This is a genomic window from Microbulbifer sp. MCCC 1A16149, assembly GCF_050368945.1.
Classification (GTDB): Bacteria; Pseudomonadota; Gammaproteobacteria; order Pseudomonadales; family Cellvibrionaceae; genus Microbulbifer.
The window spans coordinates 3,777,843-4,008,528 of the sequence record NZ_CP185959.1; the positions used below are offsets into that span (position 1 = coordinate 3,777,843).

The following is a 230,686-nucleotide window of genomic DNA, read 5'->3' on the forward strand; positions in this document are numbered from 1 at the left end:
TGCTCGCATTTGGCGTTTACCACAAACGGTTCCAGGGTGGATTCGAAACCGCGCAGGTTACCGAAACTTTCGAGGTTGATGGCCAGACCATCCCGGCGCAGTTCAATATCACGCGTACCGATGAAGACACCAGTGCGCTGACCGGTTTCGAAATGACTGCAACCCATCGCTTCTCTTATCTGCCGGGCTACCTGAGCGGACTGGGCGCGAAGGCCAGCTACAACTATGCCGACTCTGACTTTGAATTTGAGGACAGCCTGTACGGCGACTCGGTTGTATTGAATGAAGCCGGTGAAGTAGTTTCTGAGAACATCGGCATCATCGCTCCCGGTAATATTCCCGGCTTCTCCGAGAATGTTTTCTCCGGCCAGCTGTACTATCAGATCGGTGATCTCGATACTAGCCTGATCTACAAGTATCGCAGCGAGTACTTCCAGCCCTACACCAGCAATGGCACCCGTCTGCGTTATGTCGGTGATGTCGGCGTGTGGGAAATGAAAGCTTCTTACCGTGTCAGCGATAATGTGAGAGTCAGCCTTGAAGCCATCAACCTGTTTGATGAGCCGAAAAAGCAGTACTTCTACACCCGCGACAACCTGGGTGAGTTGAATAGCTACGGACCGCGAGTATTCCTTGGTTTGAAAGCCAAGTTCTAAGCGCTATCCAAGGCATATAGGAGCTTGCAATCCATCCTTCGAAATAGGGTTGCAGGCTCTTCAGTTTGTTTGATTGGTTGTCTCTTCTCCATCTGACAGGGTGCCGCCTGTCGGAATTTATTTGCCCGCCCAGTGCGGGCTTTTTTATGTCCGAGTATTACCAGGCTCTTTCATACAAAAAAAGGCCATACCGTCGTATCGGTATGGCCTTTTTACAGAATCGATTTTTTGGACGCGATTAGAACCCGGTGGTTTCACCCAGGCGGTCAATGGAAAAGCGTTTGCGCCGCTCTGACACTTCCCGACGCACCACCTCCACGGCTTTTGCTTCTGAGGCATCGTGCAGCGCATTCAGGGAACGGCTGAAGTGCATCCGCATCGCCTTGCGCGCGGCACAGGCATCGCCACTTTCCAGTGCCTGAAGAATGGCCTTGTGCTCCGCAAGTCGCTTTTGGCCGTCTTTCTTACACACGGACTTGTGAACCGATTGGATATCAGGTGACTGCCCCTGGATATCCCACAACTTGTTGATGGTACTGACCAGTACGCGATTCTGGGTCGCGCGGGAGATCACCTCATGGAATTTACGGTCCGCGCGCTCGGAGGTCAGATTGCCTTCTTCATTCTCACGTACCATATCTCTGTAGGCACTGCGCAAGTCTTCCAGTTGCTCTTCAGTAATCATGGTTGCCGCCAGGGCGGCCGCCTCGCCTTCTACCAGAACCCGAGCCTCAGTCAGCTCAAACGGACTGAACTCCTTGCTGTCGGCAAATACACTGACAGGCTCAATGACGTAAACACCAGAACCGGTGCGCACAGCAACGCGCCCCATGACCTCAAGTGCAATAATAGCTTCCCGGATACTTGGACGACTTACGTCGAACATTTCGGACAGCTCACGCTCAGATGGCAAGCGCACTCCAGGTGGGTACTCGCCGCTATCGAGAAGCTTGAGCATCTTCTCTACCACTTGCTGGTATATACGACGGCCGCTGGTCACAAATTCAGTTTTCATCTAACGCAACCCGATCTCAAACTCGAAAAACTTGGCCGGTTCAGACGATGACTAAATGGGCCAAGTACTGGTGTTTAGATGTTACCATGACTGGTCTTACAGGCAAGAATAATTGGTATGATGGCTAGGCATGACAGGTTGACTTGGCAGCCCCTCTCACAATGACGCAGCGGTCACCCCCATCCAATTCACTCGCTCACTCGTCACTGCTCGACCGCTTCCGCATTCACAGGCTTTTCCCGGAACTGCAGAACAACCAGCGCTAACACCGTTATTGCAAGGGGCGGGAAAGATACCCACAGCACGGTATTCCAGCCGTAGACACCCAGGATTCCGCCGGAAGCAAAAGAGCCCAGGGCCATCAGGCCAAATACGATGAAGTCGTTGAGGGACTGCACACGCGTTTTTTCGGCGTCGGTGTGACACTCGAGCACCAGCGCGGAAGCGCCGAGGAAACCAAAGTTCCAGCCCAGGCCGAGAAGAATCAGCGTCCACCAGAAGTGCACCACCTCGGCTCCCCTGAGACCGACTGCAGCGGATATTCCGATCAATACCAGTCCTGTAATCATCACCCGCTCTGCGCCAAAGCGCGCGATGATTCTTCCGGTGAAGAAGCTCGGCGCGAACATGGCGATCACATGCCACTGCAGACCGAGGTTGGACGATGCGGTGGAGTGACCGTGCATGTGCATGGCCAGAGGGGCGGCGGTCATCAGAAAGTTCATCAGGGTGTAAGAGATCGCCCCGCAGGTGGCGGCGGCAATAAAGCGCGGCTGCAGGGCGATGGCCGCGAGCGGGCGTCCGCCGCGCTTTTGCGCCGCACTGGGTATAGGCAGGCGCACGCCAAACAGGATGAACGCGGATAGTGCAGCGACGATGGCCTGAGCAAGGAAGGTGACGGCGAACAACTGCTGCGGCCACAGGTCCATGGTCCAGGTCACCAGTTGCGGGCCGACAACGCCGGCGGCAACCCCGCCGGCCATAACCATGGACAGTGCCCGCGCCTTGCGCGCGGGGGCGACGCCATCAGCGGCGGCGAAGCGAAACGACAGCACCACCGCAGCGTAAGCCCCGCCGAAAAACGTCGACAGGCAAAACAGCCAGAAATCACTGGTAAACGAGGCGTACATGGCCAGCAGGCCGGCGAGTACGCCACAGCCCGCACCGGCCAGAAACGCGGTGCGTCTGCCGTAGCGCCCGGCAATGGCGCCTACAGGTAACGTGCACAGGGCCATGCCCACCACGAATATCGACAGCGGCAGTGTCGCCAGTATCGGAGTCGGCGCCAGTGTACTGCCGACAATTGCGCCGGTGGCGTACACCACCACGGAATTGGCTCCGGCCAGTGCCTGGGCGACGGCAAGCCGCCAGATATTACCGCGCTGCTCACGCTCGCTGAGTTCCAGGGGGATGTCGCTGGGTTGGATACTGCTATCAGTCACGGGGGTTTCCCGCTTGCGACAGATATTTGTCGCGTATAACGCCCTTCAGTTTTTCGTTTGGCACGCTTAATTTCACCTCGCCCATGGAATAGGGGCCGAGGATATAAACGCCATACAACAACACCAGACCATCGTGGTCCAGCTTGAAGTCATCGCTGTGCGCAAATGGCCAGTTCTGGCGAAAATCCTTGTCGGTGTTCTGGGTATCGAGCCACTGCTGGTGCGATTCTTCCGCCAGTTTCCAGAATGCCTTTTCCTGCCCCGGTTTGATCACATCCGCGAGCGAAAGCTGCCTGTCCTGTGTGAGATCCCAGTTCAGCCAGCGCGCCACGGGCATGCCGTGCGCGCCACCGGTATACAGGTATGTATTGACGGTGATGGTCAGCAGGTCGCCATAGCGGGCGAGCTTTTTCGCATCCCCATCCAGCCGCCACTGGGCGGCAGAGATATCCGAAACGCTGGCGGCCTCCTGGATAAATTTCTGCGCAACCTTTTCCAGGGAGTCCTGCGGTTCAGCGGCGGTCTCACCATTCCCCTGTAGCTGCTGCAGCATTTGTTCATAGATGGCGTCATTCAACGCCGGGCGGTCGGCAAAGACTTCCCGCCGGATATTCACCAGCGTGCACTCATCCGCAGACAGGCAATCCGGTGCACGCATTTCCAGGGTTTCTATTTTCGATTCGAGTTCGGCCGGAGCTCTCGCGGCCTCTTTTTCGCAGCCCGCCAGGCCAAGTGCCAGCGACAGGCTGATTAGCACTGCCGTGCTGAACGGTATCTTTGATTGTATTGGGCCAAGAATTGTCGAAATGGACATCACCGATGAACTCCCTCCATACCGGTTCGCTATCCCTGCTGTCTCCGCCAGGTGGCGCTGTATGAACAGGGTAAATAATACGCGCGTTACGTGGCGCTCATGCTACTCCAAGTCGTGACGCTCCGTCTGTACCAGCTTGGCGGCCTGCCCTCTGCCGAGCGCGCAATCTCGTGCTAAAGTGCAAGGTTTGCACCCCAGACGCATCCGTAAAAACTGCCCGGGAGCCGTATTTGATCACCTTCACCCTCAACAGCATCCACCGCATGGTCGACGAGACCACCTTCGCCGGTGGCGAGGAATACTTCGCCCGCGGGCGGGTGGTGGAGGCATTTTACGATGAGGAATCAGGCACCTATCACGGGCGGGTAAAAGGGTCGGCGCGCTACATCTACCGGGTAGAGCTGGATGTGGATCGCGGCCGTCTGGTAGGACTCTGCTCCTGTCCCGTTGGGCTCAACTGTAAACACGCGGTTGCCACCGCACTGGCATTGCTACAAGAGACTCAACAGGAAACCGAATCTCCGGCGCCCTCTCCCACCCCCAGTAAAAAAACAGCGCAGCCTGCCGAGGCTGCCTGGCACCAGTGGCTATCGCGATTGCCCACGGCGCCCGCTACGGAGCCGGCGCCACTGGAGCACGGCAGACACTATCTGCTGTATTTTCTGGAAGAGGATGAGCAGGGGGGCCTTCGTCTCGCCACCAAAAAAGCCTACCTGAAAAAAGATGACAGCTGGAGCCAGCTGCGACACTTCGCTCCGGACACCGTCAATCTGGGCTGGAACCGTCCCAGCCACCTGCTGGACGAAGATGTCACCATTCTGCAGTTGCTGCCGCGTATCAACGCCGCCGGCCGCCTGGGATTGCTTGGAGAACAGGGACATCGGGCATTGATGCTGCTGCTCGATAGCGGGCGCTTTTATCTGGACGACTGCGCCCTGCAGCGGGCCGCGGGCAAGCGGCTCAGCTGGCAATGGCAGCCTCGGGACAACAATGCGCAACAACTGGTCGCCAACCTGGAGGGTATGAAGTCCGCTGAACAGTGGCAGCTGATCCCGGTAACCCCTCCCTGCTACCTGGAGATGGAAAGCGCTGCGATTGGAGACATCATCACACCACTACCCAGCGCGCAGTTACAGCACCTGCTGAACATGCCCGCGGTGCCCGCAAATGAACTGGGCATCATGTCGGTGCAGCTGCGTCAGCGTATTCCCGCCACCCGCTTGCCGTTGCCGGTAGAACCGAAGCTCTACAACATCGACACATGTACCCCCCATATCACTCTGGTGGGCTGCAAGCTCGAGCAGCACAAACTGCCCGCGCTGAAGCTGCATTTCGACTACGCGGGGTTTGCCCTGGCACCACCCTACAGCCGACATTTCGAAGGAGCGGAAGTCACGCGGGAGCGCGACGGCGCCTACTACCATATCCGCCGCAATGTCGATGCAGAGCATCGCTACTGCGATGAGATTCACGCCCAGGACCTGTACCTGATTCGCGACGCACTGGGCGGACAGGAGGAAGTGTGGCTACCCGACCCGAGCGCGCCCGATGACATCCCCCAGCGCTGGCACACCCTGCTGCAGGAAACACTACCCGAGCTGGAAAAGCAGGGGTGGGTCATCAACAAAGATCCCAGCTACCAGTTTGCAGTGGATCACGCGGATATTGCCGTGCAGCTGGCGGATAGCGATGATCACTGGTTTGAATTCGACCTGCAGCTGACCCTGGACGACGGCTGCCAGGTTCCCATCATCGACGTGGTGGAGCACTGGCTGGAGCACGATGCGCCGGACCAGCTCACCATCAATGTGGGCGGAGACTGGGTGAGTGTAAATACCAAACCGCTGCAAGGTATCCACGGCCTGCTGCTGGACCTGTTGAAAGAGAAAAAGCTCAGCAACTCCGTGCGGTTACCCGGGTACCAGGCCGCACAGTTTGCAGAGATAGCCGAGCTCGACCAGCGCAAGGCCCCCGACACCCGCAAGATGATTGAACAGCTGGGGGACTATTCCGGACTGGAGGACATCCCACTGCCGAAAGGGCTCAATGCCACCCTTCGCCCTTACCAGCAGGAGGGGTTCAACTGGTTGGTGTTCCTGCAGCGCTACGGCTTTGGCGGTATTCTTGCGGACGATATGGGACTCGGCAAAACACTGCAGACCCTCGCACTGATTCAGCATATGAAGGAAACCGGCCAGCTGGAGAAACCCGCCCTGGTTGTCGCGCCCACCAGCCTGACCGGGAACTGGCTGCATGAAGCCGCGCAATTCACTCCCCACTTAAACGTCACCCTGATTCACGGACCGCATCGCGCCGCAGCCTTCGATGAAATCAAAAGCAGCGACCTGGTGATCACCACCTACCCCCTGCTGGTGCGTGACTGGGAACACTATAAAGAATCCAGCTTCAGCCTCGCGGTGCTTGATGAAGCACAGGCGATCAAAAACCCCACCACAAAAATTGCCGAATATGTGCGCCGTATACCCTGCGATACCCGCCTGTGCCTGTCTGGTACACCGCTGGAGAATCACATCGGCGAACTCTGGTCGCTGATGGATTTTGCCCTGCCGGGGCTGCTGGGCGGCCGCAAGACATTCAACCAGGCCTACCGCACCCCGATTGAAAATCATGGGGATGTGGAACGCCAGCAGGAACTCGCGCGCAAGGTGCGGCCATTCATGTTGCGTCGCACCAAGACGGAAGTAGTTGCCGAACTGCCGCCCAAAACGGAAACCATCCAGTATGTGGAGCTGGGCAGCAAACAGCGGGCGCTATATGAAAGTGTGCGCATCAGCATGGAGAAACGCATTCGAGAACTGGTGGCACGCCAGGGCATGGGCAAAAGCCATATCGAATTCCTCGATGCGCTGCTGAAGCTGCGCCAGACCTGTATCGACCCGCGCCTGGTAAAGCTGGACAAGGCCGCGGGCGTGCAAGAGAGTGCCAAACTCAATTGGCTGGCAGAATCCCTGCCACAGCTGCTCGAAGAAGGGCGCAACCTGCTGATCTTCTCCCAGTTCACAGAAGTCCTGCGGCTAGTGGAACAGCTACTCCAGGAACGGGGAATCGATTACGCCAAACTCACCGGCCAGACCCGCAAACGCCAGCAGGCGATCGACACTTTTCAGAGCGGCGATGCCCGCGTGTTTCTGATCAGCCTCAAAGCCGGCGGCGCCGGGCTCAACCTCACCGCCGCCGACGTGGTTATTCACATGGACCCCTGGTGGAATCCCGCGGTAGAAAACCAAGCCACCGACCGCGCCTACCGCATCGGTCAGGACAAGCCGGTATTCGTGTACAAGCTGGTAGCGGAAAACACGGTGGAGGAGCGGATTCACCAGATGCAGCAACAGAAGCAGGCACTGGCGGACGCCCTGTTCGATGCAACCAGGTCCAGCACACTGCCCGAGAACAGCGGTGACCTGCTGGCGCTGCTGTCGTAAGACCCGACAATCTCAACGGCAGTAACGCCCATCCCGCGCTAGGCTTATGAGCACGCGCGCCCCAATTCCGGTGCAGTGTTCTACCGCAGTAAACAGGTTCACCATGGGCACTCGCTTCTGTATTTTTTTCTGTCTGTTGCTGGCGCCATGTGCGAACGCTCTGGCAGAAGAGGAAATGTCTGCCAATGAGATTTCGCGCAAACTGTCCAACCCCAACACTTCCCTGGCGCGCCTGACCTTCAAGAATCAGTTTCGCTGGTTTGAGGGCAGCCTGCCGGATGCGGATGGCCAACGGGGATATGAACTGTTGTTTCAGCCATCCTTCCCGATCAAGCTCGGCGGCGGGAACACTTTTTTCATGCGCCCGGCTTTCCCGCTCTATTTCTCCCAGCCGGAGTACGACGCGAACAAGGGAAAATTCACCCAGGAACTGGGGCTTGGGGATATCGGTTTCGACGTGGCCTACGGCCACTCTTCGGAATCCGGCCTGATCCTGTCCGCCGGCGTAGCTGGCACCCTCCCCACCGCCACGTCCAGCGAGCTGGGCAGCGGGAAACTGCTGCTCGGTCCGGAATTCCTGATCGCCAAGATGGCGAAAAAATATATCGTCGGCTTCTTCCCCAATCATCAGTGGGATGTGGCGGGCTGGGGGGATGACGATATCAGCGTAACCACGCTGCAATGGTTCGCCGCCTACCTGCCGGGCAATGCGTGGAGCTTCAGCAGTTCGCCCATCTCGACGTACAACTGGGAAAGCGAAGAGTGGACGGTACCATTAAATTTTTCGGTGGGTAAAACGGTCATTCTCGGCGACACGCCGTGGAAGTTCAGCGCTGAAATTAACTATTACGTGGAACGCCCTGACGCCTTCGGCCCGCAGTGGATGGTGGGGATCAATATCGTGCCGGTGGTAGAAAATGTATTCGCACGCTGGTTCCAAAAAAACGGTCAGGATGAGTAATCGAACCGAGATTGGCGCCGCCAAATGGATTCACCTGAAGTTATCCACAGAAGCAGCGCCAGCAGAGCGCCAAATATCGATCCCAGCAGGTGGCTGGAAATCGCTACCTCCGCCTCGATCAATGCACCCGTTGCCGCGCTCGGCCCGACGATCCACTCCCAGGCAACCTTGCCAGCACATCCCGCCAACAGGAGCGCGCCTGACCAGCGCCGCTGGGAAAGTTCACTGATGGCGCTGAAACAGAAAAGTCCGTGCAGCACCCCGGAGATACCGTAGTATTTATCGACGCCGGGGAACCAGAGCCAGAGTCCGCCGCTAATCAGCAGCGCCAGCAGCGCAACCAGTGCGAGATACCTCGCGACCGAATGGCGGTTACCAAGCAGTGCGCTACGGCCGAATACCAGCCAGAGCGCTATAACCCCGGCGCCGTTCAATAGCAGATGCGCGGTATTGGTATGCACCAGATGTCCGCTCAACAGGCGCCACCATTGGCCACTTGCGATGGCGGCGCGTTCATATAAAAACGCATCGGGGAACAGGCTTTGCGAAAACTGCAGCAAAACGCAGAGCAGCAACAGTGCCAGCGGGCCAATTGAGTCCGCAGGAAAACGCAGTCTTTCGAGATAATCAGCCATCAAGAAGGGACTTTACCCGGCTCGCAAAGGGTTCTGCAGCGCTGCGGAGTGAAACCGCTTGTCATCATCCTCCGCCGGCGGCTCCTGCTCTTCTTCCAGTGCGCGCTGCAGCGACTTATCCATTTCCTCCAGCGCCTTGCGCAGCTCTTCGGAAAAATTTTCCACAGCTTCCGTTGCCTGCTCGCTCATCTGCCCCTGGGCCCTTTCCATTTCCTGGCCCAGTTGCTCGAGCATCAGGTCCATCTGATCACCGGCCTGCTCTGCCGACTGGTCAAACTGTTCCGACAGGCTTTTGCCCAGCTGGTCGAACTGGCGCAACAGGTCGCCGAAAGCATCGCCGCGGGCGCTGCTGACTGTGCGCTCGTAATCCACCAGCCACTCGCCGTCCCGCTGGACCAGATAGGTGGTAAAGGAGCGCCCGGTGTATTGCGGGTTCTCCTTGCTGGAGAAACGGGAAACCACAGTCGCCTCATCGCTATCGATGATGACCCGTCCCCAAGAGGGCTGGTACTCGGCCCAGCGCGCAAAATCGGCATCGAAACGCTCGGGGGCCTTGAGGGTGGAATATTCGGCGACGTCCGCGGCATCCCCGTGGACGGCGGCCTGCCAGAATGCCTTGGTTACATCCTGCGGTGACTCGGGAGCGGAACACGCGGTCACTACCGCGCTCAGCACAAGGAAAGCGACTGTGCGGAGATTGTAGAACTTCATAGTTGGACACCTGCTCAAACCGGCTGCATGGGCAACCTTCACGGCATGGGAAGCTAACGCTCCCGGTGTCGGATGGCAATAAGAAAAGTGGACCGGTACGACGCAGGGATTAGCGCACATCTACCCAGCGCTACTGGTGACCACTCCTCGCACTGCTTTCATTACACATGTCACCGTAATTCCGCTCACCGTAGCGCGACTGCAATGCGCTCAGAAGTACTCTCGTCACCAGTTCAGTCACGACTTTTTCAGCACACATACCTGATCACCGTAGTAGTTGTCGGCGTAGTTACATTCGAGGCCCCCTTGGGTTCCGTTATCGCTACTAGGATTCTGCATAGTGTTTCTCCCTGACTTTGAATGAGTCTGCTGTTTGGTACGGGAGTAACCATAAGCCTCGGGCCGCGTCTGGTGAAATCAAATAAACCTCTCGCTGAAATAACTAAAAACTATCAAATAATCTCCACCAATAGATGTAAACGTCACTCATATTGATAGATTCCGGGAACTTCCTAAAAACTGGAGCCCGCGCCTCTGGTATTTGTGCTTCTGCTGAGGCAGACTAACCACAAAATGAAAACGTTTACATTTGTCGTGCGCACAGCGGCCGCGACAACGCGATCGATGGGATAGCAATAACAACCATGAACAAGCTCAGTCAGCTCCGTGAAATGACCGCGGTAGTGGCGGACACCGGTGATATCAATGCCATTCGCCAGTTCACCCCGCTGGATGCCACCACCAACCCTTCGCTGTTGCTGAAAGCCGCGCAACAGGCGGAATACCAGCCACTGATCGATGACGCCATTGCCTGGGCTGCAACCCAGGCGGGCAGCAGCAGTGAACAGACCGGGCTGTGTGTCGACCGCCTTGCCGCCAAGATCGGCAATGAAATCCTGCAGATCGTTCCCGGCCGTATCTCCACCGAAGTGGATGCCCGTCTGTCTTTCGATACCAAGGCCACGCTGGAGCGCGCCCGCCGTCTGATGGACCTGTACGCACAGATGGACGTGGCTCCGGAGCGGGTACTGATCAAAGTTGCCTCCACCTGGGAGGGCATCAAGGCGGCAGAGATCCTCGAACGCGAGGGTATCCACTGCAACCTGACCCTGCTATTCAGCTTCGCCCAGGCCCGCGCCTGCGCCGATGCCGGCGTCACCCTGATCTCACCCTTTGTGGGCCGGATTCTCGACTGGCACCTGCAAAACACCGATGCCACCGGCTTCACCAAGGAAGAAGACCCCGGAGTGCAGTCGGTACGGCGCATCCACCAGTTCTACAAGCAACACGGTTACCAGACCACGGTGATGGGCGCGAGCTTCCGCAACACCGGGCAGATCGAGGCGCTGGCCGGTTGCGACAGCCTCACTATCAGCCCCAACCTGCTGGCGGAACTCGCCGCGGACGAAGGCGAGCTGCCCCGCGTCCTGAGCGCGGACTCCGCCTCCGGCAAGACGGCGGCGGCAATCAGCGAAGGTGAGTTCCGTTTCCAGCACAACGACGATGCCATGGCCCACGAAAAACTGGGCGAAGGAATCCGCAAGTTTGTGGTGGACCAGGTCGCCCTGGAAGACCAGCTCAAAGCCCGCGCTGCGCAGAGCGCAACCGCCGCGGAGATTGCGCAATGAGCGGCGAAAAAAATGTATTCCTGGGGATCGACGCCGGTACCCAGAGCCTGAAACTGCTGGCCTATGACGCCGCGCAGAAAGAAATCGTTTATGTCACTGCCGCACCACTGGAGCTGATCAGCCGCGACGACGGCACTCGCGAACAGATCGCGGAATGGTGGTTGGATGCGCTGCGTCACTGCTTGGAGGAGCTGCCCGCAGAAATCAAGGCGCGGGTGCGCGGTATCGGCGTTTCCGGCCAGCAACATGGCTTTGTACCGCTGAATAAAGCGGGCGAGGTGATCGCACCGGTAAAGCTCTGGTGCGATACCAGCACCATCGCTGAGTGCGAGGAAATTACCGCGCGTTTTGGTGGTGTTGATCGCTGTATCGACGCCGTCGGCAATCCGATCATGCCCGGCTACACCGCCCCCAAGATTCTGTGGCTGAAGAAAAACAAGCCGGAAGCCTACGCGGAACTTGCGCATATCCTGCTGCCGCACGACTTCCTGAACTTCACCCTCACCGGCAAGATCTTCACCGAGTACGGCGATGCCTCCGGCACTGGCTACCTGAATATCCTGCGCCGGGAATACGACCGCGACATGCTCGCGGCCATCGACCCCGAGCGCGACCTCCTGCCATTGTTACCGCCACTGCTGGAAGCACACGCTACCGTGCCCCTGGGCGAAGCAGCAAGACAGGCATTCGGCCTGCCCGCGGGCGTAAGGGTATCCACCGGAGGCGGCGATAACATGATGGCCGCGTTCGGCACCGGCTCTATTAAGCCGGGCGTGCTGACCCTCAGTCTTGGCACCTCGGGCACGGTGTTTGCCCACAGTGACAAACCGGCAATCGACCCCGAGGGCGACCTGGCTGCGTTCTGCTCCTCATCCGGCGGCTGGCTGCCGCTGCTGTGCACCATGAACTGCACCGTGGCCACGGAGATCACACGTAAGTCACTGGGCAAGTCCCTTGCCGAGTGCGAACAGCTGCTGGAAGCATCCACAGCCGGCGCCGGCGGTCTCACAAACCTGCCGTTCTACAACGGCGAACGCATTCCCAACCTGCCCCACGCCCGCGCCAGCCTGCACGGTATGACCGATGGCAATACCACGCCGGCGAACTTGTATCGTGCGGCCATGGAAGGCGCCACCTACACACTGCGCCGCGGGCTGGATGCCTTCAATCGCGCCGGGCAGCAGTTCAGCGCCATCCGTCTCACCGGGGGCGGCGCCAAAAGTCCGCACTGGCGGCAGATGGTGGCAGATATTTTCAACCTGCCGGTAGAAATCCCCGCGCAACAGGAAGGCGCAGCCTTCGGCGCAGCAATGCAGGCCCTGTGGGCCTGTGGCGACAAGGAGCAGGACCTGCCGGCCCTGATTGATGAACACCTGGCACTGGACAAGTCCCTCGGGTGCGCACCACACCCCGAAACCGTAACCACTTACCAAACCCACTATCGCAATTTCCTGGATCTGCTCAGCCAGCAGTACCCGGATATTCAATAAGTTGTGAGCAACACAGAATCCCTCTGGAGAGAAACATGAGCAGAAACCTATTTGTCGGCGACAAAGAATTCTTCCCCGAGATCGGCCAGATCAAATTTGAAGGTCGCGAATCCGATAACCCGCTGGCGTTCAAATACTATGATGCCAACAAGGTCATCGGCAGCAAGACCATGGAAGAGCACCTGCGCTTTGCGGTGTGTTACTGGCACACCTTCTGCAGCAAGGGCGCCGATCCGTTTGGCCGCGATACTCAGGTATTTGCCTGGGACGACGCCCCCAATGCGATGGCCGCCGCACAGCAGCGCATGGATGCAGTCTTCGAATTCGCTACAAAATTGGGCGTGCCCTACTACTGCTTCCACGATGTGGATATGTCTCCGGAAGGCAGCACCGTGGCGGAAACCGAAAGTAACCTGGCGAAGATGGTAGAGCTGGCCGCCGAGCGCCAGAAAGCATCCGGTATGAAGCTGCTGTGGGGCACCGCCAACATGTTCTCCCACCCGCGCTACATGAACGGCGCCGCCACCAACCCGGATTTCAACGTGGTCGCGCGCGCAGCCAGCCAGGTGAAAGCCGCACTGGACGCGACCGTCGCACTCGGTGGTGAAAACTACGTATTCTGGGGCGGCCGCGAAGGCTATATCTGCCTGCAGAACGCCAACACCAAACTCGAGCAGGAAAATCTCGCGCGCTTCCTGACCATGGCGCGGGACTACGGCCGCTCCATCGGCTTCAAGGGCGACTTCCTGATCGAACCCAAGCCCATGGAACCCACCAAGCACCAGTACGACTTCGACGCCCAGACCGTGATCGGCTTCCTGCGTCACTACGGTCTGGATAAGGATTTCAAACTCAATATCGAAGCCAACCACGCCACCCTGGCCGGCCACACCTTTGCCCACGAGCTGCAAATGTGCGCCGACGCCGGTCTTCTGGGTTCCGTGGATGCCAACCGCGGCGACTACCAGAACGGCTGGGATACCGACCAGTTCCCTACCGACATCTACGACGCCGTGCACGGCATGATGGTGATTCTGGAAAACGGCGGTTTCAAAAATGGTGGCCTCAACTTCGACGCCAAGGTGCGCCGCGAGTCCATCGATATGGAAGACATCTTCCTCGGCCATATCGGCGGCATGGACACCTTCGCCCGCGGCCTGGAAGTGGCCCACAAAATTCTCACCGAGTCCCCGTACCGGAGCTGGAAAGAACAGCGTTACGCCAGCTTCAGCGAGGGCAACGGCAAGGCGTTTACCGAAGGTAAACTGAACCTGGCAGACCTGCGCAACCTGGCCGCGGAAGGCGGCGAACCGCGGATGACCAGCGGCAAGCAGGAGCTGTATGAGAACCTGATCAATCAGTACATCTAAATATCAGCATAAAACTACTGCGCGGGCGCCTGGCGGCGTCCGGCAGTGCTCGGGCTGCTCATGTACAAACGTACACTCCGCACCCTGCGCGCTGGCGGCCACCACCAACCACCCGCTCGCTACGTTCTCTGCCAATATTTAGGAATGATTGATGTCACCTCAACGTCAGATGACTCTCACTTCAGGCCCGCATTTGCGGGCCTTTTTTGCATCTGTCCCTCAAGAGGCCACTCGCGCAGACTGGATACCAATCTGTTGGCGTAACCGCTAACATCTACCGCTTCACATAACCCGTGCACACTACGGACTCACCACAGAACAAGGGGCACGCCCGGTGTCGATCAAGACAGTCGCCAAACTCGCCGGTGTATCCACCGCCACAGTCTCCCGCTACCTCAACAGCCCGGAGCAGGTAAAAGAGAAGACCCGCAACAAGGTGCAGTCGGCGATCGAAGAGACGGGCTACGCCCCCAATGCGTTGGCGCGCAACTTCCGCCGTGGCAAGACCAGCCTGATCGTTGTGGTACTGCCGGCCATCGGCGATCCCTTCCTGGATAAGGTGATGCGCGGCATCTGGCGGGTGGCAGACGAACAGGGCTACAGCATCCTGATCCGCGATACCCAGTCCAACTCCCACGAGTTTGATGAGTACACCGACCTGGTATTCTCCAAGCAGGCGGATGGCATCCTGCTGCTGGCCAGCATCTCCCCATTCAAGGAGGCGGCAGCCATCCGCGATGCCGAGCGAGCGCACCCGCCGCTGGTGCTGGGCCTGGAGAGCATCAACGCTGATCTCAGCCACTTCCCCAGCGTGCGGGTAGACAATATCGCCGCTGCCGAGGACGGCACCGACTACCTTATCCAATTGGGCCATCAGCACATTGGCTTTATCACCGGCAAGCGGGACTCGCTGCTGACCAAAGACCGCGAGAAGGGTTTCCGCAAGGCGATGCGGCGCGCCAAGTTACCAGTAAATGCGAAGTGGATTGTGGAGGGAGAACAGACTATCGAAGGTGCCCGCCGCGCCGCACGCCGTTTACTCGATCTGGAACCGCGCCCCACCGCCGTCTTCTGTGGTAACGACGAAATGGCGCTGGGCGCCATGCATGAAATCAAGAGCATGGGGCTGAAAATTCCGCAGGACATTTCCGTGATTGGCTTCGATGACATTCGGTACGCGGAAATTGCCGATCCCCCGCTGACCACCATTGCCCAGCCAGCGGAGGAAATTGGTGAGCGAAGCATGCGCCGGCTTTGCCAGGCCATTGACGGAAGCGAAACAAACAGCACGCCGGAAATGGTTCCACACCGCCTCATCGTGCGCAAATCCACAGGCAAAGCCCCTGACTGATATTCTCGCGACCTCAATTTGCGCTGCGTCGCACAGCGAAAAAAATATCTACGCACGGCTGTTACATGGCCGCTGAATCCGTAATTTTTACACTACAGTTAATGCAGTAGCTCCGCCGGCTCAGGCGTGTATCGGGCACTAAGCCTGTACCTAAACAGCTACTTTGCAATCCTAGTGTGCAGCAATGGCACAAGCAGCGTATACAGTAGTCGAGGTCGCAAGAATGAATACGCAATTACCGGCGAAGACCCAGAGCTCAGCCAAGTCCGATCTTTTCGCCACACCGCAGAAGGCTCCGCCGTCCGCCAAAAACCTGCAGTCTAAAAGCCTCAAGAAAAGCACCAACCTGAGCCTTCGATACCCCAAAGAACTAGAACATTGTTTTGTACTTGGCAACAATTAAGCGACAACCCGGACATTCACCCCATTGCCAGGCTATGAACACCCAAAAACTCACCGCTACCCGGTGAGTTTTTCCTTGCTCGACCGTCTTAACCCCAAAAGGCCGAGAAAACCCAAGCTGGGTAGCTGGTCCCAATTTTTACCCGCCGGGAATAACGGCCCTAACTAAAACTCGAATAAATACAAACTACCGCACCCTATGCCTAACGACGCCTCTTCAAAAACGCGCCGCTTCCGCAGCGCCCGCTGGTTCGACGACAAGGCCCATGCGGATCACACCGCCCTGTACCTGGAGCGCTACTTCAACTTCGGTCTCACCCGTGAGGAGTTGCAGTCCGGCAAGCCGATCATCGGCATCGCCCAGACCGGCAGCGACCTCACACCCTGTAATCGCCATCACAAGGATCTGGCACAGCGGGTCAAAGACGGTATCCGCGACGCCGGCGGTATCCCCATGGAATTTCCGGTACACCCGATTTTCGAGCAGGGCCGCCGTCCTACCGCCGCACTGGACCGCAATCTCGCGACCCTGGGCCTGATCGAGATCCTGCACGGCTACCCGGTGGATGCGGTGGTACTGACCACCGGCTGCGACAAGACCACACCCGCGACCCTGATGGCCGCACTGCAACTGGATATCCCCGCCATCGTCTATTCCGGCGGCCCCATGCTAAACGGCTGGCGGCCGGTCAGTTGTGAGGGCGATGCCGACAAAAACGAGCGCGAGGAGCGCGTAGGCTCGGGTACCGCCATCTGGCAGAACCGGGAACGCATGGCCAGGGGCGAACTGGATTACGCCGGCTTTATGGATGCGTCGGCGGAATCTGTGCCCAGCGTCGGCCACTGCAACACCATGGGAACCGCGCTGTCGATGAACGCACTGGCAGAGGTGCTCGGTATGTCGCTACCAGGTTGCGCCGCAATTCCCGCCCCCTACAAGGAACGGGCGCAGATGGGGTACCACACCGGGCGGCGCATTGTGAAAATGGCGTTCGAGAATCTGAAACCATCGGACATCCTTACCCGTCAGTCTTTCCTTAATGCGGTGATCGCCTGCAGCGCCCTCGGCGGTTCGACCAATGCGGTGGTGCACCTGCTGGCACTGGCCCGGGGCCTGAAAGGCGTGGAGCTGACCATGGACGACTGGCAGCACTACGGCGAAGACATTCCCCTACTGGTGAACTGCATGCCGGCAGGCAAGTATCTGGGGGAAGAGTTCTACCGCGCTGGCGGAGTGCCCGCCCTTATCAAGCAGCTCATCGAAGACGACCTGATAGACGGCAGCCAGATGACAGTCACCGGGCACAGCCTGGAGCACAACTGCGCGCATTTTTCGGTAGGTAATCGCGATGTGATTTTCCCCACGGAAACCCCGCTGATGGAAAAGGCCGGTTTCGCGATCATGCGCAGCAATTTTTTCGACTCGGCGCTGATGAAAAAATCCGTCATCAACGACGACTTCCGCAACAAGTACCTGAAGGATCCACAGCGCCCAAACTGCTTCACTGCCCGCGCCATCGTGTTCGAGGGGCCGGAAGACTACCGCGCGCGTATCGATGATCCCGCACTGGATATCGACGAACACTGCATTCTGGTGGTGCGCAATGTGGGCCCGGTGGGTTACCCGGGTTCAGCGGAAGTAGTGAACATGCTGCCGCCCAAGCGACTGGTCAAGGCTGGTATCAGCTGCCTGCCCACCCTGGGCGACGGTCGCCAAAGCGGCACTTCCGGCAGTCCCTCCATTCTGCATATCTCCCCGGAGGCTGCCGCCGGCGGCGGTATCGCCCTGCTCGCCACCGGTGACATGATCGAGGTAGACCTGGACGGACACCGGGTAGATGTGAAGCTAAGTGCCGAAGAACTCGCTGCTCGACGCGCACAATTGCAACAACCCGTGTTGCGCAACCAGACGCCGTGGCAGGAGATCTATCGCACCACGGTCAGCCAGCTAGAAACCGGTGCGGTCCTGGAAACGGAAGAGGAATACGTGCGGATCCTGGACACGCATCCCGTGGGCCGACATTCTCACTGATGCGCACGGATTCGCACTATTTGGACGAACCGGAAACCACACTCGGCAAACGGCTGCTATCTTTTGGGCTCATCTAGTTAACGCCCGGGGAAAGCAGCCATGGCATCCAGCCCGTTAAAGATTCTCGCCATATCCGGCAGTCTGCGTAACAGCTCGTTCAACAGTGCCGCGCTGGAAACCGCGGCAGAGATTGCCGGCGACAGCGCTGAATTCACTTTCGCAGACCTGTCCGCGATCCCGCTTTACGACCAGGACCTGCGTGACAAGGGCGTACCCGAAGCGGTGGAAACCCTGCAGCAGCAGGTGTTGGACGCCGATGCCATTCTGTTCTCTACCCCGGAGTACAACTACTCGGTTTCCGGAGTGCTGAAAAATGCCATCGACTGGCTATCGCGTGTAGACCCGCAACCTTTTGCGGACAAGCCCGTTGCGGTGATGAGTGCGAGTATGAGTGCATTCGGCGGTGCGCGGGCGCAGTATGACCTGCGCCGGATCCTGATTTACCTGGATGCCCACTTTGTGAATAAGCCGGAAGTGATGATCAGCTTTGCGCACAAGAAGTTTGATGACAAAGGCAAGCTCACCGATGAGGACACCAGAAAATTTGTCGGGGATCTGGTGACAGCTCTGGATAAGTGGGCGAAGCGGTTGGCATGAGCGACAGTTTTACGCGGTCACCGCCGTGCGATCAATAGTATCGCTGGTGCGCGCCCGGCGGTTCCACCACCGCTCGTGAAAATAGAAAGCCACCGTATTGCAGGCCGGCTCCACCAGTGCCAGAGCGCTACCGACCCAGAAGTCACCAGTCATCACAAACCCAACGGTGAAAGCGACGGCCATGTGCACAAATGCGAAGCTACAGGTCTTTTTCATGGTGCTAACATCCTCTCAGTGTGGCGGTCATTGCGCTGGCAACTTCCCGCGCAGCCGTATTCAATACACGCATTATTGAGAATAATTCTTATCTATAAAACACCATTGATTCTCTCGCCCTGATAGATGCGACTAATGGGTCAAAAAAGGAGAGCGTCAATCACCCGAGCAACAACTTCCCCTCAATGGGAATAAACTGATCGGCAGCATCCATCAGCGATTTCGCGGTGAGGGCCTCGACCCCGTAGACCTCAACCCGCTTTCCTTTGGCGGTACGCAGCTTGTCCACCAGAATCGAGAAGTCTCCATCCCCCGAAACCAGAATCACGACATCAGCGTCCGCAGACTCTTCCAGCGCATCGATGGTGATGCCCACATCCCAATCGCCCTTGGCTGATCCATCCGCGCGCTGGATAAACGGCTTCAGTTTCACCTCGAAGCCGATTGCACGCAGTATCTTCTGGAAGGCCTGCTGTTTCTGGTCCCCGCGATCCACGGCATAGGCGATCGCTTTAACCACATCCCTACCAGCTGTAGCCTGGGCCCAGAATACGTTGTAATCAAAGTTCCGGCTGAACGCCTGCCTGGTGGTGTAGTAGACATTCTGGACGTCAGCCAATATGAGGATTTTTTTAATGGCACACCATCCAAGTTTGAGTTAATCATTTCCCGGCCAGTACGACCGACTTATTCAGTATTGTTCGCTATCGAATATACCTCGCGCTTTATCGTTCGGCCAAACGTAAAACGCCAGGCATTGCCCGGCGTTTTCATCTTACGTTTCTAAACAATCTCGCGCACGGGACCGGATTATCCCTACCCTTTAAGCACGAAAATAACTTCTCGATTTTTAATAGTAGCCAACACTGTCAGCGTAGCTAATCAGTTTGCTGCCGTAGTTGCCGCCCCACTCATAGCCATAGCGGCGCTCCGCATCAATCGCCATGATGTCGTATTGCTTGATACCGGAACGATCGGCGAAGAAGCCGGTGTCATCGCCCAGGTTGTAGAAGCGGTACCACATGGTACTTCCCGCTTTGCTCTGGATCGGGTTGTAGGTGTCGTCGTCACTGCTGCTTGCGCGCTTTACATAAGCGGTATCGGCAACCTGTACCGCGGGGCTGCGGTACCAGGCCAGTGCGGCGCGCACTGACGCTTCCACTTCCTCTGTCTGCGGCTGCGACATCAGGAAGGCAGTTACCAGCATAGACTCCTTGCCGCTTTTGGATTCCAGCTCGTAGCTGCGCGCACCGCGGGGCTCATAGGTGACCGGGTCATGCTGGGCGCACCATACGGTTTTTGCATCCGCCTGCACAATCTGCGCCTTCAGAATAAATTCCACGCCTTTACCGATGGCAGCCTGCATGCGGGTGCGCTGTTCATCGGTAAACAGGTCACCATCCAGCGGTGCTTCCAGACGCGTGGCGTGATCCAGCAGGATCAGGACACGCGCCATAGCGCCGTCATTGAAGGTGACATGATTGGAGTAAGTAGTACCGGTACGCTTGGGGTAGACCTGCGGCCAGCCACCACTTTCGTATTGCATGGTGAGCAGAAACTCGAGCGCATCACGGGCAGCGTCGCGGTACTTGGAATCTCCACTGCGCTGATATACGTCAGCCAGGAACATCAATTCGGTCACGGTGGCATCGTTGTCGATGGTGCCGAGTTCCACACCACCTTCCCCGGTCCAACCGGAACGGTCGCTGCTGCCATTCCACGGCGCGTCGTAGGTGGATTCATCATTTTTGTAGAACCCGCCGTGTTCCATCTGCCAGGTGATCATATTGTCCGCGCGGGTCTGGTCTGCAGCCAGGCTGCTACCCAGCCAGGACTTGTAGTTATCCAGCTCACCGTAAATCGGGTTGCCCGTTTGCGGCAGGATGACCGCGTCCGAGCCGCCGGAAGAGGACGAAGAGCTGGAACCACCGGAGGAAGAGGAACTGCTCGATGAGCTGGAGCTACCGCCGGAAGAACTGGACGAGCTGCTCGAAGAACTGGAACTCGAGGAGCTGGAAGAACTGGAACTCGAGGAGCTGGAAGAACTGGAGGAGCTGCCACCGTCTCCACCGCCGCCCCCACATGCGGTGAGCAGAACAGAAAGTGTGACTGCGGCAAACGGCATCCATTTCATATTAAACATAACTATACCTGTAAGGCTGAAGGAACTGCGCCGCCCGGCAGTAAGCTCGGGCACCTGCTTTATCGAGCGCACCGTCAACCGCCTTGTGCGCTGTTACTTTTCTTTCTCCAGAGCCAAAAAAGCCCCGCAAGCGGGGCAAAAAATGGCAAAGGGTACAAGAGGGAATTAGAAATCCACGGTCAGGCCAAGCTGGTAAGCCGGGCCGTAGGCTTCCACGTTGTACAGGATGCGACCGCCGGAATCGGCATTGCCCGAGAAGTACTGCTGGTCAACATTATCGGACAGGTTCACCGCATCGAAGTAGGCGCGCACGCCGTCAGCTACACGGTAGGTTGCCTTGATATCGAAGGTCAGGGACTCGTCCTGGTACATGTCCGCCCACACGCGACAGTTCGCTGCGTAACCCAGCTCGGCATCCGCAGAGATATCAGCTGCGGTACAGCCACCGATGCGTTTCAGGATTTCGCTGGTGTAGTTGGCGATAAAGCGCACGGAGAAGTCATCGTTCTCCCAGCCCAGTGTCAGGTTAGCGGCGGTGTCTGCGGTTTCCGGCAACTGAATGGAACCAGCGCGCACGGAGTCACCCACGTTACCGTCACTGCTCTGCAGGGTCAGGTTGGACTGAACGAAAATGTTGTCCAGGTAGCGACCGATATTGTGATCGTCCCACTGACCGTCAAAGTAGTGGCTGGCGCTCAGCTCCATACCGTAAACCTTTGCGGATTCACCGTTCAGGTAGGTATTGACGTTGGTCAGCTGGAGGTCCGCCGGGATCTGGAACAGGTCTATCTGATCGATCGGCAGCGCAAACGGGGTGTCCGCGATATTCATACGAATACCGTTGGCATCAACGATGAAGTCCTTGATGTCTTTGTAGAACAGCGCACCTTCGAGGAAAGTGCTCTCGCCGTAGTAACTCAGGGACAGGTCGAGGTTGGTCGCGCGCATCGGGTCCAGCGACGGGTTACCGATACGTACGGTGTTGTCACCGGACATGGCGAAGTTATCGCGCTGGTAATCGAGATCACCGCGGGCGGAACCGATATCGTTCGGGTCTTCGTTACACTGGCCGACAAACTCGGAGTCGGGATCGGTGTTACAGAAAACTACGCGATCGGTGACTTCGAAGAAGGCACGGCTTTTACCAAAGTCCGGACGGGAAAAGCTGGTCCAGATGGATGCACGGCCCAGCAGGTTATCGCTCAGTTCGTGGCGGTAATGCAGTGCCGGCAGGAAGATGCCGTAATCGTTACCGGTCTGCTCCAGCGGCAGGGCGATATCCAGCGAGGTCAGGCCCTGGCTGTCTTCGTTGCGGTCGTTGCGCAGCGCCATATAACCGGTAGAGGTGAAATCGGTATAGGCGTAACGCGCACCGGCGATCAGCGTCGCTTCCGGCAGCACCTGCATTTCAGCCATCAGGTAGGCCGCAGCAGTATCTTCGGTCAGCTCGTAGTCGAGTCTGGTGGAATCCAGCTCTTTCTGTTCCGGGTCGTAGTTGTCACCAATAGCGCGGGTGCCGTTGATCAGGCGCTCGGCATCCTCACGGGTAATTACCGCGTGGTCAAAGTTGTCGTTGACCGGAACATAAGTGGTGAAGTCTCCCAGGCGGGCACCCGCCAGGGTGATACAGTCCAGGTCCCCGGCACAACCGGCTACCGCACGGTCAAACGGCACGATGCTCGCGCGGTTTTTGTCGTTGCTGCGGGTGCGCTGATTGACCTTCACACCAGTTTTCACGTAGTTCACCAGGCCCGCATCCCAGTCGTGACGCAGGTTGAAGGAGAACTGGTCGACGGCGTCTTTACGCAGGGAATCTTCCAGGAACAGGTTGTCGTAGTTCAGGTTGGGCTGTTTTACCTTGCCGTACTGGTAACCGTTCGGGCCGGATACGGCGCCGGAGGCGATGGTGCCGTTCTCAACCAGCTCGTCGAGCTGCGGGCCGGAAATCAGCTGGCCATTCAGGAATTCATCACCGTAGCTGCCCAGAGCGTTCAGTTCACGCAGGCGGAACTGCACACGGCGGCCGTCCGGCTTGGCGTTTTCACTGCGCGAGGAAACTACTTCGTAGTCCATTTCCCAGCCGTCGCCAAAGCGGTTCTCACCGCCCAGTGCCACGGTGTCGGTGGTGACTTCAGATTCCTGGATAAAGAATTGCTGCTGCAGGTCGACACTGCTGCCGCCAAATACCTGGTTGTCTTTATCGATAAAGGCCAGGTCTTCGTCACCGTTATCCCAGTTAAAGCGATAGTACTCGCGCATGGCGATATCGTTGTCCGAGTAACTGGTGTGGTTCAACTTCAGGTGGTAGCGGCTGTCGTCGTTGGGTTGATACTCAACGTTCAGCAGGCCGGCCATACGCTCACGCTCGGCGTTTTCCTCGTAGGTAGTGAATTCCCACGGGATGATCATCTGCTCACCACCCAACTCCACATACTGGGGCAGTGTGCTGCTGTGGTGCTTGGTCTGGAAGCCGCGGGTTTTACGCTTTTCCCAGGAACCGGTGTAGGCCACGCCGATGGTATCGTTCAGGAACAGGTTGGTGCCCTGGAGAGTGACCTTGGGAGAATCTGCTTCGACCTGGTCCTGATAGTAATTCTGCGCGCGGAACTTCAGGCTGGTTTTGCCCCGGTCCAGCGCGGACAGGGTTTTCACGTTGATGGAACCGCCGATCGCGTCCAGTTCCATATCCGGCGTGAGGGATTTGTTCACCTCGATGGACTGCAGTACGTCGGACGGCAGGCTGTCGAGGGAGAAGGCGCGGTCCTCCAGCGCTTCGTCGGTACCGCCACCGGCGTTCGCCATGGCACCGCCGTCCATACGCACGCTTACCATGCCCGCGCCAAGGCCGCGCAGGTTGACGAATTTACCTTCACCTTCGCTCTTCTGCAGGGTGATACCCGGCATACGCTGCAGCAATTCGGCCACGTTCTGGTCAGAGAAGTTACCGGCATCGTCCTGGGTCACAATGGAGCTGAAGTTGTCCTTGCCGCGCTCGGCTGCACGTGCGTTCAGGTCAGCATTGCGCACGCCTTCTACATAAACTTCTTCCACAGCAGCACTGGAAGACTCTTCCTGCTGCTCCTGCTCCGCTTCCTGGGCTACCAGAGAGGCGGAAGTAGCCATGGCGATGGCCATGGCGAGAATCTGTTTCTTATAAGTCATTTTGACTCTCCCATCGGTTTTAATAGGCCCCTTGTCCGCTGGGGCCACTTCGATGTTTTTTGAAGGCCGCCGGCCTGGCACTTAGACCGGCGGCTCACCTTTAGCTGGGCGATTCACGCAGCTTACTGGTAGCTCACCTTGAAGTTGTCGATCACGACCGGCATGCCTTCGGTACCGCTGTCGCAGCGAACCTGTAGGAAGGAGTTGGCGGTACCGATATGGTCTTCCGGATCACTTTCGATGGTGACGGTGCCCAGCGGCTGATCGCCGTCAGCCAGTTGGGAAGCGTACTTCTCTACCAGCTTGGAGCTGCCACCGTGCAGGGACTTGCTGGAGCTGGAGGTATTGTTGTCCACATATACCTGACACTTGCCGCTTTCCACCGAGGTGTTGGGGTTCTCTGTCACCTCGAATGTGATCACGTAGGGCTTGCTCAGATCCAGATCGCCGCGGCCGGTAGTATCGGTGTCCGCAGTGTCCACATCCGGGGTGGCATCACCGATGGAGAAGCGGGCGTTGTGCAGGGCCAGGGTGCCACCGGCAACGGTGATACGAGAGCTGCCACTGGTGACGTTGAACATTGGCTTGCTCGCGTCGCCAGACTGACCGCGGTACTCGGCGGTGAAGAAGTTGGTGCTTTCGGTTTCCGAGTCTTCCACCAGGCCAACGCCGTTGAAGTTCTCGTCAAATACCGCGGATGCATCGGCTCCGGCGTAAACGTCCAGCTCACCGATACCTGCAGGCAGTTCACCAACCAGCTCTTCAGCGGTCAGGCCCGCGGCAGTGGCGTTGTCGGTCCACACCAGCCAGTCGACATTTGCGTAGAACTCACTGCTGGAACCTTCACCGATGCGCATGCGGCTGCTGGAAGAACCACCGTCGCGACCGTTACCGGTAAAGCTGCCAACTTCCACACCGTCGCGGTAGATGGTCGCGGTGATGTAGTCGGTGGTAGTGGCCGGATCAACCACGGTAAAGGCCACCTGATAGGTGTGGTAGCCATCGCTCATGTCCATATCCACTTCCGCGGTAGAGTCATCAGACAGGAACTTATCCAGCTGAATCTTGCTGCCGTCCGGACGCAGGATGGTTTTGATACGCGCGGGACCGCGATCGACAATACCGCCGTCACCGAGGTGAGTTTCGATTTCGAAACCACGCGCACCCTGAGATGCCGCAAAGGAGGTATCGATACGGGTTACGAAGGTGAAGTGCTTGGGATACGTGGTGGCATCACCAACGATGACGTCGTTCAGGTCACCAACCGGCTTGGCATCCGCACCAATGGTGTCCAGGGTCATGATGCCCAGATCGTCGCTGGTGAAGAACGGCAGTTCGTCTTCGCCAAATTCGAAGCTGGTCGCTTCACTACCGTTGATTACCACCGCGCCCAGCTCGCCCGGGTGCATACAACCATCGTAAACATTCCACAGGATGCTGTTGGTCGCAGACGGATCGACAGAGGTGGTCGGAGAGCAGTTATCGCCAACGGGTGCTTCCGGAGTTGCCATGGCGGCCTCACTCCATTCGCCCGCACCGACATTGTTCACCGCGCGTACCCATACGTTGTAGGTGCTGCCATTTTCCAGCTCGGTCAGGGTGGTGCTGGTCTCGGTCAGGCCTTCAACGGTGTCCGCGACGGTCACATCGTCGCCAGTGCTGTAAGCCACGTCGTAGCTGATCGCACCAATGGCGGAAGCCCAGCTGACCGCGATCTGCGCGTCGGTAGCAAACAGGCTCGGCGCTTCCAGCGCATCCGGCGCGGTGGCCGGCTGGAATACGGTACAAGCGGGCAGGTCGCCCTGGGTGTCGTCTTCCTGGCGTTCAACCAGCAGGTCATCGAAGATTACCGAGCTGCCACCTTCCACACGGAACTGCAGGAAAGAAGTCGCGGTACCCACCTGAGATGGGCGCACGTCTTTCACTTCACCGCCCTGCTCAAAAGTAATGTCACCCGGCACATTGATTTGTACGCGCTTGCCCGGGATCAGGTCGGCGGCCGGTACGTTGAAAATTCGCGAACCGGAACCACCGCCACCCCATACGGAGTTGGCTTCACCGGAGGTGTTGTTATCCACATACACCTGCATGTTGCGGCTGCCGGAAGCATCTTTCACACAGAACGAAATCCGGTATGGCTGGCTCAGGTCCAGTTCACCCCAGGTGGTTACGTCGTCGGAGGTAGTGGTGTCTTTTTTCGGATCCGCGTCGTCGATATCCGGGCGGGTCTGGCCGGCAGCAAAACGACCGGTATCCAGCAGCATGGCCGGGTTGCCGTTGTCGCTGACGATCCCCATCTGGTTCAGGGAAACTTCAACGCCGTCTGCAGGGTTGTCATTCAGGAAGAAACAGCAGGTGGGATAGTAGAAAGACGGCCACGCGTCTTCCGCATTATTGGCGTCGAGCGCCTTGTATTCCTGGCTGAAGAAGAATTGCGTATCCGCTTCGTCAAAGTTGACGAAAAGGTCGTCACCGAAGTTTTCGGAAAGGATCGGGCCTTCGGCGCCACCGCCGGATGAGCCGCCACTTGAAGAGCTGCCACCGGAAGAACTGCTGGAAACCGGCGGTGGAGTGGTAACCACGTCCCCCTGGTTATTCTCATCAGCACCACCGCCGCCACACGCGGTCAGTGTCCCCATAATGCACAGTGCGAGTGCGGACTTTGCCCAAGGTAAAGGTTTCATGCTCACCCCTTCTCTCTCTTTGTCAGTCGTTATTTTTATGAGCCTGGTTACATCCCCCGGATGCCGCACTTATTTGGTGCGGTAACCACCCAGGCCCAGTTCTAATACTTATTGGTTTGGCAATCTAACCAGATTGGTTTGGCATATACAACCGTTAGTACCAATTGGTAATGAAGATATTTGTGACTTGGGTCAGACAGGCGGAATTTCGCTCTTTTCCGCACAATTAGTGGGCAAAAACGCCGTTTTTTGTAGTTTAACTACATTGGTAGTGAGCTGTAGCGGGGTGTCGGAAGCAAAAAAGCACCACACAAAGCGGTGCTTTTCTGAGCAAATGCGGTCAGGCCACAATTTGGTGCGCCTGACCAAAATTAGTGATTCAGGGAGCAGCCTCAATCAACAGATCATCCACTACGACTGTGGCACCGCTTTCAGTTCGCAGTGTGATAAATGAGTTGGCACTGGCGGTCAGGCCAGGCACGGTGTAGGTCTGGCCGGGCACCAGGTCGCTGATCAGCACCTGATGGAACTTCGAGCTGCTGCCCCAGATCGAGTTGCCACTGGACGGAGTGTTGTTGTCCACGTAGATCTGGAAGTTACGGCTGGTATCGTCACCGATGCTGACCACGGTAAACGAGATCTGCCAGGGCACGCTCAGGTCGAACACACCGGTATTGCTGTCGCCACTGGTGGTGCTTACTTCCGGCGTGGTATTGCCGATAGAAACCCGGCTGCCAGTGAGGCTGAGCGCGCCGCTCTGGATTTCTGCAGTGCCGGTGACGCGGTAATACATGGGCGTACCTTCTCCCGGGGCACCGGTAAGATCGCGATAGCTGTTGCTAAAAAAGCCCGCGGTATCGGTGGCGAAGTTCTCCGCGTAGGGCAGCGCCACGTCTTCGGCAATCGGCTCTTCCTCTACCGGCACTTTATCTACCGGGGTAACCGGGTCGGGAATTTCCAAATCCGATTGGTCCAGCTTGCCCCTGCCGGCGTTGGCAATAACGTAGTCTTTCAGTCCATCTGTAGCGTCGAGGGTGTAGGGGTAAGGTACGGTATAGGAGGATGTGGATTCCCCATCTTCGGCGGTGATATCGGTTCCGCCTCCGCTGGTCCAGGTCACGCCGCTACCGAAAACATTGCCGCTGAGATTCCAGTAACCAATCACGTCGGAATAAAACGACACAATCGGGTTCTGGGTATTTTCGAAAATATTGTTTTCGATCAGCATCTCGGCACCGGCGCGGGAGTTGATCGCGGTGGAGCGGATGTTGTTGTAGTAGTTGTTGTACACATGCCCTTTACCGTGGCGGTACAGCGGCACACGGGATTCCAGGTTTTCGAACCGGTTGTGGTGGAAAGTGATCAGTCGATCCGTATCCGGATTGGTGTCGTTCTCCGTGTGACCGTGCAGGGAGGTTTTCCACGAGTCGTGCAGATAGTTATACGACAGGGTGATGTAGCGGGCACCGCTTTTCGAATCGATCAGGCCGTCGTAGTAGTTCTTGTCTACATTCAGCGAGCTGTACAGTTCACAGTGATCAATCCAGATATGGCTGGTAGTGGAGCCATCGTCGTCCCCTTCGATACTGATCGCATCCTTTTCCTCGCCGGGCCAGGCTTCGTGGAACAGCAGGTTCTGCACGATGATATTATTGGCACGGCGAATTGAGAGACCGATACCGTCAAACTCCCCGTTTTCCCCCACCCCGATCAACGACACGTTATCCATATCCTTGATCTGGATACTGGCGCCGGTACCTGTATTGAAGTCGGTGATGGTGCCGTCGATATAGATGGTCACCGGCTGGCTCGCGCTCCTGGCTTCGTCCAGCTTGTCCTGCAGGTCGGCACCGTTGTTGACCGTATAAACCAGGCCACCGGCGCCGCCGGTCAGGTTGTACTCGTAGCCGGCGAAACCACCGTCGATACTTTCGCTACCTGCACCGGAGGAGGAGCCGGAACTGCTGGAGGAACCGGAAGAGCTCGACGAGCTGCTGGATGAACTGCCGCCCGATGAGGAACTGGAAGAACTGCTCGACGAGCTACTTGAAGACGAGCTCGAAGATGAACTGGAAGAGCTACTGGACGAACTGCTGCCGCTGTCACCACTGCCACCACCACCGCCACAGGCGGTGAGACCGGCGGCAAGCACCAGGGCCAGCAAAGCGTGTAGTGAACTTTGCATATCAATTATTCCTGATTAAAAGATCTGAAGCGCCCCGCGATTTTTCGCGGGGCTTTTTGGGTTACGGATTTGTTTACTGGGTGAGCTGGATATCTTCAAAAGTGAAGGACTGATCGTCGTTATACGGCGCGGCGAACAGGCCCACTTTCACCGAAGCGGGCAGGCCCGTGAAGGTATTCGCTCCCAGCTGGGAATAGCTGACACCACCATCGGTAGAAACGTAGGCGTAATACGCCTGCCCTACGCGCTCGAGTTTGAAATACAGGTTGTCTCCAGCAGTAACAGCGCTGCCGCTGTCTTTGCCCCAACCACCACCAGCTGCGAGAATGTGGCCATACTGGGTGACCCATTCCGTACCGGACATATGCATGCCCACATGTACCAGCGGTGAGGTAGTGCCTGCAGTAGCGTCGCACTCACACATCATCAAACCCACCGGGAACTGGTTGGCCGCGTAGTTGGCACCCGCACTTTTCAATTTTGCGGTCAGCACAAAATCCCCTTCCACCTGCTGGGATACCAGGTAGAAAGATTGCGCCATGGTTTCAAACTTGCCGTCGCTGGCCACAAATGTGACGCTGCTGTCCGTCTGCTCGGTGATACTGCCGGACGCGACGGTAGCAGAGGACTGACTGCTGTCACCCACCAGCAGACCGTTGCCGCTCCAGGTTTCATCACTGCCGCTCGCGATCACGCAGTGGTCGTCACTGGTGTCTTCCGGATACGGATCCCAACCCTCACCGCTGTTCCAGCTGGCAAAGATCTGCGCGCGGGAGCAGAAGCGGCTGGCCACTTCTTCTTCACTCAACACATAACAACTGCCGTTGCTGTCACAGCGCTGGGAAAGGTCCAGCGGGCTGCCGGCCAGATCGGTGCTACCGTATTCACGCCAACCGGCATCCGCGGTCGCGGTTTTCGGATTCGGTGCCGGCTGGCTGTTGATGCCTTCGTACGCCCAGCCAATAGAAGCCACGTGGGAATCCATCGCCGTATTGATGAAGGTGACGTTGTCGTAGTAGCTGTTGCTACCGCCGCTGCGCGCCAGATGGGTTGTGCCCTGCTCGATGGTGACACCGGTTGGGCCTGCGCCCTGGGTCAGCTTCGAATTCAGGAATACAAAGCCAGGCGCGGTCTCGACCGGGGTGCGCGCCTGCAGGACATAACCGCCACTGCTGGTGGCTTCACTGCTCTTGGAATCCCCCAGGGAGCGGATCTCGGTGTCCTCAAATACCGTGGCCGTACTGTAGCCCCAGATAAAGTCCACGTTGCCCGCTACCAGCGAGTTGTAGAACCAGTTGTAACCCTTCAGCAGCAGGGTGTCCTGCTCGGAAATAAACGCGGCATTGCGCGCGATCAGGCGACCTTCACTGTTGAAGTAAATGGTTTCCGCCTGGTCACCCGCACCGGTGCGACGGTGGGTATTCTCCAGCGTGAGGTCTTCCAGGATGAGCATGTCACCGCCCTTAACCAGGAACAGACCGCGACCTTCGCTGCCGCCATTCAGGCCCTCGTAATTCTCGTAGTGAATACGGGTCTGATCGGCACCGGCGCCTTTTATGGTGAGGTTGTTTTTACCGGACAGGAACAGCATCTCGCGGTAGTCGCCAGCGGCGATGGTAATGGTCGCGGCATCATCCGCCCCCACATTTTCCATCATATGGTTGAGTGCGCCCTGTACCGTGCGGAAGTCCGCCGCGCCGTCGTCATCCACGGTGACATCGGCACCAGAAGGCAATGCGGCACGGGTGGTGAAATTCCAGCCCGCGTCTTTGCCGATACCGACAAAGTCACTGCCATTCAATTTCACTCCCTCGATCAGGTCAGAGCTAATGGCGACAAAGTATTCCACACCGGGCTCCAGCACATCGGTGTGCGGGGAAACGGTGAGGGTATTGCCATCGATATGGAACGGATTGGCATTCAGCACACGTGTGCTCGCCTGCCCGCTGTAGCCGAGGGTATCGGTCTCACCGCCTGCGCGGATCGCATCGACCTCGGTATTGTCATCGGCGCGGAAAATCCGTACGGAGCCCACACTCGGATTCAGGCTCGGCGCATTGTCGAAGGTGATGCTCAGACGGGTGTCTTCATACTCACCGGTAGCACCGGGCAATGGCGTAACCAGCGCGCTGATATCACCGTAGGTGGCGCTGGGCATGGCAAACGCCTTGGCCACATCGACGCTAATGGTGCGTTGCAGGCTGTTGTCGGAACCACTGATAAAAGTAATTTCCGCGCTGCCCTCGGCATTGGGAATGACTTTTACCAGGTTATCCACGACCTCCACGGACGCCACGTTGCTATCGCTGGAAACCACATCGAAGGTATCCGCGGTAACACCATCGCTCTGCACAGCTGTCACGTTGATTTCCAGTGCGGGGTCACCGGCAGTCGCGGCCCAGGAAGGCTCGACGTAATCGATGGTCAGCTGCACCGGTTTTACCGAGGGATCACCAACCTTTACGTAATCCACCTCAAAGGAACGGTTATAGGTGAAGAAACCGATACGGCCTGCGGTGGAATATTTGCTGTCTGCATCGGTGTAAGTACCGAGCTCTTCACCATCCAGGTAAACGGTGACATTGTTACCAACCATATCGTAGCGCACGGTATACCAGCTACCATCGGTCGCATCCTGCTCACCCAGCAAGATCGGCTTTTTCGCCTGCACTTCACGGATGACGGAATCGCCATCGGCAAAGCCCGCTTCAACCTGAGTGGAGTCGCTGCTGTTCTGCATATTCAGGCCGCCAAAATACCACTGCAGCGGACCCTGGTAACGGCCGATACCATAAAGGTATTTATTGCCTGTATTGCCGTTGGCGCGGGGACGGATGCGGTACTCAACAAAATAATCCGCAGGCACGCTGCCAAAGGCACCTTCCTTAACCAGGATCAATTCGCCCTCACTCAGGTTTTCGCCGCGGGTTCCAGCGGTAAAGCGCAAAGACTTGCTGTCGCCCTCATCGAGGATATCGAACACACCGGGATCCGCGAGGCCATAGCCATCGATCAGCGCGTCCCAGGTGCTGGCGAATTCGCCGTCCTCAAAGTCGTCGCAGAAATAGAGTCCGGTTTCCGGACAGGTGAAGGTGACGGGCTCCGGTTCCGGCTCGGGTTCTGGCTCCGGCTCGGGTTCCGGTTCCGGTTCTGGCTCGGGTTCAGGCTCTGGGGTCACAATGGGATTGAGACTTTCCAGTTCCTTCTTTTCACCGTCATCGCTACAGCCAGCCAACAGGCTGCCGAGCAATGCCGCCATCGATATCCTTAAGGACATCTTTACGAATGCGCTGTGTACTCTCATCGAATACTCCTGAGTTATGGTTTTATTGTTGTTACCCGACGCAGTGGACACGCCGGTACTTCTTCACTGCCTCGCCGCGCACCAATGTGGGGCTACAGTAAGACAAATGAATCTCGCGCAAAATAATCCGGGCCCGCGGGCCCGGATTCGGTCTACTTAGAAAAAGCCCATCCGTCTTGCAACGGATGGGTTAGGTCTTTGGTTACCGCTATTCCTTTACCTCACTCTACTGACAGCTGACGCTACCCAGACCAATCACATAGCTCTGGTCAAAGCCGAGTGGGGACGTAAACGGAATCTCGCCGTCTTTACCCGCAGTTGCGATGATGTAATCCGCCATCGCCTGGCTCGCTGGTAGATTCTCGGCGGCCATCATGTCGCGCGAGTACTGCGTGTAGTTTGTGGACAAATCGCCCACACTGCCGGAGGCGTTGGTGATCTCGTACTCGATGGACGGATCCAGGTTACATGCCGCATCGGAGTACCACAGCAGTGAACCGTCGGTGCGGAAGTTGCCATCGGTTACATCCCGTGCCAACTGGTCACCGCGTTCATACAGGGATGCCACAGCGTCATCTTTTTCCTGGTGAATCCAGTTGATCAGGAACATGTTGTCTTCCCAAAGCACACTCGCGCCGACACGCACACTCAGGATGTCCTTGCGATAGTTCATAAAGAAGTTGTTGAACATGTGTGAGGTACCGCGACGGATCAACGGCACGCGACGCAGGGTATTACCCAGGTCACTGTAGTGATCATCGGTGGTGATAAACGCGTTGTGGTGCATGGTGGTTGTGATCTGCGCGTTGATTTCGCGGCTGTCACTGGAGCCGTGCAGTGCGGCACGCTTCACGTTGATCAGCTTGTTGAAGGAAATAGTGATGTCGTAAGCCCCCACCTTCACATCAAACGCCGCGTCACCGGTGGTGTCGAAGGTGTTCTTGTGAATCCAGATATCGTGGGACGCACCGGTGTTACGGATCATATCCGGGTCGAGACCATGGTCTTCGGTATGGCCCGCGCCGCGGAAGTCCAGGTGGGTCAGGATCACACTCTCAGCGGTCTGGGTCGGCTGACCGCTGCTGTCGGCACCAATGGCAAAACCATTGAAGCGGAAGTAGCCGTTGCTCAGTCGACCGTCGAGGGTTTTGTGCGAGCCAATTTTGGTGTTGCGAATCGGCAGGCTGCTGTTATTCAAGCGGTTATTGAAAAACTCCACCTGACAGGCATCACCGGAATAGCCGTTATCGGCACACCACTGACGGTAGTCGATACACTGGGCTTCGGTACCGCCAATGGCCGCCTGCACGGAACTGTCTGCACAGTGGTTGCGGTGCATGGAGATCTCGGTCTCCTGGGCGAAGTCGAACTTGTCGAACACAATCCAGTTGTGGCTATCCCCAGTTACCGCATCCAGCAGCTGCTGCTCGACACTGCGCCCCTGAGGATCATTTTTGCTGATCACCGTCAGCTGGCTATTGCCATTAGGATCGTATCCACCCATGGCATTTTCACCGTAGCCCACAGCGCGGCCGAGGGTTTTGGAAAGACACTCGACAATTTCCTGATCCGTAGTCAGCTCGGCAGAGTCGCGCCAGTTGACGTTCGGATCGGTAGCCAGGATGTAGCAGGCGTTACTCACTTCCGGGGACGGGAAGGCGCCACCAGAGGAGGAAGTACCACCGCTGGAAGACGAGCTCGAGCTGGTGGTACCGCCAGAAGAGGAGGAACTGCTGGTACCGCCAGAGGAAGAGCTGCTGCTGGAACTGGTGGTGCCGCCAGAAGAACTGGAACTGCTTGATGAGCTGCCGCCGGAAGATGAACCGCTACCACCGGCACAATCTCCTGCAACTGGTGCCACACCGGTGACAGAAACACTGTCGATATTGGCGAGGCCGCTACCACCGGTAGCCTGCAGGCGAATTTCGTTATAGCCAGCGTTCAGCCATACGGTGACAGAACCACTGTCCGCGTAGTTACCCCAGGCACCGGTGCCACTCATACCGAGGCTGGCCTGGCTGCCCTGATTGACAAGTACTTCCGCAGGGCGATCGCTGCCGCCATTGGCGTAGCGCCAGCTCAGGGTGTAGTTACCCGCTTGTGGAACCACCACGGACCAGTCCACTCCCATACCGCTTTCATTGTCGGTATTCGCATATCCGGAACCGGTGTAACCGCTATGCTCGGACTCGAGTGCTCCGTCAACGGAACAGAAACCCGCTTCGTTTTCCTGCAACACCAGCGTGGTCGGTGCAGTTGCAATGACAGCATCATCTCCGTTGGAGTTGTACACCACCAGATTCTGGTCGGTGACTTTTATCCAGTAGTAGTAAGTGCCATCCGCGAGATCGATATCCGTGTAGCTGTTGCCAACAACGCTGGAAGCGATGCGTAGGCGTCCAGCGGGATCCGGGTCGGTATCCCGGTAAATCTCCTGGTTGCGCACATCAATGTTGCTGATATTCCAGTTCAGGTTTGCGTCGGAACCACTGACCGCAACATTCAGCGTTACGCTTCCGCCACTGGAAGAACTGCCACCGGAAGACGATGAGGAGGAGGAGGAAGAAGAACTGCTGCCACCGGAAGAGGAACCACTGCCAGTGGCATTGTAGACTTCAAACTCGGCAATCTGCGGCGCACTGGATGCGGAGTCGATCATCAGGTTGATCTTGTCCATGCTGACGTCGCCGAGATAAACCTGCAGCGCAGAACCGATACCATTACCAGAGGCGAGCTCCGCACCGGTATCGTTATTCACCAGGCGCCAGGCCTGCACATTGTTGCCGATTTCGCGAATGATCACGGTGTTGAACGCACTACCGAAATTTTTCGCGGAAATGCGCTCATCGCTGGAAGAGGATGGCTGCCAGTAGCTGCTCAGGTCACCATCGACGGCGTTGCCATAGCTCGAACCACCACCTTTACTGGAACCATCAGCATCGCCACTCAGCGCCAGGTTGGGGCCGAGTTCTCCGCCGCCTGAACCGCCGCTGCCGCCAGAAGAACTGGAGCTTGAGCTGGAACTACTGGACGAACTGGAGGTGCCGCCGGAAGAACTGCTGGAAGAGCTCGAGCTGCTCGACGAACTGGAGCTGCCGGAAGAGCTACCGCCGCCGGTCACTTCACAGTTACCATCGTCAACCAGCATCCCTTTGTTGGCACCCGCAGTGGCCGCCACGATCTGCGGGACACAACCCGCGTCGCTCAGGGAATAGTTGTAGGGAATACTGATCGAGGTAGTGGATACCGGATTGGGGCCGGCTGGATGGTTGTCAGTATCATCCGCGGTCCAGGTAATGTTGGACCAGATATTACCGCTGACTTCCCAGTAACCCATATCATCGGTATAGAAAGTGCCGAGTGGATCCTTCGAGTTTTCGAAGTAGTTGCTTTCCGCTTTCATTTCACCGCCGATACGCGGGTTCATGCCGGACTTGTTGATACCAACGTAATGATTGTTGAACGCGTGCGCTGTCGCACCGCGCAGCAATGGCGTGCGTGAATCGATGTTCTCGTAAAGGTTATGGTGGAAGGTGACGGGTCCATTATTGAGATCGCTATCGCTTGAACCTACAAGGCCACCGCGGCCGGAGTTGCGCAAGATGCTGTAGGAAAGCGTGACGTATTGGGTCTCCGCCTTCATATCAAACAACGCGTCGTAGCCCTCACTCTCACCGCCGGACGCCTCCAGGGTCAGGTGGTCCGCCCACACGTTGTAAACATTGCTTTCCATACCGATTGCATCACCGCCATTGGACGTCGGCGAACCGGACTTTTTGACATTCCGCACGTGCAGGTTCTGCAGAATGATGTTGGAAGCGCTGCGCAGGTGGATACCCAGCTCATCAAACAGCGCGCCGTTGCCGACACCGATGATGGATACGTTGCTGACTTCCTTGATTTCAATTTTGTCTTCGGCGGTATTACAGCTGTCACCAGACACTTTGCTGGTGTTGCCGTGATTGATGGTGCCTTCGACATGAATAATGATGGGGGTATCGCTGGATGCGCGATTACACAGGGCGGCGTGGATTTCGGTACCGGTAGTGGCGTACACCACATTACCACCGGCACCACCGGTGGTACCGCCATTTTGCGTGGCAAACCCCGTGGCCTGCGCGGAAACATCCGCAGCCGCGAAGCTGCCCAGCAATGCACTGAGCATTGCGGCTCTCTTCATCTTGACTTGCATGTGACCTTCCATATTTATGTTTATTTAGAAGTAGTCAGACGACCAGTCACAGGCACAACACCCGGAAATAAAGCCCTACTGCTCACCCTGGCACAGGGCTGACGGGAACAACTTAGGGACTAATCATCATCGCTCTGGACCGCGCAAGGCGCCGCGGCCCGCAATATTGGTTTGCCATTATTGTATTTTTCGGCCTTCTGCTGAGACCATAATTGGCAATACCAAAAGCACGGAAGAGGTTAGTCAGAATAGACTCGCGTGTAAAGCCTGTTGCACCCCATCGCGGGGCGTTCGGCGTAAATATCGACAAAACGCGCACATTTATGTCGCGAGTCTTCAGTACAGTCATATTTATGGCTCACCCCCAGTTCTTTCAGAGATAAAAAAAGGCCCGTACATCTTTCAATGCACGGGCCTTATGACAGTTAAGTCAGGTCTATCAGGAAACTACTGACAGGCCACTTCACCCAGACCAATCACATAGCTCTGACTGTAACCCAGCGGCGAGTTGAACGGGATTTCCCCATCTTTACCCGCAGTCGCAGTTACATAGTCCGCGAGCTCCTGACCTGCCGGGCGACGCTCGGCGGCGATCAGATCGCGGGAGTACTGGGAGTAGTTCTGCTTCAGGTCGGCCACGGATCCGGAGGCATCTGCAATTTCGTATTCCAGGGTGGGATCAAGATTGCAGGCCGCATCGGAGAACCAGACCTTGGTACCTTCGCTGCGGAAATTACCATCGGCCACATCGCGCGCAAGCTCTTCACCGCGCTCGGTCAACGCCTGCACCACATCGTCTTTTTCCTGATGAATGCGATTCATCAGTACCATGTTGTCTTCCCACAGAACCGTCGCACCGACACGTACACTCAGGATGTCTTTGCGGTAGTTCATAAAGAAGTTGTCGAACATGTGCGTGGTACCACGACGAATCAACGGTACGCGACGCAGGGTATTACCCAGGTAGCTGTAGTTGTCATCGGTGGTAACAAACGCGTTGTGGTGCATGGTGGTAGTAATCTGCGCGTTGATTTCGCGGCTATCACTGGATCCGTGCAGCGCCGCACGCTTCACATTAATCAGCTTGTTAAAGGAAATTGTGATGTCGTAGGCACCCACCTTCACATCAAACGCCGCGTCACCGGTGGTGTCGAAGGTGTTCTTGTGAATCCAGATATCGTGGGATGCACCGGTGTTACGGATCATATCCGGATCCAGGCCGTGGTCTTCGGTGTGGCCCGCGCCGCGGAAGTCCAGATGGGTCAGGATCACACTCTCGGAGGTCATGGTGGGCGCGCCACTGCTGTCCGCACCGATGGCAAAACCATTAAAGCGGAAGTAGCCGTTGCTCAGTCGACCGTCGAGGGTTTTGTTGGAACCGATCTTGGTATTGCGAATTGGCAGGCTCTTGTCGTTCAGTCGATTATTAAAGAACTCAACTGCACAATTCTCACTGGAAACGCCGTTGTCGGCACACCACTGACGGTAGTCGATACACTGAGCTTCGGTACCGCCGATTGCGGTCTGTACGGAGCTGTCAGCACAGTGGTTACGGTGCATGGAAATTTCCGTTTCCTGGGCGAAATCGAACTTGTCGAAAACGATCCAGTTGTGATCGTCACCGGTTACTGCGTCCAGAAGCTGCTGCTCAACGCTACGACCCTGGGGATCGTTTTTGGTGATCACTGTCAGCTGGCTGGTGCCGTTCGGATCGTAACCGCCGAGGGCGTTTTCACCATAGCCAACCGCACGGCCCAGGGTTGCAGACAGGCACTCCACGATTTCCTGATCGGTATTCAGCTCCGCAGAATCGCGCCAGTTTACATTCGGGTCGGTAGCCAGGATGTAACAGGCGTTACTCACTTCCGGGGACGGGAAAGCACCGCCGGAGGAAGAGCTACCGCCACTGGAAGAACTGGACGAGCTGCTGGTTCCACCGGATGAAGAGGAGCTGCTGCTGGAGCTGCTACCACCGGAGGAGGAGCTGGAGCTACTGGAAGAACTGCTGGAAGAAGAGCTGCCGCCAGAGGAAGAACCACCGTCGCTACCACCTGCGCAGTCGCCAGCCACCGGCTCGACACCGGTCACAGAGAGGCTGTCGATATTTGCCAAACCACTGCTGCCGGTCGCTTGCAGACGGATGTCGTTGTAGCCCGCGGCCAGAGTCACGGTCACACTCTCGCTGGTGTAGGCATTCCAGGCACCGGTGTCATTGAGAGCAACGGTAGCCTGACCGACACCATTGACCAGAACGGTGCCCGGGCGATCGCCACCGCCGTTGGCAAAGCGCACATCCAGGGTATAGGTGCCCGCAGTCGGAACGACCACAGACCACTCCACACCAGTACCGCTTGCATTTTCGGTGTTGGCGTAGCCGAAGCCAGTGAAGCCTGCGTGCTCGGTTTCCAGGGCGCCATCAACGGCGCAGAAGCCAGCTTCAGTTTCCTGAAGTACCAGTGTGGAAACAACACCACCACCACCAGAGCTGGAAGAAGAGCTGCTGCCGGAGCCGGAGGAGGAGCTACTGGAAGAAGACCCACCGGACGAGGAAGAGCTTACATCGCCGGTCGCGTTGTACACCTCAAACTCGGCGATGTACGGCGCACTGCTGGCGCTGTCGATTTCCAGGTTGATCTTGGACATGGATACATCGCCCAGATACACCTGCATCTCGCTGCCGATGCCGTTGCCAGAAGCCAGCTCCGCACCAGTGTCGTTGTTCACCAGACGCCAACCCTGCACCGCGTCGCCGCTCTCGCGGATGATCACGGTGTTGAAGCTGGTATCGCTGCTCCACTTGATGGAGACACGCTCGCCGCTACTGGACGAAGGCTGCCAGGCGGAACTCAGGTCGCCGTCGCGCACATCGCCGTAGCTGCCGCTGCCTTTGCTGGAACCGTCGGAGCCCGCACCGATGGACAGGTTCGGGCCCAGTTCTGCGGGCAGGCTGCCACCGGAACTGCCGGTGCCGCCGGAGCTGCTCGAAGAGGAAGAGCTGGAACTGCTGGAGGATGTACCGCCAGAACTAGAAGAGCTTGAGGAACTGGAGCTGCCGCCGGAAGAGCTCGAGGAACTGGAAGAGCTACTGCCGCCACCGGTCACTTCACAGTTGCCGTCGTCTACCAAGAGGCCATTGTTGGCACCCGCGGTCGCCGCCACAATCTGTGGAACGCAGCCCGCGTCACTAATCGCATAGCTGTAGGGAACATTCAGGCTGGTGGTGGAAACCGGGTTGGGGCCCGCAGGATGATAATCGGTAGCTTCCGGGCTCCAGGTAACATTCGACCAGATATTTCCGCTAACTTCCCAGTAACCCATATCGTCGGTGTAGAAAGTACCGAGGGGGTCTTTGGAATTCTCGAAGTAGTTGTTTTCCGCCTTCATCACACCGCCGATGCGCGGGTTCATACCGGACTTGTTCAAACCTACATAGTGGTTGTTGAACGCGTGCGCGGTGGCATGACGCAGCAAGGGCGTGCGGGAATCAATATTCTCATACAGGTTGTGGTGGAAGGTGACCGGACCGTTATTGTCGTCACTGTCACTGGAGCCAACCAGGCCACCGCGGCCCGAGTTGCGCAGAATGCTGTAGGAAAGGGTCACATACTTTGTGGTCGCCTTCATATCAAACAGCGCATCGTAACCGTCGCTCTCGCCACCGGACGCTTCCAGGGTGAGGTGATCCGCCCACACGTTGTATACGTTGGTCTCCATACCGATGGCATCGCCACCGTTTGAGGTGGGAGTACCGGATTTTTTCACATTCCGTACGTGCAGATTTTGCAGAATGACGTTGGAGGCATTGCGCAGGTGGATACCCAATTCATCGAACAGTGCGCCGTTGCCCACACCAATCAACGAGATGTTGCTGACGTCTTTGATTTCAATCTTGTCTTCCGCGGTATTACAGCTGTCACCGGACACCTTGCTGGTATTGCCGTGATTGATGGTGCCTTCGACGTGAATGATGATCGGGGTATCGCTGGATGGGCGATTACACAGCGCGGCGTGGATTTCGGTACCGGTGGTGGCATACACCACTTCACCGCCCGCACCGCCGGTAGTGCCGCCGTTCAGGGTCGCGTAGCCCACTGGCTGCGCGGTTGCCCCGGCGGCCATAAAGCTACCCAGCAACGCACTAAGCGCCGCTGTTTTCTTCAGCTCAAATTGCATGTGACCTTCCGTTATATTTTTATTGAGAAGATTTTTTCGGACGATCGGCCACAGCATCGCTCCCCCGGAAGGGCGCAACTGAGAACTACTGTCTGAGATACCACGTCAGGAAAGCAGGACTTGAGAAAAGCAGGACCAATCATCATCGCAGTTGGGCGGTAGATACTGCGTAACCGTCCAGGTTATATGGATCGCCATTTTTGTTATACCGCTTAAAAAATTGGCAATACCAAAGAACGATTAGAGGTTAGGCAAATTCTCGAACCATGTAAACGGAACTCTTAACAACAATCCCTGTTTTGTGAAGTTTTTCGGAAAAAATTCATGACTTACCGTGTATTTGGCGCCAAATACATTAAATTGACGTCAAACTCCAGGTTTTCTGGACTAATGACCAAAAACTGGAATAGCCAATCTTGCTTGACCAGTCACCGAAAGCACCCGGGCGTATCGGAGAGTCATCCATACCCCACCATATCCCTCGCCCTTGCATTTCCCGCAGGCAAAAAAAAGCCGGGCTTAAAGCCCGGCAATGCCATCCTGATAATGCGAGGAAATCAATGAAAAACTATTTGCCCCAAGGGCTTACTCGATCAGACCCAGTGCACGCGGCAGGAACTCGCTGATTGCAGGCACCAGGGTCACCAGTGCCAGTACCGCAAACATCATCAGGTACATGGGCATCAGCGGCCGTATCAAAGCGGTAATCGACGTTTTGGAAATACTCGCCCCGACGAACAGCACACTGCCCACTGGCGGCGTACACAGGCCAATACACAGGTTCAAGATCATCACGATACCGAACTGCAGCGGCGACATTCCCAGCTCGGTCACTACCGGCAGGAAGATGGGGGTAAAGATCAGCACCGCCGGGGTCATATCCATAAAGGCACCGACCGCGAGCAGAATCAGGTTGATGGTGAGCAGGATCAGCAGCGGGTTGTCGCTCAGGGTGATCAGCGCCTGGCTGATGGTCTGCGGAATATTCTGGTAAGACATGATCCAGGACATGGCCGAAGACGCTGCGATCAGGAACATCACGATGGCCGTGGTCTCCACCGACTTGGTCAACAGCGCCGGCAGCTGGCTGAACTTCACTTCCTTGTACACCACACAGGAAAGCAGCAGCGAATAGAGCACCGCAATCGCACTGGCTTCAGTAGCAGTAAAGAAGCCGCTGATGATGCCGCCGATCACGATAAAGATCAGGAACAGGCTCGGCACAGCGTCGACAGTCTTTTGGAAGGCTTCCTTGAGCGTGGGCTTTTCGCCTACCGGGTAGCCTTTGGCTTTCGCCCAGATGCCGCAAACCATCATCAGCCCCAGGGCCAGCAGCAGGCCCGGCAGGTAACCGGCGATAAACAGCGCGGCGATGGAAACACCACCGGAGGCGAGGGAGAACACGATCAGGATATTGCTCGGCGGAATCAACAGGCCGGTGGTGGAGGAAGCCACGGTTACCGCAGTGTTGAAGTTCTTGTCGTATCCCTCTTTGGTCATGGACGGAATCATGAAACCGCCAATGGCCGAAGTGGCAGCAACCGCAGATCCGGAAATGGAACCGAACAGGGTGCAGCTGATGATGTTCACGAACGCCAGGCCGCCGGGCAACATGCCCACCAACACCCGGGCGAAGTCGATTATGCGCCGGGCAATACCGCCGCTGCCCATCAGCATGCCGGAGAAAATAAAGAACGGAATGGCGAGCAGGGCGAAACTGTCGATACCGCTGGCCATACGCTGGGCCATGGTGATCATCGCCGGGTCAAAATCGATGGTACACAGCATGGTGAGCACGGTAGCCGCACCAATACTGATGGAAATGGGAACATTCAGGGCGAGAAGGATCAGAAAACTGACCAGCAATACCAGAACTGCAACTTCCACGATGTTTCTCCTCGCTTAGGCTTCGACGGCAGCTTCGGGCTGCTTTTGTTTTTCTTTAAGGGCCTGCGCATCGGCAGGTTGCGCGTCGTCGGTGTAGGGATGCACTTCGGAATCGAAGTCCGCGGGCAGCTCCTCTTTCGCGTTCACCAGCTCGATCAGGTGATCGATGGAGAAGATGCAGATCAGCACCCCGGAAAGCGGCAAGACGCTGTACACATACCCCATCGGCACGTTCAGCGCCGCGGAATACTGCTCCAGCTCAAAGGTCAGTAACATCAGCTTGGTACCGCCGTAGACCATGGCGGATGCGGCAAAAGCGAAACACACCAGCACCACAAAGATCTGCAGCGCGCGGCGCTTGGCTCCGTGCAGTGCGTTGGTCAACAGGTCGATACCCAGGTGGGAGCGCTTGCGATAGGCGTAGGCACCGCCCAGCAGGCCAATCCACACCAGCAGGTAGCGGGCCAGCTCTTCGGTATAGGAGCTGGGCTGCATGGGCAGGAAGCGGGTGAGGATCTGCCAGGTCACATCCAGCACCATCAGTGCCAGCAGCGAACCCAGCACCACCGCCAGTGCTTTTTCAATTTTTTGCATCATCTTCGCCTTCCACTGTTATTTTTTTAGTGGCTGTCGTTCTGTTTGCAGGAGCCTGCTGGCTCCTGCATAAAAAGGTAAGTTCAGTTAGTTAACGGCCTTGATCTGGTCCAGCAGGTCACCCACTTCGGTGCCCTTGTAGCTGTCGTGCAGCGGCTTGACCGCATCGATAAACGGCTGCTTGTCGGGGTAGATCACTTCCACACCGGCTGCCTTCACTGCTGCCAGAGATTCCTCGGTGGACTCCTGCCAAAGCTTGCGCTGATAAGTCACCGCTTCATCCACCGCCTGACTCAGCCACGCCTGCTGCTGCGGTTCCAGCTTGTTCCAGACCTCGGTGCTGATCAGCAGCAGGTCAGGCACATAGGTGTGCTCATCCAGGGTGTAATACTTGGAAACTTCGTAGTGCTTGGAGAGGTAGAAACTCGGCGGGTTGTTTTCCGCACCGTTGACCACGCCCTGCTGCAGAGCAGTGTACAGCTCACCCCAGCTCACCGGGGTTGCGGCGCCGCCCAGGGTGTTAACCATTTTGATGGCGGTCTGGCTGTTCTGAACGCGAATCTTCTGGCCATTCAGATCTTTCGGGGTCTGTACCGCAATATCGTTCATGTAGAAACTGCGGCTGCCGGCATCCAGGTAGCCCAGGCCGCGCAGGCGCGCGCGCTCACAGGCCAGCAGCAGGTCCTTGCCGATTGGGCTCTGCAGGACATTCCAGAAGTGTTCGGAATCGCGGAATACGTAGGGAAGGTTGAAGACCTTCATCTCCGGCACAAAGCCCTCCATGGGGCTGGCGGAAACCTTGGTCATGGCCAGGCTGCCGATCTGCAGCAGCTCGATCAATTCGCGCTCGCTGCCCAGCTGGCCGCCAGAATAGATATCGATACGCATGGTATCGCCGGATAGCTCGCGCAGGCGCTCATCCATAAATACCATGGCGCGGTGCACCGAGTGCTGCTGGTCCAGGGTGTGCGCCAGCTTGAGCGCGACCTGGTCGTCCTGAAATCCACAGCTTGCCAGCACCACGGTAGTGCCCGCCAGGACCGCAGCGCGCAGCTGCCGCCAGAGTTTTCTCGTTATCATCATTGTGACCTGCGATTTATTTCTTATCGGGTACAGGTTTATTGGTGTTACCTGGACGCTTTCTTTATTTGCCTCTCGACCTATTTACCTTCGGAAGCAAGCATGAGCGCACATGGCAGACCAAACTGGTCATACCATGCTACCAACAACTGGTCAGAGGGCGCAATCCGACTACACAGATTTATCCACACCCCGGTGGATTCTCGCGCGACGCCACCCGCCAAGCACGCCCTCAAGTCCCAACCTGCGGGCGCCAAAAGCGGTGAATTTTACGCCATAACGGATACTTTTTGGCCCCTCTTTTACCGCTAGGCGTGACCGCAGCGCCCCCTCTGGTGACCGCCGCTCAGCAGGCCACCTCGGCAACCGCATCCGCGGCGACCGCAGAGAGGTATTCGTCGCGAGGAATAATCGCGCCGCGATGGCCAATCACCCGCGCGGCACAGCGGTTGCCCGCGGCAACGGACTGCTCCGGTGTCGCTCCCTGCAAGCGCGCAGCCAGGTAGCCGGCATTGAACGAGTCCCCGGCACCGGTGGTATCCACCACGCTGCTCACGGCGGGAACATCAATAGCCGTCAGCTCTCCCTCGCGCTGTAACAGGACGGGCTCGGCACCGCGCTTGATCACCAGCTCCGCCACTCCGAAGCCCGCATTGCGCTTGGCGCAGCTGCCCGGGCGCTTGTCGCCCCACAGGGCCTGCTCATCTTCAAAGGTCAGCAGCGCCATATCCGCCTGCTGCAGGAACTGCGCGACCGCTTCCCGCGCGGCATCTGCAGACGCCCACAGGCGCGGGCGATAATTGCTGTCGAAGGCGACGCGACCGCCCTGGGCGCGATACTCCGCCAGGAATGCGAGCAGCTCGGCGCGCGCTTCATCACTCATGATGGCGAGGGTAATACCGGAGAGATACAGGCAGTCCATCTGCAGCAGGTGGGTCTTGAGCGCTTCGCGCCGGGCGGGATCGGCAAACAGCTCCCGCGCCGGGGCCTCACCGCGCCAGTAGGTAAAGTAGCGCTCGCCGTCCGGGGTGTTCTGGATCATATACAGACCGGGACAACGCCCCGGCAGGCGCGCAATGGCCGAGGTATCGATATTCTCGGCAACAAGGCGAGTAAGCACTTCCTCACTGTACGGGTCATCGCCAAGCAGCGTTACGTAGCTCACACTGACACCACCGCGGGCGATATACACCGCGGTGTTGTAGGTATCCCCGGCGTAGGACTGTGCCAACAGGGGCTTGTTTTGACTCTCGGCCTGCCCCTCCGCCTGAACTGACGCTTGCGGCGCCAGCTCCACCATGACCTCTCCCAGTGCTGCCAGTTTCACTCGACTCTCCCAATAGGTATGCAGAATATGTTATCTAATAGTCATTATTACTATTTTATTCCGGCGGCACGCTTACCGCGCCACCGGCGTGGTGCCGGTCTCGCCCCCGTGAAATGACAGGTACACACTACCCGTTCAAACCACCTGCCGCGGGTGCCTACAGTAGCAATTTTCAAAATGCCTTACCAGAATGGTTGACTGGTATAACCAATTTTTGGCACCATGACAACAATCGTTGCTGATACCGCGTTTAACTCAGCATCGAGGTTTTCTCCATCGTCTGGCGCAGCAGGCACAGGGGGCTGGTTTGGACCCCTTGGCCTTTTATTTTGCGCATGCCGCCCGCTCCCTCGCACTGCCTGTTGCGCGGCGAGCCGGGCTTTTTCTCGTTCCGGGCGAGTCCGACCTGCACGGTCGTGGCGATGGTGAATTCACACAAGAATAAGGTGGGCCGAGACCCGATCCCGGCCCCGAATGGCAAACCCGAAATCTGGAAGCATCCAACATGACACGCCCTCTGATCCTGCATCCCGACCGTCTGTTTCCGGCCGACAAAGTGAGCCGGGACATTGCCCGCAAACTTTACGAGAGCGTAAAGGATCTGCCGATCATCAGCCCGCACGGCCACACCGATCCGTCGTGGTTTGCGGAAAACCAGCCGTTCGGCAACCCGGCCAATCTGTTGATCCGTCCGGACCACTACGTATTCCGCATGCTGTACTCCCAGGGCATTCCCCTAGAGAGCCTGGGCATCCGCACCCAGGACGGCACCGAGGTTGAGCAGGACCCGCGCAAGATCTGGCAGATTTTTGCCGAAAACTACTACCTGTTCCGCGGCACCCCGTCGCGCACCTGGCTGGACACCGTGTTCCACGATGTTTTCGAGCTGGATGTGCAGCTGAACGGTGACACCGCGCAGCAGTATTACGAGCGCATCGACAGCTACCTGCGCCAGCCGGAGTTCCTGCCGCGCGCGCTGTTCGAGCGTTTCAACATCGAGGTGATTGCCACCACCGAATCCCCGCTGGACGATCTGCGTCATCACCAGAAGATCCTGGACAGTGGCTGGAAGGGTCGCGTGATCACTGCGTTCCGTCCGGACCCGGTACTGGATCCCGATTTTGAAGGCTTTGTGGATAACCTGGCGCAGCTGGCGGAAATCACCGGTGAGGATACTTCCTCCTGGTCCGGTTACCTGGCGGCACTGCGCAACCGTCGCGAGTTCTTCAAGCAGATGGGCGCGACCTCTACCGACCACGGCCACCCGACTGCGACCACCGCGAATCTGTCGGCGTCCGAGGCCGAAGCACTGTTCCTGAAGGTGCGCGATGGCAAGTGCAGCGCTGAAGACGCGGAGCTGTTCCGCGGTCAGATGCTGACCGAGATGGCGCGTATGAGTATCGAGGACGGCCTGGTGATGCAGATTCACCCGGGCTCTTTCCGCAACCACAACAAGGTGGTGTTCGATCGCTTCGGCCGCGATAAGGGTTGCGATATTCCTTCGCAGACCGATTACGTACACGCGCTGCAGCCGCTGCTGGAAGCGGTGGGCAATGAGCCGAACCTGTCGATCATTCTGTTTACTCTGGATGAGACCAGCTACAGCCGCGAGCTGGCGCCGCTGGCCGGTCATTACCCGGCACTGAAACTGGGCCCGTCCTGGTGGTTCCACGATAGCCCGGAAGGTATGCGTCGTTTCCGCGAGCAGGTCACAGAAACTGCCGGTTTCTACAATACCGTCGGCTTCAATGACGATACCCGCGCGTTCCTTTCCATCCCCGCCCGTCACGATGTGGCGCGCCGCATGGACTGCGTATGGCTGTCGCAGCTGGTCTCCGACCACCGCCTGCAAGAAGACGAAGCCTTCGAACTGGCCGCAGACCTCGCCTACAACCTGGCGAAGAAGGCATACAAGCTATGACCCAACAAAGACTCAACAACAGTATTCTCGAAAACCTTCCCGGGTCGGTGATCAAGCCCGCCTATGACCGCAGCGAAGTCACTACCGGCATCGTGCACCTGGGTATCGGCGCTTTCCATCGCGCGCACCAGGCGTGGTACACGGAAAACCGTATTACTGCCGGTGAAAAGGACTGGGGTATCGTCGGTGCAAGCCTGCGCTCCGCCGGTGTCCGCGATCAACTGGTACCACAGAACGGTCTCTATTCCGTGGTGGAGAAATCCAATGCGGGCACCAAGGTGCAGATCATCGGCGCGGTGAGCGATGTGTATGTGGGCCCGGAAAGCCCACAGCAATTGCTGGAGCTGCTGGCCCAGGAAAGTGTACGTATTGTTTCCCTGACCATTACCGAAAAAGGTTACTGCCACGATCCGGCCAGCGGCAATCTGAACCCGCAACACCCGGACGTGGTACACGATCTGCAAAACCCGCAGGCTCCGAAGTCCGCCCTGGGTTACATCGTGGGCGCGCTGGCGCTGCGCAAGGAGCGCGGTCTGCCGGGCTTTACCGTACTGTCCTGCGATAACCTGCCGTCCAACGGCAAGCTGCTGGGCAAGGTGCTGAGCCAGTACGCCGAGAAAGTGAATGCGGAACTGGCAGAGTGGATTGCCGAGAACACCACAACTCCGGCCACCATGGTGGACCGTATTGTGCCGGCTACTACCGATGCAGACCGCGAAGAGCTGGAAGGTATTCTGGGCTGTCGCGATGAGGCGGCGGTGATGGCGGAGCCTTTCTCCCAGTGGGTGGTGGAAGACAATTTCCTGCGCGGTCGTCCCGAGTGGGACAAGGCCGGTGCGACATTTGTAGACGATGTGGAAGTCTACGAGCTGATCAAGTTGCGCCTGTTGAACGGCAGCCACTCGATGCTGGCTTACAGCGGTTATCTCGCGGGCTGTGAGACGGTGGCGGATGTGATGGCGGTGCCGGCGTTCAACAAGCTTGCGCTGCACTTCATGCAGTCCGAAGCGACCACTTCCATCGATGTACCAGCGGACTTCGATATTGCCGCATACCAGGCGGAATTGATCGAGCGTTTCGAGAACCGCGCGCTGCGCCACCGCACCTGGCAGATTGCCATGGACGGTTCGCAGAAGATCCCGCAGCGCTGGCTGGGCACCCTGCGCCATCAGCTGGAAAACGATGGCCCCATCGAGGTGCTGAGCTTTGCCCTGGCGAACTGGATTCGCTATGTATCGGCAGTGGACGAAAAGGGAAATGCCATCGAGGTTTCCGATCCGCTGGCAGCGGAGCTGAAGGCGCTGTGCGATCAGTACAAGCCTGAAGGCAGTGCGGCACTGGCTGCTGCGTTCCTCGCTTATACCCCGGTTTTCGGCGACGACGTGCGTAACAGCGAGCGTCTGCAAAGCGCATTGACCGACTGGCTGGACAAGCTGGATGCGGAAGGTACGCTGGCCTGCGCACAGAAATATTTTTCTGTGTGATGCCAATTTAAAGATTATGTTATCAGCCTGATTCAGGCACTGTTTGTCACAGTTTTAGTTTGTTTTATTTGTTTTTTTAATGTTGTTTTTTAGTTTTTCTCGCTAAGTTTCCATGCCTGTTTAAGGATCTCCCTTGGAAACGTTTTCTGATCCCGCGGCCAACACCGCGGGATTTTTTTTGTCTGGCATTTTTATCTGAGATCTGGACTTACGATTTTCCAGCCCGTTTTCTCAAGCTCTTTCCTAAGGCGTATCTTCCTCCGGTTTCTCATTTTCTGCCTCTTTGCCATCCTTCAACTTCAGCGGATTGTCGTCACCAAAGCGACTGGCATCGTGCGCGGGATCATCCGGTCCCCAGGCATCTTCGTTCTGCATATTCGGCAGGTGGTGTGCAATACCCCGGTGGCAATCGATACACGTGGCATTGCCAGTAGCCAGCTGGGTGGAGTGCAACTTGCGCGCGCGCGGGCTCTGCACACTGAAATCCATATACTCGAAATCGTGACAGTTACGGCACTCCAGGGAGTCGTTGGCCTTGAGTCGCGCCCACTCGTGACGGGCCAGCTCCAGACGCTTGTCGAGGAATTTTTCGCGGGTACTGATCGTCCCGAAAATCTTGCCCCAGACTTCTTTTGAGGCCTGCATTTTGCGCGCAATCTTGTGGGTCCACTCGTGCGGCACATGACAATCGGGACAGGTGGCTCGCACCCCGGAGCGGTTGGTCCAGTGAATGGTGCCTTTCAACTCCTGATAGACATTGTCCTGCATCTCATGGCAACTGATACAGAATTTCTCGGTGTTGGTGGCCTCCAGGGCGGTGTTGAAGCCACCCCAGAATATAATCCCGGCGATAAAACCACTCAGCAACAGGAAGCCAAGGCTGAATGCCGTGGCGGGGCGGCTCAGCGTACGCCAGTAGCCTTTTATCCAGTCAATCATCACTCAGTTCCCGGATCGATTGTTGTTGGATGTATTACTGCTCACCCTGCGACTGCTTCTCTTTGCGCAGCAGGATATCCACATCCTCAAAGGTGTTGCCGACGGACGATTTCGCCTTGGTCTGTGGAACGTGGCACTGCAGGCAGAAATATCTGCGCGGCGCCACATCCGCGAGCACCTGGAAATCGCGATCCATAAAGTGGGTGATACTGATCATGGGCGCACCACTGACACCGGTCTGGATACGGTTGTGACACTCCAGGCAACGGTTGCTGTTCTTGTCGATCTGGTAGTCGCGAATCGTATGCGGAATGGTTGGCGGCTGCTCCGGATAGGCGCGCACCCGCTTGCCATCGGCGTTTACCGGATCTGCAAGTTGCGGGGCATCCTCCGTTTCAAACAAGGTGCCGCCTTTGCGAATGCCATCCGGTCCCGGCGTATCGGGAAACTGCTCCGCCACCGTTGCCAGACCGCATACAAATACGATGAGGGCAACGACGATGGTGAATACCTGTTTTGTGTTCATGATCGCTAATCAGCCTTGTTTTACGCTACCGGGTTTGCGCCCTGTCAGGCCAGTGAAACCAGTTCCAGCTTCACCGCGCACTTCTTGAAGTCGGTCTGCTTGGAAATGGGATCGGTGGCATCGAGTGTGACCTTGTTGATCAGCCGCTGGGCGTCGAAGAAGGGCACATACACCAGCCCTTTGGGGGTCTTCGCGCGTCCGCGTGTCTCAACCCGCGCAATCATCTCGCCGCGGCGGCTGATGACCTTTACCTCGCTACCACGACGGAAGCCCTGCGCCTGTGCATCATCCGGATGCATGTACACCAACGCATAGGGCACTGCACTGAACAACTCGGGAACACGCTGGGTCATGGATCCCGTATGCCAGTGTTCCAGCACGCGACCGGTACACAGCCAGAAGGGGTATTCTTTATCCGGCGACTCCGCCGGCGGCTCGTAAGGCAGCGCGAAAATACGTGCACGGCCGTCGTCGTTGCCATAGAACTGCACCCCGGCGCCCTTCTTGACGTAGGGATCGTAGCCTTCGCGGAAACGCCAGCGGGTCTCCTTGCCGTTTACCACTGGCCAGCGCAGGCCGCGCACCTTGTGATACACATCAAAGGGAGCCAGATCATGGCCGTGACCGCGGCCGAACTCTGCGTACTCTTCAAACAATCCCTTCTGGATATAGAAACCAAACGCATCGGATTCATCGTTGGCATATTCTTTATCCCGATCGGAATTCGGGAAGCGATTGGCGTGCCCGTTGGCAAACAGGACTTCGTACAGGGTCTTGCCCTTGTAGCCGCGGATTTTGCTCAGCTCCTCCGGCCATACCTCGTCGGTTTTAAAACGCTTGGAGAATTCCACCAGCTGCCACAGGTCGGACTTGCTTTCTCCAGGCGCTTTCACCTGCTGGTGCCAGAACTGGGTGCGGCGCTCGGCATTGCCGTACGCCCCTTCTTTTTCCACCCACATGGCCGTGGGCAGAATCAGGTCCGCGGCCTGGGCAGAAGTGGTTGGGTATACATCGGAAACAACCACAAACGTATCCGGGTTGCGCCATCCCGGCAGTAATTCCTGCATCAGGTTAGGCCCGGCCTGGGCGTTGTTCGAAGCCTGGGTCCAGTAGACCCTGAGCTTGCCGTCTTTCAGCGCGCGACTCTGGGCAACGGCGTGGAAGCCAGGCTTCGGCGGTATGGTGCCCTCCGGTAGCCGCCAGATCTTTTCTGCCGTGGCGCGATGTTTCGGGTTAGCCACCAGCAGGTCTGCGGGCAGACGGTGGGAAAAGGTTCCTACTTCACGCGCGGTACCACAGGCTGAAGGCTGTCCGGTCAGCGAGAAGGGACTGTTACCGGGGCTGGAAATTTTTCCGGTCAGCAGGTGAATGTTGTAAGCCATATTGTTCGCCCACACCCCGCGGGTGTGCTGGTTGAACCCCATGGTCCACAGGGACATCACCCTGATTTTCGGGTCGGCGTACAGTTCCGCAAGCGCGGTCAGCCGCTCTTTGGGCACGCCACTTTCTTTGGCTGCGCGATCGAGGGTGTACGGCTTGAGAAATTCTGCAAACTCCTTGAAGCTCATATCTTCCCAGGTATTCGCCTTGTCGCGACCAGCGGCCTTCTGCTCGCGCGGGTCTTCATCCCTAAGGCCGTAACCGATATTGGTTTGCCCACGCACAAAGCGGGTGTGCTTTTTGACAAAGTCTTTATTTACCTTGTTGTTCTGAATAATGTAATTGGCAATAAAATTCAGAATCAGCAAATCGCTGTGCGGTGTCATCACCATCGGAATATCCGCCAGCTCGAAGCTGCGGTGTTCGTAGGTGGATAGCACTGCAACTTTGCAGCCGGGGTGGGAAAGGCGGCGGTCGGTGACCCGCGACCACAGGATCGGGTGCATCTCCGCCATGTTAGAGCCCCAGAGCACGAATGCATCAGCGGCTTCAAAATCATCGTAGCAACCCATGGGCTCATCGATGCCGAAGGTGCGCATAAAGCCCATTACTGCAGATGCCATACAGTGGCGCGCGTTCGGATCGATATTGTTGGAGCGGAACCCCGCTTTCATCAACTTGCTGGCCGCGTAACCTTCCCACACGGTCCACTGCCCGGAGCCGAACATGCCCACGGATTCAGGACCGTGATTCTTGATCGCCTCCTTGTATTTCCGGGCCATGATGTCGAACGCCTGATCCCAGGACACCTCGGCAAAATCTCCGCTCTTGTCGTACTTGCCATTTTTCATGCGCAACAAGGGCTTTTTCAGCCGATCGCTGCCATACATGATTTTCGACAGGAAGTAGCCTTTAACGCAGTTTAGACCGCGGTTCACCTCGGCCTTGATATCGCCGTGGGTGGCCACCACACGGTTGTCCTTGGTGCCCACCATGACACTGCAGCCGGTGCCGCAGAAACGGCAGGCGGCCTTGTTCCACTTAAGCTCGTTGGCGTCGCCCTTGCTTACCAGATTCTGGGTTTTGGCGGGTACCGCCAGTCCGGCAGCCGCTGCCGCGGCAACCACCGCACTCGCCTTGGTAAAGTCACGTCGGGTGATCGCCATGTCACAGTTCTCCCTCAATTTTTACCGGCTGCGCGTCCGCGTCAGCTGCCTGCTCTTCCAACACGTGGTCCACTTCGGACAGCTTCAGCTCCTCGTGGTAGACCATGGCAACGTTAAGCACACCCTGCTGGTCCTTGATGGTCTCGATCATCGTGTTGATAAAGTGGTGATCGGAAGTCTCCAGTACCATCACCAGCTTGCCTTCCTCACTGCCGAGATGAATTTCCAGTTCGGGACAGGAATCTACCCAGGCCGAAACCATGGGAATACGCTCCGGGCGCACATGCACCAGCAGACTGGCAATGTGCAGGGTGCCGCCGTCCCCGGCTGCCGGGTCGTTGTAGTCGCGGTCTCGGTAGTGATGCTCTCTCATATTCGGTTCGCTCTCATTGGAGCCTGCTCGGCTTGGCTTGATCTACACAGCGCAAATTTTTCGTCGGGTCCATTTATCTTGTGAACCAGATAGAGGGCCTGACACGAAGACTCCCGCCACAGGCGGGCACAAACGGACTCATCAGGTAGGTGGTCCAGGCGGACCAAAGATCATTTGCAGTATCCACACGAAAAACCCGTAACCACCGACAATTGCCACCGCCAGGATCGGGAACAGAAATACGAGGATAAAAAGCACCAGGCGACCTTCCCTGCGGCGCTGCTCGCGGGTCGACGGTAGTTGTTCTTCAGTCAACGGATTCACCCCTCGTGAATGTCGGAGTTTATTACCGGAAGAAATTAGGCCAGGACGCCTTATGCCGAATATCCCGCTCCGGGATGATCGGGACGATAAATTGCGACAGGTATAGTGCGACGCCAATTCAGACCACATGTCTTCAGTCTAGAAAGGTGTGTAGATCCAGCAAGAAAATTTGGGGCCGGCAGACCTTCTCACGTCAGTAATTCACGGGTAGGAGAGGAGCTGTTGGCAAAACACGCCAATAAAAAAGCCGGGCATATGCCCGGCCAATAAAGGAAATGAGAATTACCACTGATTACAGCAAAACATCGCCCCCGGAACTTTCGGTCGGGGGACTACTCGATGTTGATTCAGGCGGCCGCGGGTTGTGACAGTTCCCGAGACCGCCAGGCCGGTTCAGTACGGGCTCAGAAATTCACCCGCAGACCCAGCAATACTTCACGACCGGTACTGTTGTATTCACGCACCAGATCCAGGTTACCCAGGGGCCCGGTGGTATACAGGCGCTCGGTTTCGTTTGTGAGGTTGATCGCCTCCAGCGTAATCGTCGCGTAGTCCGTTACGTTGTAGAACGCGGACATATCCACACGGGTCGGGCCGGTTGTGCCGTGAGAAGCATTACCGTTAGAGCCGGTCTGATCGGTAACGTAATCGTCGCGACCGTTGACCATCACACGACCGCCAAACATATCGGTCTCGTAGTAAAGCCCGGCGTTGTAGCTGTTCTCGGAAAGTCCTTCCAGAGAGCCGCGAATACCGTTGCCGAAGTCAGCACGGGACTGCACGTGTGTGAAGTTGGCCAGCACACCGAAGTTGCTTGCCCAGCCCGGCAGGAAGCGCAATGGCTGCTGATAGGAAACCTCGTAACCGTTCAGGTCTGCACCCTCTCCGTTAACGGAAGTCGAGATATTCCAGCCGTTGTCATCCGGCTGCAGGGCATTGGGCTCGTACAGCGGGCTATTGGGATCATACTCCGGGCGAGCGGCGACGACCGCGCGAATATCCGCAGGCAGGTACTGGTTTTCCAGAGTTTCGCCGGTAGTGAAGCCGTCGATCTGCTTGTGGAAAACAGTCAGTGCCAGCACCGCTTCTTCCGCGAAGTACCATTCCAGCCCCAGGTCTGCTGAGTTCGCGCGAACAGGTTCCAGACCGGGGTTGCCAATACTGACGTTACCGTTAATCGGGGTTACGTTAACGGTACCGGCGAGGCTGCCGAGCCCTGGACGGGACATATTGCGTGCAACGCCGAGACGCAGCAGCAGGTCTTCCTGAAGCTCCCACACAAAGTTGGCGGAGGGCAGAATCTCGGTGTAGCTGCCTTCGCGTTCGGTAGCCGCAAAGCCGCCCTCGCCATCACTGGAAACGCCGCGCGAGGTCACTGTGGTATCTACTATGCGGACGCCGGTGTTGACGGTAAACGGCAGACCCAGCAGCTGGGTGTACACGTTGGCTTCAGCATAACCACCGAAAGATTCCTCTTCGATGTCGTAGGTGCTGGAATCATCCTGATCCAGCTCCCACTGACCGGCACCCCAGGCAGCTGCAGCCGAATCGTAGTCGGCAACCAGCCAGTTTCTCGGAAAGCCGGCCGGTGCATCGATACCATCGCCAAAGCCGTCCACCACGCTGCCGAGGGTAGTGGACAGATCTGCGGACACAACCTGCCCATTCAGGTCATTAACACCCACAGGATTCCAGCGCTGTGATTGCACCTCGCGACTGTTCCAGATCAGACCAGTCTTAACGTTCGAGCTCTCACCCTCAATGGTGAAATCCGCACGGAAAGTGTCGTTGTTGCGCTCAACAATATCGCGGCGCAGGGTCGGCCCGCTCCACACGTAGTTGGACGGATCGAGCACATCGAAGCCGTAACTCATCTCGGCGATTTCACTATCATTTAGGAATGAATAGGAAAAGCTGTGCCCCTCACTGGCGGTCTGGTTGAAACGCAGCTGATCTTCAGTGTGTTCAGATACGGCGTTGCCGTACATCACATCGAGCACCATGTTGTCGGCGAGATCGAACTTACCGGACAGCACGACCTGACGGAAATCGGTTTCGCTGAACTGACCACGGCTCTCGGAGCGCGGGGTAACGTTGTCAAATTCGCCCGCAACGATATAACGACCGGACGGATCCAGAGTAACGTTAGTCGGCACAATCTGATCGTAGGTGTTGCGGAATTGCGCAAAATAGTTGTATGACGTTACGTCCGCCTGCAGGTTGGAGGTCAGTACATCCAGCGAGAACTCCATATCATCGGTTGGGCGGAACTGCACGGAGCTGGTCAGACCCAGGCGCTCCTGCTCGCGGTTAAAGGAATCCATACGCGGCAGGCGCGGCGTCCACATATAATCGAGAGCGCTGTCCGCAGGAACCGCTTCGCCCGGATTATTGGCGCCGGGATTCGGTGTGCCGTTGATGACCACGTCAGAGTCACCATTGGCCCAGCTGCGGCCATTGGCCACGGGGCTGGTCCAGCGTACGGTACCGAAACCTTCCTGACGCACGGTGCGTTCGGAATAGGCGGCGCTGACCAGCACACCCAGCTTGTCGTCCATAAAGGTATTGCTGTACAGACCGGTCATACGGGGGTTGTTTTCCCCGGCAAAGCTGTCTGCCATCAGTTGACCGCTGAACGCCACCTGCTGCCCGGGATTGTCGAACGGGCGCGCTGTAGACAGTTCTACGGTCGATGCAAGACCGCCTTCTTCTACAGACGCGATCGGTGTCTTGTGAATGGTGATCTGGTTGAACAGTTCGGAAGCAAAGACGTTGAAGTCAAAATCACGGCCGCGGTTGACGCCACCGGAAGAATCGAGACCACCGGTACTGGAAGGCACTTCCATACCGTTCAGTGTGGTCCGTGAAAAGCCCGGGCCAAGACCGCGCACGGTAATGTTGCGACCTTCACCGCCTTCGCGGGAAATCGCTACACCGGGAACCCGCTGCAGGGATTCCGCCAGGTTCAGGTCGGGCATCTTGCCCATATCTTCCGCGATAATGCTGTCGGTATTGTTCGCACTATCGCGCTTGGTATCCAGCGCGCGCTCCAGGGACTGGCGGAAACCGGTAACCGAGATCTCCTCCAGCGCTTCACCCTGTGGCCCTTGCTGCTCCTGCGACTCGGCCTCTTCCTGCGCAAACGCAGGGGAGGCAATCGCCATTGCCAGTACAAGCGGTTTTATTGTGTAGTTGCTCATTACTAACGCTCCTTACTCTCTCTTCGTTTATTTTCTCCAGCTCAAGACGCCGTCTATTCGCTGATCTCCTAGTTTTACCTCATCAAATTCAAGATTGACCGCGTTCTCGATCACCAACGGGGTTTTCACCTGCTCGACATTGATCCCCCTGAATACGACATCTTTCAGCGGAGCGGCGTCAGGTGCGTGTACTTCCAGGAAAGTCCCTACTTCCTTGACCTGAATATTTTCAAATACGATCTCCCGGTAAATGGATGGAAAAAAGCCACCCAGTTCTCCCGGATAATTCAGTTGAAACCAGAACAGGTTCTCGAAAGATTCCACCTGCAGATTGCGCAGGTGGATATTTTCAACCAGGCCACCCCGGTCAAGATTCGCCTTGAAGCGGAATGCGGATACGCCCTTGCGCAACACGTTATCGGTAAAGAACACATCGCTAATACCACCGGACATCTCACTTCCAAGAGCAATGCCGTCTTCGCCACCCATATCATTGTGACGGACAACAATCCGGCGGCTAGGGATCCCGATTGTCCGGCCATCCAGGTCCCGCCCGGACTTCACAACCACGGAATCATCTCCGGTACGAAACCAGCTCTTTTCCACCAGTACATTGCTGCTCGATTCAATATCGATACCGTCGTTATTGAAAAAATGGCTCTCTACACGAATGCCGCGCACTGTTGCGTGGTCGGTGTAGACAAGGTGATTCACCCAGAATGGGGAATTGAGTGCGGTGAAATCCTCGAGCAAAACACGTTTGGCACCGAAAAACTGAACCAGCGGGGGACGGAGGAAGGTACCTTCTCCGAAGATTCGCTCCTCAACAGGAACTCCGCCAGCCCCCATCTTGCGCAGGCGCTGCATATCGACATTCTGTTTTGGGTGCCACTGTTTGAAAGTACTTCCGGCATTACCATCAATGGTACCGGTGCCGGTAATCGCCACATCTTCGACGCCGGCTGCGTATATCAGGGGAGAATAGGTATAAAGCTCGGTACCTTCCCAGCGGCTTTTGACTACGGGCAGGTAGTCGTCCGGGTCCGGAGAAAACTTCAGCACCGCGCCTTTGGCCAGATGCAACTCGATTTTACTGCGCAAGATCACTGGCCCGTGGCTCACCCACTCACCGCGTGGAATCACAATACGGCCACCACCAAGCTGCGCCGCAGCGGCAATCGCCTTGGCAATTGCAGGCCGTACATCGGTGTCAGGTGTTGCGCCAAATTCAAGAATTGACAGTTCCCGATCGGGAATAGAGGGAAGCTGGATACCCGCTACAATTTCTTCCGCGAGGCTCCAGTCAGAATCAGATTTTGCATAGGTTGACGGCGCTCCGAAGAAAATCAGCGCACACACAAGCAGGCCCCGCACAGGGCGGAGACGAGACATCATCGCGGTCATTGTTGCTCCCGGAGGAAATCTTATAAATTTATTAATCCGGGAGGCGTTGACCTCCCGGCCCTCTCACTCAACATCCTGAGAGGGAAGCAACTACAGTGTTAGCAATCCGCCAGAACCTCAGCGGATATAAAGAACTATTTACTCGTTCGAAGGCTTACCGATCGTAGCGAGAATACCGCCATCCACGTAAACAACCTGACCATTGACGAAATTACTCGCATCACTGGACAGGAATACCGCTGCACCTTGCAGGTCTTCCGGGTTACCCCAGCGACCAGCCGGGGTGCGGCCGATAATGAAATCGTTAAACGGGTGACCGTCCACACGGATCGGCGCAGTCTGGCTGGTGGCGAAGTAGCCCGGGCCAATCCCGTTGACCTGGATATTGTGACGCGCCCATTCGGTCGCCATATTCTGGGTCAGCATCTTCAGGCCGCCCTTGGATGCTGCGTAGGCAGACACACTGTCGCGACCCAGCTCACTCATCATGGAGCAGATGTTGATGATCTTGCCGGCACCGCGCTCGATCATGCGCCGGACCACCGGGCGGCTCATCACCATTACCCCGGTGAGGTTGGTTTCCAGCACCTTGTTCCACTCGGACAGTTCCATTTCCAGCAGCGGCACACGGCGGATGATACCGGCGTTATTGACCAGTACATCGATAGGTCCCTGCTCCTGTTCGATCACCGGCACCATTTCGTTCACTTCGTCTTCGTTGGTGACATTGAACAGATAGCCGTGGGCGTCGTAGCCTTTTTCACGCAGTTCGGAAACGGCGTTATCCAGCTTTTCCTGAGAGGAGTGACCGGTGATAACCAGTTTTGCACCCGCGTCGCCGAGACCCTGCGCCATGGCCATACCCAGGCCGTGGGTGGCGCCGGTTACCAGGGCGAGCTTTCCAGTTAAGTCAAACAGTGATTTGGACATATTCGTTCTCCGAATTCTGTAGGAGCTTGCCCTGCAAGCGAACCTGGCTTGCTGCGAGCTTCATATGTTCGCCTGCGAGGCAGGCTCCTACATGGAAATTTTTAGCAACTAGGATCAGCGCAACTCGTTGGGCTGCACAAAATCCATATCGTCGTAATCCAGGTTTTCTCCCGCCATTCCCCAGATAAAGGTGTAATTGGCGGTACCCACACCGGAGTGCAGAGACCAGGTGGGCGAGATCACCGCCTGCTCGTTGTGCATCCACAGTGTCCGGGTATGCTGTGGCGGGCCCATGAAATGACACACCGCTTGCCCCTCCGGCACATTGAAATACATGTAGGCTTCCATGCGGCGGCTGTGGGTATGTGCCGGCATGGTATTCCAAACGCTGCCTGGCGCCAGCTCGGTCATGCCCATCTGCAATTGGCAGGTCTGGATGACGCCGTTCACCAAAAGCTGGTTGATCACTCGCTGGTTGCAGGTTTCACTGGCGCCACGCTCCATTACATTGGCATCGGCCTTGCTTACTTTTACCGTTGGATAGGCACAGTGCGCCGGCGCGGAGTTTAAGTAGAACTTGGCGGGGTTGGATTTGTCCGCACTAGTCAGTTTCACCACCACGGAACCGCGTCCCACATAGAGGGCTTCCTTGTGGCCGATTTCGTGCACCTTGCCATCCACCTCCACGGTTCCGGAACCACCGATATTGATGAGTCCCAACTCGCGGCGCTCAAGAAAATACTCGGAGCGCAGGGCCTCCACGGTTTCCAACTGCACGGTTTCTTCCACCGGCATGATGCCACCCACGATCATGCGATCTACATGGGTGTAGGTGAGGCGCACCGTATCCGCTTCGAAAAGCTTCGGTACGAGGAACTCTTCACGCAGGCGGTCGGTATCGTAGTTGACATAGTCACTCGGGTGACTGGCGTAACGCTCTTCGAAATTGGTGGTCATATTTTTCCCCTGTTGTACATCTAGGTCGCAGGTGCCCACTGCACTGCTATGCGAAGGTTCTGGTGGCCGGCGCCCTTGAGCGAGACTGTCGAAAAGAGGGACCTTTTCGACAAGCCCCCATGGATGGGTTTACGGCGTGTCTCGCGCAAGGGCGCCGGTCAGCAGAACCGCCACAGCACCAGTAAACGGCACCGCGAACCTTCAGGTAAATTTTAAGATTCGGACTTCAACAGCTTGTACATCTCAACGCCGGAAGTAATAAACGGCGCAGTACCTTTGGGGTCGTCGTCGTAGATCGGCTCGCTCATGTAGTACTCGTAGCTACCGTCGCGGCCAAAGCCAAGGCCAGCCACCTGACACATATCGGTGATGCTGATGGTGCCGTCGGCGTGTACCTGAACAAACTCATCCAGCAGGCCCTGGTAGGCTTTTTTGGCGGTACCGAGGTACTTGTCCTTGGGCAGGTATCCCTGGTTCAGCGCCTTGGCATAGAAGTAGGTGAACATGGTGCTGGCAGTGGACTCGCGGTAGTTACCGCGCTCACCCGGCTTGTCGATAATCTGCCACCAGGTACCGGTTTCCGGATCCTGGTACTTTTCGATTACCGGTGCGATCTCGGCAATCATGTCCAGCAGGTACTGACGCTGTTCAGCGTTTTCTTCTGGAATAAAGTCCAGTACATCCACCAGCGCCATGGCCAACCAGCCCATACCGCGCGCCCAGTGGTAACCGGATAGACCGCTTTCCTTATCGGCCCAGACCTGCTGACGCTTTTCATCCCAGGCGTGGTAGAACAAGCCGGTCTCCGGATCTTTCAGTACTTCGTTGACCAGTTTGAACTCAGCCAGAACTTCGTCGACATTCGGCTGCTCGTGCATCAGCTGTTCGTAGTGGGCGAGGAACGGTATCCCCATGTAAACGCCGTCGAGCCATACCTGGTAGGGGTAGCGCTTCTTGTGCCAGAAGGCACCCGCAGAAGTGCGGGGATGATGCTCCAGCTGTTCGAACAGGGTATCGACCGCTTTCTTGTAGCTTTCGTCGTTGTTGCGCTCGTACATACGCAGCAGCATGGTGCCGGCGCGAATGCTGTCGATATTGTATTTGTCCTGTACGTAACCATTGATGGAGCCATCTTCATTGACGAAGGAACCCATCACAGTCTGCACCGCGTCGGCGTAGCGCGCATTCGGAGCCACCTGGTTCAGCTCATCGTAGGCCTGCATGACCATGCCGGTGGTGTACTCGAAGTAGGATGGACGCTTGCGGATATGGTCGTAACCGCCAAAGCGGTAATCCAGGGTTTTGCGTTCCAGCTCGGAATCCGCCAGGCGCTTGCTCCAGTCCAGCGCCACATCAGCAGATAAAGGTTTATCCGTTTCTGCTTCGCTCGCTGCGGTAGTCAGGCGCTGACGCAGGGGCATGGTGAGCTTTTCTGCTTCCTGCTCGAGGTAGGTTTCGAATTCGGCCTTGGTCGTAATCGGGCCGTGGCGGCTCTCGACTTCATTGGCCCAGGCGGCAACAAAATAGTACTGAACTTCTTTGTCGGCCGGCTTCAGAATGGCCACCTGGTTGTGCTCGTCGCTGGTGGTTTCCTTGATCGCCTTGCGCTTTGCCAGTACCGCCATACCCAGGTTGGCACCATCGAGGCTCTGCGGGCCGTAGGTACCAATATAGGTGTACGCGTGGCCGGTAATATCCATGTCACCAACAATCAGCTCGGTACCCTTGTGATTCACGATACCGGCAATCAGGTTGTCCAGCTCTGCGCTGGTTTTCGCATTCACTTCCACCAGGCGGCTGCCCGCGTGCATGGAAAGCTGCGCGCTCAGGTCAGTCTCGACACCGTCAACCGGCTTCCAGCCGAGGTAGTCGATCTTGAACGCGGAATACAGGTCGCCGTTTTCGGTGATTTCCGCGCGCCAGTCCTGCACGTCACTCACGCGAATGACTTTTTCCCCATCCCAGTAACCGTAACCGCCAACACCGACGGCACTGCCTACTTTCAGGATATCCATGCCCCAGTCGGCGGGCTCGTGGTAGGAGTCAAAACCATCCTGGCCCACACCCTGCAATACGGGCTCCTGGGTCGACTTGCCGAAAATATCGAAGCCGTTGCGCCAGTCCAGATACACACGGTAGCCGACCAGATCGGATTCAATACCTGGGCCTTCATAGCGGATATACCAGGAGTGGTCGGTGTGTTCTTTGGGGACTTCCAGGGTACTGACGTTCTGGAAGCTGCCGCCGAGATATTCGCGCTCCTTCCACTCACCGCCCACTTTGTGGGAGATTTCCGCCTGAGTGCGCTTGGCCACGGAATCTGCCGGCGCATCTGCTTCGGCGATGCGCAGCTTGAGGGTTTCATCGACGGCTACATCAACGGTGAAGATGATGCCGTCTTTGCTGCCATCGGCGTCTTTGTCGATGGCCTGCACGGGAATCTGTTCGGCCTGGTTCCACACCGCGATGGGTGAAGCAAAACCGGCTTTCAGTCCGAGTTCGTAGTAGCTGAGGTAAACCGCTTCGTCCAGGCGCGGGAAGGCCGAGGGGTTGGAAAGCTCGAGGGTTGCGATGGCGCTGGGCTTTTCCGCTTCTGCCGCGGGTGCGGCCGTTTCTTCCGGGGACTGAGCAGATTTTTCACCGCACGCGGTCAGGGTTGCCGCGGTCAACGCAAATGCGATGGCATTCAGGCCCAGTTTGCTTTTGGACTGGTCAAACAGTTTCACAGATGTCTCCACGAAGTCGGGTTTTATTCTGTTTTTCTGGCAATCAAATTTCGACTGCCGATAAATCGAAAAACGGCCGGGTGCGAATTCGAATCCTTGTGCCGGTGTTTCCACCGGCAGATCCCTGCACCCGGCCGCTTACTTCAGCTCTTAATCATCCTGTGAGATTAGAACTTGTACTGAGCACCTACGTAGTACTGACGACCAGTAGTGTGGTCAACCACGATACGACCAGAGCTATCGATCATCTGACGGTTCGCTTCGTTGGTGAGGTTGATACCTTCGAAGCTCAGTTTCCAGTTGTCGTTCAGGTTGTAGCTGGCTACGAAGTCCACGTTGCCGGTGCCTTCGGTGTACTCGGTGTCGTTACCGTTACGTACAGCAGCCGGAGACTGAGTCAGGTAGTCGCTACGCTTGGCGTAGGAAACGCGTGCACTCCAGTCTTCGTTTTCGTAGTAGACGGTCGCGTTGTAGGTATTTTTGGACATACCGGTCAGCACGTCGTACATCGGATCTTCTTTGGTGCCGTAGTTCATCTCGGAATCTACGTAGGTGTAGTTCAGGATGAGGCCGTAGTTGTCGAAGAACATCTGCTGGTACTGCAGCTCGATACCGCTCAGCTCACCGCCTTCGCCGTTAACGTTGCGGGAAACGTCCCAGATGCTGGTTTCATCATAGGTACCCTCATTAGCCAGTGCAGAGGCATCCAGGCCAGTTTCTGCCCAGCTGATGCCGGAATCGGTCTGGCGGGTAATGAAGGAATCGATATCCTTGTAGAAGTAGGCTGCTGCAAATACAGCTTCGTCAGAGAAGTACCACTCGTAGGACAAGTCATAGGCGCGAGCGCGGAACGGATCCAGTTTCGGGTTACCGTAGCTGATGCTGCCGTTGTACTGGTCAATCTTGCCGCCCGGAGTCAGGGTACCCAGTGATGGGCGCGCCATAACGTCGGCCACAGAGAAACGCACAACCATGTCTTCGTGGACGTCCAGTGCCAGGTTCAGAGACGGCAGGGTATCGTCGTACTCGTTCTCGGCAGTTACGCCAACGAGGTTACCGCCGATATCTGCGAGACCTGCAGATTCCACTTCGGTGGTTACCTGGCGCACACCCACGTTACCGCGCATTGGCAGACCGGCAACTTCAGAGTTCCAGTCCAGCTGCACGTAGTAGCCGAGGCTGTCTTCTTTCACGTTGCGGATATCTTGAGCACGCGGTGCCATACCAGCAGCAACTTCGTCCGCATAGGCGGCCAGAGTAGAGTCCACATCCGGGGAGAACCAGCGAACGCCGTTCATGCTGGTAACACTGCCTTCCAGCTCGGTGGCAGAGATACCGCTGAATTTCGGACCCGCACGCATTTCGGCAACGTCAAACTCGAAGCTCTTCTGTGACAGACCACCTTTCAGGCTCATGGTGTCGGTCAGATCAAATTCGAGGTTAAAGGCGGCGGTGTCAAAGCTGTTGTCAACAGTGTTCGGACGGTGACGCAGCTCTACAAACTCAAAGTTCGCCGGGTTGGAAGTATCGAAATCAGCGAAGTCGATGCTGCCACCAGAAGTTGTTGCGTTGTAGGTGAAGCTGTTCTGTACGTTGATCGCGTCGACGATAGCAGTGGTTTGCATCGGGTTGCTGTAGTTGGACTCGGAAGTGCCCCACAGCACGTCACCGCGCAGACGATCGGTAAAGTCATGCGATGCGCGAATGGAAACTTGGTCAAATGCAGTTTCCAGCTCATCGAAACGATGCTCTACACGCAGGTCGTAGTTATCGACGGTCATGGACGTGATGGTGCCGTTGCTGTCCATGGTGTAGTCGGTAACGTCGTATTCAGGGTAGTTCTTACCGTCTTTCAGGCTGACGGAAACAAACTCTTCTTCACGAGTAGCGTCGAATCTGGAAGTCAGGTAGTCCACCAGAATTTCGGTGCTGTCGGTCGGACGGAATTGCAGGGTACCGGTAAAGCCCTGACGCTCCTGCTCGTGGGTGAATTTGCCATAACGCGGAATACGCGGGAAGAAACCTTCGTTCAGCGCAGCCAGTTCACTGTCGTCCGCACAAGCAGAGCAGTTGGCAATTTCTTCACTGGCAGTCCAGCGCACAGTGGAGAAGCCCTGTTCGAGGATATTGCGGTCGGAGTAGGAGTAAGAAGCCATCCAGCCGAAGGTTTCGGCTTCGTTCTTGCCACCTACCAGGAAAGAGGTGCGCGGGTTCGCTTCTTGGGATTGGCTGTTATAGCCGTACTGCATATTGGCGGCGAAAGTGAAATCGTCAGCCATATCCAGCGGTCTGCCGGTGCCCAGGTCTACAGTGGCACCCAGTGAGCCTTCGTCCAGGTCCGCAGCCATGGTCTTGTGCACGGTCAGGTTGGAGAACAACTCAGAGGCAAAGGTGTTGAAGTCAAAGGTACGATCGCGGTTGGCACCACCGGAAGAGTCAGCGCCACCGGTAGTGGAGATGGCTTCCAGGCCATTGATGCGTACACGGGTAAACTGGGAACCCAGACCGCGCACCGCGATGTTACGACCTTCACCGGCATCGCGCGTGATGGCTACACCGGGAATACGCTGCAGGGATTCGGCCAGGTTGAGATCGGGGAAGTCCGCAATGTCTTCCGCCAGAATGGTGTCTTTACTACCGACGGCATCGCGCTTCTGATCCAGCGCTTTTGCCAAACTGGCGCGATAGCTGCCAGTTACGGTGATTTCTTCTAATGAAGCATCGCCAGAGGTATTTGCTTCTTGCGCAAAGGCCGGTACCGCAACAATGGCCATCGCAAGAGTGAGTGGTTTCAGCTCGAAGGTCTTCATGACTCTCATCTCCGCTTATCGTCTTTTATATTTGGTAAAACCTTTTTTGGTATTACCGCTTATTATCAAAGCATGCCGATATTCGCACACGGATTACCAACTGGCAACTTTTGGCAGACCAATTCCGCGATTATTCCGGCTTATTTTTCGTCGATTTGTAGAATAGCGCGCCAATCGGCGCAGAGCCAGCGCGCTTCAGCGGACGCTGGCCGTCTTAACGGGGGCTTTTCAGCCCCACCTGATCAGCTCGGTTTGAAGGCCTCGCCATTGATAGAGACATTGGACACGGTCAGACCAGTCACCTCTTCGATCACACCAAGCGAGGCAGCCTGGTCAATGCGGCTGTCGGAAATCTGCAGACCACGGATGGGGGCCCGCTCGAATCCGCGGATATGGAAGGCGCGGTTGGCCTCTTTGCAGATCAGGTTTTCGACCTGGATGTTGTACACATTCGGATCGAAGTCACCCTTGTCGCCCTCCTCGTAGTAGAAGTTGATCACGATGACGTCTTTCACCTGGCCGATGGTGAGATTGCGCACGTAGATATCGTGGATATTGCCGCCGCGCATGGCATTGGTCTTGATACGCAGGCCGCGTTCGAGATGCGGACTGCTCATCACACAGTCCTCCAGGAACACGTTGTGCACACCACCGGAAATCTCACTGCCGAGCACCAGGCCACCGTGACCATCGCGCATCTGGCAGTTCCGAACGATCACGTTTTCGGTGGGCACATTGACCCGGCGACCGTCGGCATTGCGGCCGGACTTGATGGCGATGCAGTCGTCGCCGTTATCGAACAGGCAGTCTTCGATCAGCACGTTCTTGCAGGATTCGGGGTCACAGCCATCGGAATTGGGACCATGGCTTCTTGTCGTCACTCCGCGCACAGTCAAACCTTCACACAGCACCGGATGAATCACCCAGAACGGGGAGTTCTCCAGGGTGACCCCTTCAATCAGCACATTGTTACATTCATAAAACTGCACCAGCGGCGGACGCAGGAAGGAGCCCTCGGCATAGTGACGGTCGGCTACGGGAACCCCGGCCTCCATCTCTTCCATTAACTTGGCGCGGGCCGGATGCTGGGTATCCCCTTCGTTGGAACTGTTATCGCACTTGCCGTTCTTGCCCTTCCACGGCCACCAGGTGTCGCAGTCGGCACCGCCATCAATCAGCCCGTTACCGGTGAGGGCGACGTTTTCGCACTTGTGGGCATAGATCAGCGGCGAGTAACCCATCATTTCCATCCCTTCCCAGCGGGTCTTGACCGCGGGCAGGTAGCGCTCTGGATCCGGGATAAAGTGGATTTCCGCCCCCTCTTCCACATGCAGCTCGGTATTGGAAACCAGGTGGATGGGACCGGTGCGGTATTTACCTGCCGGCACCACAATACGTCCACCGCCCGCCTTGCGACTGGCCTCAACGGCTGCGGCAAAGAACTCGCTGGCATCCTCGCCCTCGCCCTTGGCGCCGAGCTCTTTCAGATTGAAGTCGCGTGCGGGAATAGCCGGCAGCTTGATCGCGGAAAGGATCTTGGGCACCCGTGCCCAGGGGCCGTTGTACTGGGCTTTGGGCGGACGGCTCATGGCTACCGCATTGGGCAGCAAACCGGTGAAAGCTGGCACCGCGGCTGCGGCCGCCATGGATTGCAGGAATACTCGCCGGCTGAGTCCAGTCATAAATACCTCCCAAGGCTTATTGTTGTACTGGCTTATAGGGACAGAAATCATCGCCATGGCCCCACCCACACTTGCGGCAAGACCAGTCAAAAAAAATCTTGCCAATACTGTCATACCAATTTTTGAAGGGCAACAACCAGCCGGTCACACCGGCGGCGAAAATAGTACGCGGGTGCCTTAAAGATTCGATTGATGGCGATCAAAAAGAAGACACAAAAAAGCCGGCGCAGTGGCCGGCTTCAGGAAATGCAGAGCAATCAATTCGATCAGGGCAGGGCAAATCTCTGCCGGGCAGCGCTCATCTCGCGACGGGCCTGCTCGAGGGCCTCGGCTTCGGTGGCATCCAGCAACTGCTGTACCACACGCTGCAGGTGATCGCGCATGGCGTTGCGTGCGGCATCCGGGTCGCGAGCCTGAATCGCCTCGAGAATACGGCGGTGCTCCTCGATACGCGGCTTGGAACCAGCCTGACGCACCTTCTCCAGGATACGCGCGGAAACAGAAGAGTGGTTGCGCAGCTTCCACAGGTGCTCACACACAGACACCACAGCGTCGTTGTGCGTGCAGCGGGCAATATGCAGGTGGAATTTCTCGTCCGCCACTTCGGCAGAGGACTCAGACGCGTTTTCCGCAACCATTTCATCCAGGATAGTCGCGAGTTCCGCGACCTCTGCGTCACTCATCTCGCGCGCAGCGAGGCCAGCCGCCTCGCCCTCAAACATCATCCGCGCCTGTAGAATCTCGAACGCACCGATATCACTTTCACCGGCAGAAAAGGCGCTGGCTTCGGTGTCGGTCACGTAAACGCCGGAACCACCCTTCACTTCCACACATCCCGCCAACTCGAGGGCGATAATGGCTTCACGTACGGTGGGACGGCTTACCTCGAAACGCTCGGCGAGCTTGCGCTCTGCCGGCAAACGAGTACCGGCCGGGTAGTCACCGGCGGCAATGGCGGCAGCCAGTTTTTCGGCTACCTGTTGATAAAGTCTGGCACCCTGCATTGAGGTACTCTCCTGCATTTGTAACAGCATCTGTTCTTCTGTAATTCGCTATCGCATTCCGCGCTCAGGGGCCATGTAACCGAGCCATTCACTCGGACCAGACCACCGGGACCACCGCTCCTATCCGGCCCCACGCTACCCTCAGGGGTTCACGCAACCTGACCACATCCTGCTGACCAGTACCGACTATATATCAGCGCCAAACCGCGCTTCCTATATAGAGTTCCTATGCGAAAACCGATCGTGCAGTCTAACAGAACGGGTTTAACCACCACAACACGGAACTTGCCACGACAGTCTTACCAAATTCTACTAACCTTACGATTGCGGCCTTACCAATATAGTGTTAGATTGCAACCAATCATAACGACAACTGACCGCGAGTCCGAAATTAGCGGAGTCAGGACAAGATGGATCTCATTCATATACATACCGACGATAACGTCGCCGTGAGCAAGGTGCCCCTACCCGCCGGTACGCTGGTTAACTGGGGCGGCAGCATGATGCCGCTGGTGACAGATGTCCCGGCGATGCACAAGGTCTGCGTGCGCGTAATCCGCGCCGGTGAAGCGGTCATCAAATACGGACAGGTTATCGGTTTTGCACGGGAGGATATTGCTCCCGGCACCCACGTCCACGAATTCAATATGGAAGCGGGCAACCACACCGTGGAGCACGACTTCTGCCGGGATTATGTTCCCACCGAGCTGGTGGCACCGGAAGACCGCGCCACCTTTATGGGATACCGCCGCCCGAGCGGCAAAGCCGGCACCCGCAACTATCTGGCCGTGGTCTCCACCGTTAATTGCTCGGTTACCGTTTCCCGGGCCATCGCCTCCCATTTCCGCGACAGCGGAAAACTGCGCGACTTCCCCAATATCGACGGCATCGTGGCACTGGGCCACGACAGCGGCTGTGGCATGTCCACGTCCGGTGAAGGCTACCAGACTCTGTTGCGTACCCTGCACGGCTATATTGCCCATCCGAATTTTGCCGGCGTTCTGCTGATCGGCCTCGGCTGTGAAGCCATGCAGATCACCAGTCTGATGCGCGAAACCGGTTTGCAGGAAAGCGGTAGCTTCCAGGTGATGACCATTCAACAGCAGGGCGGCACCCGCGCTGCGATCGAGTCCGGCATCGAGCGACTGACAGAAATGCTGCCCGCGGCCAACGCTTGTGAGCGCGAGCCGATTCCGGCTTCCGAACTCACGCTGGCGGTACAGTGCGGCGGTAGCGATGCCTACTCCGGTATTACCGCGAATGCGGGCCTGGGTGCGGCGGCGGATATCCTGGTGCGCAACGGCGGTACCGTTATTTATTCCGAAACCCCGGAAATTTATGGTGCCGAACACCTGCTGACCCGCCGCGCGGCTTCTCCGGAAGTAGCACAGAAGCTGGTTGACCGTATCGAGTGGTGGGAAAACTACACCCGGATGAACGGTGTCGAGCTGAACAACAATCCGTCTCCGGGTAACAAGGCTGGCGGTCTGACGACGATTGCGGAAAAGTCCCTGGGTGCTCAGGCCAAGGGCGGCACTACCGCGCTGCAAGATGTTTACATGTACGCAGAGCAAGTGCGCAAGAAGGGCCTGGTGTTTATGGACAGCCCCGGATTCGACCCGGTATCTGTGACCGGCCAGGTGGCCAGTGGCGCGAACGTGGTGTGCTTCACCACCGGCCGCGGTTCCGCGTTCGGCGGCAAGCCGGTACCCAGCATCAAGCTGGCCAGTAATTCCAACCTGTTCGAGCGTATGCGCGAGGATATGGATATCGACTGCGGCGGCATCCTGGACAAGCGTTACACCGTTGCGGAATGTGGCGAGATGATTTTCAAACACATTCTGGCGATTGCGTCTGGCGAGCAGAGTGCCAGTGAAAAACTCGATTACGGTGATAACGAGTTTGCACCCTGGCATATTGGGGCAGTTGTTTGATCAGTTATCTTTGTCACTAAAAAACCGGCCTTGTGCCGGTTTTTTACTTTTAGAGTTTCGAAAGACCTTGGTGGTCTAGGCGCTTTGAAGCAGCTCTTTGGCGGCAAGGTACCGGGTATCTGTTTTCAAAACCGCCATGAATACATCCCTGTCGCCGACGCTTTTGAAAACAGATACCCGCTACCTTACCTTCTCGTTTAAATTCGGAACTTCGTAAGTTGTTCAGTCGTAAGGTTTTGCTGGTGCCTTGCTGAGCAGCACGAGAACCAGTGTCGCCAGGGGCCCGAAAATGAGGCTCAGAATCCACCAGATGAGTCCACTACGATTTTTACCCTGAGCCAAGCCAGCGTTAATCAGAGAAAGCGTTCCCCACCCGACCAGCCACTCCCGCGACTGAATCATTACTTGATACTCTTCCATAACCACCTTCCAATTAATCCAATCAAATCCCAATGGCCGAATCGAAGGTGGAGTGCCGGGGATCTGTTTTCAAAAGCGTCGGCGACAGGGACGTCGCCGACGCAGCCTACAGGGATGTATTCATGGCGGTTTTGAAAACAGATCCCCGGTGCTCCACCGCCAGCAAACCTACTTAGCGGCTACCCGGAAACCAAATCAGTTATCCATTAAGAAGCGAGCAATGGTACGGAACCCGTGTCCTTTGGCTCCCTGTGCCCACTGATCATTTGGCGCAGGCAGGTAAGAACCGGAAAGGTCCATGTGTACCCAGCCGCGCCCTTCATCGCGCACAAACTTGGCCAGGAAGGCTGCCGCGGTAGAAGCGCCGGGCGTGCCATCCATACCCACATTGGCAATCTCCGCAAAGCCGGAAGGAATCTGCTCCAGGTGGAATTTTTCCAGCGGCAGACGCCAGGCTTTTTCGTTTTCCTGCTTGGCTGCATTCAACACTTTATCGGCCATCTCGTCTTCCAGGCTCAACACCGAATTGTAATCCCGGCCAACCGCCATTTTCGCGGCGCCAGTCAAGGTTGCAGCATCCAGGATATAGCGCGGGCTTTCCTCACTCGCCGCGATCAGACCGTCCGCCAGTACCAGACGGCCTTCTGCATCGGTATTCAGGATTTCCGCCGTCACGCCATTTTTGTAGGTAATCACATCACCCAACTTGAACGCGTGACCGGAAATCAGGTTTTCCGCGCAGCACAGATAAAGCTTCACACGTTTGTTCAAACCGCGCGCGATCGCCAGCGCCAGACCACCGGCAACCATCGCCGCGCCGCCCATATCGGACTTCATGTGTGCCATACCGGCAGACGGCTTGATGCTGTAGCCACCGGAATCAAATGTGATCCCCTTGCCCACCAGACAGATATCCACAGCCGCAGCATCATCCCCGGCGGGGTTGTAATCCAGCTGCAACATAGCACCGCCGCGTACGCTGCCACGGCCTACGTTGTGGATACCCATAAAACCCTCGTCCAGGAGCTCATCGCCGGAGACGATACGGTAGCTCACCGCATCCGGGGCCAGCTGTTGCAGCATATCTGCAGCGCTTTCCGCCAGTGCGCGGGGATAGACGTTTTCCGGGGAGCCGTTGGTGATTTCCCGCACCCACAGGCTCGCCGCTTTGCGCGCCTCCAGTTCCTTGAACTCATCGCCCTCGGCAACGCCCCAGTCCAGGGTGCTCTTGCGATTCGGGTTGTAATAGCCGGCCCAGAAGCTCCAGCGGCTTTCCAGGTCCCAGTTGTCGCCGGTCAGGGCAACATCCGTCACGCCCATGCCGTCCAGCCGGCGCGCGGCGCGCTGTACCGCGACCAAAGTACCGCCGGTGGCCTCGGTGGCGTGGATACAGGCCTCGCTGTCGCTGAAGCTCAGCAGAGCGTTCTTACCCCAGTGATCCGCCGCCGCGGCGCTGTCCAGCCGTACCTGCATCGCTGTTGTCATGTGTACACCTTGATTTTGTGATGGAAAGGAAGTGTCTGACACACAATATTGGGTCAGTCTAGCAGGCTGCAAGTGGTGGTTTGCGCCGCCGGGGAATCTGCCGATACACTGCATGGGCTAAAAAGAACAACAGGGATAGTTACCATGGGAACAGCCTGCCACTACCATTCCGCGGCGCCCGCCGTCTGGCAATGTACCGGCTGCAGCAAGGATTACTGCGGCGATTGCGTGCCCGGTGCGGTGGATAATTACTACCAGTCCACCCCCAAATGCGTACTGTGCAACAAGCGTCTTGAGAATGTCGGCGCCAGCAACAAAGCCAAGCCTTTCTGGCAGATGGCCCCTTTCTACTTCCGCTACGCCTTCTCCGCGGGCCCGCTAACCATCTCCGCCATCTGTGCCGTGGCCGCCCTCGCCATGACCGGCCTGGGATTCCTCTCGATCTTTGTGTTTGTTGCCACACTCGCGGTAGTGATGCGCTACAACCTGCTGGTGATCGAGAAACTGGCCGCTGGCCAGTTGCAGGCCCCCAGTTTCGGCGATGCCCAGGACGGCCGCAGCGCTGCGGTATTCGCCAAGGTGATCGGCATGATCCTGGTGGCCGGTGGCGCCGGGGTGCTGTTTGCGATGCTCGGCGAGGGCGCGGTACAGGTGTATTCCATTGCCCTGTCGCTGCTGGCGCCGGCTGCGATGATCGTACTGGCACTGGAGCACAGCATGCGCGCCGCGGTAAACCCGCTCAAGCTGCTGCATTTCACTCTGATTATCGGCTGGCCCTACTGGCTGCTGTGGTTGTCCACCAGTGCGGTTTCGGCGGCGCCCGCTCTGCTGCTACCCGCGGTAGTGGGCAAGCTTCCGGTGTGGCTGCTGTTGCCTCTGGTGGCGTTCGTCACCAGCTATTTCTCCATCGTCACCAGCGCCATGATGGGCTACATCTGCCTAACCAGGCAGCGCAAGCTGGGTGTGGCGGCGCAGGTGGAAGACGAGGAGTTTCTCGAGGCACTGGAGTTCGATCGCCTGAAGGCGCTGGCGGATGCGGGGATTCTGTTGCGGGAGGGCCGCCACGAGGAAGCGCGCAAAACACTGGTTACGGTACTGCGCCAGCAACCGGATGATATCGCGCTGAATGAACGCTATTACCGCCTGCTGCTGGCAACGGATGACAAAAAAGCACTGCGCGAGCTGGGACCACATCTGCTGGAGCGGTTCGTGAAACTGAACCAGGCTCACAAGGCGGCAGAGCTTTACCTGGCCACGACGCGCAGCCACGGCGCACCGACGATAGACAAGTCACTGCTGCGCCACCAGATCGCCGAAGCGCTGTACCGACAGCGCCAATTCAAACCGGCGCTGGCACTGATCAACAACCTGCACAAGGAAGACCCGCACTACACGCGGCTCGACAGCGCCTACCTGCTGCTGGCAAAAATCTATATGGATGGTTTCAACCGCACCGATAACAGCCGCAAGCTACTGGCGTTTGTGCGCAGCAAGTTTCCGAAAAGTGCGGTACTTGGCGAGGTGAAACAGCTGGAGACGATTCTCGCAGCTGAAAAAGATACGCAGCCGGCTTAGGGCTTTATTGTCACATGCGAAGGCACCGCTATCCGGTACCGGTGCCGTCACGCATGGCCAATAGAGCCAGCTAGATTGCAGTCGGCTGCAACGCCCGGGCAAAATCCAGTGCCCTGCGCGCGCGCTCCTCGTCGCCACAGCGGCGGTAGTGCTCCACCAGGCCATTGGCCAGGCGCGCCATCAACGGGTGGCGCTGGTCTTTCTGCTGCAAACGCTGCAACAGGCTTTCCACCAGCCCCCATTGCTTTTCCCGTGCCGCCCGCTGCGCCAGCAGCAGGCACACCCGCACATTTAGCGCGCGCGGCTCGCCTACCCGCTGCACATACTCCTCAACCCCGGAAGCGATAGGCTCGAACGCCTGCGCCGGGAAGCGCGCCAGTGCAAACAGCGCCAGCCAGGCCCGGTGGTGCGCCTCGCTTTCCGGCGCCAGGGCGGTGAGTTCGATGGACTTGTGGATCAACGGCAGCGACTCCGGGTGCTGCCGCTGGGCACTGGCCGCAGCTTCGCTGGCTTCCAGCAACTTGCCACTGTTCTGCAGGGATTCGATACGCGCGAGGGCCAGCTGCTCCGGTGTGGGGGGCAGGTCCTCTTCCACATGGATTTCCCGGCTGGGACGCAGCCGGATCAAAACCACGGTGCAAACAAAGCCCGCCACCAGGCCGCCGAAGTGTGCCCAGTAGGCAATGTTGTCGTTGCCAAAGAAGTAGCCGAAAACCTCCTTGCCCAACCACAGCGGAAGTACCAGCAGCGCCGGCGCGGTGAATTCTCCAAAGGCGAAACCAAGGGTGTAAAAAAATCGCAGGCGGCGCACGCCGTACACCGCGACGAACATCCCCATTACCGCGGATACTGCGCCAGAGGCACCGATGACCGGTATCAGGCTTCCCGCCTCCACCCCCATATGCAGTCCGGCCGCCGCCAGTCCACCCAGCAGGTAAAGGCCGATAAACCACGCCGCGCCCAGTGCCAGCTCCACCGACAGGCCAAACAACAGCAAAAAGATCATGTTCCCCAGCAGGTGTTCCCATCCACCGTGCAGGAACATATGCCCGAACGCCCCTTTCAGGGTCGGCTCTGCCGGCGTCAGCCCGTAGGCAAAGCTGGACAGGCGATCTCGCATCTCCGCGAACTGCTGGCGCTGCTGCAGCCACTGCTGTTTGCCTTCACGCTCCAGCTGCGGCACCAGCCAGTGGTGGAACTCGCGGCTCCACAGCAACTGCTCGTAAATGAACTCTTCCCCGGCGCCCTGGGCCAGGGATCGCCACTCGGGCTTTTCCGCTCCCACAAACTCATAGAAACGCTGCTCTTCCAGGGTCGGCAAATCACTGGAGAAGTAATATTCCTCCGCTGCCTGCCAGCGGGACTCGTCGCCACTCTGGTAGAGCACGAACACCAGGAGGTTGGCGAGAATCAGGGCAAAACACACCAGCGGCGGACGGCGCCAGTCGGGCTTGTTCTGGATGGGAATAATCAGCAAGGGCGGACCTGCATCTCGAGTGACAATAAGGGTTCAGGGTTAATTCACCCCAGAATACAGGGGCTAGCGATTATGAACAGCCCCCCGCCGGGCCATACAGGGCCAGAATGCGAAAAAAGACGTCAGTGACCGGGCGATCCGCCGTCGTCACCCCCTCCCGATCCCTCACCGCCACCGTCGCCGTCCGTATCACCATCCGCGGACCAGTCTTCGATACCCGCGGAGCCGCGGCGCTCCGTCGCCGGGTCGTGTGCGGAGCCCTGTGGAGCGCTGCCGCCCCCGGAAGCATCTCCAGGTGCATCTCCGAGCGCAGCCTCGGCATCTCCCCAACTGCGCACATGCAGGTCCCGTTGCGGGAAGGGAATCTCGATTCCCCGCTGGTTGAACTCCCGCAGTAACTCAATGTTGTACAGCGCATTGAGATCGCCGAGGGATGACACCGCGTTGCTGTTGACCCACACCACCAGCTTGAAATCCAGTGAACTGTCGCCGAAGCCGGTGAGCCACACTTCGGTCTTTCGCTGCCAGTTGCTGTAGGTCACCGGCACGCGCTCCGCTGCCTCCATGGCCGCCTCCCGCACCACTTCCGGGTCAGTACCGTAAGCCACCCCGAATATCACGTGGATGCGGCGCACCGGGTCTTCCAGGGTGTGGTTGGTTACCCGCCCGGTGACGAATTCGGAGTTGGGCACCAGGATATCCACATTGTCGCGGGTAGTGATCCGGGTGGAGCGCACATTGATATCGCGGATACGCCCGAACACCCCGGATTCCAGCTCTACCAGATCCCCAACCCGCAGCGGCTGCTCGAACAACAGAATGATGCCGGAAATAAAATTGGAAAAAATCGCCTGCATGCCAAAGCCAATACCCACAGAAAGGGCACCGGCGATCAGTGTCAGTTTGGAAGTATCCAGCCCCACCATGGTGAGGATAATCACGAAGGTGATCAGCACAATGCAGTAATTGAGGATTCGCCACAGGGTGTAGGCTCCCTGTTCACTGGTGCGGTTTTTGCGCACCATGCGCCGCAAGATCCAGTTGAGCAAACGCGAGCAGGCCCAGGCGACGATGATCACCAGGACCATCTGGGCGATATCTTTCAGCGTGATCGGCTGCTCACTGATGGCAAACAATTCGAAATTGGCCAGGTTGCGCCAGCTGGTGCGCAGATTCCGGAATTGCAGCAGCAGCCGATCCCCCATGGTCCGCCACCAGCCCTGCTGACGCTGGTAGACATACAACTGGGCGTTTTCGTAGCGCTGTATATCATCCAGCAGGTCGCGCACGCGACCTAACCCACTGTCGACCTTTTCAAACTGGCTCCACCACTTGCGCATCGCCTGGCTGTCTTCGCCCACCCAGGCGACGATCTGGCGCTGGCGCACGTTGAGCTGGCGAGTGAGGTTATCGTGGACGGTTTCCGCATTGTTCACCAGATCCTTGCTCGCCGATAGCTTCTGCTTGTCACCGACGGGATCCAGCACATTGTTGATGGCAAGCAGCAATTCCTGCTTGCGCAGTTGCAGGCGGTTTTCCAGTGCCTCCACACTGTAATTCATCAGCTGGATCTGCTGCTCCATGGTGACGGCGGCATCGGAGCTTTCAAATATCAGGTTGCGGGATTCATTGCGCTCCCGCGTCAGCTCTTCCAGATTGGTTTTTTCTTTGCTGCGGGCTTCCCCCAGCTTCTGCACCACCTCCTCGCTGTACTGCAGCTCTTTCAACATTCGCGTGAGCTCAGCGTCGGCATATGTCAGCTCTTCATCCCAGGCGGCGATCTGCTCATTGACCACGCTCTGCTCTTCGAGCACCTGCAGATGGCTGAGCTGAGCCAGGAAGACATCCACCGTGGCCTTCAGATGCTTGGCATCCGCGCGATTCTTGTCGCGCAGTTTCCCTACCGTATCCCGCAGGCGGGTCAGTGACAGACTCACCCCCTCGTCCATCTGTGACTTTTCCAGCCTCATGCCGGCAAAACGCTGCCTGCCGCGGGTTACCGCCGCATCCGAATCGGCCCACTGCAGTACAGTGGGTTTTTTCGGAAAGGTGACATCTGGCAGTACGCTGACTTTTTTCAATTCATCGCGTTTTTTCCAGATCTTTCGAATACTGTTGAAACGCCTGTCGATGAGTTTGACTTCTTCGGCGAGCTGCGCCTCTTCCGGCAAGGTAGTGCGCCAGTCCTGCCACGCCTTTTCCACCTCATCCAGCCATGCAGTGCGCTGCTCATGGGTGGCCTCCGGCCACTGGGTCCACCAGTCCGCCGCGAGTTGATTGAAATCGGGAATAACCGGAGTAAATTCATTCGGCTTTTGGGTGGGAAGTTGCGCCGTGGCCAGCGCGGGGAACAACAAACACAACAGGCACAGGCATGCCAGAAACGCGCGCAGAGTTATTGCCGCAGAACGGGGGAATTGCGAGAAACGCAGGAAAAAAGCGGCGCCGATAGCTCCCATGCCCGAGACAGTCCCTGTACATCTGGATCGCAGGCGATGCCGACTTCAGGCACCGCAGCGGACAACCTGCGCTGAGCGCGCATCTGTATCAGTGTAGATGACAGGAAAACGGCCTTAGCGCCGCCGGTCGTAACGCTGGATACAGTCGCGATACTCCCGCTGGTAAATGCGCAGTCTCTGATCCTGCAGGGTGCTGCCCCGGCGTGCGGCATCCGATGCATCCTGACGACAGGCGGACTCCGCCAGCGCGCGATTGTCGTAGCGCTCGCCACTGGCATCGTACGGTGGGCGCACGTTGGCGTAGGGACGCTGGGAGCTTCGGCGGCGATCACGGTAACCCTCCGCCTCGAACAACGGCACCCCCCCGCCGTCCGTTGCGCTGGGGTCTAGCGCATCGGGGGGATAGGCGCGGGGAATACCGGAGCGGTCGCGCAGGTCATCCAGGTCTTTGTCCGGATAACCGTAAAGGCGGTCTTCGTAGGCACCAACAAGATCCCCGTTGTAGTAGCGCCGCCATTCATAGGGCGGCGTCGTCACGACATAACTGCGTCGCTTGGGCTCATAGCGGTAGAAGGTGCCGGTGCCGCTGAGGAAAAAGCGCCGCCCATCAATTTCGAACCCGGTACTGCCATACGGCAGAAATGTCAGTTCCGCGCCCAGCGGAGGCTCCACCCGCAGGTAACCGTCATCCTCCTTGCGATAGAAATACCCGCCCTGGTAATAGTAAATATTGCCGCTCAGGGTGATCCGGCTGGCGCCCGCCGGCAACTGGCGTTGACGATTGGGATCGCGCCGGTACTCCTCCGGCGGCTCCGCGCTGGACAGCCCCGTATCCTGGGCCTGGGTCGCGACAGGAGGCATCAACAGCAGTGCACAGCAAGCCCTGCACAGTAGTCGCACGTGAGGACTGCCGTTCGCCGCGGAAGCGATAGGGAGTTGTCGGGAAGGGAATTGTCGGGAAAGGTGAGAGCGGAATCGGAGCATGGGCTGCCTCGCAAGCTACACAATCCGGCGCACACACATACGCGCACCGAAGGCCCCACCCGATTAACTTGAAATACTCAAAGTAAAGTTCAATTGCGATCAAATAGCTGCACGCGACCCCCGCCCGTCGCAACTGAGGCGATACGGGCAGAGGCCGCGTGCGCTTGGTAGCCGGCTGCGCCGCTCTCCCATACTGACCGGCGAACACAGCAGAGCGCACAGACCATCACAGCCCCGCGCTTTTGCTGCTCGGCCGACTACCCCTTAAGTGTAAGGTGCGAACGACGATATCCCACCTTAGGCATGCAGACCGACCGAACAGTTTTATTCCCGTTTTATGCCTCCCGCAGCGCGCACAGAACCCGCTGCGGGATTATGGTCAACGCAACCCGGAGATCACCTCGCGCAGCGTACTCACGATGCTATCGATCTCGTGGGTCTCGATGATCAGCGGCGGGGACATACACAGCGCATCGCCAATCCCGCGCGCCATCACACCCGCCTCCCAGGCCATCGCCGACGCCTTGCCGCCGAACTTGCCCTTGAGACCTTCCGGCGCCCGCAGCTCAATGGCACCGACCAGACCGTAATTGCGCACATCGATCACATTGTCGAGATCCGCCAGGGAGTGCAGGGCATTCTCCCAGTAGCTGCCGATATCGCCGGACGCGCGGGTCAGTAGTCCCTCGCGATCGTAGATATCCAGCGTCGCCATACCAGCCGCACAGGCCACCGGATGCGCGGAGTAGGTATATCCGTGGAAAAACTCCACCATACCCTCGCCGGCAGCATCCACCACCGTGTTGTAGATCTTGTCATTCACAAATACCGCACCCAGGGGCACGGTGGCATTGGTAATGCCCTTGGCTGACGTGATCATATCCGGCGTTACATCGAATTCCTGAGACGCGAACGGAGAACCGGTGCGGCCCCAGCCGGAAATCACCTCGTCAAAAATCAACAGCAGATCGTGCTGGTCACAGATCTCGCGCAGACGCTTCAGGTAACCCTTGGGCGGCAACACCACCCCACCGGCGCCGGAGAACGGCTCGACAATCACCGCCGCAATCTGATCCGCCCCGTGGAACGCCACCAGCCGCTCGAGATCCTCCGCCAGCTCCACACCGTGCTCGGGCAAGCCGCGGCTGAATGCATTGCGCTCGATATCCAGCGTGTGGCGCATGTGATTGGCCTTAACCGGCTGGCCAAAGGACTGGTAGTTCGGCGCAATACCACCCACGGAAATACCGCCGAAGTTCACCCCGTGATAGCCCTTCTCGCGACCGATAAACATCGTGCGCGAACCCTTGCCCCGCGCGCGCTGGTACTGCAGCGCAATCTTCAGCGCCGACTCCACTGCCTCGGAACCGGAGTTACCAAAAAACACCTTGTTCAGACCGTCCGGCGTGTACTGCACCAGACGCTCCGCGTATTCAAAGCTCAGCTCGTGGCCGAAATTAAAAATAGAGCTGTAATCCAGCTTCTGCGCCTGCTGGTGAATTGCATCGGCAATTTCCGTGCGACAGTGTCCCGCATTGGAACACCAGAGTCCGGCGGTGGCATCGATGATCTTGCGACCGGACTTTTCAAACAGGTAAATCCCCTCCGCGCGCTCGACGATACGCGGCGCTGCCTTGAAGGTGCGGTTAGGGGTAAAGGGCATCCAGAATGCGTTGGTGTTCAGTTCGGACATGGTTTTCTCCGAGTCTAAAAAAATTAGAGTCTTTCTAACGTAGTAAATAATTTCGATGCTAAGGCAAAGTGCTGGGATTCCCTTTTCGAAAAGGGAAGCCCAGTGCTTTGCCGCCACTGGGCGAGATTTAAAAGAACCCCCAGGGGTTCGCCTGCAGGCAGGCTCCTACCTATAGGTTACGCGCCGTAGCAGCAGTACTTGGTTTCGTAAAACTCGGCCATTCCCTCGACGCCGCCCTCACGGCCGATACCGGATTCCTTGCAGCCGCCAAACGGCGCGACGGTGGTAGAGAAGACGCCCGCATTACAGGCCACCATTCCGTACTCCAGTGCCTCCACCACTCGATTCGCCCGACGAATGTTTTCACTCATCACATACGCCGCCAACCCGAACGGCGTATTATTGGCGCGCTGAATCACGTCATCTTCATCGCGGAACTTCTGCACCACCGCCAGCGGACCGAAAATTTCCTCCTGTGCGATGCGTATATCATCGTGCACATCCACCAGCAGCGTCGGCGCGTAATAGTTCTCGCCATTGGGCAGGAAGTCACCACCCAGCAGAAGGCGCGCCCCGTTGGCCACCGCCTCTTCAACCAGACCGTGTACCCGATCCACCGCACGGCGGAAAATCAGCGGACCAAATGTAGTTCCCTGTTCCAGGCCATGCCCCGGCTGCAACTTTTCCATCTGCACGCGCAACTTATCCACAAATACATCGTGCACCGACTCGTGCACATAGATCCGGTTTGTAGACACACAAGTCTGGCCCGCGTTGCGCATCTTTGTGGCAATACAGGCAGTCACGGCCACATCAATGTCCGCATCGTCGAACACGATAAACGGCGCATTGCCGCCCAGCTCCATGGACATCTTTTTGACGGTGCTCGCGCACTGGGCCATCAACAGCTTGCCTACCGGAGTGGAGCCGGTAAAGGTGAACTTCGCCACGCGCGGGTCCTGGGTCAGCACCTTGCCGATGGCAGCAGAGTCCGTGCCCACCACCACATTCAGGGTACCCGCCGGCAACCCGGCCTGCTCCGCAAGCGCACACAGCGCCAGCGCCGACAGCGGCGTTTCCGACGCCGGCTTGATCACCACCGGACAACCCGCCGCCAGCGCGGGTGCCGCCTTGCGGGTAATCATTGCATTGGGGAAATTCCACGGCGTAATACAGGTGACCACACCCACCGGCTGGCGGATGGTGTGCAGGCGCATCGCCGGATTGTGGGTTGGGATCGTCTGGCCGTAGGCGCGACGACACTCCTCCGCGTACCACTCGATGTAGGAGGCGCCGTAATCGATCTCCCCCAGCGCCTCCGCCAGCGGCTTGCCCTGTTCCAGTGTCAGGATCCGCGCCAGATCTTCACGGTTTTCCACAATCAGCTGGTACCAGCGCTTCAGCACCGCGGCACGCTCGCCGGCGGTCTTGCGGCTCCATTCGGGAAAAGCTCCATGGGCGGCGGCGACTGCCTGCTCCGCATCAGCGGCACTGCCATCGGCGATTTCCGCCAGCACAGAGCCATTTGCGGGGTCAGTAACCGCCAACTTGCTCTCGCCATCTCGCCACTCACCGGCGACAAAGTTTTGGGTTTTCAACAAGGCCAGGTTTTGTACAGAAGCGTTCAGTTCCATCGAATATTCCTACAGATCATGCAAAATCGGTCAACAGCTCGATTCTGGACCCGTAGTCGGGTTAAGAATAGTAGATTCTGTGAAACTAAAATTTACGTTTTTCAAACTTTCATTTAACCTGAACGCAGACCTCCGCAACCGGTGACCAGTATGGCCCCTGCAAAAAAGCCCGGCCCCAGACAGACCGCCAAACATGCCTTCTCCGGCCGCTTCAGCGATATGGACCTGCGCTTGCTGCGTGTCTTCCGCGAAGTGGTGCGCGCGGGTGGGCTGGCCGCAGCGGAAGTGGCGCTCAACATCAGCCGCTCAACCATCAGCGTGTACCTTTCGGACCTGGAAACGCGACTCGGTATGCAGCTGTGTATTCGCTCCCGGGGCCGTGCCGATTTCAAACTGACCCCCGAGGGCGAAGCGCTCTACCAGGCTATCGAAGAACTGGACGGGCATCTGGCCAGCTTCAGAAGCCAGGTCAACGCCATCCAGTCACAGCTCACCGGACAATTGCGAATTGTCCTACCCGACGACATGCTCGCCATGCCCCAGCTGGACATGCCCGCCACCATCGCCCATTTGCGAGACCGCGCACCCCAGCTACAACTGGAAATCAAACTAGCCGCGCCCCAGGAACTGGAACTGGAAATCCTCGGCGGCCGCGCGGATGTCGGTATCAACCCCCTGCACTCCCGTCGCCCCGGCCTCAGCTATCACCCCCTCTTCAGCCACCAGTCTCTACTCTACACCTCCGCCAGCCATCCGTGCGCACGCCTGCCTGAAACCGATGAAGAGATAATCACCCAGCAGGAACTTGCCGCACCCGATCACGCCGTCCTGTCAGGGGCTGCGCACCTGTACAGACTGTTCCCACACAAGAGCATTGCCAACCATATGGCCGCACGGCTGGCGATGATCTTATCCGGCAAATTCATCGGTTTTTTACCGGCATACCTGGCGGAAGAATATGTTGAACGAGGGCAACTGATTACACTTAACCCCGACAGGTTCCGCTATCAGATACAGAATGCCCTGACGTTCAAGAGCAGCGCAGCGGAACAACCCGCAGTACAACTATTCCTGGAGCTTCTGGTGGTAAAGGGGTAACCACAGGACAGAACGGAACGAAGACCAGGCAAACTGAAAATTTCAAGGAATACCTACGACCGCGAAACGGGAACCGGAAAAATGAACAGGGAAAACTTTCTAAACGAAGTGGAGCGCCGCTTTACGTTTGCATTCAAGGCATCCAAAAGTGGCCACCCCATACCGGAGATAGAGCGCCATCGCCTTCAGGGGTTTATGCAAGCCGGGGTGTTTTTGGGGCTCTGTAATCGCAGTGAACTCAATACAATTATGGAAAATACGCATATGCGTATATTTCACAAGTCCATTCAGGAGCGAAAGCTGAGCGCGCCGGTTTCCTGGATTTACGAGGAAACCGACTACAGCATTTACGATACGCCGGCGTTTACACGAAGAAGTTGACAGAGAAAAGGCCGAGAACCCTTGTAGCGCCGTGAGCAATCGGCGCCGCCGTGGATGGACTAACCTTTCCGACAAGCTCCGCCCCGAAAGGTCAACCCATGTTGAAAGATACGCAAGGCAACCCGCTGACTGGCACCACGGCAGATACCGCTGATCTCTATGAAAAAGGGATGCGGGCATTCAACCTGTATAGTGAAGACCCGTTTCCGTATCTGGAGCAAGCCATCGCGCAAGCACCAGAATTCGTTATGGCCCTCCTGCTACAAGCGTATATGTACGCCACGGCCACTGAGCCGGAGGCAACACAGGCCGCGCGCGCGGTACTCGACACTGCCCGCAAACTCCCTATGAGTGACCGGGAAGCTTCACATGCTGTTGCACTACAGCAGCTAATCGCCGGCAATTGGCACGCTGCCGCAGAACATCTCGATTTTCACAATGCACGCTACCCGCACGATCTGGTCGCTATCCAGTGCGGTCACCTGATGGACTTTTACCGTACCAACGGCCGCAATCTGCGAGATCGAATCGCGCGGGTGTTACCGCACTGGTCCGCCGAGATTCCCGGTTATTCCCTGCTCCTCGGCATGTATGCGTTCGGACTCGAGGAGTGCGCTGAATATGCCCGCGCGGAAGAATACGGCCACCGCGCTATAGATCTGGAACCCTTCGATTGTTGGGCACATCACGCGGTGACGCACGTGCTGGAAATGCAGGGTCGCGCCAAGGACGGTATCGCATGGATGGAATCCCGGGAGCCGTTCTGGGCTGGCAGGGAAAATTTTTTCAAGGTTCACAACTGGTGGCACCGGGCACTGTTTCACCTGGATCTTGAAGAGATTGACCAAGCGACCGCGCTCTACGATCAAAAGGTACGCGCCGATTCCAGCTCCATGGCACTGGATCTGGTGGATGCTTCAGCACTGCTGTGGCGCCTGTGGATGCTGGAGGTGGACGTAACCTCACGCTGCAAAGAGGTTGCCGGTTGCTGGCTACCCCTCGCCGATGGGCATACCTACCCGTTCAATGACTGGCATGCGGTGATGGCCTACCTCGGCGCCGGACAATCCGAGCAGGTGGATGCGGTCATCAATAAGCTGCGCGAACAAGCAGATTCACGAAACGATGTGGAACGCTGGGCCTACCAGACCGGCCTGCCACTGATAGAAGGGTTTACTGCCTTCGCGCGCGGTCGCTATGCTGAGGCCGTGCAACACCTGCACGGCGCTCGCTATATATTCCAGCAGTTTGGTGGTAGCCATGCGCAGCGCGACATCATCGACTGGACGCTCGCAGAAGCCGCCATACGCAGCGGTGAACGCGCCCTCGCGGAAGCATTCACCAACGAACGGCTGGCGCAAAAACCGGATAGCCCGATGCAGTTGGCAACACTGTTGCGCGCCACACAGCTGCCCAGATAGTGTATCGCCGCGGTGCTGCCAGCAAGTACGGCACCGGCAAGACTCCCTCGCTACCTCCTGCGCCCAGTTAATCCTCGCAAACTCACCTTGCCGGGTTTTACCCCGCCCGGCGCACCCTCTAAAATGCCGGACCTCGCCTTTATCCAGGTGGGACAGGAGCGCAACCTTGCGCCTTTCCATCTATTACCTCGAGCTGCCGAAACCCGGTCAGGTAAAAGGTAAACCCTGCCCGGACAAGCTGAAGGAGAGCGAAGCGCAGTGGTAGGCTTATGCCGAAGCACCGCTTCTACACGAACGTTGAGACATAGGAAGTTCACAACAATGTACACCCCCAAACACTTTGCCATCTCAGACCGGCAGGAGCTGTTGCGGTTTATGAAACGCAATGCCTTCGGCCAGTTGATCTCCAGTCACAACGATCGCCCCGAGGCCACCCATTTACCATTCTTGCTGTCGCAGGATGGGGAACGCCTGCTATGCCACCTGGCCCGTCAGAATCCGCAACTGGACTCCATCGATGAGCAACAGGTACTAATCGTCTTCAACGGTCCCCATGCGTATATCTCGCCACGCTGGTATCACTCACCGGGTGTTCCAACATGGAACTATCAGTCGGTACACGTCTATGGAACCGCCCGCACATTCAGTGATGAAGATCGATTGATGTCGTTTGTCAACCAGCTTTCTGAAAAATACGAGGCCGGTGCCGAAAATCCCTGGCAGCCGGAATACGCTCCGAAAATGCTGCGCGCGATTGTCGGTGTGGAAATTGAAATCACCGAAATTCAGGGAAAATACAAGTTAAGCCAGAACCGGCCAACAGAAGACCGACAGCGCGTGGTGGAAGCACTGCAGGCGGAAGGGGAAACTGCCATGGCCGAAGCCATTGAACAATGGAGTACACCTTGAGCGTTACCACTTACTATCTGGAAATGAGCGACCGCACCCAACTGAATGCCAAGCCCTGCCCTGCAGGGCTGTCGGTAGTGGAAGCCGAAGAAAAGGAGTTTCGATTCAACCGCTATCTGTACCAGCTGGTGGGCGAGCCCTGGCAATGGAATGACAAACTGAAAGAGTCCGACGAGACCTGGCAGGACTATGCGGAACGCGATGCACTGCGCACCTGGGTGGCCTACTACCGCGGCACAATCGCCGGTTATTTTGAGCTGGAGAAAGAGGCCAATGGCGACGTACAGATCGCCTACTTTGGGCTAGCGCCGCGCTTTATCGGCCGCGGATTTGGCGGACATCTGCTCAGCCGGGCACTGCGGGAAGCATGGGACTGGGCGCCGTGTAAACGCGTGTGGGTACACACGTGTACCCTCGACCACGAAGGGGCACTCGCCAATTATCAAGCGCGCGGCATGACCATCTATCGCACCGAGGTGGAGATCTGAGTACAGGTGAAATTTTTCCCGGCAGAAATATTATGTATGTTTTGAATACGCTCGCCGAAAATTCCGCATTACTTGTGGCGGCAATCTATGTAGCACTCAGTCTCAGTACTTTTACGCTGTATTACTTTGATAAATCTGCAGCACGTTCTGGTCGCCGTCGCATCCGAGAGCGCACACTACATATATTTTCTGTCCTGGGCGGCTGGCCCGGTGCACTGGCGGGCCAGCAGCTTTTCCGGCACAAGACTCGTAAACAGCCATTCCGCTTTCTTTTCTGGTGCAGTGTATGTGTGAATCTCGTCATAGTGGGCTGGTTTTATGTTGGCGATATTTCAACTCTGGCCAGCTGGATCAATGAAACCCTGTGACTTGACCGGCTTACTTCCGCTTAACAACCGTTAGTTCATCAAAAGCGTACACTGAATAATACTGCACTCGCTTGACGCCCCATTACGAAGGAACGCATCATGAAAATCAGGACTCTCTCCGCACTTGCCCTCGCACTTACCTGCAGTGCCAGCTGTTTTGGCAATCAACTACTGCAAACTTCCACCACCTGGGCCGGCGAGCAGTTGGTATACCCCGACGGACAGGCACAGATCACCTCCGAAAAACTGCGCATTCCCGCCGGCAAGACTTCGCCGTTCCATTGCCACCCGGTTCCCACCATGGGATATATCCTCAAGGGCGATGTGCAGGTGGAGACCAAAGACGGCAATAAAACGCTGCTAAAGCAAGGCGAGTCCGCAGTCGAGGTACTGAAAACTCTGCACCGGGGTACCGCGGTAAATGGCGATGCGGAAATTATCGTCTTCTATGCTGGCGCCGAGGGTATTCCCACAACCGTGATGGCTGGCAGCGATTCGGATCACACACTGTGCACGCACTGATCAGAACCAGCATAACAACAGAGGGAGCAAGACGATGATCGTGCCGGAATACTGGGCGGAAGCAAAATTACGCGAACGCATTAACGGCTCGCAGGTGACCATCAAGCGCTTTGGCTGGTCGGACGAGAGTGAAGCTGCTGCACAGGCCCACGCAGACGAACGGGCTAAAGAAGCGATGGCGCGTGCGGAGCGTGGCGAGAAGGTGCGACGCATCGATCACAAGGTGGCTTACAACGGCGCCGAGGGCCTGCCGATCCGCGAGGAAATCATCGAAAAGCAAGGCGACATCGTCATCACCCGCAATACCTACGGCGCCCTGTGCCTGAACACGCCGGACGTACTGTTTGCCGATATTGATCTGGATACCTCGCCGCCGGGCACACTGATTCGCGCCGTATTGATCGCTCTGCTTGCCGGCGGTGCAGTTGCGGCTTACTGGTATCAGTCCTGGTGGATGTTGCTGGTTTTTGCGGTTCTAGGCATGTCGCTCACCTCCGTTATCAGCGAATTTCTGCATCGCCTCTATGTCCGCTTCAAGGGCGGCGCAGAAGAGCGCGCACTCGGAATCATCGAGGACTACGCCAACAAGCACCCGCAGGCACACTTGCGACTCTACCGCACGCCCATGGGCTTTCGCGTACTGGCCATGCACCAGACCTTCGAGCCCGGCAGTGAGGAAGCAACCCAGTTGCTGCATGACCTAAATGCGGACCCCCTGTATGTCCGCATGTGTAACAACCAGCATTGCTTCCGCGCCAGAGTCAGTCCCAAACCCTGGCGCATTGGTATGGAGCGACTGGGGCCACGCCCCGGGGTATGGCCGATCCGCAGCGAACGCATGCCGGCACGCGCGCTGTGGGTAAAGAATTACAACAAGCTGGCAGATGCATTTTCTGCCTGCCGCTTTGTGCGCACCCTCGGCAGTGGCAGCACCATCATGAAGACCCGCGAGGTTCAATCCCTGCACGACCGGATGAGCCGTGCCGATGCCAACCTGAAGCTTGCCTGAGGGAAATAACACCGCCTATGAATATCGGAATTTTCATTTACCCGGATGCCGAGGTCCTCGACTTCTCCGGGCCGTTCGAGGTGTTTTCTACCGCGAATCGCTTGTCGAGCATCGGGGAACCATTTGTACCGCTGCTGATCGCGGAAACCCTGGATCCTGTTGCTGCACGCGGCGGATACAGCGTAAACCCGCGCTGCACGATGTACGACCACCCGCCATTGGACGTTCTGATCGTTGCCGGCGGTGTGCATACGGAAGTCATGAAAAATACTGCGGTTACCGACTGGGTTGCACACATCGCCCGGAACGCCCAGCTGGTGGCGTCGGTGTGCACCGGAGCATTCGTTCTGGCCGAGGCCGGGCTGTTGCGAGGTCTTTCTGCGACCACACACTGGGAAGATATTCCGGAGCTCAAATCCGGCTACCCGGATGTGGCGGTGATCGAACAGCAGCGCTGGGTAGACCAGGGCCAGATCGTTACCTCCGGCGGCATTTCCGCGGGCATCGACATGAGCCTGCATCTTGTTGCACGGCTCGCTTCCGTGGCGCTGGCAGAGCGCACCGCACGGCAAATGGAATTCGACTGGCGACACAATGCTGAGGACTGAGATGCAGGTAGAGATCGTAACCTTCCCACAAACCCCGGTGGCCATGGTCGAGCACTTGGGACCACCGGAGCGGGAACACGAGTCCATTATGCGCCTGGTGGCCTGGCGCAAAGCCACCGGCTTGCCGCCATCGCACGAGCATCGCAGCTACGGGCTGCACTATAACGATCCTTCCGCGGTGCCGCCTGCGGAGTACCGGGTGGACCTGTGCGTATCGTTTGAAGGCGACATCGCGCCCAATACATTCGGTGTTGTTAGCAAGGTGATTCCACAGTTGCGCTGCGCACGGGCACGACACCTGGGATCACGCCATCGGGTAACCACTGCGGACTATCTGTATCGCGAGTGGCTGCCTCGTAGCGACGAGCAGGTGGCGGACTATCCGATTATTTTTCACTACGTGAACGTCGGCCCGGATATCCGGGAAGAGGATATGATTACCGACGTCTATATGCCCCTGCGCGAGAAGTAATTGGCGATGAACAAATTGTCTGAAAAGCAAAAGATGCTCGCTGGAGAAATGTACAGTCCGGCGGACCCGGAACTGGTGGAACGCCGCTTGCGCGCGCGACAACTGAGTGAGGAACTCAACTGCACCAGCCAACAACAGCCCGAGCGCCGCGCTGCACTGCTGCGAAGCCTGCTCGGTTCAGCCGGTGAGAACCCGCATATCGAATCGCCATTCCACTGCGACTACGGTGAAAACATCCATGTGGGTGAAAACTTTTTTGCCAATTTCAGTTGCGTGATTCTGGATGTTGCCGAAGTGCGTTTTGGCGACAACTGTATGCTCGCGCCACAGGTGGGTATTTACACCGCAACACATCCGCTCGATCCGGTGGAAAGGCGCAGTGGGTTGGAATACGCCCAACCGATCACCATCGGTAACGACTGCTGGATCGGCGGAATGGCGGTGATCAATCCGGGCGTGACACTAGGCAACAATGTTGTGGTCGCTTCCGGTGCCGTCGTTACCAAAAGCTTTGGCGATAACGTGGTCATTGCCGGTAATCCAGCGAAGGTAATCCGTACCATTTAGGTCCGATTCTGCAAACGTATTCTCACAAACCCAGCCCTGCGCTGAAAAACCCGCCACTTTCCGCCCCCTCTTTTATCGTACAAAAATACAATATTAGTTAGAATCCTGCGTCCGCGGATGTGCTCCGCGGTACATAGCTGCCTGTAACGCGCTGTAGCCTCCCATCACATCTGTATTCCGATGTCAGGTTGTCGTTTGAAGTCTCGCGGCTTCACAACAGTGAAGGCGCATCGTCCTCGATGCGCTCCAACCCAAAATAATTAAATAAGACAAGGAACTAGATGATGAGAAGAATCTTTTTCTCAATTGCATTGGTGCTGTTATGCGCCAATGCGTCGGCACTGGACAATGGCAGGTATGTCATCGTCTCCAAACTCAACGGCAACGCCCTGGACGTCGACAGTTTCGACACCTCAGACGGCGCCAACGTGATGACCTGGTTTACCCTGGGTTACAACAACCAGCAGTTTGATATCACCCAGCTGGGTGATGGCAGCTACTCCATTCGCCCGGTGCACAGTAACAAGTCTCTGGACGTGTGGGAGTGGAACGCGGACGACGGCGCGGAAGTACGGCAGTGGACCTATAATGGCGCAGATAACCAGCGCTGGTGGATCGACTATCAGGGCGATGGCTACTACTCCATCATCTCCAAGTTCAGTGGCAAGGCTATCGATGTGTGGGGCGTGAGCATGTATGCCGGCGCAGATGCCCGCCTGTATAACTACTGGGGTGGCCCGGGACAGCTTTGGACGCTGCAGAGAGTCGGCAGCTCCAGTGAGTGTTATGCCGGTGCAACACTCACCCACCGCTTTGTAGACTGTGGCGGCAAGACCATTGGTCTCAGCTGCTCCGGTGACAGCGAGAGCCAACCGCCAGTGCTCACCCTGCACAACTCTTCCATCCGCAATGTGAAACTGGCGGCCAACGGCGGATCCGACGGCATCCACTGCACCGCCGGCAACTGCACCCTGGCGGATGTGCAGTGGCATGATATCTGTGAGGATGCGGCCACCAACAAATCCGAGGGCGGAACCATGACCATCGTCGGCGGCCACGTTTACAACTCCGCAAGCGGCGGTTACGGCGGCAAGCCGGACAAAATCTTCCAGCACAACTCCAAAAACAGCACCACCATTGTCGGTGGCGGCTTTACCGCATTTGGCGAAAACGGCAAGCTTTGGCGCTCCTGTGGCAACTGCACCGACAATGGTGGACCGCGCAACCTGCTGGTCTACGATGTAAATATCGATGGTGAAATCGGCTCCATTGCCGGTGTGAACCGCAACTACGGTGATGTGGCCACCATCAGAAACCTGCGCATCAAGGACTACAGCTCCGGTAGCCCTAAAGTCTGCGAGGAATACCAGGGAGTACAGAAAGGCAGCTCGTCCACAAAGTACGGCGAGTACTGGAATACCTACAACTGCGATGTTTCCCCTTCCGATGTAAGCGGGCTCTGATAACCCGCACAGCGTTGGATTTTCGAGACCGGGCATCCCGCCCGGTCTTTCCCTTCTCCAGCGAAAAGAGGTTGAGCCGGTACGGGTGGATGCATACACCGGTAAATGCTTTACCTTTTTCAGCGATCCGGATGGACTGCCGCTGGAGCTTTACGAACTATAAAGCGGCAATAAAAAAGGGGAGCCAGGCTCCCCTCAAACTACCCCACCAATCGGCGGGTTAAATGGCTTGCTATCAAGGTGTTGCCTTGGCGGCAGTACCCGAAGACGCATGCGTCTTATTCTTCACCATCGCATTGCCCTGGATTTTCGCGTTGTCAGCCTTGGACGGCTTCAGCTCCGCGAGCATATTTTTCATCTGGTTGTACTCGGCCTCGCTGGTCAACTCCAGCATCAGCGGCTGAGCCACCTGCGCGAAATACTCCGCGTCTTTCTGGTTGTACAGTTCCTGCGCCATCCACTGGGCGATATGCAGTTCGCGGGGTGCACGCAGGTAGGCCTGCTCGAGCATTTCCACATACTGCTTTTTCGGGTATCCCAGCATTTCCATGGTGATGGCCAGGCCGTACCAGTTCATCGCCTGGTCTGCGTGGTTGTTCACCAGATTCACAAACTGGTCGCGGGCCTTTTTCAGCATTTCCTTGCTGCGGTCGCCACCGAAGGAACTGATTTCCCGATTCAGCCACAACCACGCCTGGGCTTTCTGGTACCAGAAGTTGTTGCGATCAGACGGCGGCACACGCGCCAGCAAATGGACAGCGCTGTCAAAATCACCCACACGAGTAGCCGCATCGGCGCGAACCGCAGTCAGTTCGGGTGTGTAAAAGTCGTTGCGCTCGGCGTACTTCACCATCGGTTCCAGGCTGGCGAGGTTGTAGCCGGACTTCACCAGGAAGCGCGCGAGTTCAACCACGGTTTGCTGGCCGCTCATTGCCTTTACCTTGGGACGCACAGACTTGAAGTTAGCCGGTACCTCGCCACGGGCCATGTCAAAGCGACCGTCCTGGAACTGTGCGTTGTACACCTTCTCGATCTCACCGATCGACATGCCCAGGTTTTTGCTCAGCGCCTCAACCGGGTCGGCACCGTTGTTGTAATCCTTGACGAACTGCTTGAACTCTTCGGTCTTGCCACTCTTCATGACAATCCAGTGGGCCAGCATCCAGCCGCTGGCATACACGCGACCTTTTTCTTCATCCGGTGTGTTGTGCACCGTAGCGCGCAGCAGCTCCTGCAGGGGCACCGGTGCGGTGTACAGCAGGGTCATGGCGCGCTCACCGGGGATAGCACCAATCTGGTAAGCGCGGCCGGGACCAAAGGTCATGGTGGACATGAATTCCGCGAAACCTTCGCTGTACCAGTAGGGGTAGTGCGTGGTGGTGCCGTTATAGCTCAGGAAGTGGGTGTATTCGTGGAACAGGAATTCCCGCGCTTCCAGCTGACGCTCACCGGTGCGGCCGTCCAGGTTCACCAGAGCATAGCTACCCTCGGCGGTGGTATCGAACAGGCCGTTGGTCAGCTCGGACAGATCGTCGCCCACCAGTCCCGCGTAGCTTTCGCGGTCGGCAGCAGCGTAGATGGTCAGTTTGGCGCCATCATCGTTTGCGCCCAGCAGGCTCAGAGCCACCGCGCGGTAGCGCTCCAGATCTTCCGCCAGAGAGCGCACGGCCGCCGGGTCACCGTTGGTGACGATGCGAAAGTTAGCGCTGTCAATTTCGTACCAGGTGTCTGCCGCCAGGTTATCTGCCAGCGTTTTACCTGCAAACAGTAATGCGCTGGAAAATATGACTATGGAAGCAATGAATCGTGAAAACATATTCGGGCCACCTGTGGTTTCGCTGAATGTGCAACTGGCTGTTTTTTAAACAACCTTGCGCGAAAAACCACAATACCGGTTTTCACTGTATAAAAAAAGAACAATCTTAAAGGAGAACCTGTAATTCACCCTGAGCATAAGCCGGTCACGAATTTTCCTGAACCAGGCGGCAATCCGTAGTCACAAGATGACTCTAAAGTTCTACGTTTAGCTATACGCCACTGACTGATAAATCATTCACAGTCACAAAATGTCGGGGTTCTCTCGCCCGACCAGCCCCCTAGACTCGGAAATCCGGTCGGCCTTAAAGGGTCGGCCGGAGCGATGCTGCTGTAAATAAAGAAAATAAATACAGAGAGAAAACCATGAAGACTTTCGTCCTGCCGGCGCTGCTGGCCGGTGCCCTGTGCACCGCATTCACCCCCACCAGCCAGGCCGACCCCACCTTTATTGCCGACCTCGACATCACCAGCTTCGACGGTACACAGATCGACGCCAACCTGTTTATCCCGGAAACACCCGCGCCTGCCGGCGGCTACCCCACAGTACTGTTCACCAACAGCTGGGTGCTCGACAAGCATCAGTACCTGCTGCAGGCCGCAGCGCTTGCCGACAACGGCTACCTGGTGATGAGCTACTCTACCCGCGGCTTTGGCACGTCAGGAGGCCTGGTAGACGTAGCCGGTGACAACTCTATCGCCGACGCCAGCGTATTGATCGACTGGCTGGAAGCCAACTACCCGGTAGACAAGCTGGGGATGGCCGGTATCTCCTATGGCGCCGGCATCTCGCTACTCACCGCGGCACAGGATCCGCGCGTCGATGCCGTCGCCGCCCTGTCTGGCTGGTCCGACGTTATTGAAGGACTCTACCCGGGCAACACCGTCAACCTGGTGTGGGGCACCATCCTCACCACCACCGCGTTCAACCTCGATCCGGAAGTGGACACCATCTGGGCCAACCTGCGCGCCACCGAAAACATCGAGGACGTAAAGGAATTCGCCGCACCCCGATCCGCACTCTCCTACGTGCCCGACCTGAACAGCAACGGCACCGCCGTGCTCATGTCCAACAACTTCGCCGACTACCTGTTCAAGCCCAACAGCATGACCCAGCTCTACAGCCTGCTGGACGGCCCCAAAAAACTGCTACTAAACCCAGGTACCCACGCCGTCACCGAAACCCTCGGCGGTAACAACGGCCACATCTGGGCCACCACTTTCCGCTGGTTCGACCATTACCTCAAGGGCGACGCCAACGGTATCGACAGCGAACCCAAGGTCGACATGACCGTGCGCATCAGCAACGAAATCGAACAGTTCGCCGACTTCCCGGTAACCGACAAACAAACCCGCTATCACCTGCACCCCAGGTTTAGCTACTTCAACAACGCCAGCATGAAAACCAGCCCTTACAGCGGCTGGAACTGGAGCAACGACTTCCACGGCGGCGCCGACACCAAAGCCGGCACTGGCATTCCCGTGATCTCCGATGCCCTTGAAGGCTTCGGCATCCCTGTGTACACCAACATGACCGGCATCAACGGCTACTACGCCATCGAATACAACTCGCCGGTACACTGGAGCACCTTCAAAATCCGCGGCACCCCGAAACTGGAGATGTGGATAAAACCCAGCAAGCCCGAAGTGCAACTCCAGGTACACCTCTACGACACCGGCCCACTCGGCCTCGGGCGCCTCATCACTCACGCGCCTCTCACCCTGCGCAACGCACAGGTGGGCCAGACACAGAAAATCTCCATGGAACTCTTCACAACGTCCTACGACGTACCACCGGGGCATGTGGTGACACTCGCGATCGATACCGAGGGCGCGATTTACCAGAAGCTTGAAGACAGGAATTATGAAATTGAAGTGCCTTATCGCAGCAGCAAGCAGTCGGTGCTGACAATTCCACATTTGTAATCCGTCGCGGGAACAAGGCACTGAAGTAACAGGGTAAGGCCGGGTGCTGGGTATTGGTTTTCAAAAGCGTCGGCGACAGGGACGTCGCCGACGCAGCGTACAGGGAAGTATTCACAGCGGTTTTGAAAACCAATACCCGGTGCCTGGCCGCCACGGTGCCCGCTACAAAGTACTTGTAAAAAGAGCCACTGAGCTGGCAGCGGGCTCATCCTACCCCACCCACCCTGCAAATCACCCCACCCAACCCGCTACAATAGGAAAGACCAGCGAACCAACCATTCCAAAGCAAAGATTGACCATGCGAATTCTTTCCCTTCCGGCGCTACTTGCCGGACTGATGCTCCTCACCGCCTGCGGACCCGACAATAAAACCACCGCAGACAAACCCGCAGTGCAGTCCACCGCCAGTGAACAAGCGGCCGCCAATGAAACCGCCGCACAAGCACCCGAACCCAGCGTCGAAGAGCAGCCACCCGCCGGCAAACTCCCCGACGGCGTGCGCCCCACCGCCTATCGCCTCGACCTGAACCTGGACCCGCGTCAGGAACAGTTCGGCGGACAGGTAGAAATCGACATAGAGATCGACGAAGCCACCGACCACATCTGGATGCACGGCAACAATATCGACGTCACCGATATCAAAGCCCTGGTCCCGGGAAAAGAAGCCCCGGTCTCCGCCCACTACCGGCAAATGCTTGAAAGCGGCGTCGTGCGCGTGGACTTTGCCGGCGGCGTACCCGCCGGAAAAATCACCCTGCGCATCCAGTACCAGGCACCGTTTGATAAAAACCTCGCCGGCCTGTTCAAGGTCGAAGAAAAAGGCGAGGCCTACGCACTGGCCAAATCCGAATCGATCCAGGCCCGCCGCTTCCTGCCCGGCTTCGACGAGCCGGGGCTCAAGGCCACCTACGACATCAGCCTCATCATTCCCAAAGGCTACAAAGCCATTGGCAATGCGCCGGAAACCAGCCGCACCGACGCCGGCGACGGTATGGAAAAGGTCACCTTCGCCCAGACCCGCCCCATGCCCACCTACCTGCTGTCCCTCGCGGTGGGCCCCTTCGATGTGGTCGAGCGCCCGGCTATCCCCGCCAACAAATACCGCAAGCACGAGTTGCCCCTGCGCGGCTTTGCGCGCAAGGGCCGCGGCAAGGACCTGAAGTACATCCTCGACGTCACCCCCGAGATGCTGCGTATTTTCGAAGAGCAGCTGCAGCGTCCCTATCCGTTCAAGAAACTGGATATCGTCGCCGCACCCCAGTGGCCCAGCGGTGCCACCGAACTCTCCGCCGCCATCACCTACCGCGAGCAGCGCATCCTGGTAGAGGGCGACGAACCGGCACCCGGCCTGCGCCTGGCCCTGCTCGGGGTACACGCCCATGAAATCGCCCACATGTGGTTCGGCAACCTGGTTACCCCACCCTGGTGGGACGACCTGTGGCTGAAGGAGGGCTTCTCAACCTGGGGCACCCCGCTGGTACTCACCCTGATGGAACCAGACGGCGGTCACGACCTGAACGCCGCGGTGCGCGCTATCAGCGCAATGAAGCTGGACTCACTGGCCAGCACCCGTGCCATCCGCGAACCCATCGTGGATAACAACAATATCCGCAACGCCTACGATGCCATCACCTACGCCAAGAGCCTCGGCGTGATCCACATGGTGGATGAATTCTTCGGCGCGGAGACATTCCGCCCGGCACTCGGCCGCTATATCGAAACCTTTGCCGACGGCGTCGCTGATTCTCCGGACTTCTACAGGGTCATCGGTGACGAGACCAACAGCCCGCAGCTCACCGATACCTTCCGGAGTTTTGTCGAGCAGAAAGGAGTTCCGCTGCTGCAGGTCAACATGGATTGCAGCAAGGATGATGCCGCCGCGGTGCGGATAACGCAGCAGCGCTACAAGCCGCTCGGCTCACCTATCGCCGATAGCGGCCAGCAGTGGAGTATTCCGTTCTGCATGCGCAGCAGCTCCGGCGTTGCCCAGTGCGAATTCCTGACCGAAAAGGAACAGGTCATCGACATTTCCGGTGGCCAGTGCCCGGAATGGGTTCTGCCCAACGCCAATGGCAGCGGCTACTACCGTTTCTCCATGGATGAAAAGTCATGGCAGGCCCTGCTCGCGCAATTTGCCGAACTGGCGCCAACCGAGCAGCTGTCGGTGATCGACAGTGCCTTCGCCGCTTTTGAAGCCGGGCAGTTGAAATCGAACACGCTGTTTGAAGTGTTGCGCCTGTCCGCAAACTCCGACAAGCGCCAGGTGGTCGAAGCACCGCTCGGCTATCTCGCCAAATACGCGGACCACTATGTGGAGCCACAGCAGCGGGATAACTGGCAGGCATTTCTCGCCAAGCTCTACCGGGAGAAAGTAAAGTCCCTGCAAGACAGCGGCGACAATGAAAACAAGCTGCTGTACAGCGAGCTGCTCGGTTTCCTCGCGGTGGAAGCCAAGGATGCGGATGCGCGCAAGTTACTACAGCAGAAAGCGGAGAAATTTATCGGCTTTAACCAGTCCCGCGATCCCAAGGCGCTCAATTCGGATCTCTACCAGAGCGCACTGACTGTTGCGGTGCAGGATTCCGGCAAGGCATTTGTGGAGAAGCTGATTGAAGTGCGCAGCGAACTGGACGATCCCCTGTTCGACAGCGCCAGTGCCAATGCACTGGGGCGCGTGACCGACCCGGCGCTGCTGCACACCGTCCAGCAACTGGCACTCAGCGATGACATGGGTGCACGGGAAGCCTTCGGCCTGATCAGCAATGCCCTGGCTGAACCGGCGCTGCAGGCAAAAAACTGGGACTGGCTGCAGCACAACTTCAGCGCAGTAGTTGCCAAGATCCCGGAACAGTGGCGACGCAACACCCCGCGGTTTGCCGCCAACTTCTGTGATGCCAACACACTGAAGCAGGCTCAGGCGCTATTTACCCAGCAACAGAAACTGGTGCCGGGCTACCAGCGCGCCCTGTCGCAGACCGAGGAGAGCATCAACCTGTGCGTGGCACTGAAAGATAAAGGGCAGGAACTGGTAGGAAGCTTAAAGTAGTTTTCCTTATCAATAAAAATGGCAGCTTCCGCTGCCATTTTTTTCATACTCACCCATCGAAATCGACACCCTCTCGCCGCAGGATTTCCTGCATCGGTATCAGTTCCTTGCCATAGTGTTGCCACTTGTTCACGGAGGTTAGGTAGACCGGCTGCCGGACCTGAGCGGCACTGGCTGTGGCTGTTCCCGTATGGTCCCGATAATAGGAATCAAGAATCCTATCGCTCCAGGCAAGATCACAGGCCTGATACAGGTTCCGGCCCTCGCGTGCCAACTCAGCGACCAGCCTCTCATAGTGAACGTCGATCACACGCTCGGGAAATATCTGCTTCCAGTGGTGCATGAGCTTCCGGTAGCCACAGTAATATTCCGCCATCTCTACCTGATCATAGGAAAATGGATAGGCGCTTTTGAACAGAGTTTTATAAATGGCAAAGCAGGTATCCATCGGGTTCCTGCACAAGTGAATGATCTTCGCCCCGGGCAGCGCCCGGGCAATCCAGCCGAGATAGAGAAAATTCATCGGATTCTTGTCGATGATCCGGCGGCCTCCAGCCAGTTGCGCGCGCGTTTTCAACTGTCGGACATAGGCAGAACCAACCTCGGCAATATTCAGGTTTTCGGCGGCATCAAGAATTGGATTCTGTCCATCACGGCCATCGCTGGCCCTGCGTGCCTCACGCAATAGCATGCGGGCAAAGGTATCCGGCTCACCCGCAGAAACCACATCGCCAGCGGCACAAAGCACGCGGTCCAGAAGCGTGGAGCCAGTGCGCGGCATACCGAGGATGAAAATGATTTCCTGCCCCATCGATTCGGGAACCGATGGCTGATCCAGAAAATTTTTATCAAACGCATCCGCAATGCCCTGCATCACGGAGAGGTCGCGATCCAACTGGTAATCAATGCCAGACCTGCGCGCGCCGCACCCAAGCTGCAGCGCATCGAAACTCGCAGAATACTCTCCGAGGTCCTCATACTCTTTCGCCAGCGCAAAATGCAGTTGTACTTTCGCAACCTGAGGAAGGTCCGCTCGAGACAGTCGCTGCTGAAGCTCTCGCACATGATTGTGATCAGGCGTCTGCTTGCGCAGATCCGAGCGATTTTTGTAGGCCTCCCAGTCATCCGGATTCAGCGCGAGCACGCGGTCATACAATACTTCGGCACGCTCGAGTTTGCCCATGGCGCGGTTTGCCGCCGCGCAATTGAACAACAATAGCGGATCATCTGGCCGTTCACGCAGAGCGGCTTCAAAGGCCTGAAGTGCACTCCCGTGAGATTCGCACAAGGTAAGCAGGTAACCCAGTTGGGATAGCAACGCCAGATCGAGCTGTTCCACTGGCGCGAAGTCCGCAGACTGAAGTACACGCAGCGCACCCGCCAAATCTCCCTCGCGCACGAAAGCGGTTGCCAGGTGCAACTGTATCGGACGACGCCGTTCGACACTGTCGGGAAATAGCCCCAGTGCCTGTTGCAGCTGATCTCTCGCCGCGGAAAACTGACCGCAACCGATCAGGATATCCGCATACAAACGCCGACCACTGCTAAACCCCGGGGAACAATCAATGACCGTCTCGGCAGCGTCCCGCGCCGCAGCTAATTTGCCCATACGAAACAGTTCACGGGCCTTGGTGTAGGCTCGCTTCGCTTCACTGCTTGGCTCAGAACCAAATTCAATCTTCGGCTGCATAATCACTGCTGTTATAACGGAAAAATTGAATGGCCAGTTTACCGATATCTCCCCAATAAAAAAGCCGGCCAAAAGGCCGGCTAAGTGCCACACAGTGAAGCAACAATGAACCCTTAGAAATGGTAGCGTCCGGAAACACCCAGGGTGCGCGGCAAACTGATATAGTCTTTGGATGAGTTGCCGTAGAAGTTCTCTGCCGGGTCGGTTCCCATATGGGCCTCGGTCAGAGCACCGGTCACACCATCTTCGTTGAAGATGTTTTTCGCATACAGGGTGGCGTCCCAGGACTCGGCTACCAGAGTGCTGCTCACATTCCACAACTGGAAAGCGTCAAACTCAGCCGCCGTTCTTCCTGTACCGATGGCGTTGGTGGTTTCGGACTGATAGTAACCGTTCAGGCGGCTGACCAGGGTGTAGGCACCTACATCCGTGGTGTGATCCATGGAAACCGACAGCGTATGCTCGGCGGTTCCCGGCAGCGCCGCCCCTGACTCGGCCACAATGTACTCTCCGGTTACGCCACTGCCTCCGAAGTTGCCATAGGGCTGGTAGAAGTCCGCGGTCAATTCTGCATCCACGAACGCGTAGCCGAGGCTGTAGCCAATGCTTTCGGTCAGGTCACCCTGCAGCTCGACTTCAAGCCCCTGGGTTCTCGCCTCATCACCATTGACCGCGGCGAAGAAGCCCCAGTTCGCGGTCGAGGTATTGAGCTGGGGATCACTCCAGTCCATGCGGAACAGCGACACGGTATAGCGCAGCGTATCCGTTGCACCTTTTACACCCAGCTCGTAGTTCATCACCTGGTCCGAGCCGTACTGCAGGTAGTCAGGGCTTTCCGCGAAACCCCCGGTCAAGGGCACCGCATTGGCGCCGCCGCGGCGATAGCCCTCAGAGACCGTTGCGTACAGCATGGTGTCCCCACTCATATCCCAGGACACATTCGCTTTCAGCAGGGTGTCATTTTCCTTGGTAGTGAAGCTTGCGCGGGTATCTTCCTCCGGCTCCGGCCAGATGGGTAGCTGCAGCACACTGTCATTAGTGAGCTCATTGTCAAAGTGACGCAGCCCCAGGGTCATGCGGAAAGTGTCTGAGAAATTGAACGTGGTTTCCCCGAAGATCGCCGCATCGGTAAAACTCTGGTTGCGGCGGAAGTAGAAATCCTGATCCTGTACATTGGCGCCATAGAATGCGAAATCTTCGGCAACACTATCGCCAACGCCCCAGGCTGACGGAGCTTCGGCTGCCCACGCCGCCCAGCCTGGCATATAGCTGTTCTGGCCCGCCTTGCTCTCCTGGTCCATGTAGAAGAACCCCGCAACCCAATCCACAAACTGATCGCCATTGGAGACCAGGCGAATTTCCTGAACCAGGGCGCTGTCGTCGTAGAAGCGTTCGGCTCTTGCCAGCGGTCTCGGCGAACCACCGTAGTAGGCACCGAACCAGTCGTTCTGTGCGTAGAAACCGGAGTTGTCACTGATGGCGATGCCATCGTGGGAGTAGCTGGAAGTACTGGAAGTAAAGGTCGCGAACCCCATATCCAGTGATACTTCCAGAGCGGTCAGCGACACGTCGCGCTCGGAAGGCTCCAGGGTCACCGCGCCGTTTTCATAGTCATCGTAGAAGGCTTCCTCTCCGCTGACCCAGTTGCTGCCCCGGGTAACCTGGCGGCGGCCACCGATTTCGTCGCTCTGCATCTGGTGGGAAAGCTGCACGCTCAGTTGATCGTTCGGCTCGATCAGCAGCGACGCGCGGGCGTAGGTAATATCGACGGTATCGGCGTCTTCCACACTGCGAAATTCCGGGGCGCCGTTGGCAATGTCACCGCCCTCGGCCACAGGTGCACCCTGCGCGTCGAGTGCGTACACATTGGTGTAATCGACAATACCATCGTTGTCGATCATGCCCGCCGAAGCGCGCAGTGCCGCTTTGTCACCCAGCGGAATATTCACCAGCGCATCCGCGCTGAAGTTGTTGCCAGCCGAGCCTTCTGTCTGGCTGACACTGCTGCCGACTTTTGCTTCAAAACCTTCCATTGAAGGTTTCTTCATGATGTAGCGGACGGTGCCTGCGAGGGAGCCGGAACCGTACAGCGTACCCTGCGGGCCGCGCAATACTTCCACGCGCTCAATATCCTTGAGGATAAAGTTGCCATACAGCGGGGTATCGTCCACGTAGGTTGCTACCGTGGGCACTGCCGATAGGGGAACATCACCGTTTGCGCCACTATCGACGTTCATGCCGCGAATAATGACACCATTGACGGTACCGGAATTCCGGTAACCGCGATCGACAACCGTCAACCCAGGGACGCTGCGCATCATTTCTGCGGCGTCGGTAATCTGGCCGGCTTCCAGCTCATCACCGGCAACGGCTGAAATGTTGTAGGGAATATCCTGCACACTCTGTGCGCGGCGCGTCGCGGTAACGATGACTTCCTCAATCATTTCGGTACTTTGCGCCTGCACCAATTGCGGAATGGCGAACAACGTACCGGCGGATACGCTCGCAACAGCACTGGCCAGAATGGACTTGCTGAACCCCTGCTTGATTGGTTGTTTCATATTGCCCTCTGCTAGGTTTGGATCTCTTATTCTCGGGTTTCTCTGCTGGCCAGAACGCGCCGGCTGTTGTTGTAACTGGTTTTTATAACTGGACCCTGGCCCATACCTAGTGCCAGTTAGTCTATATCGACTGGTCCAGTTTTGCGGTAGTGAACATTCATCCTGTGAAAGTGAATTTATTTCAGGCCCGTGTTATTCCGGCACCTTGAGCTCACCGAGCTGCTCCAGTGCCGGTGATACGGCGCCGGGTTCATACTGGGGATAGTGCACCCGGCCATCGCGAAAGCTTTTTAGCGTCTGCCCCAGGCCTTTCATTCCGCGCTCGCGCACCTGGGTAACTTTTTCCACATCTACCTCAAAAGCTACAATTTCTTCCTCAACCGAGGCCTCGTGAATGGTTTCACCTTCCGGGCCTACGATAATTGAGCGGCCCACACCCTGAGCGCCCGCGGAATTCACATCGACGATATAGCACTGGTTCATCGCTGCACTGGCACGCACCATGGACAGTTCATCCAGGCGATCGATGGTGTCGGTTTTGGTCGGGTGGATAATGACTTCTGCCCCCAGCCATACCATGGCGCGGGTGGTTTCCGGGAACCACATGTCATAGCAGATCGATACACCGAAGCGGCCGATTTCCGGCACATCGAACACCACAAACTGATCGCCGGCAGTCACACCTTTCTCATAGGGCAGGAAAGGATAGATCTTGCGATAGCGGGCAATCACTTCGCCTTCCGGGTTGATCACCGGGGTGGTATTGAACACCGCACTGCCACACTTTTCGTACATGGAACCCGGAATCAGCCAGATGCCCAGCTCACGTGCCGCGTGGCAGAAGGCTTCCTCCTCCGGAGACGGCAGTTCTCGGGCGTGTTGCGCACCCACACCGCGCAATGCCAACTCGCTCAATACAATCATCTTCACCCAGGGGTAGCGCAATTTTGTGCGCTGGATTTTCTGCAGTAGCAGTTCCAGATTGTCCGTCTCGTCAAGCTTCAGTTGCAGCGCGGCGATCCCGAAACTCCGGGATACGAAATTACTGGTTTTGCTACTCATCACACCGATTCCTGATTGCGCATTCTGTTTCTTATTGCCTGGGGCCATACTGGCCCAATTGGCAGAGTGGCTATAGGGCCAGATTTGAACCTGACATGAGTCCACAACGCGTTTTCGCGACTCAACAGCGTGTTCTGGAGCGGAGAGCAGGCATTTGGCCCCAACGCCGATGCCAATCTGGCACTATGGCTGGCCATGTAATAGGTTAGCGTTGGTCCGGGAGCTGGCCACTGATGCAACCAGCACTAACTGACAAGAACAATCCAATAAAGAGTCACCGGAGCAGGCATGCAAGAACCAGCCAACAGCGCAGCAACTGAAATCCCAGCCGCCCTTGCCGACGATGGTGGCACTCGCCCTGCTGCGGTCAGCAACGGCTGGGCGGCGAGTATTTTTCTCGCCTTTCTGTCTTCGGCCGGTCTGTACTATGTAAATATCTTCCCGGTCATTGTGGATGCGCTGATGGCCGGCGCCGGCCTGAGCGCGGAACAGGCCGGGCAGATTACCTTTGCCAATACCATGGGCGCGGTGATCGGGGCCTTTATCGTGTCCTGGCTGATTCGCCATATCCCCCGCTGGAAACGCGCCGCAGCCATTCTTCTGTGCTGTTCCATTGGCATGGATGTATTAACCATTCAGCTGGCAAATCTGGACCTGCTGATCCCCTTGCGACTGGTACACGGTGTTCTCGGTGGTGCGTTGGTAGGTCTGGGCTTTGCGGTGATTGCCCGCAGTGGTATCGCGGGGCGGAGTTACAGCATGGTGCTGCTGGTTCAATACACTGGCGGGGCTATCGGCGTGGGGTTCCTGCCTGCGCTGGTGGCAGAGCACGGCACTTATGTTCCATTCTTTGCACTGATTACGTTCAGTGCCATCACCCTGTGCATGCTGCCGCTGATTGCCGATTACCCACTACCGACGGAAGCGGAAAGCCGTGCGCATAAGGAAAATGCAACACCGTTACCCATGTTTCCCATCATAGTCACACTGGTTGCACTGTTCTGCTTCCAGTTCGCGAATATGGCCCTGTTCGCGTTTATTTTCGACCTCGGAAAAACTTTCCAGCTGCCACTCGGCTTTATCAGCCAGACGCTGTTCTGGGCTAACCTGATCGCCATCGGCGGCGCTGCGCTGGCCGCGGTCACCGGGCAAAAATACCCACTGGCCAAGCCGCTGGCAGCCGCGCTGGTAATTACGTTGCTGGGTTTGCTGCTGTTCGTATACAGCGATATTCGCCCGGTCTTTATCCTTGCGAACGTGGTAACCGGTATGACCTGGGCATTCTGCGTACCCTATTTCCTGACCATGGCTGCACGCTTCGACAGCGCGGGGCAGATGGGGGCGTTTGGTGGTTTTGCATCTAAACTGGGGTTGGCGTGCGGGCCGCTGTTTGCCGGGTATTTTATTACCGGCGGCGGCAGCTATACCCAGCTGATCATCCTGACCGTTGTGGTATTGGCTATCTGCATGGTCGCGATTCCGGCCGCCGCGCGGCTGGACCACGCCTCAACAAATTAAGCCCCGGCAAAATTACTCGTTGGCAATAATCGCCGCGTCGATCAGCTTGCCAGTTTCATTGAACCACTTGATCCGGTGACCATCGGTGACTACATGGAAGCTTGCCCTGCGGCCATAGGACCAGGTGCGCCACTGGCGCACCCACTGGTCGCCGTCGAGCCACCAGCGACCGGTGTCGGTCTCGTCCATCTCCACATCATTGCGGGAGTAACCGAGCATGGTGCCGTCGGGTTTGAGTTCAATACGGTAAGATTCTCCCAGGGTATTCGTGCCCAGGAAAATCGCTCCGGGCATTTCGCTCTGCAAGTCTTTTGCACTCAGGCGACGACCGCTAGCGACATCCAGGGTTTCCTCCTCAGCCTGTAGCTCCCCGTTAATCAGTTGCGCCAGCACCCGCACACCGCCCTCGATTTTATCTGCGTCGATGGCAGAAAAACCGAGACGCACAGCGCTGCCGTCACTGACCGGCTCCAGCAACAACCCGTTCCGTTCCGCGCTCATCTGTAATTGAGTCCCATCCATGTGTTCAGGCAACTCCAGCCAACAGGCGGTGCCGCAGCTGGCACGCCGAACCTTAAGCTTGGGCAGGTGATACATCAGCGCTTCGCCCAATGCGATCCAGCGCTCTTTCAATTGCTGAGTAATCTTGAATAGCGCCGCATCCAGATGCCCGGCTGCAACGAACTTTGCCAACAGGCGCTGGTTTAGCGCAGGTACGCGCTCGCGCAGCGTGTAACGCAACGCCCGCAATCGCTGGATAACCGGTTTGGGGGCGACCATAAAGGCCAGTTGCATACCGGGATCGATTACCTTGGGGAACTGGTAAAGGTAAATGACCGGGCTACCGCCCTCCATACTTTTCAGGGGAGGCAGTGGGTTTCCGTGGTAACAGAAGTCGTGATCGCAGTCGTTTTCGATGATCACCGCCTGCTGTTCTCGGGCCTGCTTCAGCAACCGTCGGCGCCGCTCCAGACTGCTGGTAACAGCGGTGGGATTATGTACATTGGGCTGCAGGTAGATACAGTCGGCAGCTTTCAGATTGTCGTCCAGTTGCGGTCCATCCGCATCCTGGGTAAGTGGAAGAATCTGTGCACCGGTGCGACGAAAGATCTCCCCGGTCTCACCAGCCACCGGTTGCACCAGCGCGAGTTTACGTTGACTGCCCAGCAGTAGCTCGCCCAAAAGATAACAGGCTTGTTCCATGCCACTGGTCAAAAGAATTTGCCCCGGGTCGACATAGATACCCCGGCGGGGCAAAAGGCGAGTACAGATTTGCTCAACCAGGTGCCGATCATCCTCGTTGTCACCCAGGGTAGCCCACTGGGCCACCTCCCTCGCCGTAAAGATATCCCGGGTGCACTCCCGCCACTCTGCGCCGGGGTACAGGCGCGGGTCATACTCATTACTGACAAACGGATAGGGGTATTGCAGCCAATTGGCTGGACGGGCCTGCAGGGCACGGCGGCTGACCGAGACTGGATTGCAGTGGCTGCGCCAGTAGCTGCGGTCGTCTTCATCCCGCTGAGGCGCACCCGCGTTGTGGCTGATAACGCCCTGCTGAGATACGGTCTCACTGACGTAAAAACCGCTGCGTTCGCGGGTTACCAAAAATCCGTCATCCACCAGTTGCTGGTATGCGAGCACCACGGTATTGCGAGCAACCCCAAGCTGCTCGGCCATACGCCGGGATGACGGCATTTTATGTCCGGCGGGTATGCTCCCGGACAGAATACCCTGGATCAGTTTTTCACGAATTTGCTGCTGCAGGCTTTTTTCCGCAGCGGGGTCGAGAACGATCAGTGCTTCGCTCATGTTTGGCTCGTTATATTTGTTATCGCCTAATTGGGATTCAACCGCTGAGGCAGTTTGCCGCGGGCCTGAGGGACATTCAAGGGCGGGCGTCAGTCCAGTGACACCAGCCCCGTACAGAAAATCTGGCGATCGCCAATCAGGTATGCGTTTTATGTGCCAATTTACGTAAGCGGAAGGCAAGCCAGACCAGAATGATACCGAAGGCGATGGCATAACTGCCGATCAACCACAATAGCGCCAGCGCGCCAGCACCAGGCTTGAGTAGTAATACCAGGCCAAAAATCACCGACAGAAAACCGGCAAATATCAGCAACCACTCGTGATCGATCTCCTTGCGCAGACGTACCGCGCCAATAATCTCGAATATGCCGCGCACCAGCGCCCAGGCACCGATGAAAATCACCAGTACCAGCGCGGTTACTTGAGGATAAATAAACGTGACGATACCCGCGGTAATACCGGTGATGCCCACGAACAACAGCCACCACAGGGATGAGCGACTGATCTGACCGCGCCCGGTAATCGCCCCGTAAATGGCCACAGCGCCATCCATCAGCGAGTAGACACCAAACAGGATGACCAGACTCAGTAGGGAAATACCGGGCCAGATAAAAGTGAGCACACCGAACAGGATAGCGAAGAGACCGCGCACCAGCGCCACCCACCAGTTGTCCGCCAGGGCGCGCAACAGCGGTCGGGTAGAAAGGTAATTGGAGGATGGATTCAGATCATTTTCTGTGGCCATAGCTCACTCCGGGCTAATTACATACACGGGAGCCGAAGTTTTAGTCTCTACAGACACAGAAAACGAGTTTATTTTTCCGGAAAGAGTAGCCCGTTCGTGCTATCAAACGCCCTGCAGGTACTCCGCCACATGGCGATACAGACGGCTGCACGCATCCGGCACCAGTTTCTCGACATTCATGAACGCGTGGATCATATCGTCGAAGTGCAGGTGCTCCGCATTGGCGCCACCCTCGCGTACCTTGCGCACATACTCCACGCCTTCATCGCGCAGCGCGCAGAACTCTGCAGTGACGACCAGGCTGGCCGGGAGCTTGCGGGTAAATTCCCCGTGCAGCGGTGAAACCTGCATCGGGTTTTCCGCATGCTTCAGGTAATTCTCGAAGTACCAGTGAATCTTTTCCTTCTCCAGCAGGTAGCCGCGGCCGTTTTCCTCGATGGACGGCGTCTGCATGGTGTAATCCAGGCTCGGATAAATAAGCACCTGGGCTTCGATGCAATGGGGCTGATGCTGTAGCAGACGGCTCGCGGATGCGCACAGGGCGCCGCCGCCTGAATCTCCCATCAGAATCCAGCGTCCGTTGTGGGGAATATTTTTTCTATCCAGCGCCGCGCCCAGATTGCGCACCACACTGAGCAGGTCGTTGAGCGCTGCGGGATAGGGATTTTCTGGAGCCAGGCGATATTCCACCGAGATCAGGGTGCGCCCGCAGGCCTCGGCAAAGCGGCGACAAATGGGGTCGTAGACGGACACGCTGCCCGCCATATGGCCGCCGCCGTGACAGTAAATGATGGCCGCACCGTCGCACTTTTCCTGCGACTGCGCTTTTGGCTGATAGATGCGCACCGGCACCGGGTATTCCCCCCCATGTACCAGGGTTTCGCACACCGGCATTTCCGGACCCGGCTCGACAAAGTTTGCCGTCAGATTGGCGAGGCTTTCCCGCGCGGAAATCGGGGTGGGCTCAAAACCGGCTTTCTTTAGCTCCGCGACCTGGGCATTGACTGCAACCAGCCACTCCGCGAGTTTGTGATCAAGCTGCCGCATTTTCTGCCTCCAGGTTTTCCGCTTCGATTTTTTTGCCGCTCTCCGGCAGCAGGAAAGAGAAGATAAACAGTGACGCCGAGCAGGCCACGGCAAAGTAGGCTGCACTGGCGGGTTCGCCGGTGGCGTCAGCCAGCAATCCGGCACCGTACATCAATACGGTTTCCACCCCGTAAGAAATGGACCAGAACATGGCAAAGGTGACGGTAATCCTCGCCGGTGTCATACCCGGCAACTCCTGCGGCAGGGTAACCAGCGCGGTCATTGGCAGGAACATGCAGAAGCCGGCGAGTGCGGCGGCAGAGTAGGCAATGATCGGATCGCGGCTGGTGACCATTAGCGCGGCAAAACCCACCAGTGCCAGGCCCGCGTAGCGCAGCACCGGCAGACGCAGTGCATAGCGCTTGGTGACGATGATACCGGCCACGGTACCTACCATGCCCGCGGCGATCATCACCGCGGAGAGATCGCTGCTCGCCACCGCAAACCCGTCGATCAGCGGGAACAGCGCGAATACCGCGATATAGCAGAACAACACGCCGCAATACGCCAGCGGCAGCCACCAGTTAAAGCCTTGCTTGATGCCCTGCTTGAAACCGTATTTTTCTTCCGGCTTGTTACCGCCGCCAGACAGCGAGAAATTCTCTGCACTGAGCCACCAGAGCACCCCCAGCGCCAGCACCATCACCCCATACAGTACTACCACCGATTGCCAGCTGCCGAGCCAGGTGAGCAGGGTGGTGGTGGACAGCAGCGCGAGCAGGTTACCGGTATTGAATGCAGCGGCGTTGATACCGTTGATCAGGGGACGTTCTTCGGGGGAGAAATAGTGCAGTACCACCGGTGCGAAGTAGACGATGGCGAGCGCACCGCCGAGCCCCAGGGCCAGGCGCGACAGCAGCCAGCCACCGTAGCTACCGGCGAGGGCACCGAGGCCGCCGGCGGCAATCAGGATAATCGCGAGGGCAAAGGCGCGCTTGGCGCCGAGACGCATCAGCAGCGCGGCGGCGGCGAGGTTGCCGACGATCTTGGCGATGGTGATGACGTTGCTGCCCCAGGTGGCATTGGCAAAGCCTTCCTCTCCAAAAGACGCCTGAATGGCGGGGGTGAGAATGGCGCCGGATACCCAGCTCGCAGCGAACAGCGCGTAGGCGCTGAACATCAGTATTTCCAACAGGTATTTTTTCATCGCTCTGATACCACTTGTTATTATTCCGGATATTACGCTTCAGACTGCGCGTGAACACGCCCCCTGCCTATACGACCTTGGTCGCATCGGCAGCGCGGATACTCTGCTGCAGCAGGGCGCGCAGGGCTGCGGGCCGCAGGGGCTTCTGCAGGAATTGCCAACCGGCCTGCTGCGCGCGGGTTTTGACGGTATTGGTGTTTTCTGCGGAGATAATCACGCAGGGCACATCGCCGTCCCAGCGTTGCAGTAACTCCGCCGCCAGGTCGATGCCGTTATCGCCATCGTCCAGGTGGAAATCCATCAACAGCAGTTCCGGCTCCGGTGCTGCCAGGGCCTCAGCCCGGTTCTGGGCACAGTGCACGGTGCAGCCCCAGCCACCCAATAATGCGGCCATGGCCTCGAGGATGGAGGGCTCGTTATCCACACACAGAACCCGCAGATCCAGCGCAACACCGCGCCCGCTACCCCGTTTGACCCGGCGCTGGGCATCCACTCGCGCCGTGGCGCGGGGCAGGCGCACCCGGAACACACTGCCGCAACCGGGCACCGAGGCGAGTGCGATGGGCGCATTGAGCAGACGACACAGGCGCTCCACGGTGGCGAGGCCGAGACCGTAGCCGTGCTGTCGCTGGCTTGAAGAATCCTTCGGCGTGAGACGGCAGAACTCGCGGAAAATCGCCTGCTGCTGATCCGGCGCAATGCCCTCACCGGTATCCCACACCTCCAGGGAAACGCCGTCGCCCCTGCGGCGGGCACCGATCAGGACTCCGCCCTCGCGGGTATATTTCACCGCATTGTCCAGCAGGTTCTGCACCACGCGCCGCAGCATTTTTTCATCGCTCTGCACCCACAGGTGGCTGCGCCGATAGCGCAGGCGAATGCCGCGACTCTCTGCCGCTAGGCGCGCCTGAGCCACCGCGTCGTCGAGGATGCTGTCGAGGGACACCGGTGCGAAGCTGGGCTTGATATCCCCCGCGTCCATACGCGCGATCTGCAGCATATCGGTGATCAGGGTTTCCGCCGCGGCCAGCGCACTGTCTGCGCGGGTGAGCAACTGGCGACTGTTGTCTTCCAGCGGGTGTGCGGCCAGTGCATCAATAAACAGTCGACTGGCGTTGAGCGGTTGCACCAGGTCATGACTGGCGGCGGCGAGGAAACGGGTCTTGCCAGCACTGGCTTCCTGCAGCTCGTGGTTCAGGGTCTGCAACTCGTCATTCACACTTTCCAACTCGGCGGTGCGATGGGCCACCTTGTGCTCGAGGGAGTTGCGGATATCGGTGAGCTCCGCCAGCGCGCGCTGGTAGTCGGATACATCGGTATAGGTAGTTACAAAGCCGCCGCCGGGCAGCGGGTTGCCGCGAATTTCCAGCACCGTGCCGTCGGTGCGGTTGCGCTGCACCCGGTAGGCGGTGCCGTTGCGCAGGTGCTCCACGCGCTTGTTCACATGATCTTCCACCACACCCGGGCCGCACTCACCGCGGCTCGCGTTGTAGCGCACCAGCTCTGCCACCGGGCGGCCCACGTAGATCATCTCCGGCGGATAGTGGAACAGCTCCAGATAGCGGCGGTTCCAGGCCACGAGATTGAGGTTGGCATCCACCACCGAGATACCCTGATCGATATTGTCGATGCTGCTCTGCAGGAGTCCGCGCCCGAACTGGTAGATATCCGACGCCTGGTCCAGTTGCTGGGCGGCGATCTCCGGTTCACTCAGCTGGCGTACCAGGCGCCGGGCACTGGTACTGCCGACGATACCGGCGAGGATTTTCTCCACCGCATCGCGGAACTGCTCCGCCGAAGCGCGCGGTTTTTTGGGCTCGCTGTTTTCGAGCACCGGCGCCAGCGCGCGATCCGCCGCATCCTCACCCACAAAACGCGCCAGCAGCTGGCGCAGGCGCGCGCGATCCACCGGAGCCACGTCTGCGACGGCACTGCCCGGCAACCAGCGCTGCTGCAACAGGGAACAGGCAATCAGCGCGGCGGCATTGATACCCAGGCCGAATACGCAGGCGATGGAGAGCGGGCTCCAGGCGAGCCCCAGTGCACCGGCAATCCAGTCCTCGCCACCCAGGGCTGACGGCAGTGCAGACAGCGCCCACACCAGGGTGCCCAGCAGCAGTCCTGTCACCACGCCCGCGGCGCGCAATCGCGGCCAGCGCGCAGGCCAGGTGACCGCCGCAATCATCGCCGGCGCCAGCTGTGCCGCCAGCGCCAGGGACAGAAGACCAAAGGTACCGAGGCTGACCCCGGAGCCGATCAGTTCGCTGACGCCGAAGGCCGCCAGCATCAGCAACCCAATAATGACCCGTCGCACCCGCCGCAGGTCGCTCCCCAGGGCGACGCCCGCCGGGCGCTGCTGCAGGCGCTTCAGCCACCAGGGCACGATCATGGTATTGGCAATCATGGTGGACAGGGCGATGGTGGCAATAATCACCATGCTGGAGCCGGCGGACAGGCCACCGACGAAGGCCAGCAGCGCCAGCCACGGGATGCCGCTTTCCAACGGAACCCCGAGAACAAAGCGCTCCGCATTGGTATAGCTCTCCGGCAGCCACAACATGCCGCCGTAACCCACCGCCAGCACAGCAGCAGACACCAGGGCCAGATACAGCGGGATCAACTTGCGCACCGGGCCGATATCCCGCTCGTCGTCACTCTCGATCATCAGGATATGGAACTGACGGGGCAGGCAGAAAATGGCCGCCATCCCCAGTATCACCACCGCCAGGTAGCCAGTGTCGCCGGGACGGGCCTCGGCGATCGCAGCGACTTTTTCACTCGCCAGCGCCGCGCGGGTCAGGTCCGCTGCGCCATCGAAAGCGCTGTACACCACAAACCAGGCCACGGCGATCAGCGCGCCGATCTTCACCAGCGCCTCGAAGGCTACCGCCAGCAACATACCGTTGCGGTGCACACTGCTGTCGATATGACGGGTGCCGAACAGCACTGCAAACAGTCCCAGGGTGACACTCACCACCCCGGTCACCACCGAGGCACTGATGCCCCGGTCTTCCACGTTCTGGGCCAGCAGCAGAAAGCTGTCCGCCACCGCGCGCAGCTGCAGGGACAGATAGGGCACGATGGCCACTACCGCGAGCAGGGCAACCACTGCCGCGAGCCACTGGGAGCCGCCGTACTGGGCGCTGATAAAGTCCGCGATGGAGGTGGACCCCTGCTGCTTGGACAGGCGCACAAAGCGCATCAGCAGGGGGGCGCCGAAGACCAGCATCAGGCTGGCACCGACAAAGGTGGGCGGCAGCAGCCAGCCCTCGGTCACCGCCTGGGCGGGCACACCGAAAAACATCCAGGCACTGGTATAGGTCCCGGCCAGGGCCAGCAACAGGGGCTTTAGCGGACGGATACGCCCGGCCGGCAGCCGGTCACCCCAGAAGGCGATAGCAAACAGCAGCAGCAGATAGATCAGGCCCACGGCGGCCAGCAGGGAGAGACTGAACAATTGGCGCCTCATTCATTATTTTGGTTATTATTGAAAGACTACCCTATCGACTGTTTTTTGTCCTGCTCTGACTACGACCCGGGCTTCATACCTTGGTCTAGCAGGCAAGGCTCTACACAGAAGATACAGTGCAGATCCGTAACTTAGATAAAAACCATAACTACTGGTGATCGGAGAGAGCCATGCGCAAAACGATAAAGTTCAACCCCCTCGCCGTAGGTGTCATGCTCGCCTGCGGTGCCAGCTTCGCCTACGCCGAGCCACAGCTCGAAGAAGTAACCGTAACCGCGCAGAAGCGCGAGCAGTCCCTGCAGGAAGTACCGGTGGCGGTAACTGCATTCGGTGAAGACCAGCTGCTGGAAAACGGCGTAGCCGACCTCAGCGATATCCAAAAGCTCACCCCCAATACCACCCTGCAGGTGAGCCGCGGTACCAACTCCACCCTCACCGCCTACATCCGAGGTATCGGCCAGCAGGATCCGCTGTGGGGCTTCGAGCCGGGCGTTGGTATCTATGTGGACGACATCTATGTAGCCCGTCCCCAGGGCGCGGTAATGGATGTGTTCGATGTGGAGCGTATCGAAGTGCTGCGCGGCCCGCAGGGCACCCTGTACGGCAAGAACACCATCGGCGGCGCGGTCAAATATGTAACCAAAAAGCTGAGTGGCGACACTGAATTCCGCGTCCGCGGCGGCGTGGGCTCCTACAACCAGCGCGACCTGGTACTGAGCGGCCAGACTGGTCTGTCCGACACCGCGGCCGTGGGCTTCGCGGTAGCCAGCTACCAGCGCGATGGCTTCGGTGAAAACATCAACACCGGTGCTGAAAACTACAACAAAGACATCCTGAGCGGCCGCGTTTCCCTGGAGTTCAACCCGTCTGAAGACCTGTGGATCCGTCTCGCGGCGGACACCACCAAAGACGATTCCAACGCGCGCTTCGGTCACCTGATGTTCACCAACCCCTACGGTGGTGAAGAACCCCTGGATAATGTCTACGATCACCGCTCCAACATGCCGTCAGACAACTCCGTCGAAAGCACCGGCATGTCCCTGACTGCCGAGTGGAACCTGTCTGAAAGCGTTACCGTGAAGTCCATTACCGCTTCCCGCAGTGGCGAGACCAGAACCAATATCGACTTCGACAGCAGCCCACGCCCGGATTTCGATGTTCCCGCGTACTATGACGACGACCAGTTCACCCAGGAATTCCAGCTGGCGTGGAATGGCGACAATGCCAACCTGGTATCCGGCATCTACTATTACGAAGGCACCGCTGCCGGTGGTTTCGATGCAGTACTGGATATCTACAGCATTCTGCTGCCGACGGTCTTCCCGAACGGCCTGACCCAGAATGTCAGCGGTAGCGTGGATACCGAAAGCCTTGCGGTGTACGCCAACTACAACCGTTCTCTTACCGATAAGCTGAACCTGATTGTCGGCGGCCGCTACACCCGCGATGAAAAATCCGCGCGCGTTTTCAAGGCCAACTACGACGGACTGTACTCGCCGATGTTTGCCGACCACTTCGAAGGCACCGCGGCCAATCCAAACCCGATCGGTATCCTGACCGACTATACCAACGGCGACAGCTGGGGACAGTTCTCACCCAAGGCCGGTCTGGACTACATCGTATCCGAAGACACCATGGTTTACGGTAGCTTCAGCTCTGGCTTCAAGAGCGGTGGCTTTGACATGCGCGGCGACGCAAGTGTGAATCCGGAAACCGAAGAAGGTTACGATCCGGAAACTGCAAATACTTTTGAAGTCGGTATCAAAACCGAACTGTGGAATAACCGCATCCGTCTGAATGCGGCTGCCTTCCACACCGACTACGAAGACATGCAGGTAACCGTGCAGGACTTCTCCACCGAGACCCAGGGCTTTGCTAGCTCCGTGGTAAACGCCGGTGAAGCGGAAATCCGTGGCTTCGAACTGGAGATGATGGCCAGTATCACCGACCGCCTGACTTCCAACATCGTGCTCGGGTATACCGACGGCGACTACATCGAGGTAATGACCTACGACACTGCCAGCGGAGAGAAAGTGAACGTAGCGGATATCTGGGACAACCTGCAGTACAGCCCCGCCAAAACCGCACTGGGCCAGCTGAGCTACAGCATGGATATGCTGGGCGGTGAGCTGGTACTGAACGGCTCCCTGTCCTACCGTGACGGCATCCAGATTTACGCGGCACCCAGCGCACTGGATAGCGATTCCGTTACCCTGCTGGACGCCGGTGCCACCTACTTCAGCGCAGACGGCAATTGGCAACTCTCGCTGCAGGGTAAAAACCTGCGCGAAGAGGAGTACCGCAATGCGGGCTATAACTCAGCCGGCCTGGTTACTGGTTACTACGGCGCGCCCCGCACCATCGCACTCACAGGTAGTTACAACTTCTAATCACGTCCTCCTTGCATTGTTGTGAATAGCATTAATGGGGCCCCTCGGGCCCCTTTTTTGTTGCCGCCTTCTCATCCCGCACTGTCGCCTCGATCTCCGTATCGGCGCACCTTTTCTTAAATTGGCGCTAAATATCACACTTTGGCAGCGGACTCTTCTAGGCTGAAAAGTGAGGGCGGCAGTGAAGCACCCTCGAATCAGCCACCGAGGTATCCGCGTGCAGAAATTGAGTAGTATTCTGCTGACTGCGGCGATAGCGACAGGAGTTGTTGCCGGTTGTACGTCAACCGAGCCGAGGGAAAGTCAAGCCAACCGTGCTTTCAGCAGCGCGGTCCCCCCACATATGAACCCCGCCCACATGTCGGTGAGATCTTCCGACCGCAGGCCGAGGAGTGGCCGCCGCGATGCGCCGCGCTCCCTCAACGTCAATGGCACCCGCTTCCGGTGCTTCGAACAGGAACTGGATTCAAAAGTCGTCGTGCGCTGCGTGCGACAGTCGTAATCCTCCGAGCGGTACCTGTGCGGGCGCTGGCGCCCGCCGATACCCGTTTCTGTGACCATTTCCGCCACAAGCTGTCGCCGCTGTCCTCTCGCTCTGGCCGGGGATGACTAAGCTACATCTATCTGCAAGCAGGGAGCGGAAGGTAATGAACAGAGTAATCCCGGTATGGCTGATGGGCTTCGCCATCGTCATCGCCGGCTGTATGAACATGGATGGCAAGGACTCAGGCCCGACCCAGACCCCGGGCTCGCTGAGCAGTGTGTGCGGCGACAAGTGGGAAATGCGCCTGCTGCGCATCAATGGACAGGCGATTCCGGTGGACCAGCCGCGGGAATTCACCTTCCTGTGTAACAGCGACGGCGAGGCCATGGGGAAAAGTGGTATCAATACTTACCGCGGCGCCATGCAGGTGACCAGCAATGGCCAGGTTCTGTGGGACACCGACAGTTTCGCATCCACCAAAATGGCCGGTCCTCCGCAGTTGATGGAGCAGGAAACCCAGTACCTGCGCGCCCTGTCCGGCACCCGCCAGGCCTTTGTGAAAAGTGGCGGCGGTCGCCTGATCCTCCGGGACGTGTCCGGGGATATCTATATCGAATACATCAAGGCGGGCAGCTGACGGCAGCCCGCCGCTTTCCCGGCTCCTTCCCTTCCACCCACACACCACTGTCACCACGACAACGGTAATTGCAGTCGCTGTCAGTTACCGGATAGACCGGTTGGGTCACAGACACCCGCCGGCAATTGGTGTTAAATGGCGCAAATACCCACCGGATGGAACAAATGCACCGCCCGTTTCTGCCGCCACAACTCAACCTTACCCGTGCACTGCGCGCGCACGCGGTCCTGCTCGCTCTGCTGTTTACGGGCCTAACTCTCTCCGGCTGCGGCAGCAGCGACACCCAGCCATCGGCAATGCGCGCCACCGATAGCGACGCCATTTGCGAGCGTCAGTGGCTGCTGGATACGCTGTCCATCGATGGACGCGAACACAAGTCCCGAATGTTCTGGCAGAAGATGTGGCGCGATCGCCCCTACCTGGGTTGTGACAAGCTCGGTTTTGTGCGCGGCAGTGCCGGCTCCAACCCCTATCTGGGCAAGTTCCGGCTGAGCGACGGCGGCACCATCCAATGGCTCAAGCCACCGACGATTTCCCGCATGGTGGGTCGACGCAAGAGTAGCGAACTGGAGAAAGACTTTCTGCTGGCACTACCGCGCGTATCCCACGCGCACGCCCGCGGCGATACCCTGGTTCTGGAAGGCGACGACGGCACCCGGCTGGAGTTCAAGCAGACCGGTGAAGTCCCCCCGCCATCCCGCTAAAGCCACTCCCGCATAAACGCCCTCTGCCACACACAGGCAGACATAAAAAAAGCGGCCAATATGGCCGCTTGAAGTGTCATTCAAGAAGAGTCCCGATTCGCAAGTGCGATGCCCGGGACCAATCCTCCAACCGGAGGCACCTCCAAACTCGGAAGCAAAAAATCACCAATTCAATTGGTGCGATGCAAAGAGAGAAGAACAACGAAAACTGATTCGGTTGGCGATGAAGCAACCGGACAAGCGAAATTTCGTTGTGGGAATAGAGTAGGTGCCAGACGTGACAAACAGATTACGAACCGGGAAATTTTCCCAATAGCCCGCGAAAATACCTGCGCGCACGTCTGATATTTCTGTGTTGCGTTACGGGCGCGAGCGACGCTGGTGCTGCTCCAGGTTCTGCTGGCGTTTGCGCTCGCTCTTGCGCAGCAGCAGGTAAGTGGCCCCCAGGCCACCGTGTTGTTTCTGCGCACTGTGGAAAGCCAGCACCTCGGGCAGTTGCGGCAACCAGGCGTTGACACAGCTCTTCAACAGCGCGGGCTGCTTGCGACCCTCGCCCTTGCCGTGGGTCACCAGTGCGCAGCGCACGTCCGCATCCATGCAATCCCGTATAAACTGGTACAGGGCGCGGCGGGCCATCTCGATGGTGTGATGGTGCAGGTCCAGGCGCGCGTCCACGGTGTACTTGCCCAGGCGCAGATTGCGGTAAACCCCGTTTTGCACACCGTCGCGTTTGAATTCGATGGGATCCCACGGATCCACCGGCTCCACGAACTCACCACCGAGGGGGTTCAGCTCGCGTGCGGTCTGCGCGGTGGCCGCCTCTCTGCGGGCGCGCTGGTTGAGGGTATTGGCGGCAGTGTCGCGGTCGTCTGTGCGTAGCGCGGACTGACGGTGCTTGGGCGCCAGCGGCTTTACGTCGCCCAATGCGCCCATTGCGCCGCGAAAATCTTCCACATCGCTGTTATCCACAGTGTCCCCCGCTTACCTCTTGCCGACTGTAGGTACCGGCGAGTCTGCTCAGGGATCGAGAAACAGATCCACTGCCAGTTCACCGGCCTTGGCGGGATTGTGCGCATATTCGGTGAAATCTTCCACCCCGCGTTCGTGCAGCAGGGTCTCGTCGATCAGCTGGGCGCCGTTCAGGCCCCGGTTACTGGTGATCAGCACCTCGTAAGCGGCGTCCGCCATCACCAGAGGTTTGCGGCTTTGCTCGAACATTTCCCGGCTGCCCACGGCGAACTCGATGGCCGCGGTCGCTACCAGGGTACGCGGCCACAGGGTGGCGACGCTGATATTGGTTTCGCGCAGCTCCTCTGCCAACCCCATGCTGAGGATGGTCATGCCGAACTTGGACAGCGCGTAGGGCGCGAAGGGCCCGAGCCAGCGCGGCTCGAGGTTCAGTGGCGGTGACAGGCTGAGAATGTGCCCGCACTCGGACTGTTTCAGGTAGGGAATCGCCAGGTGCGCGGTGAGGTACACGGCGCGGGCATTGATATCCATCATCAGGTCGTAGCGCTTGGGCGGTGTGGACTCGACGTTGGTCAGGTTGATGGCACCGGCATTGTTGATAACCGCGTCGATACCACCAAAGGTGTCCGCAGTTTTCTTCAGTGCCTCGGCGACCTGTTCCTCTTCGCGCACGTCCACCTGCATCGGCAGGGCCTTGCCGCCGGCAGCCTCAATCTCTTCGGCAACGGTATAGATGGTCCCCGGGAGTTTGGGGTGCGGCTCTGCGGACTTGGCTGCAATGGCGATGTTGGCGCCATCGGCAGCACATTTGAGGGCGATGGCGCGGCCGATGCCGCGGCTGGCGCCGGTGATGAAGATGGTTTTGCCTTTGAGGGCGCCGGTGTTTTCAGTGAGGGTGATCGCGTCGCTCATGACAGGCGCTCCCTTGGGGTTGCGAGTGTGATTATGTGATATCAACCGACCTCGCAGATGACCACTGCGGGGCCGTATATGTCCTTGAAGGTCTGCGGCATCCGCTTGGGTTTGCCGCTGGAGAGTTCGATACACACCATCTGCCAGGTGGCGCGCAAGATCAGTGCCTGGTCGCTGGCGCGGAAAACCTGGAACTTACGGGTCATGTTTAGACGGCCGTCGACCTTGGTGAGCCAGGTGCCGATCAGCAGCTCATCGCCCTCTCTTGCGGCCAGTATATAGTCGTATTCGGCCTGGCGAATGGCCATTCCCCGGTCCATCGACTGGTAATTAGTGACATCCAGCCCCAATTCCAGACTGTGCGACCAGGCTGCGCGCTCACACCAGCGTACGTATTCGGCATTGTTGGCGTGGTGCAGACCATCAACGTGTTCGGGCTTTACCTGGACACTTTGAATGTAAGGGGTTGGAAGGTCCCAGTTCATGGGGTTTGTACTCCGTAGGCTGGTGCGTGGTGGCTCTGCTGCCCGAGCATCACAGATTCGCGCATTACCGAAAAACCGAGCAATTTAACAAGCCCTGCAACTGCTGGACATTACTTCAGACACAAAAAAGGCCCCCGAAGGAGCCTTTTTTGACAAGAGAACCGGGCCTTAGGCGTCGGTCTTCTCTTCGCCTTGCTCGGCCTGCTGTTGCGCCTGCTGCATGGCAGCCGCGAACAGGGCGTCGAAGTTGATCGGCGGCAGCATCAGGGCGGGGAAGGAGCCCTTGGTCACAATGTTGTCTACCACTTCGCGCGCGTAGGGGAACAGGATCTGCGGGCAGGCAGTGTTCAGCGCCTGGGCCAGCTGCTGGCCTTCCAGACCCTTGATGCCGAACAGGCCGGCTTGCTGTACTTCCACCAGGAAAGCGGTTTCTTCTTCAACCTTGACGGTAATGGTCAGGGTCAACGCCACTTCGTACAGATCTTCGTCGATCTTGGCGGTTTTGGTGTTCAGTTCCTGGTTTACCTGGGGTTTCCACTGCTTTTTGAAAACCTCTGCACCCATCGGAGTCTCGAAGGACAGGTCTTTCAGGTAGATACGCTGCATCGCGAATTGTACTTGTTGTTCGCCGTTTACTGCAGCGCCGTTTTGTTCTTCAGCCATGTTACTGCCTGCTTAAAAAAAGTTTATTTACTGCCTTCCCTGAAAGAAGACTCCCTGTATGGGTCTTACTTATGGGGGCCTCGAAATACCCTTTCAAGGCATGTCACTGAAAATTCTTGTACTTGACGCGAGGCTTCACGCAAGTAATTGATCCAGCTCTCCGCTGCGCTCGATGGCCATCAGTTCATCGCAACCGCCAACGTGTTTTTCGCCAACCCAGATCTGCGGCACCGTGTGGCTGCCCGCCTTAGCGGTCATTTCTGCACGCAGCTCGCGGTCGCCGTCTACCGAGATTTCGGTGTAGGGGACATTCTTGTTATCCAGCAGGTATTTCGCTCGGATACAGAAGGGGCAGAAGCGGGTGGTGTAGATGACAACTTCTTTCACAGACGGAAAACCTCTTTGCTTGCTTTACCTGACCGAACGGGACTCTTCAGTTCCAGTCTCGTTCGGTCGAGCCAATTCAGCGCCGGCGCGTGCCGGCCAGAGTGGGATCAGCCCTTCACCAGCGGGAGCTTCTGGTTCGCCCACTCGGACATACCGCCTTCCAGGCGGCGCACGGTGTAGCCCGCCTTTTTCAGCTGACGCCCGACCGGGCCCGCGTGCTGGCCGATCTTGTCCGCCAGGATCAGGGTCTTTTCTTTATAGGGTGCGAGTTCGCCGATGCGCTTCTCGATATCCCCGTGGGGGATATGGATGGCATCGACGATGTGTCCGGCAACGAACTCGGCGCGATCGCGCAGATCCACCACCCGGGCATCCTCAGTATTGATCAGTCGGGTGGCCTCGTGGGCCGACGCGGGTTTGCCCGCTTTGATACGTTCGGTAATTGCCAGCGCATACACCAGCGCCACCAACAGACTCACCAGCAGCCACTGCTCGCTGATAAAGACGAAAAAGTCCACTCCGCCCCCGGAAAATTAAGTTTGTTGTTCTGAATTCGACCACTGACGCATCAGTCGGCCGCGTTTGCACCGGTATTGTAAAACAACCCAACCGGCAGCTCGAAGGTGGCGCAGTATACACGACCATGGCCAAATCTTAACCAGCAATTTCACTGCCGAAAGCCGAGGAATGCTGGTTAATACCTGACCTCAGGCCCGGAAACAGGTTAAAATCCGCCACCTGCGGTAAAACTCCCTATACGAGTTCCGTCCTCTGGCAATGACGCCGACCGATCACCCATCAACCCAACACAGGAATTCCGATCCCATGGCATCCGAGTCTTCGCCCAAACGCCCCGTGGTACTGCTGATTCTGGACGGCTTCGGCCACAGTGAGCACTCCGAGCACAACGCCATTGCGGCGGCGAACTCCCCGGTATGGGACCAGATCTGGGCCACCCGCCCGAAAACCCTGATCCAGACTTCAGGCATGGCGGTAGGCCTGCCGGAAGGCCAGATGGGCAACTCCGAAGTGGGCCACATGACCCTCGGCGCCGGCCGCGTGGTGTACCAGAACTTCACCCGCATCAACAAGGCCATCAAGGACGGCGAGTTCTTCAAGAACCCCGCCTACACCGCCGCGGTCGACAAGGCCATCGTCAATAACGGCGCGGTGCACATCATGGGCCTGCTGTCCGACGGCGGTGTGCACAGCCACGACGACCACATTGTGGCAATGGCCACCCTGGCTGCCCAGCGCGGCGCCAAGGCAATCTATATCCACGCGTTCACCGACGGCCGCGACACCGCACCGCGCAGTGCGGAGGCCCCGCTGGCACGCCTGACCCAGGTCTGTGACGCCCTGGGCAATGCCCGTATCGCCAGTATCTCCGGCCGCTACTTTGCCATGGACCGCGACAACCGCTGGGACCGTGTACAGCCGGTTTACGACCTGATGACTCAGGGTATTTCCAAGCACCAGGCGGCAGACGCCCTCGCCGGACTCGCCGCCGCTTACGCCCGCGATGAGAACGACGAGTTCGTGGCGCCGACCCGGATTGGCGACGCGGCACCGGTCAAAGACGGCGACGCGCTGATCTTTATGAACTTCCGCCCGGACCGCGCCCGCCAGCTGACCCGCGCCTTTACCGACCCGAACTTCGACGGCTTTGCCCGCGCGGTCACTCCCAAGCTAGCGGATTTCGTAATGACCACGGAATACGCCGCCGATATCGACGCCAGCTGTGCCTTCCCGCCGGAAAACCTGGTCAACACCTTTGGTGAGTACCTGCAGAACCAGAACAAGACCCAATTGCGTATCGCCGAGACAGAAAAGTACGCACATGTGACCTTCTTCTTTAGCGGTGGCCGCGAAGAGCCCTACAATGGCGAAGAGCGCATCCTGATCAAATCCCCGGATGTGGCCACCTACGACCTGCAGCCGGAAATGAGCGCGCCGGAAGTGACCGACAAACTGGTAGCCGCAATCGAGAGCGGCAAGTTCGACGCGATCATCTGTAACTACGCCAACGGCGACATGGTCGGCCACACCGGTGTATTCGAGGCCGCGGTAAAAGCGGTGGAAGCGCTGGACACCTGTGTCGACCGCGTAACCAAGGCAGCCCTGGCCGCCGGTGGTGAGGTACTGATCACCGCCGACCACGGCAATGTGGAAGAGATGTTCGACGCCGGCTCCGGCCAGGTCAGCACCCAGCACTCCACCCTGCCGGTGCCGTTTGTGTATGTCGGCGCGCGCGATGTGAGCATGCGCGATGGCGGCAGCCTGGCCGACGTGGCACCGACCATGCTGGCATTGATGGGCGTACCGCAGCCTGCTGAAATGAGCGGCGAGCCGCTGGTAAAACTGGGCTAATCAAACACCAAGGCACGCCGTATTATGACAGCCAAACACAATGGAAGTGTTGCACCCAAAATAACCAATTACGAAAAAAACCAGCGATTCAATCCGCTGGTTTCATGGCTGCATTCTTTCCGGCATGCACACGCACTTCAGTCCATCGAGACGCTGGCAGTGCCGCATCCGGACCGGCCCCTAAAGGTGGTAGAAATAGGGTGTGCGCACGGACAGCTTTTCCCGGCTGTAAACCAACGTTACAACATTGATTATGTTGGCATTGAACCCTGGCATAAATTTGTAAAGCGCGCGAATGCCCATTATGGCGAGCACCCAAATTTCAAAGTGATTCAAGGTTATGCTGAAGATCACTTCGACGTGTTGGCAAATGCCGATGTCATCGTTGCGCTCGAAACACTGGAACATATCCCAGAGCATACCGTGGTCAGAATTGTGGAAGCGGTCGCCGCAGCCAAGCCCAAGCTATTTATTTGCTCGGTTCCCGTTGAGGTCGGGCCTGCAATCTGGCTGAAAAATATTGGCTCTTTCTTTTGCGGTTACATGCGCCACAAGGAGTACACCTGGAAAGAAACCTTTTGGGCCGGACTGGGGCAGTTGGACAAACTGCCCCCCCACGGAACAGATCACAAAGGTTTCGACTGGCGCTGGCTTGCACAGACGATCAGGCATAACCTGAAAATTTTAAAGCTTCGCCGTTTTCCTTTCGGCCTTGCGCCTGCACAGTTCAGCTCTTCTGTTTTCTTTATTTGTGAGCCGTACAAAACATGAAATCCGAATACCGAAAAATTACTAAATCACTCACACTAGGATTTCTCCTCCTTTTCCCATCTTTATCCTTTGCGGCAGACGAAGAGCAGCAAGCGCGGCTGGCGGAAATCAAGCAGCGTATCGAGTCTTTGCAGGAGGAGCTGAACCAGGTTAAGGGTGAGCGCGATCAGCTGCTCAAGGATCTGGAGTCCAACGAGAAAGACATCTCCGAGCTGCTGCAGCGGATCGACAAGATCAAGTCGGACATGCAGAGCCGCGGCGAGAAGCTGCAGGAATTGAAGCGGGAAGAAAAGCAGCTGGAGGAATCCCGGCGAAGTATGCAGCGGCGGGCCGAGCAGGAAGTCGCCGCCGCATACCGACTCGGTCGCCAGGAGCAGATCAAGCTGCTCCTCAACCAACAAGATCCCCAGCACATCGCCCGCCAACTCCGCTACCACGACTACTTCCTCAAGCAACGCAGCCAAGTCATCGGCGAATACGTCAACACCCTCGATCAACTCAACACTGTCAGCGCCGGCATCCAGCGCGAACAGGACACCCTCGCCCGCGAACGCGACCAGCTGGAACAGAAACGCCGGGCACTGACCAGCGCGCAGCAGTCGCGCCAGCGCACCCTGGACAAACTGGCGAAGCAGCTGGCGAGCAAAAGCGGAGAACTCAATCAGCTGCACAGTGATCGCAGCCGCCTGCAGCGCCTGGTGGATGAAGTCGGCCGCGCCATCGCCAGCCTGATCAATCCCAGCGACCAGACGCCATTTGCCAAACAGCGCGGACGCATGCAGTGGCCAACCAGCGGACGCCGCGCCAACGCCTTTGGCCAGCGCCGCGCCAATGGCATCACCTGGACCGGCGTTACCCTGCGCGCTAACGAGGGCGCCCCGGTAAAGGCGATCCACCGCGGGCGGGTGGTCTTTTCCGATTACCTGCGCGGCCAGGGCATGCTGATCATTCTCGACCACGGCGACGGCTACATGAGCCTGTACGGCCACAACCAGTCCCTAACCCGCGCCATTGGTGAGTGGGTGGAAAGCGGCGACACCATCGCCCGCGTGGGCAACACCGGCGGCATGAGCCAGGCGGGCCTCTATTTTGAAATCCGCCGACACGGCAAACCCCAGGACCCCACCGCCTGGTGTCGACGCTGAGCTTGCTCCGCACCCGCAATCCGCTAACACACTTCCCCTTGCAGTTTCATTCCCCGCACTGACACGCCGGTTCACTTCCCCGCCAACTTCAAACCTGCGGGGAGTGCCGGGTCTACAATTCTCAGTGAACATCACGAATTCTCAGCCGAATTTGCGGGCGGCCCGAGTTACGGGCATCCCACGGTGTAGCTAGTAGCTAATAGCTAGTGGCTAGAAAGTAACGATAAATGCCAAGGACGTGCAGATTATGTTCACCCCAAAATTGCTGGCTCGCCTGCTAGGCGCGGCAGCTCTCACCGCTCTGCCGCTGATGGGACTCAGCCAGGGCGACAGCGAGCGCGCATCGCTGGAAGCCGAATCCCGCCTGCCTCTCGAAGACCTGCGCAGTTTCGCCAAAGTGTTCGAGCAGATACGCCAGGGCTATATCAATGAGGTGGACGACAGCACCCTGCTGGAATACGCCATCAAGGGCATGTTGCAGGGGCTGGACCCGCACTCTGCCTATCTCGACAGTCGGTCCTTTGATGACCTGCAGGCGAATACCACCGGTGAGTTTGCCGGACTGGGTATCGAGGTCGGTGTCGAGGATGATTACATCACCATCATCACGCCCATGGACGGCACGCCCGCGGAACGCGCCGGACTGCGCGCCGGGGATGTGATCCTGCGCCTGTCGGGCAAGTCCATGCGCGGCGTCAGCCTGGACCAGGCGGTGGAGAAAATGCGCGGCCCGGTGGGTTCCTCGGTGACTCTCACCATCGGCCGCAAGGGACACAAGGAGCCCTTCGACGTCACCGTCAAGCGCGACAAGGTGCGCGTGTACAGTGTGCGCGGGGAAATGCTCGAAGAGGGGTACGGCTATCTGCGCATCAGCCAGTTCCAGCTGGATACCGGTGGCGACCTGATGCGGGCAATGAAAAAGCTCAAAAAAGAGGGTGAGCTGAAAGGCCTGGTGGTCGACCTGCGCAACAATCCCGGCGGGGTGCTGCAATCTTCGGTGGAAGTGGTCGACGCCTTCCTCGAGGAGGGACTGGTGGTCTACACCGAAGGCCGCAACGAATCTTCCAACCTGCGCTATTCCGCCAGTGCCGGTGACGTCACCGACGGCGCACCGCTGGTGGTACTGATCAACGATGGCTCCGCCTCGGCGGCGGAAATCGTGGCGGGCGCATTGCAGGACCACCGCCGCGCCGTGGTGATGGGTACAGACAGCTTTGGCAAGGGCTCGGTACAGACGGTCATCCCGATCAACGATGAACGGGCAATCAAGCTCACTACCGCGCTCTACTTCACCCCCAAGGGACGCTCCATCCAGGCCCAGGGCATCAAGCCGGATATCACTGTTGAGCGTGTGAAGGTGACCCGGATGGATGGCCGCGCACGCACCACGGAAGCGGATCTGGCCGGGCACCTGGGCAATGGCAACGGCGGTGAAGAAAGCGGATCGGAAGACCGCAAGCGCGCCAAGGCGAAACAGGACGACTGGTACAGCCGCGACAATCAGGTGTTCGAGGCACTGAATGTGCTCAAAGGCCTGAACCTGTACGTGCGTCGTGCGCCGGCTGCGAGCGAGGAAAGCAGCGCGCCGGCAGCGAAGGATCAGGTGGCGCGGATTCGCGCCGAGGATCTGTAATCTTCGCGTATTCCCGCAAACCGCACCCGGTTTTTGGCTAGTCTTTAAATTGGGTGCGGTATTCCACTGTCGAGTATTCGGCACAGTGGAAGCAGTGAAAGTGGTAACGGAAGCAGTAGCGAGGTAGTCATGCAGCGGTATCGTCGTGGCGAACAGGGGGAATCCATCCCTCCCCGTGCTGACCGTTTTTTCAAACTGGATGACGACTGGTATTTCACCGTACGCGGTGGCAATACGTTCGGTCCATTCGCCTGCAAGGCGGAAGCACAGAAGGCGGTGGAGCGATTCCTCAATCCACTGACAGAATACTCCGGAAATGTACGCCCGTTTGGCAGCCAGCGCGCAAGGCGCTGGCACAATGCACACAAGTTCTGATTGCGGACAATCTTTACGCGGGATTAGATCCGCATCTCGATGCCCGCTTCCTGCATAAAGGCTTTGGCCTCTCCAATTGTGTATTCGCCGAAGTGGAAAATGCTCGCCGCGAGCACCGCGTCCGCACCGCCCTGTAATACACCATCCGCCAGGTGCTGCAGGTTGCCAACACCACCAGAGGCGATTACTGGCACTGAAACCGCATCGGAAATGGCGCGGGTCAGCGCCAGGTCAAAACCGTTCTTGGTTCCGTCCCGGTCCATGCTGGTCAGCAGGATTTCCCCGGCCCCGTAACTGTCCATCTTCTTCGCCCACTCCACCGCGTCGATACCGGTGGGCTTGCGTCCGCCGTGGGTAAAAATCTCCCACCTGGGCTCTTTGTCATTGCCCACCTGTTTGGCATCGATGGCGACGACGATGCACTGGCTGCCGAAACGGTCGGCGGCTTCGCGCACGAAGTCGGGATTGAATACCGCGGCGGAATTGATCGCGGTCTTGTCCGCGCCCGCATTCAGCAGGTTGCGGATATCCTGCAATTCGCGCACCCCGCCGCCCACGGTCAGCGGAATGAACACCTGTGAAGCCATTTTTTCCACCGTGTGCAACGTGGTGTCGCGGCCCTCGTGGGTGGCGGTGATGTCGAGGAAGGTCACTTCGTCGGCACCGGCTTCATTGTAGCGTCGCGCGATTTCCACCGGGTCTCCGGCGTCGCGGATGTCGACAAAATTGACACCTTTGACCACTCGGCCGGCGTCGACGTCGAGACAGGGAATAATGCGTTTGGCGAGACCCATGGCGTTGATCCGGTTATTTCTGGTTCCAGTTGTCACACAGTTCCTGCGCCTGGCGCAGGTCGAGCTTGTCTTCGTAGATGGCGCGGCCGGTAATGGCGCCGAAGATACGGGTCTTCTCGTCACCGGCTTCCAGCAGTTGCTGGATATCTTCGATGCTGCTGACACCGCCGGAGGCGATGATCGGGATCTGTACGGCGCGGGCCATGTCGAGGGTGGACTCGAGATTGACGCCCTGCATCATGCCGTCGCGGGCGATGTCGGTGTAGACGATGGCGCTGACACCGCAGTCCTGGAACTGTTTGGCGAGCTCGGTGGCCTGTACGTCGGAGACTTCGGCCCAGCCTTCGGTGGCGACGAGGCCGTCTTTGGCATCGAGGCCGACGATGATGCGGCCTTCGAATTCGCGGCAGGCTTCTTTGACCAGTTTGGGATTTTTTACTGCGGCGGTGCCGATGATGGTCCAGCTGACACCCGCGTCTAGATACCACTCGATGGTTTTCAGGTCGCGGATGCCGCCGCCGATCTGGATCGGGAACTGCGGGAACTGGCGGGCAATGGCGTTGACGGCGTCGCCGTTGACCGGGTTGCCGGCAAAGGCGCCGTTGAGGTCAACAATGTGCAGGCGCTTGGCGCCCTGGCTGAGCCAGTGTTCGGCGGTGGCGACGGGGTCGTCGGAAAAGACGGTGGCGTCTTCCATTTCACCCTGGCGCAGGCGTACGCACTCGCCGTCTTTCAGATCAATGGCTGGGATTACTATCATTTTGGTTAACTTCCTGTTTCGGGTCCCGGTTTTTTCAGGTCCGGTGGCGGCAGAGCATCTAGTTATTTACTTCGTAAGCATGTACGCGGCATTACCCCGTAGGAGCCTGCCCTGCAGGCGAACAATCTGGGTGGCCATTCATGTTCGCCTGCAGGGAAGGCTCCTACGAATGCCGATCAGAACGCTCCATTCCAACCGACAAAATTCTTCAGCAGCTGCATACCCGCATCCGCACTTTTCTCCGGGTGGAACTGGGTGGCGAAAATATTATTGCTGGTAACGGCAGAGGCAAGTTTTACACCGTAGTCGGTTTCACCGGCGACGGCATCGTTGTTTTTCGCGGGCACATAGTAGCTGTGCACAAAATAGAAACGGCTGCCGCTCTCGATATTGCTCCACATCGGGTGGTCGATTTTCTGCTGCACCCGGTTCCAGCCCATATGTGGGACTTTCAAGTGCTGACCATTTTCGTACAAGTCTTTGCCGAAGAATTTGACCGGCTGCGGGAAGATACCGAGGCAGTCGATGCCGCCATTTTCTTCACTGCGCGCCATCATGATCTGCATGCCTACACAGATACCGAGGATGGGCATACCCGATTCGATGCACTGGTTCAGAAGGGGTACGAATCCGGGGCGGATGAAGCCTTCCATACAGTCGCGGATGGCGCCGACGCCGGGGACGATCAGGCGATCTGCGCCTTCGGCCTGCTCCGGGGTGGTGGCGAGTACCACTTCGTCCGTCGGGGCGACCTTTTGCAGGGCGCTGGCGACGGAGTGGAGGTTGCCCATACCGTAGTCGAGGACGACGATTTTTTGCATTTTCTTGCTTACTCCTGCCTTACAGCACGCCTTTGGTGGAGGGCATGGCGCCTTCCATTCTCGGGTCCGGGGTCAGGGCCATGCGCAGCGCGCGACCGAAGGCCTTGAACACGGTCTCGATCTGGTGGTGGGCATTGAAGCCGCGGAGGCAGTCGATGTGCAGGGTCACCAGGGCGTGATTGACGAAGCCCTGGAAGAATTCGTAGAACAGTTCGGTATCGAAGTTGCCGATACGCTTCTGGGTGAACGGCACATTCAGGGTGAGACCGGGACGCCCGGAGAAGTCGATGACCACGCGGCTCAGGGCCTCGTCCAGGGGAACGTAGCTGTGGCCGTAGCGGGTCATGCCTTTCTTGTCGCCCACGGCTTCGGCAATGGCCTTGCCGAGGGTGATACCGATATCTTCCACGGTGTGGTGGTCGTCGATATGGGTGTCGCCATCGCAGGTGATATCCAGGTCGATCATGCCGTGGCGGGCAATCTGATCCAGCATGTGTTCGAGGAAGGGGACGCCGGTATCGAATTTACCGGTACCTTTGCCGTCGAGATTGACGCTGACCTTGATCTTGGTTTCCAGGGTATCGCGATTGACGCTGGCGGTGCGCATGGGATCTACATCCTTGGTTGGGTAGCGGCCACCCCGATCTCTCTGGGCCCGCTGAGACAGAAGGCGCGAATTATACGCCCAAATGCAGTGGAATTTGGCCGATAGTCTCAGATGAAACTTGATTCATGGTAAAGATCAAATATCATACGGCCCATGACTATGTATCCCCGCCACAAGACCCCCGTCTGGGTCAGCTTTGTACTGCTGTTCGCGCTGATGCTCGCGCAGCCGGTGCTGGCGGAGCATATCCATATCGATGATCGCTCTCACCAGCTGTGCGATCTGTCCCACAATCACACCCCGGCCCCCGTGGGTAGTGAGTACACCTTTACCAGCCCCGACCTGGCGCCGCTGTACTGCGAACAGCAAGCCCCGGTGGCCCTCGACTGCCAGCCGGAGCGCCAGTCTGCCCGCGGCCCGCCCGCACACCTGTCTCTCAGCTAAATCTCAGCAAACCAAACCAGATTTAAGTTCCGGCACCGGCCTTTGGGTGGCCGCTGCCTGTTATTGACAGGAATAATCAACAATGTCTCGTGAAAAGTACCGGGTAAACACTCTGGCGCTGGCTGTTGCCTGCGCATTCTCTTCTGCTGTGTCTTCTGCCGTTTCCGCTCAGGCGGTGAACAAGGAGGGGGAGTCCATCGAGGAGGTGAATGTCACCGTCTCCCCACTGGCCAAACCTGCCGATGCCGTGGCAGCGCCGGTGTCCGTGCTGAAAGGCGATGAGCTGCGCAAGGCCGCATCCGCCACCCTGGGCCAGACCCTCAACAGCCAGCTGGGCGTGGCCAACGCCTCCTTCGGCGGCGGTGTGGGCCTGCCGGTGATCCGCGGCCAGAGCGCCAATCGGGTCAAGGTGCTGAACGACAACCTCGACGTGGCCGACGCCTCCAACACCAGCTCCGACCACGCAGCCAGCATCGAGCCGCTGCTCGCCAACAGCATCGAGATCCTGCGCGGCCCCGCAGCCCTGCGCTACGGTAGCGGCGCCATCGGCGGCGTGGTGAATGTGATCGACGGTCGTATCCCCACCCGGGTACCCGAGGAGATCGAGGGCGCGGTGGAGATGCGCCACGACACTGCCAACCGGCAGGACGCCGGTGTCTTCCGCCTGAGCGGTGGGGCCGGCAACCTGGCCTGGTATCTGGATGGAGTCTACCGCGATAACGACGATACCCAGATTCCGGGTCTCGCCATCCGCGAGCACGACGAGCATGAAGAACACGAAGAGCACGCCGACGAAGGAAATCACGAAGAAGAGTTCAACACGGACGGTTTCGTTGGCAACACCAGCGCCCGCGCCAAGAGCGGCAGCGCCGGCCTGTCCTGGGTGACAGACAGCGGCTTTGTTGGCTTCTCCGTCAACCGTCTGGAGAACAACTACGGTATTCCCCTGGGTGCCCACGAGCATCACGAGGAGGAAGAGCACGCACTGGAAGAGGGCCACGCGGAAGAAGAGCATCTGGAAGAGGAGCACGGGGAAGAGGCGGTGCGCATCGACCTCGCCCAGACCCGCTACGACCTCAAGGGCGAACACGACTTCAATGGCGACTACTGGGACAAAATCAGCTTCCGTCTCGGCCACAACGATTACCAGCACGTGGAACTGGAACACGGTGAGCCGGGCACCCGCTTTACCAACAAGGCCTGGGAAAGCCGGCTAGAACTGACCCACGACGACGGTGGCGAATGGCGCGGCGCCTATGGCCTGCAATTGACCCGCAAGGACTTTGCCGCGATCGGCGATGAGGCGTTTATTCGCCCGTCCATCACCGACAGTATCGGTGCCTTCACCATGAAGGAGCGCGAGTGGGGCAACTGGCACCTGGATCTGGGCGCGCGCCTGGAAAACGTCACCATTGACCCGGAATACGGAAGCGACAAGGACTTCAATCTGGTCGGCCTGTCCGGTGCCCTGCAGTATTTCCTCAGCGAGCACCAGCACCTGAGCGTCGGTCTCACCAGTGCCGAGCGCGCACCGGTAGCCGAGGAGCTGTTTGCCGACGGTGCGCACCTGGCGGAATCCCGCTACATCATCGGTGACGAGGCGTTGGACAAGGAAAACTCCATCAACCTGGAACTGGGCTATCACCACCACAACCAGGACGCCATTGGCTGGCACGCTGCGAAAGTCGAGGCCAACGTGTTTTACAACCGTATCGGCGACTATATCTACGCCGCCAATACCGGCCTGGAAGACGAGGAAAGTGAATTCGCCATTTACGGCTACGACAATCGCGACGCTACCTTCTACGGCGCCGAAGCCTCGGTGCAATTCCCCCTGGCCAGCTCTCTCAGCCTGACCCTGTTCGGCGACAGCGTGCGCGCTAGCTTCGATGATCGCATTGCCGGCGAGCCCCGATCTGTGCCGCGCATGCCGCCGCTGCGCTTCGGTTTCGCCCTCGGCGGCGACTACGACTCCTGGAACTGGCAGTGGCGCAACACCCGCGCCACCGCGCAGGATCGCCCCGGCGCCTTCGAGGAAACCACCGACGCCTACACACGCATGGATCTCACCGCGCAGTACAACTTCAAACTGGCGGGCAACGACGGCGTGCTGTTTGCCAACGCGCGCAACCTGCTGGATGAAGAAATCCGCAACGCCACCTCGCTGCTGCGGGACTTCGCACCGGAAGCAGGGCGCAGCATCGAAGCCGGGGTAAGGTTTCATTTCTGACCGGCACCTGCTTCAATAGTCTGCAATTGACGCGCCCCGGCTCTGCCGGGGCAGCATCCTCCTTTGCCAATACCAGATTTAAGGAAACCTCTGTATGGCCTGGATCAAGCGCGGACTTATCACCCTCGTTGTTCTTTTTGCCCTGTTTGCCGGTGTTATCGCCTGGTTCCTCTCCGGCCTCGACGCCAATCAGTACAAACCGAAAATCGTCAAACTGGCCGCGGACCAGGGCATTGCCCTGACCCTGGACGGCGATATCGGCTGGCAGATCTGGCCCAACATCGCACTCAAGCTCGAAGGCGTGAAACTGGCACCGCTGGCACTGCCCAGTGAGTCCCTGCTGGAAGCGGACAAAGTGGCTGTCGGCGTGGCATTGATGCCACTGCTGGACAAACGTATCGAAGCCAAGGAGGTCGTCCTGCTGGGCCCGCAGGTTGCACTCACCGTGGACCAGAACGGCAAAGGCAACTGGGAACTGATCACCGAGGCCATGGATGCCAAGGCCGAGCTGGACGAAAAACAGCAGCAGGAACAGCCCCCCAAACTGGATGTGCCTGAAGAGAGCGCTGAACCTGCACAGGGCCTGGAACTGGCTCTGGAACAACTGCGCCTGGAAGACGGTGTACTACGCTATACCGACAAACAGACCGGCACCGAATACGCCATCAGCAAGCTGCATATTTCTGCAGACAATCTGGTACCCGGCGGCAAGCCCGGTGAAGTACAGCTGCGCGCGGAAATCGCAGGCAGCGATCTGCCCGAGCCGGTGAACCTGGATATCCACAGCACCCTCGCCATCGACGAAGGCCTGAACGGCCTGCGGGTACAACCCGCCAATATCAAGCTCACCGGAGCCGAAGGCGCCGAGGCGAAAATCAACCTGCGCGGCAATGTGCGTCGCGCCAAGTCCGATGCCCCCTGGCAGATCCAGCTGAACCTGAATGTGGACGTCGAGCCGATCACCGGCTGGCTCGCCGCGGTGGGCAGCGAGTTCAAACCGCAGAGCAGCAGCGCCCTGCAGAAACTGCATATCGAGACCGATATCAGCGGCACCGACAAGCAGATGTTCCTGGAACCACTGCAACTGGTACTGGACGACAACCGTCTCGAAGGCAGCGCCAGCTTCCAGGCCAGCACCACGGCCAACGGGGTCCCCAGCGTGTCCCTGTCCCTGACGGGCGGCGAGCTGAATGTGGACGACTACCTGCCCCCGCCGGCAGCCGGCCCGCAGCCGGACGAACTGACCGCAGATGTGGCCGCAGCCCAACCGGTACCGCTGCCCCTCGAATCCATGCGAGGCTTTAACGCCAAGCTGGACCTGACCCTGGAAAAACTGCACGCACTGGACTTCGAGATCGACCAGCCGCAACTGGCAGTGAACGTGAATAACGGCCTGTACCAGCTGAACAAACTGGCGGCTGGCCTCTACGGCGGCACCCTCAACAGCACTGGTGTGTTCAATGCCCGCGGCAACTCTGCCCGCGGCGAGTTGAGCGGCGGCCTCACCGGCGTGGAGATCTCCAAGGTGCAGGAAGCCCTGTTCGCCAGCGATGAACCGGAAGCGGCAAATGCCAAGAAAGTCACCCTGTCCGGCAAAACCGATCTTACCTGGGTGGGCCAGACCAACGGCGCCGACACCCTGGCGCTGCAGAAAAACCTGCGCGCCGCGGTACAGCTCAACTCCAAGGAGCTGTCACTGGCCCCATTCAATCTGGAGAAAGGGATGTGCCAACTGGTGAGTTACGCCGAGAAAACCCCGATGCCGGAAAAAGAGTGGCCCGCACAAACCCGCCTGCAAGACCTGCGCACCAGCGTGAACCTGAATGGCGATGTTGCCAAGGTGGAGGGCATCAATGCGGGTATCGAGAATATCGCGCTGACCGGTGACGGCACCGTCGATCTGGAACAGCAGCAATTCGACTTCGCCCTCGGCCTCGCGCTGGTAGGCGAAAAAACCTCCGGTAATGGCTGTTCCGTGCAGAACAGCCGCTGGCGCAATCGCGCGCTGCCGCTGCGCTGCAAAGCCAAGTTTGACGAGGCCGGCGCCACCACCTGTAAACCGGACAGCCGTCGACTCGACGATCTGATCCGCGAGGAACTGAAGTACAAAGCGGAGAAGAAGTACGGCGACAAGGTCGAAGAAAAGACCGAGGACCTGAAAGACAAGCTGAAGGACAAGTTCAAAGGCCTGTTCAACCGCGGGGATTAATACCCAACGCCCGTAGGAGCCTGCCGGCAGAGTGGGCTATCCCTCACAACCTTATCCCGATAGCATGGGCACCCTCTGCGGTGCCCATTTTTATTTCGACCTATGCCAAATCCTGCCCCCAAGCCCAAGACGCCAGCCCGCTTCCAGCAGGCCCTGCTCAAATGGTTCGACCAGCACGGGCGCCACGACCTGCCGTGGCAACAGGACATCACCCCCTACCGGGTGTGGGTCTCCGAGATCATGCTGCAGCAGACCCAGGTCACCGCGGTCATCCCCTACTACCAGCGCTTTATGGAATCCTTTCCCACGGTGCAGGCGCTCGCCGCCGCCAGCCAGGATCAGGTACTGGCCCATTGGAGTGGCCTCGGTTACTACGCCCGCGCGCGCAACCTGCACAAGTGTGCACAGACCGTAGTGAACGACCACTCCGGCGAATTCCCGCAGGATGTAGAGCTATTGGAAGCACTCCCCGGTATCGGCCGCTCCACCGCCGGCGCCATTGCCAGCATCAGCATGGGACTGCCGGCAGCGATCCTGGACGGCAATGTGAAACGGGTTCTGGCCCGCATCCACGCCATCCACGGCTGGCCCGGGCAAACCGCTGTGGCCCGGGATATGTGGGAAATCGCCGAGCGCTACACGCCCGCAGAGCGCACCGGCGATTACACCCAGGCGATGATGGATCTGGGCGCCACCCTGTGCACCCGCTCCCGGCCCGCCTGCGAGCGCTGCCCGTTCGAAAACCACTGTGTCGCCCGCGCCCAGGGCAACCCCACCGCCTATCCAGGCAAAAAGCCGAAGAAGGAAAAACCGGAACGCCAGGCTACCCTGTTGCTGATCGAGCACGACGACGAACTCTACCTCGAGCAACGCCCCGCCAGCGGAATCTGGGGCGGCCTGTGGACGCCGCCACAGTTGGAAGGGGACGACGGCGGTGAAGCCAGCGCCCAGGAATGGCTGGCCGCAAGGGACATGGATGCCGGTGAGATCCAGGCCCTGCCGCCCATGCGCCACACCTTCACGCATTTCCATCTGGACATTCATCCGGTGTGGATAACTCTGCCGTCCAGACCGGCACAGGTGGCAGAAGGACCCAGTGGCTGGTATAAACTGCGCCAGCTCGACCGGCCCCGATCCGCACAGGATCTGGGAGTGCCGGCCCCAATCGCCAAGTTGGTAAAACAGCTTGTCGCGCTCAAGGAGCCATTACTGGCGCCCTGCTGAAACCTAGGAGAACCCATGTCCCGCACCGTCTTCTGCCGCAAATACCAACAGGAACTGGAAGGTCTCCCCAATCCGCCCTTCCCCGGCCCCAAGGGCCAGGATATCTACGAGAACGTCTCCGCCAAGGCCTGGCAGGAGTGGATGGCGCACCAGACCATGCTGATCAACGAGAAGCGCCTGAACATGATGGAGCCCTCCGCCCGCGCCTACCTCGCCGAGCAGATGGCCAAATTCCTCAGCGGGGAAGACTACGACGCAGCGGATGGCTACGTGCCGGAAGCGGACAAATAGCGCACCCCACCAGCGCCACAGCACCCGGCGCAGTGAAGATAACCACGCCGGGTAAGCAACCGCTCACAAACAGCAAAAACTATTTATCAATCAAGGGGTTGACTCCCCCCGGAAGAGCAGGTTTAATACGCGCCTCGCTGCCGGGGACATCCCCGAAATCAGCAAAGCCCAGATAGCTCAGTCGGTAGAGCAGGGGATTGAAAATCCCCGTGTCGGTGGTTCGATTCCGCCTCTGGGCACCATACAAAAAGCCGCTCCCGAAAGGGTGCGGCTTTTTTTATGCTTGCGCGGAGCGGTCGAGAACCACCGCAGTTCGACGGATCGCGCCAGCGATTTGCTGCAGGCACTCCGCTCCCATCCAAAAAACCACTCCACAAAAATACCCTCTCATCGCCAGAACGCCTTTCGCTCCAAATCCCCCAGCAACCAAGCTGTCGAAATTTCAACCAGCCTAAAATCCGCAACAAGCAATAACGGACACCGGGGGAAAGTTGACCTACCTGCTACGATAGATTTGCCATCAACATAGAGGTTTAATGTCCCTCGCGTTCTTGCCAAGCCATGCTCAGAGCACTCTAGTGGCTATATGGAGCTCCAAGGAATAATGAAAAATAAATTTCTTCTCATCGCTATTTTTGTCGCAGCTGGTTCAGGGTGTGCAAGCCAGGAAGACATGTTGCATGCAGATTTGTGGTCTGGAGATCCAGATGCCTATTCATCCAATAGTAACGAGGATATTCGAGACTTGGGAAAAACTCCTCGAGAAAAAATGCTCGAGCAGAGAAGGCTGGACGAAAAAAGAAAAATCCGTTCGGTGAAGGGCAATTTGATAGATGGCCTTGTACATACTGCCATTAAATCGATAGATAGCTCTGACTAATACATTCAACCAGAGCTTGCGCTTGCCCCCAAACGGTGAAAACTTATCTCAGCCAATTTATTTCGTCACTTGCAGGATTAAAGAATGAATTTGAACCAGGTAACCCTACCAGTTTCAAACATGGAGGAATCTACAGACTTCTACCGGCGCATGGGTTTTCTGCAAATCGTGGATACGCCCCATTACGCCCGCTTCGAATGCCCCGAGGGAGACTCCACATTTTCCCTTTCACTTGAACCTGAAGATTTTACAAGCCGCGCGGTCATCTACTTTGAAAATAGCTCGCTGGATATGCTGGTGGCGAACCTCAAGGAAAATGGATTTGCCTTCGACCAGGAGCCTACAGATATGCCATATCTTTGGCGGGAGGCAGTACTGCATGATCCGTCAGGCAACAAGATCAAGCTCTACTGGGCTGGAAATAATCGCCTGAACCCTCCGTGGAGGGTAGAGCGAAGCGAATAGTTCATTAATAAAGCCCAGGTAAAAAATTAAAAATGTCAGATTGTGGCTGCAACCCAGAACAAGCAGAGAAACTCGAGAAAAATACGTTAATCGCGCTGCTATCCATCAACGGTTTGATGTTTGTTGTCGAACTGATTCTGGGCTGGCTGGCACAGTCCACTGGGCTGATCGCCGATTCACTCGATATGCTGGCCGATGCATTGGTATACGGGATTTCCCTCTACGCGGTTGGCCGCGGCGTTATGCTTCAAGTTCGAGCAGCCAGAATCAGCGGTATCCTGCAAATACTATTGGGCGCGGGTGTTCTGCTCGAAGTGTTCAGGAGGCTGCTATTTGGTAGCGAGCCACATAGCCTGCTCATCATGGGCGTCGGTGCTGCTGCACTTATCGCCAATCTCATCTGTCTCGCCCTGATATCAAAACACCGCGAAGGCGGCGTGCATATGCGAGCCTCGTGGATATTTTCCGCAAACGATGTGATCGCCAATCTCGGGGTGATAGTCTCTGGGGTGCTCGTTGCAGCTCTCGACAGCCGGCTACCCGACCTGATTATCGGGAGCATTATTTCGCTCGTGGTTATCCGCGGTGGCTGGAAAATACTGCGCGAAGCCAGGGCAGCGCAAAACCAGCGCAGCGAACACTCATAAAAAAGCCCGGAAATCTCCGGGCTTTTTTACTTATACCGCTTTTATTCTTCCACCGTACCCGGCCAGATCACCACGCGGCCATCAGGTTCCTTGAACACACGCACCGGCAGTGACTGCTCGAGCATCGCCACCAGGGTATCGGCTTGGTCAGCGGTGAAAGCCGTGGTCACGCGCAGGTTTTCCAGTTCGCGGGTACCGATCACGATACGGTTTTTGCGGTAGCGATTGGCATCAGCAACCACCTCGGATAACGGTGCGTCGCGATAGCTGAATTTTCCCTGACGCCAGCTGGCAACCTGAGTGGTATCCACGGTAGTGACACGGCTCAACTGAGACTGATCGACACTGACTTGCTGACCGGCAACCAGACGCACCTTCGGGCCGCTTTGGCTCACAGTAGCAGCGCCGCCTGCCGGGCGACCGGCGACATCGACGATACCCTCCTCGACAGTGACTTTTGTCGCCGGGTGCAGGGTGCTGCCGGCATGCACATCAAAGCGGGTGCCTACCACGCGGATTTCCGCCTCGCGCGCGCCCACATAGAACGGGCGCGCCGGATCCTTGGAGACTTCAAAGAACGCCTGTCCGCGCAGCAGTTTCACACTGCGGCGGGTATCGCTGAATGCGACCTCGATGGCGGAGTCGCCACCCAGGGTTACCCGGCTTCCGTCGTTGAGGGTTACGGTGCGCTGTTGTGCCAGTTCCGCGGCGTAGGCCTGGGGCCCTGGCTCAGCCTGCCACGGGGCCAGGTAAACCACCCCCACAGCGAGCATCAAAGTGCAGGCAAACGCGAGGCCGGCGGCCGGCGCAATACCAAAGTAGTTGTTCAGCTTGTCGAGCCAGCCGGAGAGCCCCCCGGGCTGGCGCAGGCGTGCGCCCTCCGGACCGGCGGCGAGGGCCGCCAGGCTGCGATCGATCTGTTCCAGGCGCTGGTAAGCGCCGCGGTTGTGTACCTGCTGCATCCACTCGTCAAACGCGGACTGCTCGTCACTCGTGAGGCTGCGCTCGCCGCGAAGCATAAACCATTCACGGGCTTCGGCCTCCACGCGCCGGAAATCTGTCTGCAGGTGACTGTTGCCAGTCGTCATCACAATTCTCCACCATGTGCACGCAGCGCTTCCTGACACCCGGCCAGGGCTTTCGCTACATGCTTTTTAACTACAGTTGCCGAGAGTCCTTCCCGCCGCGCTATTTCCGCGTAGGAGAGGCCATCGACACGATTCATCAACAACAGCCGGCGACGCTTGTGGGGCATGCTCCACAGGGCGCGATTGATCAGGCCCAGAAACTGCCGGCTGGTGGCAACGCGCTCCGGACTCAGGGTGTCCTGCTCCCGGTCGGGGTCGTCCTGTACCGACTGTGCATAACTCTCCCGTACCTGCCCCTTGCGCAACGCGTCAATCGTGGCGTTGTGCACGGAGCGATACAGGAAGGCCCGCACGTGTTCGATATCGCCAACCCGGAGCTGGGGTGCCATACGTGCAAATGCTTCCTGCACCAGGTCCTCAGCCTCGCTGTACGACAGTCCGAATTTACTCACCGCATATCGACAGAGTTCCTGATGATATTCGCGGTAGTAGTAATCCAGGTCCTTGTCGTTTTCGGTCGCCAATTGGCTAGCCCACGCTGTTGCCATGGATTCTCTTCACCATCATTTTTGTTGTATTTGTCTGCTTGGAAGACGCCTCTGGCGGGCGCTGAAATCTATTTCTCTTGCCGATAGAACGGATAAGAGAAGCGGATCGTCCCCCCACGGCAGAAAAATAATGAATAGGCGGCGCTATTCAGTCGATCAGTCGATCTGGATGCCAACACGCAGGCCGAAGGTACGCGGCGCACCGTAGTAGTACTCGGGCACCGCGATATCCGCCTCCTGTACATCGTTGGCGACGGCGGTATTGGTGAGGTTTTCGCCATAGAGATCGAGCCACCAGTTGCCCCGGTTGGGTTCAATCTTGAGCCCGGTACTCCAGCGGCTCCAGGTGGGCTGGCGATCGATATTGTCCGCGGGACCGGCGGGATCCTGCTGCCACTCGCCGCTGCGGTTATCCAGCAACCTACCGCTGCGATCGCCGCGATTGGCCTCATCGAAGTACATATCCGAGGCGAATTGCACTCCCAGCCGTGCGGTAGCGTGTGCCCAGTTACCCAGTGAGAGGTTGTGGCGATAGTTGAGGCCGAGGCTGATCTCCGGCACCTGCTTCAGGCGGTTACCGCTAAAGTCCACCAGGTTGGGGAATTGCGGATCGCCGGCGTCGGGGTTCCAGGTCTGGCCGTGGTCGGGAAACTCGTTGTCTACCGCCAGGAAGTGGTCGTAACGCGCATCGAGCAGGGATACAAAGCCGGCCACCCGCCCATTGAGACTGCTGGCCCAGTTCAATTCCAGTTCCATACCGCGAATGGTGGCGGAGGGGGCGTTGGTGCTGCGAATCAACTCGGTGCCATCCTCTGCGACGGCGATGCCGGATACCTGCAGGTCCCGGTAACGGGTATCAAACAGCGCGCCGTTCAGGGTCATGGCGCCATCCAGCAGGCCCAGCTTGAACCCCAGCTCGACATTGGCGCTGGTTTCCGGACCGACAAAGGCGGCGCCGCGGTTATTGCGCTCGAACAGTGTTTCCAGTGCCTTCCGGTACTGCGGGTCCTCGGCGCCAAGGTATGTGCCACTGAGTTTGGCGCCGTCCTGCACGATGCCCGGCTTGAACCCCTCCGCATAGTGCAGATACAGCAGGGTATTGTCCGAAGGATGATAGGTGAGGCGCGCCATGGCGGTAGTGCTGCGCCAGGTGCGGTCGACGTCGTTGTAGTTGGCGACATAACACTGGCCAGGGTCGGCAGATTCGCGATTGACCGCGACGGGGCCCAGCTCGCCACCGCGATCGCTGCGAATCAGGTCCGGACAGGCGATGTTGCGCCCGCCGCGGTCATAGCGCTGGTCGCGACCACTTCTGGCACCGACACTGACCTGCCACCGCGCGCTCAGGTCGTAATCCAACTGGCCGTATACCGCATCCAGGCGGGAGCCGCGTTCCGGTTGCAGGAAGCTGTGTGCCGGCGCGCCGCCCCAACCGCCGCCGTCGGGCTCCTGATGTTCCAGGTCGAAGCGGATCGCATTCTTTTCTGCAAAATTGAAATACGCCAGCAGCCAGCGCAGCCGCTGGTCATCGCGGCTTTTCAGCTGCACTTCGTGCTGACGCGCTCGGTATTTCGACCAGATGGTGCGATTGCTCTGGTGATAAATGGCCGGGTCTGTCTCGCTGCCAACCGCGCCGCTGCGATCCGCGTCCCAGTCCTGGGCGCGACGGGTATAGCCGTAGCCGCTGATATACACCAGTGATGCACCGCCGGGCAGGCTGAGCTCCATGCGGCTGCGCAGCGCGTCCTGGTCCAGCCGGGTGCGCCCGGGGGTGTCGATGGTAACCGGGGTCGAATAATCGACAACCGGGAGACTGCCGGCACCGCGATCCTCAAAACGCTCGTAGCTGAGCCACCAGTCGAGACTGTCCGTGATCTGCCAGCTGGAACTGAGGCGATGGCTGAACAGGTGGGTATTGTTGTAGCGGCTGTCGCGATCCGCGTGAATCGAATCTTCGGTGTAGTCGGTATAGCTGTCGGCCTGCTCGGATACCCCCGCCCAGCGCAGCGCCCAGTTGTCGGTCAGCGGTGCATTGGCAACGGCGCTGATCTTGCGCTGCCGGTAGTTGCCCAGAGTTACGGACATTTCCGACGACCATTCGTCCAGCGGTCGCGCCGTGTGGTAGTTGATCACCCCGCCGGTGGAGTTGCGCCCGAACAGGGTGCCCTGGGGACCGCGCAGCACTTCGACCCGGTCCAGGTCGTAAAGCAGCACCGCTGAACCCTGCACCCGGCTGCTGAAAATCCCATCCACATGGGTCGCAACCCCGGAATCGCCCGCCTCGGTATGGTTGTCGGATCCCACCCCGCGCAGGTAAAGCATGGATGCGGTGTGATCTCCGTTGCGCGCCACCTGCAGGCTGGGCACTTCTGCCGCCAGCTGCTCCAGGCTGTCGATATTGCGTTCTTCCAGGGTGCCGCCGCTGATCGCGGTGACGGTCATGGGCGTCTGCTGGAGATTGGTGCGGCGCTTGCTCGCCACCACCTCTATCTCCTCCAGCAGCGGACGCGCCTCGGCGATGATCTGCGCTTCCGGCTCCGCTTCTACAGCCGGCAATTTCGGGGGCAGAATCACCACACCCTGGCCATCCACCCGGCGGTAGCGGAAATCCGACTGCGCCAGTAACTGCTCCAGGGCGGCTTCGGCAGTGTATTCGCCAGCCACGGCCGGCGCCTGGCCGCCCGGGGTGCTGACGGCGCGATCCTGGGCGGTGGCGACCATGACTGCCAGCCCGGTCTGGCGCGAGAATGCCAGTAGTGACTGGTCCAGTGGTTGTGCGGGAATCTGGAATTGGTAGGTGGTGGCTTGTGCGGAATGTCCCGGTCCGGTATCGCCCTTCGGATCCGGAGCAGCATCCACGGCAAAAGCCACCGGCACGGCACTCACGTGTGCCGCCAGCAACAGGGCGGGTAGTGACCTGAGGCAGGTCTTGGACATAGGCTAGTCGTCATCGCTGTTCCCGGCGATCGCCACAGGGGCAGATAGCGGGGGTTCCGGTGACGCGATGGCAGCTTTTTATTCCCCCGAACCATTGCCAGGGGGAGTCGCCGCTTCTATCACGCGCCCGGTTGATTATTGTTCTGTCTGGAAAACATACAACAATCTTCCGGGAGGTGACAAGTTGAGACGCACAGCGCCGCCCGATCCGCTCCCCTATTCTGCAACCAGGGTCACACAGCGGTAGTGAGCCTTGCCATCGGCACTCAGGTCTGCGGCCAGCGCGGGTAGCAACTCCTGCATCTGCTTGCGCAGTGTCCAGGGGGGATTGACCACGATCATGCCGGAGGAGGTCATGCCGTGGCCATCCGCATCGGCGCGGATACCCAGCTCGAACAGCTCGATGTTGCGCATGCCGGATCCGGCGATCTGCTTTTCCAGCGCGTCAATGCGATGGCGCTCCACGACCGGGTACCAGAGCGCCACCGTTGCAGTGGCCATCTTGCGGTGAATCAGTTGCAGCGCGGTGACTATCCGCCGGTAGTCCTCTTTCTGTTCATAGGGCGGATCGATCAGAATCAGGGCGCGGCGCGAGCTGCACGGCAGCAGGCTCGACAGCCCGGCAAATCCGTCTTCCTCGCGCACCCGACACTGGCGCCCGCGGGAGAGGGTCTGACGCAGCTTTTCCGCATCGCTGGGATGCAGCTCGAACAACCAGGCCTTGTCCTGGGGGCGCAGCAGCTGTGCGGCAATCAACGGCGAGCCGGGATACTGCTGCAATCTGCCCTGCGGGTTCAGCCCCTCGATCAGACGCAGATAATTCTGCAGTCCCGGTAGTTCGCAACGCCCGTAGAGCTGGCCGATCCCATTGAGGTACTCGCAGTTTTTCTGCGCCATATCCGACGCCAGGGCATAACCGCCGGCACCCGCATGGGTATCGATATAGTCAAAAGGCGCATCTTTCTTTTGCAAGTAGGAAATAATTTCCACAAGCACACAGTGCTTGAGCACATCGGCAAAGTTGCCGGCGTGAAAACCGTGACGATAACTGAGCATGGAACCCACCCGGGCGCAATAACCAGGACAAAACAACGAGGACAAACGCTGCCGGACAATAAAAAGGGAGGATGTGGGCAGCGGCGGGTGAGCATCCTCGAGGAGGGGGAAAGGGCCCGATCTTTTGGGCTCACCGGAATGCCGGCGAACTTTAGGGCGCTTTTTAGTCGGTGACAATCAATTTTTAATCAAACCTGACAACCTTGCTGAGAGCCGGATAGCCCCTGTACATGACCTGCACGCAAACTAAAAAAAGGGGGCACAAAGCCCCCTTTAGATTCGCCTGGTTATTTAGCGGTTAACTACTCAAGTTAGAAGCCAACAACTACGGGCGCCCTTTTATCGCTCACGGAACCGACGCCCAACCGGTAGTACTCGTTGTCACCCCAGCCCCACAGGTAGCCATCGCGGCTTACCGCAAAGGAAGTGTTCGTTCCCGCGACCACACCGGTCCAGTTGTAAGCGGCTCCAACCTGTGTCGGCGTTATCGCATAGTTGTCGGTGCTGTCGATACCCGCTTGTCCGTCAACATTTCTTCCCCAGGACCACAGGCTGCCACCGGATTTAACGGCAAGTGTGTGATGCGAGCCGGCATCCACTGACGTCCAATCCGTGTCACTGCCAACCTGAGTGGGGACGTTGAGGTCTAGCGTATTATCCGCTGAGCCCAGCTGGTAATTGCCGTTATCTCCCCAGGTCCACAGGCTGCCATCTGATTTCAGTGCGACCGTATGGGAGTTACCGGCATCGACAACGCTCCAGTCGGATTCTTCACCCACTTGCACCGGACTGTACTGTGGGTCGCTATTTCCAGTACCCAGTTGACCAACATTATTGTGCCCCCAGGCCCACAGGCTGCCATCGGTTTTCAGCGCCATGGTGTGGTATCGGCCTGCTCTGACACTTGCCCAATCCTTATCGGTACCAATTTGTACGGGTGTTTCCGCAAAGCCAGGTGAATCAGTGCCGGTGCCGAGCCTCCCGTATTGATTATGCCCCCAGCCCCAAAGACTGCCATCGGACTTGATCGCAAAACCACGCTGCGCACCAGCGAAAACCTTTACCCAGTCACTGTCTTCACCGACTTGCACGGGAAGGTGCTGCTCAACGAGATTCTCATCGCCGGTACCCAGCTGATAAGCGCCATTTTGCCCCCACGCCCACAGGGTGCCATCAGACTTGATGGCAAAGGAAGCGTGACTGCCTGCCGCTGTACTTACCCAGTCGCTGCCTGCGCCCACTCGAGTAGGCACGTAGACGGAAGACGTGTCACCGGTTCCCAACGATCCGTTGATGTTCCAGCCCCATGCCCACAGACTACCATCTGCCTTCAGGGCTAAAGAGTGAGTGCCGTCATAGGATATCTGTACATCCTCGCTGGTCCCCGGGCGGAAGCCAACTTCGACGGCGTAACTTGAAGAAACACCAGACAACTGATCCTGAATCGTCAGCTTGGTGTATCCAGTGGAACTTCCTGCATAGAGGTTCACGCGGTTGCCGGTAGTGACACTAAGGTTGGCCACTGCAGAGTCATCAAGCCACCAGCTACATTGATCACAGGCAACATCTGCAGTAAGCGCCAAAGACTGTCCGCCCCTGAGCTGGATAGTGTCGAGAATCGTACCGTCCGGGCCGCTTACTGAGATACCGGCCTCGTAATCCACCGTATTGACCAGTTCATCGCCGCTGCCGCCCTGCAATAGAACAGAAAGCGTAACGGAACCTTTGCTCACCTGGGCAGAAGAGGCGATGCTGAGGGTTGCCTTGCTGGGATCTTCCGGGTTTACCTCGAGCGTCATCTGGCCATCAAGATTTTCCAGTGCCCAGGTAAATTCGTACGGCGGGTTTGACCAGCGCACGCGCCCGGAAAGCTGGTAAGTATTTCCCGGCCGCAGAGTGCCTTCCGGCCCGCTGAACAGCAATTCGGGCAAGACATTGCTAAATCCACTTGCAGAAAAATTTCCGGAAAGTGACGTCACACAATTTACATCCAGCTCGGAACAGGGTGCATTGTTTTCGATACTCACAGTCACTGTATGAGTTCCGGAGCGCTTGGGCGTGGCGTAGTAGAGGAAATACAAGCCTTGCGTCAGCCGCTCTACTTCCGCCGCAATCTGCTGCAGACCCGTATCCACCTCACCGTAATTGCTTACACTGAAAAGTCGTTTCGAAGCCAAGGCGCGGTCGGTCTCGGCGATGGAATCCAGCTTTTCACCCAGCACAATTTGCACCAGCGGATCCGGATCGATTTCGCTGCCGACGGTAAGCGCGAAGAAATCCTTGTCGCCTTTGGCTGCGAGGGCCGCACCCAGAGTGGAAGACGATGCAGTATCGTTACCATCGGTAATCAGAATCAGAGCCCCATGGGTCACCTGATCAAGGGTGAAGCTGTTGCTCCATTGGCTGAAACCGTTGACTACTGCACCATACAGATTTGTTGAAGGGCCGCCGCCGGTGATGCCGTCAATTGCCGTTTTCAAGGCCTCCTTGTCGCCGCTGAAATCACTCACCCTGCGGACCGTGTCATCAAACACGTAAACAGCAATCTGCTGGTTCTGAATAAGATTATCGACGATTTTTGCCGCCGCAGCTTTTACATCGACCAGGTCAGAAGACGTCACACTCGAGCTGACATCCAGCATCAATACAGTTTTCAGCTGGTAGGGAATCTGATCAATCGGCTCAAGATCCAGAAAGGCTTCGCGCTCCGCAATAGGCGTGTCATTTTCCAGAACGTTGAAGTCATCCAGGGTAAGGCTGGTAACCGGCTCACCACTGCTGCGATCTACCACCCGCTGAATCATGGTGACGATAGACGGTTGCGTTGCGGTAATCGTATAGGGCTGCAGATTTACCGCTAATTGGCTACTCGCTACCACTTCACAATCTGCGGTTATCGGGCCAGTGGTATAGACGCCCGACGCCGCATCATAACTACCACCACAACCAGCAACATCTTCTACAAGATATCCGGCGCTACTTTGAGACAGGGTAAAACTTGCTACTCCGCCTTCCTCAACGGTTGCACTCCCGGGCTCAACGACAAGGCCCGTCCCGAGTCTGGTGGAAACGATATATGAGGTGCTACCACCACTACTGCTTGAGCTGGAACCGCCACTGCTAGAACCGCTAGAGCTGGAGCTAGAACTGGACCCACCACTGCTTGAGCTCGAACTACTGGAACTGGAACTTGAACTACTGCTGGAGCTCCCCCCACCACTGCTTCCACTTCCACCACCATCGGATCCCCCGCCTCCACCGCCGCATGCGGCGAGAACAAGTGAAAACGAGCAGACGAGTAGCAATCGACTGTACATAAAATCCCCCAGGTAAAATTTTTTTCCGTTCCACCGAAGAGCGTTTCAAGGCGGAAGTGGCGTAGCTTTTTTTGCGGATCAATACCTCTCGCACAACTCGGGAACGGACTGCGTTGTGCTGCTGCAGACACGGCGAGAGGGGAGAACAATTCGCGCGGGGATGGAGGCTATAGATGCCACGAAATGCGAACAATGCCTCCTTTTAGGCATTTTGGGGGCTATTTTGCGCCTTTCTGATCAGGATTTAATCACATTGATGGCGTGATAAGCGTCACAGTCCGATGAAAAGAAGGCATCAGGAGGGGAAAGAAATAGGGCCAGGCACTCACGCTTATCAAACGGGAGTGCCAAATTAATCAGCGGACGGCGTTAGAACCACATTGACCAGAACAGTCGCACGACATGGGCGTTAAAGCTGTAGGTGGGCTCTTCGCCGGGGAGGTAATCGCCGCTGTTGTGCACGCGCACATCGTGGAAATTGTCGTAGTCGAACAGCACATAATCCCAGTAGAGATTGACGGTATTCCGACGATTAAACAGTGCCCAGCGCTCGGGGAGCTGGTAAGAGGCGCCGATGCCGATGGCGGTACTGGAAAAATCACTCAGTTCTTTGTCGCGGGCGCGGAAATTGGTGGCGTTCAGGTAGGGGAAAAGGTCACTGTAAAAGTCCGCCCCGTCCTGCTTGTAGTAACGCAGTTTGCCTTCGAGAATCAGGTTTTCGGATTCCAGCGGATGGGTATAGCGGAATTCGAGGTTGTCGGAACTGATCCCCCAGCTGTCCGCGTAGCGGCGATATTCACTCTTGATCGCGGCGCGGTAGGGTAAGCGGTATTTCGCGCGCAACGCGACCGCATCGCTGTTGCGTGTAGTGGGATACAGCTCGGCCTGGTAACTGAAACCGGTGCCGGAGTTTGGGTCCAGGTAGCGCACACTGCGATAGGGATTATTCAGGAAGCCTTCATCGGCCACCGTTTCCACACTGACCTCGGCAATCAGTTTGGTGGTGAGAATCTGGCTCCAGCCGAGAGAGTAGCGACGGTGCTCGGCCTGCTCGAGAAAGTTTTCGTCGCCATTGCGCATCACATCGTCGCTGCCGAGGCTGACGCGCATGGACAGGCTGCTGAGATCACCGAAGAAATCCTGGCTGATGCCAAAGCCGACGGTTTCCGCCTGGTAGTCGTTTTCACTGGAATTGGTGTAGCTGAGACTCATGGTGGTTTTTTCCACCAGGTAGTCGGCGCCCAGGGAAAACTCGTCGCGCTGCTCACTGTAGGGACTGGCGGTGGCCTGCACATCGATGGAGGCACCGGAAATCATGTCCACATAGTAATTGGCCGAAAGGGAAACCTTGTTGCCAATGTTCTTGCGCACCAGCACCGATGGGCCATCAATGGTGACACCGCCACCACTGTAGGCATGATACATGGTGTCGGCGCGCTCTTCTGGCAAGACCGCGCTGTTTGTACTTGTCGCGAACAGTGCAACAGCCAGCAGGCCGAGCAGTTTCTTCAGATCAGTTACAGCCACAACCGCCCCCGGAACCACCTTCCGCGCCCCGCGCAGCCTCACGCGCTTCGTACACATGGTTCATATAACCCGCTGCCACCGGATCCCGCTCAAAGCTCATGATCGGGTCCGCCAGGTAATGCCGCTCATAGGGCTTTACCCAGGGATCCGGCATCATGGTTTCACAGCCTGCCAGCAACAGAAGTGGCAACAGCAGAAGCGCGCGCTTGTACATGGCTTATTCCCGGATCAGTTCCTTGATGATTTTCTTGTACTCCGCTTCGTCGCCGCTGCGGTAGCCCTTGTGCACGTAGCGCACCTTACCGTCGCGATCGATGAATACGGAGCTCGGCATGGCTTCCACGCCGAACAGCTTGCTCACATCACTCTGGGAGTCGAACAGTACCGGGAACTCTACCGGAATCTTGTTCAGCATCGCCTGCGCATCTTCGCGGTTGGCATCGACATTGACACCCCATACCTGGAAACCCACGGGCTCGTAACGCGCGTGCAGGTCATTGAGCAGCGGCATCTCTTCACGGCAGGGACCGCACCAGGAGGCCCAGAAGTTCAGCATGATCACTTCACCGCGCTGTTCGCTCAGTTTGAGGTTGCCGTCTTTCAGGGACGCGAGGGTGAAGTCTGCTGCCGGGACGTTGGCGGAAGCGGGTGCGCCCGCGAGCAGGGCGGCACTGGTGCAGAGAGCGGCAATCAGTTTACGCATTGGAATTCTCCGGTTTTCTCAGTTGTTTTTCTGTGAAATTCACTGCGATCAGAAATAAATGGAAACACCCAGCTGGGCGGAAAGGTTGTTGGTGGTAATCGGCTCACCAAAAATTTCGTGCTCGAAAATGTGGTCGCGCACATCAAAACGCAGCGTCAGCCAGTCCTTGGTCAACATGCGCACCCCCACCCCGACGTTGTAGGTGAAATACTCTTCGTCGGCAAAGCTGGTATTGCCGATTCCACCGATCAGGTAAAGGTTGCTGTTCAGCGCCCACCGATCGAGGATAAAGATTTCGCCGGGCAGGAAATTCCAGGCCAGCGACAGGTTGTACAGGCTGAGATCGCGCTCGTCTTCGGTCAGCAGCGGGGCCGAACCACTCAGGCGCTCATAGCTGGACTCGCCCAGTTCGGTCTGCGCGTAGGCGGCCTCCATAAAGAAATCTTCATTGATGTGGTAGGCCAGGCTGCCGCCGATCATGCGGTTACTGCCGAAATCCTCCACGCTCATGATACCGCCCCAGTAGACGGTAACTTCAAAGTCCTCGCTGTCGATTTCCGCCTCGCGGATTTCACGACGCTCCAGATCCGGCGAGATGATCTCGTCAATCGTCGCATCACCCTGAGCACTGGCAATATTGGCGAAAGAAGCACTCGCGGCCAGCAACAGGCCAGCGAGTGTTACATGAATACGTCGAAGCCCAGTTTCCACTCGACTATCTCCTGATTATTTTCCCGCGAGGTGAGCAGGTAGTGATTGGCAACTTCCGCGCGCAGGGCAAAGCGGCGGGATAAGTGGGTGGTGACGCCGATGCCGCTGAGCATGGTGGTGTCCTGACGGTCTTCGGTGGCGACGATTGTGGCGTTGGGCGAGGTGATATTGATCCCGGTACCCAGCATGAAATACGGCGAGAGCCGCCACTCCGGAAACGGCTTGTGTAACAGAGCGACCTGGTAGGTCTGGCTATCGGAATAGGCACCGATGGTTTGCGCAGCACGCAGCTCCGCGGAGATATTGCCGGTAAAGCGGTAACCCAGTGAAATTCCCAGCGAATTCGCACCTTCGAAGTCACCGTAGGTAAAGCCGAAGCGCACGCCGCGGTCGCGGGCGTCATCTACGCCGGGAGCGGGTACCACCACCTGCTCACCTTCCACACCGTACACCGCATCCAGGTCGGCAATTTTTGCCCAGCCCATCTTGCCGGTGCGGGTCATGACCTTGACCCAGTCGGTGCGGCGTTTCAACAGCCATAACGGCTCGCCGTATTCCACCACCTGGTCGATGACATATCCGCGCCCGGGGCCGGTGTACAGGTTCAGGAATTCGGCACCCACAAATACTTTTTCGGTGTCGAAGGGGAGCTGCTGCGGTGCGCGATCACCAAACTGCTGCGCGGAGAAGCTCTCGGTTACCGGGGTTTCTCCGCTTGCCTGTTCTTCCGTGTCTGTCTGCGCCTGGACCAGGGAAACACTCAAGAGTCCTGCCAGCAATAGCGCCAAATTGGAAATCCTGTTTCCGGGCTGCCTGTTCATTGTTCAGTTGACCGGTGCATCAAAGGGGTTGTTGTAATACTGCGCACCGATATCCAGCCACTCTGAAATCAATCGCAATTCCGCTGCGGACAGCGCACCTGCATGGACGCCACCCGCTTCAAAGACGCGGAAGAAACGACTGGCGTTGGCGCCGGCCGTATCCATGATCCGCTCAATGTCGACGGTAACCATAACAGGAATCGGGTTGCCATCGGCATCCAAAATCAGCTCACCGTCTTCATCGGTCTCGAACAGCAGGTTACCGTCGTCATCGGTATCCTGTACAAGCACATTCTGTACCGCTCCGTCGCGCAGCTCTTGGGTAGGGTTATCGAAGATCAGCTCCACATAGGAGGTGCTGAAATTGGTATTTACCCCGGACTGGGAGGCGCTCAGGTCCAGCTGTCCCGGCGGCACCTGCGCCATGCCGGCGGCATCGCGGTTGCTGTGGCAACTGGTACAGGTCTGATCATCGATCACGTTGCCCATCGCATCGGTGATCTCCCGCGGCAGATCCCAGATCGGCTGGATATGCTCGGGGTAGTGGATGACGGTGCGGCAATCCGCGGTCCACTCACTCTGGCAGGCGAGACTGGTGGGCGCCGGGGTCGGCAGATCGCTGGTCAACAGTTCACTGCTCGGGTCTTTTTCCCGCAGCGCCGGGTCGGTCCACAGGTCGGCAAATTTCAGGTCGCCATCCAGAACGGGATGGCCGGCCACCCGCGCCATCAGCTGCGCCATGGTCTCCCCCATATCCGCAGTAAGTGCCGGCTCGGTGTTGGCGAACGGAGCGGCGCTGGTGGGCGCACCTGCCCACGCGGATTCCGGCTCTTTGTCGGTACGGCCGTGGGGCACCTCGCTGTCGCCGCTGTGACAGCCCTGGCATTTGCGGATCTCACCGGCGCGGAATTGCAGCCAGTTATTGTGGCGACCGACGATGCGACGGCCGTTGGCATCCACCACGGAAATAGCCAGTGGCATGTCCGCCGGGACCTTAACCCGCACCGAACCGTCGGGCTGGATCGGGGTATAGCCGATAATCTCACGCATCAACTGGGCGCGGCTGCGACCAAAAGCGGAGCGATCGAAATCGAGGGTATCGCGATCAGGAACACCCACTGCTTTGACGACGCGCAGGAATCGTGCGGGGCGTTCTGCGGCAGTGGTCTGCAGCGGATCTGCCAGCGCCGCTATATCCACCGCGGCAACACCGTCGAAATCGTACACACTGCGAATATCCAGAATCGCCATGCCCTCATCGAACAGGTCGCGGTCGATATCGATCCCGGGAATCGGCTGGGGGATAAATTCCGCAATCGGGCGGGTATCCGCGGTGACCGCTTCGCTGATCATCTGCCCTTCAACCGGCTGGATGATCGGGCGCTGAGTGCCCTCGCGGTAGTCGTAAATCCACAGGCCGTACAGGGGATCCGCAGGCACGATGTCCGGTGTCGCCAGCCACTCGTCGGTACAGGGTTGCGGCAGCTCTGTTTCCGGATCGATCACCCGGCACTCACTCCAGCTCACCAGCAGGCGGCTGGTACCGTCGTGAAACGCCCACGCATTGGCAAACAGGCCGTGGGGTGACAGGCCGCCGTCGGTAATCACCTGCTCGACGGACAGGGATTCCTGCCCCTGCAACACGCCCTGCTGTTCGGGCTCGCTGTAGGCCTCGGTAAAGTTTTCCGCATCGATTACTACCATATCGCCGCCGTAGGTAATCCCCTCCGGCGCGCGCAGGGTGACGAGTATGCGTCCGTCCGGCATCTGCTGGGGCTTGCTGAATGCGGCGGGAATCGGGTCCGGCCCGCTGCCGGTGCCAGTGGCCTGGCTGTGGTAGCCGTAGTGAAACTGCAGGTCGGTACCATCCGGCTTGACCGTGTACAGGCTCAGCCGGTCCACACCACCCATATTGTCCCAGCGACTGAACAGGATGCGGCCATTGAACAGCACGGTGGGGGACAGGTCGTGGCTCTGGTTGTAGGAGATCTGCTGGATATCGGTGCCGTCCGCTTCCATCACATGCAACACGAAAGCGGGCTCGTCGAGATTTTCTGCCAGCGCGGAGAACTGCGGCTTGTTGTCATCGAGCAACAGTGCCCGTGAGCGACGCTGGCGGGTGGAAGTGAAAACAAGGCGGCCATCCGGGAGGAACGCCGGTGCGATATCGTCTCCCTCCTCGGCGATCAGGTCGGACTGGATGGCGCGGGTCAGCTGCGCGGTTTCAAAATCGTATAGCCAGATGTTCCAGCTCGGCTGCTCGTCATCGTCGAGCCCTTCGATATCCGGCGCACGCATGGCGAAGGCGAGTTGCGCGCCATCGGCGGATACGGCCAGATCTTTTACGTCATAGCCGCCCTCGAACACGATACCGGCAGCTTCATCACTGACAAAAAGGTTTTCGGTAAGCACACGCTCGGGGGCCGAGGCGGTGGCGCGATCGCGCATCACCAGCTCGGCACCGGGATTGAAGGTAGAGGGTGCATAGAGGTCGCTGGTCACCAGCATATCGTCTTCGTCGCGGTTCAGTGTGCGGCGCACATAGACCACCGGGTAGTCCACGACCACCGGATCCTCAGCCTGATCACCGCCACCGAGGCCGGAGCTTTCACCGCTGCCACCGGAACAACCGGCGAGCAATAGCAAAGCCGCAAGCCCACCGGCCAGCGTATAGAATTTATTCAAGAATATACCCTCAATTTGGCTTGGCCCTTACCGCATTTTTATTCGTTTCGCAGTGGTTACTCACCGTCGCCGCGGCACCATAACTGGACTAACGTCCCACATAACAGGGCAAGCGTAATGGGTGCGATTCTCTCGGTTGACCCGTATTCTCTCAAGCGGTGCACACGGTTTTTGCCAACCAGAACACGATTTAAATTTTTACCGCTAGCCAATCACCCCACTTTCTTTAGTATCAGTGACCGGTCTCAAGACATAAAAAATACTGCGCTGGCATTACCCGCGTGGTAAAGAACCTTACGCGAACCAGCCCATGAAAATTAAATCGCCCGCTGCGCGCATGCTGCTCGCGGCGACCGCCTGTTTCAGCGCCTCGCTCAGTGCAATTGCTATTGCCGATCCGCAGGAGCAGGCCGCGCAGATCCACAGCCGTATCACCGGAGTCAAACCGAGCGTCGATGTCCTCAAGGCAATGGCCGAGGATATCGCTAACGGCAATGCCGGTTCGGCAGCCTACCGGGCGATGGAAAACGATGCCTTCTACGATGTGACCCTGAAAAACCTGGTCACTCCCTGGACCAATCGCGACGGGGACAACTTCGCTCCGCTAAACGATTACACGGCGACGGTGATCGGTATGGTGCGCGACGAGGTGGATTTCCGGGAAATCCTCTCCGGCGACATCATCTATACCGGCGCTTCCGGCCTCGGGCTACCCGGCTACAGCAATAGCGATAACGCGCACTATGCCGCGCTGGAACAGAGCGGCTACCCGCTGCAGACCGCGCTCGAACGCCACACCCAGTCCTCGGTAACCGGCCTGCCCGGGGATGCGACTGCCGGCGTGATGACCACACGGGGGGGAGCCAAAGCCTTCTTCTACGCGGGCACCAACCGCGCCATGTTCCGCTTCACGCTGATGAATCACCTGTGCCGCGACCTGGAACAGGTACACGATACATCGCGCCCACCGGATCGCATCCGCCAGGATGTCAGTCGCAGTCCCGGTGGTGACAGCCGCGTGTTCCAGAACAATTGCGTGGGCTGCCACAGCGGTATGGACCCCATGGCCCAGGCATTTGCCTACTACGACTACGTGTACGACGTGGAAAACGACCCTACCGGGGAAGACGGCCAGCTGGACTACAACCGCAGCGGCGATACCGACCCCGCAACCGGCACCCGGGTGAAGGCCAAAAACCACATCAACAGTGCCACCTTTCCCTATGGTTTCGTGATCCCCGATGACAAATGGGACAACTACTGGCGCGAGGGACCAAACATGCATCTGGGCTGGAGCAGCGCGCTGCCCGGGTCGGGCAATGGCGCCAAATCCATGGGACGGGAACTGGCCAACAGCGAGGCCTTCGCCCAGTGCCAGGTCACCAAAGTATTCGAGCAGGTCTGCCTGCGCGCACCGGAAGACAGCGCAGACCGCAATCGCATCGCGAGCATGACCGACAGCTTTACCGGCAACGGCTACAAGCTGAAGCAGGTCTATGCAGACGCTGCGGTTTACTGTGCGGGGGAATAATGCAATGAACTATGAATCCGCTGGCACACTTAAGTCGCTGCTGCTGTCCGCTGCAAACCTGCACGCATTGCTTACACAACCGCAGCTGAAAAAAACCCTACTGTTATCCACCGCGTTCAGCACCGCTCTGCTCGTCGCATGTTCCGGCGGCAGCGGCCAGTCCACCGAGACCCTGCCCGACACCAACCCGGATTCCGGCGATACCAGTTACTCCGGCCCCGCCCCGGAAAATGAAGACGTCCAGAATTACAAACGCTATATCTGGGACAATCTCGCCGCGGAAAATCGCTGCGGTAGCTGTCACGTCGAAGGCAACCAGAGCCCGCGTTTTGTGCGCGGCGACGATATCAACCTGGCCCACGGCGAAGGGCGCGATCTGGTAAATCTTGGCAGCCCGGAGGATTCGCGACTCGTCACCAAAGTGGTCAGTGGCCACAACTGCTGGTTGGCAAATGCAGATACCTGCGGTGAGATCATCACCAACTACATCGAGGAATGGGCCGCAGCGGCGGGCTCCGTGGCAAGCACCGTTACCCTGACGCCACCCACCGAGCGCGAAGTAGGCGCCAGCAAGAGCTTCCCCGCATCCAGCGGCAATTTCGCCACCACCGTCTATCCGCTGCTGCAAGAGTACTGTGCAAGCTGCCACAGCGAAGATGCGGAAACCGCGCAACAGCCCTATTTCGCCAGCAGCGATATTGACCAGGCCTACGAGGCATCCAAGGCGCGGATGGATCTGGATAACCCGGAAAACTCCCGCTTTGTGGTGCGCCTCGGCAATGACTTCCACAACTGCTGGAGCGACTGTGCCGAAAACGCGGATACCATGGCCGCAGCCATCAGGAACTTTGTCGACGGTATTGCGGTAACAGAAGTGGACCCAAACTGGGTCACCAGCAAGGCGCTGTACCTGACCGACGGCATCGTCTCCAGCGGCGGCGGCCGTATCGAGAACAACGCCATCGCCCTGTACGAATTCAAGTCCGGCAGCGGCACCACCGCTTACGACACTTCCGGGGTCAATCCCGCCATCGACCTCAGCTTGTCTGGCGATGTGGAGTGGCTCGGCTCCTGGGGTATCCAGCTGAATGGCGGCAAGGCACAGGCGTCCACTACCAGCAGTAAACGCCTGTTCGATACCCTCACCGGCACCGGCGAGTATTCCATCGAGGCGTGGGTTGCCCCGGCCAATGTGGTGCAGGAAGGTCCCGCGCGGATCGTCAGCTATTCCGGTGGCAACGATATCCGCAACTTCACCCTCGGCCAGGCGATGTACAACTACACCTTCCAGAATCGCAACGACGCCAGTACCGATGCCGATGGTATGCCCGCGCTGATTACCGACGATATGGCCGAGCGCGCCCAGGCAACACTGCAACATGTGGTGGCCACCTTCGACCCGATCAACGGCCGCCGCCTGTATGTAAACGGCGAGTTCACCGGCGATGCAGATCCGGTTGCCGCGGGACTCTTGTCCACCTGGGACGACACCTTTGCCCTGGCACTGGGCAGCGAGGTGTCCGGCGACAATGTATGGCAGGGCTCCATCCGCCTGCTGGCCATCCATTCGCGGGCACTGACCCAGGACGACATCCTGACCAATTACGAAGCGGGCGTGGGTGAGAAATACCTGCTGCTGTTCAAGGTGGAGGAGCAGACCGGTGTACCCCAGGGGTACGTGATGTTTGAGGTTCAGCAGTACGACAACCACGGTTACCTGTTCAGCGAACCCAAGTTCATCTCCCTGGAAGACGGCGCCTCTCCCGACGGCGTGATCATTCAGGGCATGCGTATCGGCATCAACGGTCGCGAGGCTGTTGTCGGCCAGTCCTGGGCGAATCTGGACACTACCGTGACCGCGGCGGAATACGATGCGGAAACCGGTCAACAACTGTCTCCGCTGGGCACCATCATCACCCTGGAAAAAGGCCCCACTGCGGACGAGTTTTTCCTGACCTTCGAGCGTCTCGGCGACGAGGAATTCGTGCGTGTGGAAGCTACACCGGCAGCACCCGCGGCGCCCGCAGACCTGACGCCGCAACCGCGCATCGGTATCCGCCGCTTCGAGCAGATTCACGCGGCACTGTCCGCAGCGACCGGGGTTTCCAGCACGCACCCGGCTGTGGTGGAAACCTGGCAGAAGGTGAAGCAGCAGCTGCCGGTGGAAGCGGATATTCGCGGATTCCTCGCGGCCCAGCAGATGGGTATTACCCAGCTGGCGGTGAAGTACTGCAGCACGCTGGTGGACGATACCAGTGCCCGCGCCAGCTATTTCCCGGGCTTCGATTTCTCGGCCGGTGCCGGCGAAGCGTTCGATACTGCCGCTGAGCGCGCGCAGGTGATCGATCCGCTGCTGGAAAACCTGCTCGGCCGGCCGATTGCCTGGCCCGCAGCGGTGGGCGGCCACACCGCGCAGCTGGCGACAGCACCGGACGAGAGTGCGGTACGCGCGGAGCTGGACAGTCTGATCGATACCATGACGGCGTGCGGCAGCGGCTGCGACGCGGATCGCACACCCACCACCGTGAAAGCGACCTGCGCGGCGGCGATGGGTAGTGCGATGATTTTGATTCACTGAGCACTTCGTAGGTTTTGTGCTCCGTAAGGGGCGGGACAAGCGTTACCCACCTGGCAAACAACCTGTCGGCAAATGTTTGCCAGGTGGGTAACGCTTGCCCCTGGTGCGGAGTCTTCGGGGAAATGCTGCTTACGATACGCAGAAAAGTTGTGAGCTGTCCCAGGCAGCCGCACCGCAACACATTTTTATAAACGGACTAATCCGAATTATCGGGATCCCGGAACAGCCATGAGCAAGAAAAAACATTTTGGATTGGACCAACCACTGCGTCATCCGGATCACCATCGTCCGGTGAGCCGACGGGATTTTCTCGGCCAGGGTTTTCGCGCAGGTATGGCGACGGTGCTGGGTGGCTCTGTCTTCAGCCTGTTTGCCAATCCGCGCTCGGCGCAGGCGGCCCTGTCTTCAGATCTGGAGGCGATGCGCGCTACCTGCGGAGTGAGTGCCAACGGCGCGGGCAAGATTCCGTTTATCTGTTTTGATCTGGCGGGGGGTGCGAATATTGCGGGCTCCAATGTGCTGGTGGGCAAGCAGGGCGGGCAGCTGGATTTCCTCAGCACGTCCGGCTACAACAAACAGGGCCTGCCCGGGGACATGCTGCCGTCGCTGACAGACGCTGCGGGCAATTCCTTCGTTAATCAGGATCTGGGCCTCGCTTTCCACAGCGACAGCCAGATGCTGCGCGGTATCCTGGAAAAAGTGGCTGCGGGCACTGCCAACGCCATCAACGGCGCGGTGATTCCGGCGCGCTCGGAAAACGACACCGGCAACAATCCCCACAACCCCATGTACGGCATTAACCGCGCGGGCGCCAATGGATCACTGCTCGCTCTTATCGGCTCCCAGACCAGCGAATCCGGTGGCAACTCCATGGCGCCGGCGGATCTGATCAACGCGGAAGTTCGTCCCACCAAGATCGACCGCCCTTCCGATGTCACCGGACTGGTCGATGTAGGAGACCTGGTGGGCCTGTTGAGCCAGGAAGATACAGTTGCGGTGATGGAATCCATGTACCGGATTTCCAATGCCAAGCTGGGCAAGGTCAACACCCGGGTGAGCAACGATGCGGTGATCAAGGACCTGGTGAAATGCGGCTATATGAAAAGTGCCGACCTCGCCGACCGCTTCGGTAACCCCAGCGCACTGGACCCGGCCCTGGACCCGGATATCGTCGGGCCCGCCGGGATTTTCAGCTCCGATGAATTCTTCGGTGATCGCGAATTTCAGAAAGCCGCTTCCACCATGAAGCTGGTGGTCAACGGTTATGCCGGTGCCGGCACCATTACCATGGGCGGCTATGACTATCACACCGGCGACCGCGCAACCGGCGAGCTGCGCGACCTGCGCGCGGGACGCTGTATCGGCGCCTGCCTGGAGTACGCCGCGCGCGTCGGCCAGCCGCTGATGGTGTATGTATTCAGCGACGGCTCGGTTTTCAGTAACGGCATGATCGACGATTCCGTCGAGGGCCGTGGCAAAGGTGTCTGGACCGGGGACAATCAACAAACTGCCGCGTCCTACTTCCTGGTTTACAATCCTGCCGGCCGACCCACCCTGCTCGGTGGCAGCGCCGACGAACAGGCGCGCCATCAGCAGCTGGGCTATATGCGCCCCTCCGGGGATGTGGAGACCGCGGGCAGCCCGGCTGCCAACAACGTCAACCAGCTGGTGCAGACAGTGGTGCTGAACTACATGGCCCTGCACGGTGAACAGGGTAGCTTTGCCAGCCTGTTCCCCAATCACGGCCTGGGTAACGCCAGCCTGATGGACAGCCTGACCGCATTTGCGCCGATCCGATAACGCGATTACCTGAAAAGAATTAACGATGTCCCTCGCCCGTATTTTTGCCCTGCTTGCCAGCCTGTTGTGCACCGGCCTCTCCCACGCTGAAGCGCAGCAAGATGGCTGGCACTACGACAAGCAGGCGATTATGGGCACCGAAGTGCACCTGCAGTTCTGGTATGAAAACGGGGCAACCGCTGAGACCATAACCAATGCGGTAATGGAAGAATTTCGTCGCATCGATGCCGCGCTCTCGCCGTACAAGGAAAACAGCGAGCTGTCCCGGGTAAACCGACAGGCCGGACAAGGGCCTGTGGATATCTCGCAGGAACTGGCATCGATTTTGGATAAGTCCCTGTGGTACAGCAAAAAGACCCAGGGCGCTTTTGATATTACCTATGCCACCCTGGGCAGCCTGTACGATTTTCGCAAAGGTGAAAAAGCGGATCGGGAAACCACGCAAGAGCTATTACCTTCGGTCAACTACCGACATATCAGCCTCGACCGTGAAAGCCGCAAGCTCGCATTTTTAGACAAGCGTACCAAAATTGATCTCGGTGGAATCGCCAAGGGTTATGCGGTGGATCGCGCCGTGGCAATCCTGCAACAGTACGGTGTGCAAAATGCCAGCGTCAGCGCCGGCGGCGATGCGCGGCTGCTGGGTGACAAGCGCGGTAAGCCCTGGCTGATCGGTATTCGTCACCCCCGCGACCGGTCAAAAAATGCTGCGGTTATTCCCCTGGAGAATACTGCCATCTCCACATCGGGAGATTACGAGCGCTTTTTTATCGACAGCGACGATCACCGCGTGCATCACATTTTCAATCCGGCTACGGGCAAACCCGCAGAAACGGATTCCAGTGGCAACGCCAGCGATAGCAACAAGCTGATCAGTGTCAGCGTGATCGGCCCACAAGGATTTGATACGGACCCGCTTTCCACCAGCGTATTCGTGCTCGGCAAGCAAAAAGGAATGGCATTGATCGAAGGCCTGCCCCAATTTGAGGCAATTGTTATCGACGCCAATCACCGGATGTTCTTTACCAGTGGGCTGCAACAGTAATTGCCAACTTTGTCACAACCGGAACGAGGCATCGTGACATAATCGTCCACCCAGCGACCAAGGAGTTTAAGGTTTCAACATGTTTTCCCCGCGTCATCTCGGCCCGATCCTGGCCCTAATTTCCCTGATTTTTGCAGGTGGCTCCGTGGCCCAGAGCGAGGACTTCCCCGAGGGCGACCTGGAAAGTCTCAAGCGCGAGGTGCTGAAACTGAACCGGGACCTGCTGGTACTGGAAGAGGACCTGCTGTTCCCGGCACAGAGCCAGGTGGCGGTATACCTGTCCATGGACGTGGGCCACTTCTTTGATCTGGACTCGGTCAAACTGCATATCGACAACAAACTGGTGGAAACCCACCTGTATACCGAACACCAGAAAAAGGCCCTGTTCCGCGGAGGCATACAGCCCCTGTTCAAGGGCAACCTCAAATCCGGTGAACACACCATCACCGCCTTCTTTACCGGTATCGGCCCAGAACAACGGCCCTACAAACGCGCCGCCACACTGGAACTGGCCAAGACCGACGAACCCGCCGTGATCGAATTGCGGATTTCCGATTCCGGCGGCAAACAACAGCCGGAGTTTACCGTCGTTCAGTGGCCCGCCCCCTGAGGCCGCCATGTCGTTCTCCGCTGTTATCAGAAAATCTCCGCTGGCACTGACCCTGGCCGCCATCGTCGCCAGCGCACCGCTGTGCGCCAGTGCCGAGGACACGAGCGAAGACAACGGCCGGGCCGCGGAAATCGCAGAGCCCGCCGCCAGCACACAGAAATTCCAGCAGGCGCAGGATATGCGCTACGGAACCGCGCTCTACCACTACTTCCAGGGCAACACCTTTGATGCCCTGAGTACCCTGATGGTCTCCGACCTGCGCGGCGATATTGTCCATCACAAAGACAACGCCGATTTGATTCGCGGCGGTATCAGCCTCGCATTCGGACTGGAGCGCCAGGCCGCAGCACTGTTTGAACAGCAGTTGCAGAAAACTGCGGATGACAGTAATCGTCAGCGCATCGCGCGCTTTCGCGAGATTGCCTGGCTGAAACTGGCGGAACTCAATTACCGCCAGCAAAACTGGGATACCGCGGCGTTGCAGCTGGAAAAGTCCGGTGCAATGCACCAGTCCGACCTGCCGCTCAATCTCGCCATCCGCAGCGGCGACCTGGAGCAGGCGCGAACCCTGCTGGACATGGCTACGCTGCCGGTTGCGCAACAGGTGCTGGGCCACAGCAATCTCGCCGCCGCTCTGGCGCGCCAGCAACAGCTTTCCGCGGCAGCCGATGAATACCGCCGCGCTGCGTCGCTAGTGGAACAGTATCCGGACGCGGATGACGAGTTGCGTATCCTGCGCGACAAGGCGCGTATTGGCGCCGGCTATGCACTGGCCCTGAACAACGACTACGCCGGCGCGGCACAGGAATTCCAGAGTGTACGCCTGGATACCCCCTGGTCTCCGCAGGCGCTGCTCGGCCTCGGTTGGGCCTCGGTCAACGGGGAGGAATACCAGCGCGCGGTGGATGCGCTGAGTTACCTGATCCAACAGAATCCGCTCTCGCCCGAAGTACAGGAAGCGCTGCTGGCACTGCCATTCAGTTACGAAATGCTGCGTCGCCCGAAACTGGCCCTGAAGGCCTATGAAACGGCGGAGCAAAAGTATCTGCAGGCACTGAGCGACCTGGACAACCTGTATCAGGCGTCGGATCGCCTGCAGTTTGCCGAAATTGATGTGGAAGAGAATATCGATCTGCGCCGCTACGGCTGGCTGGAAGATGCGAGAATGCCGGCGTTCATGCGCATCAACCGCAAATACCTGCAGCAGATGATGCAGAGCGACCGCCTGCAGTTGCAGTTGTCCGAGCTGCGCGACCTGCGCCACCTGAAGCAGGTGCTGGATCAGTGGCAGCAGCGACTGCCGGAATTCGACAACCTGATCGACGAGCGCGAACAGCGCCGTATCGCCATTGTCCAGCAACACGACAGCGCGCAGTACGATCAACAGGTGCAGATTGCCGAGCAGGAGCTGGCGACTCTGAAAGCGAGCCTCGCGCGGATTGAACAACAGCAGGACGGCCTCGCCATGCTGGCAGCGTCGGGCGGTGAGAACGCAGAATTTCTGGATATGCTGCGCGCTGCAGAAGCCCGCTATCAAAACCTCAGCAATGCCGGAAAAACCAGCAACTACCAGCGCCAGACCCTGGCCCGCGCACGCGGCATACTGCAGTGGCAGGCCGCCGAGCAATATCACGAAAACCTGTGGCAGAAGCGCAAGTCCATCGCAATGCTGGAAGAACAGCTGATCGACGCTGCGCGCCGCCAGCGCAGCGTCGCCCGCATCGCCGCTGAGGCGCCGCAACTGAACCTGCTGGCCGGCGGTATCGACAGTGCCAGCCAGCGCATAGCGCAACAATCCGACGCCATCGAGCGCGCCAGTGCAGCAATAGAAGCGAGCATCCGCAAGGACATGCGCACCGCGCTGGACCAAGCCAAGGTGCGGGTTGAGGGATATATGGCGCACGCGCGTTTGTCCATTGCACGCATTCAGGATGCGGCGGTACAGGGTATGTACGACCTGCCCCCGCAGCTCCCCCAGGCAGAAGAGGAATCGGTAAGCGACTCCCCTCCTGCGGCAATGGAGAGCCCTGCGGCAGAGCCCGAAAATCCAGGTCAGGCAAACGAATCCTCGACGCAGGAAACTGACCGCCCGAAACCTGTGAGCGAAACCCCGGAGCAGGCCACGCAAAGTCCTGCGCAGACGGAGGAAGAGTCGTGAAGTCCCTTTCGTCGCGCAATCACGCCCGCAATTTTCCCCACAAAAAAATACTCGCGCTGGCGGTTTGCGCCAGCGCACTGCTGGGCGGCTGTGCCAGCCAGTTTGAGGCCGGCACCACCCTGGCGGACCTGCCGGCAACCAACCTCGCGCCCGAGCCCTATGTGGTCGTGCCCAAGGTCGAGCTGCCGGAACTGATCGAGAGCTACGAAAACGCACTCGCTTCCAATACCGATCCAAAGACCCGTCGCCAGATCCAGTTGCGTCTGGCAGACCTCAATATGGAACGACTGGAACAGCTGCAGGAAGACAACCCGGAAATGGCGGTGGCCTACGGGGAGGCGGTGCGACATTACGAAGCCCTGTTGCAGACTTCCGCCGACGACGACTACCTCGCCTATCGACTGGCCCGCGCCCGCTCCCTGGATGGCAATACCCAGGGTTCGCTGGCGGCGCTGGAAAACATCGTCGCCGCCGCACCGGACTCGCCGTTTATTGCCGAGGCGCTATTTCGCCGCGGTGAAGCCGCGTTCGGACGCAAGAATTATCGCGCTGCAGAACAGGACTTTGCAGCGGTACTTGCCCAGGGCGATACCCCGTTTGCGCGCAACGCACGCTATATGCTCGGCTGGAGCCAGTTCAAGGACGCCCGCTACCGGGATTCCAGCGAGACCTTTCTGGTTCTGATGGATGATCTGCTGGCAGAAAACCAGCCGCAGTCACGTCCGCTGGATCAGTTGGAAAAAGGCGAGCGCCGACTGGCAGACGACACCCTGCGTGTACTCGCACTCGGCTTCAATTACCTGGGCGGTGCCGAGGTGATCGAGTCCTTTACCCCCGGGTCTGGACCCCGCTCCTACCACCATCTGCTGTATCGCGGTCTCGGTGACTGGTACGCCGAGAGCGAGCGCTATCGCGATGGTGCACAGACATTCCTCGCATTCGTGGAGCGCTACCCGCAGAGTCGCGAGGCGCCGCACATGCATGTGCGCGCGGTGGAAATTCTGCAGCAGGGCAATTTTCCCAGCGAGGTCATCCCGGCCAAGCGCGCGTTTGTCACCCGTTACGGTATCCGCAGCCAGTACTGGGCCGCCGCCGACGACGGCCAGCGTGAACAGCTGAAATCCCAGTTGAAACCGTGGCTGGAAGAGCTGGCCCGGTTTGACCACGCCCGAGCCCAGGCACTCGCCCTCGAGGGCTCCAAGAGCAGGGGCAATTCTAAAGCAGCAGCCAAGGCATCGCAGGATTCCCGCGCGGCCTTCCTGAGCGCCGCAGCACTGTACGGGGAGTTCACGCAGACGTTCCCCGACGACGAAAAAACCCCGCAGCTTACCTTCCTGATGGCGGAAAGCCTGAACGAAGCGGGCCAGTATGCGCAAGCATTTGGCGCTTACCGACGGGTGGCGTGGGACTTTGCCGAGGAAACCGGCAAGGCGCCCGCGGAAGCCACCGAAGCAGGTTACGCGGCCATCCTGATGGCCGGTGCAATGCACAAGCAGGAAAAGCACCCGGAACAAGCCAACCTGTGGCTGGACAGGAAAACCGAAACCAGCCTGCGCTTTGCCGATACCTGGCCGCAGGATCAGCGCGCACTCGCGGTGCAGCTGGACGCCGCACACAACCTGTTCGAACAGTTCCGTCACGCCGAAACCATTGCCGCAGCGGAAAAAGCCGCGGGCTGGCAACCGCCACCCGACGCCAAGCAGCGCCGCAGTATCCTGATGCTGCTGGGACACAGCTATTTCGAAATCGACAACTTCGCCGCCGCGGAGACCGCCTATACCCAATTGCTCGCCGGTATGGCCTCCACGGATCCGGAATACCTGAACACCCGCGACCGCCTGCAGTCCTCTATCTACAAGCAGGCCGAGATCATTCTCAAGCAGGTACACCTGACCACCGACAGCATGGAATTCGTGGCGCCCACGGAAGAAGCCATTGCGCTGTTGTTGCGCGTGCGCAACAGCGGCCGCTCGTCCATTGCCGCCACCGCCCAGTACGATGCCATTACCCAGCTGGTACGCCTGCAGCGCTGGCCACAGGCACGCAGCGAACTGGCCGATTTCCGCCAGTACTACCCGGACCACAAGCTGACGCCTTCGCTGGCGGCGAAAGCGGTGGCTATCTATCAGGGACTGGATATGCCCGACGCCGCTGCCGGCGAGCTGATGACCATGGCAGCCAAGGATCCCAGCCCTGCGGTGCGTCGCGATTCCCTGTATATGGCCGCGGAGCTGTACCAGCAGTCCGGCAAGACCTCGCAGGCAATCGATGCCTATTCCCAGTACACCCGGCAATGGCGCGAGCCCGCGCTGCAGAATCTTGAGGCCCAGTACCAGCTCGTAACCCTGTACGAACAGGCCGGCAACCAGCGCGAACGCAACCTGTGGATCCAGAGCCTGGCCGGCAACAAGGTTTCCGAACCGCGCGGCCGCTATCTCGCTGCTTACGCGCGCAATGAGCTGGCGGAACAGAGTTATGCGCGCTTTGCCCGGCTGGCGCTTACCCTGCCGCTCAAGCAGAGCCTGAAAAACAAAAAACAGGCAATGGAAGCCACCGTGGCGGACTACCGCAAGGTGCTGGATTTCGGCATTGCCGAATTCACCACCGCGGCCAACTTCCGCCTCGCCGAGGTCTATCGCCAGTTGAGCCGCGACCTGATGGATTCCCAACGCCCCAACGGGCTGGGGCCACTGGAGCTCGAACAGTACGAAATTCTGCTGGAAGAGCAGGCCTTCCCGTTCGAAGAGAAGGCCATCGAACTGCACGAGGCCAATGTTCAGCGCACTGCCGACGGTGTCTACGACGAGTGGGTGAAAAACAGCTTCTCGTCCCTGGAAAACCTGCTGCCGGCGCGCTACCGCAAACCGGAATCGACTGTGGAGTGGAGCGATGCGGCCTACTGATATGAAACGACTCTCGCGTTTTGTCCATATTGCCGCCGCTGTCAGCTGCGCACTTTTGCTGGCCGCCTGTGCGGGCAACCCGTCGACACCGGAATCGGAAGCCACCGAGCCCGCCGTACCGCTGGTGGACGAAAACGGCGAGCGCGTGCTGCGACCCAATCCCTACCTGGCGGACCCCGCCAATGTGCCGGCCGCGGCGCAACAGGCAATCGCCCAGGCACGCACCCAGTTTGGCCAGCAACAGTACGTCGCTGCGGAATCCACCATGCAGCAGGTGGTTGCGCAGTGGCCGCAACTGTCCGGTGCATGGCTGAACCTGGCCAAGGTGCAGTTGAAGCTGGAGCAGTCGGAAGCCGCAGAGCACAGCCTGCAGCAGGCCATAGCCGCTAACGAAAACAATGTGTTCGCGTGGAATTCCCTGGGAGCACTGTTGCGCGACCGCGGTCGCTTCGAGGAAGCGCGCGAGGCGTACGGCAACGCACTCGCCCGCTGGCCGGATTTCGCACTGGCCCACCGCAATCTCGGAATCCTTTACGATCTTTACCTGCACAAACCGGAACAGGCCTTGCATCATTACCGCGAAGCCAAGGCGCTGGAAAATGAGGAAGACAGGGTGCTGGCAGGCTGGATCATGGACCTGGAACGGAGGCTGTAACCCGTGAAAAGATTGCCAATTCTGCTGTTACTATGCGCCGCTGCAGCTACTGCGCAGGATGGTGAGGGTGAAATCATCACCCTGGAATCCACCATTATCGGCAGCCAGGAACAACCGAAAGTGTTGTACATCATCCCCTGGAAGCAGGCCAACAGCCTGGAAAAAATTGAAAGTACTATTCCCGACGCAATCAGTCATACATTCCGACACCAGGAATATTCCGAGCTGAAACGAGAAATGGAATTGCTGCAGCCGCAAGAGTCCGAGGAATAGAAAGCAAAGCGCTCGACAGCAACGACTGCCATCCAGCGAAATAACCAAATTACGATTTCAAGGCCGGGTGCCTGGCAGCCGGTTTTCTTCTTTTTTAACAACAAAAAATCTTTACGTCCCGGAGATTTGACCATGGAATTTTTCAACACACTGCTGCGTTTCTTTCAGACCGGCGGCCCATTCATGTACCCCATCGCGCTGGTACTGGTGATCGGTATTGTGCTGGTAGTGGAGCGCTGGGTATTCCTGTCCCGCGCCAAGCTCGCCAACCGCCGCGCCTACGGCCAGATTCTGCCCATGATGCAACAGCGCAACTTCGCCGCCGCACTCAAGTTCTCACAGAATGAAAAGGCGCCCATGGGCCAGCTCGTGGCCGCCGGTATTTCTACCGCACAGCATGCGCGCAAGGATGAGAATATCGCGATGGCGATCGAAGAGAGTATTCTCGAAGCGGTACCGCGCCTGGAAAAGCGCACCAACTACCTGGCCACCCTCGCCAATATCGCAACACTGCTGGGTCTGCTCGGCACCATCATCGGTCTGATTGCGGCATTTACCGCGGTAGCCAACGCCGATCCCTCCGAAAAAGCCTCCATGCTCTCCTCCAGTATTTCCGTGGCCATGAACACCACGGCCTTTGGCCTGATCTCTGCGATTCCGTTGCTGCTGGCCTACTCCATGCTGCAGAACAAAACCAATGAGATTATCGATAGCCTGGAAATGGCCGGGGTGAAGTTCCTCAACCTGATTACCCTGACCCGCGGCCAGAAAGCTGACGCTGCAGCGCGCCCCGCGGCAAAAGCGGCAACTCCCGCGTAAACGGACGTCCTCACACGCAAAACGTAATCCGATAAATAGTCAGATAACAAGAGAGAGCCATGGCTATCCGACGCAGGCTGGAAACCGATCCGGATCTGGACATCACCTCGTTTATGAGCCTGATGACCGTGCTGGTACCCGTATTGCTGCTGAATATGGTGTTCTCCCATATTTCCGTACTCAACCTCAATCTTCCCGGGTTGAGCGATGCCAGTGTGGAAGAACAGAAAGAAAACCGGCAACTGGAACTGGTGCTGCGCGCCGATTACATCGACATCAACTATCCGGCGGGAATCCGCGTAAAGCGTATTTCCAACCGGGACGGCAAACCGGATTTCAAGCTGGTGTCCGATGTATTGCAGGAAGTGAAGCGCAGCCTGCGGGAAAAAGATATCGACAAGAAAGACCTGGTCATTCTCTCTGAGCCCGGCACGCCCTATCGCACCCTGGTGAGAGCCATGGATACCGCGCGCTCGTTCCGCGCGGTGGTAGCGGCTTCGGTAGTGGACGCAGAACTGTTTCCTCAGATTTCTCTCGGCGATGCACCCGCACCGGGTGAACAGGCCCAAGACCAGCTGGCAGGCAAGTGATATGAAAGCGACGATCGGCGGCAAGCTGAAAGGGCGCAAGCAGCGCCGGCATAAACAGACAAAACTGAACCTGGTTTCCCTGATGGATATTTTTACCATCCTGGTGTTCTTCCTGCTGGTGAACTCCTCGGATGTGGAAGTGCTGCAGGCGGACAAGACCATTACGCTCCCGGAATCCACCTCCACCGAAAAACCGGAGACCACCACCGTAGTGCGGGTAAATGGCGACCAACTGCTGGTGGGCAACCGGATGATCGCAAAAGTAACCGACATCGCGGCGGATCAGGAGCAGATCAAACCGCTGCTGGCTGAACTCAAATACCTGGCCAGCCGCGCCGAACCCCTGCCGGAAGACAAGCAGGCGGTGGGGCGCCCGGTGACCATTCTCGGCGACGAGGAGGTACCCTACGCACTGCTTAAACAGATCATGAACACCTGTGCCGCTGCGGACTACCGGGATATCGATCTCGCTGTTACCCAGACGGCGCCACAGGACCCGGCCACACCGGCTGCCGGTCAATAGGGGAGGGGCGCAACTGTATGACGACTTTCGCTTCTCACTCTTCTGCCGCTGGCCGCTCCGCACTGATGCCGTGGCACTACTACAACTCGGTTTTACCCTGGGCCTCTACCGAGGAAGAAGACCAGCGCTTTAAAAAATACCTGAAAAGCGGATTGGCCGCATTTGTGGTAATCGGTGCACTGCTCACTTTTATACCGGCGCCGGAACTGACCCGGGAACAGGCGGAAAAGCTACCCCCACAACTGGCGCGGGTAATTCTGGAAAAGAAAGAGCTTCCCAAGCCGGTGGAAAAACCCAAGCCCAAGCCGGTGGAAAAGAAGCAGCCAAAACCCAAAGAGGCAATAAAGGAAAAACCGAAGCCGGTCGAAAAACCGAAACCCAAGCCGGAACCGATCAAGACGGTAAAACCGAAACCGCTTAGCGAGAAGGCGCCGGCCGCAGAGGTTGCCAAGGCCCGCGAAAAAGCAGCGAATAGCGGACTGATGCAGCTGCAGGATGACCTGATGGATATGCGCGATAGCCTCGACGTCTCCGAAGTCGCCAGTGCCAACAGCCTCGCCAGTGGCGCCAGCAAGGCACAAAAGATCGACCGCTCGCTGATCAGTGATCAATCCAAGGCATCCAGCGGCGGCATCAATACCGGACAGCTGAGCCGCAATACGGGCGGCTCTGCATTGTCCGGTCGCGAAACTACCCAGGTGGAAGTGGCGCAAGCGACAGAAGCTGCCAAGGCCAGCACCAAGCAGACGCGTCGCGAGCGCGGTACCCGCGGTGAGGAGTCCATCCGTCAGATCATGGAAGCCAATAAAGGGGCCATCTTCGCGATTTACAACCGAGCCCTGCGCCGTGACCCGACACTCGCGGGCAAGGTAACGGTGAAACTGGTCATCGAGGCCAACGGTACTATTTCTGCAGTGAGCCTGGTCAGCAGTGAGCTGAACAATCCAGATCTGGAGCGCAAGCTACTGGCGCGTATCCGCCTGATCAATTTCGGCGCTGCCAATGTGGAGAAATCCACTTTGAATTACTCCATCGACTTCCTGCCGTCCTGACGGGCGGCAGCCGCATACTTTATAGGCAGCCCCCCAAATACCCCACGATATCGATGCCCGGCCAGCCCCCAAATATTGGCCGGGCCATTCCTTCGGGGGTATCCGCCGACCCGTCCTCAACTCATTGCACACCCACAAACCATTCTTTCCTGACATAACAGCCAATTGCCCTCACAGACTGCCTACCAACGCCAATTAATGTTGATAAGTGCGCGCCAAATCTGATACAAAAGTCCCAACTATTTTGTGATGACCGTCACATAAGGGTGCTCGGCGGCTGTATGACCATAGTCAGACGTAGCCAGCACGCCGCAGAAGCCAGATATAAAAACAGGAAAGGACTTCACCCGTGGCTGATGAAGATCTTGGGCAGCGCCCGCAAACCGAGCTTCTGACCGGTGTATGGAAGAGCCGCAGCGAGTTGTTCGCAAAGCGCAGAACCGAACTGGCACAGCTGAAGATCGATGAGCTGATCAGTTCAATTTTTAGTAACGGTCCTTTTTACCACTATGTGTTCGACCTGTATGACCTGGACCTTGTTTACGTCAGCCCACAGGTCGAGCAGCTTCACGAGCTGGATCTGGAAACCATCACTTTTCAGGATATCCTCGACCAGATACATCCGGATGACATGGATTTTGTCGCCCGTGCCGAGGCCACCGCCATCCGGATTTTCCAGCAGAAAATCGGCAAAGAAAAAATCACTGACTACAAGATTTCTTACTGTTTCCGCTTTCGAGTCAAAGACGGTAGCTATCGTCTGTTTAACCACCAGGCGGTTGTTCTAAGCACTGATTCCCAGGGCGCTATCGGTAAGGCACTTAACGTGCACACGGATATTTCACATCTGGCCGCGGAAAATAATTACCGCGTATCCCTAATCGGTATGAATGGTGAGCCTTCCTATCTGGACCTGGAGGTCGATGGTAGTCTCGAAGATGCTGTGCCCACTCGACCAGTGTTCAGTGAACGGGAAATGTCCGTCATACGCCTGGTTGCGCAGGGGCTAACCAGTGCCGAAATCGGCAAAGAGCTGGCGCTATCTGAATACACCATCAAGAACCACCGGAAACGCATCCTGAAAAAAGCCCGCTGCCAGAATATGAGCCAACTGCTGGCCACCTGTATTACCGAAGGGCTGATCTGATTGACCGGATAAATGTGCCTTTACGGCGAATAAAGTTTTCTATATACCGGGCTCTGTTTTCGCCGGCTTGCATACCCGGCGCAAACAGAACTCGAATCAAAATAAAGACAGAACAAAAAGAAAAGGGCAGTACCCATGGGGGCAGACGAGTCGCAACCGGGACACAACCTGATACAGCGAGCCTGGCGCAATGTGCCGGACTTTTTCGCACGACGGGATATCGTTTTACCACAGCGGCAGCTGGACCAGTTTATTGCAGCCACGTTCAGTACTGGCGCATCCTATTACTATGTGCTCGATTTTCTGAACGTCGACCAGCCCATGTTTGTCAGCGATTCGGTTGAAAGGATTCTCGGGCTCCCCCCTACCAATACCAATATCCAGAGCATCATTGAGCGGGTGCACCCTGAAGACGTGACGTTTGTCTCCCGCGCAGAAGAAGCGGCCATTACCATTCTCAGTCGGGATATCGGTATGGAACAGGTCAAGAATTACAAGATATCTTATTGCGCGCGCCTGAAAACCAGAGATGGCAGCTACCGACTTTTCAACCACCAGGCTCTGATCCTGGCGACAGATGAAACCCACGGTGTAGCCAAGTCGCTCGGTATCCATACGGATATCACCCACCTGACCACGGCCAACAATTACAAACTGTCATTGTTGAATATATTCGGTGGCGAAAGTTACCTGAATATCGATGTATTCGATGAAAACAACAATCCCATGGCGGCCCCATCTCCGTTCACCGACAGGGAGAATGATATTCTGCGGTTACTGGCTCAGGGAAAAACCAGTATCGTCATTGCAGACACCCTCAAAATTTCCCCCAATACCGTCAAGAATCATCGGAAAAACATTCTAAAGAAGGCCGAGTGCAAGACCACAGGTCAGCTGATTTCGAAATGTATCAGTGAGGGATTGATCTGATAGTCCCTTAAACAACCCGGCCGAAGAAAGTTACCGGTGTTAATCTGCAGCGATTGCAAAGATGCAAGGAAGCATGGGAGTAGGAAAGACTGGAATAGCGTGACGCCATTCACGCATTTGAGCTCGAAATGGCTATTGTTGAAAAGTGAAAGTGAGCGCAAGCTAACTCCTGAGCATGCCGGTCTCTGTTCTGTAGAGCCCAGCCGGCAGGTAAGGATACCGCGCTCACCAACAAATTTTCATCCTGTGAGTTGGTTTAGGCCGCAAGGTCCGCTCTGGGCAAGCCGGGACGCTTGCCACAGAGCATTTTTATTTGCGGTCACCCTTCCTTTTCTTTGCCTTTCTTTATCCTGTGGCGCAGTGAGAACTCTTCAGTTCAGGTCCACCGCGTACTGCCGCAAGATTTCCAGGGAAACCGTTTCCAGAGCCCGCACATGGGTGCGCTGCAAGTAAACCCGTGGGGCCATATCCGCCTCATGAGCCTCCAGCCAGCGCGCCGCACACAGGCACCAGCGATCACCCGGATTGAGGCCGGGAAAGCCGAACTCTTCCACCGGCGTACTCAGGTCATTGCCGCGCTCGCGGGAGAACTTGAGGAAGGCATCGGACACTTCGACACAGACCGTATGGGAGCCAAAGTCCTGGTCGTTGGTATTGCAACAACCATCTCGGAAAAAACCCGTAAGCGGTCGAGTGCTACAGGCAATAAGCGGTTCACCGAATACATTTTTCGAGTCGTGCATTTCCTGTGTGACGGCCATCTTCAAGTTTCCCTATGTTTCATCAGTCAGGTGTATTGCCAGTCATAGTAGCGCCCTCCGCACACCAATTACAGGCGCTTACACCAGCGGGAATCACGCGCCAACTGGGTCCAGACCTGTGTTATCGTTGCGGGTCCTGTTGCCGCTGCAGTACCGTTGTTGGAAAAACGGTGATTGGCAATCGGCGGGCAGCAATAACAAAAAGAGTTCGATCAAGGAATTTCGACCATGAGTGATATTTACAACGCGCCCCAGGCCGATCTGGCCAGTGAGCAAAGCAGCGGCGCGGGCTCTATTCCCAAGGCACTGGCGGGGGACTATCAGGTCGCCATCGGCGATACCCTCAGCGAAGCCTGGAACCTCAGCAAGGGTAAAAAAGGTACCGTATGGCTGGGTGTACTGTTGTACCTGGTTGCCTATATGGCAATTACCCTGGTAGCGACTCTGCTTACCGGGGGGTCCTTTACCGATCCGGAAGCCAATCAGGGCGCAGGCGCACTCCTTGCAAACCTGCTCATCCTGCTGGCTAGCGCACCGCTCAGCGCTGGCATGATCATGATCGGTATCAAGATCGCGCGCAATGAAGAGGTATCCGGCACCGAGGTCTTTGCCCATTTCGACAAGATCCTGCCGCTGGCCGCGGGTATGATCCTGATGTACCTGCTCGTCACCCTGGGCTTTATCCTGCTGATCATCCCCGGTATCTACCTGGCGATTGGCTACATCATGATGCTGCCGCTGATCGTGGACAAAAACCTGGGCCCCTGGCAGGCACTGGAAGTATCCCGCAAGGCGGTGACCAAGCACTGGTTCCCCGTATTCGGCTTTATGATCGTGATGATGCTGCTGTATTTTGCCGGGTTCCTGGCACTGCTCATCGGCCTGATCTGGGCTATCCCGACCCTCAGCATTGCCTACGGCGTTCTTTACCGCAATATGTTCGGCGGCCACGAGACCAATCCGGAAATCTGATTTCCGCACCGATAGCGGCGCCCCAGGGGCGTCGCTGTTGATCTCCCCGCCCCAACAATAGCAACAGCAGATGCACGATACCTCCGCCCGCACATCGCCCCCCGAAGAGACAGATCTGGATACCCTGTACCAGATCGAAACACCCGAGGGTATCGACCTGACCGCCCAGGTGGCGGGCCCGGTACCGCGCATACTCGCCTATTCCGTGGATCTGTTTTACCGCAGCCTGATACTGCTGGCGCTCGGTATCGCCCTCCTTGTGGCCGGCAATACCGGGATCGGGCTGTGGCTGCTGTGCTCCTTTCTGCTCGAGTGGTTTTACCCGGTAGTGTTTGAAGTCCTGCGCCGTGGCCAGACGCCGGGCAAACAGGCTTTTTCCCTCGCTGTAGTGAACGACAACCTGACCCCCATCGGCTGGGGACCGTCGATCATGCGCAATCTACTGCGCTTCGCGGACTTCCTGCCATTCGGATATTTCACCGGCATTCTGAGCATGTCCTGCAGCCGGAATTTTCAGCGGCTCGGAGACTACGCTGCGGGCACCGTGGTGGTTTACCGGGAGCCGGTAGCAAAAACCGGTGAACTGCCCGATGCCACCCCCACACCGCCACCGCGTGGCCTGCAACTCGCAGACCAGCAGGCCATCGTCAGTCTGACCGAACGCAGCAATGTGCTGAGCCGCGCACGCCAGCGGGAGCTTGCGGATCTGCTTCAGCCAGTCACCGGCTTATCCGGCGATGACGGTCTGCGCCGCCTGCACGGGATCGGCCGCTGGCTGCTTGGCGCACGTAAGCCAAAACAAAGTAAAGCCACGGCGACAACAGACACACCGGAACATGCGGAGGCGGCGCAGTGAAGCAGCGGGATTTTGAGCGCCGATATGAAGGCCAGTGGCAACTGATAGAAAACTGGCTGAGCGGATATCGCAAGAACACCGCAGCGGGCCTGGAGCCGGTCACAAATGAAGACCTCCCGCAAAACTATCGCCGGCTGTGTCAGCACCTGGCAGTTGCCAAGGAACGCCAGTACACCAGTAACCTGATCTCGCGACTGAACCAGCTGGTGATGCAATGCCATCAGCGTCTCTACCGGCAGAAGCATGTATCCAGCCACCGCTGGCTGGAATTCATTTTTGCCGGTTTTCCCCGCGCGCTGCGCGAGCAGGCACGCTTTGTGTGGCTGGCCTGCGGCCTGTTCCTGGCCCCGGCACTGGTGATGGGGCTTGGCAGCTACTGGAACGATGCTCTGATTTACGCGGTGATGTCACCGGAGCAGGTTCTGCAGATTGAATCCATGTACGACCCCGCCAACCGGGTGCTGGGCCGCGAACGCGGGTCCGATTCGGATCTGCTGATGTTCGGGTTTTATATCAAGAACAATATCGGGATCGCCTTCCGGACGTTTGCCACCGGCATCCTGTTCGGCCTGGGCTCGATCTTTTTTCTCGTATTGAACGGCGTTTTTCTCGGCGCGGTTTTTGGCCATATCACCCGTGTCGGCTTTATCAGTACTTTCTATCCGTTTGTGATCGGCCACGGTGCTTTTGAGCTCACCGCCATCGTCTTTGCCGGCGCCGCGGGCCTGCGTCTGGGGCACTCCTTGGTCAATCCCGGCAATCTGAGCCGCCGCCAGTCCCTGCGCGAGGCCGGCAAGGAAGCGATGAATATCATGTACGGCACCTTCCTGATGCTGGTGATCGCCGCGTTCCTCGAGGCCTTCTGGTCGTCCAGTACCGAGGTCAGTATCGGGATCAAGTACGCCGTGGGCGGATTCTTCTGGCTTCTCGTCATTAGTTACTGCGTATTTGCCGGTCGCCGACTGCCAGTAGCTGCACCCGCCGGGAGCCGCCTGTGAACCTGGATCGCCTCGCTGTTAACGCCCGCCCGCGCTCCAGCTGGGAGTCCGTGGACCTGGGCATACTGCTGGCCCGCCGTCACTGGCTGCAAATGACCGCCCTGTGGCTGTTTCCGGCAGCGCTACTGTTTCTGGTACTGGGCCTGATTTTCCCCGGCAGCCCCGGCTGGGTGATTTTTGCCATCTGGTGGCTCAAGCCGGTGTTCGAACGGCTGCCGCTGCTGGTGGCCAGTCGCCAGCTGTTCGGCGAGCGGATGGACAATCGCGAAGCGCTGTCACACTTCCGCCGCGCCAATGGTCGCGACTGGCTTGCCTGGATCAGCTGGCGCCGCCTCAGTTTCACCCGCGCGTTCGATATGCCGCTCACGGTACTGGAAAACGCCACCGGCAGGGCGCGCGCCACGCGCCTTTCACTACTGCATCGCAAGGCCGCCAGTACCGCGAGCTGGCTGCATATTGTCGGTGTGCACGTGGAGATGATCCTCGGCCTCGGTGTGATGGCGCTGGTCTACACACTGTTACCGGAACAGCTGGAGATCGACTGGCTGCCCCTGCTCAACAACAACACCATACTCATATCCTGGATCACCAATGGCGTCTCGCTGCTGATCATGGCAGCGGTCGCACCGTTTTACGTCTACGCCGGATTTATGCTCTACATCGGCCGCAGGGTAGAACTCGAAGCCTGGGATTTGGAGATTCACTTTCGCAAAATGCGCGCGCGTTTCGAAACCGCACAAAAGCCAAACCGCCGCCCCACCGCCGGCGTGCGTACCAACACCGTCAGTGCGCTGGTGTGCGCAGTCGGCCTGATACTGTGCTCCGCCTTCGCTGTGCCGCCGGCAGCACAGGCGGATGTAGCGACGCCGGCCCAATCTGAAGAGCTGATCGACGAGGTCCTCGCCGAGGACGATTTCCACCGGCATGAGCTGCAGAGCCGCTGGCGTCTGAAAGAGTTCAAATCCCGCGAACAGGCATTTCCGCAATGGCTGATCAGCTTGATGGAGTGGCTGGAGGGACTCGGCAGGGACGATGAGGACCACGTGGAAGAGAACGCCGGGGAAATCTGGCCGCTGGTGGCGGGTATCATCGAGCTGCTGTTGTGGATAACTGCGGCGGCGCTGATCATTTTTCTGCTGTGGTTTTTCCGCTATCACCTGCGCAGCCTCGCCGGCTACCGCCCTCAGCGCAAAACCGTCGCGGCCCAGCGTCCGGACACCCTGTTCGGCCTCGATGTGCGCAGTGAAAGCCTGCCCGACGATGTCACCGCGGAAGTGCTGCGCCTGTGGCACAGTGGCGCCCAGCGAGATGCCATGGGCCTGCTGTACCGCGCCAGTCTGGCCAACCTGATTTCGCGCTTCGACTGCGCTTTCGAGGATCACCTCACCGAGGCCGAGTGCGCCCAGCTGGTACGCGAAGAAGCCGCGCAGGACCCGCGTCTGCAACCGGCACTGGTACAGTTCTTCGGCCTGCTTACCTCCACCTGGCAGCGTCAGGCCTATGCCCACCGGCCGCCGGCCAATGCGCAACTGGAAACCCTGTGCCGCCAGTGGCAACAGGTATTTCACGAGCGCGAAACAGGGGAGAAGCTGCCGTGAGATTCAGCCGTGTTGCCATTGCCCTGACCCTGTTACTGCTCGCCGCCGCGGCCGCGCTGTTCCTGTATTTTTTCGAGCGGCACACCGAGGAGGTCGATCTGGGCCCCGGTCCAGAAGCGCGGCGCAATCCGTTCCTGGCCGCGGAGCGTTTCCTCGACCGGCTCGATATCCCCCATCGGCGCGCGGAAAATATCGCGGTGCTGTCCACGCTGAGAAAAAACGATGCCCTGTTCCTGGCCAGCTCCAGCCAGATCTACAACGACGATCGACTGCGCGAGTTGCTCGACTGGGTGGAAGCCGGTGGCCACGCCATTGTCATCGCCCATCGCGGTGGCGACGGTGAACACGAACAGGACCTGCTGCTGAATGCACTGGGACTCGAAGTCACCAGCGGCGACCTGGACTTTTACTTCAACGCACAGATCAGGGAAATGTTCGGTGAGGACGCCGACGCGCTGCAAGAAAATCCGTCGGCCAGCAAAATGATGCGGGAACACAACCGCAAACTCGCAGAGCAGGAAAATAAAAACACCGCAGAGCCCGAGGAAAACCGCGCGGAAGAAAATATATCCGGGCAACCCCGCAACCCTGACGTCGATCCGGAAAAACTGGTCAACCTCACCAGTGATAGCGGTGCCAGCTACGCGCTGTATTTCAATCCACACAGGGTGCTCAGTCACGAAATGATGGGCCAGAGTGCGGAAACCGATCTCGACGGCTACCTGTTGCGCTGGGTAACCTTCCAGAATTTCCCTACCCAGTCGCCACTGATATATCACGAGCGCGGCCGCGGTCGACTCACCCTGATGACCGACGGCGCCCTGTGGCACAACGACCGCATCGGCGAATTTGATCACGCCTATTTCCTGGCCCACCTGGTAGGCGAGCGCAACCTGGTGATGATCACCCGGCCGCGCTTCGATACCCTCAGTGAATTGATTCAGCGCTACGCACTGGAACTGTTTGTCGCCGGCTTGCTGGCACTGGCGGCGTGGATTGCCAATCGCAGCCGTCGCTTCGGTCCGGTACTACCGGCACCGGCCAGTGAGCGTCGCTCGCTACTGGAACATATCCGCGCCTGTGGCAATTTTTACTGGCGCCAGCAACGGGCGGAGAATCTGTACGAAAAAACGCGCGCACCGCTGTTGTACAAACTCGGTGTACGCGGATCACTCGCCGCCGAACGGCAACAGCAGCTCGCCGAATCGGTGGCCGCCGCCACCGGGCTCGCCGCCCGCGAAATTTTTGACATCCTTTGGGGCCCGGCGCCCCGCAACGAAGACGACTTCACCGCGCGTGTGCGCAGTATCCAGATCATCGAGGCCGCCCTATGAGCGAATCCACCCTGGACCAGAATCCGGTCAATCCCGCACAAACCGAAAGCGCCCCCCAGGGCCAGCCGCACACGCCCTACCAGCAGGCGAGTGCGCAGGTGAACCAGCTGCGCACGCAGATCAACCAGGTGGTTATCGGCCAGCCGGCGGTGGTGGACCAGGTGCTTATCGCCCTGCTGGCAGGCGGACACGTACTGCTGGAAGGTGTACCCGGACTCGGCAAGACCCTGCTGGTGCGCAGCCTGGCAAAGGGCTTTGGCGGCGACTTCCGCCGTATCCAGTTCACCCCCGACCTGATGCCCGCAGATGTTACCGGCCACGCCATCTACCATATGGCGGAAAGTCGCTTCGAGGTGCGTCGCGGCCCGGTGTTTACCAACCTGCTGCTGGCGGATGAAATCAACCGCGCGCCGGCCAAAACCCAGGCGTCGCTGCTGGAGGTGATGCAGGAACACCAGGTGACCATCGACGGCGAGACCCTCGCCACACCGCGCCCGTTTATGGTGCTGGCCACGCAGAACCCGGTGGAACAGGAGGGCACCTACCCGCTGCCGGAAGCGGAACTGGACCGCTTCCTGCTCAAGGTACTGATCGACTTCCCCAGCCAGCAGGCGGAAGAAGCGCTGGCGGCTGCGGCCAGCGGCGGGCAGATCGAAGAGAAACTGCGCCGCGGTATCGAGGCGGTATTTGACGCCCAGCAGCTGCAACAGCTGCAGGCCCTGGTGCCCCTGATCCAGGTGGATCAACAGGTACTCAGCTATGCCGTGCGCCTGGTGCGCGCCACCCGCGAATCTTCCCAGCTGCGCCGCAGTGCCGGCCCCCGCGCCAGTATCGGCCTGATTCTCGCAGCGCGCGCCCACGCCCTGCTGGAGGGGCGCGAATTCGTGCTGCCGGACGATATCAAGTCCATGGCCATTCCGGTCATGCGCCATCGCGTGGCGGTATCGCCGGATATGGAAATCGACGGCGAGACCGCCGACTCGGTGCTGGCACAGATCATCGAATCCGTGGAGGCGCCGCGGCTGTGAAGCCATCGCCGCTTCTGATCCGGTTACTGCTGATCGCTGCGCTGTGTGCGCTGGCGGTCAGCGCCGCGCGTATCTGGTGGCCGTCAGCGGCCGGACTGCTCACCAGCGCGTGGTGGCTGGGTATGGGCGCACTGGCCCTGGCCAGCGCCCTCGACTTCGCCACCGGGCGTCACTGCGACGGTCTCACCGGCCAGCGCACCCTGCCCGGTAACCTCGCGCTGGGTGTCGAGCAGGAAATCCAGCTCGATCTGGAAAACCGGGGATCGCGCACCCTGTCCCTGCTGCTTACCGATCAGGTCCCTGCGGAGCTGCGCGGGCGCGACCTGCCGCTGCAGATACACCTCACCCCCGAACAGGAAATCTGCACCCGTTACCGCGCCACGCCGGTACGTCGCGGCATGGCCGCCTTTGGCCACCTGGAAGCCCTGGTGAGCTCACCGTGGCACCTGTGGCAACGCCGGGTACTGTTTGGGGAGGCCCAGGATGTAAGGGTGTACCCGAACTTCCTCGGTATCTCATCCCTGCAGGCACTGTCTACGGAACAGTCCCTGCGCTATATGGGCGTTCACCAGCAGCAGCGGCGCGGCGAGGGTCTGGACTTCCGCCAGCTGCGGGAATACCGCCGCGGAGACAGCCAGCGACAGGTGGACTGGCGGGCCAGCGCGCGCATGCAAAAACTGATCAGCCGGGAATACCAGGATGAGCGGGATCAGGAAATCATTTTCCTGCTGGATTGCGGCCGGCGAATGCGCACCCGCGACGGCGACCTGAGCCATTTCGATCACGCCCTGAACGCACTGCTGCTCTCCGCCTATGTGGCGATCCGCCAGGGCGACGCAGTGGGCCTGCAGTGCTTTGCCGGCGATCACAGCCGTTTGCCGCCGGTGAAGGGGGAAGGCGCGATCAACCTGTTGCTCAACCACGTGTACGACCTGCACTCCGGCACTTCCCACAGCGATTACACTGCCGCGGCGGAACAGCTGCTGGCGCGTCAGCAGCGACGCGCGCTGGTCATCCTGTTGACCAATGTGCGCGACGAGGACAGCGAAGACCTGACCGCCGCGGTACAGCAGCTTTCCCGTCACCACCTGGTGATGGTCGCCTGTCTGCGGGAACGGGCACTGGATGAACTGCTGGAAAAACCGGTAGCGGATTTTGACGACGCACTGATGCACGGCGCGGGCAAAGATTTTGTGCAGCGCCGGGACAGGCTGCTGCAACAATTGCGCGCGCGCAATACCATTCTCGCGGATGCGCTGCCGTCGGCAATGCACATGTCGCTGGTGGAAACTTACTGGCAACTCAAACGCAGTGGTAGACTCTGAGCCAATCCAGCAATTCTGCCGACGGTAAAAACCGTAACGCTCAACCGTGAATCGAAACCCGACAACCGCGACACGCTCTCGCCCGCAGCTACCTGCATGGCTCGCGGTATCGCTGTTGGCCGTTTTTCTGGCGGTGCGCGGACTGGTACCCAACGGCTTTATGCCGTCTGCAGTTTCCTCGGGCTCCCTGTACCAGTTGTGTCACGGCGACGCGCGCAGTGCGCTGTTACTCGCCGGTATAGCGCCGCCGGCGCACCATCACCACGGCCACCACGGGCAATCCCCGCTGCCGGCTTTGCCGCCCGCCGGCCATCACCACGACGACGCGACCGCCAAGCACTTTTCTGACAATCACTGTGCATTTTCCAACGCCGGCATCGCCGCTGTTGGCGGCCTGGAAATTTACACTGGCGCGGAGAAAATCGCCCTACCGGCCCGCTGGTACGCCTACCCGAATTCCACACCCGAACCCGCATTCCTGACCCCGCCGGGACGGGCGCCGCCCCGCTATTCCTGAACACATTTACTGCCGATTCAACTTTGCAAGCATGTGCGCACGTATGCCGAGCGCGCGTGCCCGTGGAAAAAATTCAGGAAACAGCCATGAAAAAATTTACCCGCAACCTGCTGACCATTGCAGCCCCGCTAGCCCTAACCAGCCTGCCGGCGCTGTCCCACGACAACGCATCACCAACCTATCTGCCAGAAAGCCACGCCCCCGCCGGGGTCATGGCAGATCACCTGCACAAACAGGGAGAGTGGATGATGGGTTACCGCTATATGCGCCAGGAATTCTCGGGCCTGTATTACGGCTCCGGCAAAACCACCGCTGCCGCGGCGGCCGCAGACGGTTACTCCATGGTGCCCACGGCGATGACCATGGATATGCACATGCTGGACATCATGTACGCGGTCAATGACAGCCTGACCCTGATGCTGATGCCCCAGACCATGTCCATGGATATGACCATGGCGATGTCTGGCGGCGGTCATGGCGACATGCAGATGGGCATGGAAATGGACACGCAGATGCCGATGCACGGCACCTACAGTCACGGCACCAGCGGGGTTGGCGACACCATCGTCGCCGGCCTGTTTCGCTTGTCCGACGGGCCCAGCCACAAGTTACACGGCACTTTCGGGATCAGCGCACCCACCGGGGATGTGGACAAAAAAAATAGCAACGGCACCTATGTGCACTACGGCATGCAACTGGGCAGTGGTACCTGGGATCTGATGCCGGCCATAACCTACAGCGGCGCCCGCGAGCGTATCAGCTGGGGCGCCCAGGCCAGTGCCCGGCTGCCGATGGAGGAGGACAACGCGTCCGGCTTCCAGTTTGGCGAGCGCTACGCGGCCACCGCCTGGGGCACCTACCGGCTGCAGGACTGGGTGAGCTTTTCCATGCGCCTGGGTTACACCAAGCAGCACGATATCAACGGGCACTATAACGGCCCGCACAATCATGCCAGCCCTGCGGATTTACAAGCCAATTACGGTGGCGAGTTTGTGGATGTAGCGCTGGGCGCCAACCTGGTACCGCAGCGCGGTCGCCTGGCTGGTGTGCGTCTGGGGCTGGAGTGGAGCAGCTCGGTTTCCGCACACTTCAACGGCTACCAGCTGGGAAGGGATGACGGGCTTAATCTGAGCCTGTCCTACGCGCTCTAAAGCCGCGCGGTCTATCAAGCGCCCCGGCCATCGCATCGGGCCGGGGTGCTCACAATGTCGCACAGATTCAAAACTCGAAACTGAAATTCACCGTCAGGGTACGCAGGTGACCGAGCTTGAAACGCTCTTCTGTCACATCGTCCACATAGCGCACTCGCGCATCCACATCGTTGTAGTTGTACTCGATGGAAGTGTTGAAATTCTCTGTCCACTTGTAGCGATAGCCGACGCCGGCGTTCCAGTAATTGTCTTCGGTTTCGTCATTCACCGTGTAGATTCCTTCGCGTCTTGCGATGTCGTCCACATCAAACTTCCCGTAGTTCCAGCCCACCATCCAGTACAGACACTGCACGTCACAGGTCATGGTGAAGTCGACCTTGGCACCGATCCCCCACTGGTCAACGGAAACACTGCCGTCGTCAAAACCCGTGTAGCGCAACTCTACCTGCCAGACTCCCGCATCCGGGGTCACGCCAATACTGCCGTAGCCAGCAAAATCCCGTTCGTCGTTGATCTGTAGCTCGCCCGCACCCAGTCCCACGGTGCCCACGATGTGATATTCGCCGTTGCAATAGCCGTCGATGGGGTTGTTCCACTGCGCCAGTGCCGCGCTGGAAGCGAACAGGGCCAGAAGGAATACCAGACCTTTCATTGTCACCATCCTTGGTAAATAAACTGGTTCTGAATTTGCTGTACTTATTGATGCATTAGCGGAGCGGTACAGTTCCGTTAAATCCGCTCAGGATCTCGGAGTCAGCGCATTCTGTTCGATATCGATGATGGCCCACACACCGCCGACAAAAGCGGGGTTTTTGCGCAACAGATCGAGCTCACCGGGTTGCGGTGGCGGATCGCCGGCGGCCTGCAGTTCGTCCAGGCGCTCGACTATCGTTTCCGCCATTTTTTGCAGCGCATCTTCGAGAGTTTCGCCATGGCAATGGCAGTGGGGGAGGTCGGGCGCAATGGCTCCGTAGCCGGCAAATTCTATGTTGTGGACCACAACCGGGTAGCGCATGGGAAATTCTCTTTTAAGTTAGCTTTTATTCCACCAAGCGTAGACCCAATTACCGGAAGTTGAACAAAATTCTCAAGCGGGGAAATATTTACGCGACGCTATCGTCCCCGGCCCGGTAAAAGATGAAAAAATTCCCAAATTAAAACGCCACGCGCAACGTCGCACTCACCGCTACCGGCAAGCGCGACGTAAATTTTTATCAATGGATTAATTAAAAGCCGTCCGGTCCGGCGAAGAAACCAAGGGTTTGTGATCTTTCAGCGGGGAATGCGCCCGAGCAGGGCGCGGCGGGAATAGAGCATTTCCCGGTAGGTCTGCATCAGTGAAATATCCAGGGTTTCCGCCGCGCCCTGCAGGTCCTGTACCTGACGCGAAAGCCAGGTAATCTCGGTTTGCAGGCGATGGCGCAGGTGGCGGGTTTCCTCTTCACTGATGTTTACATGCGAACACACACTAGCGGTGCGGTGACTGGTCACAGGCATTACCTCGCGGTTGACGGCCGTCGTCAAAAACCACACAACGGCCGGGGTATACGCTAAAGCCTAGACCAGTTTTTACGTTTCAATGGAAAAGTTTTCGACGACTCAACCCAGCAACAGGGACTTCCAGTCGAAGTCGCGGTCACCGATCACATAGAAGAACGGGTTCAGCAATTCTTCCTTCTGGTTGTAACGCAGCAGCGCAAACTTGTCGTCCACCACAATACCGCCTGCGGCCTCGACCACCGCCTGTGCGGCAGCAGTGTCCCACTCACAGGTGGGCGCCAGGCGCGGGTAGAGATCCGCGGCACCTTCCGCCACCAGACACAGTTTCAGGGAGCTGCCCATATTCTTGAGGCCGGTCTCACCCAGGCTACCCTCGATACGGGACAGCAGGGCGTCCACTGCACCGGCACCGTGACTGCGGCTGGCGACCACCTCGATGGCCTGTTTGGCTTCCAGGCGCGGCCCCATGGCGCGCACGGAAATCGGGGTTTCACCGCCGCTGTCGCGCTTGAAGGCACCCAGGGATTTGGCCCCGGCGTAGGTGATATCCAGCACCGGAACATGTACCACCCCCAGCACCGGCTCGCCGTTTTCGATCAGCGCCACATTGACGGTGAACTCGCCATTGCGGCGGATGAATTCCTTGGTGCCGTCCAGCGGATCGATGATCCAGTAGCGGTCCCACTGGCTGCGCTGTTCGAAAGTCGGCATTTCGCCCTCTTCGGATAACACCGGCACATCTTTCAGCAGCTTTTCCAGGGCAGGGGCGAGAATCTTGTGGGCTGCGAGGTCCGCAGCGGTAACCGGGGAGTCGTCGGACTTGGTGTCGACTTCAATCTCGCCACTGGCGTTGTACACCTCGAGAATGGCCTCTCCGGCCGCGACTGAGATGGCGATGACCTGATCCAGCAGTTCCCTGCTCACTACGTTACCCATGATTCCCCCAAAAACTGATACTTAAAATACGGAAACCGGGGATTATACGCGTCTCGCGGGGGCTTAGGGGGCTTGCGGCCGTCTCGCCGCAAAAAGGGGAAGGAATCGGCGGGAATAATGCAGAGCTGGCGGACCTCAGGGCCCGCCCGCAATCGTATTTGAATGTGTTTCCCTGCGCTGGGCAGTTCAGGCGCTGAACAGGTCTTCGATGGAGAGGTAGCGTTCGCCAGTATCGTAGCTGAATACCAGCACGCGGCTGCCCGGGGCCAGATCCTGCTCCCGCTGTTTGAGCGCGGCGAGGGAAGCGCCGGAAGAGATACCCACAAAAATCCCCTCTTTCAGGGCGCACTCACGGGCCATTTCGAAACTGTCTTCCTCACTCACCGGGATGGTGCCGTCGAGTATCTCCTTGTTCAGCACCTCGGGCACAAACCCCGCACCGATCCCCTGCAGCCGATGCATCCCCTTTTCCTTGCCGGCAATTACCTGGGACTTTTCCGGCTCCACGGCCAGCACCTTCAGATTCGGCATGGATTCCTTCATTACCTCACCGCAGCCGGTGATGTGGCCGCCGGTACCGACCCCGGTAATCAGATAGTCGAGACCTTCCGGGAAGTCGGCGAGGATTTCCCTGGCAGTGGTATTTTTGTGCGCGGTCACATTGGCCGGGTTGGTGAACTGCTGGGGCATCCAGCTGTTGTCGTGCTCGGCGAGAATCTCCTCGGCCTTGGCAATCGCCCCCGGCATGCCGTTTTCCTTGGGGGTAAGTACCAGCTCCGCACCCAGCGCCTTCATGATCTTGCGGCGCTCTACCGACATGGATTCCGGCATGGTCAGGATCAGGCGGTACCCCTTCACCGCTGCGACCATGGCGAGGCCGATACCGGTATTGCCGGAGGTGGGCTCGACGATCACGCCACCGGGCTTCAGCGCGCCGCTGGCCTCAGCATCCTCGATCATTCCCAGGGCAATCCGGTCCTTGATACTGCTGCCTGGATTGAAGCGCTCCACCTTCATCCACACTTCGATATCATCCCGAAACAGGTGATTGAGTCGCACATGCGGGGTGTTGCCGATGGTTTCGAGAATATTGTTGGCCTTCATCTGTCACTCCGTGAGGTGATGGTCTGGTTCTGTGAATTGTTGCGCGTCCCGTCGTAGTTCGCGAGCTGGTCGATTGAACCGCCACGCACTTTGACGAATACTCGCGCAAGAATACTCGTTAGCATCGTAAAGATAAAAAAAGTAACAAGACAAAAAATATTAGAAAGGAAACTGAAGCCATCATGTCCGATAACGCGATGACCACCCGGCCAGAAATACCCATGCAGAATTTTGTTCCCATCGCCCTGTTTGTGCTGAGCGGCGCCGTGTATATGGCGCTGGACGCTTCCGGGGTGGAGGCACTGTGGATGGCCGCACTGAAGATAGTGCCGATTGCCTTGCTGGCGGGATTGGCGGCGCGCCACCTGCACGGCCTAGACCGCGCACTGGCGCTGGCAGCACTGGCATTTTCCGCCACGGGAGATGTACTGCTGGCGATAGAATTCCCGAATCACTTCCTGTTCGGTCTGGGGGCATTTCTTCTGGCGCAACTGACCTACGCCGGCAATTTTCTGCGCGGCGCCCAGGCGAGCAGCCGCCACTTTGCCCTGCGCGGGGCGGCGGTGGTGCTGGCGGCACTGCTGTTGGCACGCCAGGTTTTGCCCGCTGCCGGTGAGATGGCCTTGCCGGTGGTGTTTTACATCATGGCGATTGTGACCATGGCGCTGTCGGCGGCGGCCCACCGCAGCGGCTCATCACTGCTGTTTGCCGGCGCGGTGACTTTTATGGTGTCCGACGCGCTGATCGCGCTCAATCGTTTTGTGGCGCCGGTTGCTATGGCCGGCACCTGGATCATGCTCACCTACTATCTGGCCCAGGCGCTGCTGGTGCTGGGGCTGGTCCGGGCAAATTTGCCGGCTCGCCGGGCTTAGGGGCATAATGTCCGGCGTTTTTTTGTACAGCTGCCGAGCGGGGCAGTAAGTGGACTGAATATGCTGGATTGGAACCGGATCGATACGGTGCTGCTGGATATGGACGGCACCCTGTTGGATCTGCATTACGACAACCATTTCTGGATGGAGCACCTGCCGCTGCGCTATGCGGAGGCCAACGGCATTCCGGTTGCGGAGGCGCAGGCGCTGGTCATCCGTATGACCGATGAGTTGCGCGGCACTCTGGACTGGTACTGCCTGCACTACTGGTCGGATGTACTGAAACTGGATGTTCCGGCGATCTATCGCGAGATTGAGGACCGCATCGCGCTGCGGCCGCACACGGACAATTTCCTGCGCAACCTGCGTGAGATGAACAAGCGCGCACTGCTGGTGACCAACGCCCATCCCGACGGGCTGAGCCACAAGCTGGAGATCACCGGTATCGACCAGTGGCTGGATGAAATCATCTCTTCCCACGATCTCGGCCACGCCAAGGAAAGCACGTTGTTCTGGCACTCCCTGCAGGAGCGCCAGCCGTTCGACCCCTCGCGTACCCTGTTTGTGGATGACAACCTTCACGTGCTGGGCGCCGCGCGGGAATACGGTATCGAACACCTGCTGTGCATCCGCCAGCCGGATAGCAAGAACCCGGCGCGGGATATTACCGACTTTCCGGCAATTCACGATTTTGATGAGATATTAGGGGCCCCGCGCTCGTAGTACGCGCTCGCGGTTTTACCTATTGTGGCGGCCGAGCACCGGGCATCTAGATTTTTACTTCGTAGTTTTAGAACGTAGCTCTGATTTTTTAATGGAAAAAGTACGCATCGATAAGTGGCTCTGGGCCGCACGCTTTTTTAAAACCCGCAGTATTGCCAAGCAGGCAATCGAAGGCGGCAAGGTGCATGCAGAAGGCCAGCGCGTAAAAGCCAGCAAGGAAATTGCCACCGGGACCCTGCTAACCATTCGACAAGGCTGGGACGAAAGAGTCGTGGAGGTGATTGCGCTTTCCGACCAGCGACGCGGCGCGGATATTGCGCAGACGCTGTACCGCGAAACCGAAGACAGTGTCGCCAAACGCGAGCAGTTTGCCGCCGATCGCAAGGCCAATAACGCGAACATTTCCCACGAGCGTCCGAACAAAAAGCAACGCCGGCAGATTCACCGATTCTTGAGAGAATCACAGGACTGAGCAGTCTCGGCGGCCCTCGCTGGATCCGGGGCCCAAGGACCACTCGAGCTCAATTGAACCCACAGAGCACAAACCCGCCAAAGTGCTAAACTGCCCGAAACCAACGAATAACCAAGAAGCCGCAATGAAACACCTGCTGACTCTGTGCCTGCTGATTCTCTGTTTCTCCCAGTCCGCCAGTGCCGACAATCGCGAGCGGGAACAGCTCAAGCGCTCGATCATCAAGATCTACACCACCGCCGCCGCCCCCGACTTCTTCAACCCCTGGGCACTGCTCAACGCCCAGCAGCTGTCGGGCTCCGGCGCCGTCATCAAAGGTCAGCAAATACTCACCAACGCCCACGTCATTGCCAACGGCAGCTTCATTCAGGTACAGCGCCACGGTGACGCGCAGAAATTCCGCGCGCGGGTCAAATTTGTCTCCCACGACGCCGACCTCGCCCTGCTCACCGTCGAAGACGAAAGCTTTTTCGACGATACCCGCCCCCTGTCCCTCGGCAAGTTGCCCGACCTGCAGGAAGAGGTGACTGTCTACGGCTACCCAATCGGCGGCAAATCCCTCTCCATCACCCGCGGCGTGCTCTCCCGGGTTGAGCACCAGTACTACGCACATGCCGAGAGCTATCTTATGGCCGGCCAGATCGACGCCGCCATCAACCCGGGCAACAGTGGTGGGCCGGTCATCTCCGATGGCCGAATCGTCGGCGTCGCCATGCAGACCAACCACAGTCAGGGCGCAGAAAACCTCGGCTATTTTGTGCCGCCGAGCGTAATCAGTCATGTGCTGGAAGATGCCAAAGACGGCATCCACCAGGGCTTCCCCGAACTGGGCGCCGTGACCCAGAGCCTCGAGAGCCCCTCCATGAAAGCCGCTGCCGGCCTGACAGAAGATCAGGAAGGCGCACTGGTGGTGCGGGTATTCGAAAACGCACCCGCAGCACAGGCGCTGCTGCCCGGCGACGTGCTGCTGCAGGTGGACGGCTTCGACATCGCCGCGGATCGCACCATCGAATGGCGCGAGAACCAACGCACCAATTACCACTACGCCGTGGACCAGTACCACGTGGGCGACAAACTGCCGCTGCGCATCTCCCGCAACGGCGAAATCCTCGATGCCGAAATCACCCTCGCCGCGACCCCACCCTCGCGTTCACTGGTGCAGGGAGAAAAGTTCGACCAGCGCCCGCGCTACTACATATACGGTGGCGTGGTGTTTGTGCCGCTGAATATGAACCTGATCAAGCGCTGGGGTAATAACTGGCACTCCAAGGCACCCATCGAATACCTGTACGCGCGCAACCAGTGGTCCAGCCCCGAGCAACAGGAGCTGGTGGTGGCCCTCAAGGTGCTGCCGGCGCCGGTCAATCTCGGCTACCACGACTGGAAAAACTGGATTATCGAATCCGTCAACGGCGAGCAGATTCGCGATTTCCAGCAGTTTTCACAGCTGATGGAGTCCACACAGGAGGAGTTCGTCGAACTGAAAGATGGCGCTGGCTATCGCATGGTGCTGGATGCAGCTGCCGCCCGTGAACAGCAGCCATTTATCCTGCAGACCTACCAGATTCCCGAGCGTCACTCCCTGGGACTGTTCAGCACCCTGGCGGAAGGCGAGAGCGCAGACCCGGAACTGGGGCAGGTGCAGCAAACTGAATCAGTGCCGCTCCGGTAGCGCGCAATAAAGTGCACTGGGCAACCAACGACGGCACAAACAACGAGAGCTGCGCTTCGGGTGAGCGCCAGATAAAGATCGATCGAAACGCATTGAAAAAATGGGGGAACAAGGATGTTTCGCAGGCTGATTGCAATCGGCTCTACGCTACTGGCACTGAACGCCGGTGCCGGGGAGCTCTACCGATGGGTGGATGCGGACGGCAAGGTGCACTTTGGTGATCGGCCACCGGTGGAAGCTGAAGCGGAATCCCTGGACGATCAGCTGAAGCCCGTCAACAGCGCCGACCCCACCCGCCGGCAGGACTTCCCCGATACCCGCCGCGCTGAGCAGATCGAGCGCGAATACGCCGCGCGCAAACAGCCGCGCAAGGCCAATGCCCAGCGTCAGCAACAGGCCGCCTGTGCCCACGCGCGCAAGCAGTTGAAAATTCTCAAGGGGCCGGTGTACTTCGTGGACCGCGAAGGCAACGAATCCACCATCAGTGAACGCCAGCGCGAAGACCAGGCGCGCGCGCTGGAGCAGCGCATCCGGCAGGTCTGCGGCGACTAGGCATGCCCCGCGCGGCCGATACCGGCAACCATGACCAGCAGGCCACCACTATCCTACCCACGATTGTGCCCACTAATACACAGGGCCATCGTATTTGGGCGCGCGAGCCTCTAAAATCGCCACCCCAGATTTTCAGCGAGGCACTCAATCATGTCGGACCAGTTGGAACGCTTCATTTTCTCCAAGCACGATATTCGCGGCCAGCTGGTCACGCTTACCGATGCGTACCGCGAGGTACTGGAGCACAACCAGCTGCCGCTACCGGTACAGAAGCTGCTCGGCGAATTCCTCGCCGCCGCCTGCTTGCTCTCCACCACCCTCAAGTTCGAAGGTATCCTGATGTTGCAGGCACGGGGGGAAGGCGATGTGCCGCTGCTGGTAGCCGAGTGCACCCACCACAGTGATGTGCGCGGCCTGGCGCGGGTAGCGGAAGGCGCAGAGATTCCGGAAAACGCGACCCTGCGCGAGCTGGTGGGCAACCGCGGCGCGCTGGTGATTACCGTGGACCCGCAGGAGGGCGAGCGCTACCAGGGTATCGTGCCCCTGGAGAAAGACACCCTGGCGGAGTGCCTGGAAGATTACTTCACCCAGTCGGAACAGCTGCAGACCCGCTTCTGGATCGAATCCAGTGAAGACACCGTGGGCGGTATCATGCTGCAGGTGCTGCCGGGCAACAATGCGGCGAGCCCGGCGGAAAACGAGGACGCGTGGGAGACCGGGGTACACCTGGCGTCCACGGTCACCGCTGAGGAACTGCACAACCTGCCCCACGACGAGCTGCTGGTGCGCCTGTTCCACCAGCTGGAACCCGCCAGTCTGGGTACCGCAAATATCCGTTTCAAATGCAGCTGCTCCGCCGAGCGCAGCGCCCGTGCGCTGATCGCCATGGGCCCGGAGGACGTGTACCAGTTGCTGGAGGAGCAGGGCGGTGAGATCACCGCGGACTGCCAGTTCTGCAACAAGACCTACCGTTTCGATCGCGACAAGGTCGAGGAGCTGTTCAACGCCCCGCCGCATACCCTGCACTGACCCAAAATAAAAACGCGCCATGTGGCGCGTTTTTCGTATCTACCGACCCAGATTTCCTGCTCAGCCACTTCCCTCGGGGATGCGCCCTGACCCAGTCCCGCCGGGGTGCGGGGCTGTAGTAAAAACTACAGAACACCCAATATTCCCCAAAATTATGAAGTAAAAAAACTACATCATAATTTTAAATGAAAAAATGCGATTTTTTTCCCTGACAACGCTGTTTTTGATCACTATTTATACAGATTTTCCTGTGATCAGAATTTGAAGTTTGCCATAATGCGCCCGCCAGCCCGCCTGGCGCGGTAATCAGTCGCGAACATTTATCGCAATCCCAGGTGGCACCCCCTACTATTTATTTCAGTTATACAACTTTCATGGGTAATAAACGAATGGCACAGCAAGACGACACAGTGCAGGTATTGTCCAACCTGGCGCCCGCTCAACTGGTAGAGCAAGCTCTGCAACGCGGTGAGGGTCACCTCACTCACACCGGAGCCCTGCTGGCCGTGACCGGCGCGCGCACTGGCCGCTCCCCGGCTGACCGTTTTGTGGTGGAAGAGCCCTCTACCTCCGACAGCATCGAGTGGGGCAGCGTGAACCGTCCTTTCCCCGCGGAAAAGTTCGATGCGCTGTGGAGTCGAGTTGAAGATTACGTGGCGAGCCACGACAGCTTCGTGCAGCAGCTGCACGTGGGCCAGGACGAAGACCACTATATCCCCGTGAAAGTCACCACGCAGACTGCGTGGCACAACCTGTTCGGCCGCAACATGTTTATCCGCGCCGAAAAGTACAACCCGAAAGGCAAGGAAGAGTGGCGCATCCTGCACGCAGCCAACTTCGAGTGCGACCCGTCCCGCGACGGCACCAACTCCGAAGGCTGCGTGATCATCAACTTCGCCCAGCGCAAAGTACTGCTGGCGGGTATGCGCTACGCCGGGGAGATGAAGAAGGCCATGTTCTCCGTACAGAACTTCCTGCTGCCGGAAAAAGACGTGATGCCGATGCACTGTGCTGCCAATGTGGGCAAAGACGGCGATGTATGCCTGTTCTTCGGCCTGTCCGGCACCGGTAAAACCACCCTGTCTGCTGACCCGGATCGCTACCTGATCGGCGATGATGAGCACGGCTGGGCCAAGGGCGGTGTGTTCAATATGGAAGGCGGCTGCTACGCCAAAACCATCAACCTGAGCCAGAAAAACGAGCCGGTAATCTGGGACGCGATCCGCTTTGGCGCCATCGTTGAAAACGTGGTGACCGACGAAGCCGGCGTACCCGACTACGACGACACCAGCCTGACCGAAAACGGCCGCTGCTCCTACCCGCTGGAACACGTGGAAATGCGTCAGCTGGAAAACCGCGCCGGCGAGCCGAAGAACGTAATCTTCCTGACCTGTGACGTGACCGGCGTACTGCCCCCGGTATCCGTACTGTCCAAGGAAGCGGCCGCGTACCACTTCCTGTCCGGCTACACCGCGCGCGTGGGCTCCACCGAGCTGGGTGCGGAAGCGGGCATTCACCCCACCTTCTCCACCTGTTTCGGCGCCCCGTTCATGCCGCGCGCACCGCGCGAATACGCGGACCTGCTGATGAAGCGCATCGAGGACTTCGACTCCAAGGTCTACCTGGTCAACACCGGCTGGACCGGTGGCTCCGGCGAGCAAGGCAAGCGCTTCCCGATCCCGGTCACCCGCGCGGTGGTAGCGGCGATCCAGAGCGGTGCTCTGGAGAACGCCGGCACCGAGCACCTGGACACCATGAACCTGGAAATTCCGCTGGAAGTACCGGGTGTGGACAAGTCCTACCTGAATCCGCGCAATGCCTGGGCCGACTCCGCCGCCTACGACGCCGCTGCCAGCAAGCTGGCCGCGCTGTTCGCCGACAATATTGAGAAATTCGCAGTCAGCGACGAAATCAAGGCAGCGGGCCCCAAGGCCTGATGTATTGACTCCCCAGTGGTGGCAACCCCACCGCACAGAGGCGGCCTTCGGGCCGCCTTTTTTGTATCTGAAGTCCGTCCCCACAAGCGCCCACGGCCAGACAGCGCCAGACAGCTATAGTCTTTAGAGGGCCCGCGTTTTCACACGCGGCACAGCGCATCAACGACTCAAGGGTACACAGGCTGCGGACATGCCGTCGGGAAATCCTTTTTCCATCTTCAAACGCCGCTACGACCATCTGCCCCAGAACCAGCAGACAAACTGGTGGGTGGTGGCGGGTGTCGCGCTGCTGCTGCTCCTGCTGCTGTTCATCCTGTGGCTGTATCTGTACCTGAAAACCCTGGAAAAACCCTATATCGAGCTCAAAGGATATCGGGTGGCGACTCACGCCAGCCTCAATGCGTTCCTGCGCGAGCGCGGCAATCGCAGTGAATTCGGGCAACTGACCGGCTTTCTGCAAAACGCCGGCGTAGCCGACGCCATTGAACCGGAAAACCTGTTGCGCCAGGGCTCGGACTGGCTGGATATCAATGAGCCACCGTTTGCCATACCGCCCCGGGATTACTGGCCGAACATGATCGCGACCCTGAAACTGATCCGCGACGAGCTGGTGCCGACGATCGGCCCGGTGGATGTGGTTTCCGCGTTCCGCACCGACGGCTACAACCGCAAGGCGGGCGGCTCCAAGAAGAGCAAGCACAAAACCTTTTGCGGCCTGGACCTGGTACCGCGCTCCAATATCAGTCGCAAGGAACTGATCGAAGAGTTGCGCAACCTGCACGCACGCCTGGGCCCCGACAGCCATATGGGCCTGGGAATATACGGCGGTGTGCGCTTCCACGTGGACACCTGCGGGTTTCGCCGCTGGTAACCCGCGCCCACTACTTGTCCGGAGTTGATTGAGCAGTACACGATGGATATCAAGGAAACCCCCGATCACGAATTTATCGACATCCATATCGAGCGCCGTCGCGTAATCTGGATTATTGCCCTGGTACTGGTATTCAGCCTGGTACTGATTGTGCTGACGGTGGAAAAGGTGCGCGAGCTGGCGGAGCGTATTGTCAGCCCGGTGGAGTATATTGAGCCGGTACCGGAGCCGGTTCCGGACGTGCTCGATCCGGATGTACCCCTGATATACAAGATCAAGGGCTACACCGCGGCCACCGCCATCGCCTTCGAAAAGTTCCTCGATGAGGACGACCACCGCGCGCACTTCGAAAAACTGGAACACTTCCTCGAGATCAACGAAGTGGCAGAGGTAGTGCCGCCGTATGAGCTCATGCGCCAGGGTACCGACTGGCAGAAAATCGGCGAACCGCCATTTGCCATCCCCCCGGAAGAAAACTGGGAAACCATGGTGGATACCCTCAAGGTGCTCAGGGATTACATCATCCCCGCCATCGGCCCGGTGCATGTTCTGTCAGGCTGGCGCACCTCCAGCTACAACGCCAAGGCCGGAGGCGCGCGCACCAGTAAACATATGCACTTCTGCGGCCTCGACATGATCCCCGAGGACGAATACACCCGCAAACAACTGCTGCCCAAGCTGCGCCGTATCCACAGAAAAGTCGGACGCAAATGGAATATGGGGCTCGGTATCTACAGCGGTATCCGCTTTCATGTGGACACATGCGGTTACCGCCGCTGGTAAAGCCCCCGCCTATCTGTTTTCATACCTGCTGACCACGGCCGCCACCGCGTGGCCGCCGCTTGTTCGCACAAGCGCAGCCCATAACCGAATAAATACAACTGAATAACTACAGCCAGGGATGACCGGTGCAGGAAAGACTGGAAAGACGCTCGTTTATATTTACGCTACTGCTGGTAACCATCGCTTTTGGTTTCCTGCTCAAGCCATTTTTCACCGCCATTTTCTGGGCCTGTGCGGTGGCCCTGATTTTCCATCCCCTGTACCGCTACCTGCTGAAACGTTTCCCGAAATGGCCCAACCTCACCGCATTGGCCACGCTGCTGCTGTGTATCGTGGTGGTGGTTATCCCGGTACTGCTGGTAGCCAGCTCGTTTATCAGCGAGGTGGCCAATCTGTACCAGAAGGTGCAGTCCGGCGAGATCAACCTCGGCGCCAAGGTGGAGCAGATCCGCGCGGCCTTCCCCGGGATCAACGCGGCGCTGGAACGAATCGGGATGGACTTCGACGGCATCAAGGAAAGGCTCCTCGGCGGGCTGATGACTGCCGGTAGCCTGATCGCCAAAAATGCCCTGGCGCTCGGCCAGAATACGCTGAACTTTTTTGTCAGCCTCGGCCTGATGCTGTACCTGACCTTTTTCCTGATCCGCGATGGCAATTCGCTGATCGCGCTGCTGATTCGCGCGCTGCCCCTGGGTGACGAGCGGGAAAAACTGCTGCTGGCAAAATTTGCCGAAGTAACCCGCGCAACCATCAAGGGCAACCTGGTGGTGGCGGTCACCCAGGGCACCCTCGGCGGACTGATTTTCTGGGTGCTGGACCTGCCCGCTCCGCTGCTGTGGGGCGTGGTGATGACGGTACTATCGCTGCTGCCCGCGGTGGGGGCCGCGATTATCTGGTTCCCCGCCGGGCTCTACCTCTATGCCACCGGCGATGCGGTGAAAGCCACGGTACTGATGGTCTACGGGGTCCTGGTCATCAGCCTGGTGGACAATATCCTGCGCCCGATCCTGGTAGGCCGCGACACCAAATTGCCGGACTATATCGTGCTGTTTTCCACCGTCGGCGGCCTGTTGATGTTCGGCATCAGTGGCTTCGCCATCGGTCCCCTGTTAGCTGCGCTGTTTATGGCCTTCTGGGAAATTTTCATGCGCGAATTTATCAGTGGCAACGAACCACTGGTGCCTTCGCGACTGGACTCGCCATTGAGAGATTCGCCCGAAGACGCGGGCCCAGCGGCATCAGCGGATTCTTCTGATTCCCAGAGCTGATTTCAGCAGTCGGCGCTGACTGCCCTGCGGTCTGTTTCGACGAATTAGCCAACGCAGTTAATCCAATCCTGGCGAAGCCTCGTATTGCAGAAGGTCACCTTTGTGCAATACCCGGTTAGCCAGGAAGAAACATGAAAAAACCTCGTTTGCTGTTGCTGGCAATTGCGCTGGTGTGCTCCGCATGCAGCGCCCCCGGCATTGAAGATTACGCCGACAACACCCCGCGCTTCGTCGCCGAGGATTTTTTCTCCGGGCCCATGAAGGCCTATGGACTGGTAAAAGACCGCGGCGGCAATGTGACTCGTCGGTTTGTCGCTGAGATCAACGGAAGCTGGGAAAATGGTCGCGGCCAGTTGCGTGAAAAATTCGAGTTTGACGACGGCGAGATCCAGTACCGAACCTGGCAGCTGGTACCGGCGGACTCTGGCACACAGTCCGTACGCAAATATACGGCCAGCGCTGGCGACGTCGTCGGCACCTCAATCATGTCGGTCGCCGGTAATGCCGTGTTTATGCAATACACTCTTCAGGTGCCATACAAAGGCCGCACCATCAACGTGAATGTGGATGACCAGATGTTCCTGGTTGCACCCAACGTGCTGATCGCAGAGTCCCAGCTCAGCAAATGGGGCTTTAACGTTGGGGAAATTCAGCTCACTATCGTCAAATAATTCTGCCTGAGCCCGCGCTGGAGTAAATCTTACCTCCATCGATCACAGTGCAGATTACGGCGGGTCCGGCGAAACCATACGTCGGGCTTCCGACGCTTCCAGTATCAAACTCATCTCCGCCATCGGCCGCTGATCGACAATGATCACCCCCTCCGTGGCCCGATCCAGATCCGCAATCAACAGAATCACCGTGGCAAAGGTCAGCCCCAGGGTCACGGCCAGCTGTACGGAGCCGCCACGGCTGACCCCGAACTGGAAGCCGATGGCCAGCATCGCCAGCCCGGTAAGGATATACAGCGCGATCCAGATAGGGCCCGGTATGCGGTATTCGAGGCCGACCACGATGCGCGAGTTGTGGGAATTGATGAGGTTGGTCACCGGCTCGATAAAGTGTCGCAGGTAACCGGCGTTGTAGTCCTGCGCGATATGCTCATCGATCAGCGCCCACAACTGATCCTGGATGGCGACACTCTGCGCCAGCCCCTCCGGGGTTATTTCATCCACCCGCGGATTAAAATCACGCAACTCCGCATAATTGGCGAGCAGCACTTTCGCCTTGCGCGCCGCTTGTGGCTGGAGAAAATCTGCATGCAGGTAGGCGGTGTGAATGGCATTCACTTCGTCGAGCAATAACGCCTTGCGGTCGTTGTAGCGACTTGCGGTCATGTTGAAGGTGAACGCCAGCAGGAATGCCAGCAGGCCGAGGGTGGCGGTCACCGCGCTGCCGATGGAGGGTTCCTTTTCGGTACCCAGCGCGCGGATATAGCGATGCCCCAGGTGAAACCCGAGCCCCATGGTGGCCAGCACCAGCAGCACGGTAAACGCGTAAATCACCGCCAGCGGAATGGAGTGAAACAGCTCGTCAGCAATCATGTCCAGCCTCGAAACCTTTCCCCCAAGTTTGGCTCAGATTTCGCGACTGGACCACGGTCGCCGGGACTGGGTGCCTCCGGCGTCAACTGCGATTCGATCAGGCTTTTTTCACAAACTCGGACTTGAGTTTCATCGGACCGATACCGTCGATCTTGCAGTCGATATCGTGATCGCCCTCTACCAGGCGAATATTCTTCACCTTGGTTCCGACCTTTACTACCGAGGAGGAACCCTTCACCTTGAGGTCCTTGATCACCGTCACCGTATCGCCATCCGCCAGCGGATTGCCGTTGGCGTCGTTGATTTTCAGCCCGTCATCGGATGCCGCCTCGGCTTCCCCCGCAGACCACTCGTGGCCACATTCCGGACACACAAACCTGTCGCGGTCCTCGTAGGTATAGCTGGACTGGCACTGGGGACAATTGGGGAGATCGCTCATTGAAAAACCCTTTTGGAAACGATGACAGCAGTGCCATCGGGAATGCTCAGGAATTACCGAGGTAATTTTAGAAGCGCGCATTAGAGAACATGGCGCGCGCCGGTGCAAATTTCCAGGCTTTTCGGCCAGTACCGGTCCTGCGGGAAGTTGCCCGTATTTCGGCCGGTTCCTGGGCATAGGGGAAATATAAAACGACAACACCCGGCTTTGCCGGGTGTTGTGGGTACTGAGAAACCAGGAACAGTGGTTGGCGCGCGCTCAGTCGTCGCCGCCACTCATCCCCAGTTCCTTCAGTTTGCGGGTGAGGGTATTGCGCCCCCAGCCCAGCAGTTCCGCGGCATCGCGTTTTCTGCCCGCGGTGTGCTTGAGTGCGATCTCGATCAGGGCGCGTTCGAACGCCGGTACCGCTTCGCTGAGAATCTCCCGCTGGCCGGTAGCCAGGGCCTGGTCGGCCCACAGGCGCAGGGCTTTTTGCCAGTCCTGCGGCGCCTCGCTGGTGGCGCCCTGCTGGTGGAGTTCCGGCGGCAGGTCATCCACCAGCACCTCGCGACCGGACGCCATGACGGTGATCCAGCGACAGGTATTTTCCAGCTGGCGCACGTTACCCGGCCAGTCCAGCCCGGAGAGGTATTCCTCGGTTTCCTTGAGCAGGATTTTCGGTTCTACCCCGAGATCCTTGGCGGCACTGTTGAAAAAGTGGCGCACCAGGCGGGGGATGTCTTCACGGCGATCGGCAAGACGCGGAATATGGATGCGGATAACATTGAGGCGGTGGAAGAGGTCTTCGCGGAACTTGTGTTGTTCTACCAGGCGCTCCAGGTCCTGGTGGGTCGCGGCGATAATGCGGACATCAACTTTTACCGGGGTGTGGCCGCCCACCCGATAAAACTCCCCGTCTGCCAGTACCCGCAGCAGACGGGTCTGCGTCTCCGCGGGCATATCCCCGATCTCGTCGAGAAACAGGGTACCGCCATTGGCCTGTTCAAAGCGACCGGCACGCTGGGCACTGGCGCCGGTAAACGCGCCTTTCTCGTGACCGAACAGCTCCGACTCCATCAGGTCTTTTGGAATCGCCGCCATGTTGAGGGCAATAAACGGCTGGTTCTTGCGCGGGCTGTGATTGTGCAGCGCCGCCGCTACCAGTTCCTTACCGGTACCGGATTCACCGTTGATCAGCACGGTGATATTGGAATGGGACAGGCGACCGATTGCGCGGAACACCTCCTGCATCGCCGGCGCCTCGCCGATGATTTCCTTGTTACCGGTGCCGTTTTCGATAATGACCGGCTCTTCCGGTTGCTGCTCGTTGGCGTGTGCCAGGGCGCGACGGGTCACCGCCACCGCCTCGTCCACATCGAACGGCTTGGGCAGGTATTCAAAGGCACCGCCCTGATAAGCGGCTACCGCGCTGTCGAGATCCGAGTGCGCGGTCATGATGATAATCGGCAGCTCCGGACGTTCGGACTGGAATCGCTGCAGCAATTTAAATCCGTCGGAGCCCGGCATGCGAATATCGCTGATCACCACATCCGGGGACTCACTGTAAAAGTCATCCAGGGCGCGATCGCCATTTTCGTAACAGGTGGTGTCAATCCCGGCACGGGAGAGGGCGCGCTCCAGTACCCAGCGGATGGAGCGGTCGTCATCAATGATCCAAACGCGATTGTTCATAATAATTTTCCGGCCTGCGTTTTTACTTTCGAATAATTTGTAATGTCTTCAAGTCCGCTGCGGCTATTCACTCGCCAGCGGTAAATAAATCTGGAATTCGGTCTGTCCCGGCTCGCTTTCGCATTTAATCAGCCCCCGGTGCTGATTGATGATGTGCTGGGAAATGGATAGTCCCAGCCCGGAACCCTCAGCGCGTCCGGAAATCATCGGGTAGAAAATACGCTCGCGAATTTCCTCCGGAATCCCCGGGCCGTTGTCCAGGATGTCGATTCGACAAACCAGCGGACAGTGCCTGCGGCCGATGGTGAACTGACGCTGTACCCGGGTACGGATCGTCAGGCTGCCGGCTTCCAGTCCGATACTTTCGGCGATGGCCTGCATCGCATTGCGCGCGATATTCAATACAGCCTGAATCAATTGCTCGCTGTCTGCGGGGATATCCGGTATCGACGGGTCGTAGTCCCGCTTGATAATCAGCGCTCCGTCGCACTCCGCTTCGATCAACTGGGCCGCGCGCTCGGTAATCGAGTGCACGTTCACCGGCAGCAGCTTCACCGGCTGGCGGGGCCCCAGCATGCGGTCCACCAGATTGCGCAGGCGATCCGCCTCTTCGATGATGATCTGGGTGTATTCACCGAGACCCTCGTCGTTCAGATCTACCAGTTCCCTTTGCAGCAACTGTGCCGCTCCGCGAATTCCGCCCAGTGGATTTTTCACTTCGTGTGCCATGCCCCGAACCAGGTTGCGGGTGGTCTCCTGGGCGGAGATCAGCGCGTCCTCGCGGGCGATGCGCAACAGGCGATCCATGGACTGCACTTCCAGCAATAACAGCCCGAGATCGGTGAGCGGGGTCACCGAGTAGTCGACGGTGCATTCTTCCAGGTTGTGCAGCAGCCACAGGGCGCGGCGCACCGTGTACTTCTCTCCGGTAGCCAGCGCAGAGCGCAGGGCCTGCTGGGCGGAGCGGGACTCGCGCACCACCTCTTCCAGAGGCAATCCGATAGAGCGGGCACTGGACGCCGCAACCAGATCTTCCGCAGCGGAGTTGAGGTAGCACAGGGACAGGTTCTCATCGAGCACCAAAACGGCCGAGGTGAGGTTGTCCAAAAGCAGACGTAACTGACGGTCCTTGAGCATTCGGGGGTCCGATTCTGTTCATATCTCCGGTTCGCTTAATGGCAGTGCAAGAAGCAAACCAAAATGGCGCAAAAACCCGGACACAGGGAAAGGTTTCAGGGGCGTCGGCGCGCGACAGCACACCATAATGCACCAATCTTGTGCATAGAGCAAAAAACAATCAACTTTGATGCTCACAACGGAGCACGGGAAGAATTCGGCGGCTGGGCGTGCACGAGAAGGGACGGTGGACGCCAGGGCGAGGAGAGAGAAGGCGCCCCGGTGCGCAAGTTTGGCGCAGCAGGGCGGGTAAGAAGGAGATCAGCTCAACGGGGCTTGGGCTTTGGCGGCTTGGCCACACCCGGCGCCTGCGGCAGTTTTGGCATCTGCGGCGCCTGCTGGGCCGGGTAATCGGGCACTTGTCCGCCGGGACGCTTCACATGGATCTGGATCGCCTGGGACTGGGCCAGCGGCTGTCCGCCGGCGCTGAGCAATACCGCCTGCACGGTATGCGTGCCGCGCTCCAGCGCGGAAATATCCAGGCTGGTGCCGGAGGACATACCCGACCAGCGCTGCCCATCGATCACCGCATAGAAGGCGTAGCCATCGCGCGGCACCGGATTGAGCGCCACCTGCAACACGATAAACCGCTGCCCCGGGGGGATGGTGGCATCGTTGGCAGGGCTGACAATGGAGAAATTCACCGGGCCCTGGTCGCTTCCGCGGCGCTCCCGATCGTCCTGATCCCGCGGCGACAGTTTGCGTGTGGGCAGCGGCAGGGGTGGCGCTATGGGCTGTACATTGGTGGGCCCGATCTTGATCTTCTCGGCCTTCTGTCCGGCGGGCGGGGAGTCGCTGAATGTCACCCTCCCGTCCGGACCGACAATACGGTACACGCTGTTGCCGGACGCACTGTCGGCACCCTTGCCGTCTGCGGCGCGATCTTTATCCGACGAGTCCTGCTGTGCCATCGCCGCTGCAGCCAGCAGCGCTGCGGTCAGTACAATCCACCTGCTCATGGGCGTTCCTGCCTCTCGCTATGTATTTCAGGGAGCCTGTTTTAAGGCTAGTGTATCGCGAAAATCAGACGCGCATAAAAAAAGCCCACACCAGAGTGCGGGCTTTCTCGTCATCTTTGCGCCGTTCTCACCAGATCTCCCTTGCGAGAGAAACCGGCGGCGGCGCGCTGATGATACCTGCTACTTAGCAGGAGTAGTACAGTTCAAACTCGACCGGGTGAGTGGTCATGTTCACACGCTGTACTTCTTCACGCTTCAGAGAGATGAAGGCGTCGATGGCGTCGTCGGTGAATACACCACCTTCGGTCAGGAACGCGCGGTCCTCGTCCAGTGCATCCAGAGCCTGTTCCAGGCTGGAAGCAACGGTCGGGTACTCGGCCAGCTCTTCCGCCGGCAGGTCGTACAGGTCTTTGTCTGCAGCGTCGCCGGGGTGGATCTTGTTCTTCACGCCGTCGAGGCCAGCCATCAGCAGGGCTGCGAAGGCCAGGTACGGGTTGGCAGTCGGATCCGGGAAGCGGGTCTCGATGCGCTTGCCTTTCGGGCTCGGCACGAACGGAATGCGGATGGACGCAGAGCGGTTGCGCGCGGAGTAGGCCAGGATAACCGGCGCTTCGAAGCCCGGAACCAGACGCTTGTAGGAGTTGGTGGAAGAGTTACAGATCGCGTTCAGGGCGCGCGCGTGCTTGATGATACCGCCAACGTAGAACAGGGCAGTTTCAGACAGGCCAGCGTAGGCGTCGCCTGCAAACTGGTTTACGCCGTCCTTGCTGAAGGACTGGTGCACGTGCATGCCGGAACCGTTGTCACCTACCAGCGGCTTGGGCATGAAGGTAGCGGTTTTGCCGTAAGCGTGGGCTACGTTGTGTACCGCGTACTTCAGGATCTGAACTTCGTCCGCTTTCTTGGTCAGGGTGTTGGCGCCAACACCGATCTCGCACTGGCCCGCAGTACCCACTTCGTGGTGGTGTACTTCGATTTCCAGGCCCATGGCTTCCATGGCGGAACACATAGCGGCGCGCACGTCGTGCAGGGAGTCGACCGGCGGAACCGGGAAGTAACCGCCTTTAACGCCCGGGCGGTGGCCCATGTTGCCTTCGGCGAAAGAAGCACCAGAGGACCAGGCGGCTTCTTCAGAGTTGATCTTGTAGAAGGCGCCGCCCATTTCGGCACCCCAGGTGATGTCGTCGAATACGAAGAACTCGGGCTCCGGACCGAACAGCGCGGTGTCACCGTAACCGGTGGACTTCAGGTATTCCTCAGCGCGCAGTGCGATGGAACGCGGGTCGCGCTCGTAGCCCTGGCCGGTGATCGGGTCGACGATGTTACAGCGAATGATAACGGTCGCTTCGTCGGTGAAGGGGTCGAGGAAAGAAGTTTCGTCGTCCGGCATCAGGATCATGTCGGATTCGTTGATGCCCTTCCAACCAGCGATGGAGGAACCGTCGAACATCTTGCCTTCTTCGAAGAACTCGCCGTCAACTTCCTTAGAAGGAATGGAAACGTGTTGTTCTTTACCTTTGGTATCGGTGAAGCGCAGGTCTACCCATTTGGCTTCGCTCTCTTTGATGAGTCCGAGCGTTTTCGCTGACATTGCAGTCCTCCAAGAATGATAAGTTATGTGTCGCGCCAATTCGCTTTATCTTGTGGCAACAGTCAAAGCAAGGAATGTGCCAAATTGGGGCAAACCGGTTGCGCGCGGTGTCGGGAGGGCAGAATTCAGCGATAACGGCCTGTTTTCTGCCGCGAGCCATCGCCGCCCCCTCAAGGTAGTCCCAAAGTTGGTGCCCCAAAACCACAATTTGCACCATTTTGGGGCTGCATGGTCACGCCAGGCACCAAAACAGTGCCGCAAGCAAATTCCCGATAGCGAGTTTATAATTCGCCACCTTTGCCGGGAAGCGACTCAGCGCAACCCGGCCTCAAATTCAACCGCGGTTCCGGCACATTCACATGCATTTCGTCGTCAAATTTTTCCCAGAGATCACCATCAAGAGCAATCCGGTGCGCAAGCGCATGTCGCGCCAGCTTGCAGATAACCTGCGTAAGCTGATGCGACAGCTGGACGACCGGATCAAGGTGCAGAAAGACTGGGAAAAGATCGACGTGATTGCACCCGATGCAGTATCCCACCTTTCCGAACGCATTGAAGAGGTACTGGCGCACACTCCCGGCATTGCCAATTTTGCCCGGGTACAACAGTTCCCCCTGGGTGACCTGGACGATATCTACCAGAAGACCCTGCCGATCTGGGGACCACAGCTGGCCGGCAAGACCTTCTGTGTGCGCGTCAAGCGCACCGGCAAGCACGACTTCCAGTCCCTTGACGTGGAGCAGTACGTGGGCGGTGGACTCAACAAGAACACCGATGCTCTCGGGGTAAAACTGAAAAATCCCGATGTCACCGTGAAGCTGGAAGTCCGCCACGACAAACTGAACGTGATCGAAGAGCTGCACCAGGGCCTCGGCGGCTTCCCGCTGGGCACCCAGGATCCGGTGCTGTCCCTGGTCTCCGGCGGATTCGACTCCACAGTGGCCAGCTACCTGACCATGAAACGCGGCATCCGCACCCACTTTCTGTTTTTCAATCTGGGCGGACGCCAGCACGAACTGGGAGTAAAGGAAGTCGCCTTCTATCTGTGGGAAAAGTACGGCGCCTCCCACCGGGTGAAGTTCATCACCGTGCCCTTCGACGAAGTGGTCGCAGAGATCCTTGAACAGGTGGACGACTCTTATATGGGCGTGACACTGAAGCGCATGATGCTGCGCGCCGCCTCCGCCGTGGCCAAGGAACTGGAAGTGGATGCAGTTGTGACCGGTGAAGCCATCGCCCAGGTATCCAGCCAGACCCTGAAAAACCTCGCGGTGATCGACAGCGTCACCGACACCCTGGTGTTGCGCCCGCTGATCACCTCGGACAAAACCGACATCATCCGCACCGCGCGCGCCATCGGCACCGAGGAATTCGCTGCGAACATGCCGGAGTACTGCGGGGTGATTTCGGTAAAACCCACCACTCGCGCGAAAATGGAAAAGGTGGAACACGAGGAAACCCGCTTCGACTTTACCGTGCTCGACCGCGCCATCGGCGACCGGGTGATGCAGAACATCGATGAGGTGATGACGGACCTGGGCGAAGACGTGCCGCCGGTGGATATTGTCACCGAGCCGGGCAGCGCCACCGTGATCGACATCCGCCATCCCACCGAAGAGGAAGTCAATCCGCTGGAACTGGACGGCACCGAAGTGGAAACCATCCCCTTCTTCCGCCTGAGCACTGCATTCCAGAAACTGGATACGGAAAAGCACTACCTGCTGTATTGCGACCGCGGGGTAATGAGCCAGCTGCACGCGTCGCACCTGCTGGATGAGGGCTATCGCAACGTGGGTGTGTACCGCCCGGTCAAGCCCAAACACTGACCCGGATCTGGAGCGCCACTTAACTAATCAGTGTGGCGCTACCGCCCTGACAACCGGCAATTCACATCCGCACATGGGAACAGGCGCAACCGCATTTGGACCACCGCAGCGCCTGTTTCACTCCACCGCTTTTTCCACTAAGCTCGACGTCGATTTATTCCCCAGACATGGTCCAAACCACAAGGAATTTCGATGTTCAGTCACGTTATGCTCGGCGCCAATGATATTGAGGAATCCAAGGCATTCTACGATGCAATCCTCGGCGTGCTGGGCCACAAACCCGGTGTTATCGATCCCAAAGGCCGCTGCTTTTACTTCACCGATAGCGGCGTATTTGCACTCACCAAACCCATCGACGGGGAAGCGGCCAGCGGCGGCAACGGCAGCACCATCGGTTTTGCGGTAGAGAGCCCCGAACAGGCCGACCTGTGGCACGCTGCAGGCATCGCCAACGGCGGCGCTCCCTGTGAGGATCCGCCCGGGGTACGCGAGGGCGGCGACATGAAGCTGTACCTGGCCTACCTGCGCGATCCGTCTGGCAACAAGATCTGCGCACTGCGTCGCCTGTAAGCCTGACCTAAGCGTTTTTCCTGCTCCCGAGACAAAAAAGCCCGGCCAAAATGCCGGGCTTTTTTGTGGCCGGTACCAGCCCCGCTATGCTCAAGACTGGACAGGTACCGGGCAGTAAAGAGCAACATATGCAGCGCAAACCCGCAATCAGCCACCACGGCAATCCGAGCGCCCTGCTGCGCGCCACCTGTACACCACTGGCATCGATATTTGGCAGTGGATTTCTGGTCATGGTGCCCATTCTCGCGGGTGCAGTGGGCATATATGCGGTAGTGGCAATGGCACTGGTGTGTGCGCTGGCCTACTGTGTGGGCACCGTAATCCGCTTCAATATCCGTTTCGCAGAGCCGGTACTGAAGAACAACCCGCCGGAGTCCACACTGACCTTCGAGCGGAGTTCCGATCTGGCGCTGGTATTGGCCTATGTAATCTCCGTGTCGCTTTACCTGCACATCTTGTCCGCGTTTGTACTCGGTAGCCTGCATCTGGACACACAGTTCAACGAGGACCTGCTGACCAGCGCAGTGATTGCCTTTATCGTCACTATTGGCATCAGCCGTGGGCTGAAAGGCCTCGCGGCGATCGAGGGCCTGGCGCTAGTGGTGACTCTGGTCATTATCGTACTGCTGATCGGCAGCTTTGCACTGTACGACCTGCATGCATGGCAATCCCCGCGGGGACTACAGTTTTTCCAGGCAAATCCCCACAGTCTTTGGGAAATCCTGACCATCGTGGCCGGCACCCTGATAGTGGTGCAGGGTTTCGAGACCACCCGTTACCTGGGCGACACCTTCGATACCGGCACCCGCATACGCGCCTCGCGGCTTTCACAAATTGTTTCAACCGCTGTGTACCTGGTATTTATCAGCCTATCGCTACCGCTGGTACATACCCTGAACGGTAAATACGGCGACAACAGCCTGATCCATATCGCCGCGGCTGCGTCTGCCATGCTTGTGGCACCGCTGGTGGTTGCTGCGGCCATGAGCCAGTTCTCCGCTGCGGTGGCCGACACCCTAGCGGCCACAGGGAACCTGGAGGAGGTAACCCACCACCAGCTCAAGATCCGCTTCGCCACGGTTCTCGTAGGCGGTGGCGCAATCGCACTCACATGGACCGCGGACACCATGGAAATCGTTTCTCTCGCATCTCGCGCCTTCGCCTTCTACTACCTGCTGCAATGCCTGGTGGCCATCAGTGTCAGCCAGTCCACTCGCCAACGGATTTTCTTTGCACTGATCGCCGCAGCCCTGGGATTTATTGCCGTATTTGCAGTACCCGCCAGTTGAAACCAGTCATCCATAAAAACCCGCGCTGAACCGGAAGGTCAACAACGTTAGCCCCCAGGGCAGCAGGTAAAACCCGACCGCCGGGTCCGCAAGTGCATGGGCAGCCAATTTGTTTGACGGTCGTCTTATTTACCGAAATATATTCGGCCGGGGACAGATTTGTAACAGTTTGTAAGGTTTTTAGAGGGGCTCTGGAGCGACCTGTGACGCTGTGATACAAAAGTTCAAAATTCGACCAGCATCAACTACCTGACAGCTGTGCAGCAACCCCGTTTTAGATGACCTCGATGACCAAGTTCACTCCGATCGCTCTGCTGATGTGCCTGGCGCCGCTGCATGTTACCGGCGCCACCCCGGCGGAAGTCCAAGCGCCAGAGTGGGAAATCAGTATCGCCACCGGCTACGGGGAAATTGAGAATCCCATCGCGGGTAAGCGCGATGGGAAAAGCTATCTCCTCCCAAATTTCAGCTATTACGGGGAACGTTTTTTCTTCAGCAACCTCACCGCGGGTTACAGCCTGCTGGAAAACGAGAATTTTTATCTCGACCTGGTTGCGCGCCCCAATGAAGACGGCCTTTATTACCAGCTGGAAGAGCACAGCTCCGCCGGCGACGGCCTGCTGAGCAACTTCATGACGCACTTCCGGGCCGCCGCGGATCCAGCGGATGCGGAGCGCAAAGTGTCAATCGTCGCCGGCCCGAGTATTACGCTGGTATCGGATTGGGTGGACGTTTCCTTTTCCTGGTTTCACGACGTCAGTGATGTACACCACGGCAGCGAAACCCATTTGAGTTTTGACAAGCAGTATCCCCTGTTCGGCGGTGCCATCGGCTTCGGCATAGGCGCCACCCAGAAAGATGCGGACCTGGTGAGTTACTACTACCAGTTCACCGAGCAGGAAGCGGGTATTTACTACAATCGCTACGCACTCGCCTTCCCTGCAGCTGACGCAACCGACACATATGCGCGGTTGCATTTTTCTTACCCCCTGAGCAAAAACCTCGAGCTGCGCCTGGCTGCGCGCTACAACCGCTATGACGAGGCGGGAAGAAATCTGCGTTTTATCGAACACCCGCAAACACTCAATTGGTTCGCCGGCGTGCAGTACACCATCGGTAGCGGGCAATAACGATGATGTGGCGAATACTTTTGCTACTGCCATCCCTGTTACCTGCGATACCGCAGGCCGCAGACCTGCAGCTGATACCCAGTGTTTGCGCGGTAGACGAAAGCGAATCCCACTGCAGCATTTCAGTGAAAGTCCATTTTGATGCGGACGACAACAAGCGCTACTGCCTGTCGATCGTCGGCAGAGGACTGGTGCGCTGCTTTTCCGGGGACAATGACGATCTCGAAGTATTTATCAGCAGCGCCAACGACACCCGCTTTCAGGTGACGTCCAGCGAAAGTGGAGAAGACGTCGCCGCAGCAATCCTTAAAGTCGCCCAATACCAACCCAAACGCCATCGCCGTCGTTACGGCTGGGGCTTACTGTAATGACATCCCTACAGCACCCTGCAAACAAACCATCCACTGCGGAGACGGAAAGAGCCCCGGGCAAATACCGTATTTTACTACTGGAAGACGACGAGCAGCTCGCCGAGCTGATCGTGCGCTTCCTTTCCGAGCGCCACTGCTCAGTGACCTACGCGGCAAATGGCCGCGAATTCATGAAGGCAGTACACCACAAGGATTACGATCTGATCATAGCCGACGTGGTGCTGCCGGATGCCAGCGGATTCAAACTGCTGGAACAGTTCCGCAGCCAGCTCAGCTGCCCGCTAATTTTTCTCAGCGCGCTCAGCTCTGTAGATGACCAGGTAACCGGCCTGCAACTCGGCGCCAACGACTACCTGGTAAAACCGGTCGATCCACACCTGCTGTGGGCAAAGATCGAGGCCCAACTACGCACCACCCAGAGCCCGATGCCGGCCACCGCCAGTATGAAATTCGGCCCACTCAGCGTCGACCTGGTAAGCCGCCAGGCGCTGGTGCACGACCAGTTACTGCCGCTCACCACCAACGAGTTCGACCTGTTGCAGATTTTTGCCGAGCAACCGGCGCGCCTGCTGAGCCGGGAGTACCTGTTCCGGCGGGTGATCGGACGGGAATTTGACGGGCTTGATCGGGTGATCGATATGCGCGTAAGTCGCCTGCGCAAAAAACTGGATGCCATTGCCGACGGCGTCGCCATCCAATCTATCCGCGGCCGCGGCTACTCCCTGAATACCGTGCACGGCGCCCCCTGATGCGCCTGCAGATGTTGCGCCTGGTCAGCGTGCTCGCGCTGGCCCTGGTGGTGGTCTACTCCTCGGTCGCAGCACTGTATAACCTCTATTCCACCACGCCTGAGGAATACACCATCAGTGCCACACAATTGGCACAGGCGCTGGAGCGCAGCGATGCCCCCCTGGCGCAGAGCTACCCTGCGGACGCCATTCATTTTTCCAGTGCGTTGCGCGAGCGTCTGGATGCAGGTGAGGTTGTCGGACTGACTGCGGGAGAAGAACAGATTCTGTTTTATCATCGGCACGGCAATGCGGTACTGGAAATCGGCCCCTTCCCCCACGAGCAGGCCCAGAGCGTAACCCAGTGGCGGCTGCTGTTTATCGGCTCCATGCTGGTCGTTTTGCTGTTGCTGACCTGGCCGATGTTCAGCGATCTCAATCGCCTTCAGAACCAGGCGATTCGCTTCAGTAAAAAGCCATTCCATATTCCCGATCAGTTCAGCCGGCGCTCCACCATTTTTCCGCTGGCGGAAACCTTCCGCCGCATGGCAAACATCGTTACCGGGCACTTCCAGATGAATCAGGATCTGGCGCGCACCATCGCCCATGAGATTCGCATGCCACTGGCGAGAATCAAGTTCCAGCAGGCACTGGCGGGTAGTGATTCGGAAAGTGCCCAGGTGATTAACCGGGCCACGCGGGATATCGAACAGCTGGTGGAAAAATACCTGAATTTCGCCAGGGTCGAGGTACACGAACAGTTTCTCGCGCGGAAATCCATTTCCCTCGAGACATTCTTTACCGAGCTCGGATCGCATCTGGAAACCCAGTGCCCCGATCTGGAAATTGCCTATTATTTTCCCGACAAGCGCGCCTGGCTTGAGCCGGACTCGCTGACCATTGCGATCCAGAACCTGGTGACCAACGCCGGAAAATACGCCCGCGACCGGGTGGATATACGCTTTGAATTGCGCGCCGGCTTCTGCCACTTGTCAGTGGAAGACAACGGTCCGGGTTTGGGCGGCGACGCGCTGGAGTTGACCGATGCCTTTACCCGTTCGGCCACCGATGACCAGGGTTACGGCCTCGGGCTGTATATCGTGAAGAAGGTGATGATGTGGCACGAGGGCGAACTGCTGCTGGATCAGTCACCCAGTCTCGGCGGGACCCGCGCCACACTGCGCTGGTCCAACCGGGGATGAAATCGATATTCAGCCTATGGCCTCAGCGCCAGCGACAGTGCCGGTAGCATCTTCGAAAGTGACCATCGAGCGACTTTCATTGCCCTGCTGATCAATGGCCATGGGACAGCGGGTACCCGGCAGCACAGTGAGGTCGAACAACTCGGTTACCGGCCCGTCGAGTCGGATCCAGTGCTCCAGATTGCCGGTTTTGAGGTTGATAAACTGTACACCGCACCAGGCCTCGTACTCTTTATCCGCCAGGTTCTGATCCAGCTCAAGCCCCTCAAATCGCTCGCGGCGAGCCCTGGAGAGACCGACAATCGCATAGTCCCCGAGAATCGCCAGGCCGCGAGCAAAGCCCGGGCAAAAGGTGTGCGGCACGAAACTCTTGGTCTCGAAATTCACGTAGCCCAGGTAGCCAGTGCCACTGTTAAGCACCCATAACCTGCCATTCACCCAGCGCGGTGAGTGCGGCAAGGACAATCCCTGACACACGACCTCATTGGTCTCCACATCGATAATGACCCCGCCGTTGTCGCGGCGCGCGCGCCAGCCGTCAATGATGTCCGACTGACATACGGCACTCACGTACTTGGGCTTGCCGTCCATCATCGCCAGGCCGTTCAGGTGGCAGCGGTCTTCCGGCACGATCTTGCTGATGAAGTCCGGCTTCCAGATTGCGCGGAAGCTGTGGGTCAGGCTCAACTCCGCCAGGCAGTTGTACCGGGTATTGACGAAAACGACCTTGCCATTTTTCTGGATACCCAGCTCGCGGATATCTACCTCGCCGGTAAACTGCAGGTTGCGCGGCATATAGCAGGTATCAAAAATCTTACCCGCCACCCGCCCCGGCGGTAGCACGTTCTCAAAACGCCAGATTTGATATAGGCCGCCCAGATAAATGCGATTGCGATTGCCCACGATGCCCATGGCGCGCTCGAAAAATCGCTCGTGGAAGGACAACTCGCCACCGGGCTCGGCGCCGACCATGCAAACACGGTCGGATTGAGATGAAGTGAAGGCAATGGACAGTCGATGCTGGCGCATCCAGTGTGCGAGCCCTGCGGAGCTGGTATGGCGCACAGGCTCCAACCTGACTCTCCGGGACTCACGGGCGGCGGAATTGGCGGCTTGTTCTGGCTGCGGTCCTTGCTGAGCGCTGGTCTCTAACTTGTCTGCCACCGGCTTCCCGGCTTCGGCGGCCACATCTGCGTCACACATTTCGCTACCACGGCGTTGCTTCAGGGTCTGCAGCCGCAAACCCTGTCGATAATCTCGCTCGCCAGGCGATCTGGCGGCGCGGGAGTGTACGGCGCCCGAAAATGTGACCGTGGGGACTGACTGTAACAGTTTGTACCAAGTAGCGGTTTTACAGGGGATTGCGGCAATCCGGGACGGGATTTCGCGATTCCACTGCGCTAAGGATCACGGCCAAATGCACAAATTTCCGCCAATCCGACTCCCAATTGCCACACATCACCTCTATAATGCGCGCGCCTTGGCCGGATAGCCGCTGTTTCTAACCTCAGCCCAGTCCCCGCCTGACCAAATTCTCCGGTGTGATCTGTCTCTATTGATAGCTCGCAGGCACACCCAATCACGCATTACGCCCAGAGGCCCCCAGTGATAGACAATCTTCGCAATATCGCGATCATCGCCCACGTTGACCACGGTAAAACCACCCTGGTAGACAAGCTGCTGCAGCAGTCCGGTACCCTCGACCGCCGCAGCGCCGACTCCGAGCGCGTGATGGACTCCAATGACCAGGAGAAAGAGCGCGGTATTACCATCCTCGCCAAGAACACCGCGATCCGCTGGAACGACTACCGTATCAATATCGTGGATACCCCCGGGCACGCCGACTTCGGCGGCGAGGTAGAGCGCGTACTGTCCATGGTGGACTCGGTGCTGCTGCTGGTAGACGCGGTGGACGGCCCCATGCCGCAGACCCGCTTCGTGACCTCCAAGGCCTTTGAGCAGGGTCTGAACCCGATCGTGGTAATCAACAAGATCGACCGCCCGGGCGCGCGTCCGGACTGGGTAATGGACCAGGTGTTCGACCTGTTCGACAGCCTCGGCGCCACCGAAGAGCAGCTGGACTTCCCGGTCATCTACGCTTCCGCCCTGAACGGCATCGCCGGTCTCGACGAGACCGATATGGCCGAAGACATGTCTCCGCTGTTCCAGATGATCGTCGACAAGGTTGAGCCGCCCAAGGTAGATCTGGACGGTCCTTTCCAGATGCAGATCTCCGCTTTGGACTACAACAGCTACGTGGGTGTCATCGGCGTGGGCCGCATCAAGCGCGGTACCCTCAAGCCGAACCAGCAGGTGGTGATCCTCGACCGCGACGAGAACAAGCGCAAAGCCAAGGTACTGCAGGTAATGGGTTACCTGGGCCTCGAGCGCGTGGAAGTGGAGCAGGCCAGCGCTGGCGACATCGTGTGTATCACCGGTGTAGGTGAGCTGAATATCTCCGATACTCTGTGCAACCCGGACCACCCGGAAGCACTGCCCGCGCTGTCGGTGGACGAGCCCACCGTGAGCATGACCTTCCAGGTGAACGACTCCCCGTTCGCCGGTAAAGAAGGCAAGTACGTAACCTCGCGCAACATCAAGGACCGTCTCGACCAGGAGCTGATCCACAACGTGGCACTGCGCGTGGAGCAGGGCGATTCCCCGGACAAGTTCAAGGTATCCGGCCGCGGTGAACTGCACCTGTCGGTACTGATCGAATCCATGCGTCGCGAAGGTTTCGAGCTGGGTGTATCCCGTCCGGAAGTGGTACAGAAGGAAGTCGACGGCGAGATCCACGAGCCCTACGAGGAAGTGGTCATCGACGTGGAAGAGCAGCACCAGGGTCCGATCATGGAAGAGCTTGGTCTGCGCAAGGCCGACCTCACCAATATGGAACCGGACGGCAAGGGCCGTGTGCGCCTGACCTTTATCGTACCGTCCCGCGGCATGATCGGCTTCCGCTCCCAGTTCCTGACCATCACCAGCGGCTCCGGCATCATGACCAGCATCTTCGACCACTACGGTCCGGTGAAGGTGGGCGATGTGGCCAAGCGTATCAACGGCGTACTGGTGTCCATGACCAAGGGCAAGACCCTGGCCTACGGCCTGTTCGCACTGCAGGATCGCGGTCGCCTGTTCCTGGGCCACGGTGAAGAGGTGTATGAAGGCCAGGTGATCGGCATTCACTCCCGCGGCAACGACCTGGTGGTAAACCCCACCAAGGCCAAGCAGCTCACCAACGTGCGCGCCTCCGGTACCGACGACGCGCTGACCCTGTCACCGCCCATCCGTCACACCCTGGAGCAGGCACTGGAATTCATCGAAGACGATGAACTGGTGGAAGTGACTCCGGAAAGTATCCGGATTCGCAAGAAGATCCTGCAGGAAAATATGCGCAAGCGCGCGAAGAAGTAATTCTTCAGGAAAATAAAAAAGCGCCCCGAGGGGCGCTTTTTTTTAACCGGTAAAACAGAGAAATGAATTAGAACTCATAGCTCGCTTTCAGGTAATAGAAGCCACCGCCAATACCGAACGGGGAGGTTTCGTAGTACACACCACCCAGCACGTTGTCCGGCGCTCCGACAATGGAGCCATCAATCTTGCCACCCTTCTCATCCAGCAGGTTGGACGCACCGGCGGTCAGGAAAATGGACTCGGTAGCCTGGTAGGAAGCCTCCATGTCGAGCGTGAACTCGGAGCCCAGCTGCTCACCAAACCAGTCGGCGTGTACTCCGACATACTCACCGTAGAAGTTTGCGCGCACGAAGGCGCTGAGCTTGTCCCAGTTTTGCGCCATTGTGAAGGAAGCGCGGTGCTCCGGCAGTCCGCGCTCCAGACGAACCGCTTTACAGATTTCACCCTGGTTATTCACAAAGCCGCCGCCACAGGTAGCATCGCCCCCTTTTACCTCGGTCTTGGTCCAGTTGTAAGCCATGCTGAAGTCGGTCGCACCACCAAACAGATCCGCACCGTAGGTTGCCACCACATCGACACCGGTGGTTTCGGTATCGAAATCATTGGCAAAATAGTTGATCTGCCCGATCAGCTCCGGATTGGGTACTCCGGCTAACGCCATCGCCGCGCGCTGGGCGTCGGAGGGTGCGGCGTTATCGGTCAGCGCAATACGGTCTTCCACTTCGATGTAGAAAGCATCGATGGTCAGATCAACCGGTCCTGCGGACATAACCAGACCGGTGGCGAAGTTCACAGACTCTTCAGGCGTCAATTCTGCTTCACCCAGTTTGGGGGCCGGCAGGGTTTGTGCCTGGGTCAGCTGGCCGCCGACGATGGACGTTTGCGTGTTGACCACTGAGGACTGCCCCATGGTCGGCGCACGGAAACCGGTGCTGTGCGAACCGCGCCAGGCCACGTTGTCGGTCAGCTGCCAGTTAAACACCAGCTTGTAGTTGGCGGTATCGCCGAAGGTATCGAAATCTTCGTAGCGCAGCGCGCCCCCCAGCAACAGGTCATCGGTTACCTGATTCTCCACGTCCATATACAGCGCGTAGTTGCGACGCTCGGCGGTGCCCGCTGAATCAATCGAGAATCCCGCAAAACCGTGTGAACCGATATTGAAGCCCTGCTCGGCCAACGGACCTACCTGCCAGGACATGCCCTCACCGGCAATAATCTGGAAAGATTCTTCGCGCCACTCTGCACCCATTGCCAGGCTCACGGAATCAAACTGCTTTTGCAGGTCCAGGTTCAGAGTTTTTTCCAGCTGGATGTATGCACCGGTTTTGAAGTCGCGCTTGCTGTCCGGGCCAAACGACGGGTTGATGGTGTTGTTCAGGCCGAATTCTGCTTCGTTGCGGCCCACAGAACCACTGACGTCGTAATTCCAGCCCTGCATGAAGCCGTCGGTCAACTCACCGCGACGACCTGCAGTAATGGAAGTGTCGGTAATATCGCCGACAAAGCGCGGGGTGTAACCGCCGGGAATCATTTTGTTGAAGACGAAGCAATTCGCGTCGTCCAGCAGCCCCGAGTTCACCATATCGGAGCCATCCGCCAGCGGCGTTGTGCGGTAGGCATCGCAACTCGCCGCATTGCCGTCCAGTGCGCCGACCAGTCGAATGCCGTCGCCATCGGTGTAGACACCTTCACGACCATTCGGGTTACGGTAATAGAAACCGCCGTCGACCATACGGTTGGAGTAGTTGGCAAACGCGTAAATTTCGCTGCCATCTTTCAGGTCGATGCCGAAATTACCGAACAAGGTCAGGTCATCCTCGATCTTGGGGGACCCCCAGATTTGCGCCGGCTCCGCAATCGCCGTATTGCCGGCGTCGATCATTTCCTGTGCATCCGGGCGCTGCACCGAACGCGAGGTATCGTCGGCATTCTTCAACTGGAAGCTTAAATTCAGGAAACCGGAATCGGTCATGGGCATGCCGTAGTTGCCCGCCATGGTCGTGGTCTGGCCGTCCCCTTCAAAAAATTCGCCGCTTTTGATTTCCAGGGAACCGCCCTCGGCATCGTCTTTGAGCACGAAGTTCATCACCCCGGCTATGGCATCTGAACCGTACTGGGCTGCCGCACCGTCACGCAGTACTTCAACCTGCTTGAGCGCGATGCTGGGGATCACAGAAATATCCGGGCCCTGGGCGCCATCGTTCAGGCCGCCGCCCTGGAAGGCGATAACCGAGGCGCGATGGCGGCGTTTGCCGTTCACCAGAATCAGGGTGGAATCCGATGACAAACCGCGCATATTGACCGGGCGGATCATCGAGGCAGCATCACTAATCGGCTGGTCGTGCACGTTGAAGGAGGGAACCGAGCCTTTCAGTAAGTCGAGCATATCGCTGCTTCCCGATTTGGCCAGGTCATTCGCGTTGAGTACATCCACTGGTACCGGGGATTCTGTCACTGAACGGGGTTTGGTTCTGGAACCCACGGTAACCACTTCTTCAATCACTTCCTGAGCATCGCCGCTGGTCTGTGCAAATGCAGGCATTCCCAGGCTGCCAGCCAGTGCCACCAGGGAAAGCGAAGTAACTATTTGTTGGACCTTCATGGTTTCTCTCCAATAAGCATTTATTATTTTTTGGAGCAAAATTTCGACGTATAGATTGATTCGTCAAAATTATCGCGATGCACGCAAAGGGTGAAACAGTCACCCCTTGCGCACAAACCGATTGGAAAGCATTAGTGTCGCGAAGTCTACCGAAAGACTCGCGACAAACATTGTGAAAAAATCAGCAGAGTAAAGAAGGCCAGTAAAGTCAGGCTTAAAATTCAGATGCGTCGCACAACGGTAATTAATGACTTTATTGCCATTGTATCCTCAGGCCGTGGGCGGTGCCGTCTCGACGAAAAATTCATCTTGCCCGGCGATTTCCAACAGGCGCTGCAGGTTCGGATGGGAATCGATGGAAAAACGATTGCGGAATACACCCCAGGCCACCCCCACTGCCACACGGTAATCTGCATCGCCCAGATTGCCGGTCTCGGGCAAAGGCGCGGAATTCAGCTCATCGAGAATTTTTTCAACACGCAGTTTCTGTCGGCGGGTATACACATTCGCATCGATATCCAATCCGCTGCGCTCCAAAAGGAACAGGTTGATGGCCGCATCCATCAGCGTGTTGGCGAGACAGTATCGATCCAAATCCACTGCGTCGGGAATAAACTCCTTGCCGGATTTCTCGCGCACATATTTTACGATCGACGTGGAATCGGTGAGCTTTAGCCCAGCGTCTTCCAGAAACGGAACACGCAGAGTAGGCGTGCCCGGCTCGGTAGTGCTGTGAATATCCAGCTCCACCATTTCCCAGTTCAGGCCGGATTGCATTAAAGCCAAACGACAATGGCGCACGTAGGGTGAAGTCAGGCTGCCAAAAAGTTTCATAGCGACTCTTCCTTTTTCTTGTCCACTTTTTTAACACAGCGGTCGATCATGGCGAAAAGGTGAGTCACCAGCAATAGCAATCGGCTTTACAATTCAAGCTAGGGACTGCGGGCGCACAGTGCGCACTTAGCGCGGGAGGTTTTCCATTCCATTAACATGAGAAAAATCGCTCGCGCACTTGCTGCCAGGTGCCGAGTGCGCTGCGGCTGTGCAGGCACACGGTTATCAGGGGAAAGTCTTCGAGTGCCTGCTGCAACGTCTCCAATCCCTGATGCGCTGCGATTTCGTGGGGAAAACGATTGGTACCAGCGCCCAGGGCGGGGAACAACAAGCGCTTCAGGTCGCGCTCCCGCGCCAGTGCCAGCACGCTCTGATAACACTGGCGCAGTTGCGCAATACCCTTTGCTCCCCACTGGTCGCCACTACTCCACTGGGGCGTGACCGTGTGCAACAGGTAGTGCACCGGCAGATTGGGTGCGCTGGTGATACGCGCCTCGCCCACCCGGCACTCGGGCAACCGTGAGCACTCACTTACCAACTCCTGTCCGGCGCGATCGTAGATCTGTGCAGACAGTCCGCGCCCGCGGATCAGGTGTTTGTGCGCCGGGCACACCAGCGCATCAGCCTCGATAGTGAGAACATTGTCACAAATCAGCTGCAGCTGTCCCATGGTGGCCTCCGCGCCAATCCCGTTCCCCATTACTATAGCCTGCTGACTCCCGCGAAACGGGGCTTCCGAATTATCGGCCGAAGGATCTGGCCGTAAACACAGTACGCCACATCATGGAAAAAAACGCAGAACAAAATCATCAGGCGCCCCCGCGGGATGTCTCCGCCGCCGATCCCGTTACCCAGGCCCGCGCGCTCGAGTTGCGCCGACGCATCCAGGCCTCGGGTTACATGCTTATCTTTGCCCTCGCGATTACCGGCGCCATGGGTGTGATCGCCCTGATGGGCGCAGACCTGACACTGGCCGCGACGCTGTTCTGTGTCGCCGGTGTGATTTTGCTGGCCTATGTCGGGGTAAACGTGGCTGGCCCCAGCCGCAAAACACCAATGCTGGTGGGCGCGCTGCTGCTGGTGCTCTATTTTTACCTACTATTGTCTGGCGGGGTAAATAACACCGGTCTGATGTGGGCGGTGATGCTGGTGCCCGGGTTTATCAACCTGTACGGCTACAAGTGGGGCACGGTCACCCTCGCCGGTGTTGGCGCCGCCACCGCGCTGATCCTGTTTTTGCCGGATTTTCCCGGCCTGCTCGCCCAGTACGATACCGCCCACCGCGCGCGCTTTATCGCAGTGTTCGGCGCACTCACGGCGCTCACCGCGATCCTCGACAGCAGCCGTCACCAGACCCAGCAGATGCTGCACCGACTCACCGCAGAGCTGGAAAACCACGCCTGTACCGATGCACTGACCGGGCTTTCCAACCGTCGCGAGGCCTACAAGGCCATCGATGAACTGGAGCGTCGCAATCGCGAATTGGCCGGGCGCTACACGGTACTGATTGGCGACCTCGACAGTTTCAAGGCCATCAACGATACCTTCGGCCACAGTTTCGGTGACCGCGTACTTCAGGATGTGGCGAAAATACTGCAGGAAAATACCCGTGCCGACGATATTGTGGCGCGCTGGGGCGGGGAGGAGTTCCTGATCCTGCTACCAAACACCGACGTGGAAGGCGGCGGCATACTCGCCGAAAAACTGCGTCACAAGGTCGAGTCACTCAGCGACCAGTACGAAGAAGCGGTCACCATCTCCATCAGCTTCGGTGTGGCGGAAGGCGGCGCCGGCGCAGCACAGGCCGATCACGGACAGCTGCTCGCCGAGGCCGATTCCCGGATGTACCGGGCCAAGGACGCCGGGCGCAATCAGGTGATCTCCGCCTGAGCCCTTCGGCGACACTGTGCTGGCTCCCAGCACGCCCTCCAAGTAACCCCAAATCTCCGATCCCGACGGCCTGCGAAAACGCAGGCCCCTCCCTATAATGTCAGCAGCCGCCGGGTGCGGGCTTATTTCCGCGCCGGAGAACGCAACTGCTCGGGAGGAAATCGCCATGAAACTGATTCCACGAGACACCATGCTCGATTTCGATGAAATCGTAGAGCAATTTTTCAATACCGGACAATCCAGGGGTGAATCCCGCAGCGGGTTCTTTACCCCGAGAGTGGATATTCACGAGCGCAAGGACTGCTACGAGGTAAGCGCGGAAATGCCCGGTATCCGCAAGGAAGACCTGGATGTGACCCTGGAAAACGGGGTTCTGACCATCGAAGCGGAAATGCACCAGCACACCGAGGGTGAAGAAGACCGCAAGGTGCTGCGTCAGGAACGTCGCTACGGCAAATTCACACGCAGCTTTAACCTGGGTGAGGATATCCGCGAAGAGGATATCGATGCGACCTTCAAGGATGGCGTGCTGACCCTGACCGTACCCAAGTCAGAGCCGAAGGAGCCGGTGACCCACCGTATCCAGATTCACTGAATCGCTCCGTCAACACACGACAGCAGGCAACAACAGGAAACAGAGGGCCGGCAGAGTCCGGCCCCGATGTCCCGGATCAGGAGAGATGGGCGAGAAGCTTTTCGCGCACTGCCGGCGGAATCTCCGCCTTGCACTGCTGCTTGTAGTCAAAGTGCACCATCACGCAGTCGCCCTGGGCCACCAGCTTGTCCTTCTGCCATACCTCCTGGTGGATGGTCATGGAGGTGTTGCCCACCGCTCGCAGGGAGGTGCGCACCTCCACCGGCGAGAACAGATAGATCTGCGCGACAAAGTCCACATCCATTTTCTTCAGGATCAGGTTCCAGCCGTCTAACGCCAGGTCGGGATTGAACAGTGCAAAGATCGGCGTGCGCCCCTGTTCGAACCATACTGGTACCACGGTATTGTTGATATGCCCGAGGGCGTCGGATTCACTGAAGCGGGGTTCAACCTGGTACGTGAACATCTTTATCCTCATGAACAGATGGGCTTGGGAAAGCGGAGTATTTAACCAGCCCACAGCGCAATCGGCCAGCTGGGCCGAAACGCCGGGCGATTTTGCCAATGCAAAAGACAGATTGGGTCAGACCAGCGTAAAATGCCGCACCCAGATTCGCTACGCTGGCGCAAGCATTCCGTAGCGCCCGCCACCGTACAACGCCGTACAGCTTCCATTCTCTTTTTATTTGCCGCCTATTTTTATGAGCCAGAAAGCTAAACGTCCCCTGTATATTCCCCACGCCGGGCCATCCCTGCTGGAAATCCCCCTGCTCAACAAGGGCAGTGCCTTTACCCTGCAGGAACGCATCGAATTCAACCTGATCGGCCTGCTGCCGAACAACGTCGAATCCATCAGCGAACAGGTGCGCCGCGCCTACCACCAGTACCAGCAGTGCCGCACGGACCTGGAGCGTCATATCTACCTGCGCGCCATCCAGGACGACAACGAGACCCTGTTTTTCCGCCTGATCGAGCAACATATCGAAGAGATGCTGCCGATCATCTATACCCCCACCGTGGGCGCGGCCTGTGAAGAGTTCTCCAATATCTACCGCAATCACCGCGGCCTGTTTGTGTCCTACCCGGACCGCAAGCATATGGACGACATCCTGCGCAGCGCGACCAAGGAGAACGTGAAGGTCATCGTGGTCACCGACGGTGAGCGCATCCTCGGCCTCGGCGACCAGGGCATCGGCGGCATGGGGATTCCCATCGGCAAGCTGTCCCTGTACACCGCCTGTGGCGGTATCAGCCCGGCCTACACCCTGCCGGTCACACTCGATGTGGGCACCAACAACCGCACTCTGCTGAACGACCCCATGTACATGGGCTGGCGCAACGAGCGTATCTCCCAGGAGGAGTACGACGAGTTTATCGAGGAATTCATCGCCGCGGTGAAGCGCCGCTGGCCGAAGGTACTGGTGCAGTTCGAGGACTTTGCCCAGACCAACGCCATGCCCCTGCTGAAGCGCTACCGCGACGAGATCTGCTGCTTCAACGACGATATCCAGGGCACCGCATCGGTAGCGCTGGGTACCATGCTCGCGGCGTGTAAGGCCAAGGAAGAGAAACTTTCAAAACAGAAAGTACTGGTGGTGGGTGCCGGCTCCGCGGGCTGCGGTATTGCCGAACAGGTGGTGTCAGCCATGGTCGGGGAAGGGCTGACGGACGAGAAGGCCCGCGAACGGATCTACATGTTCGACCGTTACGGCCTGGTCACCAACGAAATGAAAGGCCTGCACGACTTCCAGGAAAAGCTGGCACAGAGCACCGAGCGCTACCCCCTGGCCCCGGAGTGGGATCTGCAATCCCTGATCGAGCAGGTCAAGCCCACCATCCTGATCGGCGTATCCGGCCAGGGCGGCCTGTTCACCCAGGCGGCCATTGAAGCGCTTCACAAGGGCTGCAAGCGCCCGCTGGTGATGCCGCTGTCCAACCCCACCTCGCGCGCAGAAGCCACACCACAGGAAGTTCTGGAATGGACCAACGGCGAGGCCATGGTCGCCACCGGCAGTCCGTTTGAAGCGGCAGAAGTAAATGATAAAAAATATCCCATCGCCCAGTGCAACAATGTGTACATCTTCCCAGGCATCGGTTTGGGCGTGATCGCGTCTGGCGCCAACCGGGTGACGGAAAACATGCTGATGGCGGCATCCAACGCGCTGGCAGAAAATGCGCCGGTGGTGAAACACGGCAGTGGTGCACTGCTGCCGCCGCTGTCGGAAATCCGCGAGCTGGGCAAGGCCATTGCCATGGCGGTGGGCAAGCAGGCTCAGGAAGATGGTGTGGCCCCGGGAATTACCGAGGAAAAACTGGAAAAGAATATCGAGAAAAATTTCTGGTCGCCCAACTACCGCCGCTACCGCCGCGTGGCATTTTAAAAAAATCCCCTTTGCGGGAGGGAGCCGCAAAGGGGACAAGAGGGCACTCATGATCGATTGCGAGTGCGTGCGGAGTAGAAAATTCACAAGGCCTGTCTACAGGCCTTGTGAATTTTTCAGGTAAGGTTTGAAGACCCGATCAGAAGGTCCAGCGCGCACCGATTTCTGCTAACCAGCTTTCGTTTTCGATTTCAAAAGACGCCGGCAATAAGTTCGAATTTACCTCGATGTCGTCGGCCTGACGCCAGCGCAGTCCGCCAAAAAATTCCAGCTGTTCATTGCACTGGTAGTTGAGACCCGCCATCAACTGGTAGGCAAATACACTGTCATCGTCGTCGATGATAGAAACATCAGAAGGACTGTAATCCACGTCCACCCAGGCGTTACCCAAGCCCGCACCGATATATGGATTCAGCGACCAGCCCGCGTCAAAATCGTAATACGCATTCACGAACAGATAGTCGGCAGTAAAGTCACCGCGCCCGTCTGCCACCAGGTCGGCAACGGAGATACCCAGGTTGCCCGGGGCACCGCTGACCAGCACACCAGCGTCTTCACTTCCCAAAGGGATATCCGCAGCGGACACACCGAAATGGCGATCCACGTCGTGTTTGGCGTAGGCGTACTCGGCTTCAAAACGCAGGGCATCCATACGCCAACCCAGCGCCAGATTCACCCCGGCACCACTGTCCACATTGGTGCGCCACCGCACATCGGTACCAGCCGGCAGCGCGACGCCGGCAGGGATGGTGGTGCCCGGGCCGGTAACAAATTCGCTGGTGAAAGTGCCGTCGTTAACGGTGTCATCCATATTGTTGTAGCTGAGAGTGCCGCTGACATAAAAACCATCCGCATAAACCGCGGAGGAACCGAGACCGAGGGCAATAGCCAGAGCAAGAGACTTTTTCTGCAACATGATGTTTTCCCGTTGATCACAATTGGTGCCATTGCTACGCGATATCAGCAACAGTGGATTCGAAAAAATTACATTGCAGTTTGAAAATCTGCCACTTTTCACAGATAGGGAAAATGCGCATAAAAACTTGATCCGGAACAGGAGCTGTTACGTAGCTGACGCTTTATGAACCCAGGATATCCAGACGCAACTTTTTCCGCGCAAAAAAATGGCGGGCACTGTGGCCCGCCATTTAACTGTGTGCTGTTAACCGCGTGCGTTAACCAGCCTTGACGCTCTCAACCCAGTCGTTGACGCGTTTTTCCAGTAACGGCAGCGGCAGTGCACCACCACCGAGAACCGTATCGTGGAAGGCGCGAATGTCAAACTGGTCTCCCAGTGCCTCTTCCGCCTGGCCGCGCAGTTCTTCAATTTTCAGCATGCCGATCTTGTAGGAGGTGGCCTGGCCGGGAACCGTCAGGTAGCGACGCACTTCCGAACGCACCGCGCCCTCCGGGATTGCGGAATTATCCAGGAAGTACTGCACTGCCTGGTCCTGGCTCCAACCCTTGGCGTGCATACCGGTATCCACCACCAGGCGAATGGCGCGCCACATTTCTGCGGTCAGGCGACCGAAATCCTTGTAGGGATCCTGGAACTGGCCCATCTCCTTGGACAGCTTCTCGGAGTACAGCGCCCAGCCTTCCACATAAGGCGTGAAATGCGCCTGGGTGCGGAACTGCGGAATACCTTCCAGCTCCTGGGCGATAGAGATCTGCATATGGTGGCCGGGGATGGCCTCGTGGTAGGTCACGGTTTCCATATCGGTAGTAGACAGCGCGCTCATGTCAGACATGTGCACATAGTAGGTGCCGGGGCGGGAGCCATCCGGGGTACCCGGAACGTAGTGCTGGGCGCCGCCCGGCACTTCGCGGAAGGCTTCAACCCGCTTCACTTCCAGACCCGCCTTGGGCAGGATGCCGAAGTATTCCGGCAGCTTTTTGTGGATATCGTCGATAAAGCTCTGGGTTTCTTCCAGGTACTGTTTGCGTCCCTCATCCGTGTTCGGGTAGTAGAACTGGTCATCGGTGCGGATAAACGCGAAGAATTCGGTGAGGTCGCCGTCGAAGCCTACCTTGTCCTTGATGGCTTCCATTTCCTTGCGGATACGCGCCACTTCGTTGAGGCCGATCTCGTGCACCTGGTCCGCGGTCAGTGGCAGGGTGGTGTAATTGGCGAGACGGTTGTTGTAGAAGGACTCGCCGTCCGGCAACTCGGATACGCCCTTGGGCTCCTCATCCGCGTTCACCCGATCTTCCTGCAGCCACGCGATATAGGCGTCGTAGGAAGGCTTCAGCTCTCCGCTCAGGGCCTTCTCCACTTGCACCTGCAGGTCTTTGGCGGTGGCGTCATCGATGGTGCCAGCTTCTTTCAGCGCGGCAATTTTCTTCTTCGCGTCCGCCATTAGCGGTGCGTCGTCACCTTCGCCAAACGGCTGGCCGGAGGTGACCTTCTGTGCGCGTTCGATCGCCAGATCGTAGGCGAACTGGGGCGGACGAATTTCCTTGCTGGCGGAATCCTGGGCGCGCTCCAGCAGCTGTCCGAGGGCGCGGCTGATACCGCCGATACGGGCAATGTAGTCGCGCATATCCTGCTCGCTGTCAACCTTGTGCTGGTTGATCAGGAAGGTGGGGAACTGGGCTTCCGGTCCGCCCAGCTCGCTGGCGAAGTAGGAGTAGTCCCAGAACGGCTGGTTGGCCTTTTCCTGCTCGTACTGGTGTACCCAAAGGTCATAGGACTCTTTGCCCGCCGGGGTCAGCTTGTCGTAGTCAAATTGTTCCTTCATCTCCTCGACGGTGGCTTTCTTCCACGCCAGCTCGCGCTCGGACGCGGCCTTGCTCATATCGTCGATTTTGTCGTACTGCTCCTTGCGCCCCAGGTAGCTGAGCTGGATCGGGCTGAACTGCAGCTGCTCCTCGTACTTAGTGTCAAACCACTCGACCAGGCGCTTGGTCTCTTGCTGCTGGTCTCCGGCCTGGCTAGTCGGGTCTGAGGCCTGCGCCGAGGTGGCTTCGACACTGTCATTGGTCTGCTTGGGTTCTTCTGCCTGCTGACAGCCCGCGATCGCGGTCGCTATTACCAGGCTCAGGAGCGTTTTACGCATAGGTATTTGCCTCTAGGGTTTTCAAGTCTTGTTGTTACACAGAGTGAAATAAAACGTGAAATAAAATTCAGCCGGCCAACATCGCATGCTGGCCGGCTTCGGTCGATGCCGCTGCGACGAATTTACCGCCACGCGAGACCAGTGGTAAATCGGGGTTTATTGCTGCTCGAGGGTTTCCGCCTTGGTCAGCTTTTTTTCCGCGCCGTTCACGATATGCAGCTCCCGCTGTGGGAACGGGATAGTAAGCCCCTCCGCCTCGAGCGCGGGCTTGAGCTTTTTCATCAGTTCCCAGTACACATCCCAGTAGTCATCGGTCTTGGCCCAGGCGCGCAGGTGCAGGTTCACCGAGCTGTCGGCCAGGGCCCGCACGGCGTAGGCGGGTTCCGGGTCGGTGAGGATACGCGGCTCGTCGGCCACCAGCTGGCGCAGTACGCGCATACCGGTTTCAATATCGTCGCCGTAGGCAATACTGGCGATAATCTCGATACGGCGGCTGGCATTGCGGGTGAAATTGGTCAGGGTTTCGCCCCACACCTTGTCGTTGGGGGCGGAAATACGCAGGCCATCCGGGGTGTCCATCTCGGTGGTAAACAGGCCGATCTTGCGCACGGTGCCGATGGTACTGCCGAACTGGATGGTCTCTCCCACGCGGAACGGGCGCAGCCCGAGCAGCACGAAGCCGGCGGCAATACACTGCAGGGTATCCTTGAGTGCGAGACCCACGGCGAGACCGGCGGCACCGAGCAGTGCTACCAGCGACGTGGTATTGGCCCCGAAGATATCCAGCACCACCAGGCCACCGATGACGTAGGTGCCCCACACCGCCAGGGTTTCCAGTACCGGCACCAGGGTTTCATCGATCCCGCGCTCGGTCAGGCGATTGACCGCGCGCGATACCAGCTTCGCCGCAATCCAGGTAACGATCAGCGCCAGCACTGCCCACAGTAGGTTGAGCCCCACGTCCATCACCACGGGCCACAGTTCTTCCATCTGCGCTTTCAATCCATCCACAATATTGTCTCCTGTTACCGGTGGCTATTGGCGATCAAGAATAAGGCACCGGCCGCAATGGCGGCCAGGTAATCATAAAAAGCTTTCGTGTAATTCTTCCGACAGCTGACGAACCGGCTACTGCGCACCGGAAAAGAAGTAATGCTGCACCAGCTGCAGTACCAGCAAGGTCATCACCAGGATGAAGATCAGGTTTTGGCGGTTCATCAATGTGCTCCCCCACAAGGTGCCTCAGCGGCGAGCAGGCCCTCGGACACCAGCCAGTCTCGCGATTCGCGCAGCATATCCTCCAGGGAGAGGTCATTTCCATAACCCAGTTCCGCTGCTGCCTTGCTGCTGTCGGCAACCACCCTGCGGGTGATCATCGCTGCTTTTTCCGGGGTCAGGGTCGGTTCGCGCCCGCTCACCCGGGCGGCAAGATCATTGCATTGCGCCAGCGCGCGGATCAGAAATGCCGGCGTGGTACGGGTGGGAACGGGTTTGCCAACGAGGCGCGCGATAATGCCGAAGAACTCCAGGAAACTCGCATCGGTGCCCGCGAGAATATAGTTTTCGCCACTGCGCCCTTTGTGAAAGGCATCGATATGCGCGCGCGCTACCGCGCCGGCATGGCAAAAGGAGCCGCTCCCCGGTGGCACGCCCGGCAGGCGATCTTCGGCGAGCATAAAGAAGGTCTGGGCCCAGCTGGATACATCGTACTTGCCGACAATGCCGCAGGGATTCAGGAATACGGCGTCCAGCCCCTGCGCCACTTCCTCACGCACTGCCAGTTCCGCGCGTTTTTTGCTGTACAGGTAGTGATGCCGGGGGTCATCCGCCAGCTTCGGACTGTCTTCGGTGATCGCTGTACGGTGGTAACCGTAGGCGGAAATGGAGCTGGTAACGATCAGCCTGCCCGGACGCTGCTGGGCGGCGAACTGCTGGCGCGCGACACGGGCGATATTGGCCGAGCCTTGCACATTGTCTCGCCACTGCTGGGCATTGCCACCGCGCCACATGCTGGTATTGGCGGCGAGATGGAAGATGGCATCGACCTGTGCGGGCAGCGCGCGCTCGAGGGAGGCGACATCGTCCAGGGCCGCCTGTACCGGGGTTGCACCGAGGGTTTCCAGCCTGCGCACGTTGGCACCCGCACGATGCATGGCGGTTACCTGCCACCCGTCATTCACCAACTGTTCGATCAGGTTGGCACCGAGAAAGCCGGTGCCTCCAGTCACAAATGCCTGCATGCCGATTCTCTGATTCGTCGGGCGGCGGCGCCGCCCGGGAACTAAGAGACTACTCTATCTTCAAACCCAGTTCATGGGCGAGAAACGCATACTGGTTGGTAAAATCCTCCACCTGCATCCACACCGGCTTGCCGGCACCGTGGCCCGCACGGGTTTCCACCGCAAGGTAAATCGGGTTATCGCAGCCCTGGTCGCCCTGCAGCGCTGCGGCAAATTTATAGCTGTGCCACGGAACCACGCGATCGTCGCGATCCGCGGTGGTGATCAGGGTCGCCGGGTAACAGGTGCCTTTTTCGGTGTTGTGTACCGGTGAGTAGGCGTAGAGCGCAGCGAACTCATCCTTGTTTTCCGACAGGCCGTAATCGCTGGACCACTGGCGGGCGTTGGCGGAAGCGGTGTGGTAGCGCAACATATCCAACACACCGACAATCGGCAGCGCCACCCTGAACAGCTCCGGACGCTGCACTTCGGTAGCGCCTACCAGCAGGCCGCCATTGGAACGGCCCATGATACCGAGCTTCTCCGGTGAGGTAACTTTCTCTTCGATCAGCCACTCTGCCGCACCGATAAAATCATCGAACACATTCTGCTTCTGCAGCTTGGTACCGGCCTTGTGCCAGGCTCCACCGTACTCGCTGCCACCGCGCAGGTTCACCATGGCAAAGGTGCCACCCATATCCAGCCAGCCGGCAAAGCGGGTGTAAAAGCTCGGCAACTGCGCGGCGTTGAAGCCACCGTATCCGTAAAGCAGTGTCGGATTTTCCGCGTCCTTTTTCAGGCCTTTTTTATGTACCAGGAACAGCGGCACACGGGTGCCGTCTTTGCTTTTAAAGAAGTGCTGGCTGATGGTGTAGTCAGAAAAATCTGCGGGATATTCCGGCGCTTTGACCTTCTCCGTTTTTCCGCTGGCCACGTCCAGTTTGTAGATGCTGGGCGGCGTTAAGAAATTACTGAACGAGTAGTAGGTCTCGCTATCGTCGGAGTCGCCGTAGAAACCGGACACGGTACCCATCCCCGGCAGCTTCAGCTGGTACTGCTGCCGGCCATTGAGATCCGTTACCACCACCTTGGATTTTGCGTCTTCCAGGTAATGCAGCACAAAGCGGCCACCAATCAGGCTCGCGCTCTGCAGGGCATCCTTCTGCTCGGGTACCAGGGTTTTCCAGTGCGCCCTGTCGGGCTGATCCAGGTCGATGGCAATAATGCGGCCATTGGTGGCATTCGCATTGGTTTCAAAATAGAACGTCTTGCCCTTGTTGCCGAGGTAGGTGTACAGCGCGTCCCACTCGTCCAGCAGTTTCACCGCCTTTGCATCGGGATCGGTCAGATCCTTGTAGTAAACGCCATTACTGTCGTAACCATCAAAAATCCCCAGGATCAGGTATTTGCCGTCGTCACTGACTTCAGCACCCGGGTTGCGGGTGGGATGATCGGTAATTTCGTAGACAAGCTGGTCCTTGCTCTGAGGTTCGCCGATCTTGTGGAAATAGACCGAGACCTGCTTGCTGTCGTCGGCACTGCCGTCTTCATTGAACGGATAGCGGCTGTAGTAAAAACCGGATTCATCCTTGGCCCAGCTGGCACCGCTGAACTTGATACCGGTGAGGCGATCGGGAATCAGTCGCCGGGTCTTCAGGTCCCGCACGTGGTAGTCGGTCCAGTCGGTGCCGCCGTCGGAGGTACCGTAGGCCAGGTAGCGCCCATTGGGGCTGACGGAGTAGCGCTTGGCGGCGATGGTGCCGTCTTCACTGAGGGTGCGCGGATCCAGCACCACGTGTCCGTCTTTGGTGATATCGCGGGTGGTGTAAAACACACTCTGGTCCCAGCTGCCGTCGTTGTATTCATAGAACACCTGGCCGGCCTTTTTGTAGGGCACGCCATAGCGCTCGTACTCCCACAGCTGGGTCAGGCGATCGTTGATCTTCTGCCAGCCCGGCAGCGCCTTGAGTTGCGGCAGGGAAAAGTCGTTCTGCGCAGTCACCCACGATTTCACCGCCGCGGATTCCTGGGCTTCCAGCCAGCGATAGGGATCACTGACTTCGGTACCGAAGTAGTCGTCTTTCTGGTCGACGGTCCTGGTTCCAGGGTATTCGGGCTGGCCCTCGTCGCTGGCAGCGAACGCAGCCGCCACAGCAATACACACGGCACCCAGGGTGAAAGCGGTTTTCTTCATGGAGACTTCCGGTTTTTTATTGGCGATCAGTGGGCTAATCTAGAAAATTCGCCGCCAGCGTTCTAGCGGGTAACAGCATTTTAGAAGAGGTTATCGATGAAAGGCCTGATTCAGCGGGTAAAGCACGCGAAAGTGGAAGTAAGCAGTGAAAACGTCGGCGCCATCGACCACGGGATTCTGCTGTTGCTCGGCGTTGAAGCCACAGACACCGAGGA

General features: G+C 58.3%; 181 protein-coding genes and 1 tRNA gene (2 of these 182 only partly in view). 92 read left to right on the forward strand and 90 right to left on the reverse strand.

Annotation, left to right across the window (positions count from 1 at the left end; translation table 11 throughout):
* Window positions 1-656 carry the final stretch of a TonB-dependent receptor gene (locus ACONT6_RS15620; RefSeq protein WP_428819351.1) on the forward strand. The gene continues 2,419 nt to the left of window position 1, outside the view, so only the last 656 of its 3,075 coding nucleotides appear in the window; the start codon falls outside the window, past its left edge; its stop codon occupies window positions 654-656.
* A 238-nt stretch (window positions 657-894) separates the two neighbouring features.
* Here ACONT6_RS15620 and ACONT6_RS15625 read toward each other — a convergent pair whose 3' ends face one another.
* From ACONT6_RS15625 to ACONT6_RS15635, 3 genes are all read right to left on the reverse strand, one after another.
* Window positions 895-1,671 (reverse strand): FadR/GntR family transcriptional regulator, encoded by a 777-nt coding sequence (locus tag ACONT6_RS15625; protein ID WP_078085322.1) that lies wholly within the window; start codon window positions 1,669-1,671, stop codon window positions 895-897.
* Window positions 1,672-1,874: 203 nt separating this feature from the next.
* Complete coding sequence (locus tag ACONT6_RS15630) at window positions 1,875-3,113, reverse strand: MFS transporter (protein ID WP_428819352.1); 1,239 nt, start codon at window positions 3,111-3,113, stop codon at window positions 1,875-1,877.
* On the reverse strand, window positions 3,106-3,870 hold the full coding sequence (locus ACONT6_RS15635) for a DUF3298 domain-containing protein (RefSeq protein WP_428819353.1): 765 nt from the start codon (window positions 3,868-3,870) through the stop codon (window positions 3,106-3,108). The genes ACONT6_RS15630 and ACONT6_RS15635 overlap by 8 nt, the downstream gene beginning before the upstream one ends.
* A gap of 287 nt (window positions 3,871-4,157) precedes the next feature.
* On the opposite strand from ACONT6_RS15635, the gene ACONT6_RS15640 reads away from it, so the two are divergent.
* Both ACONT6_RS15640 and ACONT6_RS15645 read left to right on the forward strand, forming a co-directional pair.
* Entirely contained in the window at window positions 4,158-7,370 is a 3,213-nt protein-coding gene (locus ACONT6_RS15640; RefSeq protein WP_428819354.1) for an SNF2-related protein, read from the forward strand.
* Between the two features lie 175 nt (window positions 7,371-7,545).
* On the forward strand, window positions 7,546-8,331 hold the full coding sequence (locus ACONT6_RS15645; protein ID WP_428819355.1) for a hypothetical protein: 786 nt from the start codon (window positions 7,546-7,548) through the stop codon (window positions 8,329-8,331).
* Here the strand turns inward: ACONT6_RS15645 and rrtA are convergent.
* Together rrtA and ACONT6_RS15655 are read right to left on the reverse strand one after the other, a co-directional pair.
* Window positions 8,319-8,966, reverse strand: a complete 648-nt coding sequence (gene rrtA, locus ACONT6_RS15650; protein ID WP_428819356.1) for a rhombosortase — start codon at window positions 8,964-8,966, stop codon at window positions 8,319-8,321. The two genes, ACONT6_RS15645 and rrtA, sit on opposite strands and share 13 nt — an antisense overlap.
* Before the next feature lie 12 nt (window positions 8,967-8,978).
* Window positions 8,979-9,677: a hypothetical protein gene (locus tag ACONT6_RS15655; protein WP_428819357.1), complete on the reverse strand. Its 699-nt coding sequence runs from the start codon at window positions 9,675-9,677 to the stop codon at window positions 8,979-8,981.
* Window positions 9,678-10,321: 644 nt separating this feature from the next.
* On the opposite strand from ACONT6_RS15655, the gene tal reads away from it, so the two are divergent.
* The 6 genes from tal to ACONT6_RS15685 all read left to right on the forward strand — a co-directional run bounded on the left by tal (window position 10,322) and on the right by ACONT6_RS15685 (window position 18,607).
* Entirely contained in the window at window positions 10,322-11,305 is a 984-nt protein-coding gene (tal, locus tag ACONT6_RS15660) for a transaldolase (RefSeq protein WP_428819358.1), read from the forward strand.
* Window positions 11,302-12,795 carry a xylulokinase gene (xylB, locus tag ACONT6_RS15665; RefSeq protein ID WP_428819359.1) on the forward strand — a complete coding sequence of 498 codons (1,494 nt, stop codon included), beginning with the start codon at window positions 11,302-11,304 and terminating at the stop codon, window positions 12,793-12,795. Before tal ends, xylB begins: the two co-directional genes overlap by 4 nt.
* Before the next feature lie 35 nt (window positions 12,796-12,830).
* Window positions 12,831-14,165 carry a xylose isomerase gene (xylA, locus tag ACONT6_RS15670; protein WP_428819360.1) on the forward strand — a complete coding sequence of 445 codons (1,335 nt, stop codon included), beginning with the start codon at window positions 12,831-12,833 and terminating at the stop codon, window positions 14,163-14,165.
* 334 nt (window positions 14,166-14,499) lie between these two features.
* Complete coding sequence (locus ACONT6_RS15675) at window positions 14,500-15,516, forward strand: LacI family DNA-binding transcriptional regulator (protein WP_428819361.1); 1,017 nt, start codon at window positions 14,500-14,502, stop codon at window positions 15,514-15,516.
* Window positions 15,517-16,117: 601 nt separating this feature from the next.
* Window positions 16,118-17,950: an IlvD/Edd family dehydratase gene (locus tag ACONT6_RS15680; protein ID WP_428819362.1), complete on the forward strand. Its 1,833-nt coding sequence runs from the start codon at window positions 16,118-16,120 to the stop codon at window positions 17,948-17,950.
* A gap of 99 nt (window positions 17,951-18,049) precedes the next feature.
* The gene (locus ACONT6_RS15685; RefSeq protein WP_428819363.1) at window positions 18,050-18,607 is read left to right on the forward strand and encodes an NADPH-dependent FMN reductase; all 558 of its coding nucleotides are present in this window, start codon (window positions 18,050-18,052) and stop codon (window positions 18,605-18,607) included.
* A 9-nt stretch (window positions 18,608-18,616) separates the two neighbouring features.
* Here ACONT6_RS15685 and ACONT6_RS15690 read toward each other — a convergent pair whose 3' ends face one another.
* The 13 genes from ACONT6_RS15690 to ACONT6_RS15750 form a co-directional block, all read right to left on the reverse strand.
* Window positions 18,617-18,823 (reverse strand): DUF2061 domain-containing protein, encoded by a 207-nt coding sequence (locus ACONT6_RS15690; protein WP_428819364.1) that lies wholly within the window; start codon window positions 18,821-18,823, stop codon window positions 18,617-18,619.
* A gap of 160 nt (window positions 18,824-18,983) precedes the next feature.
* A complete protein-coding gene (locus tag ACONT6_RS15695; protein ID WP_428819365.1) occupies window positions 18,984-19,442 on the reverse strand; it encodes an NYN domain-containing protein in 459 nt (152 codons plus the stop codon).
* Between the two features lie 231 nt (window positions 19,443-19,673).
* On the reverse strand, window positions 19,674-20,966 hold the full coding sequence (gene pelA, locus ACONT6_RS15700; protein WP_428819366.1) for a pectate lyase: 1,293 nt from the start codon (window positions 20,964-20,966) through the stop codon (window positions 19,674-19,676).
* 165 nt (window positions 20,967-21,131) lie between these two features.
* A complete protein-coding gene (locus ACONT6_RS15705) occupies window positions 21,132-24,128 on the reverse strand; it encodes a TonB-dependent receptor (protein WP_428819367.1) in 2,997 nt (998 codons plus the stop codon).
* 122 nt (window positions 24,129-24,250) lie between these two features.
* Complete coding sequence (locus tag ACONT6_RS15710) at window positions 24,251-26,812, reverse strand: fibronectin type III domain-containing protein (protein WP_428819368.1); 2,562 nt, start codon at window positions 26,810-26,812, stop codon at window positions 24,251-24,253.
* A gap of 379 nt (window positions 26,813-27,191) precedes the next feature.
* Window positions 27,192-28,997 (reverse strand): pectate lyase family protein, encoded by a 1,806-nt coding sequence (locus ACONT6_RS15715; protein ID WP_428819369.1) that lies wholly within the window; start codon window positions 28,995-28,997, stop codon window positions 27,192-27,194.
* Between the two features lie 73 nt (window positions 28,998-29,070).
* Window positions 29,071-32,256: a pectinesterase family protein gene (locus ACONT6_RS15720; RefSeq protein WP_428819370.1), complete on the reverse strand. Its 3,186-nt coding sequence runs from the start codon at window positions 32,254-32,256 to the stop codon at window positions 29,071-29,073.
* 271 nt (window positions 32,257-32,527) lie between these two features.
* Window positions 32,528-36,493, reverse strand: a complete 3,966-nt coding sequence (locus tag ACONT6_RS15725; RefSeq protein ID WP_428819371.1) for a pectate trisaccharide-lyase — start codon at window positions 36,491-36,493, stop codon at window positions 32,528-32,530.
* A 447-nt stretch (window positions 36,494-36,940) separates the two neighbouring features.
* Window positions 36,941-40,666, reverse strand: a complete 3,726-nt coding sequence (locus ACONT6_RS15730) for a carbohydrate-binding protein (RefSeq protein WP_428819372.1) — start codon at window positions 40,664-40,666, stop codon at window positions 36,941-36,943.
* Between the two features lie 585 nt (window positions 40,667-41,251).
* Window positions 41,252-42,553 (reverse strand): TRAP transporter large permease, encoded by a 1,302-nt coding sequence (locus tag ACONT6_RS15735; RefSeq protein ID WP_428819373.1) that lies wholly within the window; start codon window positions 42,551-42,553, stop codon window positions 41,252-41,254.
* A gap of 15 nt (window positions 42,554-42,568) precedes the next feature.
* The gene (locus ACONT6_RS15740) at window positions 42,569-43,147 is read right to left on the reverse strand and encodes a TRAP transporter small permease (RefSeq protein WP_428821524.1); all 579 of its coding nucleotides are present in this window, start codon (window positions 43,145-43,147) and stop codon (window positions 42,569-42,571) included.
* A gap of 87 nt (window positions 43,148-43,234) precedes the next feature.
* The gene (locus tag ACONT6_RS15745; RefSeq protein ID WP_428821525.1) at window positions 43,235-44,227 is read right to left on the reverse strand and encodes a TRAP transporter substrate-binding protein; all 993 of its coding nucleotides are present in this window, start codon (window positions 44,225-44,227) and stop codon (window positions 43,235-43,237) included.
* 346 nt (window positions 44,228-44,573) lie between these two features.
* A complete protein-coding gene (locus ACONT6_RS15750) occupies window positions 44,574-45,554 on the reverse strand; it encodes a sugar kinase (protein WP_428819374.1) in 981 nt (326 codons plus the stop codon).
* Between the two features lie 505 nt (window positions 45,555-46,059).
* Between ACONT6_RS15750 and uxaC the strand changes: the two genes are divergently transcribed.
* Both uxaC and ACONT6_RS15760 read left to right on the forward strand, forming a co-directional pair.
* The gene (uxaC, locus tag ACONT6_RS15755; RefSeq protein ID WP_428819375.1) at window positions 46,060-47,475 is read left to right on the forward strand and encodes a glucuronate isomerase; all 1,416 of its coding nucleotides are present in this window, start codon (window positions 46,060-46,062) and stop codon (window positions 47,473-47,475) included.
* Window positions 47,472-48,959: a mannitol dehydrogenase family protein gene (locus tag ACONT6_RS15760; RefSeq protein WP_428819376.1), complete on the forward strand. Its 1,488-nt coding sequence runs from the start codon at window positions 47,472-47,474 to the stop codon at window positions 48,957-48,959. The genes uxaC and ACONT6_RS15760 overlap by 4 nt, the downstream gene beginning before the upstream one ends.
* A 243-nt stretch (window positions 48,960-49,202) precedes the next feature.
* Here the strand turns inward: ACONT6_RS15760 and ACONT6_RS15765 are convergent, their stop codons facing one another.
* The 13 genes from ACONT6_RS15765 to ACONT6_RS15825 form a co-directional block, all read right to left on the reverse strand.
* Window positions 49,203-49,898 carry a cytochrome c3 family protein gene (locus ACONT6_RS15765; protein WP_428819377.1) on the reverse strand — a complete coding sequence of 232 codons (696 nt, stop codon included), beginning with the start codon at window positions 49,896-49,898 and terminating at the stop codon, window positions 49,203-49,205.
* 34 nt (window positions 49,899-49,932) lie between these two features.
* The gene (locus ACONT6_RS15770; protein ID WP_428819378.1) at window positions 49,933-50,424 is read right to left on the reverse strand and encodes a nitrate reductase cytochrome c-type subunit; all 492 of its coding nucleotides are present in this window, start codon (window positions 50,422-50,424) and stop codon (window positions 49,933-49,935) included.
* 44 nt (window positions 50,425-50,468) lie between these two features.
* Window positions 50,469-52,970 carry a nitrate reductase catalytic subunit NapA gene (gene napA / locus ACONT6_RS15775; protein ID WP_428819379.1) on the reverse strand — a complete coding sequence of 834 codons (2,502 nt, stop codon included), beginning with the start codon at window positions 52,968-52,970 and terminating at the stop codon, window positions 50,469-50,471.
* Between the two features lies 1 nt (window position 52,971).
* Window positions 52,972-53,343: a chaperone NapD gene (locus ACONT6_RS15780; protein ID WP_428819380.1), complete on the reverse strand. Its 372-nt coding sequence runs from the start codon at window positions 53,341-53,343 to the stop codon at window positions 52,972-52,974.
* 141 nt (window positions 53,344-53,484) lie between these two features.
* Complete coding sequence (locus tag ACONT6_RS15785; RefSeq protein WP_428819381.1) at window positions 53,485-53,658, reverse strand: periplasmic nitrate reductase, NapE protein; 174 nt, start codon at window positions 53,656-53,658, stop codon at window positions 53,485-53,487.
* 413 nt (window positions 53,659-54,071) lie between these two features.
* Window positions 54,072-56,867, reverse strand: a complete 2,796-nt coding sequence (locus tag ACONT6_RS15790) for a TonB-dependent receptor (protein WP_428819382.1) — start codon at window positions 56,865-56,867, stop codon at window positions 54,072-54,074.
* 27 nt (window positions 56,868-56,894) lie between these two features.
* Window positions 56,895-58,271 (reverse strand): glycoside hydrolase family 28 protein, encoded by a 1,377-nt coding sequence (locus tag ACONT6_RS15795; RefSeq protein ID WP_428819383.1) that lies wholly within the window; start codon window positions 58,269-58,271, stop codon window positions 56,895-56,897.
* A gap of 138 nt (window positions 58,272-58,409) precedes the next feature.
* The gene (locus ACONT6_RS15800; protein WP_181255086.1) at window positions 58,410-59,201 is read right to left on the reverse strand and encodes a gluconate 5-dehydrogenase; all 792 of its coding nucleotides are present in this window, start codon (window positions 59,199-59,201) and stop codon (window positions 58,410-58,412) included.
* 114 nt (window positions 59,202-59,315) lie between these two features.
* Window positions 59,316-60,158 carry a 5-dehydro-4-deoxy-D-glucuronate isomerase gene (kduI, locus tag ACONT6_RS15805; protein WP_428819384.1) on the reverse strand — a complete coding sequence of 281 codons (843 nt, stop codon included), beginning with the start codon at window positions 60,156-60,158 and terminating at the stop codon, window positions 59,316-59,318.
* A 212-nt stretch (window positions 60,159-60,370) separates the two neighbouring features.
* Window positions 60,371-62,884, reverse strand: a complete 2,514-nt coding sequence (locus ACONT6_RS15810; RefSeq protein ID WP_428819385.1) for a DUF4861 family protein — start codon at window positions 62,882-62,884, stop codon at window positions 60,371-60,373.
* A gap of 167 nt (window positions 62,885-63,051) precedes the next feature.
* On the reverse strand, window positions 63,052-65,694 hold the full coding sequence (locus ACONT6_RS15815; protein WP_428819386.1) for a TonB-dependent receptor: 2,643 nt from the start codon (window positions 65,692-65,694) through the stop codon (window positions 63,052-63,054).
* Window positions 65,695-65,936: 242 nt separating this feature from the next.
* The gene (locus ACONT6_RS15820; RefSeq protein WP_428819387.1) at window positions 65,937-67,376 is read right to left on the reverse strand and encodes a glycoside hydrolase family 28 protein; all 1,440 of its coding nucleotides are present in this window, start codon (window positions 67,374-67,376) and stop codon (window positions 65,937-65,939) included.
* A gap of 266 nt (window positions 67,377-67,642) precedes the next feature.
* The gene (locus ACONT6_RS15825; RefSeq protein WP_428819388.1) at window positions 67,643-68,380 is read right to left on the reverse strand and encodes a FadR/GntR family transcriptional regulator; all 738 of its coding nucleotides are present in this window, start codon (window positions 68,378-68,380) and stop codon (window positions 67,643-67,645) included.
* A gap of 410 nt (window positions 68,381-68,790) precedes the next feature.
* Between ACONT6_RS15825 and ACONT6_RS15830 the strand changes: the two genes are divergently transcribed.
* A complete protein-coding gene (locus tag ACONT6_RS15830; protein ID WP_428819389.1) occupies window positions 68,791-70,314 on the forward strand; it encodes a UxaA family hydrolase in 1,524 nt (507 codons plus the stop codon).
* Window positions 70,315-70,536: 222 nt separating this feature from the next.
* On the opposite strand, the gene ACONT6_RS15835 is transcribed toward ACONT6_RS15830, so the two are convergent.
* Both ACONT6_RS15835 and pepB read right to left on the reverse strand, forming a co-directional pair.
* Entirely contained in the window at window positions 70,537-70,734 is a 198-nt protein-coding gene (locus tag ACONT6_RS15835; RefSeq protein WP_078082607.1) for an antitermination protein NusB, read from the reverse strand.
* Between the two features lie 195 nt (window positions 70,735-70,929).
* Window positions 70,930-72,219, reverse strand: a complete 1,290-nt coding sequence (pepB, locus tag ACONT6_RS15840; RefSeq protein ID WP_428819390.1) for an aminopeptidase PepB — start codon at window positions 72,217-72,219, stop codon at window positions 70,930-70,932.
* A gap of 144 nt (window positions 72,220-72,363) precedes the next feature.
* Between pepB and ACONT6_RS15845 the strand changes: the two genes are divergently transcribed.
* Window positions 72,364-73,794 carry a tetratricopeptide repeat protein gene (locus ACONT6_RS15845; protein WP_428819391.1) on the forward strand — a complete coding sequence of 477 codons (1,431 nt, stop codon included), beginning with the start codon at window positions 72,364-72,366 and terminating at the stop codon, window positions 73,792-73,794.
* 70 nt (window positions 73,795-73,864) lie between these two features.
* On the opposite strand, the gene ACONT6_RS15850 is transcribed toward ACONT6_RS15845, so the two are convergent.
* From ACONT6_RS15850 to ACONT6_RS15870, 5 genes are all read right to left on the reverse strand, one after another.
* A complete protein-coding gene (locus ACONT6_RS15850; RefSeq protein ID WP_428819392.1) occupies window positions 73,865-75,271 on the reverse strand; it encodes a rhomboid family intramembrane serine protease in 1,407 nt (468 codons plus the stop codon).
* 122 nt (window positions 75,272-75,393) lie between these two features.
* On the reverse strand, window positions 75,394-77,730 hold the full coding sequence (locus ACONT6_RS15855) for a mechanosensitive ion channel domain-containing protein (protein ID WP_428819393.1): 2,337 nt from the start codon (window positions 77,728-77,730) through the stop codon (window positions 75,394-75,396).
* A gap of 114 nt (window positions 77,731-77,844) precedes the next feature.
* Entirely contained in the window at window positions 77,845-78,630 is a 786-nt protein-coding gene (locus ACONT6_RS15860; protein ID WP_428819394.1) for a DUF6515 family protein, read from the reverse strand.
* Window positions 78,631-79,093: 463 nt separating this feature from the next.
* Complete coding sequence (locus ACONT6_RS15865; RefSeq protein ID WP_428819395.1) at window positions 79,094-80,407, reverse strand: aspartate aminotransferase family protein; 1,314 nt, start codon at window positions 80,405-80,407, stop codon at window positions 79,094-79,096.
* 176 nt (window positions 80,408-80,583) lie between these two features.
* Window positions 80,584-82,041 carry an NAD-dependent succinate-semialdehyde dehydrogenase gene (locus ACONT6_RS15870; RefSeq protein WP_428819396.1) on the reverse strand — a complete coding sequence of 486 codons (1,458 nt, stop codon included), beginning with the start codon at window positions 82,039-82,041 and terminating at the stop codon, window positions 80,584-80,586.
* Window positions 82,042-82,191: 150 nt separating this feature from the next.
* On the opposite strand from ACONT6_RS15870, the gene ACONT6_RS15875 reads away from it, so the two are divergent.
* The 12 genes from ACONT6_RS15875 (at window position 82,192) to ACONT6_RS15930 (ending at window position 91,347) form a co-directional block, all read left to right on the forward strand.
* Window positions 82,192-83,139, forward strand: coding sequence for a LysR family transcriptional regulator (locus tag ACONT6_RS15875; protein WP_428819397.1), 948 nt, complete (start codon window positions 82,192-82,194; stop codon window positions 83,137-83,139).
* 81 nt (window positions 83,140-83,220) lie between these two features.
* Window positions 83,221-83,520, forward strand: coding sequence for a hypothetical protein (locus ACONT6_RS15880; protein ID WP_428819398.1), 300 nt, complete (start codon window positions 83,221-83,223; stop codon window positions 83,518-83,520).
* Between the two features lie 98 nt (window positions 83,521-83,618).
* Window positions 83,619-84,941 carry a tetratricopeptide repeat protein gene (locus ACONT6_RS15885; RefSeq protein WP_428819399.1) on the forward strand — a complete coding sequence of 441 codons (1,323 nt, stop codon included), beginning with the start codon at window positions 83,619-83,621 and terminating at the stop codon, window positions 84,939-84,941.
* A gap of 321 nt (window positions 84,942-85,262) precedes the next feature.
* Window positions 85,263-85,850: an FMN-binding negative transcriptional regulator gene (locus ACONT6_RS15890; protein WP_428819400.1), complete on the forward strand. Its 588-nt coding sequence runs from the start codon at window positions 85,263-85,265 to the stop codon at window positions 85,848-85,850.
* Window positions 85,847-86,338 carry a GNAT family N-acetyltransferase gene (locus ACONT6_RS15895; protein WP_428819401.1) on the forward strand — a complete coding sequence of 164 codons (492 nt, stop codon included), beginning with the start codon at window positions 85,847-85,849 and terminating at the stop codon, window positions 86,336-86,338. Before ACONT6_RS15890 ends, ACONT6_RS15895 begins: the two co-directional genes overlap by 4 nt.
* Before the next feature lie 32 nt (window positions 86,339-86,370).
* Window positions 86,371-86,706, forward strand: coding sequence for a DUF1294 domain-containing protein (locus tag ACONT6_RS15900; RefSeq protein WP_428819402.1), 336 nt, complete (start codon window positions 86,371-86,373; stop codon window positions 86,704-86,706).
* 99 nt (window positions 86,707-86,805) lie between these two features.
* Complete coding sequence (locus ACONT6_RS15905) at window positions 86,806-87,228, forward strand: cupin domain-containing protein (RefSeq protein WP_428819403.1); 423 nt, start codon at window positions 86,806-86,808, stop codon at window positions 87,226-87,228.
* A gap of 34 nt (window positions 87,229-87,262) precedes the next feature.
* A complete protein-coding gene (locus ACONT6_RS15910) occupies window positions 87,263-88,237 on the forward strand; it encodes a hypothetical protein (RefSeq protein WP_428819404.1) in 975 nt (324 codons plus the stop codon).
* A 17-nt stretch (window positions 88,238-88,254) separates the two neighbouring features.
* Window positions 88,255-88,845, forward strand: a complete 591-nt coding sequence (locus ACONT6_RS15915; RefSeq protein WP_428819405.1) for a DJ-1/PfpI family protein — start codon at window positions 88,255-88,257, stop codon at window positions 88,843-88,845.
* Complete coding sequence (locus ACONT6_RS15920; RefSeq protein ID WP_428819406.1) at window positions 88,832-89,317, forward strand: AraC family transcriptional regulator; 486 nt, start codon at window positions 88,832-88,834, stop codon at window positions 89,315-89,317. The genes ACONT6_RS15915 and ACONT6_RS15920 overlap by 14 nt, the downstream gene beginning before the upstream one ends.
* A 6-nt stretch (window positions 89,318-89,323) precedes the next feature.
* Window positions 89,324-89,884: a sugar O-acetyltransferase gene (locus ACONT6_RS15925; protein WP_428819407.1), complete on the forward strand. Its 561-nt coding sequence runs from the start codon at window positions 89,324-89,326 to the stop codon at window positions 89,882-89,884.
* A 281-nt stretch (window positions 89,885-90,165) separates the two neighbouring features.
* Window positions 90,166-91,347, forward strand: a complete 1,182-nt coding sequence (locus ACONT6_RS15930; RefSeq protein ID WP_428819408.1) for a pectate lyase — start codon at window positions 90,166-90,168, stop codon at window positions 91,345-91,347.
* Between the two features lie 235 nt (window positions 91,348-91,582).
* Here ACONT6_RS15930 and ACONT6_RS15935 read toward each other — a convergent pair whose 3' ends face one another.
* Window positions 91,583-93,163, reverse strand: coding sequence for a hypothetical protein (locus tag ACONT6_RS15935; RefSeq protein ID WP_428819409.1), 1,581 nt, complete (start codon window positions 93,161-93,163; stop codon window positions 91,583-91,585).
* A 365-nt stretch (window positions 93,164-93,528) separates the two neighbouring features.
* Between ACONT6_RS15935 and ACONT6_RS15940 the strand changes: the two genes are divergently transcribed.
* Both ACONT6_RS15940 and ACONT6_RS15945 read left to right on the forward strand, forming a co-directional pair.
* Window positions 93,529-95,088, forward strand: a complete 1,560-nt coding sequence (locus ACONT6_RS15940) for an alpha/beta fold hydrolase (RefSeq protein WP_428819410.1) — start codon at window positions 93,529-93,531, stop codon at window positions 95,086-95,088.
* Window positions 95,089-95,386: 298 nt separating this feature from the next.
* Complete coding sequence (locus tag ACONT6_RS15945; protein WP_428819411.1) at window positions 95,387-98,134, forward strand: M1 family aminopeptidase; 2,748 nt, start codon at window positions 95,387-95,389, stop codon at window positions 98,132-98,134.
* 49 nt (window positions 98,135-98,183) lie between these two features.
* Here ACONT6_RS15945 and ACONT6_RS15950 read toward each other — a convergent pair whose 3' ends face one another.
* The 3 genes from ACONT6_RS15950 to ACONT6_RS15960 all read right to left on the reverse strand — a co-directional run bounded on the left by ACONT6_RS15950 (window position 98,184) and on the right by ACONT6_RS15960 (window position 103,447).
* Window positions 98,184-99,824, reverse strand: coding sequence for a sulfotransferase (locus ACONT6_RS15950; RefSeq protein WP_428819412.1), 1,641 nt, complete (start codon window positions 99,822-99,824; stop codon window positions 98,184-98,186).
* A gap of 113 nt (window positions 99,825-99,937) precedes the next feature.
* Window positions 99,938-102,385, reverse strand: coding sequence for a TonB-dependent receptor (locus ACONT6_RS15955; RefSeq protein WP_428819413.1), 2,448 nt, complete (start codon window positions 102,383-102,385; stop codon window positions 99,938-99,940).
* Window positions 102,386-102,577: 192 nt separating this feature from the next.
* The gene (locus ACONT6_RS15960) at window positions 102,578-103,447 is read right to left on the reverse strand and encodes a carbon-nitrogen hydrolase family protein (RefSeq protein ID WP_428819414.1); all 870 of its coding nucleotides are present in this window, start codon (window positions 103,445-103,447) and stop codon (window positions 102,578-102,580) included.
* Window positions 103,448-103,735: 288 nt separating this feature from the next.
* Here ACONT6_RS15960 and ACONT6_RS15965 point away from each other — a divergent pair, with 288 nt between their 5' ends.
* Window positions 103,736-104,965 (forward strand): MFS transporter, encoded by a 1,230-nt coding sequence (locus tag ACONT6_RS15965; RefSeq protein ID WP_428819415.1) that lies wholly within the window; start codon window positions 103,736-103,738, stop codon window positions 104,963-104,965.
* A 12-nt stretch (window positions 104,966-104,977) separates the two neighbouring features.
* Here the strand turns inward: ACONT6_RS15965 and ACONT6_RS15970 are convergent, their stop codons facing one another.
* The 5 genes from ACONT6_RS15970 to ACONT6_RS15990 form a co-directional block, all read right to left on the reverse strand.
* A complete protein-coding gene (locus ACONT6_RS15970) occupies window positions 104,978-106,777 on the reverse strand; it encodes a PLP-dependent aminotransferase family protein (RefSeq protein ID WP_428819416.1) in 1,800 nt (599 codons plus the stop codon).
* A 136-nt stretch (window positions 106,778-106,913) separates the two neighbouring features.
* Complete coding sequence (locus ACONT6_RS15975) at window positions 106,914-107,522, reverse strand: HdeD family acid-resistance protein (protein WP_428819417.1); 609 nt, start codon at window positions 107,520-107,522, stop codon at window positions 106,914-106,916.
* A 102-nt stretch (window positions 107,523-107,624) separates the two neighbouring features.
* The gene (locus ACONT6_RS15980) at window positions 107,625-108,569 is read right to left on the reverse strand and encodes an alpha/beta hydrolase (protein ID WP_428819418.1); all 945 of its coding nucleotides are present in this window, start codon (window positions 108,567-108,569) and stop codon (window positions 107,625-107,627) included.
* Window positions 108,556-109,755, reverse strand: coding sequence for an MFS transporter (locus ACONT6_RS15985; protein ID WP_428819419.1), 1,200 nt, complete (start codon window positions 109,753-109,755; stop codon window positions 108,556-108,558). Before ACONT6_RS15985 ends, ACONT6_RS15980 begins: the two co-directional genes overlap by 14 nt.
* 67 nt (window positions 109,756-109,822) lie before the next feature.
* A complete protein-coding gene (locus tag ACONT6_RS15990) occupies window positions 109,823-113,224 on the reverse strand; it encodes a hybrid sensor histidine kinase/response regulator (RefSeq protein ID WP_428819420.1) in 3,402 nt (1,133 codons plus the stop codon).
* 170 nt (window positions 113,225-113,394) lie between these two features.
* Between ACONT6_RS15990 and ACONT6_RS15995 the strand changes: the two genes are divergently transcribed.
* From ACONT6_RS15995 to ACONT6_RS16005, 3 genes are all read left to right on the forward strand, one after another.
* Entirely contained in the window at window positions 113,395-115,614 is a 2,220-nt protein-coding gene (locus ACONT6_RS15995; RefSeq protein ID WP_428819421.1) for a TonB-dependent receptor, read from the forward strand.
* A gap of 647 nt (window positions 115,615-116,261) precedes the next feature.
* Window positions 116,262-116,735 (forward strand): META domain-containing protein, encoded by a 474-nt coding sequence (locus ACONT6_RS16000; protein ID WP_428819422.1) that lies wholly within the window; start codon window positions 116,262-116,264, stop codon window positions 116,733-116,735.
* A 164-nt stretch (window positions 116,736-116,899) separates the two neighbouring features.
* On the forward strand, window positions 116,900-117,439 hold the full coding sequence (locus ACONT6_RS16005) for an META domain-containing protein (protein WP_428819423.1): 540 nt from the start codon (window positions 116,900-116,902) through the stop codon (window positions 117,437-117,439).
* A 360-nt stretch (window positions 117,440-117,799) separates the two neighbouring features.
* Here ACONT6_RS16005 and smrA read toward each other — a convergent pair whose 3' ends face one another.
* The 6 genes from smrA to ACONT6_RS16035 all read right to left on the reverse strand — a co-directional run bounded on the left by smrA (window position 117,800) and on the right by ACONT6_RS16035 (window position 121,373).
* Window positions 117,800-118,408 (reverse strand): DNA endonuclease SmrA, encoded by a 609-nt coding sequence (gene smrA, locus ACONT6_RS16010; RefSeq protein WP_428819424.1) that lies wholly within the window; start codon window positions 118,406-118,408, stop codon window positions 117,800-117,802.
* Window positions 118,409-118,456: 48 nt separating this feature from the next.
* Complete coding sequence (locus ACONT6_RS16015) at window positions 118,457-119,320, reverse strand: SDR family oxidoreductase (RefSeq protein ID WP_428819425.1); 864 nt, start codon at window positions 119,318-119,320, stop codon at window positions 118,457-118,459.
* Between the two features lie 41 nt (window positions 119,321-119,361).
* Complete coding sequence (locus ACONT6_RS16020) at window positions 119,362-119,805, reverse strand: acyl-CoA thioesterase (protein WP_428819426.1); 444 nt, start codon at window positions 119,803-119,805, stop codon at window positions 119,362-119,364.
* A 168-nt stretch (window positions 119,806-119,973) separates the two neighbouring features.
* Window positions 119,974-120,468 (reverse strand): protein-export chaperone SecB, encoded by a 495-nt coding sequence (secB, locus tag ACONT6_RS16025; RefSeq protein ID WP_078084414.1) that lies wholly within the window; start codon window positions 120,466-120,468, stop codon window positions 119,974-119,976.
* Window positions 120,469-120,603: 135 nt separating this feature from the next.
* Entirely contained in the window at window positions 120,604-120,855 is a 252-nt protein-coding gene (grxC, locus tag ACONT6_RS16030) for a glutaredoxin 3 (protein ID WP_078084413.1), read from the reverse strand.
* 107 nt (window positions 120,856-120,962) lie between these two features.
* Window positions 120,963-121,373 carry a rhodanese-like domain-containing protein gene (locus ACONT6_RS16035; RefSeq protein ID WP_428819427.1) on the reverse strand — a complete coding sequence of 137 codons (411 nt, stop codon included), beginning with the start codon at window positions 121,371-121,373 and terminating at the stop codon, window positions 120,963-120,965.
* Window positions 121,374-121,680: 307 nt separating this feature from the next.
* Between ACONT6_RS16035 and gpmI the strand changes: the two genes are divergently transcribed.
* The 5 genes from gpmI to ACONT6_RS16060 all read left to right on the forward strand — a co-directional run bounded on the left by gpmI (window position 121,681) and on the right by ACONT6_RS16060 (window position 127,149).
* A complete protein-coding gene (gpmI, locus tag ACONT6_RS16040) occupies window positions 121,681-123,225 on the forward strand; it encodes a 2,3-bisphosphoglycerate-independent phosphoglycerate mutase (RefSeq protein ID WP_428819428.1) in 1,545 nt (514 codons plus the stop codon).
* Window positions 123,226-123,249: 24 nt separating this feature from the next.
* On the forward strand, window positions 123,250-123,996 hold the full coding sequence (locus tag ACONT6_RS16045) for a class I SAM-dependent methyltransferase (RefSeq protein WP_428819429.1): 747 nt from the start codon (window positions 123,250-123,252) through the stop codon (window positions 123,994-123,996).
* Window positions 123,993-125,141: a murein hydrolase activator EnvC family protein gene (locus ACONT6_RS16050; protein ID WP_428819430.1), complete on the forward strand. Its 1,149-nt coding sequence runs from the start codon at window positions 123,993-123,995 to the stop codon at window positions 125,139-125,141. Before ACONT6_RS16045 ends, ACONT6_RS16050 begins: the two co-directional genes overlap by 4 nt.
* A gap of 247 nt (window positions 125,142-125,388) precedes the next feature.
* Window positions 125,389-126,774, forward strand: coding sequence for a S41 family peptidase (locus ACONT6_RS16055; RefSeq protein WP_181255045.1), 1,386 nt, complete (start codon window positions 125,389-125,391; stop codon window positions 126,772-126,774).
* 129 nt (window positions 126,775-126,903) lie between these two features.
* Window positions 126,904-127,149 carry a DUF6316 family protein gene (locus tag ACONT6_RS16060; RefSeq protein ID WP_181255044.1) on the forward strand — a complete coding sequence of 82 codons (246 nt, stop codon included), beginning with the start codon at window positions 126,904-126,906 and terminating at the stop codon, window positions 127,147-127,149.
* Between the two features lie 23 nt (window positions 127,150-127,172).
* Here ACONT6_RS16060 and hisF read toward each other — a convergent pair whose 3' ends face one another.
* The 4 genes from hisF to hisB all read right to left on the reverse strand — a co-directional run bounded on the left by hisF (window position 127,173) and on the right by hisB (window position 130,131).
* Entirely contained in the window at window positions 127,173-127,943 is a 771-nt protein-coding gene (gene hisF, locus ACONT6_RS16065; protein ID WP_428821526.1) for an imidazole glycerol phosphate synthase subunit HisF, read from the reverse strand.
* Between the two features lie 13 nt (window positions 127,944-127,956).
* Window positions 127,957-128,703, reverse strand: coding sequence for a 1-(5-phosphoribosyl)-5-[(5-phosphoribosylamino)methylideneamino]imidazole-4-carboxamide isomerase (hisA, locus tag ACONT6_RS16070; RefSeq protein ID WP_428819431.1), 747 nt, complete (start codon window positions 128,701-128,703; stop codon window positions 127,957-127,959).
* Window positions 128,704-128,879: 176 nt separating this feature from the next.
* Window positions 128,880-129,524, reverse strand: coding sequence for an imidazole glycerol phosphate synthase subunit HisH (hisH, locus tag ACONT6_RS16075; RefSeq protein ID WP_428819432.1), 645 nt, complete (start codon window positions 129,522-129,524; stop codon window positions 128,880-128,882).
* Window positions 129,525-129,543: 19 nt separating this feature from the next.
* The gene (gene hisB / locus ACONT6_RS16080) at window positions 129,544-130,131 is read right to left on the reverse strand and encodes an imidazoleglycerol-phosphate dehydratase HisB (RefSeq protein WP_428819433.1); all 588 of its coding nucleotides are present in this window, start codon (window positions 130,129-130,131) and stop codon (window positions 129,544-129,546) included.
* Window positions 130,132-130,284: 153 nt separating this feature from the next.
* On the opposite strand from hisB, the gene ACONT6_RS16085 reads away from it, so the two are divergent.
* The 9 genes from ACONT6_RS16085 to ACONT6_RS16125 all read left to right on the forward strand — a co-directional run bounded on the left by ACONT6_RS16085 (window position 130,285) and on the right by ACONT6_RS16125 (window position 138,521).
* Window positions 130,285-130,575, forward strand: coding sequence for a hypothetical protein (locus ACONT6_RS16085; protein ID WP_428819434.1), 291 nt, complete (start codon window positions 130,285-130,287; stop codon window positions 130,573-130,575).
* 82 nt (window positions 130,576-130,657) lie between these two features.
* Window positions 130,658-132,805: a TonB-dependent receptor gene (locus tag ACONT6_RS16090; protein ID WP_428819435.1), complete on the forward strand. Its 2,148-nt coding sequence runs from the start codon at window positions 130,658-130,660 to the stop codon at window positions 132,803-132,805.
* A gap of 94 nt (window positions 132,806-132,899) precedes the next feature.
* On the forward strand, window positions 132,900-135,014 hold the full coding sequence (locus ACONT6_RS16095) for an AsmA family protein (protein ID WP_428819436.1): 2,115 nt from the start codon (window positions 132,900-132,902) through the stop codon (window positions 135,012-135,014).
* A gap of 102 nt (window positions 135,015-135,116) precedes the next feature.
* Window positions 135,117-136,238: an A/G-specific adenine glycosylase gene (gene mutY, locus ACONT6_RS16100; RefSeq protein ID WP_428819437.1), complete on the forward strand. Its 1,122-nt coding sequence runs from the start codon at window positions 135,117-135,119 to the stop codon at window positions 136,236-136,238.
* Between the two features lie 15 nt (window positions 136,239-136,253).
* The gene (locus ACONT6_RS16105) at window positions 136,254-136,529 is read left to right on the forward strand and encodes an oxidative damage protection protein (RefSeq protein ID WP_428819438.1); all 276 of its coding nucleotides are present in this window, start codon (window positions 136,254-136,256) and stop codon (window positions 136,527-136,529) included.
* A 166-nt stretch (window positions 136,530-136,695) separates the two neighbouring features.
* Window positions 136,696-136,771 (forward strand) — tRNA-Phe (locus ACONT6_RS16110).
* Between the two features lie 362 nt (window positions 136,772-137,133).
* A complete protein-coding gene (locus tag ACONT6_RS16115) occupies window positions 137,134-137,409 on the forward strand; it encodes a hypothetical protein (RefSeq protein ID WP_428819439.1) in 276 nt (91 codons plus the stop codon).
* 84 nt (window positions 137,410-137,493) lie between these two features.
* A complete protein-coding gene (locus tag ACONT6_RS16120; protein WP_428819440.1) occupies window positions 137,494-137,874 on the forward strand; it encodes a VOC family protein in 381 nt (126 codons plus the stop codon).
* Between the two features lie 32 nt (window positions 137,875-137,906).
* On the forward strand, window positions 137,907-138,521 hold the full coding sequence (locus tag ACONT6_RS16125; protein WP_428819441.1) for a cation transporter: 615 nt from the start codon (window positions 137,907-137,909) through the stop codon (window positions 138,519-138,521).
* A gap of 41 nt (window positions 138,522-138,562) precedes the next feature.
* On the opposite strand, the gene ACONT6_RS16130 is transcribed toward ACONT6_RS16125, so the two are convergent.
* The 11 genes from ACONT6_RS16130 to ACONT6_RS16180 form a co-directional block, all read right to left on the reverse strand.
* A complete protein-coding gene (locus ACONT6_RS16130; RefSeq protein WP_428819442.1) occupies window positions 138,563-139,609 on the reverse strand; it encodes a FecR family protein in 1,047 nt (348 codons plus the stop codon).
* Entirely contained in the window at window positions 139,609-140,157 is a 549-nt protein-coding gene (locus ACONT6_RS16135; RefSeq protein WP_428819443.1) for an RNA polymerase sigma factor, read from the reverse strand. The genes ACONT6_RS16130 and ACONT6_RS16135 overlap by 1 nt, the downstream gene beginning before the upstream one ends.
* A gap of 156 nt (window positions 140,158-140,313) precedes the next feature.
* Window positions 140,314-143,094: a TonB-dependent receptor domain-containing protein gene (locus ACONT6_RS16140; protein ID WP_428819444.1), complete on the reverse strand. Its 2,781-nt coding sequence runs from the start codon at window positions 143,092-143,094 to the stop codon at window positions 140,314-140,316.
* 216 nt (window positions 143,095-143,310) lie between these two features.
* Window positions 143,311-144,150, reverse strand: coding sequence for a 23S rRNA (adenine(2030)-N(6))-methyltransferase RlmJ (locus ACONT6_RS16145; RefSeq protein ID WP_428819445.1), 840 nt, complete (start codon window positions 144,148-144,150; stop codon window positions 143,311-143,313).
* A 311-nt stretch (window positions 144,151-144,461) separates the two neighbouring features.
* Entirely contained in the window at window positions 144,462-147,029 is a 2,568-nt protein-coding gene (locus tag ACONT6_RS16150) for a VWA domain-containing protein (protein ID WP_428819446.1), read from the reverse strand.
* Window positions 147,030-147,836: 807 nt separating this feature from the next.
* Complete coding sequence (locus ACONT6_RS16155; RefSeq protein ID WP_428819447.1) at window positions 147,837-148,994, reverse strand: DUF3570 domain-containing protein; 1,158 nt, start codon at window positions 148,992-148,994, stop codon at window positions 147,837-147,839.
* Window positions 148,981-149,208 carry a DUF4266 domain-containing protein gene (locus tag ACONT6_RS16160; RefSeq protein WP_181255002.1) on the reverse strand — a complete coding sequence of 76 codons (228 nt, stop codon included), beginning with the start codon at window positions 149,206-149,208 and terminating at the stop codon, window positions 148,981-148,983. The genes ACONT6_RS16155 and ACONT6_RS16160 overlap by 14 nt, the downstream gene beginning before the upstream one ends.
* Before the next feature lie 3 nt (window positions 149,209-149,211).
* Entirely contained in the window at window positions 149,212-149,697 is a 486-nt protein-coding gene (locus ACONT6_RS16165) for a TlpA family protein disulfide reductase (protein ID WP_181255001.1), read from the reverse strand.
* Between the two features lie 48 nt (window positions 149,698-149,745).
* The gene (locus tag ACONT6_RS16170) at window positions 149,746-150,408 is read right to left on the reverse strand and encodes an outer membrane beta-barrel domain-containing protein (RefSeq protein WP_428819448.1); all 663 of its coding nucleotides are present in this window, start codon (window positions 150,406-150,408) and stop codon (window positions 149,746-149,748) included.
* The gene (locus tag ACONT6_RS16175) at window positions 150,378-151,172 is read right to left on the reverse strand and encodes an SH3 domain-containing protein (protein WP_428819449.1); all 795 of its coding nucleotides are present in this window, start codon (window positions 151,170-151,172) and stop codon (window positions 150,378-150,380) included. Before ACONT6_RS16175 ends, ACONT6_RS16170 begins: the two co-directional genes overlap by 31 nt.
* A 60-nt stretch (window positions 151,173-151,232) precedes the next feature.
* Window positions 151,233-153,914, reverse strand: coding sequence for a hypothetical protein (locus ACONT6_RS16180; protein WP_428819450.1), 2,682 nt, complete (start codon window positions 153,912-153,914; stop codon window positions 151,233-151,235).
* A gap of 310 nt (window positions 153,915-154,224) precedes the next feature.
* Here ACONT6_RS16180 and ACONT6_RS16185 point away from each other — a divergent pair, with 310 nt between their 5' ends.
* The 15 genes from ACONT6_RS16185 (at window position 154,225) to ACONT6_RS16255 (ending at window position 172,528) form a co-directional block, all read left to right on the forward strand.
* A complete protein-coding gene (locus ACONT6_RS16185; RefSeq protein WP_428819451.1) occupies window positions 154,225-155,445 on the forward strand; it encodes a hypothetical protein in 1,221 nt (406 codons plus the stop codon).
* A 4-nt stretch (window positions 155,446-155,449) separates the two neighbouring features.
* Complete coding sequence (locus ACONT6_RS16190; protein ID WP_428819452.1) at window positions 155,450-158,023, forward strand: LamG domain-containing protein; 2,574 nt, start codon at window positions 155,450-155,452, stop codon at window positions 158,021-158,023.
* A 228-nt stretch (window positions 158,024-158,251) separates the two neighbouring features.
* Entirely contained in the window at window positions 158,252-159,823 is a 1,572-nt protein-coding gene (locus ACONT6_RS16195; protein ID WP_428819453.1) for a hypothetical protein, read from the forward strand.
* Window positions 159,824-159,848: 25 nt separating this feature from the next.
* On the forward strand, window positions 159,849-160,868 hold the full coding sequence (locus tag ACONT6_RS16200; RefSeq protein ID WP_428819454.1) for an FAD:protein FMN transferase: 1,020 nt from the start codon (window positions 159,849-159,851) through the stop codon (window positions 160,866-160,868).
* 79 nt (window positions 160,869-160,947) lie between these two features.
* Entirely contained in the window at window positions 160,948-161,478 is a 531-nt protein-coding gene (locus tag ACONT6_RS16205; protein ID WP_428819455.1) for an AraC family transcriptional regulator, read from the forward strand.
* A gap of 7 nt (window positions 161,479-161,485) precedes the next feature.
* On the forward strand, window positions 161,486-163,636 hold the full coding sequence (locus ACONT6_RS16210) for a hypothetical protein (RefSeq protein ID WP_428819456.1): 2,151 nt from the start codon (window positions 161,486-161,488) through the stop codon (window positions 163,634-163,636).
* The gene (locus tag ACONT6_RS16215) at window positions 163,633-166,539 is read left to right on the forward strand and encodes a tetratricopeptide repeat protein (protein WP_428819457.1); all 2,907 of its coding nucleotides are present in this window, start codon (window positions 163,633-163,635) and stop codon (window positions 166,537-166,539) included. Before ACONT6_RS16210 ends, ACONT6_RS16215 begins: the two co-directional genes overlap by 4 nt.
* 1 nt (window position 166,540) lies before the next feature.
* Entirely contained in the window at window positions 166,541-167,194 is a 654-nt protein-coding gene (locus tag ACONT6_RS16220) for a tetratricopeptide repeat protein (RefSeq protein ID WP_428819458.1), read from the forward strand.
* 3 nt (window positions 167,195-167,197) lie between these two features.
* Window positions 167,198-167,467, forward strand: a complete 270-nt coding sequence (locus ACONT6_RS16225; protein WP_428819459.1) for a hypothetical protein — start codon at window positions 167,198-167,200, stop codon at window positions 167,465-167,467.
* Between the two features lie 132 nt (window positions 167,468-167,599).
* A complete protein-coding gene (locus ACONT6_RS16230; RefSeq protein ID WP_181254991.1) occupies window positions 167,600-168,286 on the forward strand; it encodes a MotA/TolQ/ExbB proton channel family protein in 687 nt (228 codons plus the stop codon).
* A 59-nt stretch (window positions 168,287-168,345) separates the two neighbouring features.
* Entirely contained in the window at window positions 168,346-168,876 is a 531-nt protein-coding gene (locus ACONT6_RS16235) for an ExbD/TolR family protein (RefSeq protein WP_428819460.1), read from the forward strand.
* Window position 168,877: 1 nt separating this feature from the next.
* Window positions 168,878-169,399, forward strand: a complete 522-nt coding sequence (locus tag ACONT6_RS16240) for an ExbD/TolR family protein (RefSeq protein ID WP_428819461.1) — start codon at window positions 168,878-168,880, stop codon at window positions 169,397-169,399.
* Between the two features lie 17 nt (window positions 169,400-169,416).
* Entirely contained in the window at window positions 169,417-170,451 is a 1,035-nt protein-coding gene (locus ACONT6_RS16245) for an AgmX/PglI C-terminal domain-containing protein (RefSeq protein WP_428819462.1), read from the forward strand.
* A gap of 349 nt (window positions 170,452-170,800) precedes the next feature.
* The gene (locus ACONT6_RS16250) at window positions 170,801-171,598 is read left to right on the forward strand and encodes a LuxR C-terminal-related transcriptional regulator (RefSeq protein WP_428819463.1); all 798 of its coding nucleotides are present in this window, start codon (window positions 170,801-170,803) and stop codon (window positions 171,596-171,598) included.
* A gap of 135 nt (window positions 171,599-171,733) precedes the next feature.
* Entirely contained in the window at window positions 171,734-172,528 is a 795-nt protein-coding gene (locus tag ACONT6_RS16255) for a LuxR C-terminal-related transcriptional regulator (protein ID WP_428819464.1), read from the forward strand.
* Window positions 172,529-172,899: 371 nt separating this feature from the next.
* Here ACONT6_RS16255 and ACONT6_RS16260 read toward each other — a convergent pair whose 3' ends face one another.
* Entirely contained in the window at window positions 172,900-173,289 is a 390-nt protein-coding gene (locus ACONT6_RS16260) for a DUF2237 family protein (RefSeq protein WP_428819465.1), read from the reverse strand.
* Between the two features lie 228 nt (window positions 173,290-173,517).
* Between ACONT6_RS16260 and ACONT6_RS16265 the strand changes: the two genes are divergently transcribed.
* The 9 genes from ACONT6_RS16265 (at window position 173,518) to ACONT6_RS16305 (ending at window position 183,068) form a co-directional block, all read left to right on the forward strand.
* The gene (locus ACONT6_RS16265; RefSeq protein ID WP_428819466.1) at window positions 173,518-174,261 is read left to right on the forward strand and encodes a hypothetical protein; all 744 of its coding nucleotides are present in this window, start codon (window positions 173,518-173,520) and stop codon (window positions 174,259-174,261) included.
* Between the two features lie 70 nt (window positions 174,262-174,331).
* A complete protein-coding gene (locus tag ACONT6_RS16270) occupies window positions 174,332-175,117 on the forward strand; it encodes an RDD family protein (protein WP_428819467.1) in 786 nt (261 codons plus the stop codon).
* Window positions 175,114-176,115, forward strand: coding sequence for a stage II sporulation protein M (locus ACONT6_RS16275; RefSeq protein WP_428819468.1), 1,002 nt, complete (start codon window positions 175,114-175,116; stop codon window positions 176,113-176,115). The genes ACONT6_RS16270 and ACONT6_RS16275 overlap by 4 nt, the downstream gene beginning before the upstream one ends.
* Window positions 176,112-177,713, forward strand: a complete 1,602-nt coding sequence (locus ACONT6_RS16280; protein WP_428819469.1) for a hypothetical protein — start codon at window positions 176,112-176,114, stop codon at window positions 177,711-177,713. The genes ACONT6_RS16275 and ACONT6_RS16280 overlap by 4 nt, the downstream gene beginning before the upstream one ends.
* Entirely contained in the window at window positions 177,710-179,047 is a 1,338-nt protein-coding gene (locus ACONT6_RS16285) for a DUF4350 domain-containing protein (protein WP_428819470.1), read from the forward strand. The genes ACONT6_RS16280 and ACONT6_RS16285 overlap by 4 nt, the downstream gene beginning before the upstream one ends.
* Complete coding sequence (locus ACONT6_RS16290; RefSeq protein WP_428819471.1) at window positions 179,044-180,075, forward strand: AAA family ATPase; 1,032 nt, start codon at window positions 179,044-179,046, stop codon at window positions 180,073-180,075. The genes ACONT6_RS16285 and ACONT6_RS16290 overlap by 4 nt, the downstream gene beginning before the upstream one ends.
* Entirely contained in the window at window positions 180,072-181,400 is a 1,329-nt protein-coding gene (locus tag ACONT6_RS16295; protein WP_428819472.1) for a DUF58 domain-containing protein, read from the forward strand. The genes ACONT6_RS16290 and ACONT6_RS16295 overlap by 4 nt, the downstream gene beginning before the upstream one ends.
* 115 nt (window positions 181,401-181,515) lie before the next feature.
* The gene (locus ACONT6_RS16300; protein WP_428819473.1) at window positions 181,516-181,917 is read left to right on the forward strand and encodes a hypothetical protein; all 402 of its coding nucleotides are present in this window, start codon (window positions 181,516-181,518) and stop codon (window positions 181,915-181,917) included.
* Between the two features lie 86 nt (window positions 181,918-182,003).
* Complete coding sequence (locus tag ACONT6_RS16305) at window positions 182,004-183,068, forward strand: hypothetical protein (RefSeq protein WP_428819474.1); 1,065 nt, start codon at window positions 182,004-182,006, stop codon at window positions 183,066-183,068.
* Between the two features lie 67 nt (window positions 183,069-183,135).
* Here ACONT6_RS16305 and ACONT6_RS16310 read toward each other — a convergent pair whose 3' ends face one another.
* The 5 genes from ACONT6_RS16310 to cysK form a co-directional block, all read right to left on the reverse strand.
* Window positions 183,136-183,720: an outer membrane protein gene (locus ACONT6_RS16310; RefSeq protein ID WP_181254975.1), complete on the reverse strand. Its 585-nt coding sequence runs from the start codon at window positions 183,718-183,720 to the stop codon at window positions 183,136-183,138.
* 87 nt (window positions 183,721-183,807) lie between these two features.
* Window positions 183,808-184,083 (reverse strand): type II toxin-antitoxin system HicB family antitoxin, encoded by a 276-nt coding sequence (locus ACONT6_RS16315; protein WP_428819475.1) that lies wholly within the window; start codon window positions 184,081-184,083, stop codon window positions 183,808-183,810.
* A gap of 257 nt (window positions 184,084-184,340) precedes the next feature.
* On the reverse strand, window positions 184,341-184,559 hold the full coding sequence (locus ACONT6_RS16320) for a hypothetical protein (RefSeq protein ID WP_428819476.1): 219 nt from the start codon (window positions 184,557-184,559) through the stop codon (window positions 184,341-184,343).
* Window positions 184,560-184,667: 108 nt separating this feature from the next.
* Window positions 184,668-185,504, reverse strand: coding sequence for a 3'(2'),5'-bisphosphate nucleotidase CysQ (gene cysQ, locus ACONT6_RS16325; RefSeq protein ID WP_428819477.1), 837 nt, complete (start codon window positions 185,502-185,504; stop codon window positions 184,668-184,670).
* 186 nt (window positions 185,505-185,690) lie between these two features.
* Window positions 185,691-186,608 carry a cysteine synthase A gene (gene cysK / locus ACONT6_RS16330; RefSeq protein ID WP_428819478.1) on the reverse strand — a complete coding sequence of 306 codons (918 nt, stop codon included), beginning with the start codon at window positions 186,606-186,608 and terminating at the stop codon, window positions 185,691-185,693.
* Window positions 186,609-186,790: 182 nt separating this feature from the next.
* Here cysK and ACONT6_RS16335 point away from each other — a divergent pair, with 182 nt between their 5' ends.
* The 11 genes from ACONT6_RS16335 (at window position 186,791) to ACONT6_RS16385 (ending at window position 197,458) form a co-directional block, all read left to right on the forward strand.
* Complete coding sequence (locus ACONT6_RS16335) at window positions 186,791-187,480, forward strand: lysoplasmalogenase (protein WP_428819479.1); 690 nt, start codon at window positions 186,791-186,793, stop codon at window positions 187,478-187,480.
* A gap of 60 nt (window positions 187,481-187,540) precedes the next feature.
* Entirely contained in the window at window positions 187,541-188,203 is a 663-nt protein-coding gene (gene yrfG / locus ACONT6_RS16340; RefSeq protein ID WP_428819480.1) for a GMP/IMP nucleotidase, read from the forward strand.
* A gap of 91 nt (window positions 188,204-188,294) precedes the next feature.
* Window positions 188,295-188,675 (forward strand): RNA-binding S4 domain-containing protein, encoded by a 381-nt coding sequence (locus ACONT6_RS16345; protein WP_428819481.1) that lies wholly within the window; start codon window positions 188,295-188,297, stop codon window positions 188,673-188,675.
* Window positions 188,676-188,799: 124 nt separating this feature from the next.
* Window positions 188,800-190,347, forward strand: coding sequence for a S1C family serine protease (locus ACONT6_RS16350; RefSeq protein WP_428819482.1), 1,548 nt, complete (start codon window positions 188,800-188,802; stop codon window positions 190,345-190,347).
* A 114-nt stretch (window positions 190,348-190,461) separates the two neighbouring features.
* Entirely contained in the window at window positions 190,462-190,899 is a 438-nt protein-coding gene (locus ACONT6_RS16355) for a DUF4124 domain-containing protein (RefSeq protein WP_428819483.1), read from the forward strand.
* Window positions 190,900-191,049: 150 nt separating this feature from the next.
* Complete coding sequence (gene hslO / locus ACONT6_RS16360) at window positions 191,050-191,928, forward strand: Hsp33 family molecular chaperone HslO (RefSeq protein ID WP_428819484.1); 879 nt, start codon at window positions 191,050-191,052, stop codon at window positions 191,926-191,928.
* A gap of 389 nt (window positions 191,929-192,317) precedes the next feature.
* Window positions 192,318-193,865: a phosphoenolpyruvate carboxykinase gene (locus ACONT6_RS16365; RefSeq protein WP_428819485.1), complete on the forward strand. Its 1,548-nt coding sequence runs from the start codon at window positions 192,318-192,320 to the stop codon at window positions 193,863-193,865.
* 190 nt (window positions 193,866-194,055) lie between these two features.
* Window positions 194,056-194,736, forward strand: a complete 681-nt coding sequence (locus ACONT6_RS16370; protein ID WP_428819486.1) for a D-Ala-D-Ala carboxypeptidase family metallohydrolase — start codon at window positions 194,056-194,058, stop codon at window positions 194,734-194,736.
* 42 nt (window positions 194,737-194,778) lie between these two features.
* On the forward strand, window positions 194,779-195,519 hold the full coding sequence (locus ACONT6_RS16375; protein WP_428819487.1) for a D-Ala-D-Ala carboxypeptidase family metallohydrolase: 741 nt from the start codon (window positions 194,779-194,781) through the stop codon (window positions 195,517-195,519).
* A 125-nt stretch (window positions 195,520-195,644) separates the two neighbouring features.
* Window positions 195,645-196,787 carry an AI-2E family transporter gene (locus ACONT6_RS16380; RefSeq protein WP_428819488.1) on the forward strand — a complete coding sequence of 381 codons (1,143 nt, stop codon included), beginning with the start codon at window positions 195,645-195,647 and terminating at the stop codon, window positions 196,785-196,787.
* A gap of 131 nt (window positions 196,788-196,918) precedes the next feature.
* Window positions 196,919-197,458, forward strand: a complete 540-nt coding sequence (locus tag ACONT6_RS16385; protein ID WP_428819489.1) for a DUF3833 domain-containing protein — start codon at window positions 196,919-196,921, stop codon at window positions 197,456-197,458.
* A 54-nt stretch (window positions 197,459-197,512) separates the two neighbouring features.
* On the opposite strand, the gene ACONT6_RS16390 is transcribed toward ACONT6_RS16385, so the two are convergent.
* The 6 genes from ACONT6_RS16390 to glnA all read right to left on the reverse strand — a co-directional run bounded on the left by ACONT6_RS16390 (window position 197,513) and on the right by glnA (window position 204,167).
* Window positions 197,513-198,331: a hypothetical protein gene (locus ACONT6_RS16390; RefSeq protein WP_428819490.1), complete on the reverse strand. Its 819-nt coding sequence runs from the start codon at window positions 198,329-198,331 to the stop codon at window positions 197,513-197,515.
* 97 nt (window positions 198,332-198,428) lie between these two features.
* Complete coding sequence (locus ACONT6_RS16395) at window positions 198,429-198,770, reverse strand: zinc ribbon domain-containing protein YjdM (protein WP_428819491.1); 342 nt, start codon at window positions 198,768-198,770, stop codon at window positions 198,429-198,431.
* 258 nt (window positions 198,771-199,028) lie between these two features.
* A complete protein-coding gene (gene glnG, locus ACONT6_RS16400; RefSeq protein WP_428819492.1) occupies window positions 199,029-200,441 on the reverse strand; it encodes a nitrogen regulation protein NR(I) in 1,413 nt (470 codons plus the stop codon).
* A 63-nt stretch (window positions 200,442-200,504) separates the two neighbouring features.
* Window positions 200,505-201,578, reverse strand: a complete 1,074-nt coding sequence (glnL, locus tag ACONT6_RS16405) for a nitrogen regulation protein NR(II) (RefSeq protein WP_428819493.1) — start codon at window positions 201,576-201,578, stop codon at window positions 200,505-200,507.
* Window positions 201,579-201,883: 305 nt separating this feature from the next.
* Window positions 201,884-202,576, reverse strand: a complete 693-nt coding sequence (locus tag ACONT6_RS16410; protein ID WP_428819494.1) for a DUF4124 domain-containing protein — start codon at window positions 202,574-202,576, stop codon at window positions 201,884-201,886.
* A gap of 184 nt (window positions 202,577-202,760) precedes the next feature.
* Window positions 202,761-204,167, reverse strand: a complete 1,407-nt coding sequence (gene glnA, locus ACONT6_RS16415; protein ID WP_181254956.1) for a glutamate--ammonia ligase — start codon at window positions 204,165-204,167, stop codon at window positions 202,761-202,763.
* Between the two features lie 359 nt (window positions 204,168-204,526).
* Between glnA and thiI the strand changes: the two genes are divergently transcribed.
* The 7 genes from thiI to ACONT6_RS16450 all read left to right on the forward strand — a co-directional run bounded on the left by thiI (window position 204,527) and on the right by ACONT6_RS16450 (window position 211,283).
* The gene (thiI, locus tag ACONT6_RS16420; protein WP_428819495.1) at window positions 204,527-205,993 is read left to right on the forward strand and encodes a tRNA uracil 4-sulfurtransferase ThiI; all 1,467 of its coding nucleotides are present in this window, start codon (window positions 204,527-204,529) and stop codon (window positions 205,991-205,993) included.
* A 192-nt stretch (window positions 205,994-206,185) separates the two neighbouring features.
* Window positions 206,186-206,563, forward strand: a complete 378-nt coding sequence (locus ACONT6_RS16425; protein WP_428819496.1) for a VOC family protein — start codon at window positions 206,186-206,188, stop codon at window positions 206,561-206,563.
* 86 nt (window positions 206,564-206,649) lie between these two features.
* Window positions 206,650-207,852: a hypothetical protein gene (locus ACONT6_RS16430; protein ID WP_428819497.1), complete on the forward strand. Its 1,203-nt coding sequence runs from the start codon at window positions 206,650-206,652 to the stop codon at window positions 207,850-207,852.
* A gap of 287 nt (window positions 207,853-208,139) precedes the next feature.
* Window positions 208,140-208,982 carry a MipA/OmpV family protein gene (locus tag ACONT6_RS16435; protein WP_428819498.1) on the forward strand — a complete coding sequence of 281 codons (843 nt, stop codon included), beginning with the start codon at window positions 208,140-208,142 and terminating at the stop codon, window positions 208,980-208,982.
* Between the two features lie 2 nt (window positions 208,983-208,984).
* The gene (locus tag ACONT6_RS16440; RefSeq protein ID WP_428819499.1) at window positions 208,985-209,350 is read left to right on the forward strand and encodes a DUF3019 domain-containing protein; all 366 of its coding nucleotides are present in this window, start codon (window positions 208,985-208,987) and stop codon (window positions 209,348-209,350) included.
* Window positions 209,350-210,102: a response regulator transcription factor gene (locus tag ACONT6_RS16445; protein WP_428819500.1), complete on the forward strand. Its 753-nt coding sequence runs from the start codon at window positions 209,350-209,352 to the stop codon at window positions 210,100-210,102. Before ACONT6_RS16440 ends, ACONT6_RS16445 begins: the two co-directional genes overlap by 1 nt.
* The gene (locus ACONT6_RS16450; protein ID WP_428819501.1) at window positions 210,102-211,283 is read left to right on the forward strand and encodes an ATP-binding protein; all 1,182 of its coding nucleotides are present in this window, start codon (window positions 210,102-210,104) and stop codon (window positions 211,281-211,283) included. Before ACONT6_RS16445 ends, ACONT6_RS16450 begins: the two co-directional genes overlap by 1 nt.
* Before the next feature lie 9 nt (window positions 211,284-211,292).
* Here the strand turns inward: ACONT6_RS16450 and ACONT6_RS16455 are convergent, their stop codons facing one another.
* On the reverse strand, window positions 211,293-212,486 hold the full coding sequence (locus ACONT6_RS16455; protein ID WP_428819502.1) for a TIGR03032 family protein: 1,194 nt from the start codon (window positions 212,484-212,486) through the stop codon (window positions 211,293-211,295).
* 402 nt (window positions 212,487-212,888) lie between these two features.
* Here ACONT6_RS16455 and typA point away from each other — a divergent pair, with 402 nt between their 5' ends.
* Complete coding sequence (gene typA / locus ACONT6_RS16460) at window positions 212,889-214,697, forward strand: translational GTPase TypA (RefSeq protein WP_181254947.1); 1,809 nt, start codon at window positions 212,889-212,891, stop codon at window positions 214,695-214,697.
* A gap of 67 nt (window positions 214,698-214,764) precedes the next feature.
* Here the strand turns inward: typA and ACONT6_RS16465 are convergent, their stop codons facing one another.
* From ACONT6_RS16465 to ACONT6_RS16475, 3 genes are all read right to left on the reverse strand, one after another.
* Window positions 214,765-217,299 carry a TonB-dependent receptor plug domain-containing protein gene (locus tag ACONT6_RS16465; RefSeq protein WP_428819503.1) on the reverse strand — a complete coding sequence of 845 codons (2,535 nt, stop codon included), beginning with the start codon at window positions 217,297-217,299 and terminating at the stop codon, window positions 214,765-214,767.
* A 270-nt stretch (window positions 217,300-217,569) separates the two neighbouring features.
* A complete protein-coding gene (locus tag ACONT6_RS16470) occupies window positions 217,570-218,133 on the reverse strand; it encodes a glutathione S-transferase family protein (protein ID WP_428819504.1) in 564 nt (187 codons plus the stop codon).
* Window positions 218,134-218,284: 151 nt separating this feature from the next.
* Window positions 218,285-218,833, reverse strand: a complete 549-nt coding sequence (locus ACONT6_RS16475; RefSeq protein ID WP_428819505.1) for a macro domain-containing protein — start codon at window positions 218,831-218,833, stop codon at window positions 218,285-218,287.
* An 83-nt stretch (window positions 218,834-218,916) separates the two neighbouring features.
* On the opposite strand from ACONT6_RS16475, the gene ACONT6_RS16480 reads away from it, so the two are divergent.
* Window positions 218,917-220,023: a diguanylate cyclase gene (locus tag ACONT6_RS16480; protein ID WP_428819506.1), complete on the forward strand. Its 1,107-nt coding sequence runs from the start codon at window positions 218,917-218,919 to the stop codon at window positions 220,021-220,023.
* A 166-nt stretch (window positions 220,024-220,189) separates the two neighbouring features.
* The gene (locus tag ACONT6_RS16485) at window positions 220,190-220,618 is read left to right on the forward strand and encodes an Hsp20/alpha crystallin family protein (RefSeq protein WP_428819507.1); all 429 of its coding nucleotides are present in this window, start codon (window positions 220,190-220,192) and stop codon (window positions 220,616-220,618) included.
* A 76-nt stretch (window positions 220,619-220,694) separates the two neighbouring features.
* Here the strand turns inward: ACONT6_RS16485 and ACONT6_RS16490 are convergent, their stop codons facing one another.
* Window positions 220,695-221,084, reverse strand: coding sequence for an acyl-CoA thioesterase (locus tag ACONT6_RS16490; RefSeq protein WP_428819508.1), 390 nt, complete (start codon window positions 221,082-221,084; stop codon window positions 220,695-220,697).
* Window positions 221,085-221,319: 235 nt separating this feature from the next.
* Between ACONT6_RS16490 and ACONT6_RS16495 the strand changes: the two genes are divergently transcribed.
* Window positions 221,320-222,999, forward strand: coding sequence for an NAD-dependent malic enzyme (locus tag ACONT6_RS16495; protein WP_428819509.1), 1,680 nt, complete (start codon window positions 221,320-221,322; stop codon window positions 222,997-222,999).
* A gap of 139 nt (window positions 223,000-223,138) precedes the next feature.
* On the opposite strand, the gene ACONT6_RS16500 is transcribed toward ACONT6_RS16495, so the two are convergent.
* The 5 genes from ACONT6_RS16500 to ACONT6_RS16520 all read right to left on the reverse strand — a co-directional run bounded on the left by ACONT6_RS16500 (window position 223,139) and on the right by ACONT6_RS16520 (window position 230,471).
* The gene (locus ACONT6_RS16500) at window positions 223,139-223,915 is read right to left on the reverse strand and encodes an outer membrane protein (protein ID WP_428819510.1); all 777 of its coding nucleotides are present in this window, start codon (window positions 223,913-223,915) and stop codon (window positions 223,139-223,141) included.
* A 259-nt stretch (window positions 223,916-224,174) separates the two neighbouring features.
* Window positions 224,175-226,058, reverse strand: a complete 1,884-nt coding sequence (locus tag ACONT6_RS16505) for a DUF885 domain-containing protein (RefSeq protein ID WP_428819511.1) — start codon at window positions 226,056-226,058, stop codon at window positions 224,175-224,177.
* A gap of 156 nt (window positions 226,059-226,214) precedes the next feature.
* Window positions 226,215-227,069, reverse strand: coding sequence for a mechanosensitive ion channel family protein (locus tag ACONT6_RS16510; RefSeq protein WP_219932664.1), 855 nt, complete (start codon window positions 227,067-227,069; stop codon window positions 226,215-226,217).
* A 206-nt stretch (window positions 227,070-227,275) separates the two neighbouring features.
* Window positions 227,276-228,298: an NAD-dependent epimerase/dehydratase family protein gene (locus ACONT6_RS16515; RefSeq protein ID WP_428819512.1), complete on the reverse strand. Its 1,023-nt coding sequence runs from the start codon at window positions 228,296-228,298 to the stop codon at window positions 227,276-227,278.
* A gap of 49 nt (window positions 228,299-228,347) precedes the next feature.
* Entirely contained in the window at window positions 228,348-230,471 is a 2,124-nt protein-coding gene (locus ACONT6_RS16520; protein WP_428819513.1) for a prolyl oligopeptidase family serine peptidase, read from the reverse strand.
* 96 nt (window positions 230,472-230,567) lie between these two features.
* Between ACONT6_RS16520 and dtd the strand changes: the two genes are divergently transcribed.
* On the forward strand, window positions 230,568-230,686 hold the beginning of the coding sequence (gene dtd / locus ACONT6_RS16525; RefSeq protein WP_181254935.1) for a D-aminoacyl-tRNA deacylase. 328 nt of this gene lie beyond the right edge of the window; 119 of the gene's 447 nt are visible here — the first part of the coding sequence; its start codon is at window positions 230,568-230,570; its stop codon lies beyond the right edge, outside the window.

Coding starts and splice junctions, on each gene's coding strand:
- ACONT6_RS15625 (WP_078085322.1), bottom strand. CDS start 1,671: ATGAAAACTGAATTTGTGACCAGCGGCCGTCGTATATACCAGCAAGTG.
- ACONT6_RS15645 (WP_428819355.1), top strand. CDS start 7,546: ATGTCTGCCAATGAGATTTCGCGCAAACTGTCCAACCCCAACACTTCC.
- rrtA (WP_428819356.1), bottom strand. CDS start 8,966: ATGGCTGATTATCTCGAAAGACTGCGTTTTCCTGCGGACTCAATTGGC.
- ACONT6_RS15655 (WP_428819357.1), bottom strand. CDS start 9,677: ATGAAGTTCTACAATCTCCGCACAGTCGCTTTCCTTGTGCTGAGCGCG.
- tal (WP_428819358.1), top strand. CDS start 10,322: ATGAACAAGCTCAGTCAGCTCCGTGAAATGACCGCGGTAGTGGCGGAC.
- xylB (WP_428819359.1), top strand. CDS start 11,302: ATGAGCGGCGAAAAAAATGTATTCCTGGGGATCGACGCCGGTACCCAG.
- xylA (WP_428819360.1), top strand. CDS start 12,831: ATGAGCAGAAACCTATTTGTCGGCGACAAAGAATTCTTCCCCGAGATC.
- ACONT6_RS15680 (WP_428819362.1), top strand. CDS start 16,118: ATGCCTAACGACGCCTCTTCAAAAACGCGCCGCTTCCGCAGCGCCCGC.
- ACONT6_RS15685 (WP_428819363.1), top strand. CDS start 18,050: ATGGCATCCAGCCCGTTAAAGATTCTCGCCATATCCGGCAGTCTGCGT.
- ACONT6_RS15690 (WP_428819364.1), bottom strand. CDS start 18,823: ATGAAAAAGACCTGTAGCTTCGCATTTGTGCACATGGCCGTCGCTTTC.
- pelA (WP_428819366.1), bottom strand. CDS start 20,966: ATGTTTAATATGAAATGGATGCCGTTTGCCGCAGTCACACTTTCTGTT.
- ACONT6_RS15705 (WP_428819367.1), bottom strand. CDS start 24,128: ATGACTTATAAGAAACAGATTCTCGCCATGGCCATCGCCATGGCTACT.
- ACONT6_RS15710 (WP_428819368.1), bottom strand. CDS start 26,812: ATGAAACCTTTACCTTGGGCAAAGTCCGCACTCGCACTGTGCATTATG.
- ACONT6_RS15715 (WP_428819369.1), bottom strand. CDS start 28,997: ATGCAAAGTTCACTACACGCTTTGCTGGCCCTGGTGCTTGCCGCCGGT.
- ACONT6_RS15720 (WP_428819370.1), bottom strand. CDS start 32,256: ATGGCGGCATTGCTCGGCAGCCTGTTGGCTGGCTGTAGCGATGACGGT.
- ACONT6_RS15725 (WP_428819371.1), bottom strand. CDS start 36,493: ATGCAAGTCAAGATGAAGAGAGCCGCAATGCTCAGTGCATTGCTGGGC.
- ACONT6_RS15730 (WP_428819372.1), bottom strand. CDS start 40,666: ATGCAATTTGAGCTGAAGAAAACAGCGGCGCTTAGTGCGTTGCTGGGT.
- ACONT6_RS15740 (WP_428821524.1), bottom strand. CDS start 43,147: ATGCAAAAAATTGAAAAAGCACTGGCGGTGGTGCTGGGTTCGCTGCTG.
- ACONT6_RS15745 (WP_428821525.1), bottom strand. CDS start 44,227: ATGATAACGAGAAAACTCTGGCGGCAGCTGCGCGCTGCGGTCCTGGCG.
- uxaC (WP_428819375.1), top strand. CDS start 46,060: ATGACACGCCCTCTGATCCTGCATCCCGACCGTCTGTTTCCGGCCGAC.
- ACONT6_RS15760 (WP_428819376.1), top strand. CDS start 47,472: ATGACCCAACAAAGACTCAACAACAGTATTCTCGAAAACCTTCCCGGG.
- ACONT6_RS15765 (WP_428819377.1), bottom strand. CDS start 49,898: ATGATTGACTGGATAAAAGGCTACTGGCGTACGCTGAGCCGCCCCGCC.
- ACONT6_RS15770 (WP_428819378.1), bottom strand. CDS start 50,424: ATGAACACAAAACAGGTATTCACCATCGTCGTTGCCCTCATCGTATTT.
- napA (WP_428819379.1), bottom strand. CDS start 52,970: ATGGCGATCACCCGACGTGACTTTACCAAGGCGAGTGCGGTGGTTGCC.
- ACONT6_RS15780 (WP_428819380.1), bottom strand. CDS start 53,343: ATGAGAGAGCATCACTACCGAGACCGCGACTACAACGACCCGGCAGCC.
- ACONT6_RS15790 (WP_428819382.1), bottom strand. CDS start 56,867: ATGAGCAACTACACAATAAAACCGCTTGTACTGGCAATGGCGATTGCC.
- ACONT6_RS15795 (WP_428819383.1), bottom strand. CDS start 58,271: ATGACCGCGATGATGTCTCGTCTCCGCCCTGTGCGGGGCCTGCTTGTG.
- ACONT6_RS15800 (WP_181255086.1), bottom strand. CDS start 59,201: ATGTCCAAATCACTGTTTGACTTAACTGGAAAGCTCGCCCTGGTAACC.
- kduI (WP_428819384.1), bottom strand. CDS start 60,158: ATGACCACCAATTTCGAAGAGCGTTACGCCAGTCACCCGAGTGACTAT.
- ACONT6_RS15815 (WP_428819386.1), bottom strand. CDS start 65,694: ATGAAGACCTTCGAGCTGAAACCACTCACTCTTGCGATGGCCATTGTT.
- ACONT6_RS15820 (WP_428819387.1), bottom strand. CDS start 67,376: ATGACTGGACTCAGCCGGCGAGTATTCCTGCAATCCATGGCGGCCGCA.
- ACONT6_RS15825 (WP_428819388.1), bottom strand. CDS start 68,380: ATGCAGGGTGCCAGACTTTATCAACAGGTAGCCGAAAAACTGGCTGCC.
- ACONT6_RS15830 (WP_428819389.1), top strand. CDS start 68,791: ATGGATCTCATTCATATACATACCGACGATAACGTCGCCGTGAGCAAG.
- ACONT6_RS15835 (WP_078082607.1), bottom strand. CDS start 70,734: ATGGAAGAGTATCAAGTAATGATTCAGTCGCGGGAGTGGCTGGTCGGG.
- pepB (WP_428819390.1), bottom strand. CDS start 72,219: ATGACAACAGCGATGCAGGTACGGCTGGACAGCGCCGCGGCGGCGGAT.
- ACONT6_RS15845 (WP_428819391.1), top strand. CDS start 72,364: ATGGGAACAGCCTGCCACTACCATTCCGCGGCGCCCGCCGTCTGGCAA.
- ACONT6_RS15855 (WP_428819393.1), bottom strand. CDS start 77,730: ATGGGAGCTATCGGCGCCGCTTTTTTCCTGCGTTTCTCGCAATTCCCC.
- ACONT6_RS15865 (WP_428819395.1), bottom strand. CDS start 80,407: ATGTCCGAACTGAACACCAACGCATTCTGGATGCCCTTTACCCCTAAC.
- ACONT6_RS15870 (WP_428819396.1), bottom strand. CDS start 82,041: ATGGAACTGAACGCTTCTGTACAAAACCTGGCCTTGTTGAAAACCCAA.
- ACONT6_RS15875 (WP_428819397.1), top strand. CDS start 82,192: ATGGCCCCTGCAAAAAAGCCCGGCCCCAGACAGACCGCCAAACATGCC.
- ACONT6_RS15880 (WP_428819398.1), top strand. CDS start 83,221: ATGAACAGGGAAAACTTTCTAAACGAAGTGGAGCGCCGCTTTACGTTT.
- ACONT6_RS15885 (WP_428819399.1), top strand. CDS start 83,619: ATGTTGAAAGATACGCAAGGCAACCCGCTGACTGGCACCACGGCAGAT.
- ACONT6_RS15890 (WP_428819400.1), top strand. CDS start 85,263: ATGTACACCCCCAAACACTTTGCCATCTCAGACCGGCAGGAGCTGTTG.
- ACONT6_RS15900 (WP_428819402.1), top strand. CDS start 86,371: ATGTATGTTTTGAATACGCTCGCCGAAAATTCCGCATTACTTGTGGCG.
- ACONT6_RS15905 (WP_428819403.1), top strand. CDS start 86,806: ATGAAAATCAGGACTCTCTCCGCACTTGCCCTCGCACTTACCTGCAGT.
- ACONT6_RS15910 (WP_428819404.1), top strand. CDS start 87,263: ATGATCGTGCCGGAATACTGGGCGGAAGCAAAATTACGCGAACGCATT.
- ACONT6_RS15915 (WP_428819405.1), top strand. CDS start 88,255: ATGAATATCGGAATTTTCATTTACCCGGATGCCGAGGTCCTCGACTTC.
- ACONT6_RS15920 (WP_428819406.1), top strand. CDS start 88,832: ATGCTGAGGACTGAGATGCAGGTAGAGATCGTAACCTTCCCACAAACC.
- ACONT6_RS15925 (WP_428819407.1), top strand. CDS start 89,324: ATGAACAAATTGTCTGAAAAGCAAAAGATGCTCGCTGGAGAAATGTAC.
- ACONT6_RS15930 (WP_428819408.1), top strand. CDS start 90,166: ATGATGAGAAGAATCTTTTTCTCAATTGCATTGGTGCTGTTATGCGCC.
- ACONT6_RS15935 (WP_428819409.1), bottom strand. CDS start 93,163: ATGTTTTCACGATTCATTGCTTCCATAGTCATATTTTCCAGCGCATTA.
- ACONT6_RS15940 (WP_428819410.1), top strand. CDS start 93,529: ATGAAGACTTTCGTCCTGCCGGCGCTGCTGGCCGGTGCCCTGTGCACC.
- ACONT6_RS15945 (WP_428819411.1), top strand. CDS start 95,387: ATGCGAATTCTTTCCCTTCCGGCGCTACTTGCCGGACTGATGCTCCTC.
- ACONT6_RS15950 (WP_428819412.1), bottom strand. CDS start 99,824: ATGCAGCCGAAGATTGAATTTGGTTCTGAGCCAAGCAGTGAAGCGAAG.
- ACONT6_RS15955 (WP_428819413.1), bottom strand. CDS start 102,385: ATGAAACAACCAATCAAGCAGGGGTTCAGCAAGTCCATTCTGGCCAGT.
- ACONT6_RS15960 (WP_428819414.1), bottom strand. CDS start 103,447: ATGAGTAGCAAAACCAGTAATTTCGTATCCCGGAGTTTCGGGATCGCC.
- ACONT6_RS15965 (WP_428819415.1), top strand. CDS start 103,736: ATGCAAGAACCAGCCAACAGCGCAGCAACTGAAATCCCAGCCGCCCTT.
- ACONT6_RS15970 (WP_428819416.1), bottom strand. CDS start 106,777: ATGAGCGAAGCACTGATCGTTCTCGACCCCGCTGCGGAAAAAAGCCTG.
- ACONT6_RS15975 (WP_428819417.1), bottom strand. CDS start 107,522: ATGGCCACAGAAAATGATCTGAATCCATCCTCCAATTACCTTTCTACC.
- ACONT6_RS15980 (WP_428819418.1), bottom strand. CDS start 108,569: ATGCGGCAGCTTGATCACAAACTCGCGGAGTGGCTGGTTGCAGTCAAT.
- ACONT6_RS15985 (WP_428819419.1), bottom strand. CDS start 109,755: ATGAAAAAATACCTGTTGGAAATACTGATGTTCAGCGCCTACGCGCTG.
- ACONT6_RS15990 (WP_428819420.1), bottom strand. CDS start 113,224: ATGAGGCGCCAATTGTTCAGTCTCTCCCTGCTGGCCGCCGTGGGCCTG.
- ACONT6_RS15995 (WP_428819421.1), top strand. CDS start 113,395: ATGCGCAAAACGATAAAGTTCAACCCCCTCGCCGTAGGTGTCATGCTC.
- ACONT6_RS16000 (WP_428819422.1), top strand. CDS start 116,262: ATGAACAGAGTAATCCCGGTATGGCTGATGGGCTTCGCCATCGTCATC.
- ACONT6_RS16005 (WP_428819423.1), top strand. CDS start 116,900: ATGCACCGCCCGTTTCTGCCGCCACAACTCAACCTTACCCGTGCACTG.
- ACONT6_RS16015 (WP_428819425.1), bottom strand. CDS start 119,320: ATGAGCGACGCGATCACCCTCACTGAAAACACCGGCGCCCTCAAAGGC.
- ACONT6_RS16020 (WP_428819426.1), bottom strand. CDS start 119,805: ATGAACTGGGACCTTCCAACCCCTTACATTCAAAGTGTCCAGGTAAAG.
- secB (WP_078084414.1), bottom strand. CDS start 120,468: ATGGCTGAAGAACAAAACGGCGCTGCAGTAAACGGCGAACAACAAGTA.
- gpmI (WP_428819428.1), top strand. CDS start 121,681: ATGGCATCCGAGTCTTCGCCCAAACGCCCCGTGGTACTGCTGATTCTG.
- ACONT6_RS16045 (WP_428819429.1), top strand. CDS start 123,250: ATGACAGCCAAACACAATGGAAGTGTTGCACCCAAAATAACCAATTAC.
- ACONT6_RS16050 (WP_428819430.1), top strand. CDS start 123,993: ATGAAATCCGAATACCGAAAAATTACTAAATCACTCACACTAGGATTT.
- ACONT6_RS16055 (WP_181255045.1), top strand. CDS start 125,389: ATGTTCACCCCAAAATTGCTGGCTCGCCTGCTAGGCGCGGCAGCTCTC.
- ACONT6_RS16060 (WP_181255044.1), top strand. CDS start 126,904: ATGCAGCGGTATCGTCGTGGCGAACAGGGGGAATCCATCCCTCCCCGT.
- hisF (WP_428821526.1), bottom strand. CDS start 127,943: ATGGGTCTCGCCAAACGCATTATTCCCTGTCTCGACGTCGACGCCGGC.
- hisA (WP_428819431.1), bottom strand. CDS start 128,703: ATGATAGTAATCCCAGCCATTGATCTGAAAGACGGCGAGTGCGTACGC.
- hisH (WP_428819432.1), bottom strand. CDS start 129,524: ATGCAAAAAATCGTCGTCCTCGACTACGGTATGGGCAACCTCCACTCC.
- hisB (WP_428819433.1), bottom strand. CDS start 130,131: ATGCGCACCGCCAGCGTCAATCGCGATACCCTGGAAACCAAGATCAAG.
- ACONT6_RS16085 (WP_428819434.1), top strand. CDS start 130,285: ATGACTATGTATCCCCGCCACAAGACCCCCGTCTGGGTCAGCTTTGTA.
- ACONT6_RS16090 (WP_428819435.1), top strand. CDS start 130,658: ATGTCTCGTGAAAAGTACCGGGTAAACACTCTGGCGCTGGCTGTTGCC.
- ACONT6_RS16095 (WP_428819436.1), top strand. CDS start 132,900: ATGGCCTGGATCAAGCGCGGACTTATCACCCTCGTTGTTCTTTTTGCC.
- mutY (WP_428819437.1), top strand. CDS start 135,117: ATGCCAAATCCTGCCCCCAAGCCCAAGACGCCAGCCCGCTTCCAGCAG.
- ACONT6_RS16105 (WP_428819438.1), top strand. CDS start 136,254: ATGTCCCGCACCGTCTTCTGCCGCAAATACCAACAGGAACTGGAAGGT.
- ACONT6_RS16115 (WP_428819439.1), top strand. CDS start 137,134: ATGAAAAATAAATTTCTTCTCATCGCTATTTTTGTCGCAGCTGGTTCA.
- ACONT6_RS16120 (WP_428819440.1), top strand. CDS start 137,494: ATGAATTTGAACCAGGTAACCCTACCAGTTTCAAACATGGAGGAATCT.
- ACONT6_RS16125 (WP_428819441.1), top strand. CDS start 137,907: ATGTCAGATTGTGGCTGCAACCCAGAACAAGCAGAGAAACTCGAGAAA.
- ACONT6_RS16130 (WP_428819442.1), bottom strand. CDS start 139,609: ATGACGACTGGCAACAGTCACCTGCAGACAGATTTCCGGCGCGTGGAG.
- ACONT6_RS16135 (WP_428819443.1), bottom strand. CDS start 140,157: ATGGCAACAGCGTGGGCTAGCCAATTGGCGACCGAAAACGACAAGGAC.
- ACONT6_RS16140 (WP_428819444.1), bottom strand. CDS start 143,094: ATGTCCAAGACCTGCCTCAGGTCACTACCCGCCCTGTTGCTGGCGGCA.
- ACONT6_RS16145 (WP_428819445.1), bottom strand. CDS start 144,150: ATGCTCAGTTATCGTCACGGTTTTCACGCCGGCAACTTTGCCGATGTG.
- ACONT6_RS16160 (WP_181255002.1), bottom strand. CDS start 149,208: ATGTACAAGCGCGCGCTTCTGCTGTTGCCACTTCTGTTGCTGGCAGGC.
- ACONT6_RS16165 (WP_181255001.1), bottom strand. CDS start 149,697: ATGCGTAAACTGATTGCCGCTCTCTGCACCAGTGCCGCCCTGCTCGCG.
- ACONT6_RS16185 (WP_428819451.1), top strand. CDS start 154,225: ATGAAAATTAAATCGCCCGCTGCGCGCATGCTGCTCGCGGCGACCGCC.
- ACONT6_RS16190 (WP_428819452.1), top strand. CDS start 155,450: ATGAACTATGAATCCGCTGGCACACTTAAGTCGCTGCTGCTGTCCGCT.
- ACONT6_RS16195 (WP_428819453.1), top strand. CDS start 158,252: ATGAGCAAGAAAAAACATTTTGGATTGGACCAACCACTGCGTCATCCG.
- ACONT6_RS16200 (WP_428819454.1), top strand. CDS start 159,849: ATGTCCCTCGCCCGTATTTTTGCCCTGCTTGCCAGCCTGTTGTGCACC.
- ACONT6_RS16205 (WP_428819455.1), top strand. CDS start 160,948: ATGTTTTCCCCGCGTCATCTCGGCCCGATCCTGGCCCTAATTTCCCTG.
- ACONT6_RS16210 (WP_428819456.1), top strand. CDS start 161,486: ATGTCGTTCTCCGCTGTTATCAGAAAATCTCCGCTGGCACTGACCCTG.
- ACONT6_RS16220 (WP_428819458.1), top strand. CDS start 166,541: ATGAAACGACTCTCGCGTTTTGTCCATATTGCCGCCGCTGTCAGCTGC.
- ACONT6_RS16230 (WP_181254991.1), top strand. CDS start 167,600: ATGGAATTTTTCAACACACTGCTGCGTTTCTTTCAGACCGGCGGCCCA.
- ACONT6_RS16235 (WP_428819460.1), top strand. CDS start 168,346: ATGGCTATCCGACGCAGGCTGGAAACCGATCCGGATCTGGACATCACC.
- ACONT6_RS16240 (WP_428819461.1), top strand. CDS start 168,878: ATGAAAGCGACGATCGGCGGCAAGCTGAAAGGGCGCAAGCAGCGCCGG.
- ACONT6_RS16245 (WP_428819462.1), top strand. CDS start 169,417: ATGACGACTTTCGCTTCTCACTCTTCTGCCGCTGGCCGCTCCGCACTG.
- ACONT6_RS16255 (WP_428819464.1), top strand. CDS start 171,734: ATGGGGGCAGACGAGTCGCAACCGGGACACAACCTGATACAGCGAGCC.
- ACONT6_RS16260 (WP_428819465.1), bottom strand. CDS start 173,289: ATGGCCGTCACACAGGAAATGCACGACTCGAAAAATGTATTCGGTGAA.
- ACONT6_RS16265 (WP_428819466.1), top strand. CDS start 173,518: ATGAGTGATATTTACAACGCGCCCCAGGCCGATCTGGCCAGTGAGCAA.
- ACONT6_RS16270 (WP_428819467.1), top strand. CDS start 174,332: ATGCACGATACCTCCGCCCGCACATCGCCCCCCGAAGAGACAGATCTG.
- ACONT6_RS16290 (WP_428819471.1), top strand. CDS start 179,044: ATGAGCGAATCCACCCTGGACCAGAATCCGGTCAATCCCGCACAAACC.
- ACONT6_RS16305 (WP_428819474.1), top strand. CDS start 182,004: ATGAAAAAATTTACCCGCAACCTGCTGACCATTGCAGCCCCGCTAGCC.
- ACONT6_RS16310 (WP_181254975.1), bottom strand. CDS start 183,720: ATGAAAGGTCTGGTATTCCTTCTGGCCCTGTTCGCTTCCAGCGCGGCA.
- ACONT6_RS16315 (WP_428819475.1), bottom strand. CDS start 184,083: ATGCGCTACCCGGTTGTGGTCCACAACATAGAATTTGCCGGCTACGGA.
- cysQ (WP_428819477.1), bottom strand. CDS start 185,504: ATGGGTAACGTAGTGAGCAGGGAACTGCTGGATCAGGTCATCGCCATC.
- cysK (WP_428819478.1), bottom strand. CDS start 186,608: ATGAAGGCCAACAATATTCTCGAAACCATCGGCAACACCCCGCATGTG.
- ACONT6_RS16335 (WP_428819479.1), top strand. CDS start 186,791: ATGTCCGATAACGCGATGACCACCCGGCCAGAAATACCCATGCAGAAT.
- yrfG (WP_428819480.1), top strand. CDS start 187,541: ATGCTGGATTGGAACCGGATCGATACGGTGCTGCTGGATATGGACGGC.
- ACONT6_RS16345 (WP_428819481.1), top strand. CDS start 188,295: ATGGAAAAAGTACGCATCGATAAGTGGCTCTGGGCCGCACGCTTTTTT.
- ACONT6_RS16350 (WP_428819482.1), top strand. CDS start 188,800: ATGAAACACCTGCTGACTCTGTGCCTGCTGATTCTCTGTTTCTCCCAG.
- ACONT6_RS16355 (WP_428819483.1), top strand. CDS start 190,462: ATGTTTCGCAGGCTGATTGCAATCGGCTCTACGCTACTGGCACTGAAC.
- hslO (WP_428819484.1), top strand. CDS start 191,050: ATGTCGGACCAGTTGGAACGCTTCATTTTCTCCAAGCACGATATTCGC.
- ACONT6_RS16365 (WP_428819485.1), top strand. CDS start 192,318: ATGGCACAGCAAGACGACACAGTGCAGGTATTGTCCAACCTGGCGCCC.
- ACONT6_RS16370 (WP_428819486.1), top strand. CDS start 194,056: ATGCCGTCGGGAAATCCTTTTTCCATCTTCAAACGCCGCTACGACCAT.
- ACONT6_RS16375 (WP_428819487.1), top strand. CDS start 194,779: ATGGATATCAAGGAAACCCCCGATCACGAATTTATCGACATCCATATC.
- ACONT6_RS16385 (WP_428819489.1), top strand. CDS start 196,919: ATGAAAAAACCTCGTTTGCTGTTGCTGGCAATTGCGCTGGTGTGCTCC.
- ACONT6_RS16390 (WP_428819490.1), bottom strand. CDS start 198,331: ATGATTGCTGACGAGCTGTTTCACTCCATTCCGCTGGCGGTGATTTAC.
- ACONT6_RS16395 (WP_428819491.1), bottom strand. CDS start 198,770: ATGAGCGATCTCCCCAATTGTCCCCAGTGCCAGTCCAGCTATACCTAC.
- glnG (WP_428819492.1), bottom strand. CDS start 200,441: ATGAACAATCGCGTTTGGATCATTGATGACGACCGCTCCATCCGCTGG.
- glnL (WP_428819493.1), bottom strand. CDS start 201,578: ATGCTCAAGGACCGTCAGTTACGTCTGCTTTTGGACAACCTCACCTCG.
- ACONT6_RS16410 (WP_428819494.1), bottom strand. CDS start 202,576: ATGAGCAGGTGGATTGTACTGACCGCAGCGCTGCTGGCTGCAGCGGCG.
- glnA (WP_181254956.1), bottom strand. CDS start 204,167: ATGTCAGCGAAAACGCTCGGACTCATCAAAGAGAGCGAAGCCAAATGG.
- thiI (WP_428819495.1), top strand. CDS start 204,527: ATGCATTTCGTCGTCAAATTTTTCCCAGAGATCACCATCAAGAGCAAT.
- ACONT6_RS16425 (WP_428819496.1), top strand. CDS start 206,186: ATGTTCAGTCACGTTATGCTCGGCGCCAATGATATTGAGGAATCCAAG.
- ACONT6_RS16430 (WP_428819497.1), top strand. CDS start 206,650: ATGCTCAAGACTGGACAGGTACCGGGCAGTAAAGAGCAACATATGCAG.
- ACONT6_RS16435 (WP_428819498.1), top strand. CDS start 208,140: ATGACCAAGTTCACTCCGATCGCTCTGCTGATGTGCCTGGCGCCGCTG.
- ACONT6_RS16440 (WP_428819499.1), top strand. CDS start 208,985: ATGATGTGGCGAATACTTTTGCTACTGCCATCCCTGTTACCTGCGATA.
- ACONT6_RS16445 (WP_428819500.1), top strand. CDS start 209,350: ATGACATCCCTACAGCACCCTGCAAACAAACCATCCACTGCGGAGACG.
- ACONT6_RS16450 (WP_428819501.1), top strand. CDS start 210,102: ATGCGCCTGCAGATGTTGCGCCTGGTCAGCGTGCTCGCGCTGGCCCTG.
- ACONT6_RS16455 (WP_428819502.1), bottom strand. CDS start 212,486: ATGTGTGACGCAGATGTGGCCGCCGAAGCCGGGAAGCCGGTGGCAGAC.
- ACONT6_RS16465 (WP_428819503.1), bottom strand. CDS start 217,299: ATGAAGGTCCAACAAATAGTTACTTCGCTTTCCCTGGTGGCACTGGCT.
- ACONT6_RS16470 (WP_428819504.1), bottom strand. CDS start 218,133: ATGAAACTTTTTGGCAGCCTGACTTCACCCTACGTGCGCCATTGTCGT.
- ACONT6_RS16475 (WP_428819505.1), bottom strand. CDS start 218,833: ATGGGGAACGGGATTGGCGCGGAGGCCACCATGGGACAGCTGCAGCTG.
- ACONT6_RS16480 (WP_428819506.1), top strand. CDS start 218,917: ATGGAAAAAAACGCAGAACAAAATCATCAGGCGCCCCCGCGGGATGTC.
- ACONT6_RS16485 (WP_428819507.1), top strand. CDS start 220,190: ATGAAACTGATTCCACGAGACACCATGCTCGATTTCGATGAAATCGTA.
- ACONT6_RS16490 (WP_428819508.1), bottom strand. CDS start 221,084: ATGTTCACGTACCAGGTTGAACCCCGCTTCAGTGAATCCGACGCCCTC.
- ACONT6_RS16495 (WP_428819509.1), top strand. CDS start 221,320: ATGAGCCAGAAAGCTAAACGTCCCCTGTATATTCCCCACGCCGGGCCA.
- ACONT6_RS16500 (WP_428819510.1), bottom strand. CDS start 223,915: ATGTTGCAGAAAAAGTCTCTTGCTCTGGCTATTGCCCTCGGTCTCGGT.
- ACONT6_RS16505 (WP_428819511.1), bottom strand. CDS start 226,058: ATGCGTAAAACGCTCCTGAGCCTGGTAATAGCGACCGCGATCGCGGGC.
- ACONT6_RS16515 (WP_428819512.1), bottom strand. CDS start 228,298: ATGCAGGCATTTGTGACTGGAGGCACCGGCTTTCTCGGTGCCAACCTG.
- ACONT6_RS16520 (WP_428819513.1), bottom strand. CDS start 230,471: ATGAAGAAAACCGCTTTCACCCTGGGTGCCGTGTGTATTGCTGTGGCG.